The sequence below is a fragment of the Mesorhizobium sp. 128a genome, from assembly GCF_053848025.1.
Genome location: NZ_JBSPKY010000010.1, coordinates 54,498 through 240,655 on the forward strand (window position 1 = coordinate 54,498; position 186,158 = coordinate 240,655).

The 186,158-nt window shown below is 62.7% G+C and carries 180 protein-coding genes, 2 tRNA genes and 4 pseudogenes (1 of these 186 only partly in view); 106 read left to right on the forward strand and 80 right to left on the reverse strand.

Annotation, left to right across the window (positions count from 1 at the left end; all coding sequences use genetic code 11):
* From ACWTU9_RS17575 to ACWTU9_RS17585, 3 genes are all read left to right on the forward strand, one after another.
* Window positions 1-110, forward strand: the final stretch of a protein-coding gene (locus ACWTU9_RS17575) for an ArsR/SmtB family transcription factor (RefSeq protein ID WP_454577074.1). It extends 226 nt beyond the left edge of the window; 110 of the gene's 336 nt are visible here — the last part of the coding sequence; the start codon falls outside the window, past its left edge; its stop codon occupies window positions 108-110.
* A gap of 27 nt (window positions 111-137) precedes the next feature.
* On the forward strand, window positions 138-2,018 hold the full coding sequence (locus ACWTU9_RS17580; RefSeq protein WP_455859378.1) for an ABCB family ABC transporter ATP-binding protein/permease: 1,881 nt from the start codon (window positions 138-140) through the stop codon (window positions 2,016-2,018).
* 269 nt (window positions 2,019-2,287) lie between these two features.
* Complete coding sequence (locus ACWTU9_RS17585) at window positions 2,288-2,632, forward strand: antibiotic biosynthesis monooxygenase (RefSeq protein WP_455859379.1); 345 nt, start codon at window positions 2,288-2,290, stop codon at window positions 2,630-2,632.
* Window positions 2,633-2,700: 68 nt separating this feature from the next.
* On the opposite strand, the gene ACWTU9_RS17590 is transcribed toward ACWTU9_RS17585, so the two are convergent.
* The gene (locus ACWTU9_RS17590) at window positions 2,701-3,591 is read right to left on the reverse strand and encodes an SMP-30/gluconolactonase/LRE family protein (RefSeq protein ID WP_455859380.1); all 891 of its coding nucleotides are present in this window, start codon (window positions 3,589-3,591) and stop codon (window positions 2,701-2,703) included.
* 241 nt (window positions 3,592-3,832) lie between these two features.
* Between ACWTU9_RS17590 and ACWTU9_RS17595 the strand changes: the two genes are divergently transcribed.
* On the forward strand, window positions 3,833-5,089 hold the full coding sequence (locus ACWTU9_RS17595) for a DMP19 family protein (RefSeq protein ID WP_455859381.1): 1,257 nt from the start codon (window positions 3,833-3,835) through the stop codon (window positions 5,087-5,089).
* Between the two features lie 11 nt (window positions 5,090-5,100).
* Here the strand turns inward: ACWTU9_RS17595 and ACWTU9_RS17600 are convergent, their stop codons facing one another.
* The gene (locus ACWTU9_RS17600; protein WP_455859382.1) at window positions 5,101-5,784 is read right to left on the reverse strand and encodes a lysozyme inhibitor LprI family protein; all 684 of its coding nucleotides are present in this window, start codon (window positions 5,782-5,784) and stop codon (window positions 5,101-5,103) included.
* Window positions 5,785-5,946: 162 nt separating this feature from the next.
* Between ACWTU9_RS17600 and ACWTU9_RS17605 the strand changes: the two genes are divergently transcribed.
* Both ACWTU9_RS17605 and ACWTU9_RS17610 read left to right on the forward strand, forming a co-directional pair.
* Entirely contained in the window at window positions 5,947-6,735 is a 789-nt protein-coding gene (locus ACWTU9_RS17605) for a phosphatidylserine decarboxylase (RefSeq protein ID WP_455859523.1), read from the forward strand.
* Between the two features lie 3 nt (window positions 6,736-6,738).
* Entirely contained in the window at window positions 6,739-7,554 is an 816-nt protein-coding gene (locus ACWTU9_RS17610; protein ID WP_455859383.1) for a CDP-alcohol phosphatidyltransferase family protein, read from the forward strand.
* A 539-nt stretch (window positions 7,555-8,093) separates the two neighbouring features.
* Here ACWTU9_RS17610 and ACWTU9_RS17615 read toward each other — a convergent pair.
* Complete coding sequence (locus tag ACWTU9_RS17615) at window positions 8,094-10,316, reverse strand: AMP-binding protein (protein ID WP_455859384.1); 2,223 nt, start codon at window positions 10,314-10,316, stop codon at window positions 8,094-8,096.
* A 168-nt stretch (window positions 10,317-10,484) separates the two neighbouring features.
* Window positions 10,485-10,892: a tautomerase family protein gene (locus tag ACWTU9_RS17620; protein ID WP_455859385.1), complete on the reverse strand. Its 408-nt coding sequence runs from the start codon at window positions 10,890-10,892 to the stop codon at window positions 10,485-10,487.
* A gap of 112 nt (window positions 10,893-11,004) precedes the next feature.
* Here ACWTU9_RS17620 and ACWTU9_RS17625 point away from each other — a divergent pair, with 112 nt between their 5' ends.
* Complete coding sequence (locus tag ACWTU9_RS17625; RefSeq protein ID WP_455859386.1) at window positions 11,005-11,868, forward strand: LysR substrate-binding domain-containing protein; 864 nt, start codon at window positions 11,005-11,007, stop codon at window positions 11,866-11,868.
* Window positions 11,869-12,002: 134 nt separating this feature from the next.
* Here the strand turns inward: ACWTU9_RS17625 and ACWTU9_RS17630 are convergent, their stop codons facing one another.
* On the reverse strand, window positions 12,003-12,920 hold the full coding sequence (locus ACWTU9_RS17630) for a DMT family transporter (protein ID WP_455859387.1): 918 nt from the start codon (window positions 12,918-12,920) through the stop codon (window positions 12,003-12,005).
* A gap of 349 nt (window positions 12,921-13,269) precedes the next feature.
* Between ACWTU9_RS17630 and ACWTU9_RS17635 the strand changes: the two genes are divergently transcribed.
* Window positions 13,270-13,701: a nuclear transport factor 2 family protein gene (locus tag ACWTU9_RS17635; RefSeq protein ID WP_455859388.1), complete on the forward strand. Its 432-nt coding sequence runs from the start codon at window positions 13,270-13,272 to the stop codon at window positions 13,699-13,701.
* 91 nt (window positions 13,702-13,792) lie between these two features.
* Here ACWTU9_RS17635 and ACWTU9_RS17640 read toward each other — a convergent pair whose 3' ends face one another.
* A complete protein-coding gene (locus tag ACWTU9_RS17640) occupies window positions 13,793-15,298 on the reverse strand; it encodes a S10 family peptidase (protein ID WP_455859389.1) in 1,506 nt (501 codons plus the stop codon).
* Between the two features lie 139 nt (window positions 15,299-15,437).
* Here ACWTU9_RS17640 and ACWTU9_RS17645 point away from each other — a divergent pair, with 139 nt between their 5' ends.
* Window positions 15,438-15,944, forward strand: a complete 507-nt coding sequence (locus ACWTU9_RS17645) for an OsmC family protein (RefSeq protein ID WP_455859390.1) — start codon at window positions 15,438-15,440, stop codon at window positions 15,942-15,944.
* 150 nt (window positions 15,945-16,094) lie between these two features.
* Here ACWTU9_RS17645 and ACWTU9_RS17650 read toward each other — a convergent pair whose 3' ends face one another.
* The 17 genes and pseudogenes from ACWTU9_RS17650 to ACWTU9_RS17730 all read right to left on the reverse strand — a co-directional run bounded on the left by ACWTU9_RS17650 (window position 16,095) and on the right by ACWTU9_RS17730 (window position 31,960).
* A complete protein-coding gene (locus tag ACWTU9_RS17650) occupies window positions 16,095-16,316 on the reverse strand; it encodes a hypothetical protein (RefSeq protein WP_023689120.1) in 222 nt (73 codons plus the stop codon).
* 136 nt (window positions 16,317-16,452) lie between these two features.
* Window positions 16,453-17,082 carry a hypothetical protein gene (locus tag ACWTU9_RS17655; RefSeq protein WP_455859391.1) on the reverse strand — a complete coding sequence of 210 codons (630 nt, stop codon included), beginning with the start codon at window positions 17,080-17,082 and terminating at the stop codon, window positions 16,453-16,455.
* Window positions 17,083-17,161: 79 nt separating this feature from the next.
* Complete coding sequence (locus ACWTU9_RS17660) at window positions 17,162-17,917, reverse strand: SDR family NAD(P)-dependent oxidoreductase (protein WP_455859392.1); 756 nt, start codon at window positions 17,915-17,917, stop codon at window positions 17,162-17,164.
* Between the two features lie 30 nt (window positions 17,918-17,947).
* Window positions 17,948-19,429, reverse strand: coding sequence for an amidophosphoribosyltransferase (purF, locus tag ACWTU9_RS17665; protein ID WP_112397309.1), 1,482 nt, complete (start codon window positions 19,427-19,429; stop codon window positions 17,948-17,950).
* A gap of 129 nt (window positions 19,430-19,558) precedes the next feature.
* Window positions 19,559-20,230: a CvpA family protein gene (locus tag ACWTU9_RS17670; RefSeq protein ID WP_455859393.1), complete on the reverse strand. Its 672-nt coding sequence runs from the start codon at window positions 20,228-20,230 to the stop codon at window positions 19,559-19,561.
* 48 nt (window positions 20,231-20,278) lie between these two features.
* On the reverse strand, window positions 20,279-21,697 hold the full coding sequence (gene radA, locus ACWTU9_RS17675; protein ID WP_455859394.1) for a DNA repair protein RadA: 1,419 nt from the start codon (window positions 21,695-21,697) through the stop codon (window positions 20,279-20,281).
* 80 nt (window positions 21,698-21,777) lie between these two features.
* Entirely contained in the window at window positions 21,778-22,290 is a 513-nt protein-coding gene (locus ACWTU9_RS17680; RefSeq protein WP_455859395.1) for a hypothetical protein, read from the reverse strand.
* A 2-nt stretch (window positions 22,291-22,292) separates the two neighbouring features.
* A complete protein-coding gene (locus ACWTU9_RS17685; RefSeq protein ID WP_454577095.1) occupies window positions 22,293-23,783 on the reverse strand; it encodes a replicative DNA helicase in 1,491 nt (496 codons plus the stop codon).
* A 293-nt stretch (window positions 23,784-24,076) separates the two neighbouring features.
* Window positions 24,077-24,571, reverse strand: coding sequence for an AAA family ATPase (locus ACWTU9_RS17690; RefSeq protein ID WP_455859396.1), 495 nt, complete (start codon window positions 24,569-24,571; stop codon window positions 24,077-24,079).
* Between the two features lie 53 nt (window positions 24,572-24,624).
* A complete protein-coding gene (locus tag ACWTU9_RS17695) occupies window positions 24,625-25,611 on the reverse strand; it encodes a small ribosomal subunit Rsm22 family protein (RefSeq protein ID WP_455859397.1) in 987 nt (328 codons plus the stop codon).
* 154 nt (window positions 25,612-25,765) lie between these two features.
* Window positions 25,766-27,115 (reverse strand): class I SAM-dependent methyltransferase, encoded by a 1,350-nt coding sequence (locus ACWTU9_RS17700; RefSeq protein ID WP_455859398.1) that lies wholly within the window; start codon window positions 27,113-27,115, stop codon window positions 25,766-25,768.
* Between the two features lie 177 nt (window positions 27,116-27,292).
* Window positions 27,293-27,877: a 50S ribosomal protein L9 gene (gene rplI / locus ACWTU9_RS17705; protein WP_181059027.1), complete on the reverse strand. Its 585-nt coding sequence runs from the start codon at window positions 27,875-27,877 to the stop codon at window positions 27,293-27,295.
* 270 nt (window positions 27,878-28,147) lie between these two features.
* The gene (gene rpsR / locus ACWTU9_RS17710; RefSeq protein ID WP_006203718.1) at window positions 28,148-28,396 is read right to left on the reverse strand and encodes a 30S ribosomal protein S18; all 249 of its coding nucleotides are present in this window, start codon (window positions 28,394-28,396) and stop codon (window positions 28,148-28,150) included.
* Window positions 28,396-28,896, reverse strand: a complete 501-nt coding sequence (gene rpsF / locus ACWTU9_RS17715) for a 30S ribosomal protein S6 (protein WP_112560792.1) — start codon at window positions 28,894-28,896, stop codon at window positions 28,396-28,398. Before rpsF ends, rpsR begins: the two co-directional genes overlap by 1 nt.
* 304 nt (window positions 28,897-29,200) lie before the next feature.
* Window positions 29,201-29,569, reverse strand: coding sequence for a hypothetical protein (locus ACWTU9_RS17720; RefSeq protein ID WP_455859399.1), 369 nt, complete (start codon window positions 29,567-29,569; stop codon window positions 29,201-29,203).
* Window positions 29,570-29,586: 17 nt separating this feature from the next.
* Window positions 29,587-29,981: pseudogene (locus tag ACWTU9_RS17725) on the reverse strand (IS1 family transposase); the annotation flags it as partial.
* 50 nt (window positions 29,982-30,031) lie between these two features.
* On the reverse strand, window positions 30,032-31,960 hold the full coding sequence (locus tag ACWTU9_RS17730) for an LTA synthase family protein (protein WP_455859400.1): 1,929 nt from the start codon (window positions 31,958-31,960) through the stop codon (window positions 30,032-30,034).
* Between the two features lie 279 nt (window positions 31,961-32,239).
* On the opposite strand from ACWTU9_RS17730, the gene fabD reads away from it, so the two are divergent.
* The 7 genes from fabD (at window position 32,240) to gmk (ending at window position 39,027) form a co-directional block, all read left to right on the forward strand.
* Window positions 32,240-33,187, forward strand: a complete 948-nt coding sequence (fabD, locus tag ACWTU9_RS17735; protein WP_455859401.1) for an ACP S-malonyltransferase — start codon at window positions 32,240-32,242, stop codon at window positions 33,185-33,187.
* Window positions 33,188-33,246: 59 nt separating this feature from the next.
* Window positions 33,247-33,984: a 3-oxoacyl-[acyl-carrier-protein] reductase gene (gene fabG / locus ACWTU9_RS17740; RefSeq protein WP_027045360.1), complete on the forward strand. Its 738-nt coding sequence runs from the start codon at window positions 33,247-33,249 to the stop codon at window positions 33,982-33,984.
* 220 nt (window positions 33,985-34,204) lie between these two features.
* Window positions 34,205-34,441 carry an acyl carrier protein gene (locus ACWTU9_RS17745; protein ID WP_006203723.1) on the forward strand — a complete coding sequence of 79 codons (237 nt, stop codon included), beginning with the start codon at window positions 34,205-34,207 and terminating at the stop codon, window positions 34,439-34,441.
* A gap of 34 nt (window positions 34,442-34,475) precedes the next feature.
* The gene (gene fabF, locus ACWTU9_RS17750; RefSeq protein WP_455859402.1) at window positions 34,476-35,738 is read left to right on the forward strand and encodes a beta-ketoacyl-ACP synthase II; all 1,263 of its coding nucleotides are present in this window, start codon (window positions 34,476-34,478) and stop codon (window positions 35,736-35,738) included.
* A gap of 201 nt (window positions 35,739-35,939) precedes the next feature.
* Window positions 35,940-37,199 carry an endolytic transglycosylase MltG gene (gene mltG / locus ACWTU9_RS17755; RefSeq protein ID WP_455859403.1) on the forward strand — a complete coding sequence of 420 codons (1,260 nt, stop codon included), beginning with the start codon at window positions 35,940-35,942 and terminating at the stop codon, window positions 37,197-37,199.
* A 256-nt stretch (window positions 37,200-37,455) separates the two neighbouring features.
* Window positions 37,456-38,346 (forward strand): YicC/YloC family endoribonuclease, encoded by an 891-nt coding sequence (locus tag ACWTU9_RS17760; protein ID WP_455859404.1) that lies wholly within the window; start codon window positions 37,456-37,458, stop codon window positions 38,344-38,346.
* 6 nt (window positions 38,347-38,352) lie between these two features.
* Window positions 38,353-39,027, forward strand: coding sequence for a guanylate kinase (gene gmk, locus ACWTU9_RS17765; protein WP_454577104.1), 675 nt, complete (start codon window positions 38,353-38,355; stop codon window positions 39,025-39,027).
* 37 nt (window positions 39,028-39,064) lie between these two features.
* On the opposite strand, the gene rsmA is transcribed toward gmk, so the two are convergent.
* The 6 genes from rsmA to lptF all read right to left on the reverse strand — a co-directional run bounded on the left by rsmA (window position 39,065) and on the right by lptF (window position 46,654).
* Complete coding sequence (gene rsmA / locus ACWTU9_RS17770; protein WP_455859405.1) at window positions 39,065-39,904, reverse strand: 16S rRNA (adenine(1518)-N(6)/adenine(1519)-N(6))-dimethyltransferase RsmA; 840 nt, start codon at window positions 39,902-39,904, stop codon at window positions 39,065-39,067.
* A complete protein-coding gene (gene pdxA, locus ACWTU9_RS17775) occupies window positions 39,901-40,929 on the reverse strand; it encodes a 4-hydroxythreonine-4-phosphate dehydrogenase PdxA (RefSeq protein WP_455859406.1) in 1,029 nt (342 codons plus the stop codon). Before pdxA ends, rsmA begins: the two co-directional genes overlap by 4 nt.
* A 13-nt stretch (window positions 40,930-40,942) precedes the next feature.
* Window positions 40,943-41,869, reverse strand: a complete 927-nt coding sequence (locus tag ACWTU9_RS17780; protein ID WP_455859407.1) for a peptidylprolyl isomerase — start codon at window positions 41,867-41,869, stop codon at window positions 40,943-40,945.
* Between the two features lie 74 nt (window positions 41,870-41,943).
* The gene (locus ACWTU9_RS17785; RefSeq protein WP_455859408.1) at window positions 41,944-44,370 is read right to left on the reverse strand and encodes an LPS-assembly protein LptD; all 2,427 of its coding nucleotides are present in this window, start codon (window positions 44,368-44,370) and stop codon (window positions 41,944-41,946) included.
* Window positions 44,370-45,452 (reverse strand): LPS export ABC transporter permease LptG, encoded by a 1,083-nt coding sequence (gene lptG, locus ACWTU9_RS17790; RefSeq protein ID WP_454588328.1) that lies wholly within the window; start codon window positions 45,450-45,452, stop codon window positions 44,370-44,372. Before lptG ends, ACWTU9_RS17785 begins: the two co-directional genes overlap by 1 nt.
* Window positions 45,453-45,454: 2 nt before the next feature.
* Window positions 45,455-46,654 (reverse strand): LPS export ABC transporter permease LptF, encoded by a 1,200-nt coding sequence (gene lptF / locus ACWTU9_RS17795; RefSeq protein WP_455859409.1) that lies wholly within the window; start codon window positions 46,652-46,654, stop codon window positions 45,455-45,457.
* Between the two features lie 160 nt (window positions 46,655-46,814).
* Between lptF and ACWTU9_RS17800 the strand changes: the two genes are divergently transcribed.
* From ACWTU9_RS17800 to ACWTU9_RS17810, 3 genes are read left to right on the forward strand one after another with little or no spacing between them, the layout of a single operon-like run.
* Window positions 46,815-46,979, forward strand: a complete 165-nt coding sequence (locus ACWTU9_RS17800) for a hypothetical protein (RefSeq protein WP_455859410.1) — start codon at window positions 46,815-46,817, stop codon at window positions 46,977-46,979.
* A gap of 47 nt (window positions 46,980-47,026) precedes the next feature.
* Entirely contained in the window at window positions 47,027-48,517 is a 1,491-nt protein-coding gene (locus ACWTU9_RS17805; protein WP_455859411.1) for a leucyl aminopeptidase, read from the forward strand.
* A gap of 13 nt (window positions 48,518-48,530) precedes the next feature.
* On the forward strand, window positions 48,531-48,980 hold the full coding sequence (locus ACWTU9_RS17810) for a DNA polymerase III subunit chi (protein WP_455859412.1): 450 nt from the start codon (window positions 48,531-48,533) through the stop codon (window positions 48,978-48,980).
* Window positions 48,981-48,985: 5 nt separating this feature from the next.
* On the opposite strand, the gene ACWTU9_RS17815 is transcribed toward ACWTU9_RS17810, so the two are convergent.
* Window positions 48,986-49,483: a T6SS immunity protein Tdi1 domain-containing protein gene (locus tag ACWTU9_RS17815; protein WP_455859413.1), complete on the reverse strand. Its 498-nt coding sequence runs from the start codon at window positions 49,481-49,483 to the stop codon at window positions 48,986-48,988.
* A 258-nt stretch (window positions 49,484-49,741) separates the two neighbouring features.
* Between ACWTU9_RS17815 and ACWTU9_RS17820 the strand changes: the two genes are divergently transcribed.
* The 6 genes from ACWTU9_RS17820 to ACWTU9_RS17845 are packed head-to-tail and all read left to right on the forward strand — an operon-like array spanning window position 49,742 to window position 55,922.
* Window positions 49,742-50,731: a 3-oxoacyl-[acyl-carrier-protein] synthase III C-terminal domain-containing protein gene (locus ACWTU9_RS17820; protein WP_455859414.1), complete on the forward strand. Its 990-nt coding sequence runs from the start codon at window positions 49,742-49,744 to the stop codon at window positions 50,729-50,731.
* 2 nt (window positions 50,732-50,733) lie between these two features.
* Window positions 50,734-51,726: an NAD-dependent epimerase/dehydratase family protein gene (locus ACWTU9_RS17825; protein ID WP_455859415.1), complete on the forward strand. Its 993-nt coding sequence runs from the start codon at window positions 50,734-50,736 to the stop codon at window positions 51,724-51,726.
* Window positions 51,723-52,547 carry an MBL fold metallo-hydrolase gene (locus tag ACWTU9_RS17830; protein WP_455859416.1) on the forward strand — a complete coding sequence of 275 codons (825 nt, stop codon included), beginning with the start codon at window positions 51,723-51,725 and terminating at the stop codon, window positions 52,545-52,547. The genes ACWTU9_RS17825 and ACWTU9_RS17830 overlap by 4 nt, the downstream gene beginning before the upstream one ends.
* Window positions 52,544-53,794 carry a F390 synthetase-related protein gene (locus tag ACWTU9_RS17835; RefSeq protein ID WP_455859417.1) on the forward strand — a complete coding sequence of 417 codons (1,251 nt, stop codon included), beginning with the start codon at window positions 52,544-52,546 and terminating at the stop codon, window positions 53,792-53,794. The genes ACWTU9_RS17830 and ACWTU9_RS17835 overlap by 4 nt, the downstream gene beginning before the upstream one ends.
* On the forward strand, window positions 53,791-54,924 hold the full coding sequence (locus tag ACWTU9_RS17840; protein ID WP_455859418.1) for a GNAT family N-acetyltransferase: 1,134 nt from the start codon (window positions 53,791-53,793) through the stop codon (window positions 54,922-54,924). Before ACWTU9_RS17835 ends, ACWTU9_RS17840 begins: the two co-directional genes overlap by 4 nt.
* Window positions 54,921-55,922 carry a Rieske 2Fe-2S domain-containing protein gene (locus ACWTU9_RS17845; RefSeq protein WP_455859419.1) on the forward strand — a complete coding sequence of 334 codons (1,002 nt, stop codon included), beginning with the start codon at window positions 54,921-54,923 and terminating at the stop codon, window positions 55,920-55,922. Before ACWTU9_RS17840 ends, ACWTU9_RS17845 begins: the two co-directional genes overlap by 4 nt.
* 18 nt (window positions 55,923-55,940) lie before the next feature.
* Here ACWTU9_RS17845 and ACWTU9_RS17850 read toward each other — a convergent pair whose 3' ends face one another.
* On the reverse strand, window positions 55,941-57,098 hold the full coding sequence (locus ACWTU9_RS17850; RefSeq protein WP_455859420.1) for a hypothetical protein: 1,158 nt from the start codon (window positions 57,096-57,098) through the stop codon (window positions 55,941-55,943).
* A 179-nt stretch (window positions 57,099-57,277) separates the two neighbouring features.
* Window positions 57,278-57,751, reverse strand: a complete 474-nt coding sequence (locus ACWTU9_RS17855; RefSeq protein WP_455859421.1) for a carboxymuconolactone decarboxylase family protein — start codon at window positions 57,749-57,751, stop codon at window positions 57,278-57,280.
* 85 nt (window positions 57,752-57,836) lie between these two features.
* On the opposite strand from ACWTU9_RS17855, the gene ACWTU9_RS17860 reads away from it, so the two are divergent.
* The gene (locus tag ACWTU9_RS17860; RefSeq protein ID WP_455859422.1) at window positions 57,837-58,496 is read left to right on the forward strand and encodes a TetR/AcrR family transcriptional regulator; all 660 of its coding nucleotides are present in this window, start codon (window positions 57,837-57,839) and stop codon (window positions 58,494-58,496) included.
* Between the two features lie 53 nt (window positions 58,497-58,549).
* On the opposite strand, the gene ACWTU9_RS17865 is transcribed toward ACWTU9_RS17860, so the two are convergent.
* Both ACWTU9_RS17865 and ACWTU9_RS17870 read right to left on the reverse strand, forming a co-directional pair.
* Complete coding sequence (locus tag ACWTU9_RS17865) at window positions 58,550-59,326, reverse strand: OmpA family protein (protein WP_455859423.1); 777 nt, start codon at window positions 59,324-59,326, stop codon at window positions 58,550-58,552.
* 83 nt (window positions 59,327-59,409) lie between these two features.
* On the reverse strand, window positions 59,410-62,607 hold the full coding sequence (locus tag ACWTU9_RS17870; RefSeq protein ID WP_455859424.1) for a DUF6212 domain-containing protein: 3,198 nt from the start codon (window positions 62,605-62,607) through the stop codon (window positions 59,410-59,412).
* A gap of 221 nt (window positions 62,608-62,828) precedes the next feature.
* Here ACWTU9_RS17870 and ACWTU9_RS17875 point away from each other — a divergent pair, with 221 nt between their 5' ends.
* Entirely contained in the window at window positions 62,829-63,842 is a 1,014-nt protein-coding gene (locus tag ACWTU9_RS17875; protein ID WP_455859425.1) for a glycosyltransferase family 2 protein, read from the forward strand.
* 38 nt (window positions 63,843-63,880) lie between these two features.
* Here ACWTU9_RS17875 and ACWTU9_RS17880 read toward each other — a convergent pair whose 3' ends face one another.
* Window positions 63,881-64,168: a hypothetical protein gene (locus tag ACWTU9_RS17880; RefSeq protein WP_454577126.1), complete on the reverse strand. Its 288-nt coding sequence runs from the start codon at window positions 64,166-64,168 to the stop codon at window positions 63,881-63,883.
* Between the two features lie 264 nt (window positions 64,169-64,432).
* Complete coding sequence (locus tag ACWTU9_RS17885; protein WP_455859426.1) at window positions 64,433-66,571, reverse strand: DUF6212 domain-containing protein; 2,139 nt, start codon at window positions 66,569-66,571, stop codon at window positions 64,433-64,435.
* Between the two features lie 777 nt (window positions 66,572-67,348).
* On the opposite strand from ACWTU9_RS17885, the gene ACWTU9_RS17890 reads away from it, so the two are divergent.
* The 3 genes from ACWTU9_RS17890 to ACWTU9_RS17900 all read left to right on the forward strand — a co-directional run bounded on the left by ACWTU9_RS17890 (window position 67,349) and on the right by ACWTU9_RS17900 (window position 71,425).
* A complete protein-coding gene (locus ACWTU9_RS17890) occupies window positions 67,349-67,867 on the forward strand; it encodes a hypothetical protein (protein ID WP_455859427.1) in 519 nt (172 codons plus the stop codon).
* Between the two features lie 743 nt (window positions 67,868-68,610).
* Window positions 68,611-70,629 (forward strand): sulfatase-like hydrolase/transferase, encoded by a 2,019-nt coding sequence (locus ACWTU9_RS17895; RefSeq protein ID WP_455859428.1) that lies wholly within the window; start codon window positions 68,611-68,613, stop codon window positions 70,627-70,629.
* A 229-nt stretch (window positions 70,630-70,858) separates the two neighbouring features.
* Complete coding sequence (locus ACWTU9_RS17900; RefSeq protein WP_455859429.1) at window positions 70,859-71,425, forward strand: DUF995 domain-containing protein; 567 nt, start codon at window positions 70,859-70,861, stop codon at window positions 71,423-71,425.
* Between the two features lie 202 nt (window positions 71,426-71,627).
* On the opposite strand, the gene galE is transcribed toward ACWTU9_RS17900, so the two are convergent.
* Both galE and ACWTU9_RS17910 read right to left on the reverse strand, forming a co-directional pair.
* Window positions 71,628-72,707, reverse strand: coding sequence for a UDP-glucose 4-epimerase GalE (galE, locus tag ACWTU9_RS17905; RefSeq protein WP_455859430.1), 1,080 nt, complete (start codon window positions 72,705-72,707; stop codon window positions 71,628-71,630).
* Window positions 72,708-73,745: a UDP-glucuronic acid decarboxylase family protein gene (locus ACWTU9_RS17910; protein ID WP_455859431.1), complete on the reverse strand. Its 1,038-nt coding sequence runs from the start codon at window positions 73,743-73,745 to the stop codon at window positions 72,708-72,710.
* An 864-nt stretch (window positions 73,746-74,609) separates the two neighbouring features.
* Between ACWTU9_RS17910 and ACWTU9_RS17915 the strand changes: the two genes are divergently transcribed.
* From ACWTU9_RS17915 to ACWTU9_RS17935, 5 genes are all read left to right on the forward strand, one after another.
* Window positions 74,610-75,224 (forward strand): hypothetical protein, encoded by a 615-nt coding sequence (locus ACWTU9_RS17915; protein ID WP_455859432.1) that lies wholly within the window; start codon window positions 74,610-74,612, stop codon window positions 75,222-75,224.
* A gap of 7 nt (window positions 75,225-75,231) precedes the next feature.
* Entirely contained in the window at window positions 75,232-76,086 is an 855-nt protein-coding gene (locus tag ACWTU9_RS17920) for a 23S rRNA (adenine(2030)-N(6))-methyltransferase RlmJ (RefSeq protein WP_454588305.1), read from the forward strand.
* A 252-nt stretch (window positions 76,087-76,338) separates the two neighbouring features.
* Window positions 76,339-76,791, forward strand: coding sequence for a hypothetical protein (locus ACWTU9_RS17925; RefSeq protein WP_454588304.1), 453 nt, complete (start codon window positions 76,339-76,341; stop codon window positions 76,789-76,791).
* A 130-nt stretch (window positions 76,792-76,921) separates the two neighbouring features.
* Window positions 76,922-77,503 carry a TetR/AcrR family transcriptional regulator gene (locus ACWTU9_RS17930; RefSeq protein ID WP_455859524.1) on the forward strand — a complete coding sequence of 194 codons (582 nt, stop codon included), beginning with the start codon at window positions 76,922-76,924 and terminating at the stop codon, window positions 77,501-77,503.
* Window positions 77,500-78,336, forward strand: coding sequence for an EamA family transporter (locus ACWTU9_RS17935; protein ID WP_455859433.1), 837 nt, complete (start codon window positions 77,500-77,502; stop codon window positions 78,334-78,336). Before ACWTU9_RS17930 ends, ACWTU9_RS17935 begins: the two co-directional genes overlap by 4 nt.
* 31 nt (window positions 78,337-78,367) lie before the next feature.
* Here ACWTU9_RS17935 and ACWTU9_RS17940 read toward each other — a convergent pair whose 3' ends face one another.
* Complete coding sequence (locus ACWTU9_RS17940; protein ID WP_455859434.1) at window positions 78,368-78,994, reverse strand: TetR/AcrR family transcriptional regulator; 627 nt, start codon at window positions 78,992-78,994, stop codon at window positions 78,368-78,370.
* A 62-nt stretch (window positions 78,995-79,056) separates the two neighbouring features.
* On the opposite strand from ACWTU9_RS17940, the gene ACWTU9_RS17945 reads away from it, so the two are divergent.
* From ACWTU9_RS17945 to ACWTU9_RS17955, 3 genes are all read left to right on the forward strand, one after another.
* Complete coding sequence (locus ACWTU9_RS17945; RefSeq protein ID WP_455859435.1) at window positions 79,057-79,587, forward strand: DinB family protein; 531 nt, start codon at window positions 79,057-79,059, stop codon at window positions 79,585-79,587.
* A gap of 594 nt (window positions 79,588-80,181) precedes the next feature.
* Entirely contained in the window at window positions 80,182-80,586 is a 405-nt protein-coding gene (locus ACWTU9_RS17950) for a hypothetical protein (protein ID WP_454588300.1), read from the forward strand.
* 297 nt (window positions 80,587-80,883) lie between these two features.
* Window positions 80,884-81,480 carry a glutathione S-transferase family protein gene (locus ACWTU9_RS17955; protein WP_455859436.1) on the forward strand — a complete coding sequence of 199 codons (597 nt, stop codon included), beginning with the start codon at window positions 80,884-80,886 and terminating at the stop codon, window positions 81,478-81,480.
* 63 nt (window positions 81,481-81,543) lie between these two features.
* Here ACWTU9_RS17955 and ACWTU9_RS17960 read toward each other — a convergent pair whose 3' ends face one another.
* On the reverse strand, window positions 81,544-82,194 hold the full coding sequence (locus ACWTU9_RS17960; protein WP_454588298.1) for an outer membrane protein: 651 nt from the start codon (window positions 82,192-82,194) through the stop codon (window positions 81,544-81,546).
* Between the two features lie 413 nt (window positions 82,195-82,607).
* Between ACWTU9_RS17960 and ACWTU9_RS17965 the strand changes: the two genes are divergently transcribed.
* The 6 genes from ACWTU9_RS17965 (at window position 82,608) to ACWTU9_RS17990 (ending at window position 87,766) form a co-directional block, all read left to right on the forward strand.
* The gene (locus ACWTU9_RS17965; RefSeq protein WP_455859437.1) at window positions 82,608-83,372 is read left to right on the forward strand and encodes an SDR family oxidoreductase; all 765 of its coding nucleotides are present in this window, start codon (window positions 82,608-82,610) and stop codon (window positions 83,370-83,372) included.
* Window positions 83,369-85,447: an excinuclease ABC subunit UvrC gene (uvrC, locus tag ACWTU9_RS17970; RefSeq protein WP_455859438.1), complete on the forward strand. Its 2,079-nt coding sequence runs from the start codon at window positions 83,369-83,371 to the stop codon at window positions 85,445-85,447. Before ACWTU9_RS17965 ends, uvrC begins: the two co-directional genes overlap by 4 nt.
* Before the next feature lie 155 nt (window positions 85,448-85,602).
* The gene (gene pgsA, locus ACWTU9_RS17975) at window positions 85,603-86,199 is read left to right on the forward strand and encodes a CDP-diacylglycerol--glycerol-3-phosphate 3-phosphatidyltransferase (RefSeq protein ID WP_454588295.1); all 597 of its coding nucleotides are present in this window, start codon (window positions 85,603-85,605) and stop codon (window positions 86,197-86,199) included.
* A gap of 1 nt (window position 86,200) precedes the next feature.
* A complete protein-coding gene (gene moaD, locus ACWTU9_RS17980; RefSeq protein ID WP_454588294.1) occupies window positions 86,201-86,452 on the forward strand; it encodes a molybdopterin converting factor subunit 1 in 252 nt (83 codons plus the stop codon).
* 4 nt (window positions 86,453-86,456) lie between these two features.
* On the forward strand, window positions 86,457-86,930 hold the full coding sequence (locus tag ACWTU9_RS17985) for a molybdenum cofactor biosynthesis protein MoaE (protein WP_454588293.1): 474 nt from the start codon (window positions 86,457-86,459) through the stop codon (window positions 86,928-86,930).
* Between the two features lie 68 nt (window positions 86,931-86,998).
* On the forward strand, window positions 86,999-87,766 hold the full coding sequence (locus ACWTU9_RS17990) for a YbaY family lipoprotein (RefSeq protein ID WP_454588292.1): 768 nt from the start codon (window positions 86,999-87,001) through the stop codon (window positions 87,764-87,766).
* 3 nt (window positions 87,767-87,769) lie between these two features.
* Here the strand turns inward: ACWTU9_RS17990 and ACWTU9_RS17995 are convergent, their stop codons facing one another.
* Window positions 87,770-88,054, reverse strand: a complete 285-nt coding sequence (locus ACWTU9_RS17995; protein ID WP_455859439.1) for a cupin domain-containing protein — start codon at window positions 88,052-88,054, stop codon at window positions 87,770-87,772.
* 18 nt (window positions 88,055-88,072) lie between these two features.
* Here ACWTU9_RS17995 and ACWTU9_RS18000 point away from each other — a divergent pair, with 18 nt between their 5' ends.
* Window positions 88,073-88,267, forward strand: coding sequence for a hypothetical protein (locus ACWTU9_RS18000; RefSeq protein ID WP_455859440.1), 195 nt, complete (start codon window positions 88,073-88,075; stop codon window positions 88,265-88,267).
* Window positions 88,268-88,269: 2 nt separating this feature from the next.
* On the opposite strand, the gene ACWTU9_RS18005 is transcribed toward ACWTU9_RS18000, so the two are convergent.
* Both ACWTU9_RS18005 and ndk read right to left on the reverse strand, forming a co-directional pair.
* A complete protein-coding gene (locus ACWTU9_RS18005) occupies window positions 88,270-88,881 on the reverse strand; it encodes a class I SAM-dependent methyltransferase (RefSeq protein WP_455859441.1) in 612 nt (203 codons plus the stop codon).
* Window positions 88,882-89,016: 135 nt separating this feature from the next.
* Entirely contained in the window at window positions 89,017-89,439 is a 423-nt protein-coding gene (gene ndk, locus ACWTU9_RS18010; protein WP_142867808.1) for a nucleoside-diphosphate kinase, read from the reverse strand.
* Between the two features lie 197 nt (window positions 89,440-89,636).
* Here ndk and ACWTU9_RS18015 point away from each other — a divergent pair, with 197 nt between their 5' ends.
* Window positions 89,637-89,837 (forward strand): hypothetical protein, encoded by a 201-nt coding sequence (locus ACWTU9_RS18015; RefSeq protein WP_455859442.1) that lies wholly within the window; start codon window positions 89,637-89,639, stop codon window positions 89,835-89,837.
* Between the two features lie 6 nt (window positions 89,838-89,843).
* On the opposite strand, the gene bluB is transcribed toward ACWTU9_RS18015, so the two are convergent.
* Window positions 89,844-90,479 (reverse strand): 5,6-dimethylbenzimidazole synthase, encoded by a 636-nt coding sequence (bluB, locus tag ACWTU9_RS18020; RefSeq protein ID WP_455859443.1) that lies wholly within the window; start codon window positions 90,477-90,479, stop codon window positions 89,844-89,846.
* Between the two features lie 82 nt (window positions 90,480-90,561).
* Complete coding sequence (locus ACWTU9_RS18025; RefSeq protein ID WP_455859444.1) at window positions 90,562-91,257, reverse strand: glutathione S-transferase family protein; 696 nt, start codon at window positions 91,255-91,257, stop codon at window positions 90,562-90,564.
* Between the two features lie 69 nt (window positions 91,258-91,326).
* Between ACWTU9_RS18025 and ACWTU9_RS18030 the strand changes: the two genes are divergently transcribed.
* From ACWTU9_RS18030 to ACWTU9_RS18040, 3 genes are all read left to right on the forward strand, one after another.
* Entirely contained in the window at window positions 91,327-91,839 is a 513-nt protein-coding gene (locus ACWTU9_RS18030) for a DinB family protein (protein ID WP_454577154.1), read from the forward strand.
* A gap of 444 nt (window positions 91,840-92,283) precedes the next feature.
* Window positions 92,284-92,805: a hypothetical protein gene (locus ACWTU9_RS18035; protein WP_455859445.1), complete on the forward strand. Its 522-nt coding sequence runs from the start codon at window positions 92,284-92,286 to the stop codon at window positions 92,803-92,805.
* Window positions 92,806-93,071: 266 nt separating this feature from the next.
* Window positions 93,072-93,857 carry a GGDEF domain-containing protein gene (locus ACWTU9_RS18040; RefSeq protein WP_455859446.1) on the forward strand — a complete coding sequence of 262 codons (786 nt, stop codon included), beginning with the start codon at window positions 93,072-93,074 and terminating at the stop codon, window positions 93,855-93,857.
* A 131-nt stretch (window positions 93,858-93,988) separates the two neighbouring features.
* Here the strand turns inward: ACWTU9_RS18040 and ACWTU9_RS18045 are convergent, their stop codons facing one another.
* From ACWTU9_RS18045 to ACWTU9_RS18055, 3 genes are read right to left on the reverse strand one after another with little or no spacing between them, the layout of a single operon-like run.
* Window positions 93,989-94,984, reverse strand: a complete 996-nt coding sequence (locus ACWTU9_RS18045) for a glycosyltransferase family 2 protein (protein WP_455859447.1) — start codon at window positions 94,982-94,984, stop codon at window positions 93,989-93,991.
* A gap of 39 nt (window positions 94,985-95,023) precedes the next feature.
* On the reverse strand, window positions 95,024-96,370 hold the full coding sequence (locus ACWTU9_RS18050) for a class I SAM-dependent methyltransferase (protein ID WP_455859448.1): 1,347 nt from the start codon (window positions 96,368-96,370) through the stop codon (window positions 95,024-95,026).
* A gap of 8 nt (window positions 96,371-96,378) precedes the next feature.
* The gene (locus tag ACWTU9_RS18055; protein WP_454588280.1) at window positions 96,379-97,323 is read right to left on the reverse strand and encodes a methyltransferase domain-containing protein; all 945 of its coding nucleotides are present in this window, start codon (window positions 97,321-97,323) and stop codon (window positions 96,379-96,381) included.
* A gap of 690 nt (window positions 97,324-98,013) precedes the next feature.
* Here ACWTU9_RS18055 and ACWTU9_RS18060 point away from each other — a divergent pair.
* Both ACWTU9_RS18060 and ACWTU9_RS18065 read left to right on the forward strand, forming a co-directional pair.
* Window positions 98,014-98,223: a hypothetical protein gene (locus ACWTU9_RS18060; protein WP_455859449.1), complete on the forward strand. Its 210-nt coding sequence runs from the start codon at window positions 98,014-98,016 to the stop codon at window positions 98,221-98,223.
* Window positions 98,186-98,341, forward strand: a complete 156-nt coding sequence (locus tag ACWTU9_RS18065) for a hypothetical protein (protein ID WP_455859450.1) — start codon at window positions 98,186-98,188, stop codon at window positions 98,339-98,341. The genes ACWTU9_RS18060 and ACWTU9_RS18065 overlap by 38 nt, the downstream gene beginning before the upstream one ends.
* Window positions 98,342-98,374: 33 nt before the next feature.
* Here the strand turns inward: ACWTU9_RS18065 and ACWTU9_RS18070 are convergent, their stop codons facing one another.
* From ACWTU9_RS18070 to ACWTU9_RS18080, 3 genes are all read right to left on the reverse strand, one after another.
* Entirely contained in the window at window positions 98,375-98,677 is a 303-nt protein-coding gene (locus tag ACWTU9_RS18070; RefSeq protein ID WP_454588278.1) for a DUF982 domain-containing protein, read from the reverse strand.
* 165 nt (window positions 98,678-98,842) lie between these two features.
* Window positions 98,843-100,924: an ATP-dependent helicase gene (locus ACWTU9_RS18075; RefSeq protein WP_455859451.1), complete on the reverse strand. Its 2,082-nt coding sequence runs from the start codon at window positions 100,922-100,924 to the stop codon at window positions 98,843-98,845.
* A 90-nt stretch (window positions 100,925-101,014) separates the two neighbouring features.
* Complete coding sequence (locus ACWTU9_RS18080; protein WP_455859452.1) at window positions 101,015-101,179, reverse strand: hypothetical protein; 165 nt, start codon at window positions 101,177-101,179, stop codon at window positions 101,015-101,017.
* Window positions 101,180-101,317: 138 nt separating this feature from the next.
* Between ACWTU9_RS18080 and ACWTU9_RS18085 the strand changes: the two genes are divergently transcribed.
* On the forward strand, window positions 101,318-101,476 hold the full coding sequence (locus tag ACWTU9_RS18085; RefSeq protein ID WP_455859453.1) for a hypothetical protein: 159 nt from the start codon (window positions 101,318-101,320) through the stop codon (window positions 101,474-101,476).
* 245 nt (window positions 101,477-101,721) lie between these two features.
* Here ACWTU9_RS18085 and ACWTU9_RS18090 read toward each other — a convergent pair whose 3' ends face one another.
* The gene (locus ACWTU9_RS18090) at window positions 101,722-102,690 is read right to left on the reverse strand and encodes a LysR substrate-binding domain-containing protein (protein ID WP_455859454.1); all 969 of its coding nucleotides are present in this window, start codon (window positions 102,688-102,690) and stop codon (window positions 101,722-101,724) included.
* Window positions 102,691-102,801: 111 nt separating this feature from the next.
* Between ACWTU9_RS18090 and ACWTU9_RS18095 the strand changes: the two genes are divergently transcribed.
* The 6 genes from ACWTU9_RS18095 (at window position 102,802) to ACWTU9_RS18120 (ending at window position 109,646) form a co-directional block, all read left to right on the forward strand.
* Window positions 102,802-103,635, forward strand: coding sequence for a hypothetical protein (locus tag ACWTU9_RS18095; RefSeq protein ID WP_455859455.1), 834 nt, complete (start codon window positions 102,802-102,804; stop codon window positions 103,633-103,635).
* A 40-nt stretch (window positions 103,636-103,675) separates the two neighbouring features.
* Entirely contained in the window at window positions 103,676-104,626 is a 951-nt protein-coding gene (locus tag ACWTU9_RS18100) for a DMT family transporter (RefSeq protein WP_455859456.1), read from the forward strand.
* Window positions 104,619-104,837, forward strand: a complete 219-nt coding sequence (locus ACWTU9_RS18105; protein ID WP_455859457.1) for a hypothetical protein — start codon at window positions 104,619-104,621, stop codon at window positions 104,835-104,837. Before ACWTU9_RS18100 ends, ACWTU9_RS18105 begins: the two co-directional genes overlap by 8 nt.
* 170 nt (window positions 104,838-105,007) lie before the next feature.
* Window positions 105,008-105,442 (forward strand): MucR family transcriptional regulator, encoded by a 435-nt coding sequence (locus ACWTU9_RS18110; protein ID WP_455859458.1) that lies wholly within the window; start codon window positions 105,008-105,010, stop codon window positions 105,440-105,442.
* A gap of 133 nt (window positions 105,443-105,575) precedes the next feature.
* Window positions 105,576-107,453 (forward strand): ABC-F family ATP-binding cassette domain-containing protein, encoded by a 1,878-nt coding sequence (locus ACWTU9_RS18115; RefSeq protein ID WP_455859459.1) that lies wholly within the window; start codon window positions 105,576-105,578, stop codon window positions 107,451-107,453.
* Between the two features lie 84 nt (window positions 107,454-107,537).
* Window positions 107,538-109,646 carry a molybdopterin-containing oxidoreductase family protein gene (locus ACWTU9_RS18120; RefSeq protein ID WP_455859460.1) on the forward strand — a complete coding sequence of 703 codons (2,109 nt, stop codon included), beginning with the start codon at window positions 107,538-107,540 and terminating at the stop codon, window positions 109,644-109,646.
* A 6-nt stretch (window positions 109,647-109,652) separates the two neighbouring features.
* On the opposite strand, the gene ACWTU9_RS18125 is transcribed toward ACWTU9_RS18120, so the two are convergent.
* A complete protein-coding gene (locus ACWTU9_RS18125; protein WP_455859461.1) occupies window positions 109,653-110,129 on the reverse strand; it encodes an Lrp/AsnC family transcriptional regulator in 477 nt (158 codons plus the stop codon).
* A gap of 104 nt (window positions 110,130-110,233) precedes the next feature.
* Here ACWTU9_RS18125 and ACWTU9_RS18130 point away from each other — a divergent pair, with 104 nt between their 5' ends.
* The 7 genes and pseudogenes from ACWTU9_RS18130 to ACWTU9_RS18160 all read left to right on the forward strand — a co-directional run.
* Window positions 110,234-111,442: a diaminopropionate ammonia-lyase gene (locus ACWTU9_RS18130; RefSeq protein ID WP_455859462.1), complete on the forward strand. Its 1,209-nt coding sequence runs from the start codon at window positions 110,234-110,236 to the stop codon at window positions 111,440-111,442.
* Window positions 111,439-112,665 (forward strand): allantoate amidohydrolase, encoded by a 1,227-nt coding sequence (locus tag ACWTU9_RS18135; RefSeq protein ID WP_455859463.1) that lies wholly within the window; start codon window positions 111,439-111,441, stop codon window positions 112,663-112,665. The genes ACWTU9_RS18130 and ACWTU9_RS18135 overlap by 4 nt, the downstream gene beginning before the upstream one ends.
* A 10-nt stretch (window positions 112,666-112,675) precedes the next feature.
* Window positions 112,676-113,836: a M20 aminoacylase family protein gene (locus tag ACWTU9_RS18140; RefSeq protein ID WP_455859464.1), complete on the forward strand. Its 1,161-nt coding sequence runs from the start codon at window positions 112,676-112,678 to the stop codon at window positions 113,834-113,836.
* A gap of 109 nt (window positions 113,837-113,945) precedes the next feature.
* Window positions 113,946-114,749 carry an agmatinase gene (gene speB, locus ACWTU9_RS18145; RefSeq protein ID WP_455859465.1) on the forward strand — a complete coding sequence of 268 codons (804 nt, stop codon included), beginning with the start codon at window positions 113,946-113,948 and terminating at the stop codon, window positions 114,747-114,749.
* Between the two features lie 62 nt (window positions 114,750-114,811).
* Window positions 114,812-115,597 (forward strand): 4-hydroxy-tetrahydrodipicolinate reductase, encoded by a 786-nt coding sequence (dapB, locus tag ACWTU9_RS18150; protein ID WP_455859466.1) that lies wholly within the window; start codon window positions 114,812-114,814, stop codon window positions 115,595-115,597.
* Window positions 115,598-115,918: 321 nt separating this feature from the next.
* On the forward strand, window positions 115,919-116,161 hold the full coding sequence (locus tag ACWTU9_RS18155) for a DUF680 domain-containing protein (RefSeq protein WP_455859467.1): 243 nt from the start codon (window positions 115,919-115,921) through the stop codon (window positions 116,159-116,161).
* Window positions 116,162-116,569: 408 nt separating this feature from the next.
* Window positions 116,570-116,701, forward strand: a pseudogene (locus tag ACWTU9_RS18160) (DUF680 domain-containing protein); the annotation flags it as partial.
* Between the two features lie 19 nt (window positions 116,702-116,720).
* On the opposite strand, the gene ACWTU9_RS18165 reads toward ACWTU9_RS18160, so the two are convergent.
* The 5 genes from ACWTU9_RS18165 to purM are packed head-to-tail and all read right to left on the reverse strand — an operon-like array spanning window position 116,721 to window position 119,683.
* The gene (locus ACWTU9_RS18165) at window positions 116,721-117,236 is read right to left on the reverse strand and encodes a SixA phosphatase family protein (RefSeq protein ID WP_455859468.1); all 516 of its coding nucleotides are present in this window, start codon (window positions 117,234-117,236) and stop codon (window positions 116,721-116,723) included.
* 10 nt (window positions 117,237-117,246) lie between these two features.
* A complete protein-coding gene (locus ACWTU9_RS18170; protein ID WP_455859469.1) occupies window positions 117,247-117,588 on the reverse strand; it encodes a type II toxin-antitoxin system HicB family antitoxin in 342 nt (113 codons plus the stop codon).
* Window positions 117,585-117,839 carry a type II toxin-antitoxin system HicA family toxin gene (locus ACWTU9_RS18175; protein WP_455859470.1) on the reverse strand — a complete coding sequence of 85 codons (255 nt, stop codon included), beginning with the start codon at window positions 117,837-117,839 and terminating at the stop codon, window positions 117,585-117,587. Before ACWTU9_RS18175 ends, ACWTU9_RS18170 begins: the two co-directional genes overlap by 4 nt.
* A 60-nt stretch (window positions 117,840-117,899) precedes the next feature.
* On the reverse strand, window positions 117,900-118,607 hold the full coding sequence (gene purN, locus ACWTU9_RS18180) for a phosphoribosylglycinamide formyltransferase (protein ID WP_455859471.1): 708 nt from the start codon (window positions 118,605-118,607) through the stop codon (window positions 117,900-117,902).
* Complete coding sequence (gene purM / locus ACWTU9_RS18185; protein ID WP_455859472.1) at window positions 118,604-119,683, reverse strand: phosphoribosylformylglycinamidine cyclo-ligase; 1,080 nt, start codon at window positions 119,681-119,683, stop codon at window positions 118,604-118,606. Before purM ends, purN begins: the two co-directional genes overlap by 4 nt.
* A 393-nt stretch (window positions 119,684-120,076) precedes the next feature.
* Here purM and ACWTU9_RS18190 point away from each other — a divergent pair, with 393 nt between their 5' ends.
* From ACWTU9_RS18190 to hdaA, 3 genes are read left to right on the forward strand one after another with little or no spacing between them, the layout of a single operon-like run.
* Window positions 120,077-120,634, forward strand: coding sequence for a CDP-alcohol phosphatidyltransferase family protein (locus ACWTU9_RS18190; protein ID WP_455859525.1), 558 nt, complete (start codon window positions 120,077-120,079; stop codon window positions 120,632-120,634).
* Window positions 120,606-121,799: an AI-2E family transporter gene (locus ACWTU9_RS18195; RefSeq protein ID WP_455859473.1), complete on the forward strand. Its 1,194-nt coding sequence runs from the start codon at window positions 120,606-120,608 to the stop codon at window positions 121,797-121,799. Before ACWTU9_RS18190 ends, ACWTU9_RS18195 begins: the two co-directional genes overlap by 29 nt.
* A gap of 2 nt (window positions 121,800-121,801) precedes the next feature.
* Entirely contained in the window at window positions 121,802-122,506 is a 705-nt protein-coding gene (hdaA, locus tag ACWTU9_RS18200) for a DnaA regulatory inactivator HdaA (RefSeq protein ID WP_455859474.1), read from the forward strand.
* 216 nt (window positions 122,507-122,722) lie between these two features.
* Here the strand turns inward: hdaA and ACWTU9_RS18205 are convergent, their stop codons facing one another.
* The 3 genes from ACWTU9_RS18205 to ACWTU9_RS18215 form a co-directional block, all read right to left on the reverse strand.
* Window positions 122,723-123,214: a hypothetical protein gene (locus ACWTU9_RS18205; RefSeq protein ID WP_455859475.1), complete on the reverse strand. Its 492-nt coding sequence runs from the start codon at window positions 123,212-123,214 to the stop codon at window positions 122,723-122,725.
* Window positions 123,215-123,267: 53 nt separating this feature from the next.
* Window positions 123,268-123,344 (reverse strand) — tRNA-Pro (locus ACWTU9_RS18210).
* A gap of 50 nt (window positions 123,345-123,394) precedes the next feature.
* On the reverse strand, window positions 123,395-124,579 hold the full coding sequence (locus ACWTU9_RS18215; RefSeq protein WP_455859476.1) for a flavin-containing monooxygenase: 1,185 nt from the start codon (window positions 124,577-124,579) through the stop codon (window positions 123,395-123,397).
* Between the two features lie 173 nt (window positions 124,580-124,752).
* Here ACWTU9_RS18215 and ACWTU9_RS18220 point away from each other — a divergent pair, with 173 nt between their 5' ends.
* The 6 genes from ACWTU9_RS18220 (at window position 124,753) to ACWTU9_RS18245 (ending at window position 129,224) form a co-directional block, all read left to right on the forward strand.
* Window positions 124,753-125,058, forward strand: a complete 306-nt coding sequence (locus ACWTU9_RS18220; RefSeq protein WP_023670294.1) for an ETC complex I subunit — start codon at window positions 124,753-124,755, stop codon at window positions 125,056-125,058.
* Between the two features lie 64 nt (window positions 125,059-125,122).
* Window positions 125,123-125,199 (forward strand) — tRNA-Arg (locus tag ACWTU9_RS18225).
* A 376-nt stretch (window positions 125,200-125,575) separates the two neighbouring features.
* The gene (locus tag ACWTU9_RS18230) at window positions 125,576-125,935 is read left to right on the forward strand and encodes an ArsR/SmtB family transcription factor (protein ID WP_454577788.1); all 360 of its coding nucleotides are present in this window, start codon (window positions 125,576-125,578) and stop codon (window positions 125,933-125,935) included.
* A gap of 279 nt (window positions 125,936-126,214) precedes the next feature.
* Window positions 126,215-127,654: an FAD-binding oxidoreductase gene (locus ACWTU9_RS18235; protein ID WP_455859477.1), complete on the forward strand. Its 1,440-nt coding sequence runs from the start codon at window positions 126,215-126,217 to the stop codon at window positions 127,652-127,654.
* Between the two features lie 327 nt (window positions 127,655-127,981).
* Complete coding sequence (locus tag ACWTU9_RS18240) at window positions 127,982-128,323, forward strand: antibiotic biosynthesis monooxygenase family protein (protein WP_455859478.1); 342 nt, start codon at window positions 127,982-127,984, stop codon at window positions 128,321-128,323.
* Between the two features lie 10 nt (window positions 128,324-128,333).
* Entirely contained in the window at window positions 128,334-129,224 is an 891-nt protein-coding gene (locus tag ACWTU9_RS18245) for an alpha/beta fold hydrolase (protein ID WP_455859479.1), read from the forward strand.
* Window positions 129,225-129,236: 12 nt separating this feature from the next.
* Here ACWTU9_RS18245 and ACWTU9_RS18250 read toward each other — a convergent pair whose 3' ends face one another.
* From ACWTU9_RS18250 to ACWTU9_RS18270, 5 genes are all read right to left on the reverse strand, one after another.
* The gene (locus ACWTU9_RS18250) at window positions 129,237-130,043 is read right to left on the reverse strand and encodes an ABC transporter permease (RefSeq protein ID WP_455859480.1); all 807 of its coding nucleotides are present in this window, start codon (window positions 130,041-130,043) and stop codon (window positions 129,237-129,239) included.
* A gap of 4 nt (window positions 130,044-130,047) precedes the next feature.
* Entirely contained in the window at window positions 130,048-130,881 is an 834-nt protein-coding gene (locus ACWTU9_RS18255) for an ABC transporter permease (RefSeq protein ID WP_455859481.1), read from the reverse strand.
* A 24-nt stretch (window positions 130,882-130,905) separates the two neighbouring features.
* Window positions 130,906-132,021 (reverse strand): ABC transporter substrate-binding protein, encoded by a 1,116-nt coding sequence (locus ACWTU9_RS18260; RefSeq protein ID WP_455859482.1) that lies wholly within the window; start codon window positions 132,019-132,021, stop codon window positions 130,906-130,908.
* Window positions 132,022-132,106: 85 nt separating this feature from the next.
* The gene (locus tag ACWTU9_RS18265) at window positions 132,107-133,198 is read right to left on the reverse strand and encodes an ABC transporter ATP-binding protein (RefSeq protein ID WP_455859483.1); all 1,092 of its coding nucleotides are present in this window, start codon (window positions 133,196-133,198) and stop codon (window positions 132,107-132,109) included.
* A gap of 104 nt (window positions 133,199-133,302) precedes the next feature.
* A complete protein-coding gene (locus tag ACWTU9_RS18270) occupies window positions 133,303-134,199 on the reverse strand; it encodes a LysR substrate-binding domain-containing protein (protein ID WP_454588241.1) in 897 nt (298 codons plus the stop codon).
* Window positions 134,200-134,282: 83 nt separating this feature from the next.
* Here ACWTU9_RS18270 and ACWTU9_RS18275 point away from each other — a divergent pair, with 83 nt between their 5' ends.
* Both ACWTU9_RS18275 and ACWTU9_RS18280 read left to right on the forward strand, forming a co-directional pair.
* Window positions 134,283-135,881: an amidohydrolase gene (locus ACWTU9_RS18275; RefSeq protein WP_455859484.1), complete on the forward strand. Its 1,599-nt coding sequence runs from the start codon at window positions 134,283-134,285 to the stop codon at window positions 135,879-135,881.
* Between the two features lie 21 nt (window positions 135,882-135,902).
* The gene (locus ACWTU9_RS18280; RefSeq protein WP_455859485.1) at window positions 135,903-136,835 is read left to right on the forward strand and encodes a dimethylarginine dimethylaminohydrolase family protein; all 933 of its coding nucleotides are present in this window, start codon (window positions 135,903-135,905) and stop codon (window positions 136,833-136,835) included.
* Window positions 136,836-137,154: 319 nt separating this feature from the next.
* Here ACWTU9_RS18280 and ACWTU9_RS18285 read toward each other — a convergent pair whose 3' ends face one another.
* The gene (locus ACWTU9_RS18285) at window positions 137,155-137,529 is read right to left on the reverse strand and encodes an FCD domain-containing protein (RefSeq protein ID WP_455859526.1); all 375 of its coding nucleotides are present in this window, start codon (window positions 137,527-137,529) and stop codon (window positions 137,155-137,157) included.
* 108 nt (window positions 137,530-137,637) lie between these two features.
* On the reverse strand, window positions 137,638-138,189 hold the full coding sequence (locus tag ACWTU9_RS18290; protein WP_455859486.1) for a cytochrome c: 552 nt from the start codon (window positions 138,187-138,189) through the stop codon (window positions 137,638-137,640).
* A gap of 526 nt (window positions 138,190-138,715) precedes the next feature.
* Between ACWTU9_RS18290 and ACWTU9_RS18295 the strand changes: the two genes are divergently transcribed.
* The 7 genes from ACWTU9_RS18295 (at window position 138,716) to ACWTU9_RS18325 (ending at window position 146,638) form a co-directional block, all read left to right on the forward strand.
* Window positions 138,716-140,245 (forward strand): tlde1 domain-containing protein, encoded by a 1,530-nt coding sequence (locus tag ACWTU9_RS18295; RefSeq protein ID WP_455859487.1) that lies wholly within the window; start codon window positions 138,716-138,718, stop codon window positions 140,243-140,245.
* 142 nt (window positions 140,246-140,387) lie between these two features.
* The gene (locus ACWTU9_RS18300; RefSeq protein ID WP_455859488.1) at window positions 140,388-141,173 is read left to right on the forward strand and encodes a ThuA domain-containing protein; all 786 of its coding nucleotides are present in this window, start codon (window positions 140,388-140,390) and stop codon (window positions 141,171-141,173) included.
* A gap of 83 nt (window positions 141,174-141,256) precedes the next feature.
* Window positions 141,257-142,315 (forward strand): Gfo/Idh/MocA family protein, encoded by a 1,059-nt coding sequence (locus ACWTU9_RS18305; RefSeq protein WP_455859489.1) that lies wholly within the window; start codon window positions 141,257-141,259, stop codon window positions 142,313-142,315.
* Window positions 142,316-142,446: 131 nt separating this feature from the next.
* Entirely contained in the window at window positions 142,447-142,848 is a 402-nt protein-coding gene (locus ACWTU9_RS18310) for a GFA family protein (protein WP_455859490.1), read from the forward strand.
* A gap of 55 nt (window positions 142,849-142,903) precedes the next feature.
* Window positions 142,904-143,719 carry an N-formylglutamate amidohydrolase gene (locus ACWTU9_RS18315; protein WP_455859491.1) on the forward strand — a complete coding sequence of 272 codons (816 nt, stop codon included), beginning with the start codon at window positions 142,904-142,906 and terminating at the stop codon, window positions 143,717-143,719.
* Complete coding sequence (locus tag ACWTU9_RS18320) at window positions 143,716-145,578, forward strand: flavohemoglobin expression-modulating QEGLA motif protein (RefSeq protein ID WP_455859492.1); 1,863 nt, start codon at window positions 143,716-143,718, stop codon at window positions 145,576-145,578. The genes ACWTU9_RS18315 and ACWTU9_RS18320 overlap by 4 nt, the downstream gene beginning before the upstream one ends.
* Window positions 145,579-145,591: 13 nt before the next feature.
* Window positions 145,592-146,638, forward strand: coding sequence for a glutathione synthetase (locus tag ACWTU9_RS18325; protein ID WP_455859493.1), 1,047 nt, complete (start codon window positions 145,592-145,594; stop codon window positions 146,636-146,638).
* A 114-nt stretch (window positions 146,639-146,752) separates the two neighbouring features.
* Here ACWTU9_RS18325 and ACWTU9_RS18330 read toward each other — a convergent pair whose 3' ends face one another.
* Window positions 146,753-147,439, reverse strand: coding sequence for a GntR family transcriptional regulator (locus ACWTU9_RS18330; protein WP_455859494.1), 687 nt, complete (start codon window positions 147,437-147,439; stop codon window positions 146,753-146,755).
* Between the two features lie 119 nt (window positions 147,440-147,558).
* Here ACWTU9_RS18330 and ACWTU9_RS18335 point away from each other — a divergent pair, with 119 nt between their 5' ends.
* From ACWTU9_RS18335 to ACWTU9_RS18350, 4 genes are all read left to right on the forward strand, one after another.
* Window positions 147,559-148,485 carry a substrate-binding periplasmic protein gene (locus tag ACWTU9_RS18335; protein ID WP_455859495.1) on the forward strand — a complete coding sequence of 309 codons (927 nt, stop codon included), beginning with the start codon at window positions 147,559-147,561 and terminating at the stop codon, window positions 148,483-148,485.
* Window positions 148,486-148,501: 16 nt separating this feature from the next.
* Window positions 148,502-149,242: an amino acid ABC transporter permease gene (locus tag ACWTU9_RS18340; protein ID WP_455859496.1), complete on the forward strand. Its 741-nt coding sequence runs from the start codon at window positions 148,502-148,504 to the stop codon at window positions 149,240-149,242.
* 4 nt (window positions 149,243-149,246) lie between these two features.
* Complete coding sequence (locus ACWTU9_RS18345; RefSeq protein WP_455859497.1) at window positions 149,247-150,044, forward strand: amino acid ABC transporter ATP-binding protein; 798 nt, start codon at window positions 149,247-149,249, stop codon at window positions 150,042-150,044.
* 122 nt (window positions 150,045-150,166) lie between these two features.
* Window positions 150,167-151,363, forward strand: coding sequence for an NAD(P)/FAD-dependent oxidoreductase (locus ACWTU9_RS18350; protein WP_455859498.1), 1,197 nt, complete (start codon window positions 150,167-150,169; stop codon window positions 151,361-151,363).
* A gap of 77 nt (window positions 151,364-151,440) precedes the next feature.
* Here the strand turns inward: ACWTU9_RS18350 and ACWTU9_RS18355 are convergent, their stop codons facing one another.
* Both ACWTU9_RS18355 and ACWTU9_RS18360 read right to left on the reverse strand, forming a co-directional pair.
* Window positions 151,441-152,172, reverse strand: a complete 732-nt coding sequence (locus ACWTU9_RS18355) for a 3-keto-5-aminohexanoate cleavage protein (RefSeq protein ID WP_455859499.1) — start codon at window positions 152,170-152,172, stop codon at window positions 151,441-151,443.
* 205 nt (window positions 152,173-152,377) lie between these two features.
* Entirely contained in the window at window positions 152,378-152,854 is a 477-nt protein-coding gene (locus ACWTU9_RS18360; protein WP_455859500.1) for a MarR family winged helix-turn-helix transcriptional regulator, read from the reverse strand.
* 151 nt (window positions 152,855-153,005) lie between these two features.
* Here ACWTU9_RS18360 and ACWTU9_RS18365 point away from each other — a divergent pair, with 151 nt between their 5' ends.
* Both ACWTU9_RS18365 and ACWTU9_RS18370 read left to right on the forward strand, forming a co-directional pair.
* Entirely contained in the window at window positions 153,006-153,821 is an 816-nt protein-coding gene (locus ACWTU9_RS18365; protein WP_455859501.1) for a p-hydroxycinnamoyl CoA hydratase/lyase, read from the forward strand.
* Window positions 153,822-153,854: 33 nt separating this feature from the next.
* Window positions 153,855-155,345 carry an AMP-binding protein gene (locus tag ACWTU9_RS18370; RefSeq protein ID WP_455859502.1) on the forward strand — a complete coding sequence of 497 codons (1,491 nt, stop codon included), beginning with the start codon at window positions 153,855-153,857 and terminating at the stop codon, window positions 155,343-155,345.
* 34 nt (window positions 155,346-155,379) lie between these two features.
* Here the strand turns inward: ACWTU9_RS18370 and ACWTU9_RS18375 are convergent.
* A pseudogene (locus tag ACWTU9_RS18375) lies at window positions 155,380-156,024 on the reverse strand (phytochelatin synthase family protein).
* A 172-nt stretch (window positions 156,025-156,196) separates the two neighbouring features.
* On the opposite strand from ACWTU9_RS18375, the gene ACWTU9_RS18380 reads away from it, so the two are divergent.
* The 3 genes from ACWTU9_RS18380 to ACWTU9_RS18390 all read left to right on the forward strand — a co-directional run bounded on the left by ACWTU9_RS18380 (window position 156,197) and on the right by ACWTU9_RS18390 (window position 158,188).
* Window positions 156,197-156,619 carry an OsmC family protein gene (locus ACWTU9_RS18380; protein WP_455859503.1) on the forward strand — a complete coding sequence of 141 codons (423 nt, stop codon included), beginning with the start codon at window positions 156,197-156,199 and terminating at the stop codon, window positions 156,617-156,619.
* 37 nt (window positions 156,620-156,656) lie between these two features.
* Window positions 156,657-157,181 carry a hypothetical protein gene (locus tag ACWTU9_RS18385; protein WP_455859504.1) on the forward strand — a complete coding sequence of 175 codons (525 nt, stop codon included), beginning with the start codon at window positions 156,657-156,659 and terminating at the stop codon, window positions 157,179-157,181.
* Between the two features lie 263 nt (window positions 157,182-157,444).
* Window positions 157,445-158,188 carry a 2OG-Fe(II) oxygenase gene (locus tag ACWTU9_RS18390; protein WP_455859505.1) on the forward strand — a complete coding sequence of 248 codons (744 nt, stop codon included), beginning with the start codon at window positions 157,445-157,447 and terminating at the stop codon, window positions 158,186-158,188.
* A 58-nt stretch (window positions 158,189-158,246) separates the two neighbouring features.
* Here ACWTU9_RS18390 and ACWTU9_RS18395 read toward each other — a convergent pair whose 3' ends face one another.
* A complete protein-coding gene (locus ACWTU9_RS18395; RefSeq protein WP_454577418.1) occupies window positions 158,247-158,561 on the reverse strand; it encodes an EthD family reductase in 315 nt (104 codons plus the stop codon).
* Between the two features lie 227 nt (window positions 158,562-158,788).
* On the opposite strand from ACWTU9_RS18395, the gene ACWTU9_RS18400 reads away from it, so the two are divergent.
* Window positions 158,789-160,411 (forward strand): ABC-F family ATP-binding cassette domain-containing protein, encoded by a 1,623-nt coding sequence (locus tag ACWTU9_RS18400; protein ID WP_455859506.1) that lies wholly within the window; start codon window positions 158,789-158,791, stop codon window positions 160,409-160,411.
* 124 nt (window positions 160,412-160,535) lie between these two features.
* Here the strand turns inward: ACWTU9_RS18400 and ACWTU9_RS18405 are convergent, their stop codons facing one another.
* The 3 genes from ACWTU9_RS18405 to ACWTU9_RS18415 form a co-directional block, all read right to left on the reverse strand.
* Window positions 160,536-162,059 carry a winged helix-turn-helix domain-containing tetratricopeptide repeat protein gene (locus ACWTU9_RS18405; protein WP_455859507.1) on the reverse strand — a complete coding sequence of 508 codons (1,524 nt, stop codon included), beginning with the start codon at window positions 162,057-162,059 and terminating at the stop codon, window positions 160,536-160,538.
* 443 nt (window positions 162,060-162,502) lie between these two features.
* Window positions 162,503-165,124 carry a bifunctional diguanylate cyclase/phosphodiesterase gene (locus ACWTU9_RS18410; protein WP_455859527.1) on the reverse strand — a complete coding sequence of 874 codons (2,622 nt, stop codon included), beginning with the start codon at window positions 165,122-165,124 and terminating at the stop codon, window positions 162,503-162,505.
* Between the two features lie 414 nt (window positions 165,125-165,538).
* Window positions 165,539-166,432, reverse strand: a complete 894-nt coding sequence (locus ACWTU9_RS18415; RefSeq protein WP_455859508.1) for a hypothetical protein — start codon at window positions 166,430-166,432, stop codon at window positions 165,539-165,541.
* A 341-nt stretch (window positions 166,433-166,773) separates the two neighbouring features.
* On the opposite strand from ACWTU9_RS18415, the gene ACWTU9_RS18420 reads away from it, so the two are divergent.
* Window positions 166,774-167,055 (forward strand): hypothetical protein, encoded by a 282-nt coding sequence (locus ACWTU9_RS18420; protein ID WP_454588209.1) that lies wholly within the window; start codon window positions 166,774-166,776, stop codon window positions 167,053-167,055.
* 138 nt (window positions 167,056-167,193) lie between these two features.
* A complete protein-coding gene (locus ACWTU9_RS18425) occupies window positions 167,194-169,626 on the forward strand; it encodes a putative bifunctional diguanylate cyclase/phosphodiesterase (protein WP_455859509.1) in 2,433 nt (810 codons plus the stop codon).
* A 238-nt stretch (window positions 169,627-169,864) separates the two neighbouring features.
* On the opposite strand, the gene ACWTU9_RS18430 is transcribed toward ACWTU9_RS18425, so the two are convergent.
* Window positions 169,865-170,824 carry a DUF4238 domain-containing protein gene (locus ACWTU9_RS18430; RefSeq protein WP_455859510.1) on the reverse strand — a complete coding sequence of 320 codons (960 nt, stop codon included), beginning with the start codon at window positions 170,822-170,824 and terminating at the stop codon, window positions 169,865-169,867.
* Window positions 170,825-171,075: 251 nt separating this feature from the next.
* Window positions 171,076-172,722 (reverse strand): acyl-CoA synthetase, encoded by a 1,647-nt coding sequence (locus ACWTU9_RS18435; RefSeq protein WP_455859511.1) that lies wholly within the window; start codon window positions 172,720-172,722, stop codon window positions 171,076-171,078.
* A gap of 378 nt (window positions 172,723-173,100) precedes the next feature.
* Here ACWTU9_RS18435 and ACWTU9_RS18440 point away from each other — a divergent pair, with 378 nt between their 5' ends.
* The 10 genes and pseudogenes from ACWTU9_RS18440 to ACWTU9_RS18485 all read left to right on the forward strand — a co-directional run bounded on the left by ACWTU9_RS18440 (window position 173,101) and on the right by ACWTU9_RS18485 (window position 182,848).
* Entirely contained in the window at window positions 173,101-174,201 is a 1,101-nt protein-coding gene (locus ACWTU9_RS18440) for a KamA family radical SAM protein (RefSeq protein ID WP_455859512.1), read from the forward strand.
* Window positions 174,202-174,359: 158 nt separating this feature from the next.
* On the forward strand, window positions 174,360-178,169 hold the full coding sequence (metH, locus tag ACWTU9_RS18445) for a methionine synthase (RefSeq protein ID WP_455859513.1): 3,810 nt from the start codon (window positions 174,360-174,362) through the stop codon (window positions 178,167-178,169).
* A gap of 82 nt (window positions 178,170-178,251) precedes the next feature.
* Window positions 178,252-178,548: pseudogene (locus tag ACWTU9_RS18450) on the forward strand (type II toxin-antitoxin system HigB family toxin).
* Window positions 178,548-178,946 (forward strand): helix-turn-helix domain-containing protein, encoded by a 399-nt coding sequence (locus ACWTU9_RS18455; RefSeq protein ID WP_454577409.1) that lies wholly within the window; start codon window positions 178,548-178,550, stop codon window positions 178,944-178,946. The pseudogene ACWTU9_RS18450 and the gene ACWTU9_RS18455 overlap by 1 nt, the downstream one beginning before the upstream one ends.
* A gap of 256 nt (window positions 178,947-179,202) precedes the next feature.
* On the forward strand, window positions 179,203-179,442 hold the full coding sequence (locus ACWTU9_RS18460; RefSeq protein WP_455859514.1) for a DUF680 domain-containing protein: 240 nt from the start codon (window positions 179,203-179,205) through the stop codon (window positions 179,440-179,442).
* A 112-nt stretch (window positions 179,443-179,554) separates the two neighbouring features.
* Window positions 179,555-180,526: an MBL fold metallo-hydrolase gene (locus tag ACWTU9_RS18465; protein ID WP_455859515.1), complete on the forward strand. Its 972-nt coding sequence runs from the start codon at window positions 179,555-179,557 to the stop codon at window positions 180,524-180,526.
* A gap of 32 nt (window positions 180,527-180,558) precedes the next feature.
* Complete coding sequence (locus ACWTU9_RS18470; protein WP_454577406.1) at window positions 180,559-181,038, forward strand: tetratricopeptide repeat protein; 480 nt, start codon at window positions 180,559-180,561, stop codon at window positions 181,036-181,038.
* A 131-nt stretch (window positions 181,039-181,169) separates the two neighbouring features.
* Window positions 181,170-181,664: a DoxX family protein gene (locus ACWTU9_RS18475; protein WP_455859516.1), complete on the forward strand. Its 495-nt coding sequence runs from the start codon at window positions 181,170-181,172 to the stop codon at window positions 181,662-181,664.
* A gap of 136 nt (window positions 181,665-181,800) precedes the next feature.
* Window positions 181,801-182,412, forward strand: coding sequence for a BA14K family protein (locus ACWTU9_RS18480; RefSeq protein ID WP_455859517.1), 612 nt, complete (start codon window positions 181,801-181,803; stop codon window positions 182,410-182,412).
* Between the two features lie 112 nt (window positions 182,413-182,524).
* Entirely contained in the window at window positions 182,525-182,848 is a 324-nt protein-coding gene (locus tag ACWTU9_RS18485; RefSeq protein WP_455859518.1) for a DUF2934 domain-containing protein, read from the forward strand.
* Window positions 182,849-183,067: 219 nt separating this feature from the next.
* Here ACWTU9_RS18485 and ACWTU9_RS18490 read toward each other — a convergent pair whose 3' ends face one another.
* Together ACWTU9_RS18490 and ACWTU9_RS18495 are read right to left on the reverse strand one after the other, a co-directional pair.
* On the reverse strand, window positions 183,068-184,936 hold the full coding sequence (locus tag ACWTU9_RS18490; protein ID WP_455859519.1) for a CHASE2 domain-containing protein: 1,869 nt from the start codon (window positions 184,934-184,936) through the stop codon (window positions 183,068-183,070).
* 33 nt (window positions 184,937-184,969) lie between these two features.
* Entirely contained in the window at window positions 184,970-185,500 is a 531-nt protein-coding gene (locus ACWTU9_RS18495) for a FecR domain-containing protein (protein WP_455859520.1), read from the reverse strand.
* Between the two features lie 108 nt (window positions 185,501-185,608).
* Between ACWTU9_RS18495 and ACWTU9_RS18500 the strand changes: the two genes are divergently transcribed.
* Window positions 185,609-186,076, forward strand: a complete 468-nt coding sequence (locus ACWTU9_RS18500; RefSeq protein ID WP_455859521.1) for a hypothetical protein — start codon at window positions 185,609-185,611, stop codon at window positions 186,074-186,076.
* Window positions 186,077-186,158: the final 82 nt, after the last annotated feature.

The following is a 186,158-nucleotide window of genomic DNA, read 5'->3' on the forward strand; positions in this document are numbered from 1 at the left end:
GCTTCCAGCCCGACCGGCAGCGCTCGCGCTATGAGGTCGACCGCACAGCGCTCGCAGACGTTTCCGCATCGCTGACCGCGCTCGTTAATTCCTGCTGCTCCGGCCGCTGATCCGCTCTCACCCAAAAGGCAAGAAAAGTGGCAGAAAAAACCGTTTCCGATAGCTCGACCTTCGGCACCTTGCGCAATCTGTGGCCCTATATGTGGCCGGCCGACCGCGCCGATCTCAGGGCACGCGTCACCTGGGCGACGCTGCTTCTTGTCGTTGCCAAGCTGACGCTGGTCGCAGGTCCGTATTTCTTCAAATGGGCGACCGACGCACTGGCCGGCGACGCCAAATCTGCGCCGCCGCTGCCGTCCTTCCTGCTGGCGCCTGTCATGCTGGTCGTCGCCTACAATGTCGTGCGGCTGGTGCAGCTCGGTTTCAACCAGCTGCGCGACGCCCTGTTTGCCCGCGTCGGCCAATATGCCGTGCGCCAGCTCGCCTTCCGCACCTTCGTTCACATGCACCAGCTGTCGCTGCGCTTTCACCTGGAGCGGCGCACCGGCGGCCTGTCGCGCATCATCGAGCGTGGCACCAAGGGCATCGAGACGATCGTGCGCTTCATCATGCTCAACACCGCGCCGACCATTCTCGAATTCGCGCTGACCACCGGCATCTTCGCCTACACCTATGGCTGGAAATATGTGGCCGTTGTGGCGATCACTGTCTGGGTCTATGTCTGGTTCACGGTCCGCGCCAGCGACTGGCGCATCTCGATCCGCCGCGACATGAACGACAGCGACACCGACGCCAATACCAAGGCGATCGACTCGCTGCTCAATTTCGAGACCGTCAAATATTTCAACAACGAGACCATGGAGGCCGAGCGTTTCGACCGGTCGATGGCGCGCTACGAAATGGCCGCCACCAGGATCTGGACCTCGCTCGGCTGGCTTAACTTCGGCCAGGGCATCATCTTCGGCCTCGGCACAGTCATCGTCATGTGCATGTCGGCGCTGGAGGTGCAGGCCGGCACGCAGAGCGTCGGCGATTTCGTCTTCATCAACGCCATGCTGGTTCAGCTATCGGTGCCGCTCAATTTCATAGGCTTCATCTACCGCGAAATCCGCCAGGGCCTGACCGACATCGAGCAGATGTTCGATCTGCTCGACGTGCCGCAGGAGATCGTCGACAAGCCCGGTGCCAAGCCGCTTGCCGTCTCTGCCGGCACGGTCGAGTTCCGCGACGTGCATTTTGCCTATGATCCCAACCGCAAGATCCTCAAGGGCGTCTCCTTCGAGGTGCCGGCCGGCAAGACGGTTGCCATTGTCGGCCCCTCCGGCGCCGGCAAGTCGACCATTTCGCGGCTTTTGTTCCGCTTCTACGACGTCCAGGGCGGCCAGGTGCTGATCGACGGCCAGGATGTCAGGGACGTGACGCAACAGAGCCTGCGCGGCGCGATCGGCATGGTGCCGCAGGACACCGTGCTGTTCAACGACACCATCGCCTACAACATCCGCTACGGCCGAGTCGGCGCCAGCGAAGAGGATGTGCAAAAGGCGGCCGAGCTGGCCCAGATCGGTCCGTTCATCCAACGCCTGCCGGAAGGCTATCGCTCGATGGTCGGCGAGCGCGGCCTGAAGCTGTCGGGCGGCGAAAAACAGCGCGTGGCGATCGCCCGCACCATTTTGAAGGCGCCGCCGATCCTGATGCTCGACGAGGCGACCTCGGCGCTGGACAGCCATACCGAACAGGAAATCCAGGCCGCGCTCGACCTGGTCAGCAAGGGCCGCACCACCATCGTCATTGCCCACCGCCTGTCGACGGTGATCACCGCCGACGAGATCATCGTGCTCAAGGACGGCCAGATCGCCGAACGCGGCACCCATGCCGAGCTGATGCGCCAACACGGCCTCTACGCCTCGATGTGGGACCGCCAGCGCGAAGCGACGGAAGCCGAGGAGAGGCTGCGTATTGCCAGGGAGAGCGATGAGCTGGGGGTTATTGTGAGACGGCGGACGTCGGAGGTGAATTAGCGCAGATAATCTCCCCCCTTGAGGGGGAGAGATCGCCGAAGGCGACAGAGGGGGTCGCGGCGCGTGGAGCGCCGACGCCTTTCGCGGCAGAGACAACGTTGGCGTTCTACGCGAGACGACCCCCTCTGGCCGCTTCGCGGCCATCTCCCCCTCAAGGGGGGAGATTTTCCGCGCTAAAAATTTCCCTCTTGACCTCAACTTAGGTTGAGCCCGCAAACCGTTCCTGAGCCACCGCACAACCATGTGTTCAAGAACGGAGATAGATTGAAATGGATCAACTAAATCAACAGTTTGCCGATGCCGTATTCAGGGTCGACAAATTCATCGTGCCCGCCGAGGCGCGCGAAGAGATCCTTCGCAAGGTCAGGACAACGCATGAATTGCTGCGCCTGCAGCAAGGATTCGTCCAGGATTTCGTGCTCGAGCAGTTCTCCGGTCCTGGCGAATTCAACCTCGTCACCATCGTCGAATGGCAAAACCAGGCGGCCGTCGACAATGTCGTGCCCATCGTCAAGGCGGCGCATGAGCGGGCAGGCTTCAACCCGCAGGAGACCATCGCCCGGCTTGGCGTGAAGGCCGATATCGCCAACTATCAGCGCTTGCCTGAGATGTAGAAGCAATTCCAGGAAAAGTGCGCAGCGGTTTTCCGTCCGGAATTGCGCAAAAAACAAACCAGAGCGGTTCAGACAACTGAACCGCTCTGAGCGGGCCAGCCGACTCCAGGTGCTGGCGCTTCGGCGCTCAGCACCTGACCGGTGCGGGCGTCACTGACCATATGCTCGAAGCCGCGCCATTTGGCGGCGGTGATGAACAGCGTTTTGCCATCCGGGCCGCCGAGCATGCAGGCAAAACAGCCGCGATCGACATCGATCGTCTCCAGCACCTCGCCACCTTCGCGCACCCGCACGCAGCTTTTGTTGGGAACATCCGCATACCAGACAGCGCCTTCGGCATCGAGGCAGATGCCGTCGGGAAAGCCATCGAGATCGGCCCAGACACGGCGGTTGGAAAGCCCGCCATCCTCCGCGATATCGAAAGCGGTCAGCCGGTTGGCATGCGATTCCGCGATGATCAACGTGCTGTTATCCGGCGTCACGGCCATGCCATTGGCGAACGCGATGTTCTCGGCCACTTGCCGGACCTTGCCGTCAGGCGTGATCAGCACGATGGTGCCCGGTCCGAAATGCTCGCCCGGCGCCGGCGCCGGCCCGCCGCCATTGACATAGATATTGCCGCGCCCGTCGACGACGATTTCGTTCCATGGGCTGTTCGACAGCGATCGAAGATCGGCATGAGTAGCCAGCGTTCCATCCACCTCCTGCCGCAACAGCAACCCTTCACGCCCCGAGATGACCAGCAGCCGCCCATCCGGCAGCCAGTCGATCGAATAGGGCAGGACGGCCGGTATTGCGAGCACGACCTCGCTGTTGCCATCGGCATCGACGGCGACAATCTCGCCGGTGCCCCAGTTGCAGACCCACAGCCGCCCATCATGCCAGCGCGGCGACTCGCCGAAAGCGAGTCGGGACGCAACGAGCTTGGTGTTGATGACGACCGATTTCGACGATGGCATTGCTGACCCCTCGCTTTGTCGCCTCGCCGCAACTCATTTATCGCGAAGCGCTTTCCTGCCAAGGACGCGTGAGCCTATGGCGCCCCGACATAACCGTCGATAATTTTGGGCCAACCGTCGTGCGGATGCCTCTGGCAAATTTGATCAGATCGGAGCGCCTTTCATCCTTGCGGACAGCTGATATTGTCGCGTCGGAAGTAACCTCGTCCGCGCAAGCTTGCCGGCTAACAGAGTATTTTCGATGTTCGGTTTCTTTTCCCGCAAATCCAAGAAAACGCCCGGCAAGCCGGCATCAGATTCTGGAAAGCAGTTGGAATTCGGCCTGCCGTTGCCGGTCGTCGTACTTCGCTCGAACGTCGAGAATGCTGATGAAGAGTCCTTTTTTCTCGTCTTCGCTGTCATGCAATTCGTCACAGCGATGGTTTCGAAGGGACTCTATCGTTATCCCGAAATCGACCCGAAGGCGATGCAGGTCCTTCATGCCGACTCGTACTCTTCAGAGGTGAAGAACGGCGGCCATAGTCAATTCATCCACAACGCCGGGCAGGAAATCGGTACCATGATTGCCAACGCACGAGCCGGACTCACTGCTTGCGGCGCAAAGGGCCAACTTGCGACTCTGGAAAAGATGTCCGGCTGGATTGCAGACCATCCCGACGAAGTCGCCGAGCAGACGGGCTTCGAGGGCGGGCGGGATGATTTTCTCGATACACTTGATCATGCTTTCTACGCTGCTGATGAGGCTGCGCCGATGGAGAACCTTTTGGCGCGCTGGATCGCGTCATGGCCTGATCTGCAAGTTGTCGATGATGACGATTATGACGATGCGATCGACCAACTCGTTGCGGCCAACCCCCAGCGTGAAGGTAGGCTGCTTCATGAGTCGGTTAGCAAACTTGTCAGCCAGATGTTGAACCAGCGCGATGTCGGTGCTGGCCTTGCCTGCGCAACGATAGCGCCATCGGAGATCAAGCTCGGACTCGGGATGGCAAGAATGCTGGATGTCGAAGGCGAAAAGCAAATGGTCTTCCATCTGCGTACCAGTGTCGAAGAGCCCCGGTTATGCGCCGCAACGAAGGCACACGTTACAGTTTACGAGTACATCCCCCCTGACGATGCTCCGGTCATACGCCCTGGTGAGAACCTGTTGGGAGCCGGCGCACCGAGGGTCGGGACTCGGCTTGGACGCGCGGAGGAGTCGGAGATTGAAACAGTAATCCAACTGACTGAACAGAATCATGCTCCAGTCGCTATCGACCTTCTGCTGCGCAAGGCCGGCTTCGATCCACTGGGTGCCATAGTCTCAGCTAACTCGGTGGTGCAAACGGCAGAAGGGCCAGTGGTGAATTGGGTGGTGCTGGCGTCTGACCGCACGTTCCTCTCCCTGTCTTCTCCGAATAGCAGCGTGCTCTTACGTGTGGAGGACTACGAAAAGCTCGCCGAAGCTACGAGGCCTGAACTCGACGCGCACTTTGATCGCTCCGCTGCGGCGGGTTAGCGACAGCAAGCCTACGGTTTTTCGCTCAAAAAGAACGTTCCATCGGCATGGCCGTTGGCGCCGCAGGATGGTGGTTCGGTTCTGTCATCCTTGCCGGTGCCGCTCTGCTCGGCGACAAGTGCATCGCCGTCGCGTCGGAAAGTGAAGACAAACCCGGTAGGTTTGTCGTTGTCGTCGGTGTCTTCGAGCCGCAGCGTCTTGCGGTTGGCAACTGTTCCGCCGATTTCACACGACCCGCTTCCCGAAACTGGATTGGAGACCACATCTTCCGAGATCTCGACCTTGTCTCCCCTCGTTGCCTCGATCTCGACGGAGCCACGGACACTGCTCCATGTGCCGACGAGACTGCCGTCCGCCGGCTTACGGATGCCGGCGAGGAAAGTCGCGCGGTCGCGAAGGAATTCACCGAGATCGAAGGTCTGCTGGTCCTTGGGCGTGTTCTCGTTGAAGCCGGCAATCTGGTCGCGATACACGATGAAATCGCTCTGGTCGTCCCGCAGCGCCTTGCCGGCAGGAGCATCGAGCATCTTCAGCAGCGCGGCATAATGCTTCGCTACATCGGCATCGGCTTGTGCCAGAGCCGGGTCGGCGCAAATGGCCTTTTCCGCCACGCTGGCGGCCTTGGCGCAATCGAAGGAAGGCTCGCCTGGGGCCGCTGCATGGGCTGCCAGCAGTGCAGTCAAAACGGCACCCATAGCTGCCGCTCGCGCGGTAGTGTGGTGCGCTTTCCCTGATTTCGGCATCATGGGCAGTCGGCCTTTTCGCCGCGCACTGAGCCAGCGGTGGCTGAATTCTGGCGGCAAAGCCGCCGACAGGCAAGCATGTCGCCGTTGCTGCCGGCCGCGGCCAATGCAGCCATGCCCAATGTTGCGTTGCGACGGCGGAGCCTTTCCGGTATTGAGGCCGGACCTGAAACAGGGACCGCCCCAGCCCATGAGCTCCACCAAATGAGCCTAGTCGACTCGGTCAAGAATGCCTTCGTTCCGATCCATCGCGAGGGCTATCCGTTCATCGCCGCCTTTGGCGCCGGCACGCTGTTCCTCGGCTATTTCTCCTCGGTGCTGTTCTGGGTCGGCCTGATCCTGACCGCATGGTGCGTCTATTTCTTCCGCGATCCCGAGCGCGTCACGCCGGTCGACGACCGGTTGGTGGTCAGCCCCGCCGACGGCATCATCTCGGCGGTCGGGCCGGGGGTGCCGCCGCGCGAGCTCGGCCTCGGCAACACCGAAATGACCCGCATCTCGGTGTTCATGAACGTGTTTTCCTGCCACGTTAACCGCGCCCCCGTGCGCGGCCGTATTTCCAAGATCGAGCACCGGCCAGGCAAGTTCCTCAACGCCGAACTCGACAAGGCAAGTTCGGAAAATGAGCGCAACGGGCTGGTCATCGACAGCCCCAACGGCACCGTGGCCGCAGTGCAGATCGCCGGCCTGGTGGCGCGGCGCATCGTCTGCTGGGCCGAGACCGGCGGCTCGATCGCCATCGGCGAACGGTTCGGCCTGATCCGCTTCGGCTCGCGCGTCGACGTCTTCCTGCCTTCGACCGCCGTGCCGCGTGTCGCCGTCGGCCAGACGGCGATCGGCGGCGAAACCGTGCTCGCGGAATTCGGCGGCATCGCCGCTACCCCACTCGTCAGGATCTCGTAAGCGGTGGGCGCGCCGTTCAAAAAATTCGAGGCTCACGGCAGCGGCGGCCCGCGCATCCGCGAAATCCCGATGCGCATGGTGCTGCCCAATCTGGTCACCGTGCTTGCCATCTGTGCCGGCCTGTCCGGCATCCGCTTCGGCTTCGAAGGCCGCTTCGAGCCGGCAGTGGTGATGGTGCTGCTCGCCGCCTTCCTCGATGGCATAGATGGGCGCCTGGCGCGCATGCTGAAGGCGACATCCAAATTCGGCGCGCAGATGGATTCGCTGGCCGACATCGTCAATTTCGGCGTCGCGCCCGCTTTGGTGCTCTATGCCTTCCTGCTCGACCGCGCAGGATCGCCGGGCTGGATCGCGGTGCTGCTGTTCGCCATCGCCTGCGGCTTAAGGCTCGCGCGCTTCAATGTGCTCGACGAAGACCACGATCGCCCGATCTGGCAGAGCGAATATTTCGTCGGCGTTCCGGCGCCGGCGGGCGCCGTGCTGGTCATGCTGCCGCTTTACCTGTCATTCCTGCACGTTGGCGTTGAGCCCAGCCGTACCGCCGCCTTCGTCGCCAGCGGCTTCACTATCCTGGTCGCCTTCCTGCTGGTCAGCCGGCTGCCAGTCTATTCCGGCAAAAGCCTGAAAGTGCCGGGCGACAAGGTGCTGCCGATCATCCTCGCGGTCGTGCTCTACGTGCTGCTGCTGATGACCTATCCCTGGTACACGCTGACCGCTTCGGTCGCCGGCTATCTCATCTTCCTGCCCTTCAGCGTGCGCGCCTATTCCAAGCGCGCCAAGATCGAGGGCGAGAAGGTGCCGCCTTCGGATATTGGCTGACAGGACCTGCCGCCATTCGCTGCCGGCAGTCACTTGGGCTTTCTGCGCTTGCCGCATGACACCCGAACCCGTCGGAACCTGTCGGCCATGCTGATCGTTATGTCCCTCAGCGGGCGATAGGGATCCGAACGGCGAGGCACGGCCTCGCCCGACGCCTTCGCAGCCAACTTGCATGCGCAGCCAACTTGCATCAGGGCGCAGGACCTGAAGAAAGCGAGGCGAAAATGGCTGTCATTCTCATCGGTGCTTTGCTCACGGTCGCTGGTGTTGTGTACATGGCCGGCGCCGTACTCAGGCGCGGGCGGCTTAGCGATCCAGCGCCCGTTTCCGCGACGCCGGATGCCCCACGCCTAACCTCGCAACGACGGGCCCGACGCTTGAGCCACGGCGGCGTGGGCTCGGATTCCTCGGTCTGTCGCAGAACTGGCCGGGCCTGCTGATGATGGCGGTCGGCGTCATTCTGCTGTTGTCGTGGATGATTCTCTAGAGCTTCGCTCCGCTCCGGGTTCGGTACGAATACTCGACGACGTCCGCAAGCCTCAAGCCGCAGCGCTGAGCCCCAGCTTTTCGATTGCAAGCTTCCGCGTCGAGACATAATCCGTCTTGCCCGAGCCCAGCACCGGAATCTCGCCGACCTTGACGATGTCGTTGGGCACCATCAGTTCGGCGGCGCCCGCCTTCTTGCCAAACTTGCGCAGTTCTTCCGGATCGGCGTCGCCGGCGGTGGTGACCAGCACGATGCGCTCGCCGCGCCTCTTGTCGGGCACTGCCACCGCGGCATGGCGCTCTTCCGGCCATAGTGACTGCACCAGCATCTCGACCGCGCCTAGCGACACCATCTCACCGGCGATCTTGGCGAAGCGTTTAGCGCGGCCGCGAATGGTGATGAAGCCCTCGCGGTCGACCGAGACGATGTCGCCGGTGTCGTGCCAGCCGTCCAGGGGCTGCAATTCACCAGGGCGGTCAGCCGTCATGTAACCCATCATCAAATTCGGCCCGTGGAGCCACAGGCGGCCGGCATCTTCTATGCCTTCGACGGCTTCGAGCTTCATGCGCACCGCCGGCAGCGGTCGCCCGACCGTGCCGTCGCGGCCATGAATGGCAGTGTTGACGGCGACCACGGGGGCGGCCTCGGTCAGCCCGAACCCCTCGATGATCGAGGCATCGAAGCGCTCGCGGTAGACGCGGCGTGTCTCCGGCTTCACCGCCTCGGCACCGGCAACGACGAAACGCAGGCTCGAGAAATCGCCATCCTTGGCGGTGCGGGCATAATTGGCGAGGAACGTGTCAGTGCCGAACATGACCGTCGGCTTCACCTTGCGGGCGATCTCGGGAATGATCTTGTAGTGCAGCGGCGAGGGGTAGAGGAACAGCTTTACCCCGGTCACCAAAGGCAGGATGGTGCCGCCGGTCAAACCGAAAGAGTGAAACACCGGCAGCACGTTGAGCAGGATGTCGGACGGCGAGATGGTGACGCGCGCCTCAGCCTGCATGGCATTGGCGTGAAGATTGCGGTGCGACAGCACCACGGCCTTGGGCGTACCTTCCGAACCCGAGGTGAACAGGATCACCGCCGGCTTGGCCGCGTCCTGCCGCTGCAGCGGAAGGCGCCACAGCACGGCGGCCGCGAGCTTTTCCAGCCCTGTGACGCTTGCGCGCACATCCTCCAGCCACAGCATTTTGGCGCCACCGGCCTCGACTGCGGCGATGATGTCAGCGAGCGCAGCCTTTTCGACAAATGCGCGCGAAGAGATGACGGTGCGGATCACTGCCGTGCGCACGGCGGCGGTGACGCTCGCCGGCCCGGCGGTGTAGTTGATCATCGCAGCCACGCGGCCAGCTGACAGCAGGCCGACAAAGGACAGCACCACGCCATTGGCGTTGGGCAGCAACACCCCGACTGCTTCGCCGGGTGCCGTTATAGCCTCAAAGCGGCGGCCGAGCACGCGCGCGCCGATGAACATTTTTCGATAGCTGAGCGAACCGCTGATCACGTCCTCGATGATCGGATGCGAGGCGCCGGTGCGATCGGCTGCATCGCGCATGGCCAGGAACAGGCCGCGATCGAGGTCGCTGCCGTAGAGCCTGGCCTCGGCGATGCGGTCGAACAACGCATTGGTGTTGGAAGCCTGATCGGGATTGCGCGCCAGCAACTCGGCAATCGTCATCGGCTCCAGCACACTGATCGACAGTTTCGGGAACCAGTGGCGGGGCGGCCGGTCCTTTGGCGTCAAGGACACCGGCAGGTCGCGCGCGCCGGCGACGAAGATCGGCACGATGCGGGCGTCGGCCTGCATGGCGATGCGGGTGACGGCGCGGAAGAGGCGAAATGACTTTACATCAGGCTCGACGTCATCTGGGAGATAGACGGCAAGCCGGCCCTTGCCCTTCAGCACCCTGACCAGCCGCCGGCTGACGAACAGATGCTCGGCGTTGAAGGCGATGGTGCGGCCAAGCTCGCGCCATGGCTCCAGCCAGGGCGAGCGCGCCGAGGCCTCGTCGAGAATGTGCAGCGTGTCGTCGGGCAGCAGCGACAGCATCAGCGCCGGCTCGATGCGCGACTGGTGCGAAACCACATAGATCACCGGCGTCGGCGCACTGCGCGCAATGCGGATGCGCCGGTCCTCGATCCGGTAGGCAAGCTTGAACGGCACGTAGAGCAGCGCCTGGGCGAAGCGCAGGTCGAGGCGAAAGGTCTCGATCGCGCCAATCAGCAGCCAGGCCAGCACGAGGCCTGCAAGCAGCGCCAGTGTCAGGATCATGCCGCGTCTCTCCCAACGTTCCGGTATCGCGGCTCTCCGTCCGCTTCGCAGGAGAGGGTAACGCAATGGGGGGCAAGGTCAATGTAGAGCGTTTTTCCTTCTCCCCGTTCACGGGGAGAAGGTGCCCGAAGGGCGGATGAGGGGGCGGCGCTGCCCTCGTTGGCTTCCTCATGCCGCCTTCAACCGCCCGCTGATGAACCGGAACTCCTGGCTCTTGCCACCATAGCCATAAGCGGCAGCCGGAACTTCGTGCACGAAGGCATAGCTCTCCTTATGCACGCCACCCAGCAGTTGGCCGAAAGCTTTAAAGATCGCCTTCAGATAGGCTTCGAGCTCCAGCTTGGTGTTGGTGCCGTCGACCACCTTGATGTCGAGCCAGAAGGTGTTGGCGCCATGCTCGGCCAGCGACTTGCCGCCGGCGAACCAGTGCTGCGGGTCGACATAGCTGACGGCGACGGCGGTGATCGTCGGGTCCTTGCGCAGATGCGTTGCGGTCAGCTCGGTGATTTCCCTGGCAATCGTCGCGGACAGCTTGGCGTCGGGCTTGCCGGTGACGCTGATGTTGATGATCGGCATTTTTCTCTCCTTTGGTTGAGCGGCGTCTGTTTGCCGTTGAAGAGACCATGTCATGATGGTTGGATCAAAAAAATCGAATTGTTTGGAATAGAAGGTTCTGTATTATCGAAGTATGCAAGCGCTCGAACCCGATCTCCTCAGAACCTTCCTCGCCTTTGTCGATGGCGGCTCGCTGGCCCAGGCCGCGTCCGCTGTCGGCCGCTCGCCTTCCGCGGTGACGGCGCAGATGCAGCGGCTGGAGGAGATCGTCGGCGAACCGCTGCTGCTGGCGCGGGGGCGTGGGCGCGGACTGACACCGGCCGGCGAGGATCTGGTCGGCCATGCCCGTCGCATCCTTGCCGTCCACAGCGAGGCCTGGCTGGCGCTGAAGGGCGCACGCGCCGCCGGCCGTGTCGCCATCGGCACGACGCAGGATTTCGCCGATAGCGGTCTGCCGGAGCTGCTCAGGGCCTTTGCAACCAGCCATCCGCGCGTCAGGATCGAATTGCGCGTCGGTCGCTCGGCTGAGCTTGGCGAGGCGCTGCAGGCCGGTCAGCTCGATCTGGCCATCATCATGCGCAAAACGCCCGCCAATGACGAAGTCGGGCTGTTCAGTGAGCCGATGCTGTGGCTGTGCTCGCAAAAGGGACTGGCCGCGCGAGAGGAAGAGCTGCCGCTGGCACTCCTCGATCCCTATTGCGGTTTTCGCGAGGCCGCACTTGCGGCGCTCGATGCCGCCGGCCGCCGCTATCGCATCGCCGCCGGCAGCGCCAGCCTTGCCGGCTTGCGCACCGCGGTCAACGCCGGCATCGCGCTGACCTTGCGCACCGCCCGCTTCGCTCATTCCGGCATCGTCGAAGCGCCGCGCGACCTCGGCCTGCCGCCGGTGCCGACGGCACAATTCGCCATAAGGCTCGGTCAGGGCGCCGACCGGCCGGCACGCGATCTTGTCGCCTTGCTGAGCGACAACCTCGCCTTGCCGGGCGCTCCGAGCTGATTTGCAAAGAAAAAGCCGACCTTACGGTCGGCTTTAAGGAGGACGGGTCGAGGGGTTTGGGGGGACTTGGGGGGTGACCCGTCGATGCCATAATGCGTGACTTGGATGATGGTTCCGTGACTTGCAAAATAATTTTACGAACGCCCCGATTTTGCCTTCAGCCAGTCGCGTCCGGCATGGGCGAAAACCGCGCAAAGCACGATAGCGCCGCCGATAATGCTGGCCGCGGGCGGGATTTCGCCGAGGAACAGCAAGGCAAACAGGATGGCGAAGGGCACTTCGGCCGAGCCGAGCAGGCCGGACTCGGCTGCCGGAATGAGCCGCGAGCCTTCTGTCCACAGGATCGAGGCCAGCGCGAAGGAGCAGCCGAAGGCGGCAAGCAGCACGGCGTCGCGCGCAGACACCGCCAGCGGGTCGGTGACGAACCAGCCAAAGACGAACAGCAGGAACGCCGATACCGCGCCCGCCCATACAACGGGCGTGTCGCGGAAGGCGCGCACCATGATCATGTAGAACGCGCTGCCGGCGGTCATCAGCAAAGCCAGCCCGTCGCCGAAGAGATGACCCGTGCCGAAGCCGGAGCCGACCATGATGGCCACACCGCACAGCGATACTGCGGCGGCAACAAGCGTCTGCACTCGGAACGGCTCGCGCACCAGCACAAAGGCAAGCAGCGCGGTGATGAAGGGCGCTGTGGCGTAGATGACGGCGACATTGGCGACATAGGTGAACTTGAACGCCGAGATGAAGGCGATGCTGGCCGCCGCACCCTCGACCGCCAGCAACCAGCCGCGCCAGCCAAGCCGCAAGCTTTCCCGTCCACCGGAGCGGCGCCTGCGCCACAGCACATAGAAGGTGATCAGGATTGAGCCGACAAAGCCGCGCCAGCAGGTGATGGTCAGCGGGTCGGCATGGATCGATTTGGTCAGCACGCCAGTGAGCGCGAAGGCGACGGCCGAGGCCGACACCAGGATGATGCCAAGCGTGCGCTCGGCGGCGATGCTGGCCGTGTGATGCATGAGCGTGTCGGGCTCGCCGGGAGAATCCGTCATGTCACCAGACTAAGCTTGCGATCCTGACACCTTGCCGTCAGGAGGGTGTCATCATTCCATGGCACAGCCAACACGCCTCTGCGCCAGCTTCGGGCTTGCGTTGGGGCAGGGGCCGGCGGCCCGCATTCACCTGAGGCTTACAAAGGGCTTGCACGACCAAAAGCCACTTAGCAGTGGTCGCTGACGCTATTACGCGAGGAGGCGAACGCGCAGGTTAGGCGTCTTGCAATGCTGGACGGCCATAGCCCAATCAGGTAATTTTGAGGCTCGCGGATTGATCGGCGTGGCTCACCCCGGCGCGGACTACGGAGAGGGCGCGCTGATGCATGTGCTGCATCCGGGAGTTTCGATGACTGAAGTGATCGATCGACTGGTGACGGCGATGAACGCGCATGATCTCGACGCCGTCACCGCTCTTATCCATGAGAACTATCGGAGCGTACAGCCGGCGCACCCGGGCAGAGCCTTCGTCGGGCGCGACCAGATGCGCGCCAACTGGGAGGCCATGTTCACCGGAATACCTGACTTCCACGCAACGGTTACGCGCTCGGTCCAAGACGGTGACACGACCTGGATCGAATGGCATTGGTCAGGTACTCGCCGCGACGGGCAACCCTTTGAGGTGCGCGGGGTCACGCTGTTCGAGATCATCGACGGTCAGATTGCGGCCGGGCGACTGTATCTGGAGGACGTCGAGCGGCAGGTCGTCGGCATCGAAGACGCGGTTGAAGCCCTCTCCGGGCGCCGTCCGCCAACGGCCGGCAGTGGAACCGGTTCTTGACCTTACCACCGCGCCGCGGCGGAGACCGCCGATAGCTTAGCCGGGGCTATGCACTCAGAAGGGTAGGTTGGCTTTGAACGGCTGCCACGGCCTACTGCGTTGCCTGGTAGAGTTCCGAAGCGGCCTCCTTCAGCGCGCGCCGGCCGTCGGGCCTGAAATACATCATGTGGCCGCCCTCGACGACGTCGAGACGGATAGGCTTGGCATTGGCGAGCGTCGGGAGTTGGTTCACCAGATAGCGCGAGGCCAGATAGGGCGTGACCAGGTCGGTGTCGCCGTTCACGATCACCACGCCGAGCGCCGGGTTCAGCGAGCGCGCCCGCTGCAGATCGTCCATAACACCGGCGTAGCCTTGGCGCGAACCGCCGTAGTCCCAATTGTGGGTCACGTCGCCGTTGAGCAACCGGTAGCTGACATCGGTGCGAAAATTCAGCTCACTGCTGACATAGCCGACAAAGGCCGAGGTCAACGCCGGCACGCTGCGGTCGAGCACCGGATCCGGGCCAGCGCTGCGAGCGCTCTCCGGCGCGATGTCTGCGGTGGCGATCGTGCCGTCATAAGGGCTAAGCACCTTGCCACTGGCGCGCTGGAATTCGCGAGCGAACAGGGCGGTCGGGATGCGGGCGAAATTGCGCTGCACGAGGTCGAGCGGCAAGCCCGTGATCTCGGCCACGCGCTGGCTGGCCAGTCGTCCGCCCTGTTCCAGCCCGCCGGTCAGGGCGGCGAGGTAATCGCCCAGGGCATACTTTTCGACCTCGGCGAGCTTTTCGCGCAGCGCCTCGCCGCTGACGCCTTCGCCGCGCAATCGCACCGCGGCCAGCGAGGGCAGTTCGAGCGCCCAATGCAGCGGCTGGAATTCATCCGGCAGCACCAGCGTGAACTCCAGCGCCGGCGAGATCAGCACAATGCCGTTGGGGCTCAGGCCGACATCCTCCTGCAGGGTTCTGGCGAGAAGTGCTGCCCGGAACCCGCCATAGCTTTCACCGGCAAGGAAGAGCGGCGATCCGGTGCGGCCGTTCTGGGCGAGATAGAGCCGGATGAAGGCGCCGATCGAGCTGGCATCCTGGCTGATGCCCCAGAAGTCTTTGGTATCCTGGCCTGGCGCCTCGCGGCTGTAGCCGGTGCCGACCGGATCGACGAAGACGAGGTCGGTCATGTCGAGCCAGCTGTCGGGATTGTCGATCAGCTTTTGCGGCGGTGGCAGGAATTGGCCATCGGCGCCGGTCGCGATGACACGTGGCCCGAGCGCGCCGAGATGCAGATAGGCGGAAGCCGCGCCCGGGCCACCATTGAAGACGAAGGTGATGGGACGAGCCTTCTCCGCACCCGCCGCCGGCGGCAGCGTGTAGGCGACATAGAAGATTTCCGCCGTAACCTCGGCCTTCCCGGAAAGCAGCGACAGCGTGCCGGCCTTTGCCTGGTAGTCAAGCTTGCGTCCGGCAATGGTGATTGAATGGCTGGTCGTTTGTGGCGCCGGCAGCAGCGACAGCACGCCGCCGGTGGGTGCGGGGCGTTCGGGCGTTTCGGCGAGGCCGGGCCCTATCAGTGCGCCAAGCAACAGGAGAATTGCAGGAATGAGCTTTAGCTTGGCACGCATGACACCTCCGGGAATGGCTCCCGAATAGCTATGGTCTGGGCGATCGAAGTCAAAGTAACTCTTCGCGAACGTCCTGGCCCCTCTGTTCCGCCGGCATATCAGTGCTATCAAAGCGCGACGGACTCGAAAGGACAGGACCATGGACGCCACCGCGCTCAAAGCCATGCAGGCGCCGCTCAAGGAGGCCTATCGCGGCGACGCCGCGCAGGCGCTGATCACGCTTCGCGCCAGGGGTTCGATCGACGACCAGTCGATCGCCTGCAAGGTGGAAACCGGTAGGGCGCTGGCCGTGGCCGGCCTGCATCCGGCAACCGGCGGCTCCGGGCTCGAACTATGCTCGGGCGACATGCTTTTGGAGGCGCTGGTCGCCTGTGCCGGCGTGACGCTGAAGGCGGTGGCGACTGCGCTGGAGTTCAAGCTCGGCGCGGCGACCGTCGAGGCCGAAGGCGATCTCGACTTTCGCGGCACGCTGGGTGTGGCGAAAGATGCACCTGTGGGCTTTCGCACCATCCGGCTGAATTTCAACCTGGACACCGACGAACCGCAGGAGCGCATCGACGCGCTGATCAAGCTCACCGAACGCTATTGCGTGGTGTTCCAGACGATCAACAGCAAGCCGGAGCTGACGGTGAGCGCACAGCGCTGACGCCGCTGGGGGAGATGTCGCCGAAGGCGACAGAGGGGGTCGGGCCGATTGGACGCGACGCCCTTTTGTGCAGAAAGGAGGTTGGCGCTCCACGCGCGGCGACCCCCTCTGGCCTGCCGGCCATCTCCCCCTCAAGGGGGGAGATACAAATTACTGCGCCGCCGGCTCTTCCGCATCACCCTCATCGGTGAACGGCGAGGCGCTCGGTACGCAATTCACCGCCCAGCCGGCCGGAGTCGGCTGCTTCTGGTATTCGGTGATGGCGTTGGTGCACTGTTCGCGGGTGTCGAAGGTGCTGGGCAGAACCACCATGCCTCCTTGCGGGCCGGCGATCACCAGGTACCAGACCAATGCTACGCTGGGAGCAGCCATGGGAATCCTCGCTTTGCTGGATGTCGGAGTCGGATCGACCCTAGCAACTCCCGGCTGATGGCGAAAGCAGGGCGACGGGGGAGGGACCTGCCGGATCATCACAGACCCGTGAACGGAACCGCTCCCCAGACGTCTCTCAGTTCACCGCAAAGCAGTAGAACAGGCCGTCGCCGCCAGTGCCTTTCAGCGCGTCCTGGCTGCAGCCGCCGCGCGAGGCATGCGAGGAGTTCCAGGATTTCGCTGCCGCCGACTCATCGAGGCCGGTGCGGTCGTGATGGCCCATCATTGCCGCCCCTTCCGCCCCGCTCAAGGTCCAGTCGCCGCAGGTCTGGTCGGCGATCTTGGTGCCGTCGGGCTTCGAGCCGGTCAGTATGTCGTGCCGGTTCGGTTTGTCGCCGCGGCCGTTGACCACCTGGCCCTTTTCGTTGAGCGCCGTCTGTTTGGTGATGGCGTTGGCGTCGCTGTGTAGCGAGGCGACATCGTCGGCAATCTTCTCGCCCTTGGCGTTGACCCACGGGCCCTTGCCGATGCGGTCGCGCGCATCGGTATCGGCGGTCGAGAGATAGGCGTGCCATTCCTTGCCGGTCACCCCCGCGGCTTCCGCCAGCGAGGCGCAATGCGCATCGGCGCCTTTGAGGCCGCCGAGATCGGCGCCCTTGCCGGAACCGACGCTGGTGACGAAGAAACTCATCTTGGCGTCCTGGGCGAGGGCTACGCCAGTCGTGGTGGCAATCGCAGCGGCGGCAACGAGAAGAAGTCTACGCATGTCGGTCCTCCGGTTTCGAATGTCCTACGTCAGAAGAAACGTAGCTGGAGGCCTGTTTAATCCCGCTTCAGCCCAGCTTTTATTCCGGCTGCCGGTAGGCGACGAAGCGCTGCTGCCTGGCCAGGAAGATCAGCCCTGTTTCTTTCAACTCGGGGCTGGCCAGCGGGACGATGCGTTTGGCGATCTCTGAAGGATGCGGCAACTTTTCTGGATCCTCGCCGGGCGCCGCCTGCGCACGCATGGCGGTGCGGGTGGCGCCGGGGTCGACAGCATTGATGCGCAGCGGCAAGCTTTGCGTTTCATGCGCCCAGGAGCGCGCCATGGCTTCCACCGCCGCCTTTGACGCCGCATAGGGCGCCCAGAAGGCGCGTGCCGAATGCGCGGCCCCGGAGGACATGAGAATGGCGCGACCGGCGTCGGACAGCCTGAGCAGCGGGTCGACCGAGCGGATCAGCCGCCAGGTCGAGATGACGTTGATGGTCATCACCTTCTCGAAGGTTTTTGCCTCGACATGGCCGATCGGCGAGATGACGCCGAGCACGCCGGCATTGGCCACGAGGATGTCGAGCTTGCCCCAGCGCTCATGAATGGCGCCGCCCAGCCGGTCTATGCCGGCCATGTCGGCAAGATCGAGCGGCACCAGCGTCACTTCGCCCTTGCCGGTCCTAGCGCGCTCGGCCTTGATCTGGTCGTCGAGCTCTTCCAGCCCGCCGACGGTGCGGGCGACGGCAATGACATGCGCGCCGGCAGCGGCAAGTTCCTTGGCAATGAAATAGCCGATGCCGCGCGAGGCGCCGGTAACGACCGCGACGCGGCCGGAGAGGTCGAGGGTCATGCGAGCGCTTTCAAGGATGGCAGTTGGGGTCTACGCCCCGTTGTTCGCCAGCAGCGACAGCGTGCGCACATTGTCGTGGCCTTCGAAGTCGAGCAGGCGGGTCGGGTACTGGCCGGTGAAGCAGGCGTCGCAGAATTGCGGCTGCTCATTGTCGCGGCCGGCCTCGCCGACGGCGCGGTAGAGCCCGTCAATGGTGAGGAAGCCGAGTGAATCGACGCGGATGAACTCGGCCATCTCCTCGATCGACATGCGTGACGCCAACAGCTTCGACTTCTCCGGCGTGTCGACGCCGTAGAAGCACGACGCGCTGGTCGGCGGCGAGGCGATGCGCATATGCACTTCCCTGGCGCCGGCATCGCGCACCATCTGCACGATCTTCTGGCTGGTGGTGCCGCGCACGATGGAATCGTCGACCAGCACCACGCGCTTGCCCTCGATCATGCGGCGATTGGCATTGTGCTTGAGCTTGACGCCCATATGGCGGATCGAATCGCCGGGTTGGATGAAGGTTCGGCCGACATAGTGGTTGCGGATGATGCCGAGTTCGAAAGGGATACCGGCAGCCTGCGAAAAGCCGATCGCCGCCGGCGTGCCGGAATCCGGCACCGGCACGACGATGTCGGCCTCGACAGGGCTTTCCTGCGCCAGTTCCGCGCCGATGCGCTTGCGCACCTCGTAGACGTTACGGCCTTCGACCGACGAGTCCGGCCGCGCGAAATAGACATATTCGAAGATGCAGAAGCGGGTCTTCTGCGGCTCGAACGGGAACAGGCTCTCAATGCCCTTCGAGGTCACGACGACCATTTCGCCAGGCTTGAGGTCGCGCACGAAGCGGGCGCCGATAATGTCGAGCGCGCAGGTTTCGGAGGCCAGGATCCAGGCGCCGTCGAGATCGCCTAGCACCAGCGGGCGGATGCCGAGCGGATCGCGGCAGCCGATCATCTTCTTGGAGGTCATCGCCACCAGCGAAAAGGCGCCTTCGACCTGGCGCACGGCATCGATGAAGCGCGAGTTGAGATCACGCTCCTTGCTGGTCGCAACGAGGTGCAGCAGCGTCTCGGTGTCGGAGGTCGACGAAAAGATCGCGCCCTGCTTCTGCAGCGCGCGCTGCACGGTCATGGCGTTGGTGAGGTTGCCGTTGTGGGCGACCGCGAAGCCGCCATCGGCCAGTTCGGCGAAGAAGGGCTGGATGTTGCGCATGCCGGCGCCGCCGGTAGTGGCATAGCGTGTGTGGCCGATGGCGCGATTGCCTTGCAGGCTGTCGATGACATGCTGCTTGGTGAATGTGTCGCCGATCAGACCGACATGGCGTTCGACATGGAACTGGGTGCCGTCATAGGAGACGATACCGGCCGCTTCCTGGCCGCGATGCTGCAGCGCGTGCAGGCCCAGCGTGACGATGGCCGCGGCGTCCTGACGGCCGAAAATGCCGAACACACCGCATTCGTCGTGGAAGTGATCGTCTGCTTCGGCGGAAAGCACGTCGTCTGCGTCTGCCTTCGAAACTGCCATGGGGCTCAAGCTCCGCTAAAATGGCCATATAGAGCGAGAGCGCCGCGAAAGCAACGCACGCCGTGCGTCGTTCACACCATAGTCAGCTCATAAATGGCGCCCGCCTAGTGGGCGCCATGCCGTTTCAGTTCAGTTTGCCGGTGCGGCCGGCGCCGGAGCGGCGGGCTGTGCCGGCGCATTGTCGGCCGGAGCGTCGGTCTCGTCGTCGGGCGCTGGCGCGTCATCACCGGTTGCCGGCGAATCCGCCGCCGGTGCATCGGCTGCCGGAGGTGTCTCGGGTGCTGCCGGCTGATTCGGGTTGAGCTTCTTCAGGATGGCGTTTTCCGGATCCTCGGGCAGCAGGCTTTCCAGCTTGGCGCCGATGGTCTCGAGCAGTGGCCTCGACTTGGCGTTGGCGACCCAGGCAGGCGCCTTGGCGCCGGCCAGCCAGTTGAAGAACAGAAGCGCCACCGCAACGACCAGGATGCCGCGCGCCGCGCCATAGAGGAAGCCCAGCGTACGGTCGAGCGCGCCGATCCTGGAATCGATGATCCAGTCGGCAAGCTTCATGGTGATGACGGAGACGACGATCAGCGCGATGACGAAGACGATGCCGGCGGACGCCGCCATGGCGATCTTGTCGCTTTCGACATAGGGCTGAACGTAAGGCAGCACCGGCTTGTAGAAGAAGAACGCCGCCGCGGCGGCAGCGGCCCAGGAGACGACGGACAGGATTTCGCGGGACAAGCCACGAACCATGGCGAGCATCGCCGAGACCAGGGTGAAGCCGACGAGAATTCCGTCAAGCAGCGTAATCGGCATGTTGTTCGCCCCACTCCGATTGTCTTTTCACGGCTCGGGCGAGCCGCGTCAGTCTTCCTCGTCGACACGGCTGCGCCGTGAGCCGGCTATGCGCGCCACCAGATCGGCAAGTTCGGTCGGCTGGAAAGCGCCGGCCCCGATCCCGCCAGGACCAGTACCATTGGCAACCTCCTCGCTGCCCAAGGGCAGAACCGCACTTCCAAAACCCAGCTTTTCGGCCTCTTTAAGGCGCTGTTGCGCATGCGCAACCGGCCTCACTGCGCCCGACAGGCTGATTTCGCCGAAATAGACGCAATCGGCGGGAAGGGCAAGACCGGTGAGCGATGAAACCAGTGCAGCTGCAACCGCCAGATCGGCAGCCGGCTCGGAAATCCGGTAGCCGCCGGCAACGTTGAGATAGACATCATGCTGGCCGAAGCGCACGCCGCAATGCGCCTCGAGAACGGCAAGGATCATCGACAATCGTGAGCCGTCCCAGCCGACGACGGCGCGGCGCGGCGTGCCCAGCGACGAGGACGCCACCAACGCCTGGATCTCGACCAGCACCGGCCTTGTGCCTTCCATCCCGGCGAAAACCGCAGCACCCGGCGATTTCGCATGGCGTTCGCCGAGGAACAGCTCCGACGGATTGGCGACTTCGCGTAGCCCCTTGTCCGACATTTCAAAGACGCCGATCTCGTCGGTCGGCCCGAAACGGTTCTTCACCGTGCGCAGGATGCGGTAATGGTGGCCGCCTTCGCCTTCGAAATAGAGCACGGCGTCGACCATGTGCTCGACGACGCGCGGGCCGGCGATCTGGCCTTCCTTGGTGACATGGCCGACCAGCACGATGGCTGCGCCGGTCGATTTGGCATAGCGGATCATCGCCTGGGCGGCGGCGCGTACCTGGGTGACGGTGCCGGGCGCCGAATCGGCAAGGTCGGTCCACAGCGTCTGGATGGAATCCAAGATGACGAGATCCGGCCTTCTGCCGTCGGCGATGGTTGCCAGGATATCCTCGACATTGGTTTCGGCGGCGAGTTCGACCGGTGTGTCGGCGACGCCAAGCCGCTGCGCCCGCAGCCGGATCTGGGCGACGGCCTCTTCGCCCGAGACATAGACGATGCGATGGCCTTTTGATGCGAGCGCTGCTGCGGCCTGGGTCAAAAGCGTCGACTTGCCGATGCCGGGGTCGCCGCCGACCAGCAGCGCCGAGCCACGCACGAACCCGCCGCCGGTGGCGCGGTCGAGCTCGCCAATGCCCGAAACGATCCGCGGCGCGTCCTCGATGTCGCCAGACAGGCTGGTCAGTACCACGGCGCGGCCCTTGCGGGCATTGCGCGTGTTGGCGGGGCCCGAGCCGATGCCGCCCGACGTGCCTTCCTCGACCAGTGTATTCCACTCGCCGCAGGCATCGCATTTGCCGGCCCAGCGCTGGTGCACCGATCCGCAATTCTGACAGATGAACTGGACGCGGGATTTAGCCATGGAACTGCTGCCGCTTTTTAGAAAATTCGGACCAAGACCGTCCGCATTTTCGAGCATGGTTTTGCAAGCACGGCTGCAATTCAGTGCTTCTTGGCGAGAGTGCGAACTTCGGCAAGCGCCTCGTCGAGCAACTGCGGATTGGGCGACAGCATCTGTGTGTCGTAGATGGAGATCATCCCTTGCGTCTCATCGGCGAGTGCTGGCTCGGCTTTCCGCGCCTCGTCATTGATAGCATCGACGTAAAACAGGAAATTCTGACCTGTCAGAACAGGCACACCACATCCGCCCATGATCAGCGTGGTCGTGGAGATCACACCATTCGCTTCCGGCTTGCCCTTGAACACCTCTGCTATCTCATAGCGTACGTTGACCAGTATCCGGCCATCGCCCACATCGGATGAGGGACCTCCAACCTTGGTTGAGCTAAGCTCCGTCGCTGTCACCAGGCCTCGGAATACCAAGGCGGCTTCTGCAAATGCTCGCTGTGGCGTCCAGTCTACAGGCATGGAGCAAGCGGAAGCGAACCCGGGCAGCGCAATCGCGCCGAGGAGCGCGAGAGCAAGATAGGTCGGAAACCCGAGACGGTTGCCCATGCCTACTCAAACCTCTCCGCAATATGGTGCTCTTCGGCCAGGTCGGAGAAGCGGGTGAACTCGCCCTGGAAGGCGAGGCTGACCGAGCCTGTCGGGCCGTGGCGCTGCTTGGCGACGATGACTTCGGCCTTGCCGCGCATTTCGTTCATCTCGTGTTCCCACTTGATGTATTCGTCGGTGCCGGGCTTGGGTTCGCGGTTCTTCAGATAATATTCCTCGCGATAGACGAAAATCACCACGTCGGCGTCCTGCTCGATCGAACCGGACTCGCGAAGGTCGGAGAGCTGCGGACGCTTGTCTTCGCGGCTTTCGACCTGACGCGACAGCTGCGACAGCGCGATGATCGGCACGGAAAGTTCCTTGGCCAGCGCCTTCAGGCCGGTGGTGATCTCGGTAATTTCCTGGACGCGGTTCTGCGAGGCCTTGGCGCTGGAACCCTGCATCAGCTGGATATAGTCGATGACGATGAGGTCGAGGCCACGCTGGCGCTTCAGCCGGCGTGCGCGAGCCGAAAGCTGCGCGATCGAGATGCCGCCGGTCTGGTCGATGAACAGCGGGATCTTCTGCATGGTCTGCGAGCAGGCGACCAGCTTTTCGAAATCCATCTCCGAAATCTCGCCGCGGCGGATCTTTGACGACGAAATTTCGGTCTGCTCGGAAATGATGCGGGTGGCGAGCTGCTCAGAAGACATTTCCAGCGAGAAGAAGCCGACGACGCCGCCATTAGCGGCCTTGAACGAGCCGTCGGCCTGCTGCGCCGGCACATACATTTCGGCGATGTTGAAGGCGATGTTGGTGGCGAGCGATGTCTTGCCCATGCCCGGACGGCCGGCAATGATGATCAGATCCGACGCCTGCAGGCCACCCATGCGGCGGTCGAGATCGCGCATGCCTGTGGCGAGCCCTGACAGGTGGCCGTCGCGCATATAGGCGGCGTTGGCCATGTCGACGGCGGTCTTGACGGCGTCGGTGAAGCTCTCGAAGCCGCCATCGTAGCGGCCGGTTTCGGCCAGTTCGAACAGCCGCCGCTCGGCATCCTCGATCTGCTCGGACGGCGCCATGTCGACCGGCGCGTCATAGGCGATGTTGACCATGTCCTCGCCGACGGTGATCAGCGCGCGGCGCGTCGCCAGGTCGTAGATGGCACGGCCATAGTCGGTGGCGTTGACGACGGTGACAGCCTCGACCGCCAGACGAACCACATACTGCGCCACTGTCATGTCGCCGACCTTCTCGTCGGCCGGCAGGAAGGTTTTCAGCGTGATCGGCGTCGCCACCTTGCCCATGCGGATGAGCTCGGCCGCGACCTCGAAGATTTTCCGGTGCAGCGGCTCGTAGAAATGGCCGGCCTTGAGGAAGTCGGAGACGCGGTAGAAGGCATCGTTGTTGACGAGGATGGCGCCGAGCAGCGCCTGCTCGGCCTCGATGTTGTTCGGCGCCTCGCGATAAAGCGGTTGCTCCGCCACGCCGAATTTTCGTGCTGCCTCAGCCATGATGTCCCCGATTTCGATCCCGGCTTCTCGATACCAGAACGCGAAAGATCCGGTGCTGACTTATATGCATCAGTTGCGTTCAATCGTCGTTGATGCCCGTTGTTCACAGGGGCAGCGGACCGTCCACAGGACAGAATTCCCGTGCTCTGATTCTGGTTGACTCGACAAGGTCGCGATCCTATCGGAAGGACGGGAACGAAGCAAGAACAATCATTGCCGTCGTCGGCGCGTAATCCTGGTCTTTCAGACGTCAGCCGGGGCAGCCCTCGACGCGGGCCGCATTGGGTGATCGCCTAAGGTTTGTGGACCACGATGTTGAAGCCTTCCTCTGGCTGGGGAGGAGCAAAATAGCTTGTGAACAACTCGTAGTCCGCTTCGCTGACTTGGAACGGGTGTTCGCCGGTTGAATTGCGATGCTTAAGCCGTTGCTTGCAGACCGTATCCGGCACCTCGAGCAGATGAAGTTCGTGAGCTACATCGGCCTGATCAATCAGCGAACGCATCCAACTGCGCTGGCTGACGGTGTTCGCCGGGAAATCCAGAACGACCGAAAGGCCCTTTTGCAAGATATCGACAATGTGCGGCGCCATGGCAGCCCGCAGGCGCTTGGAAAGACGGTCGTAGTCGTCGATTGTCTTCAGCTCATCGAAAAACAGATGCGAGTTCCAGTGATCTTCGCTGATGAGCAAGGTCGCCGGCCGCGCTGCAATGCGCTTCGCAAGCGTAGATTTCCCCGCGGCGCTCTTTCCGCAAAGAAGATATAAAACCGGCGGGTGATCCTGTTCCATATCGGAAGAATACCCGGCCCCGTGTTTCCCTGCCAGCATGACAAGCCGGTGATCTATCCGCTCGGATCAGCCGCCCGTGCCAATGTATCGCCCCAGTCCAGCCGCCGCGCTGTCTTGAACAGCTCGCCGTCGCGCTTGGTGAAAAGCGTCTCTCCTGCGCCGCCGTCCGGCCGGCACAATTTGAGCAGCACCTTGCCGGAGCCGGCTTTCGGCGGTGCAATGACGCGCGGCTGATGTGCAGGCGCGGGCTGCCGCGACGCTGCGACGTAGATGAACTTCTCGTCCTCCCACGGTACATCGGCATCCTTGGCCAGGCGGTGCAGCCGCGAGCGGGCGACGCGGCGGGAAAAATGGCACCAGTCGGGCGGCTCAAGCGGGCAGGGCGCATCGTGCGGGCAAGGCGCCAGCACATGCGCGCCGGCCTCCAACAATCGCCGGCGCACGGCAAGAATGCGCTGCCAGCCGGCTGGCGTTCCCGGCTCGACGATCAGCAGCGTGTCGCCGGTCAGTTGCCAGAGCCGGTCGGTGAGCTTGGCTAGCGATGCCGGCGCGATCTCGTCCAGCACATAGGCGCAGGTGACAAGATCGGCAGGCTTGAGGTCGGCAAGGTCGATGGTCACATCGCCGGCGCGCCAGTCCGTCCTGGCGGCGATGGTATCAAGAGCCAGCGACTGGCCGACCTTGCGCACCGCGGCGCTGGCTTCAATCAGCACTGCCTGTTCGAGATCGGGCCACAGGCCCGTGGTGGCCCAAAGCACCGTCCCCGGGCCCGCGCCGACATCGAGCAGGGTTCTTGGTTGGAAATCGGGCCGCGCATCGGCAAGCGAATCGAGGCTGGCGCGCACCGCGGCATAGGTCGCCGGCAGCCGCGTCGCCAGATAGGCCTTCACCGCCATCTCCTCGGCCATGTGCAGGCGGCCGTCGCGCAGTTCGGCGCGGTAGCGGTCCGACAGCGTCTTTGCCGCCTGGCGCAGCGCCGGCAGCGGTATCGTTTCGAGCAGGCGCTCGACGCCTTGTCTGAGCGGTGGAGGCAGTTCCACGCTCACGCTCGGCGCGGCGCGAACAGGATGACCGGGGCGCCGGCGATCCCGGCCACGATAGTGAGGATAAAGTTCATGAAAAAGTTCTCACGAAAACGAGACCTTTTTCAGGGCCGGAGCCAGCAATGGCAAGCGGCAATGCGCAATCGAGGCCCTATTCCCGATCCGACACCTTGCGGCGGCGTGCCGGTTTGGCGGCAGCGGACCTGACAGCAACGGACTTGGCGGCGACAGACCTGGCAACGGCAGGCTCGGCGGCTGCCGTTTCGTGGCGATGTCCCATATCGCGCATTTCCAGCGCCTTCTCGCATTTGGCCATGTAGTCGCGCGTCATCGGCAGCGTGTCGTTCTTCTTGGCGATCTGGATCTGGAAGATCACCAGATCCTGCCAGCGGAAGGCGGCTTCCGAGGCGGCGAGATAGAACTCCCACATGCGGCAGAAGCGCTCGTCATAGATCGCCTTGGCCTTGTCGCGGTTGGCGGCAAAGCGCTGGCCCCAATGCTTCAGCGTGTCGGCATAATGCAGCCTCAGCATCTCTATGTCGGTGACGACGAGGCCGGATTTCTCGATTGCCGGCATCACCTCCGAAAGCGCCGGGATGTAGCCGCCAGGGAAGATGTATTTGCGGACGAAGGCGCTGGTCGCCCATGGCACGCCGGTGCGGCCGATCGTGTGGAGCAGCATGACGCCGTCGGGTTTCAGCAGCGTCGCCGCCTTGTCGAAGAAGGTGCGGTAGTGGTTGACGCCGACATGCTCGAACATGCCGACCGAAACGATACGGTCGAAGCGCTCATTGAGTTCGCGGTAGTCCTTCAGGTCGAAATGCACCCGGTCCTGCAGGCCCAGCGCATGGGCCCGGTCCGTGGCGACGCCGTGCTGCTCGGTCGACAGCGTGACGCCCTGCACGTCGACATCGAAGGTCTTGGCGAGGTAAAGGCCAAGCCCGCCCCAGCCCGAACCGATATCGAGCACGGTCTGGCCGGCCTTCAGCCTGAGCTTGGCGGCGATGTGGCGCTTCTTGGCGGCCTGCGCCTCGTCAAGCGTCATGTCCGGCTGCTCGAAATAGGCGCAGGAATATTGCATGTCCTCGTCGAGGAAGAGCCGGTAGAGATCGCCCGACAGGTCATAGTGGCGCTGTACGTTGCGGCGCGAGCGCGAGGCGGTGTTGATCTGCTGCAGGCGGCGGAAGGCGTGGCGCAGGCCTTCGATCGCCTTCGACCAGGTGGCGTCGATGCCGCCGCTGCCCATATTCTGGAAGGCGATGCGCATGACGCCCAGCACGCCGCCCTCGAGGACATCGAGTTCGCCGTCCATGTAGGCTTCCGGCACGGCCAGCATCGGATCGAAGGTGATGGCGCGCTCGGCATGCCTGGTCTTGATGTGCATGTGCACCGGCTCGCCGCTGCCGTCGCCGAACACCGTAGTCGAGCCTTTCGGCCCGGTGACCTTGAGATTGCCTGTGCGCACCAGGCGGTCGAGAACGCGCTTCAACAGAATATTCATGCCCAAATGTCCCCTCACGGTCAGACTGGCTGTCTAATTCTGCCTCAATATATAGGGGTTCGAAAAGTTCCATTTGGCACAAAAATGCCCGGGCGAGACGCCCGGGCATTGGTCCACAAAGGCTGGATGACGACAATGTGATCGGGAGCGCCGCTCCCCTCGCTTGTCGTTAGGCGATCAAGCGTTGTCTTCGCCGCCTTCGAACTCGGTGTTCGGGTCGAAGAAGTTCTCCGGCCGCGCATTGTCGTTGATGTCGTCGCCATAGATGGCTTCGGCAGTGGTCAGAGTCTCGCCCTTGGCCTGACGCTCGGCTTCCTCGGCCGTGCGGGCGATGTTGAGGCTGATGGTGACCTCGACTTCCGGATGCAGCGCGATCGCCACATTGGTGACGCCGATGGTCTTGATCGGCTGGTTGAGCTGGATCTGGTTGCGGTTGACCGAGAAACCTTCCGCCGTCAACAGGTCGGCGATGTCGCGGGTCGACACCGAACCGTAGAGCTGGCCGGTCTCGCCGGCCGAACGCACGGCGATGAAGCTCTTGCCGTCGAGCTTTTCGGCAACCTGAGAGGCTTCCGACTTGCGCTCGAGGTTACGAGCTTCGAGCTGGGCGCGCTGGCCCTCGAACTTCTTCTTGTTGGCTTCGTTGGCGCGCAGCGCCTTGCCCTGCGGCAAGAGGAAGTTGCGGGCAAAGCCGTCCTTGACCTTGACGGTATCGCCCATCTGGCCGAGGCGGGAAACGCGTTCGAGAAGAATAACTTGCATGGTCTTGTTCCTTCGTCTGGGCACCGACCGCGGGATCGGCGCCGAATTGAATGGAACAGGTCAGGAAGCTCGGGCGCCATGGCGCCGGTGTCGCTGTCCTGCCTGTCACGGCAGTTAGAGGCTTTTCACCTCAACTCGGGATTTCAATGCATGTCGCCCAAAAGTGGTCCCGGTTTTGGGACAACGACATGCATCATCAAACTGACCCCCGTGCGGCGCCCATCGCCGTGGGAGAAAGAGAGCAGGCGGCGAACCGCCTGCTCGAAAGTCTTAGCGAACCACGTAGGGCAGCAGGCCGAGGAAGCGGGCGCGCTTGATCGCCTTGGCGAGTTCGCGCTGCTTCTTCTGGCTGACGGCGGTGATGCGCGACGGCACGATCTTGCCGCGCTCGGAGATATAGCGCTGCAGAAGACGCACATCCTTGTAGTCGATCTTGGGCGCGTTGGCGCCGGAGAACGGGCAGGTCTTGCGGCGGCGATGGAACGGGCGCCGGGTCGGGATCTGATTGATGTCGACCATTATTCTGCACCCCCTTCAACACCTTCGCGCGGACGGCGCGGACCACGATCGCCACCGGCGTCGCCGAACGAGCGCGGCGGACGATCGCCACGGTCGCCGCGATCACGGTCGCCGAACGAACGCGGGCCACGATCGCCACGGTCGCGGTCGCCGAAGCCGCCGCGTTCCGAGCGCTCTTCGCGCTTCTGCATCATGGCCGACGGGCCTTCCTCATGCGCCTCGACCTTGACGGTCAGGAAACGCAGCACGTCTTCGGACAGGCCCATCTGGCGCTCCATCTCGTTGAGCGCTGCCGGCGGGCAGGTGAGGTCCATAAGCGTGTAGTAAGCCTTCCGGTTCTTGTTGACCCGGTAGGTGAGGGACTTCAGTCCCCAGTTCTCGACCCGGCCGACGGACCCGCCATTTGCGGAGATGACGCCCTTGTACTGTTCGACAAGCGCATCGACCTGCTGCTGCGAGAGGTCCTGCCGGGCAAGGAACACATGTTCGTATAGAGCCATAGTAGTTCAGTGCCTTTCTTCGTTTCTCTCCCGGATCCTCGCGGCAAAAGCCTCTGCAACTTCTCTGACCCGCTGGTCCCAAAAGGGGCGGGGAAGAAAGGAGCATTTCGAGACGGTCGAGAGCGGAGACACGGGAGGCGGAAGCGCTTCTGGCTTCACACGAAGGTTTTGGGTAAAACCTCCGGCCCTCCGTTCAGCCCCCAGCAAGGACCGGCAGATTGCGGGCGTCTATACAGCAATTTGGCTGGAAGGCAAGGGTAGGGCGCCCGCGGTGGTGGGTCAGTCTGAATTCTGTCGATGTGAATCAATCTGCGATGCCAACTAGAAGCAAGCCAACCGCCTCTTGACCTTGGACTAGCGACCGGTGGCCCTTGCTGTCTTTGTCATTGAGCAAGAGAACATCGCCCCGCCGGAAGTCGGCTGAAGTTCCGTCGGTGGTCGTGATTTTGAGGTGACCTTGGAGCAACACCACCAATTGCCTGCGCGGCGTCGCATGGTATTGCGGGTCCCATCCGGGCGGCAATTCAAGAAATACACCGGTCGTCATCGGCGTTTCGGGTGACGCGCCCATGGGGGCAGATGGAGGGGCAAAGTCGCGAGCCGCAAGATTCACCGGCACATTACGCAAGTGCGTCTCGCTAACTTCGTCAGCATATATTTCCGTGATTTGCATTGGCTTCCCCCGAATGTTTAGGTGGCAACGTGCTTCTTGTAAGCCCGACGCTTGCGGTCAATCTTCGCCTCTTCCGCTTCCGCCAGCGCAACAATGTCGCCAATCTCCCAAAGTTTGCCCGTCACGCCAGCCGCCATAGCCGGGTCACACGCAACGTGGCATGGATGCGCACAAAATTGTAGTACATGGAATGCAGCGCCACGGCGTTGGCGTGAGCCTCGACCTTTTTGGAAAAGCCATTGGTCAGGCGAGTGAAGCGGCGCATATGCATCCGCATGGTGAGGTTCTGGCGTTCGGCAAAAGACGTGCTGACGTGCTTAGGATCGGGGTTCCCCTCGACATTGTTCTTCCGTGAACCGCCATAGCCAGCGGGGCTATAGCGGCCCTCGGCGCTGTCAGGTGAAGCCCCGTAGGGACGGCGGCAATTGAGCGGCCGCCGTCCGGTCAGCTCGCCCCGTCTATTCAGCTTGTATGGGCGACGACCTTGTCCACCGTTTCGGGGAAGAAGTCGGGCGCGGCCTTACGCTTGCCGAACATCATGTCGTACTGGATCAGGCGGAAATCGTTGATCGCCGGATCGATGTCCTTCTGCCGCGCCCAGTCGGGCGTCGCTTCGCCTGACGGCGTCAGCAGAAGGTTGCGGTCGACGACACGGTAGCGTTCGCGCAGCGCGCCGAGGAAGCCGGTGTAGTAAGGGTGCGTGATCCCGGCCGTCGTCAGGATGTGGTAAGGCAGGAAGGCCGGGCTGACCGCGCCCATATCCTGCGCCGGACCGGTGCGGTTCGACCAGATGATCAGCGGGGTCTGGTGGTGCTCCAGTGCGGCCTCCGGCGTAGCCTCCCTGCGCGGCGCGACATTGTCTTTCAGGAAGCCAGTCTCGACATAGACGGGGCCGAGCGGCGGCAGATGGTCGCCGAAGAAGGCGATGACGGTCGGCCGCTCGCGCTTCTTCGCCCATTCGATCAGCCGCTCGAGGCCACGGTCGGCATCGGCCGAACCCTCGGCATAGCTGAGCAGCGATTCCCGCGCCCATGTGCTGATCGGTGCCGCGACCTTGTGGGTCGGATTGTAATAGCGGTACGGCTCGTAGGGGCCGTGGTTCTGCAGGCTGACGGCGAAGAAGAACACCGGATCTTCGCTGGCGTCGGCCTCTGCGATGATCTCGTCGGTCATTGCCGCGTCTGAGGCCAGCGGCCCGCGCTTTTGCAACGGCGGCAGCGTCTCTTCCGAGCGGAAATCGTTGAAGCCGAAATCGGCATAGACCGCGCCCCGGTTCCAGAACCAGTTGGTGCCGGGATGGATGGCGCGCGCGCGGTAGCCTTCGCTTTTCAGGAAGGTCGCGAGCGACGGCGTCGGCGTGCGCACATATTGCTGATAGGGGATCGAGCCCGCCGGCAGGAAGGCATTGGAAAAGCCCGTCAGCGCCTCGAATTCGATGTTGGCGGTCATGCCGCCGAATTCGGGCGAGAACATATAGCCCGAGCGCAAAGCCCGCACATTGGGGATGGGGTCGGGCGTGATGGTGACGCCGGGCAGCTTGGTCGGATCCCAGAAGGATTCGCTCATGACGATGATGATGTCGGGTCTCTCATCCGGCACCGAGGCTGTCACATCCGGCCTGTCGATCGCGTCGATTGCCTTGTCGGAGTAACCGGCCGGTGCGGAGACATGCGCCATCGGCACGTTGAGCGCGAAAGCCAGGGCAAAGCCGTTGGAGGCGTAGTTCTCCTTCTGGTCCCACATGATCGGGATGATCTGCAGCCGGTCGCGGGTCCACGAGAAGGTGGCGTAGTCCATGATCGAGACGAAGAAGGCGAGCAGCGGTACTGCCAGCGTCAGCCGCGCCAGCCGCCCCTTGCGGCTGAGGATCGGCACTTTGCGGCGCCATAGCCGCCAGCCATAGATCAGCAACGACAGTCCGGCGACGATGCCGACGGCCATGGCGAGCGCCGTCCAGGGGCGCTCGCGCACCAGCAGCGGCATCAATGCCATGATCTGGCGCGAATAGAGGAAATCGGTCGGGTAGAGCGGATCGCCTAGATAATGCGACTTCTGGTGCCCGACAAAGGCCAGCGCCAGTGTCAGCGGCGCCACGATCATCAGGCTCTGGTGGCTGCGGCCGAGCACGGCGTCCAGTCCGATCAGCACCAGCGCAAAGACGATGATGGTGGTCCAGCCCGGCTTGAAGGGCTGCAGGAAGAAGTCGACCGTGCCGAAGAAATCGCCGCGCACGATCCATTCGATGGCGAAAACCAGGACGGCGGAGGCAAGCAGAGTGGCAAGACCGTAGCGGATGACAGGCCATCTGCGCCCCGGCAGGTAGCCGGTGGACGGATCGTCTTCCAAGAACTGTGGCGCGGGTACGGCCGCGCCCTTCCTGATCCTTGCCACTTTTCTTCCCCCGGCCCAAGCAACGCGTTTTTCCACTCGCGTCACCGTTCTGTCATAGAACTGTCATCCAAATGCTAGCGCCTGTGGCGGAAATAAGAAGAGCCAGCAAACGATTCGTGAGCGGTTTTCATCAGGAGTGATCGGCAAAAAGCCTGTCGGAACAGGGACTCGGGGGCTGGCTCCCGCCTCGAACAAGGGTCGAAATGCCGCCAGCGGGCTTGACTTGGCGGTCCGCCTTGCGTCACAGGCAGGAAAAATCAGCCGCTGGAGAGAGCCCATATGGCCGTTGCATTCACCTTTCCGGGACAGGGCAGCCAGGCTGTCGGCATGGGCAGGGACCTCGCCGACGCCTTCCCCGAGGCGCGCAGGGTCTTCGAGGAAGTCGATGATGCGTTGGGTGAAAAGCTGTCGAAATTGATCTGGGAAGGCCCGGAAGAGACGCTGACCCTGACCGCCAATGCCCAGCCGGCGCTGATGGCGGTGTCGCTGGCAGCGGTGCGGGCTCTGGAAGCGGGCGGCTTTTCGCTGAAGGACAAGGTTGCCTATGTTGCCGGCCATTCGCTCGGCGAATACTCCGCCCTTGCGGCCGCCGGCTTCGTCTCGGTCGCCGATGCGGCCCGGCTGCTGCGCATCCGCGGCAATGCCATGCAGGCGGCGGTGCCGGCCGGCGAGGGCGCCATGGCGGCGATCATCGGCCTGGAACAGCCCGATGTCGAAGCCGCTTGCACCGAAGCCGCCGCAGGGTCCGGCAAGGTCTGCCAGATTGCCAACGACAATGGCGGCGGCCAACTGGTGATCTCCGGCGCCAAGGCGGCAGTGGAACTCGCCGCGAAACTGTGCACCGAAAAGGGTGCCAAGCGGGCGCTGATGCTGCAGGTCTCCGCGCCCTTCCATTCGGCGCTGATGGCGCCGGCGGCCAATGTCATGCGCGAGGCCCTGGCGGGCGTGACCAGGAATGCACCGGTGGTGCCCGTCGTCTCCAACGTCACCGTGACCCCGACCAGCGAGCCCGACGAAATCGCGCGGCGCCTGGTCGAGCAGATCACCGGCCGCGTGCGCTGGCGCGAAACGGTCGAGTGGTTTGGCGCCGACGGCGTCGCAACCCTTTACGAGATCGGCGCCGGCAAGGTGCTGTCGGGTCTGGCGCGGCGTATCAACCGCGACATCGCCACATCGGCCATAGGCACGCCGGCCGATGTCGAGGCGGCGCTGGCGGCACTGGGCTGACAGGCTGGCGATTTGGCGGCACCTGTGCAAAGGGTGCGCTCTGAGATCAGGAGATAACAATGTTCGAACTGACCGGCCGCAAGGCGCTCGTCACCGGCGCATCGGGAGGCATTGGCGAAGCGATTGCCCGGGTGCTGCATGCGCAAGGTGCCATTGTCGGCCTGCACGGCACCCGCATCGAGAAACTGGAGACCTTGGCCGGCGAACTCGGCGACCGGGTAAAGCTGTTTCCAGCCAATTTGTCGAACCGCGACGAGGTCAAGGCGCTTGGCCAGAAGGCGGAAGCCGAGCTCGAAGGCGTCGATATCCTGGTCAACAATGCCGGCATCACCAAGGACGGCCTGTTCGTGCGCATGTCGGATGCCGATTGGGACAGCGTGCTTGAGGTCAACCTGACCGCCGTGTTCCGGCTGACCCGTGAACTCACCCATCCGATGATGCGCCGCCGCCATGGCCGCATCATCAACATCACCTCGGTTGTCGGCGTCACCGGCAATCCCGGCCAGACCAATTACTGCGCCTCCAAGGCCGGCATGATCGGCTTTTCCAAGTCGCTGGCGCAGGAGATCGCCACCCGCAACATCACCGTCAACTGCGTCGCCCCGGGCTTCATCGAATCGGCGATGACCGACAAGCTCAACGACAAGCAGAAAGATGCGATCATGGCCGCGATACCGACGCGCCGCATGGGCACGAGTGTTGAAGTGGCGTCTGCCGTCGCCTATCTCGCCTCCAACGAAGCCGCCTACGTCACCGGCCAGACCATCCATGTCAACGGTGGCATGGCGATGATTTGACGGGATACGGCCGGTTATAAGAAGACACGGCCGGCTTGTGAAAAGAGACCATTTCGCCTTGGACCTTAGCCATTTTTCGTGTAATGCGGCCCGCAACCCGGCGGTTCGGGCAAAAACCGGTCCGGCACCGTTGCGTTTCCGGCAGGACCATCTTTCAGCTTGATTAGCGGCATTCTGCCCGCTAACGAAGACAGACAAACAAAAGACGAGGATGCCCCAAATGAGTGACACCGCAGAGCGCGTCAAGAAGATCGTCATCGAACATCTTGGCGTCGATGCCGACAAGGTGACGGAGCAGGCGAGCTTCATCGATGATCTGGGCGCGGACAGCCTCGACACGGTCGAACTCGTCATGGCGTTCGAAGAAGAGTTCGGCGTCGAGATTCCGGACGATGCGGCCGAGACCATCCTGACCGTCGGCGACGCCGTGAAGTACATCGACAAGGCTTCGGCCTGACGCTATCCGCAGTCATCACCGGGGAGGACCTGCGATGAGGCGTGTCGTCGTCACGGGCCTCGGCCTGGTTTCGCCATTCGGCATGGGCTTCGAGCACAGCTGGAAGGAACTTCTGACCGGCCGCAGCGCTGCCAAGCGCGTCATCGAGTTTGAAGTGGAAGATCTTGCCTGCAAGATCGCCCACGTCATTCCCCGCGGTGACGGCACCAACGGCACGCTTAATCCCGAAGCCGTGCTTGAGCCCAAGGAACTGCGCAAGATCGGCGACTTCATCCTTTACGGGATTGCGGCCGCCGACGAAGCACTGAAGGATTCCGGCTGGGAGCCCGGCACCGAAGCCGAGCGTTGCGCCACCGGCGTCATGATCGGCTCCGGAATTGGCGGCCTCGAGGGCATCGCCGAGAACGCGCTGATCCTGCACGAGCGTGGCCCGCGCCGCATCAGCCCGTTCTTCATTCCCGGAAACATCATCAATCTGGTGTCGGGCCAGGTGTCGATCCGGCACGGGCTGAAAGGCCCTAACCACGCCGTCGTCACCGCCTGCTCGACCGGCGCGCACGCCATCGGCGATGCCGCCCGGCTGATCATCTTCGGCGATGCCGACGTGATGCTGGCCGGCGGCGCGGAAGCGCCGGTGACCAGGCTCTCGCTTGCCGGCTTCGCCGCTTGCCGAGCACTGTCCACCGACCGCAACGACACGCCTGAAAAGGCATCGCGTCCCTATGACCGCGACCGTGACGGCTTCGTCATGGGCGAGGGCGCCGGCGTCGTCGTGCTGGAAGAACTTGAACACGCCAAGGCGCGTGGCGCCAAGATCTACGCCGAGGTCACCGGCTACGGCCTGACCGGCGATGCCTATCACATCACCGCGCCTGCCGAAGACGGCGACGGCGCCTTCCGCTGTATGACGGCGGCGCTCAACCGGGCCAAGCTGACGCCTGCCGACATCGACTACATCAATGCGCACGGCACCTCGACCATGGCTGATACGATCGAGCTCGGCGCCGTCGAGCGGCTGGTCGGTAATGCCGCCTCGAAGATATCGATGTCGTCGACCAAGTCGTCGATCGGCCATCTCTTGGGGGCAGCGGGGGCCGCTGAGGCGATCTTCTCGATCCTCGCCATCCGCGACAACATCGCGCCCGCCACCATCAATCTAGACAACCCGGAACGCGAAACCGCGATCGATCTGGTAGCAAACACGCCACGGCCCCGCCAGATCGACGTGGCATTGTCCAACTCCTTCGGCTTTGGCGGCACCAACGCTTCGCTGGTCTTCCAGCGTTATATCGGCTGATTGCGTTATCGACCGGCGCGCCAGCGGTCTGTCGTCAATTTTGCCATATTCGAGCCTACTCTGCCGCTGGGGATTCGACGCATCGGCCTGAAACCGAAGGCGCTTTTTTAGAAGCACGATGCGTAGACTTGAAATGTTAGGGCACGCTGTGCGTCCAACCGGACGCATGGTCGCTCTAAGAGATCAGATGGTAGGGCGCTTATGAACACCAATCCGGGCGGCAGCGGACAATTCGGACAAAACCAGAAGACCGGCCCGATCGTGCCGAAGACTGCGGCCGAGGCCTTGCGGCCGGAAGCCGGCACACCGCCGCCGAAGCGCTCTCGCGCCTCGCGCAGCCAGGTCGTCGTGTTCATGAACTTCGTCATCTCCGCGGTGATGTTGATGATCCTCGCCGCCGGCGTTTCGCTCTATTTCGGCAAGCAGGCCTTCAACGAACCGGGCCCGTCGGTCGCTGGCGACACCTTTCTGGTCAAGCCCAGCACCGGCGTCCAGGATATCGCCGACCAGCTCGAACGGCGTGGGTTGATCAGCGACGCCCGCATCTTCCGCATCGGCGTGCGCGTCTATGGCAATGACTCGGCGCTGAAGGCCGGCGAATACGAGGTCAAGCCGCGCGCCTCCATGCGCGATATCATGGAACTTCTGAAGAGCGGCAAGTCGGTGATGTATTCGCTGACCATTCCCGAGGGGCTGACGGTCGAGCAGGCGCTGCAGCGCGTTGCCGAGCAGGATGCGCTGACCGGGGACATGCCGGCGACCACGCCGGCCGAGGGAAGCCTCGCCACCGATACGTTGCGCTTTACCCGCGGCGCCACGCGCCAGCAGATGGTCGACAAGCTGCTCGCCGACCAGAAGAAGCTGGTGGACGAGGTCTGGCAGCGGCGTGCGCCCGACCTGCCTCTGGCCAATGTCGAGGACTTCGTCACCTTGGCCTCGATCGTCGAAAAGGAAACCGGGCGGGGCGACGAGCGCTCGCGCGTTGCCGCCGTCTTCCTCAACCGTCTGGCCAAGGGCATGCGGCTGCAATCGGATCCGACCATCATTTACGGCCTGTTCGGTGGCAAGGGCAAACCCGCCGACCGGCCGATCTACCAGTCGGACATCGAAAAGCAGACGCCTTACAACACCTATCTGATCAACGGCCTGCCGCCGACGCCGATCGCCAATCCGGGCCGCGCCGCACTCGAAGCCGTCGCCAACCCGTCGAAGACCGACGATCTCTACTTCGTCGCTGACGGCACCGGCGGCCATGTCTTTGCCACGACGCTTGCCGAGCACAATGAGAACGTTGCCCGCTATCGGGCGCTGCAGAAAAAGCAGGTCGAAGACGCCGCAAAGGGCGCCAAGACCCCGGGCCAGACCGATGCGCCGGCAGATGGCGATGACAGCGGTGACGCCAGTGGCGATGCCGGCGGCGACAGCGGGGACGCCGGCGGCGATGCGGGTGCCGCCCAGTAGCAGACCGGCGCTTTTTGACGGATTGACCTTACGCGCTGCGGATACAGGCGACGCGTCTACTGCTTTGAACGCGCGGCGCGTTTCGAAGCGCCTTCGGCCCTGGTCCGAGCGTGTGCAGATTTCCGCACTGCAAGATCAAAACGACACCGGAAATCAACACCTTGCCGGTATTGCGATTCTGACATTCGCGCTGCCCGTGATATCGAACGCCAGCAGGATTTCAGAATCGGAACATCAGGAAGACACGAGCCGCATCATGAATTTGCAGAGCATGACCGGATTTGCACGCGCCGTCGGCGAGCACGACGGCGCCTCGATCGCCTGGGAGGTCAAGTCGGTCAACGGCAAGAGCGTCGAGGTCAGGCTGCGGCTGCCGCAAGGCTTTGAGCGGCTCGAGCCGGCGGTCCGGCAGACGCTGCAGAAGCGCTTCGCACGCGGCAATTTCCAGGCGACCCTGACCGTCAGCCGTGCCGCCGGTCAGCAAGTACAACCGGTGGTCAACGAAGTCTTCCTCAGGGATCTGGCCGGGTTGGCCAAGCGGTTGCAGGACCAGTTCGGTGTTGCCCCGGCGACCGCCGACGGTCTGCTTTCCCTGCGCGGCGTGCTGGATATACCTGAAAGCAGCGAAACCGAGGAGGTGCGGGCAGCGCTCGACGCGGCAATCCTGTCAGCGCTCGAAACGGCGCTTGCCGGTCTCGAGCAGGCGCGCCAAAGCGAGGGTGAAGCGCTACGCTCCCTGCTTTCCGGTCACATCGACGGCATCGAGGCGCTGACGCTCAAGGCCGAGGCCGACCCGTCGCGCGACCCGGCGGCAATCCGCGAGCGGATCGCCGAACAGGTGCGGCTGCTGATGGATACGTCGGCCAATCTCGATGCCGGCCGGCTGCACATGGAAGCGGCGTTCCTGGCCACCAAGGCCGACATCCGCGAAGAAATCGACCGGCTGAAGACACATGTGGGGTCGGGCCGGGCGCTGCTGGCAAATGGCGGCGCCATCGGCCGCAAGCTCGATTTTCTGGCGCAGGAATTCAACCGCGAATCGAATACTCTGTGCTCGAAGTCGAACGCCGCCACTGTCACCGCCATCGGGCTGGAGCTCAAAGCGGTGGTCGACCAGTTTCGCGAACAGGTCCAGAATCTGGAGTAACCCAAAATGGGTGCCAAGGAGCCGATGGTTGCCAGGGATCTGGGGTCGCGCATTCGCCGACGCGGGCTGATGTTGGTCCTGTCGTCGCCGTCTGGCGCCGGCAAGTCGACGATCGCGCGCAACCTGCTGGAAAGCGATGGCAGCCTGGAACTTTCGGTCTCGGTCACCACCAGGCCACGCCGTGGCTCGGAGATCGAAGGCGTCCACTACCACTTCCGCACCATGCGCGAATTCGAGCGGCTGCGCGATTCCGACGCACTGCTCGAATGGGCCGAGGTGCATGGCAATTGCTATGCGACACCGCGTGAGCCGGCCGAACTGGCGTTGGCGCAAGGGCGCGACATGCTGTTCGACATCGACTGGCAAGGCGCCCAGCAGCTCAAGGAGAAGATGCGCGCCGACATCGTCTCGATCTTCATCCTGCCGCCGTCGATGAAGGAATTGAAGGCGCGGCTGAAGCGCCGCGCCGAGGACCAGGAACAGGTGATCGAGACCAGGCTGAAGAACGCCCGCAACGAGATCGAGCACTGGAAGGAATACGACTTCGTCATCGTCAACGACGATCTCGACCGCGCCTTCGCCGAAGTGCGCGGCATAGTCACTGCCGAGCGGCTGCGACGGGATAGGCGGCCGGGACTGTTCGATTTCGTCTCGGGGCTGCTGGACGAGAAAACGCAGTAGGGTTTCTCCTTCTCGCCGTTCACGGGGAGAAGGAAAGCTACACCGCGTTCGTCAGCCGCACGAATTCCTCGACGCTGAGCGTCTCTGCGCGCCTTGTCGGATCTATGTCGGCACGCATCAGCAAGGCTTCGCCGCCGAGGCTCTTCACGCTCTGCCGCAGCATCTTTCGACGCTGGCCGAAAGCGGCTTCGGTGACGCGGCCGAGTTTTTTCACGTCCGTCGCCAGCGGGCTGGCGCGCGGCATCAGATTCACCACCGAGGACGTCACCTTGGGCGGCGGCGTGAAAGCTTGCGGCGGCACGTCGAAGACGATCCTGGCTTCGGTCCGCCAGCCGGCCAGAACGCCGAGCCGGCCATAGGCATCGCTGCCGGCGCCGGCGACGATGCGCTCGGCCACTTCGCGCTGGAACATCAGCGTCATCGATTGATAGAAGGGCGGCCAGTCCGCTACGGTCAGCCAGCGGATCAGAAGCTCGGTGCCGATATTGTAGGGCAGGTTGGCGGCTATCCTCACCGGGCCGCCGCCTTTCGCCGCGGCATTGGCAAGAGCGGCAAAATCCGTCTTCAGCGCGTCGCCGCCGATCACTTCGAGCCGGCCCGGATAGCGGTTGGAGACCTCGGCAAGCGCCGCCAGGCAGCGTTCGTCGCGTTCGATGGCAACGACGCGCTTTGCGCCGGCAAGCAGCAGCGCCCGGGTCAGTCCGCCGGGGCCGGGGCCGACCTCAATCACGGTGCTGTCGGAGAGGTCGCCGGCGGCGCGCGCGATCTTGCCGGTCAGATTGAGGTCGAGCAGGAAGTTCTGGCCAAGCGCCTTCTTCGCCTGCAGCCCATGACGCTCGATCACCTCGCGCAGCGGCGGCAGCCCATCGATGCTCATGCGGCTGCGACCCTTGTACTGGTATCGGCCAGCCGGCGGGCGAGCGCCAGCGCCGCTATCAGGCTGTCGGGACGTGTGATGCCCTTGCCGGCGATGTCGAAGGCAGTGCCGTGATCGGGCGACGTGCGGATGAACGGCAGGCCAAGCGTGACGTTGACCGCCTCGTCGAAGGCCAACGCCTTGGCCGGGATCAACGCCTGGTCGTGATACATGCAGATCGCCACGTCGTAGCCGGCGCGGGCGCGCGCATGAAACATCGTATCGGCCGGCAGCGGTCCGAAAGCGTCGATGCCTTGCGCGCGCAAGATGTCGACCGCCGGACGGATGATGCGCTCATCCTCCGTCCCCATGGCGCCGCTTTCGCCGGCATGCGGATTGAGTCCGGCAAGCGCGAGTCTCGGCCTGGCGATGCCGAAGCGGCTTGCAAGATCGGCAGCGGTGATGCGCGAAGTCGCAACGATCAGTTCCGTTGTCAGCGCCTTCGGCACCTCTGCCAGCGCGATGTGGATGGTGACCGGAACGGTGCGCAATTCGGGGCCGGCCAGCAGCATGACCGGCGTCACCACGCCACCGGTGTGGAGAGAGGCCAGATGCGCCAGATATTCGGTGTGGCCGGGAAAGCCGAAGCCGGCATCGTAAAGCGGCTTCTTGGCGATCGGGCAGGTCACGACCGCGGCCGCATGGCCGGCGAGGCAGTCGGCGACGGCGCGGTCGATGGCCTCGATAATGCCGGCGGCGTTGGTCGGGTCGGGCCGGCCGGGATCGTCGGTGAAGCGGGCCGCCAGCGGTACCACGGGCAATGCATGTTGAAAGACATCGGCGGCTTGCGCCGGCAGTGTCTCCGCGATCGCCACCTCCGCGCCGAGCCGCCGCGCCCGCGCGGCAATCAGCGCTGGATCGGCGAGAAGATAGAAGGGCGCTGCCCCGGAACGGCGCGCCCTCTGCCAGGCGGCAATGGCGATTTCCGGTCCGATGCCGGACGGATCGCCGACGCTCAGCGCCAGCGGAAGCTCTGTCTCACGCACGGCCAGGCCGGTTTCAGCGCGTAACGATCTTGGCTTTCGCCTTCAGCTCCTCGACATATTTGGCCGAGAGTTCGTCGGCGTTCTTGTCGCCGGTGCTTTCGCTCTGGAACACCATCTGGGCAGCCTTGTCGTCGGAAACCTCGCGTGACGAGCAGATTCCGATGAATTCGATGCCGCGATCTGTCTCGCGCACGGCCGTGGCACCGCCCAGCTTGGTGGCCTTGATCTGCTCGGCCCAGTCTGGCGGCAGTTGCGGCGCCAGCACCCGGGGGAGATCGCGAACGGTGACGTCGATGAGGCCCTTGGCGAATTCACGCGTGGTGGCGCAGCCGTTGAAGCGGGCGCGCATGGCCTCGGCCTCACGCTTGCGCTTGGCGAGTGTGGCGCTGCGCTCGGCCTTCGGCACCACGAAGATCACCTGCTGCAGCATGTACTCGGTGGCGCTCGGCTTGGCGCCACCTTTTTCGAGCATGTGCTTGACCAGATCCTGTTCGCTCGCCTGTCCGCCGCCGCTATAGCGTGCGCTCAGCGCCTGGTTCCACGCCATCTGGGCGCGGATGAATTCCTTGAAATGCTCCTTGGTTACGCCGGACTGCGCCATGACGCCGTCCAATTGCTTGAGCTGCATTTTGTTGTTCGAGGCAAAGCGCTGATAGGCGGCCTCGACCTGGGCGTCGGTGATGCGGATGCCGAGGCGCTTGGCCTCGGCCACGCGCAGGGCCTGGTCGATCATTTCCTTGCCTGCATCGCCCTTCTTGCGCTGCAGCTTCAGGAAGGCAGCCCGGTGCGCAATGTCGCCGGTGGTGATCGGCATGTTGTTGACGACATACTTGATTTCACTGGCGAAGGCCGGCGGCGCCATCAGGGTGACCGAGGCCGAGGTCGCCGCTATCAGGAGCGCGAATCCTGCCGAAAACAGGTATTTCCTCATCGAAAGCATCCCAATTCTAGCCCGGTTTGGATGAGCGAATGCCGTGCCCGCTTTATGCGGCAAAACGATGTCGTCAGCCGGCTCTACTGGATCGAGTCGATCGAGCTTTGTGACGAACCGAAATCGCCGAGCGTGCGGAAAGACAGGTTGAAGCCGACATTCTGCGACACTTCCTTCGTGATGAGGTCGCGCGATTCCGAGAACGTCATCAGATAGGTGAAGCAGGAATCATTGTAGGCAAAGCCGACGCCGTCCTTGACCAGCACGCTTTGCTGCAGGTCGTAGGTGCCGGTGCCGAACACGCGCCAGTTTTCGGCCAGGTGCGTCGAGGCGCCGAGCGTCACTTCATGGCGATCGGTGGTGAACCCGTAGAGCGGCTGCGCCTGGATGAAAGCGTATTTGGCACTCAGCGAAACCGGCAGGCCGGAATAGGCGGCCTTCACCTCGGCACGGCGAACTTCGAAGCTCTGCTCGTCGAAGCGGCCGCTGAACGAACCCGAGAAGCCGCTCGGGCTGCTGAAGCCGATGAGGCCAACATAATCGGAGGTCTCGGTTTCCAACCCCGAATCGGCCCCCGCATTGACCAGATCCGGGGAATCGAACGAGTTGCGGCCGCCCAGCTGGTAGGATTGGCCGAAGATGGCGTTGGTGCCCCAGCCATTGTCGTAGGCGCCGGAGTAGCGGAACCCGACATTGGCGCGGGTGCCGCCTTCGACGCGGTCGTAGCCGGAGAACTTGTCGCGCTCGAACAGGGTCGTGGCGTCGAAGACGAAGCTCTGCGCATCCTCGTTGGGAACGGCGAGCCCGCCGACATATTGCTCGTTCGGGCGCACGAAGACCTGCGCCATCGGCTCGACGATGTGGCTGGAGCCGATCATCGAAAACAGCACCGGCCAGCGCATTTCAAGTCCTGCGGTCGCCATATAACGAGCGAAGGAGGACCGCATGTCGTCGGTGGTGTCTATTCGAGGATCGGCCGCCATCTTGTTGATCTCAACAAGGGAAGCCGACGAAGCGTTGAGGTAGTCGACGTCGCCCTGCAGGGCCAGAAGCGGCGTCAGCTGCAAACCGCCGTCGGTGGTGAAGGTACGCTTCCACTCGGCCTCGGTGGTGAGGCGGCCGGATTCACCCTCGATGCCACGCACACGCTGGACGCCCGATGCCGGCGTATTGGGGGTGAAGTAGGCCTCGTCGAGGTCGTCGCGGCGGATGACCCGCGCATTGACGTTGAATGACAGCTGGCCGCCGGCCACCGACATGTCGGGAATGTAGGCATAATCGAGCGAGGGCAGCACCCAGGGCTGCTTGTCGCTGCGCGCCGCAATGTTGCTGTCCAGCGTGTTTTCCTGAACCTGGAAGCGCATGGCGCGCACATCGAAATAGTTGCGGTCGTTGAGGCCGGTCAGGTAGACCGAGGATTGGTGCACGTAGTCGTTGTAGCCGTCGATCGTGTAGGTGCGCGAAAAATTCTTGTCGCTCTGCAGCAGGATGTCCCAGCCGAAATCCCAGCGCGGATTGATGGCGAACTGGCCTTTGGTGCCCATCATGCCGCGGAACTTGTTGGGGTCGCCCGGTTCACCCGAATTAACGTTGTGCCCGAAATCGTCGATGAATTCGTCCGGATTCTCCTGACGGATGCCGGCGATCTTCAGCGTGTACTGGCCATTGTTGAAGCGCTGGCGCCACTCGGCCTCGCCGAGGAAACCCTGCTTGGTATAGCCGCTGCCGGTGACGGTGAGGTCGTAGGTCGGCGACAAAGCGAAATAGTAGGGGACTTTGACGCCGACGCCCAGATCGGTGTTGTAGGCAATGCTGGGGATCAGGAAGCCGCTTTTGCGCTTGACCGTCGGATCGGCGATCTCGAATGCCGGCAGATAGGCCAGCGGGAAGCCGAAGAATTCGAAATTCGCGTTCTCGAAGCGAACCGTCTTCTTTTCGCCGTTCCAGATGATCTTTCTGGCTTTGACCCGCCAGGTCGGCGCCTTGTCCGGCTTGTCCTCGCAAGGCTCGCAGGCCGTATAGACGCCATTGTGGAACGTTGTCAGCACGCCGCCCATGCGCTCGGCGCTTTCGGCGGCGAAATAGGCCTTTTCGGGTGTTTCGACGCGCAGCGCATTGACGAACCCGTCGGCGAAATCGTCGGTAATATCGATGTGCTGCGAGTTGATCTTGGTGCCGTCGCTGTTGACGATCTCGACATTGCCGCTGGCGACGAGCCGCTTGGTGTTGCGATCATACACGACGCGCTGGGCGACGAGCTTGTTGCCGCCGTAGTCGATCTGGACGCCGCCGATGGCGGTGACCGTCTGGTTGTCGTTGTTATAGACGAGCGTGTCGGCCGCCAGCAGCATCTGGGTGCCGGAGGGAACCTTCGTTGCCATGTCGGTGACGTCCTGCGCCAGCGCTGGAGCCATGGGCACACCGCAAGCGAGCAGACATGCCAAGGCGCTCGCCGAATAAAGGCGCGCCAAACCGGCCTGCCTATGGCTGCGCAAAGCCGCTTCCCTCACTAGCCGTCTTCCTTGTATAGCAGGAATGTCACCCCAAAGAACATAGCCACGACAACCGGAACCCATGCAGCCACGGCTGTGGGCACGAATCCCGCCACGCCGAATGCCTTGACCAATACCGAAACGACATAAAGCAGAAAGCCGGCGAGGACGCCACCCAGAATCATCGTTGCCGACTGCCCCATCCTCGCAAATCGCATTGAAACTGTTGCCGCAATCAGCGTCATGGCCACAAGCAGAAACGGTAACGCCACGAGCGAATCGAACTGCATGGCGAAGGCATTTGCCTTGAGGCCGAAGGAGCGGGCAACCTCAATCTTGCCGGGAAGCTCGTAAAACGGAATGGTTTCGGGGCGCGCCAGCCGCTCCTGCACGAACTCCGGCTTGAGGTTGGTCGGCAACTGGTCGGTCGCTTCCGAGCGGATGTTGCCGTCCTTGAACACCTTGACGTCCTGCAATTCCCAATAACCGTCGCGCAGGAAAGCCCGCACCGCGTCCTTGCGCTCGACGATATTGCCTTGCGGATCGAGAACGAAGAACACAGCGTCGGCCATCTCCAGGCCCTGGTTGAGGATGGCGCGGGCGCCGATGATGGTGTCACCGGAACTGGTTTTCTGGCGGATCCACGGCGTGGCATCGGCCGCCACCGCGTTCGAATTGCCGGACCGCAGCTGGTTTTCCATCTGCTCCGACCAGGAAAAGCCGTGCGCCGCGATCGGATTGAGCACGCCGACCGACAGGGCGCCGAATAACAACGCACCGATGCAGCAGGGCAACAGGAACTGCCAGGCCGACACGCCGGCCGAACGCGCAATCACCAACTCGTATTTGCGGTTGAGCGAGACCAGCGTCGCCATCGCCGAAAACAGGCCGACAAACGGAACCGTCTGCAGCATGATCATCGGCATCCTCAGCGCCGAGATGGCGACCGCCGTACCGTAGGTGAAGCCCGGCAGGCCGGTGATGCGGCCGGACAGTTCGGTGAAGTCGATCAGGAACACCAGCGCCAGAAGGCCGATAAAGAACCAGATCGTGATCGACACGTAGCGAAAGAAAAAGTAGCGGCCCAAGGTCCAGCCCATCGTCAGGCTCCCTGGCCGGATGTGTAGCGCCGGCTCAGACGCAGCTTGAGCGCCGTCCAGCCATCGCTGACTCGGCCGGCGAAATTCGTCAGCCAGTCGGCCCAGCTGCCGGGCAGTTCCATGCTGCGCGAGGTGACGATGAACCAGATGGCGACCGCCGAGGCGACGATCGGCACGCCATAGACCATGTACGCATATTGCGGGACCTTGTCGGCTTTCCCGGCGGCAAAAAAGCCCAGCCAGCGCACGAACAGGGCAATGGCAATGGCTGTGATCAGCGGATGGATACGCGCCTCACGGTGCGAGCGCGCATCGCCTGCCACGGCCAGAGCGATCAGCGCGAACACCAGCGAATATGACCATTCGGAAAAGCGCTGGTCGAGCTCGGCCTTGTAGGCGCCGGGCCTGCGCTGGAAGATTTTGTCGTTGGGGTCCGGGTTGAGCAGGTACTGCGTCGTTCGGTCCTTGGGCAGGAGCAGGATGTCGTTCGCCGCCGACATGAAGGCGGACAGATCGAAGGCGTAGGAGGTGAAGCGGATGACCGACAGGTCGCCGGTCAGCGACTTGCGATGAATGACGCCGTCATTCATCATCAGCACCTTCTCGTCACCCTTTTCGACGATGCTGCCGCTCTTGGCATAATAGATCAGATTGGCGCCTTCCTCGCGCGAATCGGCGACGAAGATGCCGCCAAGCCGGTTGTCCGGCAGCCGATCGCCGACCTGCAGGAACAGCCCGTCGTCGATCTTGCGGAAGGTGCCTTCCTGGATGATCAGCGACAAGAGATCGGCGCGCGAGGATGCGATCAGCTGGCGGTTCTTCTGCCTAGCATAGGGTTCGATCCCATTGTCGACGGCGAAGGAAAAGACGCTGGCGGCCAGCGCGAGCAAAAGGATTGGTCGCGCGATCGTCCAGCGCGAGGCGCCGGCGGCGTTGATAACGGCCAGTTCCGAATCGGAGTTCATGACGCTGAGCGTCTGGGCAACCGCCACCACCAGGGCGAACGGCACCACGATCGGGATGATCGTGGGGATGATGAGGGCCGCGACCTCGAAGAACGTCAGCGCCGATTGGCCGTTGTCGGTGACGAGGTCGATGCGGGCGAGCACCTGCGTCGTCCAGACAATGGCCAGCGTCCAGATCAGCGCAGCGAGAAACACCGCCAGCGCGCGACGCATGATGTAGCGTTCAACGACCTTCATGTAAGGCTTTTCTCGATTTGCCGAACGGCATCATGCCCGCAGACAAGGTAGTAGTCCGGCTGCGCCTGTACAACTGGGTCTGCAAAGCCTTTCCATCTCAGCGGATCGATCCGATTTCCGTCCCCCATCGCCCGTCCCGCGGGCCGGAGTGTCGGCGGCAATGGATAAGAAAGCGAGAACATCGATGGTTAACAACAGGTTGCGGCAGGAAAGCGGGGCCGTGCCGCGACGAATCGTCATCGATTCCACAGCGCATATGGGCCTCGATTCCGGCAAAGTCTTGCCAAATGAAGGAAAACGACCAAATGTCGCGCATCTTCCCTGAAAACCATCTTCCCTGAAAATCCGAGCCGTTTCCGAAAGCAGGACCTGATGACTTTGAGACCGTTGATCGCCTTCGCCAAATTTGCCGCGCCCAAAAAGGGCAGCGTCTTCGTGCTGGCGGCCGACGATGGCGGTCTTGGCGAGCCGGCAAAGGCTTGCGATCCGGAGGGAACGCTGGCGCGGGCGTTTCCGGTGGCGGATTTTTCCGGAAAATTCGCCAGTGTGGTCGAAGTGCTGGCGCCGCAGGGAACATCGCTCGACCGGCTGTTGGGGGTCGGCACCGGCAAACTCTCCAGCCTCGATGACTTTGCCTGGCTGAAGCTTGGCGGCACCATTGCCGCATCCCTGCGCAAGGCGACCGAAGTGGCCGTCATTCTCGATGTACCGGGCGCAAAAATTGGCGGCAGGCAAGCGGCGAACCTTGCCGCCGGCATCATCCTGCGCAGCTACTCCTTCGACAAATACAAAACCAGGAAGGACAAGGAAGACGCCGAGCCGAAGAAGCCGATCAAGGTGACCATCCACACTGCGGATCCGGCCGCCGCGAAAAAGGCGTTCACCGACGAAGTGGCGGTCATCGACGGCGTGCTCCTGGCGCGCGACCTGGTCAACGAACCCGCCAATGCGCTCGGCCCGGTCGAATTCGCCGCCCGCGCCAAGGAACTGGAAGCGCTCGGCGTCGAGGTAGAGATCCTCACCGAGAAGGAAATGAAGAAGCTCGGCATGGGCTCGCTGCTCGGTGTCGCGCAGGGCTCGCCGCGCGGCGCCCGCATGGCCGTCATGCAATGGAAGGGCGGCAAGGCCAAGGACGCACCGGTCGCCTTCGTCGGCAAGGGCGTTACCTTCGACACTGGCGGCAATTCGATGAAGCCGGCTTCCGGCATGGAAGACATGAAGGGCGACATGGGCGGTGCCGCGGCCGTCGTCGGGCTCATCCAGGCGCTCGCCGCGCGCAAGGCCAAAGCCAATGTTGTCGGCGTCATCGGGCTGGCGGAAAATGCCGTCGACGGCCACGCCCAGCGCCCAGGCGACATCGTCACCTCGATGTCGGGCCAGACTATCGAAGTGCTCAACACCGATGCCGAAGGCCGCCTCGTGCTGGCCGATGCGCTGTGGTATTGCAACGACCGCTTCCAGCCGAAATTCATGGTCAATCTGGCGACGCTGACAGGCGCCGTCATGGTCGCGCTCGGCCAGCACTATGCCGGCCTGTTCTCCAACAATGACGAACTGTCGGACAGGTTGACGGCGGCCGGCCAGGCGACGCAGGAGCGGCTGTGGCGCATGCCGCTTGGGCCCGAATACGACAAGCTGATCGATTCCAAGAATGCCGACATGAAAAACATCGGCGGCCGTTATGGCGGCGCCATCATCGCCGCGCAGTTCCTGCAGCGCTTCGTCAAGGAAACGCCGTGGGCGCATCTCGACATCGCCGGCACCGCGATGGGCTCGCCGCCGAGCGAGATCAACCAGTCCTGGGGCTCGGGTTTCGGTGTCAGGCTGCTCGATCGCCTGGTGCGCGACAATTACGAGGGATAAAGCCTTTCCTGCCATGGCCGATGTCCTGTTTTATCATCTGACCGAATCGACGCTTGAGGATGCGCTGCCGAGCTTGCTCGAGCGCAGTGTCGATCGCGGATGGCGCGCCGTGGTGCAGACCGGCACCGAAGAGCGGCGCGACGCGCTCGACCAGCATTTGTGGACGTTCAGGGACGATTCGTTCCTGGCCCATGCGACCGATCGCGAAGCCTATCCCGCCGAGCAGCCGATCCTCCTGACCACGAGCGAGGCCAATCCCAACCAGGCGCAGATACGCTTCCTCGTCGATGCCGCAGCGCCCGCGGATCTCGCCGGCTACGAACGCGCCGTGTTCCTGTTCGACGGCCATGATGCAGCCCAGGTCGAAGGCGCCCGGACGCATTGGAAAGTGCTGAAAGAGGCCGGCCACGCCGTGACCTACTGGCAGCAGACGCCCGACCGGCGCTGGGAGCGCAAGGCGTAGGGAGGTCAGCTGTCGCTGATTGTAACCTTGTTTATTTTAGTGCCCTGCGGAAGATCCTTCACCTGCCGGTGAATCTGGCCTGCGATATGAACCTTCACCACGAAAAACGTGGTTTCCATCTCGCGGACGTTCATTTCGCCACCGAGCACTGGCGGCTTTTTAAAATCATAGCATTGGCCAGCTGCGGGAATTAGTCCGTTCTTTTGGGCGGCAATGACAAGACCCGCCAACAGCAGTTCATCGCGGCGCGTTTCGTTCTGTAGGATGGCCTGAAATTCCGCCCAGTTTCTGGCGACTCTGCCCAATTGTCCGTCAAGCATGTCGAGATGGTGAATTGACCCATCGCGGGCACGGAAAAATATGTCACCGAAGGTCGAAACCACGGCAGGTTCCAACCCATCCAGCCCGATCCATTTCCAGCCGTCCAGAGCCTCCGCAACATCCTCGGCGGATGGTTCGATAAACAGGAATTGAAGTTCACCCGGCCATTCGGCCCTGACCAAGCCTTTTGTGTTGGCTTCAATTGTTTCGCCGCTCTTTCTTCGGCTCAGTTTTGGATCCGCCGAAAATCGACGAAACAAAGCGGGAAAAAGAACTGGCCATAGCTGCCTCCGTGCCGAGCCTATACTTGCACGAGACTCCGGTCAAAATTCAATATGTGTTTCCATATTTCCCGCGCATTCGTCTTGTTCCGATGATGGCCATAACGCTGGATCCGTCTTATGGATTAGGCAGATGCAGGCTCATTTGGCGGGCTGAGAATGCGGGTCAAGATCATCGGAACCGGTCGGGCCGTGCCGGCCCAATGCGTGACGTCGCGTTCTCTCGACGCACGGCTGGGGCTTGGCGATGGCCATCTCGAAGCTGCAACCGGCGTCATCGAACGCTATGTCTGCGAGGCCGAATCGCAAGTCGATCTCGCCTGTGCGGCGGCGCGGCTGGCGCTCACCGATGCCAAGATCGAGGCCGGCAGCATCGATCTGGTCATCGGCGGTTGCGGCGTGCCTTACCAGCCGCTGCCGGCAACTGCACCGCTGGTCATGCAGCGCCTGGGCCTGGCGGATGGATTGGCCGCCGCCTTCGACGTCAACAGCACCTGCCTCGGCTTCCTCACCGCCTTCGAGACCGCATCGCGCCTGATCGAGGCCGGGCAATGCCGCACCGCGCTGGTGTTTTCCTCAGAGATCGCATCGCGCGCGCTGCCGTGGCAGGACCGACCGGACATCGCGGCCCTGTTCGGCGATGGCGCCGCTGCCGCGGTCGTGCAACAGGTGGCAACCGGCGAGGGCAGGGTGGCGGCCAATCTGATGCGCACCTATCCCTCGGCCTACGAGGCCTGCAGCATCGGCTCCGGCGGCACGCGTTTCGACTTTCATCGCCAGCCCGAGGAATTCGCCCGCCACAGCCTGTTCCACATGGACGGCAAGGAGCTGTTCCGCGTCACCTCGCGCCATTTCAGCGGTTTCGTTGTCGAATTGCTCGACCGCGCCGGCTGGCGGCGCGACGATGTCGATGTCGTCGTGCCACATCAGGCAAGTCCGTTTGCGCTCGCCCATATGGCGCGCCAGACCGGTTTTTCACCGGAGAAACTCGTCAATATCGCGGCCAATTTTGGCAACCAGATCGCGGCGTCCATTCCGTTCGCGCTCGATGTCGCGCGCTGTGAGCGACGCATTGCGCCAGGCGCCAAAGTGCTGTTCCTCGGCACCTCGGCCGGCGTATCGCTCGGCGGCATGGCGCTGGAAGCCTGACCGTGGGGCGCGTGCTCGTCACCGGCGCCAGCGGCTTCCTCGGGGCACAGGTCATGGCGCGGCTGGCGGCATTGGGCACACCGGCGCTCGGCACCGGCCGCGACACCGGACGTTGCGCTGCGCTCGAAGCCGTCGGCCATCGGGTCGTTCGGCTCGATCTGTCCCAACCATTCGACGCTGCTGCCGAACGCGCTCTCGGAACCGTCGATGCGATCGTCCATTGCGCGGCCCTTTCGGCGCCCTTCGGCCGGCTGGCGGATTTCGAGACGGCCAATGTCACGGCAACGCGCAACCTCGCCGATTTCGCCCGCCGGAGAGGCGTGCGCCGCTTCGTCCATATCTCCAGCCCGACGGTTTGTTTCGCCTATCGCGACCAGCTCGGCGTCAGCGAAGATGCTGCTTTGCCCCCTCCGGTCAACCACTATGCCCGCACCAAGCGGCAGGGCGAGGAGATCGTGCTGGCGGTGCCCGAAATCGGTCCGGCGGTGCTGCGTCCGCGCGGCATCTATGGCGTCGGCGACCGCACATTGCTGCCGCGCCTGCTGCAGGTGGCGCGGCAGCGCCCGCTGCCGCTGTTTCGCGATGGTCGGGCGCGCATCGATCTCACTTACATCGAGGACGTCGTCGACGCGGTGCTTGCCGCACTGTCTGCCGGTAGTGCCGCCGAGGGTCAGATTTTCAACATCTCCGGCGGCGAGGTGGTGCCGGTGCGCCGCATTGCCGAGGCGGCCTGCGCCCGCGCGGGCGTGCGGGCGCGCTGGCGCAAAATGCCGCTTTTGCCCGCAATGCTGGCAGCCGGGCTGGCGGAGACGGTGGCTGAGCTTCTGCCCGGCCGGCCTGAACCGCCGGTGACGCGCTACGGTCTCGGCTTGTTCGCCTATGCGCAGAGCCTGGACATTGCCAAGGCCGGCCGCATCCTCGGTTGGGTGCCGAAAGTGTCGTTCGAGGAAGGGCTCGACCGCACATTCGGCAAGGCGACGGAGGGGGCTGCGTGAAGATCGTCTTCGCCAACAGTGCCTGGGTCAATGCGGCCGAGCGCCTGATCCTGCGAGGCGGGAGCTGGACGAGCGTGCGGCTCAGGGTCCGCTATGGGTTGATCCTGCATCCGCAGGTCGGCCCCGTGCTTATCGATACCGGTTACACACCGCACGTAACTCATGCACGCGGGCGCGGCACCGCGCTGCGTCTCTACAGTGCGATCCTTGGGCCCGAACTCAACGAGGCCGAGCAGCCGCTGTCGGTTCTGGCGCGCTTCGGCCTGTCGCTGGAAGATGTGCGCACGGTCATCGTCACCCACTTCCATGCCGACCACATGTCGGGCCTGTCGCTGTTCCCCCACGCCCACTTCATCGCCAATGACGCCGCCTGGGCGAGGATCAGGGCCAAGACAGCTCGGCAGAATCTGCGCCATGGCGTGTTCAAGGAACTGTTTCCCCCTGATTTTGAGACCCGGCTCGACCGGCTGTCGTCGAAGCGGCGAATCGAGCCGCGCGGCGGCGTGCCCGGTGGCGCCGATCTGTTCGGCGACGGCAGCGTCGTCGCCGTCGATCTTCCCGGCCATGCCGATGGCCAGTTCGGCCTGCTGTTCCCCGATCTGGAGCGGCCGCTGCTCTACGCCGTCGATGCGCAATGGTTGATCAGGGCTCTGGTCGAAAACCGGACGCCCGGTCTTCCGGCTACCCTGCTGGCCGAAGATGCCGCCGCGCTCGAGCCAACCAGCGCGATGGTGCGCCGGTTTCTGGCAACCGGCGGCGAGGTCGTGCTTTGCCATGACCCAGCGGTGACGTCCTACGATCTGGGCGGAGAAAACCCATGAACGGGCCGGCCGAGGCGATCGGCTCATTCGCCTTGACGCAATGGGCTTCGCGCAAGGGCCGCGAGAGTTTCGAGCGCTGGCAGGCGCATGCCTTGCGCCGCTTTCTCGATCGCGACCTGCCGCGTGCGCCGTTCTACGGCAAGGCGCCGCTCCATCTCGGCGACCTGCCGGTGACCGACAAGGCGACGCTGATGGCCAATTTCGAGCGCTTCAACATCCACGGCATCTCGGCCGCCGAAGCCTGGAAGGCTCAAGGTGGCGATGGCCGCATCGGCGATCAGACTGTCGGCGCCAGCACCGGCACGTCGGGCAATCGCGGCCTGTTCGTCATTTCGGAAGCGGAAAAATACCGCTGGCTGGGCACGATCCTGGCCAAGGCGGCCGCCGATCTTCTGTTGCGCGGCATGCGCGTCGCCGTCGTCCTGCCGCAAAACACCGGGCTTTACGATAGTGCCCGCAAATCGCGCTTGGTCAAGCTCGCCTTCTTCGACCTGACGCGCGGCCCGGAGAATTGGCGCGCGGCGCTCGAGGATTTTGCGCCGACGGTGATCATCGCGCCGCCGAAAATGCTGCGATATTTTGCGGCCGAAACTTTTCGGCTGAAACCGCAGCGTGTGTTTTCAGCTGCCGAAACGCTCGATCCCATTGACCGGCCAGTTATCGAAAAATTCTTCGGCCGCCCGCTCGATCAGATCTACATGGCGACGGAAGGGCTGTTCGCCGTCACGTGCCGAAAGGGCGGGCTGCATCTGGCCGAGGATTCGGTGTACTTCGAGTTCCAACCGGCCGGCGACGGCCTGGTCATGCCACTCGTCACCGCCTTTCGCCGCCAAACCCAGATCATGGCGCGCTACCGGATGAATGATCTGTTGCGGCTTTCGCAAACACCATGCCGCTGCGGTTCGCCGCTGCGCAGCGTGGATGAGATCGTCGGCCGCATGGACGATGCCTTCCGGCTCGCCTCGCCGCACGGGAAGATTCTTGTGACGCCCGACATATTGCGCAATGCTGTGTTGAAGGCCGACCGGCGCATCGACGATTTCCGCCTGGTCCAGACCGCGCCTGACGCGATCGAACTCAGTCTCGAGCCCAAGCTTGCCGACGAAGCCGCTGCTGCCGCGCATCAGGCGGTGCGCACGCTGCTGGCGGCCCGCCAGGCGACAGCAACGGTCAGTCTGGTGCGCAAGGACCTGCCGCTGGAGACAGCCCGCAAGCTGCGCCGCGTCGAATGCCGGGTGCCGCTGTGAACGGGCCTGCCGCATTGCCACTCGGTCAACTGGACCAGGTTGAGAACAACCCGCGCGAGGTCGAAGCCTTCGTGCGGCTTTTCAACGAAGTGCCGGTGCGCGACCTCGTCCGCAATTTGACTGTGAAGGTCGAGGCTTTCGAGATCGCCGGCCGTTCCTTCCCGCTGACGCTGAACGACGCTGAGGGAGCGCCCAACTGCTATATCTGCTGCCCGTCCAGCGCCTATATCGACTACGCCATCGACGAGACCCGCAATTTCGTCTCATCGCCCTTGTTGCAAAAGGCAATCCGGGTGCTGATCGGCCTGTGCGCACCGCTGGTACGGGCCAGCGGCCTCGACCATCAGGTGCAGGTCAACAACTGGCTCTATTCGACCAATCCCGTGCCGCAGCTCGACCGCAAGGCGATCTCGGCGATCCGCGACGATCTCACGACGCGTTTTCCCGATCGCTCCATTGTCATCCGCTCGCTGAACGAGACCGCCGATCCCTGGACCATCGCGGCGCTGAAGCAGGAAGGGTTTCGCCTGCTGGCAGCGCGGCAGGTCTACATTTTTGCCGGCCGCGGTTCCGCCATGTCCAATGATATGAAGCGCGACCGCAAGCGGCTGCGCACGACGCCTTTCGAGACGGTCGGCAATGCCGATTTCATCGAGGCCGACTATGCCCGCTGCGAGGCGCTCTACCGGATGCTCTATCTCGACAAATACACGCCGCTGAACCCACACTATACCGCCCGCTATATCGGCGAGATGCACCGTCGCGGCGTCCTCAAGCTGGCGGGTCTGCGCCGTCCCGGCGGGGAACTGGTCGCAGTCACCGCGCTGTCGAAGAACGGCAGGACATTGACGCAGCCCATCGTCGGCTATGACACCGGCCTGCCTGTGAGCGAAGGTCTCTACCGCATGATGATGGCGCTGGCGCAGGACCATGCCATGGCGCACGGCCTGTTCTTCAATATGAGCGCCGGTGCCGCCGCCTTCAAACGCTTGCGCGGCGCGGTGGCGACAGTCGAATACAACGCCGTCTATGTCGGCCATCTGCCGCGCCACCAACGCGTGGCGGTGCGGATCATGGAAACCGTTCTGGCGCGGATAGGCATTCCCCTGCTCAGGAGATTCGAACTTTGAGCGAAACCCGGCAACAGGACAAAGACTATTGGCAGGCGGTGATGCGGTCCGCCGACATCAAAGCCAGGCCGAAGCGCATCCTGTTCGACGGCGCGCCGCTGGTTCTGTTCCGCTCGGCGCAGGGAATAGCAGCGCTGTTCGACCGCTGCGCCCACCGGCTGGTCGAACTGTCGACCGGCAAGGTCGTCGGCGGTGAGATCGAATGCCCCTATCATGGCTGGCGCTACAATGGCGGGGGACGCTGCACCGCCATTCCCGGCCATGTCGGAGATATCCCGCACTACCGTGTCCGCCGCTACAGCGCCATCGAGCGCGACGGCGTCGTCTTCGTGTCGTCGGGCACACCCGAGGCCGAGCCCTATCTCCACTGCATGCAAGGCCAGGATGTCGTCGTGAAGCGTGTGCGCAGTTCGGCGCAATCGAGCGTGCTCGACGCGGCCGAGAACATTCTCGACGCCACCCACACCCACTTCACCCACAAAGGTGTGCTGCGCGGTCTCACCGCAAAGCGCCATCTCGTGCGCGTCGAGGTGACCGGCGGCGAGGGCTGGGTCGAAAGCTGCTACACCGGCGAGGATCGCCAGCAAGGGCTGGTCAGTCGGCTTCTGGAAGGCGAGCGCGCCAGAACCATCGGCCGCTACCGTCATCCCGGCATCGTCGAACTGGAATATTGGGGCAAGGGCGGTCTGGCGCTGGCGACGACCTTCCATTTGCGTCAGGCCGACGAACGGACCGTCGAAGGCGTCGGCTGGCTCATCGGCCCGCGCCAGGGCCTGTTCGGCGAACTCAAGGCGCTTGCCTTCCGGCCGCTTTTTGCCTTCGCCCTGCAGCAGGATCGGCGCGTGCTGAAATCGGCAAGCGACAATGCCCGCATCCCGCCGCAAGTGCTGCCGGCGATCGGCCCGCTGGATTTCCTGCGCCGCGACATATCGGCAATCATGGCCGGCAAGATGCCGCCGGCCGCAGCGGAGCCAAGGATGTATCAGATCGAACTGTAGGAAACTGCGAGATCTCTTCTACGTCTGGTCCGGTCCATTCCACTCGATGTCGCGCGTCGAGGCGGCCTGCAGGCTGATGCGCTGGCGCAGTGCCGTGCCGGCGATCTCGGCTAGTGCGCGCCATTGCGCTTTTTCGGGCATGGTGTCGCCCGGCCAGTCGAGCAATTCGTCGGCCTCGCGCATGGTTTGGCGGAAGCGGCCAAGACCACCCGATCGCAGCGCCGCCGGCAATCCATAGATCCACATCGCCAGCCGCACCGTTTGCGGCGCCGTCACATCGGGTTTCACCTCGGCGCCGTCGTCCAGCACGGCATCCGCAAATCGCTGCGGATCGCGAAAGAAATGCAAGCCGCTCACGGCGCGGGGATTGCACTCCAGCGGCAGTACCGTTCCGTCCTTCTCGCGCATCAGGTCGAAGGAGATCTGGCCGGTCCAACTGGTGCCGGCGACGAAGGTTTCGACAAAGCGACGGGCAGCCGCATCCTCGACCGGCTCGAAACAGATGCCGGCACCCTTGCCGGCGCGGTAGAGCGAACGATAGGGCGCCAGCGCCTTGAGCTTGCCGTCCAGCGCCACCGCATAGGCACTGATCTCGTCGCCGGCGATGAAGCGCTGCGCCACCCACGGGGCGGCAGGTGAGGGGCGGACGGCGTCGAGTTCGCCTGGCGATGGTCGCAGCAGCACGTGTCTGGCGAAGCGCGACCATACCGGTTTGAACACCAACTCGCGCGAACGCTCGCCCACACCCGCCAGATCGGCGTCGCTCTGCAGCAGCGTTGTCTCCGGCGCGTCGAGGCCAAGGCTTTGCGCCAGCCGGATGAACGCATGCTTGTCGTGAACACGGGAAAGCATCGCCATATCGGGCGCGAACAGGCGGGCCGGCATGGCGCGGTCGCGCCAGAGCTGGCCGAGATAAAACACTTCCTCGCAAGTCGGGATAACGAGTTCGATGCCTTCGGCGCGGACAAGCGCTTCCACGGCCCTGCTATAGTCGTCGACAGCAAAGCGTGGCGCCGGCAGGCGATGGTAGGCGGCGCATGCCGTGCTCGCCGCGGCGATCGGCCGGGCAGGGGTGTCGGCCAGGATCACCCGCCGTCCGGCACCGTGCAACAGCCGCGCCAGATGCAACGCCACCGGCGCTCGGGCGCCCGTGACCAGCACTGTGCTACCTGCCATCGAAGATCTGCATCAAGCCCGCCCGTCCATCGCGACTCTCCCAGTCAGGCTTGCGCGAAATCGGCGGTGTTGACAACGTCCCGATGCAATTGGCGCGATGTGGAGCACGCCGCCATCGAAGCCGCCGACATGGCACGTCGATGACGCATCATGCCGGCTGTGTGCTGGCCAAATCGGCGCTACTCGCCGCCCATCTCTTTCTTGAACGTGTCGAAATCGACCTGCATGCCGTTGAAGATGGTGCTCCAGTGGCGGGTCAGCGCCGCCATTGCCACCGCCTCCTGGATCTCCTCGTCGGTCGCGCCGGCACGCTTGGCGTCCCGGGTGTCCGACCAGACGCAGTAATTGCACGGGATCTGCGCCGCCACCGCCAGCGAGATCAGCGACTTGACCTTCGGCGGCAGCGCCGTCTTGTCGCTGAGCTCGATTGCCTTGACCTCTGCCCATGCGCCGGGCAGACCAGCCTTCGGGAATTGCTTCACGAAGCTGGGCACGCCGCCCATGGTCGACTGGATGTCCTTGATGGTCGCATCATAGTCGTCAGCGCGCGTAGTGGGCGTGGCGGCCAGCGATAGCAGGCAGGCGGCGGCGGTGAGTATGGACACGCGACGGATAAAGAATTGCACGGATTTGCCAATGTGATGGGTAGACACGTTTTTCTCCTCTGGTCTTTGTTAGCCTTACGATGTAAGGTTATATGGAACGTGAACCTTACAGTGTAAGTTGTCAAGCGACGCCATGGACTCACAAATCAAAAAAAAGCGAGCACGCGGCCGGCTGTCCCGTGAAATGATCGAGGATGCCGCCTTCGAGGTGATTGAGCGGGAAGGGCTTGCCGGTTTTTCGATGCGCAAGCTCGCTGCCGCGCTCGGCTGCGAGGCGATGAGCATCTATCATCACTTCCCCTCGCTGGCGCATCTGCACGAAGCGCTGGTCGACCGGCTGGTCGGTGCGCTCGAAATCCCTGACGCCGACCTGCCGTGGCGGCAAAGGATGCGCATGGCCATGCAAGATTTCCGCCGCGTCGGCCGCGAGCATCCGGCGTTTGCGCCGTTCCTCGTTACCTACCGGATGAATTCGCCAACCTGCCTTGCCTGGCTAAACAGCGTTATGGGTCTGTTCGAAGCCGGCGGCTTCGGCACCGAGTTGGGGGCGCGGTTGTTCCGCACTGCCGGATACTACCTTATGGGCGCCATCCTCGACGAGACATCAGGCTATGCCAGGGGTCCGTCGGCGGTCAGCACGGTCAGCGACGAGCAACTGGCGCGCGATTTTCCCAAAGTCATGGCCGCCGGACGCTATTTCGGCACCGCCGAATTCGACGCGACATTCGAGCTCGGCCTCGACATGCTGCTGGATGAGATGGAACGCCTGCGCGACAGCGCCAACACAAGGTAGTTGTAGGCAAGCGCGTCCGAAAAGGCGCCGGCCAATCCAGATTTCGCGAGCCGTTACATCAGGGACGCCGTTGCCAGACGGCTGCTAACGACGTTCGGCTTCTGGTCGCCGACATACTCGACGTGCGTGTCCACCAGACGGTCGCTGTGGATCCCGGCCGCGGTCAAGATATCCTCGATCGCCTTCGCGCGCTGCTTGGCCAGTTCCTTGTTCGTCTTTGCGGCGTTGGCGCCGGTGAATTCCGTGGCCGCAAAAGCCGTCAGTTCGACATTGCAACGTGAGTCTCGGATGCTGGCGGCGAACTTCTCAAGGTCAGCCTTGACCTGCTGTGAAATCACGTAGGACTGGCTGTAGAAAAACAGGTCGACCTGCACAGGGCTGCGCTTCTCATATTGCCGGCACGATATTCCTTGCTTTGGCAGCGTGTACAGTATCGCGCTCCGCGCCGTATTGGTATCGGCGGCGCCGTCGTCAACCCAATGCGAAAGCGCCAGCATCATTTCGGGCTTGACGCCTTGCGCCTTGAGAAAATCGCCGGTTGCATCGAGCCTGCGACCAGCGATGTCGTAGGCTTTGTTGTAGTTGCCTTCCTTGCTCGCCGTCGCGTAGAGCCGGTAACCGCAATCATGGCCAGCATCCTTGATGAAGGCCGCCAGGGCCTTCACGGATTCCTCGGATATCGTGCCGACGCCCTTCTTGAACAGGACGCGGTACGAGTTCCACTGGACGCATTTCGGTCCCACGTCGCGTTCCTGGGCGGTCGCGGTGAAAAATGCTGCGCTGCAGACAAGGACAATAAGGGCCAGTACAAGACTGAATGACTTCTTCATCTTCTTGGCACCTCCTGGACTCGCTCAGTTTAGTATCGCATTCAGTGCTTCGACAAGGTGACGTTCTCGCGACCGCCTGCCTGTCAGTCCCACAGCAACAACAACTTGCGCCAGAAAGCATTGGACGGCATCGGCTTTGACCCGCGTGGCAACCGGATTGCCAGATAGATCGTCAGCCACTTGCGATCGATCTCCCGGATCGAAACTTTCAGGTCATGCAGTTCGAAAGGTCTCGAAACGCGCGTCCATCCCGAGAATGACAAGGCGCCGACAGGAGCATCGTGGTTCCACACAAGTTTTTCTTCCTGCCTGCCCAGCGCCATGGCGAACTCGAACGGGGATGCGTCATCGTGAGCGATCTCCACCGTGGCGATGACACTTCTGGCAAAGGCCGGGAAGGCCGAATTGAGGGCGGCAACAACCGGGCCATGTGTATTCGGCCGCAGGAATATGCCGCCATTGTCAGCGGCGATGAGCAGCGTCGGCAGCTCGGACGGATAGTTGGTCACAAGCGTCGCACGCTTCAGTTCATCATTGGTCATTCGACGCGTGCGTTGGCGCTGTTGCGGTGCGTTGAGGCGCGGACGCCTCGCATCGGTCGAAACGACATGGCGTATCTGGACGCTCGAAAAGCCGCCGAGGACGCGCGCGTCCGAGCGGCTGCCGCCGCATTTGACTGCAAACAACAAATCGCGTCGGCCGGTTGATGGCGAACTGACGGTCGTTGTTATCTCACGCGCCTCGTGCCGTCGGCTTACATCAGCCCAACCGCTCCCGCTCCCTTCCTCAAGCAGCTGCGCGAGGTCGCTTGTGGTCTGGTTTTCTGCGTCCACGATCGCGAGCTGAAACTGCGCAGAGCCCGTCACCTCCTCGTCGAGGTAAACCCAACAACTCGCACCTATGGCGCCCGGCGGGCAGACGCCTTTCAGCAACGCCATGGTGACATTGCTGCCCTTGGCTTCGAGGAACAACTGGTCCGGCGATTGTTCGACATAGCTCAGCAGGTCCGGATCGGCATCCGGATACGAACTGACATGAGCCAGGCGCATGGGCTCGGCGGAAAGATATTGCTCGCGGTAAAGGGAGGAATGCAGCTCCGGCACGGTCTCTTCGGTCGCCGCGTTGAGTATTTCGACCACACCCAGGGCGAAGTCGGTTCGCCCGGCATGGGCGAGAAGCGAAATTGCGGTATCAGCCCGGCCTTCGCGTGCCGCGATCTCGGCCAGCAACTGCATTGCGTCCGGGGTATTGGCGGGACCCGTACTCAACCTGAGATACCGCTCGTCGTTGACGCGCAGTTCCAAATTCCAGAGGTTGAGCTCCTTCTCATGATTGTCGGTGTTCGAGCTGATACCGAGCTGCACGAACATGTCCGTTTTCGCGAATCTATGCTTTCGAAAGACAGCGATGATCGGCTTGCGGTTCCTCAGCCACTCGGCATTGCGATTCATCCCCGTCGGTGCCGACCGGTACCAATAGAGCGGCTCCGGGACGGGGACGATCTCCAGACCTGCCAGGTCTGCGCGAAGGAAAAACTCCCAATCGCTTGCGGAAAACCCCCGCTCTTCGTTCAGGTAACCTATCTTGTCGAACACCTCACGCCGGAACATCGCATTGGCATCGCCATACGGATTGTTGAGCAAGGCGATGTCCGTAGGTCCGCCGACCGGAAAGTAAAGCATGTAGCCGCTCTTGGTGTCCGGCGGCACGAAGGGCTCGTTGAGCCACTTGGCGAAGGTTGTGCAGATGTCGGCGCCGGAGTTTTGCATGCCGGCGACGAACGTACTGACGGCGTTTGGGAACAACACGTTGTCATCGTCCAGGAACAGGATCAGCGAACCCTTGGCGGCGCGGATTCCCGTGTTGCGCGCCTTGCCGAGAAAGCCGTTCTTCTGCCGGATGATCCGCCAGCCTCGCTGCTCGAACTCCGGTTCGAGCTCCGCCAACAGATTAATTGCATCGGGATCGGTGCTGCCGTCATCGACGACGATCAATTCGATGTTGGGATAGTCCTGGCGTCGAACCGAGGCAATCGCCTGCGGCAACAGGCGCGCCCGGTTGTAGTGCGCAGTTATGATCGAAACGAGCGGTGGCCGGCTCCGGCTGCGGCTGGAGACCTTAGCGGGATCACGGGCGAATTTTGCGTGCAGCCTGCTCCAGGCTTTCTCGCGCGCTTCCCGTTTTTGCAGGGGCTTTGCCGGACCGAACGATCGGGTTTCCAACGCAGACGCAATCTTGGCCGCGATTGCGGAAGCTGACGCCGCCATCAGGACGGCATCAGCCGACTTCGGATGGAGCACGTCACGAATGCTGCCGACATCCGTGGCGACGAACGGAATCTCTTCGTCGAGGCACGTCATCACTTCCAGCGGGAGCTGGGCCGCAGAGGGAGTCATCGCCACCAGAGCATGACTCTGCCGCAGGTATCTGTAGATATCAGGCTCATCTCGAATGGGCAGGAGCTTCAATTTGAACGGCCATTGCCGTGCACGCCGGACGATCATGCCGCCCGAATGCTCGCCCAGGACATGGCCAAACGCGCCGACAACCGTCACTGTCAGATCGGTGACGCCGCTGTCGGCCAGACGATCCAGTGCATCGCAGAGCAGCGTCAGGCCATCACGCGCCTCTGTGCCTGCGAAATGAACCACTTCGGCGGCGGGCCGCTCTCGCGGGCTGTAGTGGTCGACAGCGAAGTTCGAACGCCACTCCTCCGGCTCAAGGGGCGCAGCAATGTGACGGCTGGTGGGCAGCTTCCATGCCGCCTTGGCCATCCAGTCGAGCAGCGACTGGCCAGCGATGACAAGGTGGTCGCACGTCTCGGCCGACCTCTTTTCCATGTGCGCGACGGTCATCTGCTCCTTTCGTTCGACCGCCCGGGAATTGGCTTCCAGCTTCCACATAAGCGGCTCATGCGCGAGCACGACGATCGCAGGAGGGTCGGGAAAGACCCCTGTGCGCTTCGCAAGGGCAGAGAAATGAGCCAGTCCGCCTTCAAGCGCAAAATAGACGACGTCGAACGCATTCTGCTTGAGGTAGTGGTAGACGGCCAATGAGTTCTTGTCGCTGGATTCCATGCCGCGCAGCAACTCGGGCGACTGCGGCAACAATTCGAGCCGCACCAGGAAGTTCTCGAAGCACCATTTGCCCAGCCTGGCGATTTCCTGATCATCGGGCTGGCTGCCGAGCGGGCTCGGCGCCCAAAGCAGGGTCACGGTGTCACCGGTTCCCGCCAGATGCTGCGCCAGCGCGTAGGTCGCCGACCCGTGATCGCCGGTCACCGTCGAGCCGAACTCAACCTCCGAGACGACACACACATTGCGAGGCTTCTGGCTTGCCTGTCGCTTGCCCCTAGGCACAGCGCCTGCCTTGGAACCAACGCTCAATGAGTCCCCCTTGTCAGTCCGCTTCGTTCGAAACAGTCTTGCCAACAGTTGGATAATACTTTGATAATCGTCTCGCGGGCACCTGCCTTTCGCGCAACTGGTTTGATGACGTTCGGATGGTTGAACCTCGATCCCCAAAACATCTCGCGCGACTGGACGACCGGCCGATCGACGTGAGCGATGGCGAGATCTTGTGCTTTGTCGGGCTGCGCAACGAAGCGAAGCTGCTACCGCAACTTCTCGACCATTACCGCGGCCTTGGCGTCGATCGGTTTTTCTTCCTGGACAATGGTTCCACGGACGGGACGCGCGAACTGATCCTGGAGCAGCCGGACAGCCACTGCTTCCACACGGAAGGATCGCATTTCGCTGAAAACATCGATCCGCCGCGATGGATCAACACGCTCATGAATGTGTTCGGCACCGGCCATTGGTGCCTTTCGATCGACGCTGACGAGCTTCTCGTCTATCCCGATTTTGAACGGGTCAACCTGGGGCAGCTTTGCAGCTATCTCGATTCGACCGGCGCGGACGCCGTGATAGGCTCGATGATCGACATGTATGCCGACGGCCCGTTGGCCGAATACAGCTACGATGGCACAATCCCGCTTGTTGAAGCTTCACCCTACTTCGACCCGGAGCCAGGGTGGCTGCGCGCCCGCGACGGTATGTATCCACCGGAGCAGATGTTCGGTGGCGTGAGGGAACGGGTCTTCTGGCACGGCCGGTTCAAGCAAACCTTTCCCCCGTGCTTGACAAAGGTGCCGATCGTGAAATGGGAGCGGGGCACGCATTATCACGTCGCACAGCACACAATCAGCAAGGTGCGGTTCAGCGAACTCCGCGTCGCATTGCTGCACTTCAAATTCGTCTGGGGCTTCCGCCAGAAATCGGCGTCGTCTCTGAGTGAAAATACGCAACTCAAGGAAAAGACGCTCGAGGAGCGCGCCGCCTACATGGAAGCCCTGGAGCGCGATCCAAAACTCGCGCTCCGTAACCAGAGGTCTGTCCGCTATCGCGGTGACGCCGCGCAACTCGTGGAGCTTGGTTGGATGAAAACCTCGGAGCGCTATGCCGGGTTCGTATCAACCCTGGCCACATCGCACCAGCGTAGTGACAAGGCCACCTGATGTGCCCGAACTGTTGAAGTGAAAAATCCGACCCGTGCTTATCCGCCGTAGCGGTGGCCACCGTCACCACCCTTCGGGTCCCCACCTTCTGGCCCAAACTGGCCCAAACTGTTGAGAGCAAGCGCCTTGCAGGCTGACGGAGCATCTGGGTAACGGTGCAGATAATCCTCAAGCGCCTCGATGGTGCCGATTTTGAGGGCCTGCTCGCAGGCAAGCTCGGCTTCCTGGACGCCAACGTCGATTTTCGCCTGTGCCGCGCCGGTGAAAGCGACACTCAACCCAAGCAGACTAAGTCCGCCCAAAAGCAACGAATGAACCTTGCGCATAACACACCCCACACACAAAACAACCCACTGAAAATATTAGCATCTGTTAACGTTTTGTCAACCATTCTGGCAAGGTTCGGCCAACATGGTTAACGCGCGCACTTGACCGGACCGGGCTTCGCTGGCGCTCGGGAATTTCATTTGCTTGGTTGGATCGCCGCTGGAGCAGTTCACCGTTTCACGGAAACGGCAAACCGCGTTCCCAAGGGAAAGCACTACGCGCTTTTCCCGGGAAAACCGTTTCACACTTTTCCTGGAATTGCTCTAGTCGCTGAACAGGGTCAGCTTGCGGAAGAACGCATTGGTCGGAAAACCATTGAACGTTCCGGTGAAACGAACGGCGAGAACGATTGAAAGCGGCATCTTCCGTCGTGTGCGAAGCGCTGCCACCAAGGGATGACGCACAAATCTGTCTTCGATGCTCATCCAGCCTGAAAAGGCGATCGTTTGCGCGCCGATGTCCTGTTGCCAATCTATGGTTTGGTCGGGGCGAGCAAGGGCCAGACCGAAGTCCATCGCCGGCGCATCGGCATGAGCGATTTCAACGGTAGCTTCCACTTTTCGGAAGAAGGCTGGAAATTGATGATCAAGCGATGCAGCGACCGCGCCGTTCGCATGCGGACGCAAGAACAACCCGCCGTCATCCGGTGCGACAAGCAGCAGCGGGAGAGCCGAGACGCGTGGGGTAAGCAACCGTGCGCTCCTCAGTATGTCGTGGTCGAGGGTGATCGAACTGCCGCCAGCATCAGGACGATCCGGGGCATCGGGGTATGTGGCGGCGGGGCGTCCAAGCAAGGTTGCGGCCGTATCGGGGCGGCCGATCGACCCAGCAATGCTCGCGAGTTTATCGATGGCCGCATCGCTGTTCGGTTCGATGTCGCACAGCTCCAGATATTTTCGATTGCCGGGGGTGTATTTCAGGTTTTCGCGGCCACTCTCAATTTCGGACCGGTGCGTGTTCTGGGCGATGGCCAGATGATGCAGCAGGCGGACGTCATCGGATTGGCTCGACCTGAACGCCTCCAGGACGGGAAGCCGGTTGTCGTACCAATTCGACTGCCGGAACATTCCATCCGGTTTCGAGCGATACCAATATAGCGGCTTTGGAATCGTCCTGATCTTGAGACCTGCCAGAGAGGCTCGCGCAAAGAATTCCCAGTCGTGCATGGCGTAGTCGGGCTTCTCGATCAAGAACCCGATCTGCGAGAACACAGATCGGCGTATCATCGCATTCGCGTCACCGTAGACGTTATGGATCAGGCCGAGCGCGTCGGGACCACCCAGAGGCAGGTACTGGATCAGCCCGTCGGCGCGATCCTCCGGCACGAAATCCTCGTAGAAGATCAGTTGGAACGCAGTGCAGATGTCGGCATCCGATGTAGCCATCGCACGCACGAAATGATCGACGGCCTCCGCAAACAGCGCGTTGTCATCGTCGGCGAACAGGATCAACTCGCCATGCGAAGCGCGGATGCCGGCATTTCGCGCCGCGCCGAGATGCTTGTGCGGTCGGCGCAGGATCTTCCATCCGCGCTGACGGAAGGTCGGCTCCAGCGTATCCAGCAATCGCCTTGCTTCGTCGAGGTCGCTTCCGTCGTCGACCAGAACCAGTTCCAGGTGATCGTAGGTCTGCGCTTCGATCGCCGCGATTGCCTGTTTCAGATAGAGTGGCCGGTTGCGGTGGGCCATGACAACAGAGACCAGGGGTAACGGCCCGGCACTTTTGTCGACGCGCCTGCGCTTGGCCGGCGCCGGCAAATTGCGCGTATCCAGCCAGGACTGCCGACGTTGGCTCAGCCTGCCGACGGGCTGCGGGCAAGGCGGGTCATTGAGCGCCGCTAAAATCGCCAGCGCCAATGCGGCGGCGTCAGGATCGACCAGCCGCGGTTGCCCCGCCTGCGCATTCCAGCTCTCGGCGTTCGCGTCGACATTGGTCGCAACGAAAGGCAATCCCGCCTCGGTGCATGCGGCAACATTGCCGCCCGTCGATGCGGCGCGGGCGGGAATGACGGCAAGCGCGCCCGTTCGCGCGACGTGGTCGAGCTTTGCGGCGGGGCTTGCGTGCGCCAACAGGTTGAGCTTGAACGGCCACTGCTCGGCGCGTCTGAGAAGCAGTCCACCGCTGTGCTCGCCCATGATCTTTCCGAATGGACCGAATGCGGTGACCGTCAGCTCTTTTGGCGCTGTTGGCGCGATGATGTCGAGCGCGTCGCAAAACAGCGTCAGGCCATCGCGGAAGCGCCATCCGGCCAAGACGGCAAGTTCTCTGGCGCTTCTCGTCGCAATCGGCGGCCGCGCTCCGGCTGGAGCGAGACGATCCTGCAACAGCAACATCGGCGTCACGATCGCCTTCTTCACCTTCCAGCCCTTCGACAACATCCACTGTCGCAAGGCTGCCGACACACAGATCGTCCTGTTCGCCATCTCGGCGCAGTATTTCTCCATGTAGGCGACGGCAATCGCCTCGGTGCTATCCATGAACGCCTTGTCGGCTTCATGTTCCCATTCTTCCGGAGCGTGGGCGACGACCACGATCGGCGGCGCGGCAAAGGCCGCAGTCTCGACCGCCAGCAGCGTGTAGTAAGCTAACCCGCCCTCAAGCGGCGCGTAGACCAAATCGTGGCCGGACCGTTCGAGATAATGCAGCACAGCGGCGGACCGGCTCTCGGGCGTCGCCAGCGAAGGAAGCAACTGATCGGACTTGTCGAGAATTTCCAGTCGCACCGAGGCCGCCTCCAGGTCGCGGTGGTGCGCTGCCTCCTGCGCTGGAGCAATCCTGCCTGGAACCCATAGCAAGGTGACGTTGTCGCCATCTTCGGCGAAAAGCCGGGCCAGTTCGACCATGGCGCCGTCCTCGCCACCGGAATCGATTACATTTGTCACGACGCAGACGCGGCGAGGCTTGCCTTCCTTTGCCGGCCTCCGCTCCTTGCCACCAACGGCCATTCGACTTCCTCTGATCCAATTCCGCCGAGTGCGCTCCGCAGCACAGTCGATCCGCAACGATGCCCGCGCCGGGTTTACTTTTTAGTGATCATCCTTCTGCGCCATTGGTAAACCCAATCGTCAATCAGGTCCTGAAACGGCTGCACAATCAATCGACTGATACAACTTTAGCGACGCGGAATATTCAATCTTTACGCCTCCCAGCTAGTCATTGACGCATAGCAGGAGGCGCAAATGAAAACGATAATGAAGTTTCTGGGTGCGCTCGGTTTGATGGGCGCTCTGGTCTCGGCAAGCTCCGCAGGAGAATTGCTGCGACCGCGCATCAGCCTTGGCACGGCCAACGTTAAGACCATCAGTGGCGACCGCGGCGGCTATGTGATCGACTATGCCATCCGTGCGCTGAAAATGCGCCGCAGCGGCACCTTTGTGCGGTTCAACGGTTCGTGCGACTCGGCCTGCACGCTTTATCTGTCGATGCCCAGGAGCAAGGTGTGCATCACGCAGAACGCGTCGTTCGGCTTCCACCTGCCATATGGCGTTTCCGCTCGGGGCAATCAGGTGGCCGCCAATTTCATGATGAAAAACTACCCTGGCTGGGTTCGCGGCTGGATCGCAAAGCGTGGGGGGCTGAAGAGCTCCATCGCGACCATGACTTACGCGGATGCGAGCCGATTTCTGCCGACGTGTCCTTCCGAGCAGCGGGGCATGACCGTCGCGAGCCTGAGCCCGACACGTCTGCGTGGCGGCTGATTGCTGACGCGGTACTGAAACATCACGACGGCGGGTGCTCCACAGCGCCCGCCGTCGTCGAATCATACGGCGGGTGCACAGTTGTTTGAACAACTCGCTTGGCCAAACACATCGCCGTTCAATGCGTTCGGTTAACCAGTTCTCAAGAGGCTTGGTTAACGCAAACTTGATTTTGTTGACTCTTTTTTAGCGCCAGCCGATTCTGCGGGTGGGGGTTTGAAGGCTATCGGCCGTGGTTTGGGCCGAAACGCAAACTGGCGGCGGGTAGTTGTATGAGCATCGGCGGCGGTACGGGGTCGGCGAGCCGACCTGAGAGCGGCCTTATGGAATCGAAGGCGGGGACGGCTTCGTCGAAGGATTTGCGCTTTCGGCGCAGGAGCCTGCGGATCATTTGCACGGGCCTGTTGTCCTGGCTGCTTTTGGGTGTCTACCGCAGCGCAATCGTTGATCCGCAAACGACTTTTCCAGGTCTTTTGGGGGCCGTCCCCCAAGGATTGGCGTCAAGCTACTACGACCTGATTGTCGTTGCGTCCCTGACCCTGGTGACTCTGATCCTGCTTTTCCTGGCAAAGGCCAGCCGTCTCGGCTCGGCAATCGTTGTCTTCCTCTTCTATGTTGCTGTCCTGGTCTCTCTGGGCTGGGGGTTTGCCAACATCAATCTCGTCAAGATGCTGGGCGAACCGTTCACATTCCAATGGCTGGTCTATGGCGACTTCCTGCAGAATGCCGATGCCAGGAACGCGATGGGCGACGCGCTCAACATCAAGGACTTCGCGATCCTTTCCGGGTCCGCCATTCTGGTGCTCATCCTTGGCTGTGCCGCGGCCAGCTTGTGCCAGCGGCTGAGCGCCGCTGGGTACGGGGCCTTTCTGGGCGTGCTCGTTGTCTGTGTCGGCGCGGCCATCGCCGGCACCGGATACCACGTGCGTGCGGAGGCGCTGCCGGCGGCCAAGATCGTCAATCCGATCCTGTATTTTGCTGAATCGGCTGTGCTCAGTCCAACGCCGGTGGTGCTGACAATGAATGCCAACACCAATGACCCGGATGTCGCGAGCGTCGGCGAGCGTCCGCCGGAAACGTCGACCTTCAAGGCGCCGACGCCAAACCCGGTCAAGAACGTGCTGATTTTCATGATGGAGTCGGTGCCAACCAAATACATCGAGACGTTTGGCGGCAAGTATCCGATCACACCGAATATCAAGAATTATGCGAAGGACTCCATACGATTCGACAACATGTATGCGCACGCACCGTCCACGCATTACTCGATATTCTCTCTGCTCACCTCTATGTACAACGACATTTCATACTATGGCATGACCACCAGGTATCCTTATCTGCCACTGGACTCGATCTCAAACGTCCTGTCCAAGAACAATTTCCGTACAGGGTTTTTCTGGAGCGCGGATTCCCGATTCCAACGGGTCGATGAGTTTTTCCTCAACAAGGGACTGGATGTGATCCAGGACTATCGGGGGCAGAAATGTGGCACCCCGACGTTCAAGCTCAGCTCCGAGCAGTGGAAGAACATGGACTACAACAGCGATCTTTGCACGGCGCAGTCGATCATCGACTGGATGAACAAGGACGCGGCAAAACCCTTCTTCGGCATAATGTTCACGGCGATGACCCATTATCCCTACATCACCGACAGCCCGATGTTTTCGAAGATGGCGCCTTCCTCCGATGGCAACACGCTGGTCCACTACTCGGATGACCAGAAATTCAATGCTTACCTCAACGCCCTGAAGGTCGGCGATACGGCACTTGGCGAGATCCTTGAATCGCTCAAGCAGTCCGGCAAGCTCGATTCGACGCTCGTGGTCATATTGGGCGATCATGGCGAGGCGTTCGGGGAGCATGGCGACTACGTTCATGCCAGCGCGATCTACGAGGAAAACATCCACATCCCGCTCATCATGATCAACAAGTATCTCTTTCATGACGAAGTTGCGCACCCGGTCGGCGGCATCGTCGATATCGCCCCGACGATCTTCGACATACTCGGACTCCCGCTGCCGAAGCAATGGCAGGGGCGCAGCCTGTTCAGCGAGCAACGGCCAAACAAGACCTTCTTCTTCAATCCCTGGGCTGGCTTCCTGTTCGGCTATCGCGAGAACGATCGAAAGGTCATCTTCAACGCGACCACCGGCAAGGTGGAGGAATACGACCTCAAGGCCGATTCCGGTGAGCGAACCAACCTCTTCAAGGTCGATACCGGCGACCGAAACACGCTGCTGCAGCCCATCGCCGGATGGGTGCAATCGCAGAGGCAGCGCGTGGCCGACCTGGTGGCCGCGGCGGCGAAAGACACAGGACGTTGCACCATTACCAGTCTGGAGGTCGACGCTGCCGGCATTAATCTCCAGGGCGCGCCTCGGTTCGACGTGCTGGTCGACGGAAAGACCGTCGCCGAGATCGACGTCCCGGGCGAGGAAAGCGTCGCATCGACGCCCGAAGCCGCCGTGGCGGAGCTAATGCAGGCGTCAACCGAGTCCAAGCCGTTCCACATCGATCTCAGCAGCGTGCCGAACCCGAAGACAATCGAGCTTCGCTATATCAACGACCTGTGGGCCGGAGAGGGCAAGCCAGGTGATCGCAACCTGTTCATCAAGAGCGTCAAGGTGAACGGTCAGCTGGTGCCAAACGCCAGGCTGCATGTCGACGAGCAGTCTCATGGCTACACCGACGACAACGGGACCGCTATGTACAGCAACGGCTCGCTATGGGTCAGCGGTCCCTTCGTCGAGGGATGCGTATAGCGTGCCGCGTGCCTGACCGTCGTCTTCGATTTACAGCTCGTGCGCGCCGCGACAGATACTGTCGACCCCTCCTGTTGACATCTTCGCGCGGCAGTCAATAGCATGCGAAATACTGATGGTTGTGGCATGGAGCCACTTGTCAGCGCAGGACGGACCGGGCCCGTTCTTGCGGTATACTCGGCTGGTCTGCGCCCGCTTGGGAAGCGAACATCGAATGCGATCGCTCGGCATGACGACCCAGACCGGATTGCCATCTGAATCAGTGAGCGGGGCGAGGCGCCATCGACTCGCCAGGCGTGTCCCCCTTGCGCCCCTCCTGGCCATTTGGTGTCAGATGGCGCTTTGCGGAGCCGCGCACGCAACTGGTGCCGAAGACAGCGGACCTGCCGTTACCGTCCCGACGGCTTTCGAACTTCAGCTTGTTTATGCCGACCGCACGTGGATATGGGATAACGGAGCGGCCTATTTCGGACAGAAGGATCGACCGGTCCGGGCCTGGACCTCAGGGCAGGACACGGCTTCTGTCGGCGAAGGCAGATGGCATCTGAGCAACGATGGCAAGATGTGCATGGATCTCGTCTGGCGGTCCAAGGGCTACGCGGCGCCGATTCGCACGTGTTTCAGCCACCGCATCCGGGGTGGGACTCTCCAGCAGCGCAAGGATCCGGACGGAGCCTGGTACAGTTTCAGGCACATCCTGGAAAACCCTTCCGATGAGCAACGGAAATTCGAGGAAGGCGATACGAAGGGCGCGCAGTTTGACAAGATCCGTAGCCGGATCGATTCCAAGAGTTGATGCATGCGGCCCAAAGTTCCCAGCGATTTTGGGACAAGGATATGCATGATGACAGGGATAGGCGCGTTGAGGCGCCTGGCTTGAGGCTCTGTCGTGAGGCTCTCAACGAATTTCCAGCGCCGAGCCGTATCAAAGGTTCGCTGAGAAGCCCTCACTCACCTCAGCGAGCCCACGTCCCGACACACGACAAACGGGACGACTGCTACCAGCTTTGCGAGCTGGTATTGCTTTCCGATGCATTTGGCGTGCCTGGCGCAGTTGCCCGCCGGCGCTTCGGCGTCGGCATCGGAATTGTGGACGCGGCAGCCTCCAGTCCGAAGAATGGTGCGGCTGTCCTGACGATCGTATCGATGTCGGAAAGTTCCGGCATGAAATCGAGATGTTCGCGTGCGCTGGCCGGGTCGGCGTAGAGCTCTGCCGGGTCTCCCGGCCGCCGGGACCTGAAGACGGCCGGAACCGATTTTGACGTCATCCGGGTGACCGCCTGGAGAATCTCCTTGATAGACACCCCGCGTCCGCTGCCGAGGTTGACTGACAGGCTTTCGCCTCCCGCCTCCAGATGCATCAGAGCCCTCAGATGCGCGCGCGCCAGATCGCTGACATGAATGTAGTCGCGCACGCAGGTGCCATCCGGAGTGTCATAGTCCGTGCCGAAAACCTCGATCTCGTCGATCGTGCCGGATGCAGCCATGAGCACTCGCGGGATCAGGTGCGTTTCCGGCGTGTGCCATTCGCCGAGTTCGCCCTCCGGATCGGCGCCGCAAGCGTTGAAATAGCGCAGGATCGCATATTTCATTCCGTAGGCGGAGGCATAGTCCCTGATGATCTGCTCGCCCATCAGCTTGGTCCGTCCATAGGGGCTGATTGGATTTTGCGCCGAGGTCTCGCGAATGGGCAGTGTTTCGGGCACACCGTATGTCGCGCAGCTGCTTGAAAAGATGATGTTTTCGATCGAGCTGGCGCGCGCCGCATCAAGCACCGCGATGGTGCCCGACACATTGGTCGAATAATACCCCGCGGGCTCATGAACAGACTCGCCGACATAGGCCAGCGCTGCAAAGTGGATTATCGCTTTCGGCTGATAGGTGCTTATCGCCTGCTGCAGCGCGTTCAGGTCCCGGATATCGCCAACGACAAGCGGCCCCCAGGCAACGGATCTCTCGTTGCCGCGGCTCAGATTGTCGAAGACGACGGGCAGGTAGCCGGCAGCTGACAACAGCTTGCAGGTGTGGCTGCCGATGTATCCGGCTCCGCCCGTCACCAGGATTGCCGGCCGGCTCATTTACATCGCAGCTTCTTTGACGGGCCGGCTCGAGTAGAGCAGGGCGTCAAAATACGCCGTGGTATGGGCGAGCCCCTGGCTCAGGCTGATTTTTGGCTCCCAGCCAAGATTTTTCCGGGCGAAGGAGATGTCGGGCTTGCGCTGCTTGGGATCGTCGACGGGCAGCGGCCGATGCACGATCTTCGACCGCGAGTTGGTGTATTCGATCACCTGTGTTGCCAACTCCAGAATGGTGAATTCGGTAGGGTTGCCGAGATTGACCGGGTGCTGCGGTGCGCTCGGTGCGTTCATCAGCCGGATGAAGCCCTCGATCAGGTCGTCCGCGTAGCAGAATGAACGTGTCTGCTGGCCGCTGCCGTAGACGGTCAGGTCGTCACCGTGCAAAGCTTGGACGATGAAGTTCGACACGACGCGGCCATCGTCTGGTTGCATGCGGCGGCCATAGGTGTTGAAGATCCGCGCGACGCGGATATCGAGGCCATACATTCTCGAATAATCGAAGAACAGCGTCTCGGCCGAACGCTTGCCCTCGTCATAGCAGGATCGCGGACCATGCGGGTTGACGTTGCCGAAGTAGCCTTCCGGCTGCGGATGAACCAAGGGGTCACCATAGACCTCGGACGTCGAAGCCTGAAATATCTTGGCATTGTTCCGCCGCGCGAGCTCGAGCAGGTTCAGCGAACCAAGCACGCTTGTCTTGAACGTATGGATCGGATCTGCCTGGTAATGCGGCGGGGAGGCGGGGCAGGCGAGATTGTAGATTTCATCGACCTGAAGATCCGAAGGCAGTGCGTCGACAATGTCGTGCTCGATGCACGTAAATCGCGGATCGCGCAGGAGGGCATGGAGATTGTATCTTTTGCCGGTGTGGAAATTGTCCAGTGCGACAACCTCGTATCCATCCAGCACCAGACGCTCGCACAGATGCGAACCCAGAAATCCTGCCCCACCGGCAACCAGGGCCCGGCCCCGATTGGACTTGGCGCCCCTTCGGCTGTTCCCGGACTCGAGTTTCAGAACATTGACAGTCCTACCCATACGCCAACCCCTTCGCCCTTACGCACTGCGCACGCTACCGCCGGACCGGGACATAGCGTTGCCCGGCGACGTTCCTGAGAACGTCACAAACCTTCCGCTTCTGCGGAATCGTCACTCCTGATGTCTGTCGATTGCTTTTTGGGTTCGTTGGTCGACGCTATGCGGCTTATTAGCTGCCGTTCAGCATCCGATACGCCCCGAAATCGCGGTTACGCGTCTGGTGCCACCATCGCCCACTACTCGCCCAAATTGCACATCCCAACGTATCGAAAATATACCTGCGTGGAACATAGTCAACTAAATTAGCGAATCGTTAACCGTCATCATTTGGGAGTGGTTAATCATGGGGTCGCAGCGTCTGCCGCTGCATCCCGAGGGCTGATCGCGAAATTGGAAATATATCAACAAAAAATAGGAATACTCAGGAGTTTTTTACACCAAAGCCCAGAGATTCAGCGGGATAACCTCAGATATAGGTGGAAATGGCTAGCTGATAGCCAATAATAGTCGCACGCGTATCAGAGTACATTTAAAAGTAATTTGGTTTTAGAAATATCGAGAATATTGTTACATCGCGCTTTGTCGATAAATTCTTATGCGGAAAGATTCAGCGTTCATCCACTTATGTAGACTTTACTAATTTAGCTATAGCTTTTGAGCGCATAGGTAGAAATCCGTCGGCGTTGTGACGCGGACATAACGCCGATACGGTTGGGCGGCGGCAGTTCGCTTTGGCCAAATCCGCACAAACATCCATTTGGCGATCATCCTTTGTCGTGGACAGACGAGGACCGCTGCGCAAGCCATCGCCTCTTGATCCCTGGAGCGTTATTGGCAATTGGTAGAACACACAGGTTATTCTCAATGCGCTTTCTGTTCTTCCTGATCCTGCTCGCCGGTATCGCCGTCGGCGTCGTTTATCCCTGGGCGATGACGAATTTCTCCGGCCATGAGATCGGCAGCTACAGGGTCTACGAGCAGGGCCGCTTCAAGCCGGTGACGGTGGCGCTCTCGTCAAGCGATGCGCCGGTCAGGGTGCTGGTCGACCTGACGGCGCGGGCCGAGCGCATCGTCTCGCAGCAGCGCACCGTCCTGACCTTGACCGCGGCTACTAATGGCAAGACGGTGCTCGCGTCGGCGCTGCAATTCAACCATTCAGACAATCCGCGCCAGGTCAGCCCGCAGCTGCCCGACAAGATCTTTCGCGACGAGGCGGGCGTGATCGCGACCGTCAGCCCCGGCGCCTATCTCTTCACCGTCGGCCCGGGCGATGCCGATGATATCCCGATGCGGGCGGTGGAGCTGGTGCTGCGCTCCGGCGCCGGTGAGATCGACAGCCGCGCCCGGCCGGTCGGCTATGGGCTGATGGCCGTCGGCCTGGTCGGTTTCCTGCTCTCGTTGCGTTTCGGCGGCAGCCGGCCGGAAAACCCGAACTCGAAGCCGCCACCGCCGCGTTGGGGCAGGGGCTCTTCGACGTGAGTGCGGCATGAATTACCGTCACGCCTATCACGCCGGAAATTTCGCCGATGTCGTCAAGCATGTCGTGCTCAGCCTTCTGCTCGACTATCTGAAGCAGAAGGACAAGGCGTTCCGTGTCATCGACACCCATGCCGGCATCGGTCGCTACGACCTGTCGTCGGCGGAGGCGCAAAAGACCGGCGAATGGCAAGGCGGCATCGGCCGCCTGATCGGCGCCCCGTTGGACAAATCGGCGGCCGCGCTGCTTGCTCCCTATCTCGAAGTGGTGCGTTCGCTCAATGCCGATGGCGGCGTGAAGAAATATCCTGGCTCGCCGCTCATCGCCCGCCATCTCATGCGCAAGCAGGACCGGCTGTCGGCGATCGAACTGCATGGCGATGATGCCGCCAGGCTGAAAACGCTATTTGCCGGCGATTTCCAGACGAGGGTGATCGAGCTCGACGGCTGGCTGGCGCTCGGCGCGCATTTGCCGCCGAAGGAAAAGCGCGGCGTGGTTCTTATCGATCCGCCGTTCGAGGAAGCCGGCGAATTCGACCGCCTCGTCGAGGGGATGCAAAAAGCGCACAAGCGCTGGCCGGGCGGCATCTATGCGCTGTGGTATCCGATCAAGGACCGCAAGGCGATCATCGCCTTCCGCAAGGCCCTCAAGCAATCCGGCGTCCCGAAGCTGCTCGACATCGAGTTCGAGATCCGGCCTGCATCGCGCGAGCCGAGCCTCGACGGCAGCGGCATGGTGGTGGTCAATCCGCCCTTCACCTTGGAGCGTGACCTGTGCATCGTGCTGCCGGCTCTGCACAGATTGCTGGCGGTCGAGAAACCCGCGCACTGGTCGCTGGAATGGCTGGCCGGGGAGCAGCTCTAGGTCGTTCAAAGGAACGGTTAGTTCGCGACCGCGTCCTCGGCCGCAGCAGCGATGCAAAGTAGCTAAACATTTGACAGCAGGTCGCTTTCCCAGACATAGGGAAGGCGGGTTCGTCAAAGGCTCAGGGCAGCAGTTTGACAGCTTCGCACCGGCAAAACCAGCTGCGAAGCCGTAAACCTTCCTCCGCGCGACCGCTTGACCGCGCGCCGCCGAATCCGCACAGTGCGCGCAGTCGACCTTTGAGAGGCTGCCATGACTCGCTTTGCCAAATCCGCTCTTGCTGCCCTGATTTCGCTTTGCACGCCGCTGGCCGCACCCCTTGGCATCACCCAGGCGGCGCAGGCTGCCGACCTTTCCGTCTATTCCGACGAGGACAGCGGTGTCTGCGGGCAGGCGTGGGTGCTGAACAAGATCTCCAGCCGCTTCTCCTATCAGGTGCATCACGTGCCGCATCTGCCTGATGTCTCGATCACCGATTTCCAGCGCATTCACCAGCATCGCTATCTGCCGGCGAGCGAAGAATGGCCGATCGGCCGCCGCTATTGCGGCGCCACCGTCAGCCTCTCCGATGGCCGTGCCCGCACCATCTGGTACCTCATCGAGGAAGGCCAGGGTTTTGCCTCGATCGGCGACAATGTCGAGTTCTGCGTTGCAGGCTTCGACCGCTGGATGGTCTACAACGGCCGCTGCCGCGTCCTGCGCTGAGCGCATCACTTTCTTCTATTTTCGCGCCTGCGGCGACATCGGCCGCAGGCGTTTTCATTTGGGATGTTGACAGACGACGCTGATTGGTCGCATAGATATGAGACAGACCTGTCTCATCACCGGTAAGGCCATGGCATCGTCGCCCACAACAGACAAACGCCAGCACGTCGTCGAAACGGCCTACGCCCTGTTCAAGCGCGCCGGGTTCCATGCCACCGGTATCGACCGGATCATCGCCGAGGCCGAGGTGGCCAAGATGACGATGTATCGCCACTTTCCCAGCAAGGACGAACTGATCGTCGAGGTACTCGACTATCGCGCCCGGCGCTTCGAGCGTCAGCTCGACCAGCTTGCGCAAGAGGTCGCCACGCCGGAGCGGAAGATAGCAAAAATCATCGACTGGCACGAGCGCTGGTTCGGCAGCCCTGATTTCCACGGCTGCCTGTTCGCCCATGCGTTGGCCGAATTCGGCGATCCCACCCATCCGGTGTTCCAGGCCGTCGCCAGGCAAAAGAACGGCCTCAAGCGGCGCATGCAGGCGATCCTCGAGGACATAATGCCTCCGAAGCAGGCTGAGGGTGCTGCGGCGGCGCTGCTGATGCTGATCGAGGGCGCGACGCTGATGGCGCAGATGGGCGAGGCCGAAGCCGCAATCGATAGCGCCCGCAAGGCGGCCGACGCCGTCATAGCCAGCGCGCGTAAAGCGCAATGAGCGCGACGGTCATTGCGCTCGCGCTGTTCGCGGCCATTCTGCACGCCAGCTGGAACGCCTTCCTGCGAACCGGTGCCGACAGGCTGTGGACGGTCACCGTCATGAGCTTTTCAAGCACGCTTATCGCCATTCCAATGGCGCTTTTCCACGCGCTTCCCGCGACCGGCGCCTGGCTCTATGTCGCGCTCTCTGCCGGCCTCCAGGTCGGCTACAGCGTGTTCCTGGTCGCCGCCTACCGCTATGGCGAACTGGGGCAGGTCTATCCGATCGTGCGCGGCAGCGTGCCGCTGCTGGTTACACTGGGTGGTTTCGCGCTGGCCGGCCAGCAGCTCACAATGCCCGAGATCGTCGGCGTCACGCTGGTCGCCTGCGGCATCATGGGCCTGTCGCTTGGCAGGGGCAGGGCATCGACGACCTCGATCCTTTACGCGCTGGCGACCGGCGCGATCATCGCGGCCTACGCGACGGTCGACGCCATCGGCGTGCGTGTGGCGGGCGACAGCGGCGCCTACACCGCCTGGGTGCTGCTGATCTACGGCGCCTTGCTGCCGGCGACCTTCGTCGCCCTGCGCGGCAGGCTCGTCGTCAACTTCAGCGCGCCCGAAACCCGTAAGGCTCTCGCCGGTGGCTTGTTCGCACTGCTTGCTTATGCCGTCGTGGTCGCCGCTTTCGCGCTCGGCCCGGCCGGCCCCATCACCGCCATCCGCGAAACCAGCGTTGTCTTTGCCGCCTTCATCGGCCGGTTCTTCCTCGGCGAGCAACTGACACCGCGGCGCGTCGGCGCCTGCGCCGTTGTCGCGCTTGGCGCCATCTGCCTCGGTTATCAGCCGTGAGCGACGAGGGATCCCGATCGCGCCATCCTGCTCACGCGATCCGGCCCGTGCCTGAGAGGTAGGCGCAGATCAGCTCGACGAGTTGCTTCTGCAGCTCCGGCGCCTCAAGCATGTCTCGCCTTGCGGCATTGTGGATGACGCCCTCGACCGCCGAGGACAGCACGCGCGCCACGGTCTCATTGTCCTTCCTGCGCCTGCGAAACTGCGCCACCGCCGCCGTGTAGTGGTCGAGATAACGCGATTGGAACGAGGCATGGGCAGCGCGTGAGCTGCGATAGCCTGGCGCCTCGTCGAGCAGCACCTGATGCAGGGTCGGATGGATGCTGTGCGCATCGATCATGCCGCGAACCAGCTCTTGCGCGAACCGCTTGAGCGGCTTGTCGCCTTCTGCTGATTCGGCGATCACCCACAGCACCTGATCGAAATGTCGCCGCCGGATTGCCTCGACCAGCGACAGCTTGTCGGGAAAATATTGATAGAGCGAGCCGATGCTGACGCCGGCGGCATCGGCCACCTTGTTGGTGGTGAAGCCGGCCCAGCCGAGCGCGCTCAGAACATGAGCACCGGCTTCGATGATCGCCTCGACCGTTGCGCGCGAACGCGCCTGGCGCGGCTGCTTGCGCATGCGCGAGCGCGGCTTTGCAATGCGAGTAGACATGTCCGCTCCATCAGCCAAGAATATGGACAACATACTCACATTTTGTGGAGAGGGTACAGACCATGAGCGCGCTGGATCCGCTTCGCAGTCTCTTCGTCTATCAAGCCTGGGCCAATGGCGAATTGCTGGAGAAGCTCGCGGGTCTCGACCAGCGGAAGCATGCGGACGAGCGTCATGCGGCGATCCGTCTGCTCAACCACAATCTCGTCGTGTCGAAAATATTTTCGGCGCATCTTTCCGGCACGCGTCATGGCTACGCGTCCGACAACAGCGAGGACACGCCCGCGCTCGATGAACTCGGCGCCGATGTCGCCGCCATGGATCGCTGGTATCTCGACTATCTGCAAACCGTGTCGCCAAAGCTCCTGTCGGAGTCGGTGCCCTTCGTCTTCACTGACGGTGACAAGGCGATGATGTCGCGCCGGGAAATGCTGACGCATGTCGTCACCCACAGCGGTTACCATCGCGGTGAGATCGGGCGGATCCTGGTGCAGGTCGGTGTCACGCCGCCATGGGATACATTTGCCGTACATCTGCATCAGACCGAGCCTTCGCGCCGGCTGCAGGTGATGCGTGAGCCTGTTGGGGTGTAGTGCTGTACCCCTTGGTTTCCAAGGGCTGCGCGGCTTAACAAGGATGAGGATTGCCGCGATCCTTCACGTCCCTTTGTTCGCTGGGCATCTCCGGCACTGACGCGGGCGCTCTCCCTTCTCGTCTGGAAGATGACCGGCACACAACGGCGTGGATACAGTCCCCTCAAATGCCGTCTTTCATTGCTCCCATCCAGCCTGTGTCACTATACGAGTAAAAAGCTCGCATTAAATTTGGTGCTGTTTCTGCCGCTGCCAAGATGAAGCAAGATCAGGCTCCGTGATGCGGTGCTTTTCTGCGACCCGATAAGCTGCTGACGACCACGCGCGATCGACGCCGCCGCAAGAGATTGTGAGCTTGACGAGAAGAACGCAATGAGTCGCAACGCCCAGAAATTCTGCTGCAAAAGTTCGCTCTGTCGCGCGAAGATTCTTTGCCGATTTCGCTGTCGATGAGCGCCAATATGCTCTCGGTGTAACCGAAATTTAATCTGCAAAATTCAGTGTAATGCTTCGCTGGCTAGACACGCGCGAGTCAGATATGCATAGGCTCGCCGGGTCACTAACGGCCAACGGCACAAACGCAAGGGGCATCGCATGGCTAAGACGTCATCCAAAGCGCCGGCATCCAAGGCACCGGCAAAGAAAGCACCAGTAAAGGCAGCGGCGGCGAAAGCGGCAACTGCAGTGAAGAAGGCAGCACCTGCTGCCAAGCCGAAGGCGGCAGCGCCCAAGGCAAAGGCAGCACCGGCTAAGAAGCCGGCTGCGAAAGCCGCTGCCAAGCCGGCAGTGAAGAAAGCAGCACCGGCCAAGGCCAAGGCTGCGCCGGCAAAGAAGGCGGCGCCTGCCAAGAAGCCGGCTGCCAAGGTTGCGGCAAAACCCGCCGCGAAGAAGGCACCCGCCAAGGCTCCGGCCAAACTTGCTGCTGCGAAGTCTACGGCAGCCGTGAAGAAAGCAGCGCCTGCCAAGAAGGCAGCGCCTGCGAAGGCCGCGAAAAAGTAGTCGCGTTTCTTCGCGCGCCGGGGACGATGCCGGGACATATGAGGGCGGGCGCCTTGGATACGCCGCGCCCTCCGATCTGGTGTTAAGGCGCACGAAAAGAGGGGCGAACGTATTCTATCTTTCGCAGCTCCCAGGACTTCGCCTCACGGCGAAGTCCGGTGGGGCTTTTTTGTTGCCCTGAGCAGACCGCACAGCTCTCGATTGCCGGTTGTTCTGGCGGTCAGTTTTTCTTCTGCTGGCATTTGCCTGTAGACGTCGATCGGTAGAAACTCACTGTCTGCGAAACAGGAACCGATCATGCCGAAGCTGCTCTACGCGTCCTCATCTCCCTACAGCTCCAAGGTGCGCATGGCAGCACTCTATGCCGGCATCGCCGTCGAGCTGGTGCCGGTCAAGACCGAGGACAAGCCGGCCGAACTGCTAACGGCCAATCCGCTGGGCAAGATCCCGGTGCTGGTGCTCGACGACGGCCGCTCGATCCACGACAGCCGGGCCATCACCCAGCATCTCAACCGCGCGTCGAAGAATATGTTGTTGCCGCGCAATCCCGACAAGCGCCTCGAGGCCGAAGTGCTGGAAGCGCTGGCCGACGGCATTTGCGACTGCGCGCTGTCGATGGTCTATGAGCGGCGCACGCGGCCCGAGGAGATGGTCTATCAGCCCTGGCTCGATCGCCAGTGGGCCAAGATCACCGCCGCACTCGACCTCCTCAATGCCAATCCGCCGAAACTGCCGAAGAAGATCACGCTTGGCCAGCTGGCGCTGCGCGCCTGCCTTGGCTATCTCTCGCTGCGATTCGCCGGCAAATGGGAAAAGGGCCGCGGCCGGCTGACCCGCTGGGCAGCGCGCTTCGACGAGAAGTTCCCGGAGCTGAAGGGGGCCGTGCCGGCTTGAGGGCAAGAACAAAAAAAGCCGGGCGCGAGGCCCGGCTTTCTTGTGTCGTGGCTTGAACGACAGTTAGAACTTCATACCGACGCCGAAGGTGACGCGGTTGTCGCTCTCCTTGACCTTGGTGCCGACGCTGTCGAAGCTCTTCGAACCGAAGTCGGTGTAGCGATACTCGACACGGCCGAACACATTGTCGGTGATCTTGATGTCGGTGCCGACACCGGCCGTCCAGCCGAGCATGGTATTGCTGTCGCTGTCGCCCGGAACCGAGATCTTCTGGTTCTTCAGGGCGCCACCGCCGGTGCCGTAGAGCAGGATTTCCGGGGTCACAGCGTAGCCCAGACGAGCGCGCAGCGAGCCTTCGAAGCCGCCCTTGGAATTGACGCCGCCGCTGTCACCCTTGACGCCGTTGTAGCCGAGATCGGCTTCAGCACCGTACACGAAGTTCTCCTGCTGCCACTGGTAGCCGCCGAAGACGCCGCCGACGAAGCCCTTGGTCTTGATGTCGGGGCCGCCGTCATGGACTTTGGCATGACCGCTGAAACCGTAGCCTGCGCTGATACCGGCATAGGGGCCGGCCCAGGAAGCGACGGGGAGTTCGGCGATCGGCGCCGGTGCCGGGGGCTCTTCCGAGACGACATCGGCAGCAAAAGCGGTACCGCTGAGGGCGAAAAGCCCGAGCGCGACCGCGAGCGGCGCGAATTTGAGATTGGCTTGCATTGTTGTTTACTCCTTAAGCCACAAGACACGTAGGCTTGTTTGTCTTGAACGCCATCAACCCGTCCGGGGGATGAAACGGATCTGGCACTCAACGGTTCCGAATGTCGTGTCAAAATGCGGCGGCAGCGAACCTGAAACTGGGTCATTCCCCGGCGCGAATGAGGCCGAAGCTTGACGTTGCATCTTCGCAACAGCGAAATGTCAGCACGCTTGCGATGCTGCACTGCACTCGGCTTGGTGCAAGGAGTCCGGCGTCCTATATTGCGGACCTGCCGACCCGAGTCCGGGGCGGAGCCAAGTGCCGAAAAAGCCGTTTCGCCACATTCCTGCCCCAAGTGGAAACGGCATGTAACACCTGGACCCGTCACAATGTGCCGGCTAGCGGAATTGAGGCGCAGATTGAGGATTGACAGATGATCGAAGCCGCCGGAACGGCGCTGGTGACGGGCGGGGCAAAGCGGATCGGCAAGGCGATCGTCGAGGATCTGGCCGCGCACGGTTTTGCCGTCGCCATCCATGCCAACCGCTCAGGCGCCGAAGCCGACGCGCAGGCCGCGCGCATAAGGGGCGAGGGCGGCCGCGCCGCCGTCATCGCCGCCGACCTGACCGACATGGACGCCGTTGGCGATCTGGTCGGCCGCGCCGAGGCAGCGCTCGGCCCGATCACCCTTCTGGTCAACAATGCGTCGCTGTTCGTCGACGACAGCGTCGAGGATTTCGATTGGGCGGCGTGGGACCGCCACTTCGCCATCCATGTGAAGACGCCGGCGCTGTTGGCGCAGAACTTCGCCCGCGCCTTGCCGCAAGGCCAGGAGGGGCTGATCGTCAACGTCATCGACCAGCGTGTCTGGCGGCCGACGCCGCGCTATTTCTCCTACGCGCTATCGAAGTCGACCTTGTGGACGCAGACGCAGATGCTGGCGCAGGCACTCGGTCCGCGCATCCGCGTCAACGCCATTGGCCCAGGCCCGACGCTCAAGAATGCGAGCCAGGAAGATCATGACTTCCAAAAGCAGGTCGATGGCCTGATCCTGAAGCGTGGCCCGCACCTGGCCGAATTCGGCGCCACCATCCGCTATCTCTGGGATGCGCGCTCGGTGACCGGCCAGATGATCGCGCTCGACGGCGGCCAGCATCTTGCATGGCAGACGCCGGATGTGACAGGCATGGTGGAATGAGTCCCGCAGACCAGAAACACAAGACGCGCGCCGGCGCCGCTGACGATATGCCGCCCGACATCGACCTCGAGGATGAGGCGGCAGAGGAGATCGTCGAGCCGGAGACCGCAGGCCCCGATGTCGCCTTCACCACCATCGACTGGGCGCCTCATGCCGGCGACGCCGACGGCATGGTCGGCGCCGAGGTCATCCAGACGCTGGTCAAGCGGCTGCCCAATGCGCCGGGCGTCTACCGCATGATGAACGCCGCCGGCGACGTGCTTTATGTCGGCAAGGCACGCAGCCTGAAGAAGCGGGTGACCAACTACGCACAAGGCCGGTTCCACACCGCCCGCATCGGCCGCATGGTGCGCGAGACCTCGACGATGGAGTTCGTCGTCACCCGCACCGAGATCGAAGCGCTGCTGCTTGAGGCCAATCTTATCAAGCGCTTGCGGCCGCGATTCAATGTGTTGATGCGGGACGACAAATCGTTCCCCTACATCCTGTTGACCGGCGATCACGTCTCGCCCGGCATCTACAAGCATCGCGGTGCGCGCTCGCGCAAGGGCGACTATTTCGGCCCGTTTGCCTCCGCCGGTGCGGTCGGGCGCACCATCAATTCGCTGCAGCGCGCCTTCCTGCTCAGGAGCTGCACCAACTCCTTCTACGAAAACCGCACCCGGCCGTGCCTGCTCTACCAGATCAAGCGCTGCGCCGGTCCCTGCACCAGCGAGATCTCGCATGGTGACTATGCCGAACTGGTCGCCGAGGCGAAGGATTTTCTGTCCGGCCGCAGCCAGAAGGTGAAGACCGAAATCTCTGAAGCCATGCAGCAGGCGTCACAGGAGCTGGATTTCGAGCGCGCCGCCATTTATCGCGACCGGCTGGCCGCACTGTCGCATGTGCAAAGCCACCAAGGCATCAATCCGGCCACGGTCGACGAGGCCGATGTCTTCGCCATCCACCTGGAGGGCGGCCAGGTCTGCATCCAGGTGTTCTTCTTCCGCACCGGCCAGAACTGGGGCAACCGCGCCTATTTCCCCAAGGCCGATCCGGCCCTGGAAGGGTCGGAGGTGCTGGGCTCGTTCCTGGCGCAATTCTATGACGACAAGCCGACGCCACGGAACATTCTTCTGTCACGAGGCGTCCAGGACCAGGACCTGCTGGCCGAGGCGCTGTCCACCCGCGCCGGCCGCAAAGTGTCGATCTCGGTGCCGCAGCGCGGCGAGAAGAAGGATTTGACCGACAACGCGCTGCAAAATGCCCGCGAGGCGCTCGGCCGGCGGCTGGCCGAAACCTCGACGCAAGGCCGGCTGCTTGCCGGTTTTGCCGAGACCTTTGGCTTGCCGAAGCCGCCCGTGCGCATCGAGGTCTACGACAATTCGCACATCATGGGCACCAACGCCGTCGGCGCCATGGTGGTCGCCGGCCCGGAAGGGTTCGTGAAGAACCAGTACCGGAAGTTCAACATCCGCTCGACCGACATCACGCCCGGCGACGATTTCGGCATGATGCGCGAGGTGATGGAACGGCGCTTTTCGCGGCTGCTTAGGGAACATGGGGATGTCGCCGTGGCCGACGATGCGGCGGCAGGCGAGGCGGCCGACGACGTCGAGGACGACATTTCCGGCAGCTTCCCGGCCTGGCCCGACGTCATCCTGATCGACGGCGGCCAGGGCCAGATGAGTGCGGTGCGAAAGATCCTCGCCGATCTCGGCATCGAGGACCGTGTCGTGGCGATCGGCATTGCCAAGGGGCAGGACCGCGATGCCGGCCGTGAGCGTTTCTTCGTCAGGGGCAGGGACTCGTTTTCGCTCCCCGTCCGTGACCCCGTGCTCTATTTCGTGCAGCGGCTGCGCGACGAGGTGCACCGTTTCGCCATCGGTTCGCACCGCGCACGGCGCAAGAAGGAACTGGTCAAGAGCCCGCTGGACGAGATCGCCGGCATCGGCCCCGGCCGCAAGCGGGCCCTTTTGCTTGCCTTCGGCACCGCCAAGGCGGTCAGCCGCGCGGCAGTCGAGGATCTGGTCAAGGTCGACGGCATTTCCGAGCAGGTGGCGAAACTGGTCTACAACCATTTCCACGAGAGCTGACGCATGTCGACCAAAAGTGTGGAGCGGTTTTGCGACAACGACATGTGTCACCTCAAACAGAGCACGCTATTTTCGTCTGGCCAATCGAATCTCGGCTGTTGACCCCCTACATCCGCTTCTGATTTGAGTACGCAGGCAGAAAGAGTCCCTGAGATATGGCCAAGCGCGCGTTCAACCTGCCCAATATGCTCACCTACGCCCGCATCATCGCGGTGCCGCTGGTGGTGCTGTGCTTTTTTCTCGAAGGGCATCTGAAATCGAGCGACTTCGCCCGCTGGTCGGCGCTGATCATCTTTCTGCTGGCCTCGATCACCGATTATCTCGACGGCTATCTGGCGCGCGCCTGGCAGCAGACTTCCAACATCGGCAAGATGCTCGATCCGATAGCCGACAAATTGCTGGTCGCCACCTGCCTGCTGCTGCTCGCCGCAGACACCGATCGCCACGCCGGCATTGCCGGCTGGTCGCTGTGGGCGGCAATCATAATCCTGTGCCGCGAGATCCTGGTTTCGGGCCTGCGCGAATATCTGGCGGCGCTGAAGGTCTCTGTGCCGGTGACGCAGCTGGCCAAATGGAAGACCGCCATCCAGATGGTCGCCATCGCCTTCCTGCTTGCGGGACCTGCCGGCGACAGGATCTTCCCGCTCACCACGCAGACCGGGCTGGTGCTGCTGTGGATCGCCGCACTGGTCACGCTTTACACCGGCTACGACTATTTTCGCGCCGGCCTCAAGCACATCATGGACGAGTGAGATGCGGCTTATCTATTTTGCCTGGGTGCGCGAACGGATCGGCAAGCCGCAAGAGGATGTCGATCTGCCCGCCGGCATCGAGACGGTGGCCGACCTCTTGCGCTGGCTGAAATCGCGCGGCGAGGAGTATGAGCACGCGCTGCAATATCCTGACGTGATCCGCGTCGCCATCAACCAGGAACATGTCGAGCATCGGGAAAAGATAGCCGGCGCGCGCGAGATCGCGCTATTTCCGCCGATGACCGGGGGCTGACACCATGGCGATCGCGCCAATGGTGCGCATCCAGCGCGAGGATTTCGACGTTGCCGCCGAGATCGCGAAACTGACAGAGGGTCGCGCGGACATCGGCGCCGTGGTGTCTTTCCAGGGCCTCTGCCGCGACGAGCAGGGCCAATTGTCGGCACTCGAACTCGAACATTACCCCGGCATGGCCGAAGCCGAAATCGCCCGCATTGCCGCCGAGGCGGTTCAGCGCTGGCCGCTGCAAGGGCTGACCGTAATCCATCGCCACGGCAAAATAACACCGGGCGAAAACATCGTGCTGGTGGTGGCGGCGTCCGCGCACCGGCAGGCGGCGTTCGAAGCGGCGAATTTCCTGATGGATTTCCTGAAATCGCGCGCCCCCTTCTGGAAGAAGGAACACCGCGCGGACGGCACCGACGGCGGCTGGGTTGAGGCTAAGGACGCCGATGATCAGGCTGCGGCACGCTGGAAGGCGCGGTCTGAATAATCTCTGCGTAGCCATGTAACGACCGCAATCCCTTGGCCAAATCGCCTTCGGCAAAAGGGAGCAAGGGCATGCTGGACAGGATCGCCGAATTCTTCGTCTTCGGTTTCGTGCCGCTGGTCGTCGGCATGCTGGCCGTTCCCGAAATGTCTGTTGCCGCCGAGAGAACCCTGAAGGGCGAGGTGATGTATCGTGAGCGCATCGCGTTGCCGCCCAACGCCGTGCTGTCGGTTCAGCTGGCCGATGTGTCGCTGGCCGATGCGCCGGCCGCCATTGTCGGGGAACGCAAGGTGGCGCCGGCCGGCCAGGTGCCGATCAAGTTCGAGATCAGCTTCGACCCAACGGTGATCCGGGCCAACATGAGCTACGCGTTACAGGCGCGCATTACCGCCGACGACAAGCTGCTGTTCATCACCGACACACGCTATCAGGTCGATCCGCTGAGCGACGTGCCGCAGACCATCGTGCTGAAGATGGTAGCGCCGAGCGACAAGCCGACCTCGGCCTCCCTGTTCGAACAGAGCTGGCTGGTCGAATATATCGACGGCATCGGTGTGATCGCGCAACCGAAAGCAACATTCAGGGTGAGCGAGGCCGGCAAGGCCGGCGGCAAAGGCCCGTGCAACACCTATTTCGCCACCGTCAGCGTTGATGGCCAGGCGATCGCCATTGGCGACATCGGTTCGACCCGCATGGCCTGTGAGCCTAAGGTGATGGCTGAGGAGAAGGCGTTGTTCGAGGCGCTGGCCAAGGCGGCGTCCTACAAGATCGACGGCGGCAAGCTGATCATCGCCGACAAGGATGGCCGCGACATTTTGCGGTTCAACGCCGCGAGTTGAGAATCACGCCTGCGGCGGCGGTGCCGGCGTCAGGCCGAACCGGCGCATCAGGTCCATCAGCCTGGCACGGTCGGGCGGGCCGCCGGCACTGAAGATGGCGAAGGCTTCGCGAAAATAGTCCGGACCGATCGCCGCCGACGTCACCACGCACAGCACCTTGGCGGTCTCGGCCGTGTCGTTGTCGAAGCGGTGAACCGCGCCGCGCGGAATGCACAGCGCCTGGCCGGGGCCGATATCGTGGCGGTGTCCGTCGATAGTCAGCGTCAGCACGCCTTCGATCCCGTACATCGTCTCTTCATAGTGATCATGGCTGTGTGCCGGGGCCGGCAGAGCGCCGGGACCGTCGTCCACTTCACCGACCGTGGGCGCGCCGCCTACCAGAAGATGGCCGACATCCTGCTGGACGTCGAGCGGGAATGGGCCGAGGAGCTTGGCGAGAAGCGTTTCACCGAGCTGAAAACGCTGCTCGGCGACCTCTGGGACACGCCGCTCATTCGTTGAGCTCAGACCGGCTTCGCCGGGCCGAACATCGCCCCATAGTGATAGGGCGGCACCTCGACCAGTTTGACAAGCTTCAGGCCGCCGGCTTCGGCATCCGCGATGGTCTGTTTCGGCGACAGCCTGAGTTCGGTTCGTGGGCCGCGCGGCTCGCCCAGCACTGTCGTCGTCTCGCGCGGCTGCTGGTGCCAGTTGACGATGGCAAAATGGCCGTCGGGGGCGAGCGCTTCGCGCACCGCACGTGCCAGCCGAGGCCGGTCCGGCACGCCGTGGAAGGCGTTGGCCATGAAGACGAAGTCGACGGGCCGGGACACCAGGCTCGCGAGTTCGTAGGCGTCGCCTGCGACGAATTCGCAATTGGTCGCGCCGGCGCCGATCAGCCGGCGCTGCGCGGCCTCCAGCTGGTCGGCGTCGATGTCGATGGCGATGACATGGCGGGCGACGGTGGCGAGCGGCAGCGTGAACCAGCCGTCGCCGCAGCACAGGTCGACCACCGCCATGCCCGGCTTCAGCCCGGTTGCCGCAAGCACGCCGGCGGGATCCGGCCACAGCGCCTCCCACCAGCCGCTCGACGGCATCTCGGTGCCCTGGAAGAAGCCGGGGATGGCGCTGGTCATGGTCGGGTCGGATCCGCTGGTGCCTGGACCGACCTTAGCTGAGGCCGATCTTCGGGGGGAGTGCAGCGAGGTCCGACGCCAAAGAAAAAGGCCGGCGAAACGCCGGCCTTTTGCATGAATTCCGTTCGCGTCGGCTCAGCCGACGATCTCGGTATCCGAGAACCAGTACTTGATCTCTTCGGCGGCGGTTTCCGGCGCATCGGAGCCGTGCACCGAATTTTCGCCGATCGACAGCGCATGCACCTTGCGGATGGTGCCTTCGGCGGCGTTGGCCGGGTTGGTGGCGCCCATCACTTCGCGGTTCCGGGCGATGGCGTTTTCGCCTTCCAGCACCTGCACGATGGTCGGTGCCGACGACATGAACTCCACCAGTTCGCCGAAGAACGGGCGATCCTTGTGGACGGCGTAAAAGCCTTCGGCCTCGCGGCGGCTCATCCACACACGGCGCGAAGCGATGACGCGCAGGCCGGCCTCTTCCAGCATCCTGGTGATGGCGCCGGTGAGGTTGCGCCGCGTCGCGTCCGGCTTGATCATGGAAAAGGTGCGTTCGATCGCCATTGGTCGTCCTTGTGATGAAGAGAGGAATTGGGTGATGAAGAGTGGAATTGGGAGTGGCGGGCTCTATACAAGCCGCCCGGCCCATTGCCAAGGGGAGGCGCCCACGATGCGCTTGGCAGCGCTGTTCGGCCGCGGCGAGACGTTGGACGGCTCTCCGGGTTGAGGTACTATCTCCGAAGGAGGTCGGTTGGCGGAAAATGAGCTGGCACGATCGCAGGCCTGGAGACATCAAGGCAATCCTGCTGATGCTTGCCGTCTTCGGCGGTTTGGTCGCTGCGATGCTGCTCGGGCTCGGCAAGAACTCGAACTTCGGCTTCGGCCCGGAATGGCAATGTACCCCGATTGCCAAGGGCGACTCGATCTGTGTCAAGCTCATCACCGGGGATGAGGCGAAGTGACCGCCATTACCGCCTGATCGCCACCGGCGGCCGCCGCCGTTCCCAGCCCTCCCGCTCCAGCGTCGGCACATCATGCTCCTCGCTGGGATAGCCGAGGCAGAAATAGCCGATCAGCGTCCATTCGGGCGGCGTGTCGAGGATTGCGGCCATCTCGGCCGCATCGAGGATCGACACCCAGCCCATGCCGATGCCCTCCGCCCGCGCCGCCAGCCACAGCGTATGCACCGCCATGACGGCCGAGTAGTCGATGGTCGCCGGCATGGTCATGCGGCCGAGCCCGTGGCCCTGTTCCGTCGTGCGGTCGGCGAAAACCGCGAACTGGCAGGGTGCTTCATTGAGGCCGGCAAGCTTCAGCCGGGCATAGAGCGCTGCGCGCTCGCCCGAAAAGCAGGACAGCGCCTCGGCATTGCAGCGCTCGAAAGAGTCTCTCACGGCCGCGCGCCGTTCGGCGCTCTCGACCACCACGAAGCGCCACGGCTGGCTGAGCCCGACGGACGGAGCGATGCTGGCAAGCTCCAGCAGCCGCTCGAGTGTCCCTTCGGGCAAAGCCGTCCGCTCGAAGCGCCGCACATCCCTGCGCCAGCGCAGCAGCGTCACAAGCCCGGCGCGAAAATCGTCGGTGAAATCGGGGGGTGGTGGCATGGCGATTGGGAGGCTTTTGTTGGGAATAGGCAGTAGGCATACAGCGCGGAGACCTTATTGCCTACTGCCTATTCCCTGATCCCTAGGCGGCTGCCGCCTCCACCATGCGGCCGAGGCTGCCATGAAGGTCGAGGCAGCGTTCGAACCATTGCGCAACGATGTCGCTGTCGTCGAGCAAGCGGTAGGGCGAGGTGATGCGCGCCCATTGCAGCGCGCCAAAGACGATATAGTCGGCAAAGAGCGGCGAGGCGCCGCCGATGAACGGCTGATAGCCAAGCATCGAGCGCAGCGGCTCCAGCGCGGCATGGAAACCGGCGAGCCCGGCATCGCGGCCGGCCGTCACCGCTTCCAGCGGCTTGCCGAAGCGCTGCTCGCGGCTGGCGCGGAAATAGGCGGCGTTCTCGTCGTCCTGCATGGCGTGGATGTCGAGCAGCGCGGCTGTAGTGACATAGGGATGGATGGTGAGCTGCGACCAGCGCTCGATGAAACGCGCCATCGCCTTGCCACCGTCGCCGGCAAACAGCGTCGGCCGCTCGGGATAGGTCTCGTCCAGGTAAAGCGCGATGGCGAAGGAATCGGCCACCACACGATCGCCGTCGCGGATCACCGGCACGGTCTTCGAGATGCCGCCTTCGACCCTGGGTACGTCGAGGAAGCGCGTCGGCAGGCTGGATCTGTCCAGCCCTTTATGCGCAAGCGCCATGGCAATCTTCCAGCAATGCGGGCTGAACGGACGGGTCGTGTCGCGTCCGACGAGTTCATAGAACAGAATGGTCATTGGCGGCTGCGTCCTCGCGGTCTAATTAGCGCCTGCGGCTGAAGCGGAACTCGTTGGCGGGAAGAAAAGATGAAACAGCATTTCATGATGTTTGCGGCCTACAATCAATGGGCCAATGGCCGCATCTACGGTGCCGTGGCCGAACTTGACGAGGAAGAGTTCAACCGCGACGTCGGCGCGTTTTTCGGCTCGATGATGGGCACCCTCAACCATCTGCTTGCCGCCGACCGCATCTGGATGAAACGCTTCACCGGCGAGGGCGATGCACCGGCAAAGCTTGACGCCATCCTGCACCGCGCTTTGCCTGGCCTGAAGTTGGCGCGCGAGGCCGAGGACAGGCGGATCGTCGACTGGGTCGGGACCTTGAGCGAAAAGGCCCTGTCCGGCCGCTTCTCCTACATGACCGTTTCCGACATGCGCACCGTCTCGCAGCGGCTGGCGCCGGCACTGGGCCACGTCTTCAACCACCAGACCCATCACCGCGGCCAGGCGCACGCCATCCTGACCATTCTCGGGCGGCCTTCGGTGCCGCTCGACCTGGCGTTTTTTCAGCGCACCGACGAAGGCCGCGCCTACGCCTGACGACAGGTGCTCGCGGCAGTCGCCGGCCTGGCGACGGGTGTGCCTTGCCGCGCGCCTGAGATAACGGCTTGCGCTTTATGGCCGCGCCGCAAGCGGCGTGGCCGGTGACGACATCCCCATAGTGCCCGTTTTCGCGCCACGCTGGAGCTTCCGTCATTGACGATTCCGGGTCGCTCGTAGCCGCTTGTGGGAAGAGAAGTTCGCAACACCGGTTTTAGCATGGATTTTTTGTTGGCCGATTTGATAAAATTTAAATCTTTAAGAAGACTCGTATTTATTTTTAGAACAACAGTGCAACAGTTGCAAACTACGATGAAGTGAGTTGGAAAAAATTAAGAAACTTTGAGAACTTCGCGCGCGTATTTAAGCTGCACAAACAAAAACGCGGGATCGATCCCGGATTGTTGCAGTGCAACAAATAGAAGTGTTACAAAGGAGAGTGTCATGACCAGTATTAGAAAGAAACTCGCCAGAACACTTGCAAGTGGCGTGATTGTCGTTATTTTTGCCATTCCCGCAAACGCCCAAAATGTTGGCATTGGGGGCATCGGGAGCGCTTCCGTTGGCAATAGTGGAGCCAGCGCGAATGTGGGCGGCGCCAACGGGGCGAACGGCAGTGTGTCGTTTGGTGGTAACAGCACCAGTGCCAACGCTTCGATCGGCGGCGCTGGCGGCGCAGGTGCGAACGCCACCATTGGCGGTGGCGGTGCCACGGCATCCATCGGCACAAACGGCACCACTGCCAACGTATCGGTTGGTACCAACAACGGCGTCAATGTCGGAGTCGGCGTTGGAACGCCTGGCACTCCGGGGACCCCCGGCACTCGGGGTATCCCCGGCGTCGTCGCCGACATGTCGAGCAGCCAGATCGCACGCATGAAGAAGCGCTGCATCGATGTGCTCAGCAGCGAGGGCACCTACGACAGCGATCTACGGCAGCTCTGCCTGCTGATCTCCCGTCGCTGAGACGGGTTTCGCGGGAGTGTCGAAACTAGCCGTGAGGCTTTACGGCACTCTCCTACCGCATGCCCCGAGGGACATGTGCTGACGAGAAGCCTCCGGCCAGTCGGAAAGCCCGCTACGCAAGTGGCGGGCTTTTTGTGACCGCCGGCATCTTCATGGCGACCGGCCGTGCTTTCTACGGGCTGTTAACCACATTACAATTGAAGGCAAGGTTTTAGGGTTTCATTTGTGTTCCCACTGCAGAATGGCGGACACGGTGGGAGAATGGAATGCGGATCGATCTGTCGCCCACGAGCTGGGGCAGGGTCATAGCGGTTACAGTTGTCGGCACAGCGATCTGTATCGCGGCTGCCTTCTTTGTCGATTCCTACAATTTTCCGTCGCTGTCGCCTGAAGCGCTGCGCTGGGCGCAACTGACCGACCTTCTGCTGCCGCTCGTGCTGGGTGGATCGTTCTTCTCTTTCCTGATGTACAAGATGCGCCAGTTGGCAATTGCCCAGAAGAACTTGGCCATCGTCGCGGCGACTGACAGCCTGACGGCGGTGTTCAACCGCGGCGCGTTTTCGATGCTGGTCGAAGCCTATCTCGAACAGGCCCGCAGCCAGGCCGTCGTCGATGCCGGCGCCTTGCTGATCGTCGACGCCGATCATTTCAAGACCATCAACGACCGTCTCGGCCATGATTGCGGCGACCAGGCGCTCAAGCTGATTGCCGCGACGATCAAGGCCCAGCTGCGCGGCGCCGACATCGTCGGGCGCATCGGCGGCGAGGAATTTGCCATCTTCCTGCCTGGCGCCGACCCGTCGCAGTCGTGGCTGGTCGCCGAGGGGATAAGGCGCAGAATCCGCGAGGTCGAATTTGCCCCGGGCGGCCGCCCTTGTCCGCTCTCGGTGAGCATCGGCGGCGTGGCGTTCAACGGACCCACCACCTATGCCGACATGTTCCTGACGGCCGACCGGCACCTCTACAAGGCCAAGTCGAACGGGCGCGACCAGGTCAGTTTCGAGACAACCGGGCCGCGCGGCCTGCTGGCCGGGGATACGACGTTTCACTGAGCGGCGAGCCTGTATGCGTGCGCGGTGCTACAGGAACACCGGAGGGGGGAGGAACTATCTACCTCCTGGCCATCGCGAAAGAATGCGCCGAAACAGGCTTGCCTAGCCGACAGACTAATTGCGTGACGCCCCTAAATTGCTAGGACCCGGCTTACAAAGCCACGTGTGAATTCCAAAGATGCCAGTTTCGCAACCAAATGACTGCCGAGGAAAGGCCGTATCGCGCGCATGATCAGCCATCGCCTGATCCTCATTGTAGGCGTGATCCTGTCGATCAGCGCAAGTGCTGGCGTCATCAGTTCCGAGCTTCCGCACCGACCTGCAATCCGGTAGGTGCCAGCCGCACTTCGAAAGAAACGCGGCGTTATCAAGTCTCTGGCGTAGTAGCGTCGCAAGGAAACGTCGTCTGGAAATGTCTCCAGAAGCTTGTCTGCGTAGATTAGAGCCGACCTTGCCATCCTTGCGCTGTATGACGCGGACTCACCATGAATGCGCCACGCCGACAAGGCCTCTCTCAGAAACCTGTTGGTGTAGCCCGCCCTGAACAGGCGCAGGAAAAGATCGTCGTCCTCGTAACCGGAAAGCCGCTCGTCAAATCCACCTACCGCCTCGAACGCTTCGCGAGAGATTAGGGAGGCAGATGGGAGAACGTACATGTTCTGGGACAAGCAGTTGTAGATGGTCCGTTTCGGATGTTCTGAACCAAGTCGCTTGAGCATCTGCCGAACCACGAGATTTCCATCCCGATCGTATTCGTCGAGGTCACTGTAGACCCATCCGAATGGACCTATCTGAGGTTCAGGCCTTGCCGCAGCTTCCAGAGTCTCCAGATGCTTTGGGTACCACCAGTCGTCCTGATCAAGAAAAGCGATCAGGTCGCTCCTGGAGTTGCGGACGCCCATGTTGCGGGCCGACGATTGGCCACCATTCTGTTTTGTCAGGATACAAACCCGATTGTCGCCCTTGGCTATGTCACGTGCGACTTCGGCACCATCGTCGGTGGAGCCATCGTCGACAATGATCACCTCATCTGGCGGACGGGTCTGCTCGAGGACACTTTTCAGTGACGCTCCAATGAAATCCCGGCCATTATAGAGCGGTATGCAGGCAACGATCGATCGTTCCATCAAATTAAACCTTCATTCCGGTCCGTGGTTCAAAAGACATCAAGCATTGAGTCTTTCATATTGAGGAAGTAAATTTTTGAGCGAGGATCGAAGGTTTATAACGTCCGGAACGAGGTTCGACGGTACTTCCACCATGAGATCCTTATTCTCCAATGCGTCAAGAACCGAGAGGGCTCGACGGTTCTGGCCTGCATATTTTAGCGAAAGCGCTTCGTGGTACTTCGCCCGCCAGATCAAATCGGCTTCGACGCCCGCTACCGAGGAATCGATTGAGAGCTTCTTCCGGCACAGCAGATGTGCCGCATGGAGATGCTCGGCCGCGTTCAGATAGTCGCCCTTGTGGATGAGCAGCAGCATTCCGCGATAGTAGGTCGAAGCCGCTATGCAAAGCGGCCACCGGTCGGCAAACTCGGCCAAGGTATTTATGTCATCCAGTTTGGGTCGGGCATCCGCAAGAATTGAAGCGAAGTTCTCTTCGGCCAGTCCGTACTTGCCGTGGTCGATGGCTCCACGAAAAAGGCGATAGCGCAAGCCGATTGCCAACGAGGAACCAGGGATGGCGCGGGCAAGCGCATTCTCGAGATACCCTAGAACCTTACTCTCCCAATTTTCGGTGGGTTGGAATTTGATCGGTTTGCGCGACGCATAGAACAAGGTGCTGTCTGAGCTTTTGTCGACGGACACGAATGGCAATCCCGCTTCATTGAACAGCCGTATCAGCGCTTCAGCGCTGAAGAGGATCGTGTGAGCTCCAGGTGACAGCAGCGCCAAAAGGGTGCTTCGTTCGGTGGCTGGATTGATCCGCTCGGGGTTGGGCGTGGTCAGGACGATTACGCCGTCCTCGGCCAAATACGATGTCAGGATTGTCAGAAAGGCGGCCGCATCGTGAATGTGCTCGATCACCTCCGAGCAATGCACCACATCATACAGATATTGGGGGTTGGCGTTAAGCGGCGCAAAATCGCGGAGGATATCGAGGCCGAGTTGATCTCGCCCCGCGCCGCCATACTGGGAAGGCTCGAAACCCTTGACCTCCCAGCCGGCAATGGTGCGAACGGCATCCAAGGCAAAGCCGAAACCGCAGCCGATATCGACGATTCGGCCCGCGCGACCTTCTGGAACAACCCTGAGGATGTTCCGCGCGACCGTATCGATCGAGGCGTTCATTTCGACGTAGTTGCGGATACCCAGCGGGTCAGTGTGTTCCGTGTAATCGATTGACGGAAACGGGTGATAAATCAGCGACGCACATTGATCGCATCGGTAAAGCGACATCGTTCCGGCACTAAGAACTTTCGCCTTGGCATTGGCGCCACCACACGCTGGACAAACGAATTCCGCCGGGGCCGGCGGGCAGTCGAAGTTTATGAATTTCTTCTCTGGCATCGTTGTGCTCAGTGCTTCGGATAAGCTTTGCTGTGTTCCATGGATTTGCTGCGCTTGAGGGGCCAGGAAACCGCACCATCCGGAAGATCGAAAGTCTTGCGCGCCAGGACATAGGACGCCGCCATGCCATCATGGAGCGCAAATTCGAGCATGGGACCTTTCCGGAAGGTCGGGTGCACATACATTTTCACCGGCGTCGTCATTCCGACTTCGAGGATCTCGAAGCCCATCTCGGGCGCGAACAGGATTTTCAAGCCTTCGCTCGAAATCCGCCAGAAATCGTTGGGCATTTCATGGATCGGGAAGGCTTGCGGCACTGAGTGCAGGGTCAAGCCTCCTGCCTTCAGCACCTTGTTGATCTGCGCCGCCAGCAGCCACGGACAACTAAGATGCTCCATCACAGCATAAGAGAATATTCCGTCTATTGAACCGGGTTCGAAATGCTCGCTCAGGAAATGTGCGTCCGCCACAACGTCGACGCCCGGCGCTTCATGAATGTCGACACCGATGAATTTGCACTCGGGCTCGAACCGGCGTGCCTGTAGCGAAGACGACGGTCCCACGACGCGCGCTCCGATTTCCACAACGACACCGCCGGTCCTCTTCATCTCTTCGACAAAACGCTGGTGCGCGAGCTCCGGCTCGGGAAGGGCAGTATTGACAGGATGATTGGCCGAAAGTGCGGAGATTTCGAATTCCGCTGAGCCATCGAGAGTCTCGATTTCCAGAACCACCGGCCGGAACGGACTGCACGCCAGGTAGGCGGAGAAGCCGCATTTCATTGAATTTAGCGATGGGAAGAAGGGCGCCAGATCGGATCGGTCGTGGAAGTCCAAAACCTCTACCTGAAAATCCCCGCTCCTCAACCGCATCGCAGTGATGGGGAGTTCCCAAGCATGAGCCCAGCCTTTCACGAACACGCCATATGTATCGCACCAGAGATTGTCGATCATATGGACAAATTTTCCGGCAAGCGGTGCTTCGCGAGGCGGGACTGCGGACGGCGGTGCTTCGGGAGGCGGTGCCGCGGAAGGCAGTGAGTTGGAGATGTCTAGAGCAGGTTGTTTTCGAAGAGCAAAAAGCTGTTGAAAGCCGAGTCGGCGGGCTACCGTGACCAGAGAGCCAAGATTGTTTCTATTCCAAAAGTTGCCCAGTCGAGACGTCAATATTCCTTGTGTATTCTGCAAGGTCCCACCCATTCCTACGCTGATATACTTATGGATTTGCGTTTAATAGTGTCTCCAGCGCGCAGGTCGCTTGGTCGTCCTCCTCGGTTCACAAAGGCACGTTAACTCCCAAAGCTTGATCGCACAATACGCATTGGAGAGTTATGTACATCATGAATCGACATACTTGGAATGAGAGCTTTCGCTAAGCTAAAATCGAAGATGGAGTACAATTTTTGGTTGCGGTCATCGACAAATATATTTGTTTTTTGGTTGCTCTTAAAACTATCGCTTCTGAGACCAAGTCCGTATTCGGTACGATATTAAAGAAAGCAGAGCCAAAAATATCGCTATACGGATTGAATCTCGATTTTCTAAAGATTGGATGATCGGTAGCGGCCAGCCACCGTCAACTATCCGTTCATCCCTTGGCCATTAATCTCTGCGAACCAATCTTCGGCTACAACGAGGGCAGGGGTGTCCGATCTCGTAGACCTCAAGGCGGCGCTGGTCGTCGCGCTCATCTTCATTCCGCTGGAGCGGCTGTTGCCGCTGCATGCGGAGCAATCGTCGACGCGCCGGCATTGGTTGAACGACGTCGTCTACCTCTTGTTCAACGGCATTCTCACCAGGCTGGGAGGGACCTTTCATGCCCGACAGGATGCCGCAGAAATACGGCACCGATGATCCGGTCCCGCCGCTCTATCATCAGCAGCTTGCCTATCCGTTTGTCGGCAGCGAACGGCTCGCGCAGCCGGCGAGGCTGGCCGAAGCCTCCCCGACGACGGCCGGCAAGTCCGATTGATCTTTTCGCTGGTCAGGCTTGGTCCAGCCACGCTCAGGCGGCGTAGCCGCCATAGCCGCGCGCGACCGGCTTGACCGAGATGATCGGCTGGACTGCGGGCCAGAGGATGCCAGCCGTGACCGCAAAGGTGATCAAGGCATCGCGCGCGGCTTCGGTCGAGATTTCGCCGGCGCGTGCCGCCTCGCAGGCCTTCACCGCGGCGCCATAGCTCAGGCGCCGGCGCGACGGCGGAAACTCGGTCAGGAAATCGTGCATTTCGAACAGCGAGGAGAGCATGCGTTTGTGGCCGGCGCCAACGGTGACGGCAACCGGGGTGAAGAACATTGCGTCGTGCATTCTGGCCTCTCTGTATGGGCGTAAGAGCGACGGGCGCCGCTCTCCGATCGCGGGTTGGACGCCGAAAAACGCGGCTGGCGGCCCGAGGTTCCCTGACAGCGGATTTTGCTTTCGACGCCGTTCCCTGCGTGGCGTCCGCAAATTGGCGCGGGCGCCAGCCGGCGGCTATTTCCACATGCCGCGCATGCGGGCGCCGAGGTCGACCCGGACTTCAGGTCTGTGGCGCGGATCGTCCTTTGCGTGGACGCTCGCCCATGAGGTCTGCTCGAAGGCGCCGAGGATCGAGGCCGGGATGAAGCGGCTGCGCGAGGCATAGACGTTGCGGTCGCCGCGCACCGGCTGGTTGTGCGGATAAAAGCGCTGCGGCGTCACCAGGTGCAGGCCGTCCTTGGCGCGCGTCATTGCGACGTAAAGCAGCCGGCGTTCTTCCTCGATGTCCTCTTTGGTGCCGACGCCGAGATCGGCCGGGATGCAGCCATCGACGGTGTTGAGCACGAAGACATTCTTCCACTCCTGGCCCTTGGCCGAATGGATGGTCGACAGGATCAGATAGTCCTCGTCGCGATGCGGCGGTCCGGCCTGGTCGCTGGTCGCATCCGGAGGATCCAGCGTCAGTTCGGTCAGGAAGCGCTCGCGTGAGGCGTAGCCCGAGGCGATCTGCTCGAGCTGCATGATGTCAGCTCGCCGCGTCGTGGCGTCGTCGTGCATGCGCTCGAGATGCGGCTCGTACCACAGCCTGACCTGTTCGAGATCGGCCGGCCATTTTCCTGTCCGGGCGCGCAGGCCGGAATAGAGCGCAACGAAGGCCGGCCAGTCTTCCGCGGCGCGTTGCGGCGGCCGGTAGCGGGCCAGCCCCATCGCTTCGTCGAGCGACGTCGCCATGGTCTCGACCACGACGCTGGCCGCTGAAGGGCCGATGCCGGGCAGAAGCTGCAGCACGCGAAAGCCGGCGACGCGGTCGCGTGGGTTCTCGGCAAAGCGCAGCACCGCCAGCACGTCCTTGACGTGGGCAGCGTCGAGGAATTTCAGCCCGCCGAACTTGACGAACGGGATGTTGCGGCGCGTCAACTCGATCTCCAGCGGCCCGCTGTGATGCGAGGCGCGAAACAGCACCGCTTGCGATTTGAGCACCGTGCCGGCCTCACGCTCGGCAAGGATCGCCTGGCAGACATAATTTGCCTGTTCGGCCTCGTCGCGCACGCTGACCAGTTTTGGCTTTTGCGAGGATTTGCGCTCCGACCAGAGGTTCTTGGTGAAGCGCTCCGACGCTTCGGAAATAACCGCGTTGGCCGCAGCCAAAATGGTCTCGGTCGAACGGTAGTTGCGCTCCAGCATGATGACATCAGCGGCTCGCGCGAATTGCTGGGGGAAATCGAGGATGTTGCGCACCTCGGCGGCGCGAAACGAATAGATCGACTGCGCGTCATCGCCGACCACCGTCAGTCCGGCGCCGTCCGGCTTCAGCGCCGAAAGGATCGAGGCCTGCAGCCTGTTGGTGTCCTGGTATTCGTCGACCAGCACATGGTCGAAACGGGAGGAAAGATGCGCGGCGATTTCAGGCTCGGCGGCCATCTGCGCCCAGTAGAGCAGGAGATCGTCGTAATCGAGCACGTTCTGTGCCTGCTTGGCCTCGACGTAGCCGGCAAACAGCGCCTTCAGTTGTTCCGCCCAGCCGGCGCACCAGGGAAAGGCCGCGCCCAGCACCTCGCCGAGCGGCGCCTGCGCGTTAACAGTGCGCGAATAGATCGCCAGGCACGTGCCCTTGGTCGGAAACCGGCTTTCGGTCTTCGAAAAGCCGAGCTCATGCCTGGCAAGATTCATAAGGTCGGCGGAATCCTCGCGGTCGTGGATGGTAAAGGCCGGATCCAGGCCGATCGTCAGTGCATAGTCGCGCAGCAGCCGGGCGCCGATGCCGTGAAACGTGCCCGCCCAGGCCAGCGCGTCGGCGATGACGGACGCATCGCGGCCCAGCACCTCGCCGGCAATGCGTTCGACCCGCCTGGCCATTTCTGTGGCGGCGCGGCGTGAGAACGTCATGAGCAGGATGCGTCTCGGATCGGCGCCCTTGACGATCAGATGCGCAACCCGATGGGCCAGCGTGTTGGTCTTGCCGGAGCCTGCGCCGGCAATCACCAGCAACGGCCCGGCGATCTGGCCGTCACCATGCTCGACGGCCAGCCGCTGCTCGGCGTTGAGCTTGGCGAGATAGGCGGGCCGCAAGGTCGAATCATTGATGGCGATGGTCATCGCCCATCAAGCATCGTTTCCGCTTTGTTCGCAACGGGCTAGCGCTGCCCCCGGTCTCTGCCGGGCCATTATCCCTGTGGGGATGGCTGCCTATCGCTGGGGTGCGACGCCCATTGCCGCCGACTGGCGTCGCAAAGCGCGTTCGTCGCCGGGCATCGGCAGCGGTTCGAAATCGTCAGGCACGGCGTCGATCACCTCCTTGGCGAGGCGATAGGTAGCATAGGCGACAAGGCCGGCAATGAGCAGACGGATCATGGCGCGATCTCCTTTGCTTCAACCAACCGCAGAGGCGGCGTTTTGTTCCAGCCGGTGACGCGGCCCGACGCGGTGTGCAACCAAAGCCGAGCCACCTCGTTGCCTTTACCAAGGAGAGGGCAGACCCAGGAGGTTGCCATGAAGAGGCTTCTGATTCTGTTAGCCGCAGGCCTGACGCTGGCGGCCTGCGACAGCGACATCCAGCCAACCAGGGCCCCGGTGCTCGATCAAACCCCGCAGACGGATTCGGCGCCAAAGCCGGCAACTGGTGGCGAACAACCGTCACCGGCGCAATGATCGTCTCAAAATAGGGGGTGAAGCAAAACGGCGCCTGAGGGAAGAAGGCCGGCGCCGCTTGGGAGGAAGCTGAAAGCGCCGGCCAAGCGGGAAAACAGGCCCGCCGCGCGACCAAATATAGCTGAGTCTTTCCTCTGCGTCATGAGGTGAGCCGCATCGCCCCGCTTCATGACGGCGCTCCTGCTCAAAATTGGCAGAAAGACCCTGGAAGAGATCATAGCGCTGAGCCCTCGGCAGGAGCGACCTCAGGCCATCGCCTGCCGCAGCACCGGGCCGCTGGCGATCTCGGCGTCCAGTTGGCACTGCGTCAGCGCCGCCTCGGCCATGATCCACTGCTTGAACAGTTCCACCTTGCGCGCGTAGGGCGCGGTGACCGGGCTGACGAAATACCAGCCCGCGGTGTTGGGGTGATGGACGGCAAACGGCGCCACCAGCCGCTCGGCGCGGATGTCGCTCGCCATATAGGCGCGGTTGGCAACTGCAAAGCCCATGCCGGCATTGGCCGCCTCATAGGACATCATGCAGGAATCGAAAAAGATGCTCTTGGCCTCGCCGAGCACGGAACTCGCGCCGGCAAAACCCAGCCACGACTGCCAGTTCTGTGTGCAGGTGTCCGAATGCAGCAGTGTGAAATGCCTGAGGTCGTCCGGCGTCACCTTTGACAGCGGCTTGTCGCCGAGAATCTCGTGGAACAGCCTCCTGCTGCATACCGGCGTCAAATCCTCCTTGAACAAGAGGTCCGCCGTCAGGTCGGGAAAGCTGCCGTCTCCATAGCGAACCTCCAGGTCGAACTCGGAGGTGGCGAACTCGTTCGTGGCATAGGAGGTCGAGACCCGCATCTCGATTTCGGGATACTGCCGCTGGAACAGCGGCAGGCGCGGAAAAAGCCAGCGCGCGGCGAAAGTCGGCAGCACCGAAATCTTAAGCACATGCGCCTGCGACTGTCCGGTCGCTTCCATGCTGGCTGCCACGATCCGCTCCAGCGCCTCGCGAACGCGCGACACATAGGTCTCGCCCTCGGGCGTCAGAGAAACCGCATTGCCGCCACGCTGGAAGATCTTGAAGCGCAGCTGGTCCTCGAGGCTTTTGACCCGCTGGCTGACGGCGGAAGCAGTAATGAACTGCTCTTCTCCGGCGCGCGTAAAGTTACGGTGCCGGGCGGCACTTTCGACGATCTTCAGCGAGTTGAGGTTGACCTGACTGAGCAGACGCACGCGTTTCGACCTTAAGCTGCGCTTACACTAGCACCAGCATTCCTAATTTTACAGGGGTGGGGAAATTAATCGACTGTTTACCAAGTGATGTCCCCACCCTGGAGAAGTAGAATGAACGCCCATACCATTCCCGATTTGCGCTATGCGATGAGCCGTGAAGCCATTATCGGTCACGAGACAGCCTGGAAAGTGTCGAGTTTTGGCGTAGCGCAGTATCTGCACGGCTACGATCCGGCGTTGCTGGCGGCGATCGAGGAAGCGGCGTTGAAGCTCAAGTCCAGCCACGCCGTGCACAAGCATCTCGATCTGACCTTCATCACCGGCGCCGACCGCTTCATTCCGGAGATCAAGGAACTGCTGCATGACAAGCTGCGCCTCGAACGACTGTCCGACATGATGGGCACCAAGCTCGAGCCTTACCCGCTGTCGATCGTCGGCTCAACCGTCACCTTCATGAATCCCAAGGACGGCGCCGTCGATTGGCATTGCGACGGCGTTCCGGTCACCGAACTCATTCCGCTGTCGATCAGCAATCCGCTGGTTGGCGGCCATCTCGAAATCTACTGCGACGATTCCGAGACCGGCCGCGCCATCCTCGAATCGGGCCGCGAGATTCCGCGCAACCGTATCATGCGCATCGACCATAAGATGAACTACGCAACGCTTGGGCAGTTTCTTGGCGTTCTGCACCGGACGGCACCGATCCAGTTCGGTGAGCGCGTCACGCTGGTGCTCAACCAGCGCTCGGTGGCCAAGCCCTATGTCGACGACAACCGCATGTTTTATCTCGCAGCCGACAATGACCATGATCGCGAATGGGTCAACGAGCTGGCCGAAGACGTCTGGACAAACCAGCTGCCGGCCTATCGCCGCTTCGAGGAAGAACGTCCGGTTGCGGCGGCGACCGATGCGCCGTTCCCGGGCGGCCCAAGGGAATCATGGTAGCCAGAATCATGATAGCCAGAGCATAGAAGTGGACACCGGTTTGACCGTCGATTCGGAAGAAATCATGGTCGGCGATAGGGGCAGGGCGCCATCCCGGTCCTCCCGGGATGGGTCGGGCTCGCCATCGGCGCTGGTTTTTGCCGTTGGCGCGGTCGCGCTATGGTCGACCAACGCGCTGGTCGGCAAATCGCTGCTGGCCAGCCACCCGGTGTCGCTGGTGCAGTTGCTGCAGTTTTGCGGAGCGGCGCTGGTGTTCGCCGTGATCCATTTGGCGAGCCGCAAGAATGCGGCGCCGGAAAACGAAGGCACGTCCGCCCAGGCGATCGCGGTCGGTATCATCGGCTTGGTCGGAACCATGGTGCTGCAATACATCGCCTTTGCCTCCATGCCGGTGATCGAGGCCAATCTCGTCGCCTACACCTGGCCGCTGATGGTCGCGGCGGCGGTCATCATGCTGGGCAAGCCGCAACGCCCCGTGCTCCTCGGCCTCACGGCCGTGGTCGGGTTTGTCGGCGTGGCGCTGGTCATCTCGGGTGGTCGCGGCCAGTCTTTTCTCCAGGGCAGCATCGTCGGCTATCTCGCCGCCTTCGGCTCGGCATTGTGCATGGCGTTCTATTCGATCGCGGTCGCTCGCCTGGCCACACCGTCGGAGCGTTTGCTGTTGCCTTCGGCACTGGTCGGCGTCGGCCTGACCTTGCTTTGGTGTGTTCACGACGGCGCGGCTTGGCCAACTGGCGCGGACCTTCTGCTTGGCCTCTATCTCGGCGCCGGTCCGATGGGGCTGGGCTACTATTTCTGGTCGCGCGCCTTGAAGCTCGAAGGCGGCGGCAAGGTTGCGGTTGTCGCCTATCTGACGCCGATCGCCTCGACGCTGCTGCTGACGCTGTCCGGTGAAAGGCTGACGCTGACCGCGATTGCCGGTGCGGTCCTCGTCATCGGCAGTTGCATTGCGGTGGGCATTGAACGCTCGGAGGCTGAAAACCATGCTTGACGACGATGAACGCCTCGCCAGACAGGAAGCATACTGGCTGATCAAGGAGTTCGGCGCCGAGGCGCCGCTCTATGCCGCGATGAAAGCCGAAAAGGCGATCGAGCAAAAGGATTTCGGGCGATGCGCCCGCTGGAAACGTGTTCTAGAGATATTGGCCGATTCCAGACCCGTCGGCTCCGCAACGGCGAAATCGGCGGCTTCGAAGTATTAGATTTTCTAATTTGCAACGTTGCAACCTGATGTGGAAACATCCTCCTGTACCGATTCTTGATGATTTATTGACCCTTAACGACCCGCTGGGGGGGTGCTGTTAAGTGGATACATCGAGAACACTCTTCAAAAAAATGCCGGCAACTGCATCACCGGCGGGAGAAAAACAAATTGCAAACTCTCGACAATAAGACTGCTATTGAACTGACCGCCGACATTGTATCGGCCTATGTCGGCAACAATCCACTGCCAGCTGCTAGTCTACCGGATTTGATCGCAAGCGTCAGCGCATCGGTTCGCAAGTTGGGCAATGCGGTTGCCGTGGAGGCCCCTGCGCTTAACCCGGCCGTCAATCCGAAGCGTTCGGTGTTTCCTGACCACATCGTCTGCCTTGAGGATGGCAAGAAATTCAAGTCGCTGAAGCGCCACTTGATGACCGATCATGGGCTCAGCCCGGAAGAGTATCGCACCAAATGGGGCTTGCCGTCGGACTATCCGATGGTGGCGCCGAACTATTCCGCAACCCGATCGGCATTGGCCAAATCCTCGGGCCTCGGCCGCAAGCCGGCCGTCCCGGCCGCGGCCAAGCGCAAGACGAAGGCCTGACCCAGGTCGTCTCTGAAAGTTATCAGTTTGCAGTCATGGACGGCGCGCTTCATGCGCGCCGTTTTCATGCCTTATGCCCCCGCCGGCCCCCAAGCCCTTGCGAAGCGCCGCCCTCCCGTGCAAAAGCCCAGGCATGCTTATCATCAACGACCTTTCGCTCCGCATGGCCGGGCGCCTGCTTCTCGACCATGCCTCGCTGACCTTGCCGGCAGGCACCAAGGCTGGCCTCGTGGGCCGCAACGGCACGGGCAAGACGACCTTGTTCAAGGCGATCACCGGCGATTTCCCCTCCGAGACCGGCTCGATCAGCCTGCCCAAAAACACCCGCATCGGCCAGGTGGCGCAGGAAGCGCCGGGCACCGAGGAGCCTTTGATCGAGATCGTGCTCAAGGCCGATCTCGAGCGCTCAGCGCTGCTCGAGGAAGAAAAGACCGCCACCGACGCGCACCGCATCGCCGACATCCATATGCGACTGGCCGATATCGACGCGCATTCGGCGGAATCCCGTGCCGCGACCATCCTTGCCGGCCTTGGCTTCGATGACGCCGCGCAGCGCCGCCCGGCCTCGTCCTTCTCTGGCGGCTGGCGCATGCGTGTGGCGCTCGCCGCCGTGCTGTTTGCCGAGCCCGACCTTCTGCTGCTCGACGAACCGACCAACTATCTCGATCTCGAAGGCACGCTGTGGCTGGAAAACTATGTGTCGAAATATCCGCACACCGTGCTTCTGATCTCGCATGATCGCGACCTGCTCAACCGTGCCGTCAACTCCATTGTCCATCTCGACCAGAAGAGGCTGACTTTCTGGCGCGGCGGCTACGACCAGTTCGAGCGCCAGTACACCGAGCAGAAGGAGTTGCAGGAGAAGGGCCGCGTCAAGCAGGAAGCCGCGCGCAAGCATATGGAGTCCTTCGTCGAACGCTTCCGCGCCAAGGCTTCGAAGGCTAGGCAGGCGCAGTCGCGCATCAAGGCGCTGGAGAAGATGAAGCCGATCGCCGCGATCGTGAACGACACGGTGCGGCCGTTCTCCTTCCCCGAGCCGGTGAAGACGGTTGCCTCGCCGATCATTGCCTTGAACAACGTCAATGTCGGCTACACCGAGGGCCAGCCGATCCTGAAGAAGATGACGCTGCGCATCGATGCCGACGACCGCATCGCGCTGCTCGGCGCCAATGGCAACGGCAAGTCGACCTTCGCCAAGCTTCTGTCGGGCCGGCTGAAACAGGAAACCGGCACCATGACGGTTGCGCCGGGCCTGAAGGTGGCGATCTTCGCCCAGCATCAGCTCGACGATCTCAGGCCGGATGAAAACGCCTACGAGCATGTCCGCCGGCTGATGCCGGAGGCGCCGGAATCGAAGGTGCGTGGCCGCGTTGCCCAGTTCGGCCTGACCACCGAAAAGATGAACACCGCCGCCAAGGATCTGTCCGGCGGCGAGAAGGCGCGCCTTTTGATGGGCCTGTCGGCCTTCGAGGGGCCGAACCTGTTCATCCTCGACGAACCGACCAACCATCTCGACATCGACAGCCGTGAATCGCTGATCCATGCGCTGAACGAATTTCCCGGCGCCGTCATCCTGATCTCGCACGACCGGCATCTTCTGGAGGCTACCGCCGACCGGCTGTGGCTGGTCAAGGACGGCGCGGTCAATCCGTATGATGGCGACCTGGAGGACTACAAGACGTTGGTCACTGGCGTGTCCGGCGACCGCCGCGGCAAGCGCGAGGCCGAGAAGGCATCAAAGGCCGATCGCCGCCGCGATGCGGCCGCGCGCCGCGCCGCCTTCGAACCCCTGGCCAAGGAGATCCGCGCCACCGAGGCGCTGATGGACCGGTTGCGCAAGCGCATCGACCTGATCGAGGACGAGCTGGCCAATCCGGCGGTGTACGAGAAGGACCCGTCGACAGCGACCCGGCTCGCCAAGGAGCGCTCGCAGCTGGCACAGCAACTGGCCGGCCATGAGGAAAAATGGCTGACCATGTCGGCGGAGTATGAGGAAGGCACGGCGGAGTGAGTGGCTAATCTCCCCCACAGGTGGGGAGATTGGCTACCCATCTGGCCCTACACGCCGCATCCGGAACCGGCTAAATACGCCCCCATGAACCAGCACACCAAACTTCGCATCGGGCACTCCGCCTGTCCGCATGATTGTCCGTCGACCTGTGCACTCGAGGTCGAACTTCTCGATGGCAACCGCATCGGCCGCGTCCATGGCGCCAAGGCCAACACCTACACATCCGGAGTCGTCTGCGCCAAGGTCGCGCGCTATGCCGACCGCGTCCATCACCCCGACAGGCTGCTGAAGCCGCTGGTGCGAGCCGGCGCCAAGGGCGACGGCGTCTGGAAGGAAGCGAGCTGGGAGGCGGCGCTCGACCTCGTCGCCGAAAAATTCATCGCGGCCGAGGAAAAATACGGATCGGAGACCGTCTGGCCCTATTACTATGCCGGCACGATGGGGCTGGTGCAGCGCGACGGCATCGACCGGTTGCGCCACGCGAAAAAGTATTCCGGATTCTTCGGGTCGATCTGCACCAACCTGGCCTGGACCGGCTGGATGATGGGGGCGGGCGCCTTGCGCGGTCCCGACCCGCGCGAAATGGCGAAATCCGACTGCGTCGTGATCTGGGGCACCAATGCCGTGGTCACGCAGGTCAATGTCATGACCCACGCCATCAAGGCGCGCAAGGAACGCGGCGCGAAAATCGTCGTTATCGACGTCTATGAAAATGCCACCATGAAGCAGGCCGATATGGGCCTGGTGCTGAAGCCCGGTACCGACGGAGCGCTTGCCTGCGCGGTCATGCATGTGTTGTTTCGCGAAGGGATGGCTGACCGCGCCTACCTCGAAAACTACACCGATGACCCCAAGGGGCTCGAAGCGCATCTCGTCACCCGTACGCCGGAATGGGCTGCCGCCATCACCGGTTTGACGGTCGCCGAGATCGAAGCCTTTGCCCGCCTCGTCGGCACGACGAAGAAGACCTATTTCCGCCTTGGCTACGGCTTTTCCCGGCAGCGCAATGGCTCGGTCAACATGCATGCGGCGTCCTGCATCGCCGCCGTGACCGGCGCCTGGCAGTATGAAGGCGGCGGCGCCTTCCACTCCAACTCCGGCATCTTCAAGCTGAACCAGGATGTGCTGGAAGGCACGAAGATGCGCGACCCCTCGATCCGCCATCTCGACCATTCGCGCATCGGCCCGGTGCTGACCGGTGCCGCGGACGCGCTCTATGGCGGTCCGCCGGTGACGGCGATGCTGATCCAGAACACCAATCCTGTGAACGTCGCACCCGAGCAGCGGCTGGTGAAGCAGGGTTTCCTGCGCGACGACCTGTTCACCTGCGTGCACGAGCAGTTCATGACCGATACGGCAAAGCTCGCCGATATCGTGCTGCCGGCAACGATGTTCCTGGAGCATGACGACGTCTACAAGGGGGGCGGCAACCAGCACATCACGCTTGGGCCCAAACTGATCGAGCCACCGGAAGGCCCGCGCACCAACCATTTCGTCATCGAGCAACTGGCCGAGCGTCTCGGCGTTGCCGACCGCTCGGGTTTTGGCCTGACCGAGCAGCAGCATATCGACATCCTCCTCGGCAAGCGCGGGCTGGGCAGCTTTGCCAGCCTTAAGGAAGACAAGTGGGTCGACTTGCAACCGGATTTCGATGATGCGCATTTCATCGGTGGCTTCGGGCACGCCGACAAGAAATTCCACTTCCGCGCCAACTGGAGCGGGCAGGCAGCGCCCAACCGGCCGCCGAAAAGTATGGGCCTGTTCGGCCCAGTGGCCGAGCTGCCGGAATTCCCCGACCATGTCGACCTGATCGAGGTGGCAGACGCCGAGCATCCGTTCCGGCTGACGACATCACCGGCGCGCAACTTCCTCAATTCGACATTTTCGGAAACTCCGGTGTCGAAAGCCAAGGAAGGCCGGCCGGAACTCTTGTTGCATCCGGACGATGCCGCAGCGCTCGGATTGGGCGATGGCGACCGTATCGAGGTCGGCAACCGGCGGGGCGAAGTGGTGCTGCACGCAAAGCTGTTCGACGGCATCAAGCGTGGCGTGGTTATCGCCGAAGGCATCTGGCCGAACAGCGCGCATGAGCGCGGCGAGGGGATCAATGTGCTGACCGGCGCCGACGCGCCCGCACCCTATGGCGGTGCTGCCTTCCACGACAACAAGGTCTGGCTGCGGCCGGCTGGTTGATCAGCGTTATCCAGTCAATGGCACCGTCAGCCCGACCTTGACCCGGTCCATGGCAACGAAGGTGCGGAATTTTCGGACATTCTTGCTGTCGAAGAACAGTTTGCGTGTCAGCGCCTCATAGGCGCCCATGTCGGCCACGGTGATGACCAGGATGAAGTCGGCCTCGCCGGTGACGTAGTAGCATTGCTGCACTTCGGGCGCCGCCGAGAATTGTCGCTTGGCCGCGTCGATCAGGTCCGAGCGTTCGCTCTCCAGTTCCACTTCGACGAAGATGGTGATCGGCTGGCCGACCGCCGCCGGCTCGATGACCGCGACGTTACCGGCAACGACGCCCGAATGTTCCATGCGCTTGATGCGGCGTTGCACTGCCGGCGCCGACAGGTTGACGGCCTCGCCGATCAGCCGCTGCGGCGTGGTGTTATCTAGCTGCAGGATGGCCAGGATGGCGAGGTCGAAACTGTCGAGTGAAGGCGATTGAGGCAAAGCGTTATCCCGGCGAAACAAACTTGCATTTCGAAACGCCAATTACAGCGCCCTTTGCGCCTTCGCTGCAATATGATTTCGTGTGACCCTCAAGGAGGCCGTTCGTGTTCCTGCTCAACAATAATGCCTTGCACCGCCGACCGCTCGATCCGGTCGATGCCGAAACGCTGGGGGTTGCCGGCGCCGACACGGTCGAGCGCTTTCTTGCCCATCGCGACAATCACCAGGCAACGCCGCTGCATGCGCTGCCGGCGCTGGCCGGCGAACTCGGCCTCGACGCCGTCCACATCAAGGATGAAGGCTTTCGCCTCGGCCTCGGCAGCTTCAAGGCGCTGGGTGGCGCCTATGCCGTGTTTCGCCTGGTGCTGGAGGAGGCGAGCCGGTCGCTCGGCCGGCCCGTCGATGTGGCCGATCTCGACCGGCCCGAAATTCGGTCGGTCGCTGCCGGCATGACGGTGGCCTGCGCCACCGATGGCAATCACGGCCGCTCGGTTGCGCAAGGGGCGCAGCTTGTCGGCGCCAAGGCGGCAATCTTCGTTCACGCCGGCGTCAGCGAGGAGCGCATAGCAGCCATCGCTCGCTATGGCGCCGAGATGATCCGCGTCGACGGCAACTATGACGACTCGGTCAGGCAAGCCGCGCAGGTTTCGGCCGAGAAGGGCTGGACGGTGGTGTCCGACACCTCATGGCCGGGCTATGAGCGCATCCCCGGTCTCGTCATGCAGGGCTATACGGCGATCGTGCGCGAAGCCTTGCGTCAGTTGCCGCAGCCGCCAACCCACGTCTTCGTGCAGGCCGGTGTCGGCGGCATTGCCGCCGCGGTGGCAGGCCATTTCGCCATCGTGCTCGGCGACACCAGGCCGACCTTCGTCGTGGTAGAGCCGGCGCGCGCAGCCTGCGTTGTCGCGGCCGCCCAGGCGGGCGGCGTGGTCAAGGTTGCGCACGATCAGCCGACGGTGATGGCGATGCTGGAATGCTATGAGGCCTCGGCGGTCGCCTGGCGCGTGCTGGCGCGTGTCGCCGATGCCTTCATGACGGTGGACGAGGACGAGGCCGTCGCGGTGATGCGGCGGCTTGCCCGACCGGCTGGCGGCGATCCGGTGATTGTCGCTGGCGAGAGTGGCGGCGTCGGCCTTGCCGGGCTGATCCGCGCGGCGGCCGACAGCAAGGCTGCTCTCGGGCTCGATAGCCAATCCCGCGTGCTGCTGATCAACACCGAAGGCGCCACGGACCCGCATCGCTATGCCGAGCTGGTCGGCATGACACCGGCCGATGTGATGGCCGGCAGGACGGCAGCCGGGGCATTGGCATGATCGGGATCGATGAACAGCGCCTGCTTGGCCGTATCCGTGAGCTCGGCGGCATAGGCCGTGACGACGATGGCAGGCTGATCCGGCTCGCCGCCTCCGACACTGACAGGCAAGGCCGCGACCTCTTCGTCGGCTGGCTCAAACAGGCCGGGCTGGAAATCGCCATCGACCGGGTCGGCAATATCTTCGGCATCTGGCAAAGTGCCGATAATGCCGGGCAGGCGCCGCTGCTCATCGGTTCGCACATCGACACCGTCATCGATGCCGGCATCTATGATGGCTGCTATGGCGTGCTTGCCGGGCTGGAGGTGATCGAGACGCTGCAGGCCTCTGGGTTCTCGCCTTCGCGTCCCATCGCGGTCGCCGCTTTCACCAATGAGGAAGGCGTTCGCTACACGCCCGACATGATGGGATCGCTGGTCCATGCCGGTGGTGAAGCCGCGGACGCTATGTTGGCCGCCATTGGCACGGACGGCAGCGTGCTCGGTGAGGAACTCGCCCGCATCGGCTATGCCGGCCACAAGGAACCTGGCTTCCTCGAGCCGCACGCCTATCTGGAGCTGCATATCGAGCAGGGACCGGTGCTGGAACGCGAAGGCGTGGCGATCGGCGCGGTCGAGAATTTGCAAGGCATTTCCTGGCAGCGCATCACCATCGATGGCGCCGCCAACCATGCCGGCACCACGCCGATGTCGATGCGCAGCGATGCCGGCCACGCCGCCGCTCGTGTCATCACCTTCCTGCACGACCGGGCCACGGCTTCCAACGGGCCGACCGTGGTTACGGTCGGCACGATGCGCTTCGAGCCGAATGCCATCAACGTCATCCCCTCGCGCGCCGTGTTCACCATCGATTTGCGCGATCCCGACGAACAGCGCCTGCAGGCGCATGAGGCAGCCCTTGATGCCTATCTCGAAGAGCTTGCCGTTTCGGAGAATGTATCGATCTCGGTCGAGCGGCTCGCTCGCTTCGAGCCGGTGCTGTTCGACATCGGCATCGTCGAACGGATCGAGGCGGCCGCGAAAGACCGTGGTCTCGCTGTGAGGCGCATGACCTCCGGCGCCGGCCATGACGCGCAAATGATGGCGCGCATCGCGCCGGCGGCGATGATCTTCGTGCCAAGCGCCGGCGGCATCAGCCATAGTCCGCTCGAACATACCGAGGATGCCGAGCTTGTCGCCGGCGCCAACATCCTGCTTGATGTCGCCATCCAGCTTGCAAAATAGGTCGGAGAAAATGACCGAATTCGATCGTGATGCGCTGAAGCGGGAGATGACCGGCTGGCGGCGCGACCTGCACGCGCATCCAGAGTTCGGCTTCGAGGAAAAGCGTACTGCCGCATTCGTCGCCGCCAAGCTGCGTGAATTCGGGCTGGACGACGTCGCGGAGGGCGTCGGCGGCACCGGCGTCGTCGGCACGCTGAAGCGCGGCAGCGGCAACCGGGCGATTGCGCTCAGGGCCGATATGGATGCGCTGCGCATCACCGAGCAGTCGGCCGCAAGCTATCGTTCGCAAAACCCCGGCTTCATGCATGCCTGTGGCCATGACGGCCACACCACCATGCTCCTTGGCGCCGCGAAGCTGCTGGCCACTGAGGGCGGGTTCGATGGCACCGTGCGTTTCGTCTTCCAGCCGGCCGAGGAGTGGGGCAAAGGCGCCTTGGCGATGCTCGATGACGGCCTGATGCAGCGTTTTCCCTTCGACGAGATTTTTGGGCTGCACAACATGCCGGGCCTGCCCATCGGGCATCTGGAAACCCTTGCCGGCCCGTTCATGTCGGCGGAGGACAATTTCGAGATCGTGCTCAAGGGGGTCGGCGGTCATGCGGCGCGACCGCATTCCGCGAACGCCGCCTGCGCGCTGGTCACCAATCTGCAGACTATCGTCTCGCGTCGGCTGAGCCCCGCCGACATTGCGGTGGTTTCGGTGACCGAGCTGATCACCGACGGCACTCGTAACGCGCTGCCTGGTCTTGCCCGCATCCTCGGTGATTCCCGCTCTTTCCGTCCTGAAGTCAGCGCCGAGATCGAGCGGCAGATGCGGGTCATCACAGCGGGCACAGCCGCCGCTTACAATGTCTCCGCCGAGGTCACCTACAGCAGGGAATTCGTGCCGTTGCAGAATGACGCCGAACTGGTCGACGAGGCCTTTGCCGCCGCACGGCGCGTGCTGTCCGACAACGCCGTCGGCGTCGCGGCCGAGCCGATGACCGGCTCGGAGGATTTCGCCCGCTTCCTCGATCATGTGCCGGGCTGCTTCGTCTTCCTCGGCAATGGAGAGGCTTCCGCGCCACTGCACAATTCCAGCTACGACTTCAACGATGACGGGCTGTTGCATGGCACGAATTTCCACGCCGCCATCGTCAGGCAAAGACTAGGCGGCGAAGCCGGCAAATGACCGCGGCCTGATTGCGGGTCCGGCTTCGCTGTTGGCCCAAACGGCTGCGCTGGTCCCAGCCAGCTCCCGGGTTTAGGGGACATAACCTGTAGCCGGAGATTGCACGCCAATGGCCAGGGTTTCGCTTCTGGGAATACCGCATGATGAGAACTCGTCCTATCTGAAGGGCGCGGCCGCGGCGCCCGCGCTGATCCGGCGCGAACTCGGCAGCGATGCCCACTCCTCCTGGAGCGAGACCGGCTTCGATGTGGCGGACAGTTTTCTCGATCATGGCGACATCGACTTTTCCGGAACCGGCGACCCGTGGGAACGGATCGAAGCCGAGGTCGGCCGCGCCATGGATGCCGGCCATCCGCTGATCAGCCTCGGCGGCGACCACGCGATCGCCTGGCCGGTGCTGCGCGCCGTGCGCCATCGCCACTCCAGGCTGACGGTCGTCCAGATCGACGCCCATCCCGACATCTACGATGCGTATCAGGATAACAAACGCTCGCACACGTCGTCTTTCGCGCGCATTCTGGAGGAAGGACTGGCCGACCGGCTGGTCCAGATCGGCTTGCGCACGATTAACGACGAGCTTCGTGACCGGCTGGCGCACTTTGGCGTCGAGGTGATCGAGGCGCGTCATTTCAGCGAGGATCTGCGGCTGGATCTCAAGACGCCGGTCTATCTCACCGTCGATCTCGACGGGCTCGACCCGGCCTGTGCGCCCGGCGTCTCGCACCGCGAACCCGGTGGTCTTACAACCCGGCAAGTGATCAACCTGATCCAGCGGATCGATCAGCCGATCGTCGGGGCCGATGTCGTCGAATACAATGTGAACCAGGATGTCTCCAACCTGACCGCGCTGGTCGCCGCCAAGCTGGTGAAGGAGATCGCCGGCATGATGATCAAGACGCATGGCGCAGCTTGAATCAATCTGGCAAGGCGGTATGCCAGAAGATTGTTCGGTAAAGCATTTCCAGTGAGAGCCGCATGCCGCAGCTATTGAAGATTGCCATAGCCGGGGCGCTCGGCCGCATGGGACGGCAGATGGTCGATGCCGTCGAGGCTGATCCCAGGCTACAGCTCGTGGCGCGGTTCCATCGGCCGGGCAACACCAGTGAGGGGCTGGTCGATCGTGACGAGGCGCTGGCGCTTGCCGATGTCGTCATCGACTTCACCACGCCGGCTGCCTCGGTCGAACTGGCGCAGGCTTGCGCCGCGCGCGGTGGCCCGCCGCTGGTCATCGGCTCGACCGGCTTCGAGCCGGCCGAGCTCGCCGCCATCGCCACCGCTTCGAAGTCCGTCGCCATCGTGCGCTCCGGCAGCTACTCGCTCGGGCTCAACATGCTGGCCGGGCTGGTCGAGCAGGCGGCGCGGGCGCTTGGTTCCGACGATTGCGATATCGAAATCCTCGAAGCGCATCACCGCTTCAAGGTCGATGCGCCGTCTGGCACGGCGCTGATGCTGGGCGAGGCGGCCGCGCGCGGACGCGGCGTCGATCTCGACGATGTCGCGAGACGCGCTCGCGACGGCGTCACCGGTCCGCGCCCCGCCGACGAGATCGGCTTTGCCGTGCTGCGCGGCGGCAGCATCGTCGGCGAGCACAGTGTGAATTTCCTCAGCCAAGGCGAGACGCTCACGCTTTCGCATTCCGCCGGTGACCGCTCGATGTTCGCCCTCGGGGCCATAGCGGCGGCGCTCTGGGTCGCCGGCCGGCCGCCCGGCGAGTACGACATGCGCGACGTTCTGGGTCTCGACAAAAGCGCCGGGCACTGACCCTGCCAGTCCCTTGCAGGGCTGCGGTTGTGGCTGCTTTCCCGCCATCGACGCACCGTATCGTGACCGATGAGCGCCGGCTCAGCGATTGGTCGCATCGTATAGCCAGTGCTATAGACTAACTACTTGATATCACGATAGAAAATTTCCATCGCCGCGTCATTCAGTGGATTTCAAGATCGAACCGAACGGTTCGGTTCGCACATTTTTGTGATTGGTAATGTCAACAAGGCAGACCCAAATCGGGGTAGTCCGAGCGACGCGAATTCCTCCCAAGGCACGCCACTAGACGGACAGGACCAGATATCTGGAGTACTTAAAATGACCAAGATCGCTCTTACCGCTGCCGCCCTCCTCGTTGCCACCGGCACCGCTTTCGCAAGCAGCGACCACTACGGCTCTGACGGTGTCAACCAGCCCGCTGTGACCGCGTCGACCGCTCCGGCCGGCAACATCGACCACAGCTATACGGCCTCGATCGGCCAGCCGGCCACCTTCGGCGGCTTCACGATCAAGGGCGACTCGAACCAGCCGCAATCCGGCCAAGGCATCTGGGGCCGTTGATTTCTGGCAAATCGTCGACCACAAAGAGCGGCGGGCTTGGCCCGCCGCTCTTGTTTTTTGCGCAGCCGGCTTGGGTTCCGCGCGGTCTGAATCAACTCGGCAGCGATCTATCCTATCTTCTTGTTTGCACGTCATCTTTCTAGGCCGCGCTTGGCGATCGTCGTTCGCGGCCGGCCCGTTTCCGTCCCCCAAAATTCGAGAAAAAGCGCAGCGTCCGGGAACAAAGCCTTGCCGCTGAAGGATCGTGGCGAGAGCGGGGCCATCCTCGCAAGGCGCCGTTTGACCGACCAACAAGGAACGATGAAATGAGCAAGATCACTCTCGCGGCCGTTGCCGTCCTGATGGCGACAGGCGGCAGCCTTTGCCGTCAGCGACCACCACGACGGCGGCGGCAGCGGCAGCAACCACTATGGCTCGGACGATTGGCAGCAGCCCGTTGTCAAAACCACGACGACCACGGCTTCGATCAAGAAACCGGTCCAGCCGGCTCAGGAACCGGTCAGGCCGGGCAGTGACCGCCACCGTTTCGGCAACCACTGAGCGCGTTTGGGCTTCGGCGTCAGCCCAAATCCTTCGGCCTGATGCAATGCGTCAACCGGGCTGTGCCGAGGGCGAGATCCGCCCAGCCATCATCGACGACAAAGCGGGCAAGGGCGCCGGTTGGGAATTTCTCTTCGAGCTCCCTGCGAGCTCCGGCATCCGATCGTGGACCGGCAAGCCGGCGCGCAAAATCCTCCATGCCGGGATTATGGCCCAGCACCAGGAGACAGCCAGCCGATGTGATGGCCTGTTGCACCTCGGCCAGTATGTCGCCAGCAGTGGCCCCGAAGAGCGCTTCGGCAAACTCCACCGATACTTTCGCCGGCAGTTCTGCCGAGACCAGCCGCCATGTCTCACGCGTGCGCAGCGCCGGCGACACCAGCGCCAGGTCAGGCAGCCAGTCACGCCTGGTCAGTTCGCGCCCCATCAGCGGCGCTGCCTTCAGTCCGCGCGGGGCAAGCGGCCGGTCGAAATCGGCAAGCGCCGGATTGTCCCAGCTCGACTTGGCGTGGCGCAGCAGGAGCAGCTGTTTCATCGATTTCACCTCAAGCGATCTGCTTGTCGGCGGCCTCGCGCAAGACCTCTTCTCCCCACTGGTTCAGGCTCTTGCCTGCGACTTCCGCTGCCAGCGCGACTTTCGAATGGACCGAGGGATCGACGCGAAGCATGAGATTTCCGGAATAGGGTTTTTGCGGCGATTTGCCGATTTTTGCGCAGGTTTCGACATAGTCGTCCACAGCCTCATGGAAGGCTGCTTTCAGCCCCGCGACAGTTTCCGAATGGAACGATACACCGTCGCGAATTCCGGCAATCCGGCCGAAGAAAATCTCGTCGGCATCGTCATACTCGACACGGGCGGAATAGCCCTTGTAGGTCATCGCATTCATGGTTTCACTCCGATTCTCGACAGGAATTGGCGAGCATCTCTCACTTGGTATCGTTTCGCTTCCTTGGACGGGTGCGGCCTGTGAAAGGTCTCAACCTCGCCCTTGAACACAAAACGCACGCGCGAGCCGCTTCCCTCGATCACCTGGCAACCGACCGCCATCAGCAAGGTTTCGATGGTGAGCCATTCGATGCTGTCTGAAACTGGGTCGGTGAATATCGCCCTGAGCACGCGCTTATGCTTGCTGTTCATGCAAGCATAATTAGACCGGAGTGACTGAAAATGCAATCAAATTGTGATTGCAGAAAGGGCCTAAGGCGTGATCCGCGCCAGATGCTCGAGGTCGCGCTCCTCGCGCAGCGGGTCGGGCGCCATCACCACCGAAGTTCCGTTGTCGGCGTCGTCGGCGAAGTGCGCCAAAACCGTGCGGCCGCCTTCCATGCGCGCCTTGCCGTCGGCCACCAGCCCGAGCGCCAGTGCATAGAGCCGGTGCTCGGCCTTCAGCACACGGGCGGCAAGTGTGTCCTCGTTGTCGCCGACCATCACCGGCACCGCGGCTTGTGCGATGATCGGGCCGTCATCCATCTCGGGCGTGACGAAATGCACCGTGCAGCCATGGATGCGCATGCCGGCGCGCAAGGCGCGCGCGTGTGTGTCCAGCCCTTTGAAAGCCGGCAGCAGGGCAGGGTGGATGTTGAGCATGCGCCCCTGCCATTTCTCGACCAGGCCGCGCGAAAGGATGCGCAGATAGCCGGCCAGCGCCACGATCTCGGCATTGAACGCAATCAGCGCGGCGTCGATAGCCGTATCATGCGCTTCCTTGCTGGCATGGTCGGCGCGCACGATGACCTTGGTCGGGATGCCCCGCGCGGCTGCGATGCCGAGACCGGCGGCGTTCGCCCTGTCGGAAATGACGCCGACGATCTCGGCCGGATAGGCCGGATCGCTGGCGGCGGCGATCAGCGCCGTCATGTTGGAGCCGCGTCCCGAGATCAAGACAACCGTGCGTTTCCTGCTCATAGGCCGATCGAGCCCCGATAGATGACGCCGGCGTCGCGGCGCGGCACGATGCGGCCGATTGGCGTCACCGTCTCGCCGGCCTCCTGCAGCACGGCGGCGACCTGCGCGGCCTGGCCGGAGGCGACGACGAGGATCATGCCGACGCCGCAGTTGAAGGTGCGCATCATCTCTTCCGGCGCCACGCCACCGGTTTTCGCCAGCCAGGAAAAGACCGGCGGCACATCGATGGCATTGAGGTCGAGCTCGGCGGAAAAGTCCTTTGGCAGGACGCGCGGGATGTTTTCGGGAAAGCCGCCGCCGGTGATGTGGGCCAGCGCCTTGATGCCATGCGTGTTGCGGATCGCCTTGAGGATCGACTTCACGTAAATGCGCGTCGGCTCAAGCAGCGCCTCGGCCAGCGTCGCCTCGTCGTTGAACGGCGCCGGATCGCTCCAGGCAAGCCCACTGACGCCGACGATGCGGCGAACCAGCGAAAAACCGTTGGAATGCAGGCCCGACGAGGCAAGGCCCAGCAGCACGTCGCCCTCGACAATATCGTCGGTCGGCAGCAACTGACCGCGTTCAGCCGCGCCTACGGCAAAGCCGGCAAGGTCGTAATCGTTGCCATGATACATGCCGGGCATTTCGGCCGTCTCGCCGCCAATCAGCGCGCAGCCGGCCTGCCGGCAGCCCGTTGCGATGCCGCCGACGATCGCCGCCCCCTGCTCGGGGTCGAGCTTGCCGGTGGCGAAATAGTCGAGGAAGAACAGCGGCTCCGCCCCTTGCACGACGATGTCGTTGACGCACATGGCGACGAGGTCGATGCCGATCGTGTCATGCTTGCCGGCATCGATGGCGATCTTCAGCTTGGTGCCGACGCCGTCATTGGCGGCAACCAGCACCGGATCTGTGAAACCGGCGGCCTTGAGGTCGAACAGGCCGCCAAAGCCGCCGATCTCGCCATCGGCGCCCGGCCGGCGCGTCGCGCGCACCAGCGGCTTGATCTTTTCGACCATGAGGTTGCCGGCATCGATGTCGACGCCCGCCTCGGCATAGGTGAGCCCGTTCTTGCGCTTGGCCCGGTCGCCCTTGCTCATCGTCGGCGCATCCCTGTTTCCGTTGCGGGCTCTTCGCATGAATGGTTTCGGGGGGCAAGGATGACCGCGCCTGCCACGCCGTTTGGCTCGACAAAAGCGTGGATATTCTTGGGTTGCACCCTCACGGCGCGCCCTTGCCGTCCTCCGTCGCATTTGGCCGAAGATCGTTCAGAATATCGGCGCTAGCCGGGCGGCGGCAGTCACGACCGTCTTTGGTTCCGACTGCGCGCTGCTGACGTCCGGCTCAAACAGACCCAAACAGGCTCAAACAGACTGGGCGTCCTGTTTTCTGCCTTCGTCGCCGTGGATAGCCAAGCCCTTCGCCGCTGGTCCTTGCGTCCGCACCTCGTCTCCATCATCTATCAGCGGAACAAGACATGGCGGGACATGCCTTTGACCATCCCCAATTTGATCACCATCATGCGCTTTGTTCTGGTCCCGGCCGTGGTGCTGGCGATGCTGAACATGCGCTGGGACTGGGCGTTTGCCGGCTTTCTCGTTGCCGGCATTTCCGATGGCGTCGACGGCTTTATCGCCCGCCGCTTCAACCAGCATTCGAAACTCGGCGCCTATCTCGATCCGATGGCAGACAAGGTGCTGCTGGTCTCGGTGTTCGTGGTCATGGGCTTTATCGGCGAGCTGCCGCTGTGGCTGGTGGTCACCATGGTGTCGCGCGATGCTCTGATCATCTGCGCCGTGCTTTTGTCCACGGTTATGGCACACCCGGTCGAGATGAGGCCGCTCTATGTGTCCAAGGCCAACACCGCCGCCCAGATCGTGTTGGCGGCCGTGGTGCTGGGCGAACTTGCCCTTGGCCTTCACCTCGACCCGCTCAGGCCCGCGCTCATATTGCTGTCCGGGGTCTTGACCGTGGCTTCGGCCGCAGCCTATCTCGTGGCTTGGCTGAGGCATATGAGCGGCTATGGCGAAGGCTCCACCCCGGGTAGTTGATAACAGTGCCGCGACTGCAGCGGTAGCAGATGCGGCTGCGTCGGCAGCGTTTCGCCGCCAGATTTTCTTCTGGCTGGGTACGGCCGTATTCCTGGCGCTGTTCCTCTACATCTTCTCCAGCATCCTGCTGCCGTTTGTCGCCGGCATGGTGCTTGCCTATTTCCTCGATCCGGTCGCCGACCGGCTGCAGCGCCTCGGCCTGTCCCGGCTGATGGCGACGGTGGTCATCCTCATTGCCTTCATCATCCTGCTGGTGCTGGCCTTCGTCATCCTGATTCCGGTGCTGGCCACGCAGATGGCTGATTTCGCCAGCAAGCTGCCGGAATATCTGACCCGGCTGCAGTCGCTGATCACCAGCTTCGACCCGAAATGGCTGGAGCAGAAATTCGGCGTCAACGCCAATGGCCTGCGCGACGGCTTGAATTCGCTGCTCACCTCGGGCTTCGGCCTGCTGAGCACCGTTTTCACCTCGATCTGGAGTTCCGGCGTGGCGCTGGTCTCGGTGGTCAGTCTGTTCGTGGTCACCCCGGTCGTTGCCTTCTACATGCTGCTCGACTGGGACCGCATGGTGGCGGTCGTCGACAGCTGGGTGCCGCGCGATTATGTCGGCACGGTCAGGGCGATCTTCAGGGACATCAACACCGCGACCGCCGGCTTCGTGCGCGGCCAGGGCACGCTGTGCCTGGTGCTCGGCGCCATGTACGCCACCGGCCTGACGCTGACCGGGTTGAATTTCGCCATCCTCATCGGCCTGTTCGCCGGGCTGATCTCCTTCATTCCCTATGTCGGCTCGCTGACCGGCCTGGTGCTGGCCGTCGGCGTTGCTTTCGTCCAATTCTGGCCGGACTGGACCATGATCGTCGCCGTCGCAGTGGTGTTCTTCATCGGCCAGTTCATCGAGGGCAACATCCTGCAGCCAAGGCTGGTCGGAAAAAGCGTCGGCCTGCATCCGGTGTGGTTGATGTTCGCGCTGTTTGCCTTCGGCGCCCTGTTCGGCTTCGTCGGCCTGCTGATTGCTGTGCCGGCCTCGGCCGCGGTTGCCGTGCTGGTGCGCTTTGCCATCGCCAGGTATCTGGAATCGCCGCTCTACAAGGGACACTCCACCGAGCCCGTCCCGCCGCTCCCCGCCGATCGCGGCGGGGGCCACCGCTCGCCGCGCGGCTGAACGTGGCTGATCCAAAGAGCGAACCGCCGCGCCAGCTGCCGCTCGACCTTGGCCACGGCACCGGCTATTCGCGCGACGAGCTGGTGGTGTCGGCCACCAACCGCGAGGCGGCGGCCTTGGTCGACCGCTGGCCGGACTGGCCCTCGCCGGTGATCGTACTGGCCGGCCCGGCCGGTTCCGGCAAGACACATCTGGGCTCGATCTGGCAGGCGCGAGCCAACGCCATGGCGGTGGATGCCCAGCGCATCGGCAATGTCATCACCGGGCTTGGCGGCAGGCCGGTGCTGATCGACGATGTCGACAGTACAGCGATCGACGAGGCGGGCCTGTTCCACCTCATCAATGAAGTGCGCGGCGCCGGGTCCACCTTGCTGTTGACGGCGCGGCGCTTCCCCGCGGCGTGGGGGGTAACGCTGCCCGATCTCGCCTCGCGGCTGAAGGCGGCGGCAACCGTCGAGATCCATGAGCCGGACGACCTGCTTCTGGCCGGCGTCATCACCAAACTGTTCGCCGACCGCCAGGTCGAGGTCGAGCAGCATGTCGTGCAATATCTCGTGCGCCGCATCGAGCGCTCACTGGCCACCGCCATGCGTGTGGTCGAACGGCTCGACCGCACCGCGCTCGAGCGCAAGACGCCGATCACAAGGGCGCTCGCCGCCGAGATCGTCAGTGCCATGGACGAGGGGCAGGGCGAGTTCGAGATTTAAGGCTGTAGAGGGAGAAGACTCCGCGCCTGTCCCATTTCGGGAAAACATATGCTGGCATCCATCTTGCAAAACTGCGTCTGCCGGCTGACCCCGGTCCTGATCACGTTCCTGATCGGGTTGTAGGCTCGCCGGGAGTGATGATTGGGGTTCTCGCCCGGCGAGCTTGCCTTCAGGCAGAATGATCGCCAGAATGTTCAGCAGAAGGGCGCGCTCCCTTTACGCCCACAACGGGGCCAGATACCGCACCAGCAGGTAGACCGCCGTATGCGCCGCCACGTAGGACGCGGCGACGACGACAAAGAACGCCAGGCTGGCGGGCCACGACCGGGGTGGGCCCTGCCTCTTGCTCGGCCGGTTGTTCCAGATCCACAGCGCAGCACAAATAATGGCCCAGACGACCACGAACGGGATCGCGATGCCGAGATAAGCGAAGTAGGCAGGGCCTATCAGCGACAGCCATGCCTCGAGACCAAGCATCCGCACCCCCTTTTTGCCGTAGTCTAGACCGGCAACGGTGATGGAAGCGAGGAGATTATCCGTCAGGCGAGCATCCGCGTTAGATATGGGCCGTCGACGTGAACCCGTGGCGCCCCGACGTGGCTTGCAGGCGCACTGCGACACCAGATCGCCGGCTGTCATCAGGCCGGTGGCAATCGCGATAACCAGGCATGCCAGAAAGACGATGATTCCGAGCCGGAAGCGGGACAACGCCTGGCGGATGCCAGGGCCGCGCAGGGACGGACTTTACGGGGGGAGAAAAATGGTCGGAGTGGAGAGATTCGAACTCCCGACCCTCTGGTCCCAAACCAGATGCGCTACCAGGCTGCGCTACACTCCGAGGCCCTGCGGCTATAAGGTTCCAGGCCCTGCGGCGCAACCCCTAAAACGTCAAACCGGACCTGGCGGTCTGCGCTCCCCCGCAATCCTGGCAGCGATCGCCTTGGCCTGGATGCGGGCATTGGCGAAGCAGCCGCGGATGCTCGGCCGCATTCCGGTGAACCACAGGCCCGGCAGCTTTGGATCGTGGTCGGCGCCGTTGAACAGCGGCACGCCCATTTCGTCGAGCACGCCGAGCTTGCCCAATATGGTCTCGAGCCCGGTGCGGTAGCCGGTCGCCGCGATGACGATATCGGGCTGGATCGTCACGCCATTGTCGAAAATGACAGTGTCGCGGGTGAATTCCCGCACGGTCGGCAGCACGATGATGCGGCCGTCCTTGATGGCGTCGACCGCGCCGTCATCGGTGGCGATGGCCGTATAATCCGACGCCAGCCGGCTTGCCCCGCCCGAAGGCGTCGGTGGCAGGCCGAAGGCGGCGAGGTCACCGAAGACCAGCCGCTGCGTCGCTGCCATAACCGCATCTGCAAGCTTGAAAGGCAGCCGCGCCAGCATCGGCGAAAAGCGGTGGACGGCGATCTGGCGGATGCGCTTGGGCAGCAGCGCCGGGCCGTTTCGTGCAGACAGCCAGATCTGCGCCGTATCCACCCGCGCCAGATGGTTGAGCACGTCGAAACCGGAATTGCCGGCGCCGACGACCAGCACTTTCCTGCCGGCATAGTCTCCGGCTTCGCCGAACTCTGCCGAATGGATAATGCGCCCGGCAAAGGCCTCCATTCCCTTCCAGGACGGAATGAAGGGCTGCCGGTCGCGCCCGGTGGCGATGACGACATGGCGCGCCCATCGCGGTCCGGCGCCGGTCCGCACAAGCCAGTGGTCGTCGTCGAAGGCGATCTCATCGACCGAGACCCCGAACTCGACCGGCAGCCGGTGCATGGCGCGGAACTCGTTGAGATGGCGGATGACGGCGCTTCGGTGCGGAAAGGCAGGGGTGCCGGCAGGAAAGGAGACGCCCGGGAGTGTCGAGAGATCGCGATGCGTGTTGAGGTGAAGCTGTGCATGGCGCCGGTGCCATGGCTCGGCCAGCCGGGCTTCCTTTTCCAGCACCATCACTTGTACGCCGGCCTTGAGCAGCGCGTGGGCTGCGGTCAGCCCGGCACCGCCGGCGCCGATGACGATCACGCCGTCGAAAATCGCTTGCTGGCCGGCTTTCGCGTACAAAATCCCTGCGTCCATGTCTCTATGTCTCGCCATAATGACCATGACTTTTGATGCCACGCCAGTGTATCAGGCCCATGCCGCTTCCGAAGCGGCGCGGTTGCAGGCCGCTTCGGCCTTGCCGTCGGCAGTGTTGCACAGTATTGACTGAAATAAGGCGGCGCTACCGCCAACGCAGCCACGAGGTGCCTATGTCCGCGCGTATTTTCAGCCCCGCCAAAACCGCGATGCAGTCCGGCAAGGCCAAGACCGGCCATTGGGTGCTGGAATTCGATCCCGCCCAGCGCAAAAAGATCGATCCGCTGATGGGCTACACCACATCTGGCGACATGCTGAGCCAGATCCGGCTCACCTTCGACACCAGGGAAGAGGCGGTGGCCTATGCCGAAAAGCAGGGGCTGGCCTTCCGCGTCGAGGAGCCGAAGGAGACCAAGCGCCGGCAGATTTCCTACGCGGAAAATTTCCGCTATGACCGCAGGATACCCTGGACGCATTGACCGGCGGACAGTGTCGTCGCAAAGACATCAGCCGGCCAAGAGATCAATGGCTTGGCCGGCCAGCGGTCCCGTAGCTCAGCTGGATAGAGCACCGGCCTTCTAAGCCGATGGTCACAGGTTCGAATCCTGTCGGGATCGCCAATAATTCAACGGCTTAGCTCAGGCGCCGCTCCAAAAAATCCAACATTTCACCCTTGTTTCCGCGGATGGCGAAGTGGGCGGCAGCATCATCCCTGGGTGCTGCCTGAGAAGCAGGTCGCCGGCAGTAACGTTATGGTCTTGTAGAAAGAACGCGACGCTGGTAGGCTTTGGTCCGATGTTGGATAGGACTTTAGTCTGGCTATTTGGCTGGATTTTTGTTTTGTGCCAGCTGGGACTTGGCGCGGGTTTTTCGCCGTTTATGTCGCCTCGGTTGAGTGGGCGTGACGCGACGAGATCATCGCAACGGTTCATACACACAGGTCTGCTGGCGCCATGGCCCCATGTCGCCTGATGAGCGCGAAAGTATGTGGAATCGATGATTTCGAAAAAACTTGCCGCCAATGCCGAAACTGCCGCCGCCTTTCTCAACTTGATGGGAAATGAGAAGCGGCTTTTGATCATGAACCATCTGGCCGGTGGCGAACTCTCGGTCGGTATCCTTGCCGAGAGAGTTTTGCTCAGCCAATCGGCCCTGTCGCAGCATCTTGCCAAGCTTCGCGCCTTCGGCCTTGTCGACACCCGTCGCGAACGTCAGATGGTCTACTATTCCTGCTCGTCCGGTGCAGCGCGCGAACTGCTTGCCATGCTGGATGGCTTCCTGGCGACCGAAAGACCGCTCACGGGGCCGGGCCCGCATTACGTCGCCGAAAGGCTGCGCCGGGCGCGAGCAGCCTGAGGGCAGGCATCGCCTGAATTGGTTGACCCCTAGGGTGGGGCTTCATAGCCGCTAACGCGCGAAGCGATATGGGCGCCATCCCGGCGCCGATCGCTAGTATTTTCGACGATTTTTGCGGCTCTCCGGCGTTGGGTCGTCCATGCCGGCCGGACCACACCTCGTTGGGCGCCAACATGGGCGCTGCGCGATCCGTGCCAAACTTGCGCGACTTCTAATATGGGAGCACAGTTCGAAGCGTTGAGGGAGAACGGCTCACAAGCAAAACATCGGGAGGAAACCATGAATAGCATGAGCCTCACCACGCTTGAACGCGGCAAGACGACCGTCGACGCTGCGGTCCTTGAAGCGCTTTCGACAAAATTGCGTGGCACACTGCTTCAGGCAGGCGACGCCGCCTACGACGAAGCACGCACCGTCTGGAATGCCACGGTCGACCGGCGCCCCGGTCTCATTGTGTGTTGCGTCGGCGCCTCGGACGTCATCAGTGCCGTGAATTTCGCCCGGGAAAACAGGCTTCTCGTCTCCGTGCGCGGCGGCGGCCACAACATTGCTGGCAGTGCCGTCTGCGATGGCGGCCTGATGATCGATCTGTCGGCGATGAAGTCGGTGCGGGTCGACGTCGCGGCGCGGCGGGCATGGGTCGGGCCCGGCGCCACGCTCGTCGATGTCGACCGGGAAACACAGGCTTTTGGCCTGGTGGTGCCGACGGGTATCAACTCGACCACCGGCATATCAGGCTTGACGCTGGGTGGCGGCTTTGGCTGGATCACCCGCAAGTTCGGCCTGACCGTCGACAATCTTGTTTCAGCCGATGTGGTCACGGCCGATGGCAAGTTGCTGCGCGCCAGCCAGAAGGACAATCCTGACCTGTTCTGGGCGCTGCGCGGCGGCGGCGGCAATTTCGGCATCGTCACGGCGTTCGAGTTCCAACTCTACGAGATGGGTCCGCAGGTTCTGTCGGGGCTCGTCGTCCATCCCTTCGCCGATGCCGAAAAGGTGCTGCAGGACTATCGCAAGGCGCTCGAAACCGCGTCCGACGAACTGACCTGCTGGGTGGTCATGCGGCAGGGACCGCCGCTGCCGTTCCTGCCGACCGAATGGCATGGCAAAGAGGTGCTGGTTTTGGCCATGTGCTATTGCGGCGACATCCAGGCGGGCGAAAAGGCGACGCAGAAGCTTCGCGCCATCGGCAAGCCGATTGCCGATGTTGTCGGTCCCAACCCGTTCACCGGCTGGCAGCAGGCCTTCGACCCGCTGCTGGCGCCGGGCGCCCGCAACTATTGGAAGAGCCACGACCTGACCGAGCTTTCCGACAGCGCGATAGGCGTCACCACTGCGGCGATTACGAGGCTTCCAGGCCCCGAATGCGAAATTTTCTTTGGCCATGTCGGTGGTGCGGCAGGCCGCGTCAAAGCAGATGCAACGGCGTTTCCGCAGCGCAGCTCGCATTTCGTCATGAACGTCCACGCCCGCTGGCGCGAACCGGCAATGGACAAGGCCTGCATCGATTGGGCTCGTGGTATCTACGAGGCGACCAAGCCCTATGCCGCCGGCACGGCTTACGTGAACTTCATGCCGGAGGACGAGGTCGACCGGGTCGAAGCGGCCTATGGCGGCAACTATCGCCGGCTTCTGGAAATCAAGCAGCGCTACGACCCGCTGAACCTGTTCCGCATGAACCAGAATCTGCGGCCGAAAGAAAGCCAGCGCGCCGCTTGAGGCGGCAGCGCATGATACCGAACCGGAGATCCGTGCGTGTGAATATCGGAATCGATTTTTTGCGGCATTGACCTTCGGTTCGGAGCTGGATGACACCGGCATCGGATAGTCCATTCGCACCATCAGGGCGTGGCTTCTGGTTGTCGCCTATGATTGGCATATACGGCGACCATCCTTCGCGCCAACTGCTTGCCATGCTGGATTTCTTCCTGGCGACCGCGACACCTGGTCAACTTGGCTGACCGCCGCTTGCAGGCTCGAGACGGGATCCGGTTGCCGTCAGCCCGGATGTTCGGAACGCGGCTCGCGCTCAGGTGTTTATGGGAGATGACACCGAAAACGCCTACCATCGCCCGCATCTGGCGCGGCAGGACCTTGCCGGACAAGGCCGACGCCTATGAGCGCTACAATTACGAGGCCGGCATCCAGCCGCTGATCGAGAAAGCGCTTGGCGTGCAGACCTTTCGCGAGAACACGCCGACGCATTCGGAGTTCGTTACCATCTCCTATTGGGAGAGCGTCGAGGCGATGGCGGCCTTCACTGGCGGAGATCCCAAAAGCATCCACCATCTCGACCTCGACAAGGAGTTCCTGATCGAGTTGCCGAAGGGCGTCCAGGTGGTTCGCACCCGCTCCAGTCATGGCGTGATCGGACAGCGGCAGGATTGAAGGACGCCTGATGTTTGCAGGCTTTGACGCCAGAACCGTAGAGGTGGAGGAGACATCGATCTTCGTCAGGGTCGGTGGAGACGGTCCGCCTCTGTTGCTTCTGCACGGCTTTCCCGAAACGCATGTGATGTGGCGCGACATCGCTGTGGCTCTGGCACCGAACTTCAGCGTGGTTGCGGCCGATCTCAGGGGTTACGGCCAAAGCGGCTGTCCAGCCTCCGTTGCCGATCACGCCGCCTATTCCAAGCGGGCGATGGCGCGTGACATGGTGGCGGTCATGCGTGCGCTCGGCTTCGATCGCTTCATGGTTGCCGGCCATGACCGCGGCGGCCGCGTTGCTTACCGGCTGGCGCTCGACCATCCCGAGACCGTGTCGAAACTCGCCGTGCTCGACATCATCCCGACGGCCGCCGCGTGGGATCGCGCCGATGCCAGGCTGGCGCTCGCCTTCTGGCCGTGGAGCCTGCTTGCCCAGCCCGAACCGCTGCCGGAGTGCCTGCTGGCTGCGGCACCCGATGCCGTCGTCGATAACGCGATCGCCGGCTGGGGTTCGGCTCCGGATGCTTTCCCCGCTGAAGTCCGAAAGGCCTATATCGAGGCATTACGCGATCCCGCCCATCTCCACGCCATCTGTGAGGAATATCGCGCCGCCGCTGGCATCGACCGCGAACATGACGCGGCGGATCAGGCAATGCGCCGGCGCGTCGAATGCCCACTGCTTGCGCTCTGGAGCGGCGAGGGCGGGTTGCAGAACTGGTATGCGGACGAGGGCGGTCCGCTGGCGATCTGGCGGCAATGGGCCGACAGCGTCGAAGGCGGGCCGGTCAAGGGCGGGCATTTCTTCCCGGAGGAACATCCGGCGGAGATGGCGGCGGCGCTCTCGAAATTCTTTGTGGCGTAAGGCCGCTCCGCACTAGTGCCCGCCGCGCACCTTGACCACCACGCTCCTCACCGCCAGCACCAGCACGGTGATGACGATCAGGATCACCGAAAGGGCGGCGATCGCCGGGTCGATATTGTCGCGCAGGCCCATCCACATCAGGCGGGGCAGCGTGATCGCGTTGACCGAGGTGATGAACAGCGTCACGCCGATTTCTTCCCACGAGAGCACAAAGGAGAGCAGCGCCGCGGTGACGATGCCGAACTTGATGTTGGGCATGATGATGCGCGTCGCGCGCTCCCACACGCTGGCGCCGAGGCCGCGCGCGGCAAGGTCGATGCGGCGGTCGAGCTGGCTGAGCGAGACCAGGATCAGCACCGTGGCGAAGGGCACTGTCATCACCGAATGCGCCATCGCGACACCGAGCCACGTGTCGTAGCCGAAAAACGAGCTCATGCCCGAGATCGAGGTGAGCAGGAAGTAGAGCGTGATCGCCGAGACGACAGGTGGCACCACCATCGGCAACAGCACGAAGCCGACGAGGGCTGCCGTAAAGCGCGGCTGGAACATCCACACACCAAGGCTGAAACAGAGCGCCAGCACGGTGGAGATGGCGCTGCTGACGATGCCGATGCGGGTCGAGAGCAGGATGGCGTCGAGCCAGCGCGGGTCCTCGATCAGCGAGCGGTAGTGGCGCAACGACAATTCCCCCGTCGGCATCGCCAGCATGCGACTCGGCGTCAGCGACACCGGAATGACCGCGAGCAGCGGCAGCAGCAGGAACAGCGCGACCAGCACGGCGATGGCCAGCGAGACGGGGCCGGGGCGATAGGTTGGCATCGCGCTACACCAGCTGTTTCGGTTTGACGTAGCGGAACAAGAGCGCCATCAGCGCGCCGACGAACAGCACCAGCACGACGCTGATCGCCGCGCCCAGCCCCCAGTCGGGGCTCTGGAAGATCCTGAGATAGATCAGCTCGGCGATCATCACGCTGCGGCCACCGCCGAGGATCGCCGGCGTGACGAAGAAGCCGAGCGAGAAGACGAAGACGATCAGCGCCGAGCCGATGATGCCGGAGCGCGTCATCGGCACGAACACCGACCAGAAGGTGCGCATGCGGCTGGACCCCAGCCCCCGCGCGGCAAGCAGCACGCGGTCGTCGAGGCTGCGCATCGAAGACGCCAGCGGGAAGACGGCGAACGGAATGAGGAAATGCGTCATGCCGACGATGACGCCGAACTCGTTGCGAACCAGCGCCAGTGGCTCGGAGATGAAGCCGATCGATTGCAGCCAGGTGTTGATCAGGCCGCGATTGGAGAGCAGCGCCACCCAGCCGAAGGCGCGCGTCAGCACCGAGATCCAGAACGGCACCAGGATGCAGAATTCGGCGACAATGCGTTGCGCCGGACTGCCGCGCACCCACACCACCGTTATGGCGTAGGCCGCCGCCACCGAAACCGCGGTGACGATCAGCGCGATGCGCAGGGTGCGGATGAACACCGATTGCACCAGCGCGTCGGTGGCGAGCGCGCCATACTGGCCGAGCCCGGGCGTGGGGAGCGTAAAGCTCCACTTGACCACGCCAAGGAACGGCCAGGCATAGGCGAGCACGAGAAACAGGAGCAGCGGCGCCATCAACAGCGCCGCGCCCATCCTGTCGGAGAGGGTGCCTCTCATGTCGGGTCGAAAATCTCCGCCCGGTTAGGCGGAGATGATCTTGGTGTATTCGTCGAGCGCCGCGCCGTAGTTCTTGGCATACCAGTCCATGTCGAGCGCGATCTGCTTCTTCATGTTCTCGGGGTCGACCGGATTGATGCGCTTCTTGTCGGCGGGGATCAGCGCGTCGGCAGCCGGATTGGCCGGGCCCTGGCCCAACTTGTCGAACATGACCAGCTCCTTCTGCGGATCCTGGGTGCTGGCGATGAACTTCATAGCCGCTTCCTTGCCGCCCGGATTGCCCTTCAGCACGGCGAGCGCGCCGGGCGAGATCAGGCCCTGGTCCCAGATAAACTTGATCTTGCCGCCCGAGTCCTGCTCGATCAGCGAGGCGCGCGTCGACCACACGATGGCCATCGAGGCTTCGCCGTTGAGCAGCACGCTCTGGCTTTCGGCTCCGCCGCCCCAATAGGCCACGACATTCTCCTTGAAGGCGGCGATCTTGTCATGCGCGCGCTTGAGATCGAGCGGGTAGAGCGAGGCCGGCGCGATGCCGTCGGCGAGAAGTGCTGCTTCCCAGCTCGACACGCCCCATTTGTAGAGCGAGCGCTTGCCCGGGAATTTCTTCACGTCGAAGAAATCGGCCATGCCGGTCGGTGCGTCCTTGCCGTATTTCTCGGAATCGTAGGCGATCACATAGGAGAAGAAATAGGTCGAGGCGGCGTATTCCCAGCCAAAACCTTCGCGCATCTTCTTCTTGTCGACGATGGCGTAGTCGATCGGCTCCAGCGCGCCCTGGGCGCCGAGCGTGATGGCCGAAAACGGGTCCACGTCGACGAGATCCCAGGTCGGCGCGCCGCTCTTGAACTGCGCGGCAATCGCGCCTTCGGTCGGGCCCGAGCCGTCCATCTTGACGGTGATGCCGGTGTCCTTGGTGAAAGCCTGGCCATAGGCGGCGTCGTAAGCCGTGATGGCGTCGCCACCCCAGTTCACCAACACCAGTTCCTTGGCCTGGGCGAAGGCGCCGCTCGATCGCAGCAGCATCGGCGTGCCGGCAAGCACGAGGGCTGCAAGCTGCGTGAATTGCCGGCGCGAAATCTCGCCGCGCGCTGCCCTGGCGGTCAGGCCGTCCATGGCTTGTTTTTTGGTTTCGTTTGTCATGTCAGTTCCCCTTTTTGTTGTTGATAGTTCCGGTGATTGTGGCGCGCTCCAGATTCTTTGCTGGAAGACTTCGCCGGTTTGGTCCTCATCCTCCGTCCGGAAGGAGGAAACCTTTTTCCGCCGGCCAGGTCAGCCATACGGAATTGCCTTTGCTCAGCGCCGCGGCCGCGACTTCGTTCGGCACAGACACGGTCACCTTGGCGCCTTGCCGCGTCGTCAGGTCGAGCTTGGTCGCCGCACCGAGATAGGTCGAACCGACGGCGGTTGCGGCAATGCCGTTCTCGCCGGAGGCTGCTTCGCGTGCGATCGACATATGCTCGGGTCGGATCGCCAATATGGCGTTGCCGTTCACCGCTTCGGCATTGCCGCGCAGCGTGATCGCGCGGTCCTCGCATAGAGCCGTGGCGCCATTGTCGGCGCGTTTCACCCCCTTCAGCGGCAACATATTGATCTCGCCCAAAAACTCGGCGACGAAGCGATTGGCCGGCCGGTCGTAGACCTCGTCGGGCGCGCCGACCTGCAGCAATTTGCCGTGGTTGAAGATGGCGACGCGCGACGACAGCGCCAGCGCCTCGCTCTGGTCGTGAGTGACGAAGACGAAGGTGGTGCCGGTCTCCTGGTGCAGCCGCTTCATCTCGGCCTGCATCTGGCCACGCAAGCTCTTGTCCAGCGCCGAGAACGGCTCGTCGAGAAGCAGCACGCCTGGCTCGAACACCAAAGCGCGCGCCAACGCCACACGCTGCTGCTGGCCGCCGGAAAGCTGCGCCGGCAGCTTGGTCTCATGGCCCTTCAGGCCGACGCGCTCGATCATCTCGGCGACGCGACGCTTGATCTCGGCAGCGGATTTCTTGCGCACCTTGAGCGGGAAAGCGATGTTGGCTTCGACCGACATATGCGGGAACAGCGCATAGCCCTGGAACACCATGCCGGCGGCGCGCTGCTCGGCCGGCCGCTCGGTGATGTCGACGCCGTCGCTGAAAAGCTTGCCCTCGGTCGGCTGCACGAAGCCGGCCAGGATCATCAGGAAAGTGGTCTTGCCCGAGCCGGAGGGACCGAGCAGGGTCAGGAACTCGCCGCGGCCGATGTTGAGCGACAGATTGTCCAGCGCACGGAACGAGCCGAAGCTCTTGCCGATCCCGATTGCCTTGATCTCTGCGGCCCGGCCGGGTTGCTGCATTCTGCCTCTTTCCTTGGTCGTGGCTTGAGCGTAGGGCAGGGCGGCGGCTCACCGCAACCGAATAGTTTTCGCCTGATCGGCAAATTTGATTCACGGGTGGAAGGCTAGTACGGGCTGATCCGGTTCTCCGACAGCTTCGACCGCAGCCACCCCGCAAAGGCCTCCAGCACCGGATGGCTTGCCTTGGCATGCTCGGACACCAGGAAATACGAGCGCGGCGAGGGGATCGCAATGTCGAAGGGACGCACCAGACGGCCTTCGCTCAGCGCCCGGCGGCTGGTCAGCTCGTCGCCCATGGCGATGCCCTGGCCGGCGATTGCGGCCGAGAAGACGAGGTTCATGTCGGAAAAGAAAATACCGCCTTCGGTGTCGGGGTTTTCCACCTTGGACAGCGCCAGCCAGCGCGCCCAGTCCTCGGTGTCGCCGAGGTGCAGGAGGTTGGCGCGCAGTACGTCGGCTGGTTTTGAAAAGCCGCCGACCTTGTTGAGCAAGGTCGGGCTGCAGAGCGGCGTGAACGAGATTTCGCACAACAATTCGACTGCCCGGTTCGGCCAGTTGCCGACGCCGAAGGCAATGAAGGCGTCGGCGTCCGGATTGCTGACATCGTCGAGGCGCCGTGGGGTCAGGATCGACAGCGCCACATCTGGATACATCTGCCGGAACTCGCCGATATGGGTACATAGAAACAGGGAGGCGAAGCCCGGCGTGCAGGAGACGGCGAACGAGCCGCCCACGCCAGTGCCAGCCTGGCGTGTCACCGCGTCGCCAAGCACGGTCAGCGCCTTGCGCACATCGGCGGCATAGCGCTGGCCGCGCGGGGTGAGCGCCACGCCCTTGCCGATGCGCTCGAGCAGGTCGAAGCCGAGGTCGCGTTCGAGCAGCCGCAGCTGATGGCTGACCGCGCTGCGGGTGAGGTGCAGTTCGTCGGCAGCGCGCCAGACGCTGCCGTGGCGGGCAAAGCTATCAAGGGCGCGCAGCGCCTGTGTGGAAGGTATTCGCAAGAGGCCTCAGGTGAACCGAATTTGCACGAACCGGGAAAACATATCACTTTTTGGAAAGCCGCTTCACTGCTTTCTTGAATGGCATGGAGAAACCGGTGACGACCTCAGCGCAAGCCACCGCGCTTGCCTGTCTCGACGGCATCCAGCCGTCGCTATCGGCCTGGACGCGCACCATTTTCGATTTCGGCGAGACCGCCTGGCGCGAATACCAGTCGGCCGCCTGGTATATCGCGCGGCTGAAGCATGAGGGGTTTTCCGTCGAAGAAAGCTCGGCTGGCATGCCGACCGCCTTCTGCGCCCATTGGACGAACGGTCCCGGTCCGACCATCGGCATGTACGCCGAATACGACGCCGTGCCCGGCAATTGCCAGGATGCGGCAACGGTGAAGCGGCCGCGCCCGGGCCTCGGCGGCGAGGCCGGCGGCCACACCGATCCGCATTCAGGGCTCGGCATCGCCAGCCTCGGCGGACTTCTGGCCACCAAGGCGGCGATGCAGCGCCACGGCATCGAGGGCACGTTGCGCTTCACCGGCGAGCCGGCCGAGAAGGTCAGGGGCTCGAAGCCGATCCATGCGGCTAAAGGCTATTATGACGGCCTTGCCGGCATGATCTCCTTCCACCCCTTCTATATGCTGCCGCTCTGCAACACGGCGCGCTGGGACACGCATTGCGGGGCTGCCTATGCGATGATCTATCGCTTTATCTGCGACGAACCTGAAAGCTGGGTGCGGGCCGGCCACGGCGCGCCGATCCCGCAGGCGCATTCGGTTGTCAGGCCGCCCGGCGCCAATGATGCGCTGATGACGATGTACATGGCCTCCAAGGCGCTGCGCGATTCCATGCTGCCGCACCAGGGTGGCTGGTCGATCAGCGAGGCGATCCTGACTGCAGGGCAGGCGACCGCCGACAATCTGCCGGCAGGGCTGGCCGAGATCCAGTACATGATCCGCGTGCCGACCCTTGCCATGGCCGAGCAGGTCACATCAGTGCTCGACCGCAACGCCGCTGCTGCTGCAGCCGTCAGCGGGTGCCGCTACGAGCGGCACTGGGTGTCGAAGTCGAGGCCGGGCCTCGCCAACCACGCCATGGCAGGGATTGCCTATGAAGCGCTGTCCACGGTCGGCCCGCCGCACTGGGATGAGGCGGCGAAGACGATCGCCCGCGAGGTACAGGTCAATGCCGGCGGCACCGCGACCGAAAACCCATTCATCGACGAAATGGAGCGATTAATCGCGCCGCAAGAGGCCGAGGCGATCCTGCGCCGCGATTTGCCACCGTCGCAGATCAACTCGACCTCCGACGACTACACCGATATGAGCTGGCACGCGCCGACCGCACGCTTCTATGTCGCCCGCCCGGCCTTGCGCTCCGCAAACGGCCACACCTATCCGTCCTGGGCGATGAATGCGCTGGGCGGCATCGCCGCCACCATCGACCCGATGGTCATTTGCGCGGCGAAGACCGTTGCGCTGGCGGCGCTGCGCCTGCTCGAGGACAAGGCCGCACGCGATGCGGCGATAGACGAATTCACCACCCGAACCGGCGGCGGCATCGGGGGCTCTGACTGGATCGCGCCGCTTTGCGACTATGACCCGCCGATCAATTTCCGCTGGCCGGAATATGTTACCACCGCGCGCGGGCGCGACTGGTGGATCCCTTCCGCCGGCACCGATCACCACTGATATCACCACGAGGAGAACCCCATGACCGTCCATGACCGCATCGTCGCAGAACCGTTTTCCTTGCAACGCCGCAATCCCAATGGCGGCACCAAGCCGCTGACATCATGGGGTTTCGCCAACGAGACCGACGTGCTGACCGACGTGCTGCTCGGCTCGCCCAATTTCCTGCGGCATCTGTCAACCAGCTCGCTGTCGCGCAAGCACCTGCGCGAGGCGCCCTGCAATGTCCAGATCGCGCAGGCGCAGCACAAGGACCTTGTCGCGGCATACGAGCATTTTGGCGTCAACATCCACTGGCACGAGCCGACGCCGGAACTGCCGATGCAGGTCTATTCGCGCGACTCCAGCGTCATGACCCCTTACGGCGCCTTCATCACCGCCATGGCCAATTGGTGGCGTCGCGGCGAGAACTACGCGGCCATCCGCACCTATGAAAAGCTCGGCATCCCGATCTACGACATGGTCACCGCAGGGACTTTTGAAGGTGGCGACTTCAATGTCATCGAGGAGGGCGTGGTGCTGATCGGCTGCGGCGGCGCCCGCACCCAGGAAGAGGGTGCCCGCCAGGTGCAGGCCTGGTTCGACAAGGAAGGTTGGGAAACGCGGCTGGCCTTTATCGACGAATACTACGTCCATATCGACCTGATGGTGGTGCCGATCGCTGAAAAGCTGACCGCCGTCTGCCTTGCCTGCACCGAGCCCGGCATCGTCGACTGGCTGAAAGGCAAGGGCCACGAAATCATCGACGTGCCGTTCCAGGACACGATGGCGCTCGGCTGCAACTTCATGTCGCTCGGCAAGGACAGGGTGATTGCGCCGACCTCGAGCCAGTCGCTGATCGGCCAGCTCAAGGCGCGCGGCTTCGAGGTCGCGGCGATAGACATGAGCGAAATCTCCAAGACCGGCGGCGGCGTCCACTGCATGGCGCAGGCGCTGAAGCGCGAGCCGGCGTGAGGGCACGGGTTGTCGTATTTGACAAAACAGGCCCGAAAGGGGAAATTGATTCGGTCAATAGAAGGGGGATTCTGTGAAAAAAGCCTATGAAAAGCCTAGCCTGGCCAAGGCAGGCAAGCTCGGATCGGTGGTCGCCTCAATCTCGTCGAAGCCCGCTCCCTGAGCGCCTGCGGCCGCTGCAGGCCGAAATTCGGCTGTCCTGGCTAGCGACAACCGGATCGAATTGCATGATTTGACGTCAGCCCGCCGGCTTGGAACGGCGGGCTTTTTGCTTTGCGCCAGAGCGCTGTCGCGCAAAGCCACCCGCGGCGTCAGCCTCCTAATCCAGTCTGTCCGAGCCTGAATTGAACTTGCGCCGGGCGTTTTCCAGATGCGCACGCATCGCCTGGCCGGCCGCTTCCGGCTCGTGGCGCTCTATCGCCTCGAACACCGCCTGGTGGCCGGCGAAACTCCTGCGGTTTTCGATCTCCGTATTGGCCACGTGGATGCGCTGGTTGATCAGCCATTCGACCAGCGCCTCATGCGCGGCAAGGAAGATCGGATTGCCGGGGATGACTGTCAGCACGCGGTGAAATGCTACATCGGTGATGGCGAAGGCCCGCGCCCGGGCAATGGCGCGTTCGTTTTCGGCCAGGGCGGCGGCCAGCGCGTCGATTTGCTCGCGTGTCGCCACCTCGGCGGCATGGCGAGCGATCGAGACCGACCCGCGCCGATGGCGTCAGCCGTCAAGGACGCCCAAGACCGGATGCGCAGCGTTCTCGCCCTCCCGGCGATCAAGGCGTGGCTGGCGTGACAGGCAAGCTCACTCGGTCCTCTGCCGGAATTTCGAATGACAGTTCGTGCAATCCTGCAGGATGAGATGCAGGATATGCTCTGCCGGGAGTTTGGCCGGATCGGTTTCCGCCGGGATCGAGCGCCTGCCGAGCAGGCTGCCGCCGCCCATTGCCAGACCGGCACCCATGCGCATGTCGTCGGTGATAACTTCAGGCGCGTGCTCGGCCTTGGCGGCGAGCGCGCCGGTCAGCATCCCGATGTGATTTGCCAGCGCCTCGAATTCTGCACGCGCCTGATCGATCTCCACCCTGGCCTGCGAAGGTGGCCCCAGCGAGCCGCTTGGAAACTCGGCAATCAGAGCAGGGTCGGTGCGTGCGCGAAGGGTGTCCGCCGCCGCCTTGAAGGCCGCAGCGTTATAGGCCTGTCTGCCGTCGAACATGCCGGCGATGGTTTTCGCTGCCGCCGCCATGTCCTTCATCGACGCCTGGCGTGCCGCAACGATTGGTCCGTCGCCGGCAGAGGCGGCCACCGCGAGGGCACAGACCAGCGACAGCAACGCTGCTCCCAAAGTCCATTTCACGGCGCCACCCCCGTGCCGGGCGATCCGTCGACAAGCGCGCATCGGGACTTCGCCGGCAGGTCGAATTCTTCGGTCGCGAGTCCGCTGCTCATCGGTCGATGTCCATCAACAAAGGTGGTAATTTTACTACGCATAGACCTTCCAGCGGCTGGAAGGTCAACCGCTCGAAGCGCCCGATCACCGGGCGATCAGCCTGACGTTGCAAAAAGCTGACGCAGCGTTTTCTTGACTTAGATCGCAAAAACGGGCAGCAAGGCGGGTGAGGGAGAGCATTTTTACCGTGGCGTAGACCATGGAGGGGCTCTTTTTTCGTATCGGGCACCGTGTAATCGGTGGCTGATGGAGGGATTGGTTAACCAACTTTGTCCATCTTTTGATTCAATCGGCAACAGACGCGAAAGGTGCAGGGGGCACCAGCGAACTGTGGATGTCACGGATGCGAGGGTCGCAAGCCTGCATGCCGATTGAGAGTGGTTGTATGGCGTTTTTGCGTTTGAATGACCGGGGCGACAATCCTGAACGGGATTTGACTTCGAAGAGATGCGGCAAGCGCTGGGTGGTGGTGCCGGCTGTCGGCGCGGCCCTTGCGCTGTGGTCGGTGGCGACGATGGCCGGGCTTTATTCGCTGGGAACCTCGCTCACCGCCGCTTCCAACACCTTGCCGCAAAGCCTGCTTCTGCAGCGCACGATCACGCTTGCCGATTCACGCCGCAACCTTGCCAATTCGTGGGCGCCGCGGCTTTCGGCGCAAAAATTACAGGCCTCGCTGCTCAGCCAATGCGACGCTGGCTGCGCGCATACCGCCGCGAGCTTCGCGCATGACGGCAAGATGGCACGGCTGAAGCCGGCCACGCCTGCTGTGGTCAGTGGCGCCATCGCGCCAAACACCAGCGTCGCGCTCGCCACTTCGCGCGGCATGCGCTTCGACGGCGTGGTGGCCAAGGCAAAGCTGTCGCCGCAAAAGCTGGCTGCCGCCTTCGCCAAGGCCTCGAATGCGCCCTTCATGCTTGCCAGCCTTCCAGCCGCAGCCCGTTTCGCCGAAGTCCGCATGCCCGACCAGCATGGGCCGGCCTCGGAGCGCTTTGGGCCGGAAGTGGCTGAAATCGAACGCTCGTCCCGCCTGGCGTTGGCGCTGGCCAACACCTTGCCGGATCAGGGCGCTGACATGCTGGCGCCGCCGCCGGCCGTAGCGGCAATCGTCGGAGCGCAAGATCCTGAGCAGGCCGAGGTTCAGGTCGCCTCGCTGCCGCCGCAGGACGATCTGCCGGACAACATTGCACTGCCGGGTCGGCGTCCGCGCGCCGAAACCGCTCAGCCTGCCGAGGCGCCCCAGGCAAGCAAGCCGCAGGCAAGCAAACTCCAGGACAGCAAACCCAAGGAAGCCAAGCCACAGGCCGACCGGGCGGCTGAGACTACCGCACCCCAGTCGCCGGCCATTGCATCGCCGCGCTCGCCGCGGAGTTCTTCTGAAGTCGCCGCACTGCCGGGCGTGCCAGGCGGCGAGACCATCCGCACCAAGCCGGGCAAGCGGGTGAAGGCACAGTCCGGCGAGATGCTGGCCTATGCCAAACCGGATGTCCCGGCTGGCGGTGTCGGCCGGGCCTTCAAGGATCTGTTCGCCACGCCCGGAATGGGCGGCGGCGTCGCCGTCTACGACATTTCGGCCAAGACCGTCTACATGCCGGATGGTTCGCGGCTGGAGGCGCATTCGGGACTGGGCTCGATGGTCGACCAGCCACGCTTCGTCAACAAGAAGAATGTCGGCCCGACGCCACCCAACACCTATGATCTGAAGCTGCGCGAATCCCGCTTCCACGGCGTCGAGGCGATCCGTCTCACCCCGGTCAGCGGCGGCAACAAATATGGCCGCGACGGCCTGCTCGCCCACACCTACATGCTGCGCGGCGGCCGTGCCGAATCCAATGGCTGCGTCGTGTTCAAGGACTATGCCCGCTTCCTCTCCGCCTACAAGAAGGGCAAGATCAAGCGCCTCGTCGTCGTGCCGCGGCTCTCGAAGCCGCTGACGCGAGTCGCTCAGGAAGGGCGTGGCGCGTAAGGCAGTAGGCAGTAGGGCAGTGAGCGCTCACTGCCCTTCTTTTTCACCTATTCCCCTACTGCCGTACTGCCTATTCCCTTTTCCATCCCCGGCAGTCTATGACTGATCGCGGCGGGTCGGCCTGGAATTCCACGAGGTATCAATGACAATACGCGCTGTCGTTTGGGGCGAGAATATCCATGAGCGGACCAATGAGGTGGTCGCCGCCCTCTACCCCGAGGGCATGCATACGACCATCGCCAAGGCGCTGAACACTGACAAGGCGATCTCCGCCTCGACCGCCACCCTCGAACAGCCCGAGCATGGCCTGCCGGCCGATCGTCTGGCCGAGACCGACGTGCTGGTCTGGTGGGGCCACAAGGACCATGGCGCCGTTGCCGACGAGGTCGTCGAGCGCGTCGCCCGCCGCGTCTTTGAAGGCATGGGGCTGATCGTTCTGCATTCCGGCCATTTCTCCAAAATCTTCAAGCGGCTGATGGGCACGCCCTGCACGCTGAAATGGCGCGAGGCAGGCGAGCGCGAGCGGCTCTGGGTCACCAGCCCCAGCCACCCCATCGCCGAAGGCGTGGGAGAATATTTCGAGCTCGAAAACGAAGAAATGTATGGCGAGCAGTTTGCCGTGCCGGAGCCGCTGGAGACCGTGTTCATTTCCTGGTTCCAGGGCGGCGAAGTGTTCCGCTCCGGGCTGACCTACCGGCGCGGCGCCGGCAACGTCTTCTACTTCCGCCCGGGCCACGAGACCTATCCGACCTATCACGACGCCACTGTGCACAAGGTGCTGCGCAACGCGGTGAAATGGGCGCACAACCCGCAAGGTTCGAAGTCGGCGATCCTCGACGCGCCGAACGTGCCGGTCGACAAGGCGCTGGAGCCGATCGTCGAGCGCGGCGGCAAGCTGCACGCCTCGGGCGAGGCGGGTTTCCGCTAAAACAAAATCCAAGAAAAAGGCGTAGCTGGACCGCATTCGTCCCATATGGTTGAATCGAACCAATTTCTCTCGGAGTGTAGAAAATGCGGCTTTTGATACTGGGTACCGGCTGGATGGCGCAGGAGCATGCCCGCCGCTTTGGCGCCATCGACGGCGTCGAGATCGTCGGCGCTGTCGATGTCGATGAAAAGCGCGTCGGTGAATTCGCCGACGGCTTCAAGATCCCGAAGCGCTTCACATCGCTGGAGGCAGCGCTCGGCTGGGGCGGCTTCGATGCGGTGGCCAACGTCACGCCGGACCGCATCCACCACCCGACCACCATGGCTCTGATCGCCGCCGGCAAGCCGGTGCTGTGCGAAAAGCCGCTGGCCGAAAACTTCGGCAAGGCCACCGAGATGGCTGACGCCGCCGAAGCCGCCGGCATCGTCAACATGGTCAACCTCACCTATCGCAACGTCGCTCCCCTGCAGAAGGCGCGGCAGATGGTGCTGGCTGGCGACATCGGCACCGTGCGCCATGTCGAGGCGTCCTATCTGCAGAGCTGGCTGGTGTCGAAATTCTGGGGCGACTGGCGCACCGATCCGAAATGGCTGTGGCGGCTGTCGCGCGGCCACGGCTCCAACGGCGTGTTGGGCGATGTCGGCATCCATATCCTCGATTTCGCCAGCTATGGCGCGGCGCTCGACATCGACCATGTGTTCTGCCGGCTGCGCGCCTTCGACAAGGCGCCGGGCAACCGCATCGGCGAATACGACCTCGACGCCAATGACAGTTTCGCCATGACGATGGATTTTTCCAACGGCGCCTTCGGCGTGGTGCATGCCAGCCGCTGGGCGACCGGCCACATGAACGAATTGCGCCTGCGCATCTATGGCGACAAGGGCGGCATCGAGGTTGTGCACAATCTCGAGGGTTCGGAGCTGAAAGCGTGCATCGGCGACGACATCGAGACCGCCAAATGGCAGGTGATCGACGCCGGCACGGTGCCGACCAACTACCAGCGCTTCGTCGATGCCGTCAGGAGCGGTGTGCAGGCCGAACCGTCTTTCCACCATGCCGCCGAACTGCAAAAGGTGCTGGATCTGGCTGTCGTGTCGGACGAGAAGCGTACGGAGTTGAGGGCCAGCGCCGACACGCAGTAACGTGTCTCACCAGCATGATCCCGAACCGAAGGTCAGCGAAGCGAAAAGCGGAATCCGGTTGCGGAGAAGATCAAGAAGATAGAGCCCCATCCCGATTCCATCGGGATGGAACAGGCTCGGGAGGAGCAACCATGGTCACCCGCCGCGCGCAATGTCTCTGCGGCCAACTGTCGGCAATCTGTTCGGGCGAGCCGGTGCGCATCTCGGTCTGCCATTGCCTGGACTGCAAGCGCCGCACCGGCAGCGCCTTCAGCTATAACGTCCGGTTTGTGGAAGGCGATGTTTCGATCGAGGGACGCGCGAAACAGTTCACACGCCTCGGCGATGAGGGCGGCCGCGTCGTCTACAATTTTTGCCCGGAGTGCGGCACCAGCGTCCACTACCGGATCGACACGCAGCCCGGTGTTATCGCTATTCCCGTCGGCGCCTTTGCCGACCCATCGTTCCCGCCGCCCTTCCAGTCCTTCTATCACGACAGCCGGCGCTGCGAATGGGTCGAGATCAAAGCCGAGCCGCTGGCGACGTTTGATTGAAGACCCGCTTGTTCGATGAAGCGGAACCGTCAGCACGTTCCGCGCATTTCGGAGCATGGACAAGACGATTTCCAACACCGACATGGGTGGATCGGGCTGGACGATCAAGCTCGGAGACAGTCCTGTCATCGGTACAGCCATCCACAGCGGCACCGACGTTGGCAGCCCCTCTCGATCGCTCATGTCTCTCTCCGAGCCAGACCGGCTTCGGGAAGAAGACCCGTTCACCGAGCGCTTCATCGCCGATTTTCCGACCCAGATCATCGTCCATCGATCGCGCTTCCAGGTCGATCTGAACCGCGCGCGCGACGCGGCGATCTACCTGTCCCCGGACCAGTCCTGGGGGCTCAAAGTCTGGCGCGAGCCGCCGGCCGAGGCCATCGTGCGGGAGTCTCTCGCCTTTCACGACGCTTTCTACAGCGAGCTGAAGCGTGTCCTCACCGATATCGAGAAGCGCTATGGCCGGTTCGTTCTCATCGACGTCCATAGCTACAATCATCGCCGCGATGGGCCGCAGGCTGCGCTGACGTCTCGCGACCTCGCGCCCGACATCAACATCGGCACGTCTTCCATGGACCGCGAGCGCTGGGCGCCTATCGTCGACGCGTTCATCGAGACGCTTCGCGGCCACCATCTCAACGGCGAGCCGATCGATGTGCGCGAGAACGTGTCCTTCCAGGGCAGGGGCGAACAGACGCGTTTCGTCCACACCAATTTTCCAGGGACCGGCTGTGCCATCGCGGTGGAGTTCAAGAAGATTTTCATGGACGAATGGAGCGGCGAACCCGACTGGGCTGCAATCGACCAACTGCGCGCCGCCCTTGCATCGACGATGCCCGTTCTGGTCGGGGCGCTGCGGGCCATGCGATGAAGCCCAAGCTTGTCGAGCCCACCTCTCCACTGGTGCAAATCGAAACGGATCTTGACGCGCTTTTCCGCGACGGCAAGCCGATCCGCCGCGAATTCGGCAACGGCAGCCGATTGCACATCGATCGGCCGCTGCCCTTTCTGTGTGTCCATGTCGGGTCGCACCAGGATGCGGCATTCCATGCCGTCTCCGCCAACGCCTCCTACCTGATCGCCGCCGACATTGAGCTCGCCGGCGAGATCGCGCGGCTGGTGGCGCGAAGGATACGCGATCACTGCGGCGCATTCCTCTTGCTGGACATCGGCGAGTTGGCCGAAGACCGGTTCCTGACCGACGATGTTCCGTTCCTGCCGCCCTTCGAGATTGCGCTGGCGTGCGGCAACACCGCGGCGGAGAACGCGGCCCGCAAGCGCTTCGCCGATGCGGCGTCGGCGCGCGAAGCCAAATATCGCACGCCCCGCGTCGACGAGCTCAGTCCCACCACACGCGCCGAAGCACGGCTATGGGATGATCCCGGTGATGTGGCGTGCCTGACGGTGCGCTTCGCACCGATCTACAGGGTGCCCGGCACCAAGCGCGTCTACCCCGAACTCCACGACCTCGTGGTCGCCAACATGGTCGATTCCGCGCTGCAGTCCGTCAGCGCCTTCCTGAAGGCTTCGAGCCTGGAACAACCGGCGACCCATCGTTCCCTGGGCCGCCGCGCCTACATCGACGCTGTCGTGCGGGCTGACCGTGCGCTAGACAATGTCGCGTCGACGTTCGATTTTCTGCTTGCCGTCACACCGATCAATGCCGAACCCTCCTGGCGGGAATTCCAGGCCGGCGCATTCGAGCGTGTGCCAACACTGCTTTACCGGCCGCTCGAGCTTGAGGTCGCCGATCAGAAGCGGAATCTCTATTCGATCTCGCTCGACCATCTGGAAGATACACTCCTGACCAGGCTGCTCTCCGAAAAGCAGCAGGAGCTCGATCTCCAGTTGTCGATGCTGGCGGCACGCGAAACCCCCCGCTTCATCGAGCTCGGACGAGCCCTCTATGGCAGCGTCGAGCCGAGCCTGGCGGCGAGGGCACGCGCCATTCTCGAAAGGCTGCCGCGGCCTGCCTCGGTCGCCCGTCAGAAGGGACTGGACGCCGCCGCCATTGCCACCGCAGCGCGAGACATGATCGCCGGATACCGCGCCGCCTATTCCGATTTCGATGCTTCCGTCGAGATCCGCGGCGACTTGCCGGCCGGCCTTCTGGTCGCGCGAAACCGGTTGTTGGTGTCGCGCGATACCAACCTTCCACCGGAGCGTCTGGCGGCGCTGCTCAGCCACGAGATCGGTGTTCATCTGCTGACCTATTTCAATGGTGCCGCGCAGGGGCTCGCCATCTTCTGTAGCGGGCTCGCCGGCTATGAAGGCATGCAGGAGGGACTGGCCGTGCTGGCGGAGTATCTGGTCGGCGGCATGACCGCGGCGCGTTTGCGGCTGATCGCGGCGAGAGTGATCGCCTGTCAGGCGATGCTCGGCGGCGCAACGTTTGAGGAAGCCTTCCGCATTCTGCGTGGGGATCTCGATGATCGCGAGGCCTTCAACGTCGTTCTGCGCGTCTATCGCGGCGGCGGCCTTGCAAAAGACGCCATCTATCTGCGCGGCCTGTTGCAGATTCTCGATCACTTGAGGAATGGCGGCAGCCTCACGCCGTTCTGGATGGGCAAGATTTCCGCCGCGCATTTCGGCGCGATCCAGGAACTCAACGCGCGCGGCCTGCTGCGGGCGCCGCGCCTCGAACCTGCGTTCCTCTCTTCCGACGCGGCCCGTCCGCGCCTCAGGAAAGCGATGGCGGGTATAGATCCGATCGATATGGTTGAAACCTGAGGGGGGCTCTACAGTGCGCATTGCGTTCTTCGTCAATTCCATTGAAACCGAGACGCCGGGCTATACAACGACGGCGTTGGCGCTGGCTGCCGTCCAGCGCGGCCATTCTGTCGTCTATGTCGAGCCGGGCGATTTCATCCTGCGTCCCGATGACAATCTGGCTGTCAGCGTCGCGGTTCTGCCCGATGCTGGCTACAAGACATCAGCCAAGCTTCATGCTGCCCTGCGGGATGCCGCGAAGCAGAAGAAGACTGTCGCCATGAGCGACATCGACATTCTGTTTCTGCGCAACGACCCGTCGCTGGATGGCACCGGCCGGCCTTGGGCGGCCAATGCGGGCATCATGTTCGGTCGGCTCGCAGCCGAACGCGGCACGATCGTCGTCAACGATCCGGACGGCCTGGCGCAGGCACAGAGCAAGCTCTATCTGCAGTCCTTTCCCGAAGCGGTCAGGCCGGCGAGCCTGATATCGCGCAGCATCACCGAGATCCGCGCCTTCATCGACAAACAGCCAAAAGGCTGCATCGTCAAACCGCTGCAAGGGTCCGGCGGCAAGAATGTCTTCCATATTGCCAAGCCTACCGATTCCAACCTCAACCAGATTTTCGAGGCGGCCAGCGGTGAAGGCTATCTCATCGCGCAGGTCTATCTTCCGGAAGCCAAGGCCGGTGACGTGCGTCTGTTCCTGATGAACGGACTGCCGCTGATGCACGACGGCAAGTACGCAGCCTTTCGCCGCGTTCCGGCCAAGGGCGACGTCCGCTCCAACATCCATGCCGCCGGAACCGCCCGCAAGGTCAAGGTAACGGCCACCATGCTGGGCATAGCCGAAATGGTGCGCCCCAAATTGATCGGCGACGGCATGTTCCTGGTCGGGCTCGACATCGTCGGCGACAAACTTCTGGAGATCAACGTCTTCACGCCGGGCGGGCTCACCCGGCTCGCCGACATGTACGCGACGGATTTTGCCGCAAGCGTCATCGCTGCCCTGGAAGAGAAGCGGACGCTGCGACAAGCCTATGGCAAGGCCATGACAAATTCGCGGCTGGCGACGCTGTGAGGAGTGCGGGCATGACGCGACCTTTCAAAGGTGCAGGGTGGCCGCATAACCGCTTCCGCCGCGTGTCGGCCATACGAACAGCCTTCGCGAGGGTCGTTGTTGCGGCAACTCGGCTCAAATGATCTTGCGAACATCCTGTTCAAAGCTGAGGACATGATGCAGCGCGATGCGCTCGGCCGTTTCGCCATCTCCCCGGCAAACCGCCTCGAGCATAAGGGTCTGCTCCTGCAGGACCTTGTCGAGCCCCGACATAAGCTCGGGAAACCGACGCGTCGCCACATGCAGGATCCTGAGCGACAAATTGTGGTAATGGTCGAGCGTGTCGAACAGATACGGGTTCTTGGCGGCTCGATAGATGAAGCGGTGGATGCGCTGGTCCAGCGCAAGCAGGGGCTCGAGCTCCGGAGGACTTGGAAAGGCGGCCAGTTCGCCGATCAGGGCTTGTGCTTCCCGACGCTCAGGCTCTCGCAGACGTTCGGCGGCGAGCCGCGTCGCCCAGGATTCAATTCTCGCCCTGGCTTCGTAGATCGCCGATAGATCGCTGATATCGATCGTGCTGACGGAGGTTCCGCGACGGCCATTGACATCGACGAAGCCATCGCGCTGCAGCCGCAACAACGCCTCGCGCACCGGCGTGCGCCCGACGTCCAGCCGCCGCATGAGGTCGGTTTCACGGAGCAGGGTGCCGGGCGCCAGCTTGACCGTGATGATGTCCTCGCGCAGCTGCAGATAGGTGCGCTCGGCCAAGGTCGAGCCAGCCTCGACACGGTCGGCATCGTCTTCCCGCATCCGCGCGTCCATCTTACTCACCTCACAGGGATCGAATCCGATCGCCAAGGAATCACTTGACAACGGATTCATATAATATACTAATCAATATATTACAGATATATCGATCCGGCTACAGGGAGGTATCGGGCATGGAAAAAGGGACGGAAAAGGGCGTTGTGTCTCACTCGCGGTTCAAGGTCGGCATTGCCGCCTTGCTGGGCATTGGATTTGGAGTGCTGGCCACGCAGGCGCATGCGGACGGGTTTGAGACGCTGAAGCCGGGCGTGCTGCAGGTCACGATCGAGCCTTACATGCCCTACACGGCGATGAAGGACGAGAAGCTCGTCGGTCTGGACAGCGATATCCTTGCCGCCGTCGCCGACAAGCTTGGTCTCAAGATGGAAGTCAGCGTCACCGATTTTCCCGGCATGCTGGCATCGGTCCAGTCGCGGCGTGCCGACATCACCATCGGCGGCATCGCCTGGTCGGACGCCCGCCAGAAGGTCGGTCTCTTCACCGACCCGCCTTACTATTCGCCTCCGGCAATGGCGGTGCAGGGCACTGCCGACTATCCCGACGTCAAGAGCCTGGAAGGCAAGGATCTCGGCACCGTCACCGGCTATGTCTGGGCGAAGTCGATCGCGCAGGTGCCGAACGCCACCCCGCACACCTATCCGACGGCCGACAGCGTCTTTCAGGACCTGTCATCAGGCAGGCTGGATGTCGGCTTTCTCGACCCTCTGCTGATCATCTACCAGCAGAAGGAACGGCCGGACATGAAGTTCCGCGTCGCCTACCTGGCGCCGCCGACCGCCGACGAGATCAAGGCCCATCCCGATTACCAGTATTTTCAGCCCTACATGACCGGCTTCTACCTGCCGAAAGAGGCGCCGCAGCTGGCCAAGGCCGTCTCGGACCAGATCGATGCCATGTACAAGGATGGTTCGCTTGCCGGGCTCGTCACCAAATGGGGCGGCGATCCGAAGCAGTTCCTGGTGCCTTCGCCGGAGATGGCGGCGCAGCGCCGGGGCGCGGACCGCCCGGCGGATTGGGCGCCGCCCTCGATCGCGCCTTGAGGGTGGGGGCAGGCCCATGTCCCTTTTCCACACGCTCGGCGGGTTCTTCCAGGTTCCCTGGAGCGACTACGCAAGCAATCTCGGCTGGGGTCTGCTCAGGACCCTTGCCTACACCATCGTCAGCTTTGTCGGTGCCGCTGTCCTCGGTCTCGTCCTGGCGCTGATGCGCCTCAACCGCTTGCGTCTGGTGCGCCTGCCGGCCGCCATCTACACCGAGATATTCAAGAACGTCCCGTTGCTCGCCATCATCTTCGTCACCTATTTCGGCCTGCCGTCGGTGGGCGTCAAGCTCAGCGTCTTCGTCGCCGGCGTGTTGAGCCTCATGTTGTTCTACGCCGCCTATCTGTCGGAGATTTTTCGCGCGGCCATTGCGGGCATCCACTCCGGCCAGAACGAGGCCGCGCAGGCGCTGGGCCTTGGCCGCGGCACCACCTTTGGCCACGTCATTTTGCCCCAGGCGCTGAGGCTGGCATTGCCCGGCACCAACACCATGTTCGTCGACCTTCTGAAATCGACATCGCTTCTGGTGACGATCTCGGCCGTCGAACTGATGACCCAGGCGCAGCTGATCGCCTCCGAAACGTTTCGGGCGCTCGAAGTCTACCTGGTGATCGCGTGCATCTATTTCGCCGTCTGCTATCCCCTCTCGCAATGCCTGCTCTGGCTGGAGCGGACCATTGAGGCGGGCGTGCCGCTGACGCCGGGGCGCCGGCGGCGGCTGAAGCTGGCCAGGTCGCTGCTCGCAGGCGGAGCCTAGACCGATGGCACAACAGACACTTCCCAAGGCGGCCAGCGCGACCGCAACCGCCGGCCCGGCAGTCACCATCCGTGGCTTGAAGAAATCCTTCGACGGCAGACAGGTGCTCGGCGGCATCGACCTCGACGTGCCGGCCGGTCGCATCGTCAGCATCATCGGCCAGAGCGGCGGCGGCAAGACGACGCTGATGCGCTGCGTCAACCTGCTCGAGCTGCCCGACGGCGGCGTCATCGAGGTCAATGGCGAGACGATCTGCGACAAGGGCGCGGTGACCTGCAAGAACCTCGCCAGGCTGCGCCAGCGCGTCGGCATGGTGTTTCAGCGCTTCAACCTGTTCCCGCATCTGACAGCAGTGGAAAATGTCGTTCTCGCCCAGATGCATGCCGCCGCGATCGGCGAGCGCGAAGCGGTCGAGCGCGCGGTGCGCCTGCTCACCCGCGTCGGCCTCGCGCATAGGGCAACAGCCTATCCCGAACGCATGTCCGGCGGCGAGCAGCAGCGCGTCGCCATCGCGCGCGCTTTGGCGCTTGGCCCGACCGTGCTTCTGTTCGACGAGCCGACCTCCGCGCTCGATCCGGAATCGACCGGCGAGGTGCTGCGCGTGATGCGGGAACTGGCAAAGGACGGCATGACGATGATCCTCGTCACCCACGAACTGCCTTTCGCCCGCGAAGTCTCGGACTGGGTCGTCTTCATTGACGGGGGCCGGATCATCGAGCAGGGCACGGCGGCCGACGAGCTCGACAACCCACGTGAAGCACGAACGGCTGCCTATGTCGCGCGCTACGCCGCGCCTGCCTGAACGCCGGCCGGCAATCACTCCAAACAGAGCCCATAGGGAATGGTGCGATCCGGTACGCGTTTCGCCAGCCCCGTTTCGCCGGCCCTTGGGCGCCCGTCTTTGCCTCAACGCATGTGGACCAGATGAGCAGGATTTCGACCGACATCGCCGTGATCGGCGGTGGCGTCATAGGCTTGGCGATCGCGCTTCGGCTTCGCGCCGACGGGCGCGATGTCGCCATCATCGAACCGAACGAGCCCGGCAGCGGCGCGTCTTACGGCAATGCGGGAACCATCGCCAATTATGCGGTCATACCCGTAGGCACGCCGGCCGTGCTGCGGAACCTGCCCTCGCTTCTGCTCGACGCGCGCAGCCCCTTGTCGATCCGCACTTCGGCCTTGCCGTCCCTGTTCCCCTGGCTGGCCCGGTTTGCCTATGAATCCTTGCCGTACCGGTTCCGGGAAAACACAAGCCGGATCGCCGAACTCGTTTCCGACGCATCGGCGGCATGGACAGAGTTCGCGGCCGAAATTGGGGCAACGGACCTGCTCTCCGCCAAGGGCTGTCTCTATCTCTATGAAACGCAGAAGGCCTTCAGGGCGGCGGCCACCGATATCGACCTGCGCCGCTCCTATGGCATTGGTCAGGAACTGCTGTCGGCCGACGAAGTGCATCGGCTGGAACCCCGGTTGCCGCCCGTCGAGGGTGGCGGCGTGTTTTTTCCGGGCGCGATCAATCTCAACGATCCGGGCGAGACGATGGCGCGGTTGACCGCCGCGGTGCGGCGCGCGGGCGTGGAATTCGTCCAGGCCTCCGCCCGAACGATCGCGCGGCAAGCGAATGGTATCCGCATCGACGCCGCGCCCTTCGACATAAGCGCCCGGACCGCTGTCATCGCCGCCGGCGCCCACTCGCAAAGGCTCGCCGCCCAGATCGGCGATCCTGTCAGGCTGGATACCGAACGCGGCTATCACATCGAATTCGACATGGCCCACCCGCCGATCGAACGGCCGGTCTGCCCTACCGCGCTCGGCTTCTATCTCTGCCCGATGCGCGGCCGCTTGCGTGTTGCAGGCCTGGTCGAACTCGGCGGCCTGGGCGCCCCCGCCAACCCACATCGTGTGGCAGTGCTGGCGGCCAATGCGCGTCGGGTTTTTCCGGAACTGGGTGAGCCGAGCCGCACATGGCTCGGCTTTCGTCCCTCGATGCCCGATTCCGTGCCCGTGATCAGGCCCTCACGAGGCGGGCGGGACGTGATTCTCGCCTTCGGCCATGGCCACATAGGGCTGACGCTTGCGCCGCGCACCGCGCGGATGGTCAGTGGGATGGTTGGAGGGTAGGCGCCGGATCGCATCGCGGCCGGTGGCATCGAGGCGGCGGCCCCGAGATCACCTGTCATCGACGCATTCGTCGGCGGCTACGCCGATCGGCTGGCCCGGAAGATCGCTACCGCCGCGGCCGTCAGCGCCGCATTGCCGGAGGCCACCGTGCCATCGGGCAGTTCCTTGCCGTCCTCCAGCCCGACGCGCGTCGACCAGTTGCGCTCCGCCGCACGGCGCACGAACGGCCAGACCGTGGTGTCGGCTCCGTGCAGCAGGATCGCCCGTCGTATCCCGGCACGATCCAGCACTTTTTCGATGCCGTCCGAAACGGCAAGGGCCTCGTCCAGTGTCTGCTCGGAAATCTCGATCAGCACGCGCAGAACGCGTCCGCCATGGTCCAGGTTGACGAGACGCTCGGCGTCGGCGACCGATGCCAGGCCCGCCTCGATGCCGATGCCGCGTTGGCGCAGGCTCTCCATGACGATGGGTGCTGCCGTCTCGCTGAGATTGACCGAGGCATAGTCCGGCAGTTCGTGCCAGCCGGCGATGGCGACCAGCGTGCTGACATCGTCGTTCTCGATCCAGGCGCCGGTGGAGACGCCGATCAGCGTGCCGGGGCAGGCGCGGCGCAGCGCTGCAATTGTCGGGTCCATCGCTGCCGGCGCAAGGCTCTCGCGGCCGTCCGCTCCGCGGGCATGGACATGCAACTCCGCCGCACCCGCGGCAATCGAAGCCGCGCCATCGCGCGCCATGGCCTCGGCGTCGAGCGGCAGCGTCGGATGAAAATCGGCGGGACGCGCGCCGTTGATGCAGGTCTGGACGATCATGGTTCTCGCGATCCTATTGCGGATGGCGCGAGCCTAACGCAGGGCTGCCAAAATCGGTACCGGTCCGCCGAAGGCTCCTGACAGGTGGATGCCATGCGGCCTGAATCAGATTGGTAGGATGCGCCGCTATCGCCTTGTTCGAAAAAGCCTTCCGCGAGATCGGCGGCGGGACAGCAATGGCCAGTGACGACGCTTGCCGGAGAACTCAGTCTTCCTCGACCCAGATCAGCCGCAGCAGCCGCAGCAGCGTTGCGCGCTCTTTTTTCGTCAGCCGCTCTAGGAACCGGTCCTCGTGCCGGCGCACCTGCCGGCGCCATGCCGGCATGGCCGCTTTGGCAGCCGTGGTCAAAGCGAGCACCTGCACGCGCCTGTCCTGCGCATGGTCGTCGCGCTCCACCAGCCCGCGCTCTTCGAGTTCGGCAAGCAGCGGCGCCATGTTGGCACTCTTCATGCCGAGCAGACGGCAGAGTTCGGCGGCGCTGATGCCGGGCCGCTCGTCGATCAACGCCAGCATGCCGTAGGTGACGGGACGCAGCGCCGCATCGACCAGCTCGACCGTGAAATCATTGAGCGCCAGGGCCGAAGCGCGGCGCAGATTGTAGCCAATCTGCGCGTCGAGCCGGTCTTCGGGCGCGACCCTTGTCGTCTTGCCGGAAGTGGTGCGATCTACCGTCTCGTTCATGCTGCAATCGATCGCCGCGATCAAAACCCTTGTCAAGTAAAAAAGACTATGCAACATAGCGATTATAAAGCTATGTAGCATAGCGATTACTTCAAGAAGGAGCACGGCTCTTCGCTTGCCATGCAAGACCGCGAGCCGGAGGAGACTTGCCATGACCGAAGAGACCGTTGCCTTCGACATCGAGGACGGCATCGCCTGGGTGCGCTTCAACCGGCCTGAGAAACGCAACTGCATGAACCCGGCGCTCAACCGGCGCATGATGGAAGTGCTCGACGAACTGGAATATCGCGACGATGTCGGCGTGCTGGTGCTGTCGGGCGAGGGCAATGCCTGGTCGGCGGGCATGGACCTCAAGGAGTATTTTCGCGAGACCGAAGCCAAGGGGCTGGGCGCTGTCCGCAAGGCCCAAAGCGAAGCCTATGGCTGGTGGCGGCGGCTGCGCTGGTACCGCAAGCCGACCATTGCCATGGTCAATGGCTGGTGCTTTGGCGGCGGCTACGGCCCGCTCTTTGCCTGCGACCTCGCTTTCGCCGCCGACGAGGCGCGGTTTGCTTTGTCGGAGATCAACTGGGGCATCCTGCCCGGCGGCGGCGCCACCAAGGTGGTGGTCGACCTGCTGTCGATGCGCGACGCCATGTACCACGCGCTGACCGGCGAACTGATAGACGGCAGGAAAGCGGCTGCCTGGAAGCTGGTCAATGAGAGCCTGCCGCTCGAAGGCCTCAAGGCGCGCGTCGCCGAGGTGGCCAACATCTTGCTGAAGAAAAATCCGGTCGCTCTGAAGGCGACCAAGGATGCCGTCCGCCGCGTTGCCGAGATGACTTACGACAATGCCGAGGACTATCTGGTGCGGGCGCAGGAGGCGGCCAATTCCTACGACAATGACGGCCGCAAGGAAGGCATCCGCCAATTCATCGACGAGAAGAGCTACAAGCCCGGCCTCGGCGCCTACGACAAGGCAAGGTGACCAGCTGACTTTCGATCGGGGAGGAGATGCGAGATGCCGGCCTGGACGACGCCCGATCCCGTGGCCTTGCATGCCGCGACGCAGCCCGAGCGCCTCGCTTGCGTCGACCTCGCTTCCGGGCGGCGCTGGACCTACGGCGGTTTCGATGAAGCCATCCAGCGTGCTGTCGCCGTCCTTGAGAGCGGCTACGGTATCGAGCCGGGGCAACGCATCGCCACGGTCGCCCGCAACAGCGCCGATCTCCTGATCCTGCAGCAGGCCGCCATGCGGCTCGGCGCCATTTTTGTGCCGGTCAACTGGCGCCTAGCCGGAGCCGAGCAACAAACAATCCTCGCCGATTGCGATCCCGCGCTGCTGCTGCACGATGCCGCGTTTGAGATAGCGCCGCCCAAGGGCTGCATGCTGGTCGAGGTCGCCGACTTTGCGGCGGCGGTGGCAGCGCAGGCGCCGGCGCCGCGCCGGCGTTTGCCGCCGGCCGATCAGCCGTCGATCATCCTTTACACCTCAGGCACATCGGGCCGGCCGAAGGGGGTGATCATCACCGAGGCCAACGCTTTCGCCACCGCGGTCAATTTCGGCGTGCTGGGTCGGGTCGGCAATTCCAGCGTCTTCCTCTGCGATGCGCCGATGTTCCATGTCATCGGACTCCTCACCAGCCTGCGTCCGCCCTTGCTGCAAGGCGGCACCGTGCTGATCTCGTCCGGCTTCGAGGCTGGCCTCACCAACCGCCGGCTGGCCGATCCGGAACTCGGCGTCACCCACTATTTCTGCGTCCCGCAAATGGCCAAAATGCTGCGCGAGGATACCGCGTTCGCGCCGGCAAACTGGACCACGCTCACCGCCATCTTCACCGGCGGCGCCCCCAATCCCGCTGCCGACATCCTCTGGTGGCTGGAGCAGGGCGTGCGCATGGTCGACGGCTTCGGCATGACCGAGGCCGGCACCGTGCTCGGCATGCCCCTCGAGGCCGGCCAGATCGCCCGCAAGGCCGGCTCCGCCGGCCTGCCGGCGCCATCGCTTGGCTTGCGCATCGTCGACGAAGATGGCCAGGACGTCGGGGCCGGCGCGGCAGGCGAGATCTGGCTCAGCGGTCCCAACATCACACCGGGCTACTGGAACCGGCCGAATGAGACCGCGCAGGCCTTCACACCGGACGGCTGGTTCCGCACCGGCGACATCGCCCGCCGGGACGAAGAAGGTTTCGTCACCCTGGTCGACCGCCGCAAGGACATGTTCATCTCGGGCGGCGAGAACGTCTATCCGGCCGAGATCGAAATGGCGCTGCTCGATCATCCCGACATTGCCGAAGCGGCGGTCATCGGCGTCGCCGACGAGCGCTGGGGCGAGATCGGCCGCGCTTTCGTCGTGATGAAGGCGGGCTGCGTCCTCGACCCAGCCGCGCTCACCGCCCACTGTGCAGCCCGCATCGCCCGCTACAAGGTACCGAAGGAATTCCTGCTCACCGACGCGCTGCCGCGCACCGCGTCCGGCAAGATCCAGAAACAAATCTTGCGCGGCCGGTAGCGCCGGGACCGCGCCTGCTCCGAACCCGACCGTGCTACTCGATCAGCAGCAGACCGCGCTTCCTGTCGCCATCGCTGTCGATCGTGTCCATGGCCGAGAACAGCCGTTCGCGCTCGATCAGCCAAGGCTTGTAGCGCTCGTTTACGTCGAGGACGAAAACCATGTCCTCGGCCTCAAGATAGCCGCCGATCGGGGATTTTCTCGCGGGTGAAATTGATGATGTAGCGGCGGTTTGGATCGTTGGCGCGCTTCATGTGCTCGCGGAATTCGTCGGCGCTCAGGTTCCGCAGCACCGAGACTTTCCGACCGGTTTTCGCCTGAGCGACGTCGGCAACCTCGTCCAGCGTCAGCCCGATGATGCAAAAAAGCCGGTCCAGCATTTTCCGGTGCCCTCAAGGACTTCGGCCTCGCTTGTCTCCTCCTCGCCGATGGAGCGGAACGTGTTTGCGACACTGGCCGGACCGCACCGTGAACTGTTCGTTTGCCAGTCAAGGCTGGCGTTGAAAGTGGCGGCCACCGGCAGCTTCCAGGCGCTGTCGATCAGCGCGGGGGTGCGGATAACCGACGACTGGATTGCGTCCGGCGAAACCGCGGTCTGACCAACAAGCAACAGTGCGCCGCCGCCGAGCAGACCAGCGCCGGCAACTGCAATCAAAGCGAAAGCCAGACTACGCTTCATTGCCGAACCTCGAAACAGTGCAGTATCATGGCTTATTCAGAAGGCATCACAGTCTAGCGAAATCGGAGACTTCAGTCGATGTTGCGGCGTTGGCCCCGAGCGTACCATATAGCGGGCAGGGCACGCGCCACGGCGGCAGCCCCATTGCGGGCGGCCAGTGAAAGGATCCGATATGAGTGAACTCAAGGTCAGAACACGCGTCACCGGCGCGACGGCGACACTGCAGCCTGGCGGTTTGCCCGCCATCACCACACCGACCGGCGGTGCCGTCGATGTCGTCACCGGGGTCAGCGCGCCGGGCTTCAACCCGCTCGACCTGCTCTATGCCTCGCTCGCCGCCTGCATGGTGCTGAGTGCCCGCATCGCCGCCAGCCGGCTCGGGGTCGCCGCCGAGCTTGGTGAGGTGCGCGCCGAGGTCAGTGGCGAGAAGGCGAAGGACGAGCCGTCGCGTGTCGAAAACTTCAACATCAGGCTCGACATTGCGGGCGATCTCGACGCGGCGACGAAGCAGCGCATCGTCGAGGATGCCGAAGCGATCTGCACGGTGTCCAACACGCTGCGCAGCGCACCGCATCTGCATACGACGCTTGGATGAGGGATGTCGCAGAACACGGCCAACCAAGGACCATCCCATGGTCATGATCCCGCCAATTGATTACGCGACGGCATCGCAAGACATTCGCGCCGAGCACGACAGGGAGCTTGGCCTGCGCGGGCGCATGACCAACATGAAGCGCATATTGCTGCATTCACCGGCGGCGCACCGCATCTATGCCGAATGGTTCACGCTGCGCGATCTCTTGAAGCCGACGCTCGACGACCGCGCCATCTGGCTCCTGTCGCTGGCGATCTCGCAAGGCTGCCGGGCCGAGATTCCCGTCACCTTCTTCCGCCGCGCGCTGATCGATGGCGGCCTTGATCCGGAAGCGATCGGACCCGGCGCCGACGAGGCGTTGCTAATCGAATTCGGCAAGGCGCTTGCGGCCGGCAGCGATGCAATTCCCGACGATATCTGGGCGGCACTGAAGGCCCGTTACGATGACACGCTGCTGGTCAACCTCGTCGCCTTCGCCGGCATCATGGTGGCGACCTGCGTGTTCACCAACGCGGTGAGGGTCGATCTGGATCCGGAGTTGGAGCCTTATCGGAAGCGGTGAGGCGCAACCTGTCCTTCTCCCCCTGTGGGAGAAGGTGGCCTCGCGAAGCGAGGTCGGATGAGGGGTGTTCCAGCTTGGCGGCACGTTTGAAATCGCCACCGCCCCAGTTTCGTCGCGCACCCCTCATCCGTCTCGGCGCTGCGCGCCGATCCACCTTCTCCCGCAGGTGGAGAAGGGAAGGTGACACTTCACCACCTCCGCAGGAATCGGGTGGTTCGCGCCTCTCGTTCGCCCCACTTTGACAGCAGGCAAAGGAGGCATCCATGACTATCCATTCCCTAAACACCAAACGCGCAACCCGTTCGGCCGAAGCGCGCGTCGACGCGCAGGACTGGAGCGCTCTGATCGGCGAGCTGAACAGTCATGGCTGCGCCGTCATGCCGGCTCTGCTCTCACCCGAGGAATGCGCCGAAATCGCCGCGCTCTATACGCATGAGCAACATTTCCGCAGCCGTGTGGTGATGGCCCGTCACGGATTCGGCAAGGGCGAGTACCGCTATTTCCGCTACCCTTTGCCCGACCTGATCGGCGCCTTGCGCACCGCGCTCTACCCGCGTCTTGCTTCAGTCGCCAATGACTGGAACGAACGCATGGGCGCGGCACAGCGCTACCCCGAAGACCACGCGGCGTTTATCGAGCGCTGCCACGACCAGGGCCAGACACGGCCGACGCCGCTTTTGCTCCAGTATGGCCCCGGCGACTTCAACTGCCTGCATCAGGATCTCTATGGCGATCTCGCCTTTCCCTTGCAGGTGGCGATCCTGCTGTCGCAGCAGGGTGAGGATTTCATCGGCGGCGAATTCGTGCTGACCGAACAGCGCCCGCGCATGCAAAGCCGTGCCGAAGTGGTGCCGCTTACCCAAGGCGACGCGGTGATCTTTGCTGTGCACAACCGCCCGGTGCAGGGCACCAGGGGTCCCTACAGGGTGAACCTGAGGCACGGTGTTAGCCGCTTGCGCTCAGGCAAACGGCATACCGTGGGGATTATTTTCCACGACGCAAAGTAATGTCACCCGCTTCTGCGCAGTTCCGTCGTCCCGCTGGCTGTCCGAGATTGGCGCAGGCTCACACTTCGTCGACGTCGAACAGCAGCATCGTCAGGTCGTCGTCCCCTGGGGCGAGTATCCGCCGGTCAGCGGCGCAGGCGATGCCGATTTCGGTAGCAAATGCGCTCTGCATATCGGCGAGGCTGTCGAAATACAGCGTCCCCACCAGATACGGCATCTCGCCCGCTGAGCGCTTGATGATAGGCCGCCTGCTGATGTCGTAGCGCCGCAGGCCGGGAAGCTTCTTGGCCAGCGGCACATGAATCTCGAAATAGTGCCGGTCGAAAGCCTCAGGATCGGCCGGGGTGTTGTAGATCACGAGCATCTTGGCCATCTTCGTATTCCTGTCTGTTGGTGTTGCCGGTTGGGGCCTATGCAGGCCACCGCGCCAATGTCGTTTCGCGAGGGCAGATTTCGACGATCCCTGGATTATTGTTTTCGTGACGGGTGACGGGATCCGCGCCACCATCTGCGGCGCTTGTGCCTCTTCCCCCGCGACCGTCATTCGCGTATGGCCCCGGGCAAATCCCTCAATTTCGCATCAGCGTCCCGGACCGCCCCATGATCCGTCTTGAAAATATCGGCAAGCAGAACGGCCGTCAGCTTGTCTTCATCGAGGCCTCGGCCGCCTTGCAGAAGGGTGAGAAGGTCGGCCTTGTCGGGCCGAACGGCGCCGGCAAGACGACGCTGTTTCGCATGATCACCGGCCAGGAGCAGCCAGACGAGGGCCAGGTGCAGGTCGATCGCGGCGTCACCATCGGCTATTTCAGCCAGGATGTAGGCGACATGGCGGGCCATAGCGCGGTCGCCGAAGTGATGAACGGCGCCGGGCCGGTCAGCGACGTGGCGGCCGAAATGGCCGAGCTCGAGGCGGCCATGGCCGATCCCGAGCAGGCCGACCGGATGGACGAGATCATCGAGAAATACGGCGAGGCGCAACATCGCTTCGAGGAGCTCGACGGCTATGCGCTGGACGGGCGCGCCCGCGAAGTACTCGACGGCCTTGGCTTCTCGCAGGAGATGATGGACGGCGATGTCGGCAAGCTCTCCGGCGGCTGGAAGATGCGCGTTGCGTTGGCGCGCATCCTGTTGATGCGGCCAGACGTCATGCTGCTCGACGAGCCGTCCAACCATCTCGATCTGGAAAGCCTGATCTGGCTGGAGCAGTTTTTGAAGGGTTATGACGGTGCATTGCTGATGACCTCGCACGACCGCGAGTTCATGAATCGCATCGTCAACAAGGTGGTCGAGATCGACGCCGGTTCGCTCACCGCCTATTCCGGCAATTACGAATTCTACCAGCAGCAGCGGGCGATCGCCGACAAGCAGCAGCAGGCGCAGTTCGAGCGCCAGCAGGCGATGCTGGCCAAGGAGATCGCCTTCATCGAACGCTTCAAGGCGCGCGCTTCACATGCCGCACAGGTGCAGAGCCGGGTGAAGAAGCTCGACAAGATCGACCGCGTCGAGCCGCCCAAGCGCCGCCAGGTCGTGAATTTCGATTTCCAGCCGGCGCCGCGTTGCGGCGAGGATGTCGTAACGCTGAAGAACGTCCATAAGGGGTATGGCAGCCGCAGCATCTATGAGGGGCTCGACTTCCAGGTCCGCCGCCGCGAGCGCTGGTGCATCATGGGCGTCAACGGCGCCGGCAAGTCGACGCTGCTGAAGCTGGTCGCTGGCGCCTCCGACCCCGATGCCGGCACGGTCGCGCGGGGACCCAGTGTGAAAATGGGCTATTTCGCCCAGCACGCCATGGAGGTGCTGGAAGGCGAGCGCACCGTGTTCCAGACGCTGGAAGACGCGTTTCCCCAGGCCGGCCAGGCGCCGCTGCGCGCGCTCGCCGGCTGCTTCGGCTTTTCCGGCGACGAGATCGAGAAGAAATGCCGCGTGCTGTCAGGCGGCGAGAAGGCGCGGCTGGTGATGGCGCTGATGCTGTTCGATCCGCCCAATCTTCTGGTGCTGGACGAACCGACCAACCACCTCGACATCGCCACCAAGGAGATGCTGATCACGGCCCTGTCGCAATATGAAGGCACCATGCTGTTCGTCTCGCATGACCGTCATTTCCTGGCCGCACTCTCCAACCGCGTGTTGGAACTGACTCCCGATGGCATCCACACCTATGGCGGCGGCTATACCGAATATGTCGAGCGCACCGGGCAGGAAGCGCCGGGCTTGCGGGGGTAACCCCGCGCCCGGCACCGAGACGTCGCGCCCCCGCTGGTTCCCCTCGCTCATTGTCGATCGGGGGGCAGCGCGCCCAGCGGGAAGCTGCATTTCCAAGGACGAAACGGCGCCCCGCTGGCGCCGCCTAGAGTTGCTCCTCACACGCGGCAAGTGCTTTGGCGACGCCGGCAACGAGATGTTCAACATCACTTGCATGTTCGTACGCAATCCCGGTTTGCGCAAACTGCATCGGCGAAAAGTCAGGCGCTATCCGCTTGACCTCTGCCATGATGCGCTGAGCTTCCTTCAGTTCGCCGAGTTGCGCGTGGCATCCCGCCAACCTTGTCAGTCGCCAAGGGGTCTTTGAGGGGATCTTGGACATGCTGACTAGCGCGGCCTTGTAATCTCCAGCCGAGTAGAGCGCGATGGAGCGATCATAGTGGTACCAGTCAGGATGGATCGGGTTGATCCGTATCGCACTGTCAATTGCCGCGAGTGCTTCAAGAGGCCTGCCTCTCATCGTGAGCAAGAACCCCATTTGCGCAATCGTATCGGCGTCATACGGATTGAGGTCGAGGGCGCGCTGAAGGTGATGTTCAGCCGCGTCGAACTGACGGGCATAGATCAAAGCCTGGGCGAGCACGCGATGGCAGCGCGGCTCTTCCGGCGCCAAGGTCACCGCACACTCCGCGCGATGGATCAGTGAACCAAGCAATGCAGGGGATGCCTCGGCATAGCCACCGATAATGAGATCGGCAAGCGCGATGTAGGAATGCGCCAAGGCATAGGTCGGGTCCTTTTCGACCGCAGCCTGGAAAAGATCGCGCGCAGCCTCATTGTCATCAGCGCCATAACCGCGCAACCGGGCCAGTCCACGCAGGAGAAGCTCGTATGCGGCCAGGCTGCCCGGAGGCTTCGGGGTTGCCTGCTTGACACCTGCGTCGTCAAGGCGAGCGACCAGCCGGTTCACCACACGGCGGGCGATTTCTTCCTGCATGTCGAAGATCTGGCCGCCAGACGCGGAAAAGGTATCGCTCCAGAGGACTTCACCCGTCGAGGCAGTAATGAGACTGACGGTGACCCGCATACCGTCTGCCCGGGTCGTCGCCCTGCCGCGGACCAGATAGGTTGCGCCAAGGCTGTCGCCAACGGCACGCCAATCGGACGCGGAATCCGAGACAAAGGCAAAACCGGAATTGCGCGCCAGCACGACGACCGTTCCGAAGCGAGCCAACGCATTGACAATGTCCTCCGCGAAACCGTCGACCAAGGGGGTGTCTTCCGGCGCACCTTCATTGCTGAAACGCAGCACCGCAACGCGCGGCTGCCCGGAGCGCTCCTGCTTGGGCGCGTCGGGAGGAGAGAAGACGTAGCCGCGCTTGGCGACCGTGCGGATAATGGTTTGGCTTTCGTCCTGCAGCGCCTTTCGCAACTCCCTGACCGCCTGCGTCAGTGAGTCCTCGGTCACGAAGACATCAGGCCACACCGCCGACATCAGTTCAGACTTGGTCGCGACACGCCCGGCATTCCTGCTGAGGTAGGTCAACAAATCAAATGCCTTGGAGCGCAGAGCGACAGGTTTCCCGTCGCACAACAGCAGCCCTCGGGCAAGATCAAGCTCGCAACTGCCAAGTACCAGTGGTACGTGCCCTGGGTTTTCTCGCGACATTCAATGCCGATCTGACCAGCTCGACCAAACGCTGCCTGATTGGGATCTCAATCGGGGCGGACGTCAAGGGATCAGGAGAATTTGATCCGACTTCACTTTGGCCGGAAGTCATGCGTCTCTCCACGGCCATGATCTCCAGCATTTCGAACATTGTTCCAGGCATGGGCGCACAAGGGGACCCAGCCATGACGGTGGATGCAAATTCCAGGAGTTCCTGCCGGGCTTGGCGCGTGTTCTCATTCGGTGACATGGTCGACCTCCTCCAGTTCTTGAGAACTATGAAGCCGAGGAACGGGCGCGTACCGGCAGATTTCTGAAATTCTGCTGAATCCTTCCGTCAATCGATATGTCAAGCGGACGGGGTCGGAAGCGCTGGGGGGGCTGCGCAGCTATACCAATTCAGGAATGGTTCTTCCGTCCGCAATTGCGTCAAGCAGGGTTTGTCAGCTCGCCGCCAGCCATTTGCGTGATTGGGCGAATGCCTTGAAGGCTTTTGCGTCCATCGGGTAGCCGAAAAAGAACCCCTGCAGGATATCGCAGCCAAGCTCTTTCAGGATCTGCGCGTGCTCCATCGTCTCGACGCCCTCGGCGATCACTTCGATACCGAGCGACTTGCCGATGTCGATGATGGACGACACCAGCTGCCGCTGCGCGGTTGAGCTGGTGATCGGGGTGACCAACTGGCGATCGATCTTGAGGCGACGCGGCCGCAACTTCAAGAGCGAGACGATCGAGGCATGCCCGGTGCCGAAATCGTCGATCTCGATGTCGATGCCGAGTTCCTTGATGTGTTCGATATTCCAGCTGACCAGTTCGTCGTTTTCATCGAGGAAAATCGACTCCACCAGCTCGAACGATACGGTCCCTTTCTTGATGGCTAGCTTGCGCAAACCTTTGATCAGGTCCCGGTCCTCCAGCCGCCTGGCTGAGACGTTGACAGATACGCGCGGGATGTTGAGGTTGCTGCGCGACCAGCGCTCGAGACTATCAAGCGCCTGCTTCAGGACAGTGCGGTCGATAAGCGCCACGACATTGAGTTCTTCAGCCACCTTCAAATATGCGCCGGGGGTCAGTATACCGCGTCGCGGATGATCCCAACGCGACAGCGCCTCGACGCCGACGATCTCCAGCGTCCTGGCGTCGAACTGCGGCTGGTAGTAGACGACGAATTCGTTCCTCTCGAGTCCGCCGAGGATCTCGTCGGCGGTCTGCTTGGTCCGCACGATCTCGCTCTGCAGATCTTCGTTGAAAAACTCGTAGCGGTTGCGGCCACGGCCTTTCGCGCGGTACAGCGCGAGATCGGCATTGACGAGCAACTGCTTTGCATCGACGCCGCTGTTGGCTGCAATGCCGATGCTTACGCCGAACCGGCACTGGTGACCCAGATAGTCGACCGGTTGGCGCATCGCATCGATGATTTGGTCGGCGAGCGCGGCAAGCTCCTTGTCGTCGCGTCCATGGCTCAGCACGAAAAACTCGTCGCCGCCGATGCGCGCAACGAAATCGGCCGGACCGACGCTGGCCTTGATGACTTTCGAAGCATGCACCAGCAATGCATCGCCCGCCGCGTGGCCGAGCGTGTCGTTGATCTGCTTGAAGCGGTCAAGGTCGAGATGCAGCAATGCTACGCGGCCCTCGGCTTCGCGGTTTTCGGCAAGCATCTCGTCCAGATACCGACGGTTGGGCAGGCCGGTCAGCGAATCGTGCAGCGCGACATGCTCGATGCGGGCCTTGGCCAAATTCAGTTCGATATTCTTCGATTCTGAAAGGCGTCGTTCGCGCAGGAGGTTCTCGTTCAGCAACACGTCGCCGGTTACATCCCATTCGGCGCCGATCATTTTCGACGCGCCGTTATTGTCCTGGAAGAAGCTGGCGCGTGTGCGCACATGGCGAATGGTCCCGTCCGGTCGCAGTAGCCGATACTGCGAGGAGTACAAGCCCCGTGTCGCGGCAGCTGAATCGAAGTCCTGTTTGGCTCGTTCGAAGTCTTCAGGGTGGATCGACAGCGCCCAGTCGTCATAGCCGCGGGTCTTTCCGTCGGCGGGCTTGCCATAAATTTCGTTGATGCGGTCGTCCCATACGAGCTCGTTGCTGCCGAGGTCGTGCTCCCACACGCCTATGCCCGAGGCCTCCAATGCCAACTCCAGTCGCCCGGACAGGCGCCTTAACTCGGCGTAATTTTTCTGTCTTTCACCAAAAAGCCGTCCGGCCACCAGGATCGGCAGCACCACCAGTGCGCCGGCGAGCGCCATGAGCGTCCTCAGCAGCCATTCATTTTTCGGACCGGTCGGCCAGCCGCCCTTCGGTATGGCCGAAATTTGCCACGAGCCTGAAGGCAGTTGCACCTCCGCCGTCACCGGATTGCCGGCCACTACATTGTCGCCGCCGAAGAACAGTTCGCCACCGCCCCCCAGTGCATCCTTGCCGATGAGCGCCACATCGATATCGAGCTCAGGGTCGGTCAGTCCGCTCGCGCTGTAGAGCCGATCGATATCGATCACGGCCGAGACAATCCCCCAAAACCGGTCGCCACCTCCCTCCGTCGGCACGAAGACCGGGATACGGCCGATGAAACCACGACCGCCTTGTGCCAGTTTGACCGGCCCGGCGAGCACCAGCGCGCGCTGGTCCCGGGCGCGAAGCGCAGCCATGCGTTGCGCCTCGGTCTTGCGATAGTCCAGCCCGACGGCTTTCTCATTGCCTTCCAGCGGGTATATCAGCGTGATGACGAGGTCGGGCGCGCCGGCAATATCGCGCAGTTGCGATTTTTGCTGGAACAAATTGCGGGCGAGCGCCGCAAATCTCTGCTGGCCCATATAGGGCTCGGTAACGATCGTCGAAACGAGACCCTGCACCAGCTGAAGATTGCCGTTTATGTTGCCTTCGAGCTTGGCGCGTATGATGTTGACCTTGGCCAGGACATCGGCGCGCGCCAGCTGGTCGGAAACGTCTCTGTTCCGCTGATCGGCAACCAGGGCACAGACGAGAAGCACAACAAACGCAATCGCCGCCGGCAAGTTGGCGGAAGAAAAAATGGCCCGTTTCACCTTGCCGGCATTGAGCATCGCAGCTGCCAATTTGGTATGAATACCTTTCAGGAACAATTGTCCCTTGGTCGACCATAGTAGCTAAGGCTTAAATATGAGCTTCGAGGCGAATCGAAAAACCAAACATTGCCCTTCTTGGTTGCCGAAATCTTCACGAGAGCGGGAGTATGCGGTTTTCAGACGATAAAAATCAAAAGACAAATCCTTTTTCGCAGTCTGATGAGCGATTTTGCTCAAAAACATCGATTTTATAAGGTTAATTCAGATTGGTGGCCATGTAACCTGGGTTGCACGCGGGAAGGCGGACGATCATTCAGGCGCGGATCTGTTCGGAAAGTGGAAGCGCATTACGCGCCGGCTCCTCCATGATGCGGAACGAGAGCGGCTGCGAACTGGCGTCGTTGATTGTGCCGGATTTCCCCCGCGAGCGACTTATTTGGCGGCCATCTGATCGGCCAGTGCCTGTGCCTGGGCGAGCAGCGCCGGGAAGGTCGGGTCTCCCGGCAGGTGCTGGGCTATGCAGGCGCGAAAGTCGCTATCGCCTTTGTCCCAGGCGGCGTTGGAGGACTCGAACGCCTTTTCGTCCTTGAGGTCCGAAGCCTGGTAGGCCTCCTGGAATTTCTGCGCGGCGGCATCCGCAGCAGCCCAGACGGCGTCGCAGGCGGCGATCTTCGGGACGGCAGGGGCCGCCGGCGCTGCTGTGATCATGACGCTCTTGCCTTTGACGAGTGTAACGATGACCTCCTGCTCGTAGATCGGTCCGACGTCCTGCGTCCAGCCGCCGAGCCGTGCAAAGGCAATGTCGGCGCCTTCAGGCTTCTTCAGTGGAAAGTCGAGCGTTCCCTCAAAGGCGGCGTCGCTGTTGATCGACTGGGTATAGAAAGCATCGACCTTCAGCGCGGCATCGATGCCGGCGGGCAGTTTGAAACTCTCGTCGGTCTCGGCGGTTTTGGCCTGGAGCCAGCGGCCCAGCAGCCCTCGCGTCGTTGCCACCAGGCTGGGGCCGTCATCGCCTTTGCTGTAGCGCAGCCCGTCGAGCATGCCAGAGCCGATATCGGAGCCGCTGAGGCTTTCGATATTGATCGTGCCAGTTGCCGGAAAACCCTTGACCGCCAGGGGACCGATGATGCCCGAAAGGCGCTGTTGCAGGTCGGCCAGCGCCTTCTCGTTCTCGGCGTCGATCGTTTCGATTGCAGCATTCGCATCGTTCAGCGCCGCGATGGCCGCAATCGCCTTCTCGCGCGCAGCGATATAATCATCTTCCGGCGAGGTCGCGAACGCAACGCTGCTCGAGAGCGCAAACAGAAACGTCCAGACCAACCGCATGATGAAACCCTCCGCTTATCGAGAGCTCATCGCGTGGCTTGGTGGCGATTGTGCGGCGGCGGGTGCCTGTTCTGGCGCAGGGCGGATCTACCCACTGTCGCATAGGCAAACGCTTAAGATGCGAGCGCCGCGATTAACCATCGCTTAACTATCCGGTCGCCTTTAATTCAATTCTGGAGGATATTGATTTCGGGGCAACGAAGCGGCGAGTTGCCTTGCGGAACCAGAGCGCAATTGTCCTACCGGCGCATCTTCGCTCGTGCGCCACAGCCGAAATAAGCGGCGGAACACCGTCGTCTCGCGGGGAGGCGCCATCATCACAGCTGATGAGGAGCGCCAGAATGAAGATCGAAGAAGCAGTTACGGCCGTGACGTCAGAAGCGAGCACGCTGATGTCTTGCCTCGGCCTGCCCGTTATCGCCTACCACGTCACGGCAATCATGCGGGAGGCAGACCTGGAACACGCCAGGCAGATGCAGCTCGCTCTGATGCGACGAAGCGTCGAGGCGCTTGTCGATGATGGCCTGGAGGACGTCGTTGCCGAATATTTTGCATCCCAGTTCGACGGTCGCGTCGGCTTGACCTGGAGGCTCCTGCACGCGTCCGGCGGCGCGTCGCACTGACCAAATCGGTCTCGATTAACTCCGACGTGTCGGCTTCCGGCGCTAGAGCGCAAATAGCCTCCGGATACGCCGCCGGTCTGTTAGTGGTTCCTAAACCGCGCCAGCATTATGTTTGCCGATTGGCGGCGGAACCACCAGATGAATGGCTTCAAGCGAACGTTCGGATTCGGCCTGATCCTGTTGATGGCCGCTGCGGCGGCGGTGGCTCTGCACGTCAACGGCCAAAGGAACTTCGAGCTTGCCCAGAAGCGATATCTGGAAAATTCGCGTGCCGCTTCGAGAGCTACCGCCAAGACAGTCGAAGATGCGCTCCACGCTATCTATGAGAATGTCCGTACGTTGACGTTCCTGCCGAGCGTCAGGAACCTCGACCGGCATGGCACCAACCTTGGCGACGAAGGGCGTGCGACGATCCAGCAAATCTATAACAACCTGGCCAACAATGTCTCGATTTCCGAGGTTTACTTCCTGCCGCTGGATTTCGACCCGGACCGTTTCGACCCTGTTACGGGCAAGCTGGAAGAGCCAATACTGCAGTTCGACCAGCTCATTGTTAATGCCAAGGCGAGATCGGCGGCGGCTGCCAACCAGGGAAGCGGCAAGCTGGATGAGTCGGCGCTCACGCGACCGCCCGAGGAAGTCGAGACCTATGAATATCACGAATTGGCCAAACAGCTGGCCTGGCTGAAAGCGAATTATCCCGACTCGACCAACATCGATGGGCTTGACGTTCCGGTTATCAGCACGAAGGAACTGATAACTTGCGACAACACCGGCTTCATCCACACCGGCAACGATGCCGACCGGTCCGGCTTCATTCTGTCGATTCCCGTTTTCGGGCTGGACGGAAAGCTTCGCGGGTCCGTATCCGCGATCATGCTGACCTCGGCGCTCAGGAAACTGCTGCCGGGAAACGACTATGTGATCGTCAATTCGGGATACGGCTTCGAGTCCGACCAGCATAAAATGTCGCAGGCGCTGGCGGCCGATTCGCAATCTTTCACGGTCCCGGATTCCAATCTCATTTACTCCGAGGTCATTCCGCTGTCGCTCAACGACGCCAGAAGCGCCTGGCGCCTCTGGGCAGGTTTTCCCAACGCCAGGTTCGCCAGCAACGCGGATGTCCAGTCCGTTCGGGAATTCGAGCTGGCGGGCTATGCCGCCGTCGGGGTCGTTACCGCGCTGGCGCTGCTTTGCTGGTATGCCATCGGCCGCACCATGACCATGCAGGCCCACGCCGCCGAGACCTTGGAGCGCAGGGTTGAGGAGCGCACCGCCCAAATCCAGCACCTTGCCTCGCATGATATCCTCACCGGGCTTCCCAACCGTGGACTGCTGGCCGAAACGATGGATGAGGCGCTCGGCAACCTCCTGGAAGGAGAGAAGCTCGCCGTGCACTGCGTGGATCTGGACCGCTTCAAGCCGGTCAACGACACGCTGGGACACCCGGTGGGCGACGACCTGCTGCGGGCCGTGGCCGACCGGCTGAGGCACCAGGCCGGCGAAACCGCAATGGCTGCCCGCATCGGCGGGGACGAGTTCGTCGTCATCCAGCTTCTGTCCGGCGGGGATGACCAGGCGGGAGCCCTGGCGGGGCGCATAATCAATGCCTTGTCCGAGGAATTCTCGATCCAGGGGCACATCGTCAACATCGGCTGCAGCGTCGGGATCGCTGTCTTTCCAGACGATGGACGGAATTCGGAAGTGCTGATCCGCAACGCCGATCTTGCCCTCTACAAGGCCAAGATGGAGGGCCGCGGCACCTGCAGGTCGTTTGAACCCGGCATGGACGCAAGGCTGCAGGAGCGTCGCCAATTCGAAGCCGAACTGGCACAGGCCGTACCGAATGGGCAATTCGTCCTTCACTATCAACCGCTCCACGATGCCAGGACGTCCATGCTCACCGGGTTCGAGGCACTGGTCCGGTGGAACCATCCCGTGCGCGGCCTGTTGCCGCCGGCCGATTTCATCCAGCTGGCGGAGGAAACGGGGGTAATCGACCGTCTGGGAGAATGGATCCTGCGCCAGGCCTGCAGCGATGCCGCGAAGTGGCCGGCCAACATAAAGGTCGCGGTCAATCTCTCGCCTGCACAGTTCAAGCAGCAAGGACTGCCGCTGCTGGTTGCCTCGGCACTTGACGTATCGGGCCTTTTGGCGTCGCGCCTCGAACTCGAGATTACCGAGTCGGTGCTGCTGGCGCACAATGAAAATACCATCCAGACGCTGCACAGCCTGCGCGACCTCGGTATCACGATTGCCATGGATGATTTCGGAACCGGCTATTCGTCCCTGAGCTATCTGCGCTCCTTCCCCTTCGACCGGATAAAGATCGACCGCAGTTTTGTCAGCCTGATGTGCGAGAGCAGCGAAAGCAGGGCGATCGTGAAGGCGGTCGCCGAACTTGGTGCCACGCTCGGCATGACCACGACGGCTGAAGGCGTGGAGACCGAAGCCCAGTATCAGCTGGTCAAGGAAAATGGCTGCACCGACGTCCAAGGCTGGTTCTTCGGCCGCGCAGTGCCGCAGGCGGAGGTTTCCGCGCTTTTCAATGAGAAGAAACTGACTGCGTGAGGGCATTCGGTGTCGCGGCACCCGACGGGAGGTTATGGCGGGGGAACCCTGCAGTTTCGAAAATGGACCGGTTGCTGGCACGGTCCCTCCGGAAACCCTTCGCATCAGCGGCGGAACACCGTCGTCTCGCCGGAGGCGCCAACATCATACCTGATGAGGAGCGAACATTGCGTCCGAGCCATTGCAGCGAGAGGGGCCGTCAAAAGGCTCTGCGGGAAAAGGTACCTCCGACGTTTGGTTATAAATCATCGCGTTCCGACAGGGGTTTCGCGACTTGTGCCATTCGGCGGTCGTTGATCCTCTCCAAGAACGTCGGCTCGCGAAGCTTGCCCATATGCTTTTGAACGAACCGCAAGGCCGTCCCGTTGCTGCCATAGACGTAGTCTGTGGCGTTGTTTACAACATGCTTGTTGATGCTCGTCACGAAGTCCCCTGCCGGCTGGTTAACCAGTTGACGCCTGAACTCCGCCGTCTTCGTCGCAATGAAGACCCGGTGCGGTCCGATTGGCAGTATCATATGCGCCTTGGGGCCATTCATTCCGACCGAGGCAATCAACGGACGATCCGAGGTGAGAAATTCACGGTCGCCATAGACATTGGTCACCGTCCACTGCAAGTCCCCCACTGCTCTAATTGCCACTTCCGCTTGAATCATGCCGGTGAGGGCCACCATGGCAGCCTGCTCATAGAATGTTGGGCCCAGAAGTCTCTGGTAGTCCTCGATCGTCTGCGGGTTACCTTGCATTCCGGACCGCTTGAAAATGGCTTCCAAACTCGTCCGATCTGAAAACCAGTCGTGCTTTACGAAGTGCTTAAGCCGTTTGATATCGGCAGGCATCCGCATCATCAGCGACAGCAGAAATTTTACCCAAGCGACAGCCTCCTTGGGAGTTGCGTCCACATCAAATTTGCCCCTCATCAACTGCCGCATGGCAGCCGCAGCTTCCGTGTCCACTGGTCGCGCAAATTCAGTTTCAAAGAGATTTGCCACCTTTTCCGGCAGCCCCTCGGCTGCATAGAGACGATCGATGTAGCCGACAGCGCGCGGATGCCGGCGCAACGGTTTTACGCGGTCGTCACTCGGGTTCGGCCTGCTGAACTGGACAATTTTCCTGTCAGCCCCAGCCCATTCCTTGAGGTAGAAAACCGGAAGGAAGTGGTGCTTGTTGGGTTCGTTTTGCTTGAACTCTTTGGTCACAGCTACCGATGCAGGGCTTCTAAGTCCGACGGGCTGTATATCGCGGTACATGGGTACCTTGATACGGCCGATGTTGACTACCACCGGCCCATGAGCGTCGATAGCGGCGAGGTATGCAGGGAATTTGACCGGCGGGGACGTTTGCTTCGGGATTGACCATTAGTAACCCCGCATCGGCTTGCAGGCGTTAAGAAACTCAGCGCCACCATGAGGCGCAATGTGGACGCTAGCTTTCCGTCCCTCTCCCCTTTTCACCCCTTCCTTCTCTCCACCTCCGCCTTCCGCAGCAAAAACCGCTGGATCTTGCCGCTCGGTGTCTTCGGCAATTCGGTCACGAACTCTACCCCGCGCGGGTAAGCGTGCGCCGAGAGGCGCTTCTTCACATGCTGCGCCAGCTCTTCCGCAAGGGCATCGCCGCCCTTGTAGCCCGGCGCCAGCACCACGAAGGCCTTGACGATCTCGGTGCGCTGCGGATCGGGCACGCCTACGACGGCCGCTTCGTTGACCGCCGGATGCTCGATCAGCGCGCTTTCGACGTCGAATGGGCCGATGCGGTAGCCGGCCGAGGTGATGACGTCGTCGGAGCGGCCGATGAAGGACACCGAGCCGTCCGGTTCGTACTCCACCGTATCGCCGGTGCGGTAGTAGCCGCCTGATATCGCCGGCGTCTTCGCCTGGTGATAGCCGTCGAACCAGCGCAGGGGCGACTTCGCGATGTCGACGGCGAGGATGCCGGGCTGGTTGGGACCGAGCTCGTTGCCGGCCTCGTCCAGCACCACCATGCGGTAACCGGGCATGGCGAAGCCGGCCGAGCCGGCGCGCACGGGATGGGCGAGCCCATGATGGTTGTTGACCATCATGCCGTTCTCGGTCTGGCCGTAATGATCGTGGATCGGGGCGGCGAGATTGGCGTCGAACCAGCGGATCACTTCCGGGTTGAGTGGTTCGCCGGCGCTGCTCACCACGCGCAATCTGCCTTTGGCGCGAGCTGCAGCTTCAGCGCCCTCCGCCATCAGCAGGCGATAGGCGGTGGGCGAGCCGGCAAGGCTGGTGACGCCGAGTCGCTCGATGATGTCGTAGGTGCTTTTGGCGTTGAAGGCGCCTTCATAGAAGGTGGTGGCGATGCCGAGCTGCAAGGGCCCGGTGATGGCGTAGTAGAGGCCATAGGCCCAGCCGGGATCGGCGATGTTCCAGAAGATGTCGTCGGGGAGCAAGCCGATCGCCTCGCGCATATAGGCGCCGAAGGCCAGCAAGGCGCGGAGCGGCACCGGCACGCCCTTGGGCAGGCCTGTGGTGCCGGAGGTCGACATCATCATGAACAGGTCGTCGCCCTTGCGCATCACCGGTTCGCAGTCGGGCGAGGCGGCGGCAAGCGCTGCGCGAAAATCCATGTCGCCTTCCGGCAGCGCCTCGCCGGGGCCAAGAATGGTCGCGATTTGCGTTGGTGTCTCGATCTCGTCGAGCTTGCCGCGATTGGCGGGGTTGCTCACCACGATCCTGGCGCCGCTGTAGCCGAGACGGTGCTCGATGGCCTTCGGGCCGAAGGCGGTGAACAACGGCTGGTAGACCGCGCCGATGCGCCATGTGCCGAGGATCAGCGCCACCAATTCGGGGATGCGCGGCAGCATGCCGGCGACGACATCGCCGGCACCGACGCCGGCGGCCTTGAGCACATTGGCGGCGCGACCCGACATGTCGGCGAGATCATCGAAGCTGAATTCGCGCAATTCGCCGCTGGCCGAGATCGCGCGAAGCGCCAGCCGGTTTTCACCGGTGTAGCGGCCGCAGCATTCGACATAGGCATTGATGCCGGTTGTAGGGTTGCCATGCAACCGGGCGATTTCGTCCTCAATGCGAAAGCGCTGAACGGCCTCCTCGTAGCGCGGCATCTTGCTCATGGCAGTCCTCCCTAAGCAGCGCCCATCTCCCCTTGGAACGCCTCGACCGTCAGATTGCCCGAAATAATGGCGACGGTCGATTGCGGCGAAAGTCGAGGGAAGAGGCCAGGCTTGGCGTTCCGTCGCACCCCCCTCTGTCCTGCCGGACATCTCCCCCGCAAGGGGGGAGATTGGCAGTTTTGCTCGTGGCGCTTTTCTTGCGACGATGGTGATTGGCGAAAGCCTAGACGAAATCCGATCTCCCCCCTTGCGGGGGAGATGGCCGGCAGGCCAGAGGGGGGTGGGCGGGAACTCTACGGACAAAGGTCGGCGGCAACAGGTTGACCAACTCCGTCATCCGGTCGATAGCTCCGCTCAAATTGCTGCCCCGAGACCCCGATGACCACAGACACCAATTTCAAAACCGCCAATGCCGACACCGCTTGGCAGGACGACATCCGCGCCGGCGTCCGCCATGTCCGCGATCTCGCCTCGCTGCCGCTGTCACCAACGGAGCGGGCGGCGGCGCAGGAGGCGGCCGTGCGGCACAAGGTGCGTGCCCCAAAGACCTATCTCGATCTGATCGACTGGAACGATCCCGCCGATCCGATCCGCGCGCAGGTCATTCCATCGCCGGATGAGCTGGTGGAAACGGAAGGAGAGCTCGACGATCCGATCGCCGACCATGCCTTCAGCCCGGTGCCGCGATTGACGCATCGCCATGCCGACCGGGTGCTGTTGTTCCCGACCTATCAATGCGCGGTCTATTGCCGCTTCTGTTTCCGCAAGGAATCCCTGACGTCGATCGGCCGCGGGTACACGCAAGAGGCTCTGGAAGAGGCCTTTGCCTATATCGAAGCCCACACCGAAATCCGCGAAGTGATCCTGACCGGCGGCGATCCGCTGTCCTTGCCGGACAAGGCGCTGGCCGAAATCCGCGCCCGCATCGAGACGATCGCGCATGTGCGGTTGCTGCGCATCCACACGCGCGTACCTGTCGTACTGCCCTCCCGGATCACGCCCGGGTTGGTTGCCGCTCTGCAAGGCAGCCTGATGGTCACCGTCGTCACTCATTTCAACCACGCGCGCGAGATCACGCCGGCCACCGAGATGGCCTGTCGCATCCTGCGCCAGGCAGGCTTCGTGCTGCTCAACCAGAGCGTCCTGCTCAAGGGCGTCAACGACACGGTGGAAGTGCTGGAGGAACTCTGCCGCGAGTTGATGTACCGGCTCGGCATCAAGCCCTATTACCTGCACCACGGTGACCTCGCGCGCGGCATGGCGCATCGGCGCACCACCATTGCCGAGGGACAGGCGCTGGCCGGCGCTCTGCGCGCCCGCCTGTCGGGCATCTGCAATCCCGTCTATGTGCTGGACCTGCCGGAAGGCGGCGGCAAGGTGCCGCTTGGCCCGTGCTCCATCGAGGCGCGGGAAGGGGACAACTGGCGCATTCGCGGCCAGGATGGCGAGGTGAGACTATATCGGGACGTAGTAGGATAGGCACGGCGCGGCACCGGTTCCGCCAATGATCGCTGCCTGCCATGGTGTGGATCGTGATGATTGACTGCACCTAGCTTTTGACACGACACGTTCGCCTGCATATCGTATATTGACATAAAGATATCCTTATGTGATGGTTGTCGTCTCAAGGATAAGAAATGTCGCAGAATTCTGCATCGCTGGACGCATTGTTCGGCCCCGTCGCGGCCAGGCCCGACGGTTCAGAAGTGCTTGCGGCGCTCACCGCGGCAGCGCGCGAGCGCATTCTGATCCTCGACGGCGCCATGGGCACGCAGATCCAGGGCCTGGGTTTTGACGAGGAGCATTTCCGCGGCGAAGCCTTCGCCGGTTGCGTCTGCCACCAGCAAGGCAACAACGACCTCTTGATCCTGACCCAGCCGGCGGTGATCGAGGAGATTCACTACCAATACGCCATTGCCGGCGCTGACATTCTTGAGACCAACACCTTTTCCTCGACGTCGATCGCGCAGGCCGATTACGGCATGGAGGATGCCGTCTATGCGTTGAACCGCGACGGTGCACGGCTGGTGCGCCGCGCCGCCATTCGGGCCGAGCAGGAAGATGGCAAGCGCCGCTTCGTCGCCGGTGCGCTCGGGCCGACCAACCGCACCGCCTCGATGTCGCCCGACGTCAACAATCCCGGCTACCGTGCCGTGACCTTCGACGATCTGCGTCTGGCCTATGGCGAGCAGCTGCGCGGCCTGATCGACGGTGGCGCCGACATCATCCTGATCGAGACCATTTTCGACACGCTGAACGCCAAGGCGGCGATCTTCGCCTGCAACGAGATTTTCATCGAGAAAGAGGTGCGCCTGCCGGTGATGATTTCGGGCACCATCACCGATCTCTCCGGCCGCACGCTGTCGGGCCAGACGCCGACCGCTTTCTGGCATTCGGTGCGCCATGCCAGCCCGTTCACCATCGGCCTCAACTGCGCACTCGGCGCCAACGCCATGCGCGCGCATCTGGCCGAAATATCGGGTGCCGCAGACACCTTCGTCTGCGCTTATCCGAATGCCGGCCTGCCCAACGAATTCGGCCGCTATGACGAGAGCCCGGACTTCATGGCCGCACAGATTGAGAATTTCGCGCGAGAAGGGCTGGTCAATGTCGTCGGCGGCTGCTGCGGCTCGACGCCGGAGCACATCCGGGCGATTGCCGAAGCAGTCAAAAAATATCCGCCGCGCGCCATTCCCGAGATCGAGCGCAAGATGCGGCTGTCCGGGCTGGAGCCGTTCACGCTGACCGACGAGATTCCCTTCGTCAACGTCGGCGAGCGTACCAATGTCACGGGATCGGCCAGGTTCCGAAAACTGATTACTGCGGGCGATTATGTGCCTGCGCTTGACGTGGCGCGCGACCAGGTCGCCAATGGCGCCCAGATCATCGACATCAACATGGACGAGGGCCTGATCGACTCGAAGAAGGCGATGGTCGAGTATCTCAACCTGATCGCCGCCGAGCCGGATATCGCCCGCGTGCCCGTCATGGTCGACTCCTCGAAGTGGGAGATCATCGAGGCCGGCCTGAAATGCGTGCAGGGCAAGCCGCTGGTCAATTCCATCTCGATGAAGGAAGGCGAGGAAGCCTTCCTGCATCATGCCAGGCTGGTGCGGGCCTATGGCGCAGCAGTGGTCGTGATGGCTTTTGATGAAGCCGGCCAGGCCGACACCAGGGCGCGCAAGGTCGAGATCTGCACCCGCGCCTACAAGCTGCTCACTGAACAGGCAGGCTTTCCGCCCGAGGACATCATCTTCGACCCCAATGTCTTCGCGGTCGCCACCGGCATCGAGGAGCACGACAATTACGGCGTCGACTTCATCGAGGCCACCGGCGAGATCACCTCGACACTGCCGCATGTCCATATCTCGGGCGGCGTGTCGAACCTGTCCTTCTCGTTCCGCGGCAACGAGCCGGTGCGCGAGGCCATGCACGCGGTGTTCCTTTACCATGCCATCCAGCGCGGGATGGATATGGGCATCGTCAATGCCGGCCAATTGGCCGTCTACGACATGATCGAGCCGGAGCTGCGCGAAGCCTGCGAGGATGTCGTACTCAACCGCGCGCCCAGGGCCGGCGGCACTGCCACCGAGCGCATGCTGGAGATCGCCGAACGCTTCAAGGGCACCGCCGGCAAGGAAGGCAAGGAGCGCGATCTCGCCTGGCGCGAGCTGTCGGTCGAACAGCGGATTTCGCATGCGCTGGTCAACGGCATCACCGAATTCATCGACGCCGACACCGAGGAAGCGCGGCTGGCGGCCGAGCGGCCGCTGCATGTCATCGAAGGTCCGCTGATGGCCGGCATGAATGTCGTCGGCGACCTGTTCGGGGCGGGAAAAATGTTCCTGCCGCAAGTGGTGAAGTCGGCGCGCGTGATGAAACAGGCGGTGGCCGGGCTGCTGCCGCATATGGAGGCCGAGAAACTGGCCAACGCCGCCAACGGCATCGACAATGGCGAGCGCCGGACGGCAGGCAAGATCCTGATGGCGACGGTGAAGGGCGATGTCCACGACATCGGCAAGAACATCGTCGGCGTCGTGCTTGCCTGCAACAATTACGAGATCATCGATCTCGGCGTCATGGTGCCGGCGGCCAAAATCCTGCAGACGGCGCGCGACAAAAAAGTCGACATCATCGGCCTGTCCGGCCTGATCACGCCGTCGCTCGACGAGATGGTGCACATGGCCGCCGAGATGGAGCGCGAAGGCTTCGACATTCCGCTCTTGATCGGCGGCGCGACGACCAGCCGCGTGCACACGGCGGTGAAGATCCATCCACGCTACGCCAAGGGGCAGACGGTCTACGTCACCGACGCCAGCCGGGCGGTCGGCGTGGTCTCGGCGCTGCTGTCGAACGACGGAAAGGCCGACTATGTCGACACTGTGCGGGCCGAGTACAAAAAGGTCGCCGACGCACATGCCCGTTCAGAAGCAGACAAGCAGCGGCTGCCGCTGGCCAAGGCGAGGGCCAATGCGCACAAGATCGACTGGTCTGCCTACCAGCCGCCGAAGCCGTCCTTCACCGGCGTGAAAGTGTTCGACAACTGGGATCTGACGGAACTTGCGCGCTACATCGACTGGACGCCTTTCTTCCAGACCTGGGAGCTGAAGGGGCGTTATCCCAAAATCCTCGAGGACGAGACGCAGGGGCCAGCCGCGCGCCAGCTGTTCGAGGATGCGCAGGCGATGCTGGAGAAAATCATCGCGGAAAAGTGGTTCGCGCCGCGCGGCGTCGTCGGCTTCTGGCCTGCCAATGCCGTCGGCGACGACATCAGGCTGTTCACGGACAAGGCACGTTCGCAGGAACTGGGCACTTTCTTCACGCTGCGCCAGCAGCTGACCAAGCGCGACGGCAAGGCCAATGTCGCGCTGTCGGATTTCGTTGCGCCTGCGGACATCGGCAAGGCCGATTACATCGGCGGCTTCATCGTCACGGCAGGGATCGAGGAAGTTGCGATCGCCGAACGCTTCGAGCACGCCAATGACGACTATTCCTCGATCATGGTCAAGGCGCTGGCCGACCGCTTCGCCGAGGCCTTCGCCGAGCGCATGCACGAAAAGGTGCGCAAGGAATTCTGGGGCTATGCCGCCGACGAAAATCTGGCGCCGGACGAGCTGATCGGCGAGCCTTATCGCGGCATCCGCCCGGCGCCCGGATATCCCGCGCAGCCCGACCATACCGAAAAGGCGACTTTGTTCAGGCTGCTCGACGGCGAGCGCAATGCCGGCGTCAGCCTGACCGAAAGCTATGCGATGTGGCCGGGCTCGTCGGTGTCCGGCCTCTATCTCGCGCATCCCGAAAGCTATTATTTCGGCGTCGCCAAGGTCGAGCGCGACCAGGTCGAGGACTACGCGCGCCGCAAGGACATGCCGCTGGCCGAAGTCGAGCGCTGGCTCGGCCCGATCCTCAACTATGTCCCGCAGCACTATGCCGAGGCGGCGGAGTAGGCGCCCCGCTCTTCGGTCGACCATTTTCCCAAATTGGGAAAATTCCACTTGTTCCCAATTTGGGAATATCCTATATTGAGTCATGCAGATCATTGCCAAGAAGGCACTGAGGGACTTCTGGGCCAAGCACAATCAGGCCGAAGCGCCTTTGACTGCATAGTATGTGACTGTCGACAAGGCCGACTGGAAGACCCCTGCCGACATCAAGGTTGCGTTTGGTGCCGCGGTTGATTTTGTCGGCGACAATCGTGTCATTTTCGACATAGGCGGCAACAAGTACCGTTTGATTGTTCATGTCGCCTACAAGTTTCATCGTGTCCTGATCAAATTCGTCGGGACACACAAGGACTACGACAAGATTGACCCGGAGAAGGTGTGATGGAAAACATTCGACCCATTAAGACCGAAGCCGACTATGATTGGGCGATTGCGGAGATCACCAAATACTTTGAGAATGAACCCGAGGTGGGCTCTGCCGATGGTGATCGCTTCGACGTCCTTGCAACCTTGATCGAGGCTTATGAGGACAAGCACTACCCAATTGAAGCGCCGGATCCAGTCGAAGCCATTCGTTCTCACATGGAACTGTTCAAACTTTCTCGCAAAGCTCTGGCCGATGTAATCGGGTCTTCGCCTCGTGCGACCGAAGTGCTGAGCCGCAAGCGTGCCCTCACCATGGATATGGTCTTCAAGCTCAGCAAGGAATGGCACATTCCAGCGGACGTTCTTGTGCGGCCTTACCACCTTGCGAAAGATAAGGAACGCAAGCGCGCTTAGCACATTTGCCGCCCAGCCGCCTGACCAACGAGCGAACGGGACGGCAACAGGTTCAAGGACGGCGCCAGATGAACTGGCGCCGTCGATGGATCGAGGCCAAGAGGCAAGTCCTGCCAGGCCGCTCTTTGTTGATCTCTCCCCCTTTCCAAAAAAATCTCACCGCACCGGGGAATAAAGCTCAGGCCTCGCGGGTCTTGTTATCAGCGGGGCCATTCCGGCCCGCGACCCCGAAGAAACGAAACAAGGAATATTGGACATGACCAAGCTCGCTTTCAGCGTGGCTGCGATGCTGCTTGCCTCGAGCGCTGCCTTTGCCGGCAGTGACCACTTCACCAACAAGGCCAACCAGCCTGCCGTCGACACCAATGCGACGGCCTCAATTCCCTACACAGCGCACCAGGACGGCGTCGACGCCAAGGTGACGACCGGGCCGAACCAGGGCTCGGTGCAGGACATCATTGACCAGCACAACCGCGACGGCATCTGGGGCAACTGAGTTTCATGAGCGCCGGCCCTAGATCCCGCGGCGCCGCCGCATCAGGACGGGAGCCGGCGCTCTCCGTCATCTCTTCCGCCACTTCAGACACCACTCACAAGAGGAAATCACCATGTTCAGCGTGACACGTCGCACATTACTTGGAACCACGCTCACTGCTGCCGCCTTCGGTCTTGCCGGCAGACTGGAATTCACCCAGGCTGCCTTCGCCGAAACGCCGGTCGAACCGTCGGTCGGCTTCTACAGATACAAGGTCGGCGATATCGAGGTCACCGCCATCTATGATGGCATCTGGCGCAAGCCCCATGACCCGGCCTTCATCAAGGGCGTCTCGGTCGACGACACCAAGGCCGCACTCGCCAAAGCAGGGCTGACCACCGAGTTCATGCCGATCCCGCTCACCGTCGTCGTGCTCAAGATGAACGGCAAGCTCATCATGATGGATGCCGGCTCGGGCGTTGGCCAGTGGCAGACCAACGCCACGCATTTGCCGGCCAACATGGCCGCCGCCGGCATCGACTACAAGGCGATCGACACCATCATGATCTCGCATTTCCACCCCGACCATGTCTGGGGCCTGATGGAAAAGGGCACCAACGCGCCGGTGTTCCCCAATGCCGAGCTGATCGTCAACGCCACCGAATACAAATGGTGGACCGATCCCAGCCGGCTGGCCAAGCTGCCCGAGGGCCGCAAGCCGGCGGGCAAGCGCATCGCCGAAAATTTTCCGAAATGGAAGAACTGGAAGCTGGTCGAGGACGGCGCCGAGGTCGTGCCCGGCATCCAGATCATCGCCGCACCCGGCCACACGCCGGGCCACTCGGTCTACCTCGCCAATTCCGGCAAGGAACAGCTGATGATCTCGGCCGACACCATGTATGTGCCGGCCCTCTTGGCGCCGCATCCGGAGTGGCAGGGGGCCTACGACCAGGACGGGCCGACGGCGATCGCCACCCGCCACAAGATCATCGACCGGGTGATCGCGGACAACATCCGCATTTCCGGTTCGCACTTCCCGTTCCCCGGCACCGGCGTCTTCGTCAAGGACGGCAATGCCTACGGTTTCACGCCGGTCCAAATTTGAACGGCTAGCTCAAACACAAAGCGAGAAAGACAATGAGACAGATCAATCTGGGCCGAAACGCCCTGTTCGGCCTGCTCGGCGCCATCGCCGTGCTGACCGTGGTTCCCGTGGCAACGATCATGCCGGCGTATGCGGTCGACGATATCGAAGGTACGGACGCGCCGGATCTCACCGCCGTCCAGGCCAAGATCGCGGTCAAGGACTACAAGGGCGCGCTGGCCGATCTGCGTGATCTCGCGCAGGACAACCAGCAGGCCGACGTCTACAATCTGCTCGGTTTCACGCTGCGCAAGACCGGCGACTTCACCACTGCGCTGACCTATTACAACAAGGCGCTGGAGCTGAAGCCCGACCACAAGGCCGCCCGCGAATATCTGGGCGAGCTCTACGTCGAGACCGGCGACATGGCCAAAGCCAACGAACAGCTGGCCTCGCTGCAAAAACTCTGCCCCGCCGGCTGCGAGGAACTCGAAGACCTGCAAAAGGCCATCGACACCAAGGTGACGCAGTAGGGCTTGGCCCAAAAGCCGCAGCCGGCACCATGATCCCTCGTGCCGGCTCCTCACAACTCGCTAGCGCTTAATCCTCGCGCGCCCGACTTGGCGTGCGGCGGTTGCCGTTGCCAAAATTCCGGAGCCAGACCATGACCATGATCGACCACGCCGCGACGCTTCACCGCCTCGCCTCAAAATACCACCTCCGCGACGCAACCCTGCTGGCCGCCCGCCTGCTCTTATCCGTGATCTTCCTGCATGAAGGCCTGACGCTCGCCACCCATTTCCAAGCAGGGGCCAAAGCGATGGCTGCGATGGGCGTGCCCGTGCCGCTGTTCGTCGCCACCATCGCGCTGCAACTCGGGGCAGGGCTCGCAATCGCCACCGGCCTGTTCACCCGCATCGGCGCCATCGGCCTCGGCATGTTCTGCCTGGCAACCGCGCTGTTGTTCCACACCAACCTCGCCAGCCAGAACGAACTGCTGCATTTCGAAAAAGACCTGGCAATCGCCGGCGGCATGTTCGTGCTGGCCATGACCGGCGCCGGCGCTTTCTCGCTGGATCGGCTGGTGGCGACCATCTGCAGCAGCGCCAGGGCGACAAGGACATGGTGGCAGCACTGCTGGCGGCGGAGAACGACATGACGATGAAGGTGACGCTGCCGGTTTGAGGGGGCGTGCCGCCCTTGCGCATCGCTATGCCGGCCCGTGCCAAATGCTTGCCTGCTGGAACCAGTCCCGGTGCTCCGCATTCTATTAGCTGGGGATCAAGGAGTGTGAGATGAAAGCGGCTTTGGCACTGATCGCGGGCTTCGTCCTGACCCTTACGGTCTTTGCCAGCGGGCTGGCTTTCGCCGCCTGGCTGATTGTCGCCAAGCCCGTGCATCAGGCCAGGCCCGCCGACAGTGTCTCGCAGTTGTGGACCAAGGACGCACAAAAGGTCGATAAGGCAGCGCAGGACCTGGAGCGCGTGGCCGCGGCGCAGCCCCCGGCGCCCGACGCCGCCGCCAGGATGCAGTCACCCGACCCGACCACAACAAGCGCTGTGGCGCCCGACACGGGCGAACAGCAGGCTGCGCTGCCGGCTGCCCATATCAGCTGGTGCGCCGACCGCTACCGCTCCTACAACCCGGACGACAACAGCTACATGTCCTACAGCGGCCAGCAGCGGCCCTGCGTGTCGCCCTATCTTGAAACCAGTGCCACCGGCGACCAGGCCGCGCAGCAACCCGCCGAAGTTAGCTATATCGGGGACGGCGCCGGCCCCCTGGTGGCAACAGCCGACCTTTCGGACGATCACGTCGAATCCTGCTTCAGCCGCTACCGCTCCTACCGTCCAGAGGACAACAGCTACCAGCCCTATTCCGGCGGGCCGAGGCGCCAGTGCGAGTAGGGCGCGCGGGCTGCTTGAACCGCTTGCGATCCCTGGCCATTTCGATCACGCAAAATCTTTGGATCGTTCGCGCCGGCGCGGCGTTCTTCCCTGACACCAAGGAGGAATGACGATGGGTGACGAACGGCACGAGAAGATCCAGAAGCGCGCTTACCAGATCTGGGAGCGCGAAGGCGGTGGCGATCCCGAGCATCACTGGCACCGGGCCGAGGCCGAAATCGACAGGGAAGCCGCTCTGCCGCTGACGGCCGACGACGCCCTGCCTCAAACCAGCGAGATCGCCAGCACCGACGTCCTGACCGTCGAGGAACTGGCCGTGCGCACCGGCATATCGGGCGACGAGGCGCAGGAGTTGATGGACAGGCTGGGCAATGATCGCGCGGCGGCTGAGCAGGCGGCGCGGAGCCTCAAGGGGAAAGGGCGGCGCACGTCTTGATCGCGGTCTACGTGCGGGGGCCGAAAGCTGCTACAGGCTTACTTCCGTCAGCGCCGTGTGAGCGTAGGTTTTCGGGCTAGCACAGACGGCACAGCCGGAACTCATTGGGCTTCAGGATTCACGCTGCGTTTTGGTCTCGCGTACACTCGTTGAGCCGCTCTTGCGCCGGCGTATCTGTGCTGGCGTTGTTATGGCGCGCCATTGATCACGGGGCCGGATCTACTGCGGCGCCCGCGCACTCTGCCAAAACCAGATTGCAAGCGAGCCGGATCGCCCGCGGATCTGTGTCTCCACAGGTCCTCTTAAAGCACCGGATTTGAACAATGCGCAGTCGCGACCGGCGGCATCAAGCATTTCGTCACTCACCGCCACTTCGGCATTCTGGGCGGCGGCGATCTCCATCAAGCGACTTGCAACGTTGACGGTGTCGCCGATCGCCGCGATGTGCTGACGCCCTTCGCCGCCGAGTCGAGAGGCCACGATTGTTCCATGATGCGCTCCAATCTTGAAGCCGATCCGGGATGCGGTCGACGCAGGCAACGAGGCAAGCCAATCGTTGGTGCGGCTGGAGAGCCCGACACAACAGCGGGCAGCATTGCAGGCGTCGTCTGTCGCCGGTTCCGGCAGGCCGAACAGGATCATGGCGCCGTCACCCATGAAACTCGTGACAACGCCACCACAGCTTGTCACTTCCTTGTCCACCAACGCATGAAAATTGTTCAGGAGTTCGCGGGTGGCGCTCGGTCCCAATGTTTCACTCAGTCCGGTGAAGCCGGACAGGTCGATGAACAGGATGGCGGCTTCTGTCCGGACGGGTTCCGAGAGGAAGTCGCCATGCTTGGCGAGCCATGCCCCCAGTCCTGGGGCTTCAACGCGTTGAAGCAATTGGCTCTGCGTGGCGAAATATTGGGCCCGGCTCCTGCCCAGCCAAAGCTGCGCGGCCCCAAACAGGATTGCCGGCGGAACGGCAGCGGTCATCGGCAGCGCGGCGCTCAGCCAGATATGGTGCAGGAAAGCGGTCATGTTGACCACCAGCCAGATCAGGACCACGCCGGCGACCGCCGCGAGGCCGATGGCGTTTCGGCGCCACGCTAACAGGCCGACAAGAAGCATGGGTAGCGCCACTGCGAAGCCCGCATCTGCAAGGCGAACGTTCTGGTCGCGCACGATTCCGTCGCCGGTCATCAGATGGGCAATCGCCGTCGACATGACCTCGACGCCCGGCAGTATGGGATCGAACGGTGTCGGGAAGACATCGCCGGTGCCGGTTGCGGTCGCTCCTATCAAGACAATTCGACCCCGGATAGCGCCGGGATCGATTTGGCCCTCCAGCACCGTCGCGGCGCTGATCGTGCGGATCGTACCGCGCGGGCCATAGAATGTCAGAGGCAGGATGTGACCTATGTCCGTTCGGATCGACCGTCCGTCCAGCGATAGATCATCGGGCGCAATTCCAGGGTCCGCTCCCGCCGCCATGGCGGCGACACGCAAGGAGAAGGACGCTTGCAACTGATCTCCGGTCCGAAACAGCAACGGCACGAACCGGGGCGTTCCCGTCCTGTCGGTGCCCACGTTCACGACGCCGACAGCGGCGGCGTCCGAAAACGCTTTCAGGGGCCACAGGAACCGCTCGGCATTCGGCACGCTGGCGAGGGGGCCTTCGCCCACGACCAGCGTCCATTGTTTGCTTCCGGGGTAGATCGCCGCTGCAGCGATTACGCTTCTACTCGTGCTCAGCGAACGCGCGAGCGCCTCGTCAGTGTCTTTTGCCCCGGGGTCGACCAGCAGCAGGTCGAGCGCAACCGCTCTCGGCCCGAGCGGCTCTATCGTATCGATGATTCGGGCGAGCGTGGCGCGGCTGAGGGGATAGCTGCCCTCGCGCCGCACCGTTTCATCGTCTATTGCGACAATGGTGATCAGCTCCGGCGGCTTTGCCGTTCCTCGAACAAGCGTTCGAAGATCGGTCATCGTTGCCTCGACGCGATCGAGAAACCACAAATTGCCGTGCCAGTGCGCGAAGCCCAGGCCGGCGCCCCAAAGACCCGCCAGAATGAGCGCGATCAGCGTCGGAAGCCCTCGTCGGCTCATTGCAAGCTCATTGGGCAAGCTCACTGGGCAAGTTCACAGGCCGAAACGGGCCAGCAACGCGGAAACGCGCTTGGCGGGCCAGCGCTTGACGATGAGTTTACCTGTCCCGGCCCCGACGTCCACGCCATCGCCCGGTGCGAGAACCACGACGGCGGTGGATGCCGGTCTTTGCACGGCGACGCGACCTCTCAGGACGAAAACAGACGTCTTGCCATTGCCAACGTCGACTGCCCATTTTGTGCCTCGCACCGCGGCGATCGCCTGCGGGGTGATAACCGCGAAGCCACCCTGGACCGCGCCGGCCGGAGCGTCGAGCAGCAGCGCTTTGCGCCGCAACCTGACCGCATCGGGACTGCCGTTTCGATCGCGATCCTCCAGCGTAAATCGAGCGCCACCTTCCACAATGACGGTAAGGCCGTCCCGACATCTCAGAATCTGTCGGGACGTACCGGCCACCGGCTCGAACGTACACCCTGCATCCTGCGCATGGGCGGCATCCACCCAGAAGACACCGGCAAACAGGACAGCCACCAGGTTACGGAAAAATCGGCCCCTTGCGCTCATCAACGTCTCCTCGCTTTGCGAAGCTCTGCGGCGGGAAGATCTTCTGCCGTCAGCTTGCCCGCATGTTTGGTCCACGAGCCGGCACTTGCAGCCGCGTTGGCTTGAGGGATGCCGACTGGCAATCGTAACACGACAAGCTGCTCCGGCGTTAAGCATGTTGGGGCGGGTCGTGTTCGCCGGACAGGTGAGGGCGGCGCCCATGGCGACCGCGAGCCCCATGGGCACCAGGCCGCGTTCGAGATCGACAGGGAAGCCGCCCTGCCGCTGACGGCCGACGAAGCCCTGCCGCAAACAAAGGAGATTACCGGCACCGACGTTCTACCAGTCGAGGAACTGGCCGTGCGCACTGGCATGTCGGGGGACGAAGCGCGGGCTCTGGTCGACCGCCTGGGCACCGAGCGCGCCGCCATCGGACAAAAAAGACAGGGAAGAGGCGCAATCTCGGCGCGTTTGATAACCGCGAAGCGGCGGAGAAGCATGAGCGGAAGGTGCAGTATTTCAAGCGGCATTGAGGAGGTGGTCGCAATAGCGATACACTGCTGCGGCCACTCCATTGGAGGCGTTCATTCTCTGTAATGGCAGCAATGCGCGGGTGGGTTCAACCGGTCATCGCAACACCTTCTGTAGCCTATCGGCCGGCGTTTCGAAGTCCAGGGTT

Excerpts from the sequence above, each read along its gene's own strand:
- galE (WP_455859430.1), bottom strand. The coding sequence starts at position 72,707 with ATGAGCCGGCCGGCAATCCTGGTGACGGGCGGAGCCGGATACATCGGC.
- ACWTU9_RS18155 (WP_455859467.1), top strand. The coding sequence starts at position 115,919 with ATGACCAAGATCGCTCTTACCGCTGCCGCCCTCCTCGTTGCCACCGGC.
- rpsF (WP_112560792.1), bottom strand. The coding sequence starts at position 28,896 with ATGGCTCTATACGAACATGTGTTCCTTGCCCGGCAGGACCTCTCGCAG.
- ACWTU9_RS17965 (WP_455859437.1), top strand. The coding sequence starts at position 82,608 with ATGATCGAAGCCGCCGGAACGGCGCTGGTGACGGGCGGGGCAAAGCGG.
- ACWTU9_RS17615 (WP_455859384.1), bottom strand. The coding sequence starts at position 10,316 with ATGATCCTGACACTGGCGCTGCTTGCAGGCCTCGTGCTGGCCTGGCTG.
- ACWTU9_RS18355 (WP_455859499.1), bottom strand. The coding sequence starts at position 152,172 with ATGATCGTCCAGACCTGCATCAACGGCGCGCGTCCCGCCGATTTTCAT.
- ACWTU9_RS18030 (WP_454577154.1), top strand. The coding sequence starts at position 91,327 with ATGAAACAGCATTTCATGATGTTTGCGGCCTACAATCAATGGGCCAAT.
- ACWTU9_RS17805 (WP_455859411.1), top strand. The coding sequence starts at position 47,027 with ATGACTTTGAGACCGTTGATCGCCTTCGCCAAATTTGCCGCGCCCAAA.
- ACWTU9_RS18280 (WP_455859485.1), top strand. The coding sequence starts at position 135,903 with ATGACCGTCCATGACCGCATCGTCGCAGAACCGTTTTCCTTGCAACGC.
- ACWTU9_RS17860 (WP_455859422.1), top strand. The coding sequence starts at position 57,837 with ATGGACTCACAAATCAAAAAAAAGCGAGCACGCGGCCGGCTGTCCCGT.
- ACWTU9_RS17875 (WP_455859425.1), top strand. The coding sequence starts at position 62,829 with ATGGTTGAACCTCGATCCCCAAAACATCTCGCGCGACTGGACGACCGG.
- ACWTU9_RS17620 (WP_455859385.1), bottom strand. The coding sequence starts at position 10,892 with ATGCCGATCATCAACATCAGCGTCACCGGCAAGCCCGACGCCAAGCTG.
- ACWTU9_RS17810 (WP_455859412.1), top strand. The coding sequence starts at position 48,531 with ATGGCCGATGTCCTGTTTTATCATCTGACCGAATCGACGCTTGAGGAT.
- ACWTU9_RS17635 (WP_455859388.1), top strand. The coding sequence starts at position 13,270 with ATGACTGAAGTGATCGATCGACTGGTGACGGCGATGAACGCGCATGAT.
- ACWTU9_RS18075 (WP_455859451.1), bottom strand. The coding sequence starts at position 100,924 with ATGACCATCGCCATCAATGATTCGACCTTGCGGCCCGCCTATCTCGCC.
- ACWTU9_RS18460 (WP_455859514.1), top strand. The coding sequence starts at position 179,203 with ATGACCAAGCTCGCTTTCAGCGTGGCTGCGATGCTGCTTGCCTCGAGC.
- ACWTU9_RS17590 (WP_455859380.1), bottom strand. The coding sequence starts at position 3,591 with ATGCCATCGTCGAAATCGGTCGTCATCAACACCAAGCTCGTTGCGTCC.
- pgsA (WP_454588295.1), top strand. The coding sequence starts at position 85,603 with ATGGCCAAGCGCGCGTTCAACCTGCCCAATATGCTCACCTACGCCCGC.
- radA (WP_455859394.1), bottom strand. The coding sequence starts at position 21,697 with ATGGCTAAATCCCGCGTCCAGTTCATCTGTCAGAATTGCGGATCGGTG.
- ACWTU9_RS17995 (WP_455859439.1), bottom strand. The coding sequence starts at position 88,054 with ATGTACGGGATCGAAGGCGTGCTGACGCTGACTATCGACGGACACCGC.
- ACWTU9_RS17745 (WP_006203723.1), top strand. The coding sequence starts at position 34,205 with ATGAGTGACACCGCAGAGCGCGTCAAGAAGATCGTCATCGAACATCTT.
- ACWTU9_RS18015 (WP_455859442.1), top strand. The coding sequence starts at position 89,637 with ATGAGCTGGCACGATCGCAGGCCTGGAGACATCAAGGCAATCCTGCTG.
- ACWTU9_RS18235 (WP_455859477.1), top strand. The coding sequence starts at position 126,215 with ATGAATAGCATGAGCCTCACCACGCTTGAACGCGGCAAGACGACCGTC.
- ACWTU9_RS18085 (WP_455859453.1), top strand. The coding sequence starts at position 101,318 with ATGAAGAGGCTTCTGATTCTGTTAGCCGCAGGCCTGACGCTGGCGGCC.
- ACWTU9_RS17720 (WP_455859399.1), bottom strand. The coding sequence starts at position 29,569 with ATGCAAATCACGGAAATATATGCTGACGAAGTTAGCGAGACGCACTTG.
- ACWTU9_RS18335 (WP_455859495.1), top strand. The coding sequence starts at position 147,559 with ATGGAAAAAGGGACGGAAAAGGGCGTTGTGTCTCACTCGCGGTTCAAG.
- ACWTU9_RS18195 (WP_455859473.1), top strand. The coding sequence starts at position 120,606 with ATGGCGAAGGCTCCACCCCGGGTAGTTGATAACAGTGCCGCGACTGCA.
- rpsR (WP_006203718.1), bottom strand. The coding sequence starts at position 28,396 with ATGGTCGACATCAATCAGATCCCGACCCGGCGCCCGTTCCATCGCCGC.
- mltG (WP_455859403.1), top strand. The coding sequence starts at position 35,940 with ATGAACACCAATCCGGGCGGCAGCGGACAATTCGGACAAAACCAGAAG.
- ACWTU9_RS17920 (WP_454588305.1), top strand. The coding sequence starts at position 75,232 with ATGAATTACCGTCACGCCTATCACGCCGGAAATTTCGCCGATGTCGTC.
- ACWTU9_RS18000 (WP_455859440.1), top strand. The coding sequence starts at position 88,073 with ATGGCTGTGTGCCGGGGCCGGCAGAGCGCCGGGACCGTCGTCCACTTC.
- ACWTU9_RS18310 (WP_455859490.1), top strand. The coding sequence starts at position 142,447 with ATGGTCACCCGCCGCGCGCAATGTCTCTGCGGCCAACTGTCGGCAATC.
- ACWTU9_RS17780 (WP_455859407.1), bottom strand. The coding sequence starts at position 41,869 with ATGCTTTCGATGAGGAAATACCTGTTTTCGGCAGGATTCGCGCTCCTG.
- ACWTU9_RS17760 (WP_455859404.1), top strand. The coding sequence starts at position 37,456 with ATGAATTTGCAGAGCATGACCGGATTTGCACGCGCCGTCGGCGAGCAC.
- ACWTU9_RS17900 (WP_455859429.1), top strand. The coding sequence starts at position 70,859 with ATGACGACCCAGACCGGATTGCCATCTGAATCAGTGAGCGGGGCGAGG.
- ACWTU9_RS18095 (WP_455859455.1), top strand. The coding sequence starts at position 102,802 with ATGAACGCCCATACCATTCCCGATTTGCGCTATGCGATGAGCCGTGAA.
- ACWTU9_RS17865 (WP_455859423.1), bottom strand. The coding sequence starts at position 59,326 with ATGAAGAAGTCATTCAGTCTTGTACTGGCCCTTATTGTCCTTGTCTGC.
- ACWTU9_RS18275 (WP_455859484.1), top strand. The coding sequence starts at position 134,283 with ATGGAGAAACCGGTGACGACCTCAGCGCAAGCCACCGCGCTTGCCTGT.
- ACWTU9_RS17670 (WP_455859393.1), bottom strand. The coding sequence starts at position 20,230 with ATGCCGATTACGCTGCTTGACGGAATTCTCGTCGGCTTCACCCTGGTC.
- ACWTU9_RS17990 (WP_454588292.1), top strand. The coding sequence starts at position 86,999 with ATGCTGGACAGGATCGCCGAATTCTTCGTCTTCGGTTTCGTGCCGCTG.
- ACWTU9_RS18320 (WP_455859492.1), top strand. The coding sequence starts at position 143,716 with ATGAAGCCCAAGCTTGTCGAGCCCACCTCTCCACTGGTGCAAATCGAA.
- ACWTU9_RS17960 (WP_454588298.1), bottom strand. The coding sequence starts at position 82,194 with ATGCAAGCCAATCTCAAATTCGCGCCGCTCGCGGTCGCGCTCGGGCTT.
- ACWTU9_RS18500 (WP_455859521.1), top strand. The coding sequence starts at position 185,609 with ATGCCGACTGGCAATCGTAACACGACAAGCTGCTCCGGCGTTAAGCAT.
- purN (WP_455859471.1), bottom strand. The coding sequence starts at position 118,607 with ATGAGCAGGAAACGCACGGTTGTCTTGATCTCGGGACGCGGCTCCAAC.
- ACWTU9_RS18240 (WP_455859478.1), top strand. The coding sequence starts at position 127,982 with ATGACACCGAAAACGCCTACCATCGCCCGCATCTGGCGCGGCAGGACC.
- ACWTU9_RS17880 (WP_454577126.1), bottom strand. The coding sequence starts at position 64,168 with ATGCGCAAGGTTCATTCGTTGCTTTTGGGCGGACTTAGTCTGCTTGGG.
- lptF (WP_455859409.1), bottom strand. The coding sequence starts at position 46,654 with ATGAAGGTCGTTGAACGCTACATCATGCGTCGCGCGCTGGCGGTGTTT.
- gmk (WP_454577104.1), top strand. The coding sequence starts at position 38,353 with ATGGGTGCCAAGGAGCCGATGGTTGCCAGGGATCTGGGGTCGCGCATT.
- ACWTU9_RS18455 (WP_454577409.1), top strand. The coding sequence starts at position 178,548 with ATGGAAAACATTCGACCCATTAAGACCGAAGCCGACTATGATTGGGCG.
- fabG (WP_027045360.1), top strand. The coding sequence starts at position 33,247 with ATGTTCGAACTGACCGGCCGCAAGGCGCTCGTCACCGGCGCATCGGGA.
- bluB (WP_455859443.1), bottom strand. The coding sequence starts at position 90,479 with ATGCCACCACCCCCCGATTTCACCGACGATTTTCGCGCCGGGCTTGTG.
- ACWTU9_RS18025 (WP_455859444.1), bottom strand. The coding sequence starts at position 91,257 with ATGACCATTCTGTTCTATGAACTCGTCGGACGCGACACGACCCGTCCG.
- ACWTU9_RS18140 (WP_455859464.1), top strand. The coding sequence starts at position 112,676 with ATGACCGAATTCGATCGTGATGCGCTGAAGCGGGAGATGACCGGCTGG.
- ndk (WP_142867808.1), bottom strand. The coding sequence starts at position 89,439 with ATGGCGATCGAACGCACCTTTTCCATGATCAAGCCGGACGCGACGCGG.
- ACWTU9_RS17655 (WP_455859391.1), bottom strand. The coding sequence starts at position 17,082 with ATGCGTAGACTTCTTCTCGTTGCCGCCGCTGCGATTGCCACCACGACT.
- ACWTU9_RS17935 (WP_455859433.1), top strand. The coding sequence starts at position 77,500 with ATGAGCGCGACGGTCATTGCGCTCGCGCTGTTCGCGGCCATTCTGCAC.
- ACWTU9_RS17585 (WP_455859379.1), top strand. The coding sequence starts at position 2,288 with ATGGATCAACTAAATCAACAGTTTGCCGATGCCGTATTCAGGGTCGAC.
- ACWTU9_RS18475 (WP_455859516.1), top strand. The coding sequence starts at position 181,170 with ATGACCATGATCGACCACGCCGCGACGCTTCACCGCCTCGCCTCAAAA.
- ACWTU9_RS18490 (WP_455859519.1), bottom strand. The coding sequence starts at position 184,936 with ATGAGCCGACGAGGGCTTCCGACGCTGATCGCGCTCATTCTGGCGGGT.
- ACWTU9_RS18365 (WP_455859501.1), top strand. The coding sequence starts at position 153,006 with ATGACCGAAGAGACCGTTGCCTTCGACATCGAGGACGGCATCGCCTGG.
- ACWTU9_RS17630 (WP_455859387.1), bottom strand. The coding sequence starts at position 12,920 with ATGACGGATTCTCCCGGCGAGCCCGACACGCTCATGCATCACACGGCC.
- ACWTU9_RS18170 (WP_455859469.1), bottom strand. The coding sequence starts at position 117,588 with ATGAATGCGATGACCTACAAGGGCTATTCCGCCCGTGTCGAGTATGAC.
- ACWTU9_RS18485 (WP_455859518.1), top strand. The coding sequence starts at position 182,525 with ATGGGTGACGAACGGCACGAGAAGATCCAGAAGCGCGCTTACCAGATC.
- ACWTU9_RS17690 (WP_455859396.1), bottom strand. The coding sequence starts at position 24,571 with ATGGAACAGGATCACCCGCCGGTTTTATATCTTCTTTGCGGAAAGAGC.
- ACWTU9_RS18115 (WP_455859459.1), top strand. The coding sequence starts at position 105,576 with ATGCTTATCATCAACGACCTTTCGCTCCGCATGGCCGGGCGCCTGCTT.
- ACWTU9_RS17640 (WP_455859389.1), bottom strand. The coding sequence starts at position 15,298 with ATGCGTGCCAAGCTAAAGCTCATTCCTGCAATTCTCCTGTTGCTTGGC.
- ACWTU9_RS18055 (WP_454588280.1), bottom strand. The coding sequence starts at position 97,323 with ATGATCGACAATCTCTGGTGCGATACATATGGCGTGTTCGTGAAAGGC.
- ACWTU9_RS18300 (WP_455859488.1), top strand. The coding sequence starts at position 140,388 with ATGACAATACGCGCTGTCGTTTGGGGCGAGAATATCCATGAGCGGACC.
- ACWTU9_RS17955 (WP_455859436.1), top strand. The coding sequence starts at position 80,884 with ATGCCGAAGCTGCTCTACGCGTCCTCATCTCCCTACAGCTCCAAGGTG.
- ACWTU9_RS18400 (WP_455859506.1), top strand. The coding sequence starts at position 158,789 with ATGATCCGTCTTGAAAATATCGGCAAGCAGAACGGCCGTCAGCTTGTC.
- ACWTU9_RS18315 (WP_455859491.1), top strand. The coding sequence starts at position 142,904 with ATGGACAAGACGATTTCCAACACCGACATGGGTGGATCGGGCTGGACG.
- rplI (WP_181059027.1), bottom strand. The coding sequence starts at position 27,877 with ATGCAAGTTATTCTTCTCGAACGCGTTTCCCGCCTCGGCCAGATGGGC.
- ACWTU9_RS18305 (WP_455859489.1), top strand. The coding sequence starts at position 141,257 with ATGCGGCTTTTGATACTGGGTACCGGCTGGATGGCGCAGGAGCATGCC.
- fabD (WP_455859401.1), top strand. The coding sequence starts at position 32,240 with ATGGCCGTTGCATTCACCTTTCCGGGACAGGGCAGCCAGGCTGTCGGC.
- moaD (WP_454588294.1), top strand. The coding sequence starts at position 86,201 with ATGCGGCTTATCTATTTTGCCTGGGTGCGCGAACGGATCGGCAAGCCG.
- purF (WP_112397309.1), bottom strand. The coding sequence starts at position 19,429 with ATGGCAGTTTCGAAGGCAGACGCAGACGACGTGCTTTCCGCCGAAGCA.
- ACWTU9_RS18415 (WP_455859508.1), bottom strand. The coding sequence starts at position 166,432 with ATGCGGTTGGTCTGGACGTTTCTGTTTGCGCTCTCGAGCAGCGTTGCG.
- ACWTU9_RS18435 (WP_455859511.1), bottom strand. The coding sequence starts at position 172,722 with ATGAGCAAGATGCCGCGCTACGAGGAGGCCGTTCAGCGCTTTCGCATT.
- ACWTU9_RS18220 (WP_023670294.1), top strand. The coding sequence starts at position 124,753 with ATGTCCGCGCGTATTTTCAGCCCCGCCAAAACCGCGATGCAGTCCGGC.
- lptG (WP_454588328.1), bottom strand. The coding sequence starts at position 45,452 with ATGGGCTGGACCTTGGGCCGCTACTTTTTCTTTCGCTACGTGTCGATC.
- ACWTU9_RS17895 (WP_455859428.1), top strand. The coding sequence starts at position 68,611 with ATGGGCGACGCGCTCAACATCAAGGACTTCGCGATCCTTTCCGGGTCC.
- ACWTU9_RS18330 (WP_455859494.1), bottom strand. The coding sequence starts at position 147,439 with ATGGACGCGCGGATGCGGGAAGACGATGCCGACCGTGTCGAGGCTGGC.
- ACWTU9_RS17595 (WP_455859381.1), top strand. The coding sequence starts at position 3,833 with ATGTTCGGTTTCTTTTCCCGCAAATCCAAGAAAACGCCCGGCAAGCCG.
- ACWTU9_RS18005 (WP_455859441.1), bottom strand. The coding sequence starts at position 88,881 with ATGACCAGCGCCATCCCCGGCTTCTTCCAGGGCACCGAGATGCCGTCG.
- ACWTU9_RS17600 (WP_455859382.1), bottom strand. The coding sequence starts at position 5,784 with ATGGGTGCCGTTTTGACTGCACTGCTGGCAGCCCATGCAGCGGCCCCA.
- ACWTU9_RS17910 (WP_455859431.1), bottom strand. The coding sequence starts at position 73,745 with ATGGGTAGGACTGTCAATGTTCTGAAACTCGAGTCCGGGAACAGCCGA.
- ACWTU9_RS18175 (WP_455859470.1), bottom strand. The coding sequence starts at position 117,839 with ATGAACAGCAAGCATAAGCGCGTGCTCAGGGCGATATTCACCGACCCA.
- ACWTU9_RS17685 (WP_454577095.1), bottom strand. The coding sequence starts at position 23,783 with ATGGCTGAGGCAGCACGAAAATTCGGCGTGGCGGAGCAACCGCTTTAT.
- ACWTU9_RS17680 (WP_455859395.1), bottom strand. The coding sequence starts at position 22,290 with ATGGGCAACCGTCTCGGGTTTCCGACCTATCTTGCTCTCGCGCTCCTC.
- ACWTU9_RS18070 (WP_454588278.1), bottom strand. The coding sequence starts at position 98,677 with ATGCACGACGCAATGTTCTTCACCCCGGTTGCCGTCACCGTTGGCGCC.
- ACWTU9_RS18345 (WP_455859497.1), top strand. The coding sequence starts at position 149,247 with ATGGCACAACAGACACTTCCCAAGGCGGCCAGCGCGACCGCAACCGCC.
- ACWTU9_RS17605 (WP_455859523.1), top strand. The coding sequence starts at position 5,947 with ATGCCCAATGTTGCGTTGCGACGGCGGAGCCTTTCCGGTATTGAGGCC.
- ACWTU9_RS18440 (WP_455859512.1), top strand. The coding sequence starts at position 173,101 with ATGACCACAGACACCAATTTCAAAACCGCCAATGCCGACACCGCTTGG.
- ACWTU9_RS18035 (WP_455859445.1), top strand. The coding sequence starts at position 92,284 with ATGACCAGTATTAGAAAGAAACTCGCCAGAACACTTGCAAGTGGCGTG.
- ACWTU9_RS18350 (WP_455859498.1), top strand. The coding sequence starts at position 150,167 with ATGAGCAGGATTTCGACCGACATCGCCGTGATCGGCGGTGGCGTCATA.
- ACWTU9_RS17700 (WP_455859398.1), bottom strand. The coding sequence starts at position 27,115 with ATGAATATTCTGTTGAAGCGCGTTCTCGACCGCCTGGTGCGCACAGGC.
- ACWTU9_RS17940 (WP_455859434.1), bottom strand. The coding sequence starts at position 78,994 with ATGTCTACTCGCATTGCAAAGCCGCGCTCGCGCATGCGCAAGCAGCCG.
- ACWTU9_RS17800 (WP_455859410.1), top strand. The coding sequence starts at position 46,815 with ATGGATAAGAAAGCGAGAACATCGATGGTTAACAACAGGTTGCGGCAG.
- ACWTU9_RS18105 (WP_455859457.1), top strand. The coding sequence starts at position 104,619 with ATGCTTGACGACGATGAACGCCTCGCCAGACAGGAAGCATACTGGCTG.
- ACWTU9_RS18135 (WP_455859463.1), top strand. The coding sequence starts at position 111,439 with ATGATCGGGATCGATGAACAGCGCCTGCTTGGCCGTATCCGTGAGCTC.
- ACWTU9_RS17890 (WP_455859427.1), top strand. The coding sequence starts at position 67,349 with ATGAAAACGATAATGAAGTTTCTGGGTGCGCTCGGTTTGATGGGCGCT.
- ACWTU9_RS18470 (WP_454577406.1), top strand. The coding sequence starts at position 180,559 with ATGAGACAGATCAATCTGGGCCGAAACGCCCTGTTCGGCCTGCTCGGC.
- ACWTU9_RS18165 (WP_455859468.1), bottom strand. The coding sequence starts at position 117,236 with ATGAAACAGCTGCTCCTGCTGCGCCACGCCAAGTCGAGCTGGGACAAT.
- ACWTU9_RS17925 (WP_454588304.1), top strand. The coding sequence starts at position 76,339 with ATGACTCGCTTTGCCAAATCCGCTCTTGCTGCCCTGATTTCGCTTTGC.
- ACWTU9_RS18080 (WP_455859452.1), bottom strand. The coding sequence starts at position 101,179 with ATGATCCGTCTGCTCATTGCCGGCCTTGTCGCCTATGCTACCTATCGC.
- ACWTU9_RS18420 (WP_454588209.1), top strand. The coding sequence starts at position 166,774 with ATGAAGATCGAAGAAGCAGTTACGGCCGTGACGTCAGAAGCGAGCACG.
- purM (WP_455859472.1), bottom strand. The coding sequence starts at position 119,683 with ATGAGCAAGGGCGACCGGGCCAAGCGCAAGAACGGGCTCACCTATGCC.
- ACWTU9_RS18370 (WP_455859502.1), top strand. The coding sequence starts at position 153,855 with ATGCCGGCCTGGACGACGCCCGATCCCGTGGCCTTGCATGCCGCGACG.
- ACWTU9_RS18045 (WP_455859447.1), bottom strand. The coding sequence starts at position 94,984 with ATGGAACGATCGATCGTTGCCTGCATACCGCTCTATAATGGCCGGGAT.
- ACWTU9_RS17820 (WP_455859414.1), top strand. The coding sequence starts at position 49,742 with ATGCGGGTCAAGATCATCGGAACCGGTCGGGCCGTGCCGGCCCAATGC.
- ACWTU9_RS18245 (WP_455859479.1), top strand. The coding sequence starts at position 128,334 with ATGTTTGCAGGCTTTGACGCCAGAACCGTAGAGGTGGAGGAGACATCG.
- ACWTU9_RS18380 (WP_455859503.1), top strand. The coding sequence starts at position 156,197 with ATGAGTGAACTCAAGGTCAGAACACGCGTCACCGGCGCGACGGCGACA.
- ACWTU9_RS18050 (WP_455859448.1), bottom strand. The coding sequence starts at position 96,370 with ATGCCAGAGAAGAAATTCATAAACTTCGACTGCCCGCCGGCCCCGGCG.
- fabF (WP_455859402.1), top strand. The coding sequence starts at position 34,476 with ATGAGGCGTGTCGTCGTCACGGGCCTCGGCCTGGTTTCGCCATTCGGC.
- ACWTU9_RS17660 (WP_455859392.1), bottom strand. The coding sequence starts at position 17,917 with ATGACCCTCGACCTCTCCGGCCGCGTCGCGGTCGTTACCGGCGCCTCG.
- ACWTU9_RS18340 (WP_455859496.1), top strand. The coding sequence starts at position 148,502 with ATGTCCCTTTTCCACACGCTCGGCGGGTTCTTCCAGGTTCCCTGGAGC.
- ACWTU9_RS18250 (WP_455859480.1), bottom strand. The coding sequence starts at position 130,043 with ATGCCAACCTATCGCCCCGGCCCCGTCTCGCTGGCCATCGCCGTGCTG.
- ACWTU9_RS17945 (WP_455859435.1), top strand. The coding sequence starts at position 79,057 with ATGAGCGCGCTGGATCCGCTTCGCAGTCTCTTCGTCTATCAAGCCTGG.
- ACWTU9_RS18260 (WP_455859482.1), bottom strand. The coding sequence starts at position 132,021 with ATGACAAACGAAACCAAAAAACAAGCCATGGACGGCCTGACCGCCAGG.
- ACWTU9_RS18255 (WP_455859481.1), bottom strand. The coding sequence starts at position 130,881 with ATGAGAGGCACCCTCTCCGACAGGATGGGCGCGGCGCTGTTGATGGCG.
- metH (WP_455859513.1), top strand. The coding sequence starts at position 174,360 with ATGTCGCAGAATTCTGCATCGCTGGACGCATTGTTCGGCCCCGTCGCG.
- ACWTU9_RS18495 (WP_455859520.1), bottom strand. The coding sequence starts at position 185,500 with ATGAGCGCAAGGGGCCGATTTTTCCGTAACCTGGTGGCTGTCCTGTTT.
- dapB (WP_455859466.1), top strand. The coding sequence starts at position 114,812 with ATGCCGCAGCTATTGAAGATTGCCATAGCCGGGGCGCTCGGCCGCATG.
- ACWTU9_RS18425 (WP_455859509.1), top strand. The coding sequence starts at position 167,194 with ATGAATGGCTTCAAGCGAACGTTCGGATTCGGCCTGATCCTGTTGATG.
- ACWTU9_RS18385 (WP_455859504.1), top strand. The coding sequence starts at position 156,657 with ATGGTCATGATCCCGCCAATTGATTACGCGACGGCATCGCAAGACATT.
- ACWTU9_RS17930 (WP_455859524.1), top strand. The coding sequence starts at position 76,922 with ATGGCATCGTCGCCCACAACAGACAAACGCCAGCACGTCGTCGAAACG.
- ACWTU9_RS17650 (WP_023689120.1), bottom strand. The coding sequence starts at position 16,316 with ATGGCTGCTCCCAGCGTAGCATTGGTCTGGTACCTGGTGATCGCCGGC.
- ACWTU9_RS18390 (WP_455859505.1), top strand. The coding sequence starts at position 157,445 with ATGACTATCCATTCCCTAAACACCAAACGCGCAACCCGTTCGGCCGAA.
- ACWTU9_RS18065 (WP_455859450.1), top strand. The coding sequence starts at position 98,186 with ATGCCCGACAGGATGCCGCAGAAATACGGCACCGATGATCCGGTCCCG.
- ACWTU9_RS18395 (WP_454577418.1), bottom strand. The coding sequence starts at position 158,561 with ATGGCCAAGATGCTCGTGATCTACAACACCCCGGCCGATCCTGAGGCT.
- ACWTU9_RS17950 (WP_454588300.1), top strand. The coding sequence starts at position 80,182 with ATGGCTAAGACGTCATCCAAAGCGCCGGCATCCAAGGCACCGGCAAAG.
- ACWTU9_RS18265 (WP_455859483.1), bottom strand. The coding sequence starts at position 133,198 with ATGCAGCAACCCGGCCGGGCCGCAGAGATCAAGGCAATCGGGATCGGC.
- ACWTU9_RS18230 (WP_454577788.1), top strand. The coding sequence starts at position 125,576 with ATGATTTCGAAAAAACTTGCCGCCAATGCCGAAACTGCCGCCGCCTTT.
- ACWTU9_RS18410 (WP_455859527.1), bottom strand. The coding sequence starts at position 165,124 with ATGCTCAATGCCGGCAAGGTGAAACGGGCCATTTTTTCTTCCGCCAAC.
- rsmA (WP_455859405.1), bottom strand. The coding sequence starts at position 39,904 with ATGAGCATCGATGGGCTGCCGCCGCTGCGCGAGGTGATCGAGCGTCAT.
- ACWTU9_RS18215 (WP_455859476.1), bottom strand. The coding sequence starts at position 124,579 with ATGGACGCAGGGATTTTGTACGCGAAAGCCGGCCAGCAAGCGATTTTC.
- ACWTU9_RS18480 (WP_455859517.1), top strand. The coding sequence starts at position 181,801 with ATGAAAGCGGCTTTGGCACTGATCGCGGGCTTCGTCCTGACCCTTACG.
- speB (WP_455859465.1), top strand. The coding sequence starts at position 113,946 with ATGGCCAGGGTTTCGCTTCTGGGAATACCGCATGATGAGAACTCGTCC.
- ACWTU9_RS17625 (WP_455859386.1), top strand. The coding sequence starts at position 11,005 with ATGCAAGCGCTCGAACCCGATCTCCTCAGAACCTTCCTCGCCTTTGTC.
- uvrC (WP_455859438.1), top strand. The coding sequence starts at position 83,369 with ATGAGTCCCGCAGACCAGAAACACAAGACGCGCGCCGGCGCCGCTGAC.
- ACWTU9_RS17915 (WP_455859432.1), top strand. The coding sequence starts at position 74,610 with ATGCGCTTTCTGTTCTTCCTGATCCTGCTCGCCGGTATCGCCGTCGGC.
- ACWTU9_RS18360 (WP_455859500.1), bottom strand. The coding sequence starts at position 152,854 with ATGAACGAGACGGTAGATCGCACCACTTCCGGCAAGACGACAAGGGTC.
- ACWTU9_RS18040 (WP_455859446.1), top strand. The coding sequence starts at position 93,072 with ATGCGGATCGATCTGTCGCCCACGAGCTGGGGCAGGGTCATAGCGGTT.
- ACWTU9_RS17850 (WP_455859420.1), bottom strand. The coding sequence starts at position 57,098 with ATGGCAGGTAGCACAGTGCTGGTCACGGGCGCCCGAGCGCCGGTGGCG.
- ACWTU9_RS17985 (WP_454588293.1), top strand. The coding sequence starts at position 86,457 with ATGGCGATCGCGCCAATGGTGCGCATCCAGCGCGAGGATTTCGACGTT.
- ACWTU9_RS18405 (WP_455859507.1), bottom strand. The coding sequence starts at position 162,059 with ATGTCGCGAGAAAACCCAGGGCACGTACCACTGGTACTTGGCAGTTGC.
- ACWTU9_RS18120 (WP_455859460.1), top strand. The coding sequence starts at position 107,538 with ATGAACCAGCACACCAAACTTCGCATCGGGCACTCCGCCTGTCCGCAT.
- ACWTU9_RS17835 (WP_455859417.1), top strand. The coding sequence starts at position 52,544 with ATGAACGGGCCGGCCGAGGCGATCGGCTCATTCGCCTTGACGCAATGG.
- ACWTU9_RS17645 (WP_455859390.1), top strand. The coding sequence starts at position 15,438 with ATGGACGCCACCGCGCTCAAAGCCATGCAGGCGCCGCTCAAGGAGGCC.
- ACWTU9_RS18465 (WP_455859515.1), top strand. The coding sequence starts at position 179,555 with ATGTTCAGCGTGACACGTCGCACATTACTTGGAACCACGCTCACTGCT.